Source organism: Polaromonas sp. P3_B1 (genome assembly GCF_056402935.1).
Genome location: NZ_JBFUGK010000002.1, coordinates 1 through 206,794 on the forward strand (window position 1 = coordinate 1; position 206,794 = coordinate 206,794).

Below are 206,794 nucleotides of genomic sequence, written 5' to 3' on the forward strand. Positions count from 1 at the left end.
GCCCAGCTACCAAAGGCGGGCAACCGCAAGCAAGCTCGATCCCTACGCCGAGAAGCTGGCCACCTGGTTGGTCATCGAGGCAACAAAATCGCGGAAACAGCGGCGCACTTTGAGGCAGATCCACACAGACTCAGCCCAAAAAGGAGAAAACCAAGAACTTATCCACATCGTGAGCACCTTCTGCTCACAAAGAGTGTGGGTCAATATTCGATGGAAAACTCGGGTCAGACTTCAGTGGAATTCAACAGCGTCATGTAGTTTCGTCTCGCATATAGCGATTTTTGAAAGATACCTCTCAAATCTTATGCCTAGCATCGCGCTCAACCTACCAAACGGCAAGTACTGGACTATTACTCACTGCGAGTTGGTAATTCCCGTTGGCAGCTCCGAAAGTATGTCTTCCGGCGAATTGGCGGGGTGGATAGCCTTCGGTGAAAGCCTCTCGCAACGCTTCTCCAAATTCCTCCAGGCTACGGATTTTTCCAAAGATTATTTTGCCTCCGTCGAGGAATTCGAGCTATTCGAGCTAACTCCTGGCATGGCGAAAGCCGAGCAATCATCCCGTCGCAAGAAAATTGCAACGCGGGGCTTCGTATATCTCGCGCACGGGGGTGGGCATTACAAAATTGGCCGCTCAAGTAACTTTTCAGTTCGCGAGCATCATTTAACTCTGAAACTTCCTTTTCCCGTCGAAATTATCCATCTCATCAACGCAACAGACGCTAAAGAGGTTGAGCAGTTTTGGCATGCACATTTTTCCCATAAACGTACTCGCGGCGAGTGGTTCTCGCTTACAGACGAGGATGTCCGCGATTTCAAGCAACACCTCGAGATGTAGTGTCGAAGATAAAGTTTGCGGTGGAGAATATGTAGTTCCTGCGCAATTTTTCTCATACAGAAACAATTAAGCGCACCAACGCAGCCTCACACCGTCACATGCCCCACGCCGTCTCCCGCCTGCGCACAGCCCGCCTGGCGCGCGCCTCCAAACCTTTTTTAGCCCGTGGCGGGCCGCGTAACGTCCGTTGTGCCGGTTGCCGGCTGGTGCCCAGCCATTGCATGTGTGCTTTGCGGCCGGTGGCGCCGGCCGTCAATGCCGGTGTGTGCCTGGTGATGGCGGATATCGAGGCGCTCAAGCCCAGCAACACGGGCTGGCTGATTGCCGATGTGGTGCCGGACACGTTTGCCTTTGGCTGGGCGCGCACTGAAGTCGAGCCTGGCTTGCTGGCTTTGCTGGCGGACCCGCAGTGGCAGCCGTATCTGGTCTTCCCCGGTGAGTTTGTGGCGGCGGAGCGGGTGGTGACGGAGTTGCCGGCCGTCGCGCCAGCCGATGGCAACAACAACAGTCACCCAGCCAAACGCCCGCTGTTTGTGCTGCTGGACGCGACCTGGCCCGAGGCGCGCAAGATGTTTCGCAAAAGCCCTTACCTGGACAAGCTGCCGGTGCTGAGTTTGCAGAGCGAGCAGCTGTCCCGCTACAAGCTCAGGCGCTCGCAGCGTGATGAGCATTTCTGCACCTCGGAAGTCGCGGCTTTGTGTTTTGCGCTGGCCGGTGAGATGCAGGTGGCCGAGACGCTGGAGGCTTACCTGGATGTGTTCACCAACCACTATTTAAAGGCCAAGCAGCAGTTGCCGCTTGATCTTGAAGACGCGGCGCACCAGCGGTTGCGCGGGCTGCGTTTGGCTGACTAGCCCTTGAGCTGCCGCATAGTTCACACTGTCAAGAAAACAACCCCACACCTGGCCATGAATCGACCCACCTATTTGCGCAAGCGGCCTGACGCAGCTGAGGAGAGCGAGGGCCTTGGCTGGCGACTGGTGGCCGCGCTGGTAGCCGTGCCGATTTTTGAGGTGTCGCTGTTCCTGGGCATGTACCTGATTTATCCGTCGCGCGGCATGGCCTATTTTTTCCTGTCGATTCCGTTGTGGGTGCACGGGGTTTATCTGGGCGCTGCCTCCCTCGTAGGGCTGCTGTTTGGTTTCAAGGGCATCACCAGCCTGCTTGGCCATCTGTTCTTCACGCACCATGAAAACGAAAGAAACCGGTTGCTGACAGCGCTGCTGTGGGGTGGCCTTCTGGGCTTGACCTTTGTGGCATCGCATTTTGTAGCGTAGCGAGCGTACTGGCATCCGCATGTCCGTGAAACCGCCACCACTGGTGCCGGTGAAAACTTTTTATCTGCCACTGACGGCGATACAGGGCGCGCCTTACTTTCCCGGCACGGACAAGTAAACAAGCGATCGGCCAAGCCGCTTGCCTGGCTTTTTTTGCGCGCGGCCCCATTCATCGCTTGCGCCCGCGCACCACGCCGGGCTTGCCGGCCCCCGCACCCAGAAAGTACATCGCAAAAAGCGGCAGCGCGGCCGTGGCGCAGGGGTCGTGCTTGAGCGCGCGCGGACTTGTTTCTGCGCCTGCAAGGGATGCGGGCTTCGCAACGGGGGAGGAGGCGGCGTCAGGGCGGGCTTGGCGTTTGGTCATCCTGGTGTGTCCGGTTTCAAAAAAGGAAAGGGAAAGGGAAAGCAAAAGCGGTGATGGTGGGCGCTGGCTGTCGCCGGGATGTCGCGATGCGTGCTTGCACACCGCACCCGGCCGCGACATCTCCGCGACAGCGGGGCGGCACAGTGCGTGCAGCCCGGCGGTCAGCCGGCCTTTTTTTAGAAACCGTCCAGGAGGAGTTCCCTATGAAGCGCAAATCTGTTGTTGTTGTTCCCGCCGCTGTGGTGTTGCTGTCGGCATTGACGGGCACTACGGGCGTTTATGCGCAGCCCAGGCCCGAGCCCGGGGCCTCACCCTGGGGCCTGGGTGTGGGCGTGGCGGCCAGGACCGACATTTACGCGGGGGAAAGTGCCAGGCTTCGCGCGGTGCCGCTGATCAGCTACCAGGGCGAGAGGTTCTTCTGGCGCGGGATCAGCGGGGGCTACCACCTGCTCAGCCGCGACGGTTTCACTTTTGACGCCACCCTGGGCGCCAGGCTGGGCGGCATCAAGAAAGAGGATTTTGGTGTGGCCGAGCTTGCGGCCCGGGGCATCAACCGCAACCTGCTGGAAGACCGTGACAACGGCCTGGACCTGGGGATTGCCGGGTCCTTCAAGGGCCCTATGGGCGTGGTGGAGCTGGCGCTGAAAGCCGATGTGTCGGGCGCCAGCAAGGGTTATGAGGCCTCGGCCAAGTACGGCTATCCGCTGCAGTGGGGACCGGCCACGATCACGCCCCACTTCGCGGTGAGCCATTACTCCAGCAAGCTGGCCAACTACTACTACGGCACGCTGGACGCGGAAGTCGCCCGGGGTGTGGTGAACTACAAGCCGGGCAGCGCGGTGATCCCGCGTGTCGGGGTGGACGTGATGCGGCCCTTCGCGGACAAGTGGATTCTGGCGGGCGGCCTGTCTTACAGCGCGCTGCCGGGCAAGATACGCAACAGCCCCTTGGTGGACAGGGACGCCAAGGGCGTAACCTCCTTGTTTGTCGGGGTTTCGAGAAAATTCTGACGCCCGCCGCGCCACCGCGAGGGAACAGCGATGGAGAACCGGGATGGACATGATTGAAGGCCCCTTGAGCATCCTGATCGTCGAGGACAACGCGCCGATGGCGGCGAACATCTACGACTACCTGGAAGCCTGCGGCCACAAGCCCGACGCGGCGCCCGACGGCAGGTCGGGCCTGGGCATGGTGCAGGCGAACCACTATGACGCGATCGTGCTGGACTGGATGATGCCGCGCATGGACGGCCTGGCCATGCTGACGCAACTGCGGGACGAGCTCAAGTCCAGGACGCCGGTGATCATGCTGACGGCCAAAGACCAGCTGGGCAGCAAGCTGCAGGGCTTTGAAGCCGGGGCCGACGACTACCTCGTCAAACCCATCGCCCTGCCGGAGCTGGAGATGCGCTTGCGGGTGCTGGTGACGCGCAGCCATGCGGCGCAGGCCCCGGGGCAGGTGCTGGAAGTGGGCGACCTGCGCTTTCACCTGCAGTCGCTGGTCGTGACGCGGGGAGACCGCGAGCTGTCGCTGTCGCCCATACGCCGGCAAATCCTGGAGGTCTTGATGCGGCGCTCGCCGCATATCGTGAGCCGCGAACACCTGGAGTCGCGGATCTGGGGCGAGCGGACGCTGGACAAAGACATCCTGCGGTCGCACATGCACCTGCTGCGCAAAGAGGTCGACGGCAAAGGCGAGCGGAAGATCCTGCGCACCGTGCTCGGGCAGGGCTACAGCTTGCGGGTGCAGGATGGCGAATAAACGGCGCATGTTTGACCTGCACTGGCGCATCAGCGCGCTGTTTGTCGCGTTCGGGGTGCTGCTGGCGGTGGGCGTCACTGTCTCGGTCGGCTTCGGCCAGGTGATGATCACGCACCCGGTGTGGGAGCAGATACTGCGCTCGACCACCGAGCATTACATTGCCGGCAGCAAGGGCGCGCAGCCCGTGTCCTTGCCGGCACAGGGCGCCTACAGGGGATGGCACCTCAAAAACGGCACGGCCTTGCCCGCCGGCATGCCGCCCTACCTGGCCACGCTGCCCGCCGGGTTCTACAGCGAATCGGACCTGGACCGCTTTGACGAGCACGACTACGCGGCCCTGGTGACGCCGGTCGCGGACGGCCGCGTGGTCACCGTCATCGACATGACCGACATCGAGCAGCTGCAGAACAAGGTGGGCATCGGCGGCTTGATCTTTGTGCTGGTCAACCTGGCGCTGGTGGGCGCCACGCTGCTCTGGCTTCACGGCAGCCTGCGCAAGCCGGCCAGGGCCCTGGCGCAGCGCATGGAAGCGCTGGACCCGGAGCAGCCCTCGCAGCGGCTGTCGGTCGACTACCCGCAGGCGGAGCTGCACGACATCGCGGTGCAGGTGAACCGCCACCTGGAAAGGGTGGCGCGTTTTATCGAGCGGGAACGCAGCCTGCTGGACCAGGCCAGCCATGAGTTCCGAACGCCGGTCGCGGTGATCAGCGGCGCGGTGGATGTATTGGCAAAGCAGGCCCTGCCTGCGCAGGCGAAAGGCCCGCTGGAGCGGATTCGCGGCACGGTCGACAACCTGACCGAAACCATGGCCGCCCTGCTTTACCTGTCGCGCGAGGCGGATGCCAACGCGGGGGTGGAGGCCACCCGGGTCGACCTGGTGTTGCAGGAGCTGATGCAGGACCATGAGCACCTGCTGGCCTTCAAGCCCGCGCGCTTTGTGCTGCTGGAATGCGTGAGCCTGTCCGTCGATGCGCCGGAAGCGATGGTGAGGATCGTCATTGCCAACCTGCTGAGGAACGCGGCCGAGAACACGCAGAAGGGAGACGTCACGGTCAGCCTCACGCCGCAAAGGCTGCGGGTGAGCGACTCAGGGGAGGGCTTCGACGCGGTGGAGGCCGCGCGCAGCTACAGCGCGGCCTTGCAGACGTCGATGAAGCCCGGCGGCGGCCGGGGGCTGGGGCTGTTCTTGACGAAGCGGATCTGCGAGCGCTTCCAATGGTCGCTGGCGATTTCGTCGGCGGTGAGCAAAGGCTCGGTGGTGGATATCCGTTTCCAGCCTCAGGCATTCAATCAGGCATTCACCGACCCCAGAAACGCCGCCGGGTAACGCAAGCCGGCGGCCGCATCGGGCGGGAAGGCTTTGTCCAGCTCGGCCAGTTCCGCAGGGCTCAGCACCACATCCAGCGCGGCGATGTTCTGGTCCAGATAGGTGCGGCGTTTGGTGCCGGGGATGGGGATGATGTCTTCACCCTGCGCCAGCACCCAGGCGAGGGCGACTTGCGAGGCGGTGACGCCCTTGGCGGCGGCGAGTTGCTTCACCGCATCGACCAGCGCGAGATTGAGTTTGAAGTTCTCTTCGGCAAAACGCGGCGAGAACTTGCGGCGGTAGTCGTCGGCGGGCAGGTCTTCGGGTTTGGTGAAAGCGCCTGTGAGGAAGCCGCGGCCCAGCGGCGAGTAAGCGACAAAGGCCACGCCGTTCTCGCGGCAGGCGGCCAGGGTGCCTGTGGCTTCGGGGTCGCGTGTCCACAGCGAGTATTCGCTTTGCAGCGCGGCGATGGGGTGGACCTTGCAGGCGCGGGTGATGGTGGCGGCCGAGGCTTCGGACAAACCCAGGTAGCGCACCTTGCCTGCGCGCACCAGCTCGGCCATGGCGCCTACGGTCTCTTCAATGGGCACGGTTTTGTCGACGCGGTGCTGGTAGTAAAGGTCTATCTGCTCGAGCCCCAAGCGCTTGAGGCTGGCGTCGCAGCTGGCCTTGACGTATTCGGGCCGGCCGTTGAAGCCGCGCACGGCGTCATTGCTGGGGTCGCGCGTGATGCCGAACTTGGTGGCGATAAACACATCCTTGCGCCGGCCGGCGATGGCTTTGCCGATGAGCAACTCGTTGGTGAGCGGGCCGTAGATGTCGGAGGTGTCGAGGAAGTTGAGGCCTCTGTCCAGCGCGTGGTGAATGGTGGCGATGGATTCGGCGTCGTCGCGGTTCGCATAGAACTCGCTCATGCCCATGCAGCCGAGGCCGATGGCGGAAACCTGGGGGCCGTTGCGGCCGAGGGTGCGGGTTTTGATCATGGTGTTGATGTCCTTTTAAAAGTGGATGGTGTTTTGGCGTTAAGGGGTTCTCTTGAATCAAGACGGTGACCTCCACCGTTCGCCCTGAGCTTGTCGAAGGGGGGCTTCGACCCTTCGACAAGCTCAGGACAGGCCAAGCTCAGGCCAGGCCAGGCTCAGCCCGAACGGCAGGGGCTAAACAGGAAGGTCAGGCTGGTGCGGATCAAGCGCGCTTGGGTTGGGCGCGCAGTTCTTCATAGGTGCGGATCTTTTTACGGATGTATTGCAGGGTTTCGCGCTGGGTGCGTATCTCGGCCTCCAGGCGCTCGGCGTGGGCTTCAAGCAGGGCCTGGCGTTCGGCCATGCTGGCGGCGGAAGCGTTGCCTATGCGCAGCAGCTGGGCATAACGCTGCATGTCGCGCATGGACATGCCGGTGGCGCGCAGGCGCACGAGGAAGTCGAGCCAGCGCATGTCGGCATCGTTGTAGCGGCGCGCGCCGCTGCGCCTGTCTATGGGGGCGATCAGGCCTGTCTTTTCGTAGTAGCGCAGGGTGTAGGCGCTCAGGCCCGAGGCCTGGGCGGCCTCGGCGATGGTCAGGGAAACGGTGGGTGGTGCGGCGGTCATGGAGAGACTTTACGGCTTAGAGCGCGCTCTAAGTCAAGCGGGTCCGCCGAAAAAACCCTGCTGGCGTTGTTGTGCCTCCTTGCCGTGCTGGTGCACTGTCTGCGGAGACACGCCTGGCCAGGACCGCTTCCCTGGGTTTTAAGAGCGGCTCTGTAGCGGCCTGACCTCACACCGTAGCTTGTTCAGTGAGTAATCACCACCAGCACACTGCAAGGTGCCTGCGCGATCAGCGACTTGGACACCGAGCCGCGCCACCAGCGTGAGGCCCAGCCGTCGAGGTGCTTGTGGCCGACGACGATGAGGTCGGCTTCTATCTGTTTGGCGTAGTTGGCGATTTCATCGACGGTTTCGCCGTAGAGCACTTCGCCGGTGGCCTCATGGCCGGTTTCGATGAGCCGGCGCAAGCCGTCGTTGAGGATGCCCTGGTACCTGGCCCTGTCTTCTTCGATGACGCTTTGTTCATAGATCACGCCTTCGGCGGCGACGACCTGGCGCTGCAAAGTCATCACGGCGACCAGCGTCAGGGAGGCACCGCTCCACTGCGCGATCTCGCGGCAGTCGAGCAGGGCCTTCTGGCCGGGGATGGAGCCGTCGTATGCCAGCAAAATTCGTTTGTACATGATGTATCTCCCGAATGAGGTGACTGGGGAAGTGCCCGGCGATTCCAGAATAGGCCTGCCGCCGGGGCCGGTCAAATGATCGCCCCTGCGCCAACGTGGTCGCCGCACTGGCGCACGCCCAACACGCAGGCGACAATCAAGGGCTCAATCCAATCCAAAAACAAGCCATGACCCAAGACCCCCAGCGCGAACAGGAACTCAAGAAGATGGAGCTTTGCGATTCCTGCGCGGGCATACAGCGCAACTGGCGCAAGGCGCCCGGCCACCCGGAGCTGGTGCAGGGCGACCCGCGCCATGAAACGCGCCGCCATGGGCTGATCACGATCACGCGCTACAAATGCGACCGCTGCGGCACGGCCTGGGAGTATGAAAACGACAAGACCAACCAGAAGGCCGGCTGGTCTGTGGTGGGGCGCTAAAAGGACGCTGAGGGGCCGCCGCTTTACGCAAGCTTCACGCGATTGGGGCATTGGCTGACGCGGGAAACCATGGTTCGGGTGCACCATCACACTGATGATGAAAGCCCCACACGCTCACCACCTTCAACACCTCATGCAACGGCGCCGGCTGTTGGTCGCCTCCACACGCCTGGCCCTGGGCGGCGCGGCTTACTTTGCACTGTTTGGCGCGCACGCCCAGCCCAGCTACACGGTGACGACGGCGCAGCTGCAGGAGGCGGTTGCCAAACGCTTTCCGCTGCGCAAGCGCGCCAACGGCATCCTGGACATCACGGTGCAGGCGCCGCAGCTGCGCATGATGCCGGAGCTCAACCGGCTGGGCGCGGTGATGGCCGTTGAAGCCGGCGGCCCGGCGCTGCGGCGTGCCTACCCCGGCACGTTTGACCTGGATTTTGCGCTGCGCTATGAGGCCAGCGACATGACGATACGCGCGCACGAGCTGCGCGTGAACACACTGCAGTTTGAAGGCGTGCCGCCGGAGGTTTCCATGCTGCTGGCCAGCTACGGGCCGCAGCTGGCCGAGCAGGCGCTGCAGGGCGCGGTGCTGCACACCTTCAAGCCGCAAGACCTGGCACTGCCCGACAGCATGGGTGTGCAACCGGGCAGCATCACGGTGACGGCCAAGGGGCTGGTGATCGGGTTTGTGAACAAGCAGCCCTGAGTTTCTCCTTCCCCCGCTGGGGGAAGGCRGGGATGGGGGCTAGCGGCGTTTGAAATTTCGCCGCGCAGATTTGAAGGCCGCYGGCCCTCACCCTAACCCTCTCCCAGAGGGAGAGGGAATGGAAAGTGAAGCCCGAATTTTTGGATTTGCTCCCTCTCCCCCTGGGAGAGGGCAGGGGTGAGGGTCGAGGGCGCTTGATGCTTGCGCTGCGGRCTTAAGGCCGCTGGCCCCCACCCCTGCCCTCCCCCAGCGGGGGAGGGAGTTAAAGCGGAGGCTGTATGCAAGGCTTTACTCCTTCCCCCGCTGGGGGAAGGCGGGGATGGGGGCTAGCGGCGYTTGAAATTCGCCGGGGTGTGATTGAGGCCGCCGGCCCCCTCCCTCCCCCAGCGGGGGAGGGAGTTTAGAACTCAAAGCGCGGTGAAGCCCGGCTCAGCAACTGAATCCTGGGCTCCGCGGGCCAGGCGGCCGCCAGTTCCTGCGCGAGCGTACTGACCAAGCGCCCCACATCCTCCACCGCCGAAGCATGCAGGGCTTCGGCCACGATCAACACCTCTCGCGTTTCCGCACTGACAGCGGACAGGCCGCTTTGCCGGTTCGTCCAGCGGCGGGCGTGGGCATTGGACGCCGGCTCGGCAGCGTCGGCGAACACAACTTCGCCGGGCTCCGGATGTTCCACCTCTCCGCCGAAAGTCAGGTAGTTCTCCGCGCCGGTGGCGTAGCGCACTTCGAGTTGCTGCTGCACCTTGGCAGTATCAAACACGGCAATCGGAATCGCAAAGGCGAGCGAGACGGCGTTGCACAAGTCAACCAGCGGATGCAGCGAAGGAAGAGCATTCTCCTTGCGAAAGCGCCGCAGCAGCGACTCGGAGGCGCAGCGGTATTGCGTGGGCTTGAGGCCCATGCTGGAAAACACGCGCCGCCAGGCCCGCACTTCGGGGAACTCGCTTTCCGGGCCCGTAGCCAACCGGGCTTGGGCGATGGCGTTGAAGCGGGCGACCTGCGGGGCGACGTCCACATTGGCATTGATGCCGCCAGCATGCAGCACGCCGGGCACCAGGGCGGGGTGGTCGGCCCAGAGGGACTCTGAATGGCGAAAGAACATCTACGGCGCTCCGGTGAGGGATGAAACAGCGCGCAGTGTGTGGCCTGTGCCTGGCCTGTGTCTTGAACGTTATTGCAGACCCACCGCGCGTGCCGTGGCCCGCTGCCAGGCGCCGGGCGTAAAACCAAACTGGCGCGTGAACAGCCGCGTCATATGGCTCTGGTCGGCAAAGCCGCAAGCGGCGGCCGCCTGGGCCAGGCCGGCACCGCCGCGTATCAGGCCGCGCGCGCGTTCGGCGCGCTGCTGCAGCAGCCAGGCATGGGGCGTGAGGCCAAAGGCTTTTTCAAAATGGCGCAGCAGCTGGAAGCGGCTCAGGCCCGCCATGCGCGCCATCTCGGCCAGGGTGGGCGGCGCGAGCAGCTCGGCGGCGATGCGCTCGCGCACCTGGTGGATGTGGGGGCTGATAGCCGTGGCGGGTTTGGCGGGACCTTGCGCGGCCAGGGTGTGGCGCTGCGTGAGCAGCCCGCAGACGCGCGCCAGCGACTCTTCGCAGGCGAGTGCCGAGTCGCTCGCACTGCCGCCGCTCCATTGCTGCAGGCGTTGCAGCAGCTGCTCCAACGCCAGCCTGAGCCGCGCATCCTGGGCGACGGGCCGGGTCAGCTCCAGCGCGGCCGCATAGTGCACGCCCATCGCGGCGGCCATGGCGACAGGCTCCAGATACAGCATGCGCCAGCGCCGCGAAGGCCCGCCCAGCGGCTGGCCGTCGTGCACCTCGCCGGGGTTGCACATCAGGATGTCACCGGCATAAGCCTGAACCTGGCCGCGGCCGCTGGCCGAGGTTTGTGCGCCCTGCTGCAGCCAGCCCACGCCAAAGACGGCATGCGAATGCCGGCGGTAGCGGCGCGCACTGTCGATATGCGTGCCGTACACGCCGTCCCAAGGCGTGGCCAGGACGCGGCATTGGTGCGGGGGCGGGGCGGGCATGGAGGGATGATGCCACCGGCCGTGGCGATGCGCCATGCCTTGCGCGGCCGCAGCTTCAGCGCCGCTGGAGCTGCTCAAGCGCCCCGTGCCAGTCTTCCACGTGGTAGCTCAGCACGATTTTGTTGTCCTCGACCGTGTGGATGTCGATGGCCATGATCTCGAAGCCGCGGCCCGTGAAGGGCGCCCCCATGAAGGGAGCGACAGGCGTGGCGGTGGCGCGGCCGCGAACCACAAAACGATTGCCGGCCTGCAGGATTTCCTCGACCTTCCAGCTCAGGTTGGGGAGGGCGCCGCCCACCCGCTGCAGTTGCGCGAGGAACTGGTCGCGCGTCTTCACCGGGCTCGCGTAGTCGCCGATGCTTCGCCAGTCGGGCGAGAGCACCTTGGCCATGCGTCCCGGCAGGTCGGGGCTGGTGGTGCCGCTCAGCACTTCGCTGTAGAGCGCCTGGACCACATCCCGGTCGGCGGCCTGTACCGCACCGGCAAGGCCGCTTGCCAGGGCGAGGGCGGTGAGTGTTTTTTTCATGTGTTGACTCCGTGTTGTGTTGGTGAACAAGCCGGTCGGGTGGCAGGCACCTCAGTGCGCTGCCCGCACGATGACCTTGCCGCGGGCGTGGCCGGCTGCCACCTGCTCCAGGGCAAAGCGTGCGTCTTCCAGTGGATAGAGGGTATCCAGCACGATTTGCAGTTGCCCGGCCTTGAAGGCCTGCAGGATTTTGGCCAGGGCCGCGGTGTCGTTCCTGAAAAAGACAAACGAGCCCTGCTGGGCGCCGCGCGGCTTGACGGCGAAGTCGGCGATGCTGACCACAGCGCCTTGGGGCGCGAGCACTTGCCACGAGCGCTCAAGCGTGTCGCCGCCCACGGTGTCGAAGACCAGGTCCACCCCGCGCAGCAGGCCGGCGAAGTCTTCGCGCTGGTAGTCGATCACCTCGTGGGCGCCGAGCTCGTTGGCCAGGCCCAGGTTGCGTGCCGAGGCGGTGGCGATGACATGCGCCCCGGCCTGCCTGGCGAATTGCACGGCGAAGCTGCCGACGCCGCCCGCGCCCGCATGGATGAGCACGCGCTGGCCGGCCTGCAGCTTGCCGGCGCCGAACAAGGCCAGCCAGGCCGTGCCTGCGGCGGTGGGCAATGCGGCGGCCTGCTCAAAGCTCATGTCGGCGGGCATGAGGCTCAAGGCCTCGGCAGGGATGACGGCAGCCTGCGAGAAGGCGCCGCCGGCGCTGGGCTCCAGCCGGCCGACCACGCGGTCGCCGGGCTTGAACTGATGCACATCGGGGCCGACCTGCTGGACCACACCGGCCAGGTCGGTGCCCAGCGCATAGGGCAGGCTGACGGGAAAGACCTGTTGCATATGGCCGGCCAACATCTTGAGGTCCAGCGGGTTGACGCCGGCGGCTTCGATGCGCAGCGAGACCTGGCCTTGGCCCGGTTGCGCCGCCGGGACGTCTTCGAGCAGGGCCTGGCGCGGGTTTCCAAATTGGTGGATGCGAAGTGATTTCATGTGCGTTGTCCTCGGCGGCCTATTGCTTGCCGAGTGCGGGGAAGGCGCCGAGCTGCTGGAACAGGCCGAACCAGTCCTCCATATGCCAGGTGCGCTTGATGCGCTCGCCCTCGAATTCGTGGAACTCGTGGATGCGAAAGCTCACCTTTTTGCCGGTGGCCGCGATGCCAAAGAGCGGCCCGCGGTGGGTGCCTGTGATTTCACCGCGCACGGCGGCGCGGCCCTGGCTCATCAGCACCTCATGGGCGGTGATGCGCACGTCGGGCAACGCCTCGATAAAACCGCGGATGATGGGCTTGAGGCCTTCGGGCCCGGGGCCCTGGCCGGGCGCCAGGGGAATGTCGTCCCAGTCGGCGGTGACGGCGTCATCCAGGAGGTCGGGGTTCTGGTCGCTGAAGGCGCGGTACAGCAGGTCGATGGCGTGGCGCTGGGCCTGCTCAAGCGGGCCGTGGCTGGTATTTGAGTTGCTCATGTTGAAGATCTTTGCGGTGGTGGTGAAGTGATGGCGCAATTCTGGTGAGCGCGCTACCATCTGTCCAACAAATGATCTGTATGAATGAGTATTTGATTTATGGATTTTCATGGCGTTGACCTGAACCTGCTGGCGGCTTTTGACGCGCTGATGGAGGAGCGCAACGTGACGCGCGCCGCGGCGCGTGTGGGCGTGAGCCAGCCGGCGATGAGTGCCGCGCTGTCGCGCCTGCGCACACTGTTTGAAGATCCCTTGTTTTTGCGCAGCGCCGAGGGCCTGCTGCCCACGCCCCGCGCCCGGGACCTTGCGGGGCCGGTGTCGGAGGCATTGCGGCAACTGGAAACGGTGCTGGTGAAAAAGCCGGAGTTCGATCCGGCCAGGGTGGCGATGGATTTCACCCTGGGCCTGTCGGACTACCCGGCCTTTGTGCTGCTGCCCGCGCTGCTCAATGCGCTGCAGAAGAAGGCGCCCGGTGTGTCGCTGCGCGTGCGCAGCTTCACCGGCCGGGACAGCGCTGTCGATTTGCTCGACGCGGGGCTGATCGATGCGGCGGTTGGCGTACCGCCCACCCATGCGGAGGCCAGAATCCTGACCCGCACCATCCTGCGCGATGAGTTCGTGACGATTGTGCACCGCGACCACCCGAGCGCGCGGCGCGGCATGAGCATGAAAACCTTTCTGTCGCTGCCGCACATCCTGGTCTCGCCCGAGGGGGACCGCCATGGCCTGGTGGACGAAGCGCTGGCGCAACTGGGAAAGCGCCGCACGCTGGCGCTGACGCTGCCGCAGATGTTTGCCGTGCCGGCGGTGGTGGCGCAAACGCAGATGACGGCCACGGTGATGAAGCGTGTCGCCCTGCATTCGCCGGCCAGGCGCATGCTGGTGCTGTTTCCGCCGCCTGTCACGCTGGCGGATATTCCCTTTGACCTGATCTGGCACAGGCGCAGCGACACGCACCCGGCGCAGATGTGGCTGAGGGGATTGGTCGAGTCGGTGGCGAAGTCTTTGTAGCCTTGCGCCTTCCCCTGCTGGGAGAGGGAGTAAGAGAAATGCGCTGCGACTGCACGCAAGGTCTCGCTCCTTCCCCCGCTGGGGGAAGGCGGGGATGGGGGCCTGCGGCGCTTGATGTGCGTTGCGCGGATTTGAAGGCCGCCGGCCCTCACCCCTGCCCTCTCCCAGAGGGAGAGGGATTTAAGGAAGGGCGCCACTGCGCAAAGCTATGATCCACCGCAGAGGGGGCGCCGCCACGCCAAGGTGAGCGGCGCACCGGAGGGCGATCAGCAGCACCGGGCCGGCCGGGTTGCCATCACGAGAATGAAAAAAACGACAACACCACGATGAAGAAGAACACCAAACTGGCCCTGGGGGCCGCGGGGGCCTTGCTGCTGCTGGCCGTGGGCACGGCCGTTGTGATCAGTGTGGACAGCCGCATCTGGCGCGGCAAGACACCGCCCACACCACTGGCCGTCGCGCCGGCAGAGCCCATGGACACCAGCAAGCTGCTGGCGGGCATGCAGGATGTGCTGGCCGGCTACCGAAAAATCATCGTGCTGTTTGCCGATGAGAAAGCGCTGGGCGTGAACGAACGCGCGCAGGCCAACCAGGTGGGGCAGGGCCTGTTCCATGAAAACCGCGAGCGCGCGGCCGCGCTGGAGGCGCAGATGGCGGCGCTGGCGGCCTCGGGCAATGCGCAGCGCTTTGATGCGATGGCCGGCCTGCTGGATTACATCGAGAGCGACAAAAGCCTGTTCGACGCGGACCGCCTGGCGTTTCGCGAGCTGCTGCGCAGCCTGCAGGCCGCGGTGGCGGCGGACTCTTCACTGCCGGCCATCAAGCTGCACAAGCGCATCGGCGAGGACCTGGACGCGCTGCTGGAAATAGAGCGCAATTACGAAAAGGAAATTCGCCAGGTCTTCGGCCGCTTTGAGCCGCGCGCGATTGAACTGAAGCGCGAGCGCTGGGAAGACTATGTGGCCAGCCTCAAGAAGCTGTACTCGCGCGCGCAGATCCTGAAAGACTTCGGCGTGGTGATGCCTTACCCGGCGCCCAAGGCACCTACGCGCAAGAGCAAGAACGAGGAAGACGGCGAGGTGTTCGGCTACAGCCTGCCGCCCAAGACGGTGGTGCTGACTTTTGATGACGGCCCGCACGGCGTGTACACGGCGGAGATCGCGGCCATCCTCAAGCAGTACGGCGCGCCTGCGATTTTCTTCCAGGTGGGCAGCAACCTGGGCACGGTGGGCGCGGACGGCAAGGCCAAGCTGGGGCCGCGCGCGGAGGTGAGCCGCAAGCTGCTGGAGGAAGGGCACACGCTGGCCAACCACAGCATGACGCATGCGCAGCTTTCCAGGCTCAAGGGCGATGGGCTCAAGTCTGAAGTGATAGGCACGGACGAGCTGCTCAAGGCGGTGGATGCGCGGCGCTCGCCGCTGTTTCGCTTTCCGTATGGCGCGCGCAATGACGAAGGCCTGGACCTGCTGTCGGGCGCGCATCTGCGCTCGGTGATGTGGAACATCGATTCGCTGGACTGGGCCGACCCGGTGCCGAGTTCCATCGTGGAGCGCGTGCTGCGCACGGTGGAGAAAGAAGGCCGCGGCATCATCCTGTTCCACGACATCCATGAGCGTACGGTGAAGGCCTTGCCGGCCATCATGGACCGCCTGGTGGCCGAGGGCTACCAGTTTGCGGGCTGGGACGGCAGCGGCTTCAGCATCGCCAAGGGTGCGGCCGCCGCGCCCACGCCGGTGGCGGTCAACCCGGGTTACAGCGATTCATGGGCGGTGGTGATCGGCATTGACGACTATGCCAACTGGCCCAAGCTGCAGTACGCGGTGCGCGACGCGCGGGCGATTCGCGAGACGCTGGTGCAGCGCTTCGGCTTTAGCGCGGAGCATGTGCTGTCGCTGGAGAACCGCGAGGCGACACGTGCCGGCATACTCGCGGCCTTTCATGACAAGCTGGCGCGCAGCGGCATGAAGAAGAACGACCGGCTGTTTGTGTTCTTCGCGGGCCACGGCGCAACGCGGCAGCTGAGTTCGGGCCGCGACCTGGGCTACATCATCCCGGCCGATTCGGACCCGAACAAGCTCGCGACCGATGCGGTGCCGATGACGGAGCTGCAGAACATCGCGGAGAACCTGACGGCCAAGCATGTGCTGTTTGTGATGGACGCCTGCTACAGCGGCCTGGGGCTGACGCGCGGCGCGGGCCCGGCCAACTTTTTGCGGGACAACGCCAAGCGCCTGGGCCGGCAGATGCTGACGGCCGGCGGCGCCGACCAGCTGGTGGCCGACGGCGGGCCCAACGGGCATTCGGTGTTCACCTGGACGCTGCTGCAGGCCATGGCCGGCAAGGCCGACCTCAACGGCGACGGCCTGATCACCGCGACCGAGCTGGCCGCCTATGTGGCGCCGGCGGTGTCGGCTGTCTCGCGGCAGACACCGGCCTTTGGCAGCCTGCCGGGCTCGGAGGGCGGCGACTTTGTCTTCGCGCTCCCGGCCGAAGCGGAATTTTTGAGCGCGCAGACCAGCCAGCTTTCGGGCGATGCCATCGCGCTGAACAGCAAGCTCGACGCGACACGGCCGGCGGCACCCGCAGCGGCTGCTGCGCCGGCCGCTGCCGACAGCCCTGCGGTGCTGCCTGTGTCGGCCACGGTGGTGGTGAAGGATTTGCAGGGCGGCGAGCAGAAAATCGTGACGCCGCTGGCCGTGCCGAGCTCGGCGCGCCAGCTGGCCCAGCGCGCCAACGACCGCGGCCTGCAGCTCTACAAGGAAAAGCTGTATGCCGAGGCCGAGGCGCAGTTCACCGAGGCGTTGAAGCTGCGCCCCGATTTCGCGCTGGCTGCCAACAACCTGGGCTTTGTTTACTTCAAGCAGGACAAGTTCAAGGAAGCGGCGCGCTGGTTTGAGAACACGGTGAAGATGGACCCTTCACGCGCGATTGCCTACCTGAACCTGGGCGATGCACACGCCAGGGCCGGCGACAGCGAGAAGGCGAAGAAGGCCTTTCGCGCTTACCTTGAGCTTGCGCCCACGGGGCCGGGTGCGGGCCATGCGAAGCAGGAGCTGGAGAAGGGTTGAGCCGCGATAGGCCGGCCGCAAAAACAAAAAGGGGCAGCTGAAACAGCTGCCCCTTTTTTTGCGCGCTTGCTTACTTGCTTGCGGCGGCTTTCACGTCGGTCTTGGCTTCTGCCTTGACAGCGTTGGTGTCGAGCTTGGCGTTGGCCTTGTCGGCACCGGTGCTCACCTTCAGCGAATCGACCTTGGCGTTGGCGTCGACTTTGGTGGAAGCGGCTTTGGCGTCTGCCTTGATGCTGGTCTTCTCAGCTTTGGCGTTGGCCTTGGCCTTGTCGTCAGCATCAGCCTTGGCTGCTTTGGCTTCGGCCTTGGCTTTCACCTTGGCTGCCTTGGCATCGGCCTTGGCGGTCTTTTCAGCCGCGGCTTTTTCAGCCTTGGCGACCTTGGCGTCGGCCTTGGCATCAACCTTGGCTTCGCTCTTCACGGCGCCGGCGACGGCTTTGTCGGCCTTGGCTTCAGCCTTGACTTCCGCTTTGGTGGCGGCAGGCGTAGCTGGTGCGACCGGTGCGGGAGTTTGTGCGGAAGCAACGCCGACGAACAGGGTGGCGATCAGGGTAGCGAGCAGTTTGTTCATGAGAGAGTCCTTTGGATGGAGTTGAAACGTTGATATCAAGTAGCCCATGTTCAACGGCATGCCTCGCGTGCTGTTGACCCAACGCACACAACGTTGCAATTGGAGGCTTGCGCTTTACCTGTTTTGTCGCTACCCGGCGACAAGTGTGCGAGATGAAGGTATGCCATGTAGGATGAGGCGCATCGAGCACGTAAGGCAAAACCGATTGGCATGAAGCACCCAACACCAACACAAAGAGTCGTCATCGCAGGCGGTGGCGTGATCGGCAGTGCGATCGCATACTTTCTTGCAAGCCACCCGCGCTTTGCCGGTGAGATCACGGTGCTGGAACGCGACCCGACTTACGCACAAGCTTCGTCGGCGCTGTCGGCCAGCTCGATACGCCAGCAGTTCTCGCAGCCGGTGAATATCGCTGTCTCGCAATTCGGCATTGGGTTTCTCCGCGACATTCACCAGCACCTGGCGGTGGATGGCGATGTGCCGGAGATCGGGTTGACGGAGCGCGGCTATCTGTATTTAGCCACCGAGGCCGGCGCGGCCACCTTGCGCGAGAACCATGCGACGCAGCGCGCCATGGGTGTGGAGGTGGCGCTGCTGGAGCCTGCGCAGTTGCGGCAGCGCTTTCCCTGGCTGAATGTGGACGACCTCGCGCTGGGCTCCTTGGGCCTCAAGGGCGAAGGCTGGTTTGACGGCTACGGCCTGCTGATGGCTTTCAAGCAAAAGGCGCGCAGCCTGGGCGTGCAGTATGTGAAGGCCGAAGCCTCGGGCTTTGCGCACAGCGCCGGCCGTGTGACGGCAGTGACGCTGCAGGGCGGCACGCAGCTGCCCTGCGACTGGGCGGTGAACGCGGCGGGCGCGTGGGCGCGGCCGCTGCTGGCACACACCGGGCTGGACTTGCCGGTGTATGGGCGCAGGCGCTGCGTGTATGCCTTTGCCAGCCCCGCGAAGACGCCGGGCTGCCCGCTGGTTATCGACACCAGCGGCCTGTGGTTCCGGCCCGAGGGTGAACTCTGGATTTGCGGATTGCCGCCCGCCGAAGGCAATGACGCCAACGATGCGCCACTGGACGTGGACCACGAACTCTTCGACCAGGCCTGGCTGACGCTGGCTCACCGCGTGCCGGGTTTTGAGGCGCTGCGCCTGCAGCGTGCCTGGGCCGGCTATTACGAATACAACACGCTGGACCACAACGCGCTGCTGGGCCCGCACCCGGCCTTGCCCAACCTGCTGCTGGCCAATGGCTTCAGCGGCCATGGCCTGCAACAGTCGCCGGCCGTGGGGCGCGGTATCGCGGAGTGGATCTGCGACGGGCGCTACACCAGCCTGGACCTGTCGCCGCTGGCGGCGCAGCGGCTGGTGCGGGGTGAGGCCTTGATTGAGAAGAACGTGATCTAGGCCTGGCTTTATTTAAGTGGCGAACAGCTTGCCGCTGAACACCCAGTGCAAGGTGCGCACCGTGAGCACGGACAGGGCCAGGGTCAGCACCACCAGCAGCACGCCGGCCAACCCGTGCAGCACCGCACCACCGCGCGCCTCTGAATAGACGACGGCGGCGCTGGCCAGCGCGGCCATCGGAAAGCTGACGGCCCACCAGCCCGGCGAGAAAGGCACGTCACGGCGGAAGACCTTGGGCGAAACCACCACGAAGACGAACAGCGCGAAGTAAAACAGCGCACCTGCGAAGCGGTCGACCTGGCCGAAGACATTGACCCAGGCCAGGAAGCCGACGGCAAAGGGCGCTGTCAAAATCATCAGCGAAGGCCGCATGCCCAGGGGCAGCGGCTCGCCGTGGGCCAGGCGGTGGATGATGAGCGTCCACAGCACCAGCGCGACCATGGCGCCGACGGCCATGGCCCCCAAATTGATTTCAGCGGCCCAGGCCATGGGCATGTGGCCGCCGGTGACACCGATGTCGAGCACGCCGACGCCGGGGATGATCCACACCGGCAGCATGTGGGCAGCAGCAAGCCTGCCCTGCAGCAGGCGGCTGCCGGTCAGCAGGCCAAGGGCAAAAGTCACCACCACACCGGCCATCCACAGGCCCTGCGCGAAGCCCTGGCCGTAAGGCATGAGCACCGAGGACAGCAGCAGCAGGGAAATGGCGAACTGGCCGAAGAAGTTGCCGGAAACCGGGTCGGTGAATTCCTTGCGCACGGCATCGGGGTGCAGCGCGAGCTTGGCCAGATAGCCTGCCGAGTGCGCGATGAAAACGGCCAGCGCGAAAAAGCCCATGGCTTCGCCGACGGCGGCGGGCGCGCCAAAGGCCGGCACGGCGAGCCGCCAGGCCAGTGCCATGCCGGCCAGGCCCATGACGGCGCCGTAGAGGTTGATGGGGAGCTGGCGTATGGAATAGGCGCCGGTGGCGGGAGCGATGGGAGCGATAGGGGCGGTGGGGGCCGTGATCGTATTCATGGAAAGCCTCTGGCTGAATTTGTCGTTCACGTAATTTTCGGCTAAGCTGCCCTGAATTCAACACCGCGCATGCGGCGAATCCAGCCAAAGAGGCCCCCATGTCCGCCACCCGCCGGGTTTGCATACTTGCCGTGCCGCGTGTCCAGCTGCTGGACGTGATCGGACCGGCCGACGTTTTCGCGGAGGCCGCGCAGCAGCTGAGCAACCCGCGCGCCTACCGGCTGCGGCTGATAGGCACGCAAGCCGGCGAAATCAAGGGCAGCAACGGCATGCGCATGGCGGTGGACAGCACCATCCAGACCTACCGCGGCCGCATAGACACTTTGCTGGTGGCGGGCAGCCCGCTGGCCGAGGAACTGACCGGCAAGCCGGAGATCAGCGCCTGGCTGGTGCGGCAGGCGCGCACGGTGCGGCGGCTGGGTTCGGTCTGCACGGGCGCGTTTTTGCTGGCGGAGGCGGGCCTGCTGGACGGCAAGCGCGTGGCCACGCACTGGAATTCAACGGACCGGCTGGCCGCATGCTTTCCCGCGCTGCGGGTGGAGGCCGACGCGATTTATGTGAGGGACGGCAACACCTACACCTCGGCCGGCGTGACGGCGGGCATGGACCTGGCGCTGCACCTGGTGGAGGAAGACCACGGGCGCGACATTGCCCTGAAGGTGGCGCGCAAGATGGTGATGTTCCTCAAGCGGCCGGGCGGGCAATCGCAGTTCAGCGCCCACCTGGCGGCGCAGACGGCCGACAAGTCGGTGGTGCGCGAGATCCAGGACTATGTGCTGGCGCACCTGGGCGAGGACCTCTCGGTGCCGGCGCTGTGCCGGCGAGCCGCGATGAGCGAGCGTAACTTCGCGCGCGTGTTCCGCGCGGCCACCGGGCTGACGCCGGCCAGCTTTGTGGAGGCGGCGCGCATAGACGAAGCGCGGCGGCAGGTGGAGGCGTCCGAGGTGCCGATCAAGAAGCTGGCCGACTCGCTGGGTTATGCCAATGCCGATGGCTTTCGGCGCGCCTTCACGCGGCGGCTGGGCGTGAGCCCGAATGACTACCGCAAGCGTTTTACGGGGCAGGGGGCGGCTTGAGAGGGGCCAAACAGCTGGTTCGCGGAGGAAAAAGGCCAGGATGAGGCGTATTTTGGCAGATACACCTCATTTTTTGATGCGTATTTGCTAAAATACGGCTCATGTCCTCCCAAACCTCGTTTCCCGAGCCAGTCTATATATGGCAACGCGCGGGCTGGCCGGCGCTGGTGTTTAACGCCAGTGCTCTTGAGCACGACCTGAATCTGGCGCGCCTGGAGCAAGGCCGGCTGCTGGGACAAATGCAAGCCATCGGCTTGGCGGATGCGCAGGCGATCACCAGTGAGTTGTGGGTTCAGGAGGCCATGGCCACAGCGGCCATTGAAGGCGAAAAACTGAACCTGGACGCAGTGCGGTCTTCCGTGTGCCGCCGGCTGGGCCTGGCGGACCTGCCCACGCATGACCGCCATGTGGATGGTTTGATAGAGCTGATGCAGGACGCGACGGACGGCTACCAATCGGTGCTGGATGAAGACCGATTGTGCCGCTGGCAGGCAGCCCTGTTTCCCACAGGTACATCGGGCCTGCGGCGAGTCGCCGTGGGGCGCTACCGCGACCATGCGGACGAGATGCAAATCGTGAGCGGCCCCCTGGGTCGGGAAGTGGTGCACTACATCGCGCCGGCATCCGGCGACGTCGCGGCGCAGATGCAGTTGTTCCTGGCCTGGTTTGAAGAGACGCGTCCTGCGCAGCGCACAGCGGCCCAGCCCGCCGCTCCGTCCATCAACGGCATCGCCCGCGCGGCCATCGCGCATCTGTGGTTCGAGTCGATTCACCCGTTTGAAGACGGCAACGGCCGGGTCGGCCGGGCGATCGTCGACATGGCGATCGCACAGGACATCGGCTCATCCGCGCGCCTGTTCGGGCTCTCGCGGCAGATGTTCGAATCAAGGACAGCGTACTACGACGCGTTGAACCAGGCGCAGCGCGGCGGCCTGGACGCCACGCCCTGGGTCCAATGGTTTGTGCACGCCTTCACGGCCTGCTGCCTCAGGTCGCAGGCCGTGGTGACACAGGCGCTGCAAAAAACGGCATTCCGTCTGCGCGCCTCTGGTTTTTCCCTGAATGAACGGCAAAGCAAGGTGTTGACTCGCCTGCTGGAAGCCGGCGACGGCGGCTTCCTGGGCGGCATGACGACCGACAAATACAGCAAGATCACGGGCATCTCCAAAGCGACGGCAAGCCGCGACCTCACAGAGCTGCTGCAGCACGGCTTGCTCATGGTGACCGGCGTGGGCAAGGCGACGCGCTACGCCGTCAATGTGGAAGGCTGGAATCAGGGAAAAGCGCTTACCTGATCGCTTTATTTCTCGCTGTCCAGGTGCGCCATCTGCTCAGCCCCATACCGCGTGCCGGCCACGGCATCGGCCGGCAGGGCGGCTTCAATGCGCTGGAGGTCTTCGCTGCCCAGCGCGAGCTTGAGCGCACCCAGCGACTCGCCCAGCTGCTTCAAGGTGCGCGAGCCGACCAGCGCCACCATGTCCACGCCCAGGGCCTTGCCGCGCGCGAGCACCCAGGCAATCGCGACCTGCGAAGCCGTGGCGCCCAGGCCGGCGGCGAGTTGCTGCAGCACGTCGACCAGTTGCTGGTTCTTCGCGGCGTTGTCGCCGGTGAAGCGCGGCAGGTGGGTGCGGAAGTCATTGGGGCCCGTCGGCTTGGAGCCCGAGAGCAGGCCGCGTGAAAGCACGCCGTAGGCCGTGACGCCTATGCCCAGCTGCTTCAGAACCGGAAAGATGTCGGCCTCGGGCCCGCGGCTGAGTAGCGAGTATTCGATCTGCAGGTCGGTGATCGGGTGTACGGCATGGGCTTTCTGGATAGTCTCCACACCGACTTCGCTAAGGCCGATGTGGCGCACAAACCCGGCTTTGACCATGTCAGCGATGGCGCCTATGGTGTCTTCAATCGGCACATTCGGGTCCAGCCGCGCGATACGGTAGATGTCGATGTGATCGGTGCCCAGGCGCTGCAGGCTGTAGGCCAGGAAGTTCTTGACGGCGGCGGGCCGGCCGTCCATGCCGATCCAGCCGGCGCTGGGGTCGCGCATCGCGCCGAACTTGACGGAGACCAGTGCTTCGTCGCGCCGGCCTTTGAGCGCTCGGCCCAGCAACATTTCGTTGTGGCCCATGCCGTAGAAGTCGCCGGTGTCTATGAGGTTGATGCCGGCGTCGAGCGCGGCGTGGATGGTCGCGATGCTTTGCGCTTCATCGGCCGCGCCGTACATGGCGGACATGCCCATGGCGCCCAGGCCTATGGCGGAAACGGATTGCGGGCCTTTGGCGCCCAAACGGGTTTGGGCAAGGGTGGTGGTGTTCATGGGGAGCCTTTCGGTGAATTCGGAGTCAGTGAATGGATGTTCGGTAGAAGGACTGTATTGATTTCAATTACCGGAATAAACTGCCATTCATTGAAATAACTATTCTCGAAATCAGGAACAGTTAAGACAATCTGAACCGGGCTTTGCCATTCCGTTCGCCCTGAGCTTGTCGAAGGGTTCGTCGCAAGCGACAAGGCTTCGACAAGCTCACCCCGAACGGCCAGGAAGAGCAAAAAATAAAAGGCCAAAGAATGAGTGTTGACCGCTACAAAGCGATGGAAGTGTTTAACCGCGTGGTCGAGCTGGGCAGCTTTACCGCGGCGGCCACGGCGCTGCACATGCCCAAGGCCCGCGTGACGACGACGGTGCAGGAGCTCGAGGCGCACCTGGGTGTGCGGTTGCTGAACCGCACCACACGCCGGCTGAGCCTGACGGACGACGGCGCGCTGTACCACCAGCGCGCGCTCGCCATGCTGCAGGACATGGGCGAGCTCGAAGGCACGCTGCGCCGCGCGGTGGCCACGCCGGCCGGGCGCCTGCGCGTGGACGTGCCGGCCGCCGTGGGCCGGCATGTGATCTCGCCGGCGTTGCCGGAATTCTTCAAGCGCTACCCGGACATGGTGCTGGAACTGGGCAGCACCGACAGGCCGGTGGACCTGGTGGCCGAGGGCGTGGACTGCGTGATACGCGGCGGCCTGCTGCACGACGAGACCCTGGTGGCGCGGCCGCTGGGCCGGCTCAAGGTGGTGACCTGCGCCGCGCCTTCCTACCTGGCCCAGTACGGCATGCCGAAAACCCTGGAAGACCTGGAGCAGCACCGCTTCGTGAACTTCCATTCACCGAAGACGGGCAGGATTTTTCCGTTTGAATTTTCAAAAGGCGGCGAGACGCGGCAGATCAATCGCCCGCACTGGGTGACCTGCAACGACGCCGACAGCCACATGAGCGCGGTGCTGGCCGGCCTGGGCCTGTCGCAGCCGCCGTTGACGCGGCGCACCTGCGCGCTGCTGGCCAGCGGCGCGCTGGTGCGTGTGCTGCCCGACTGGCAACCCGAAGACCTGCCCATGGTGGTGATGTACCCGCGCAACCGCCACCTGACGGCCAAGGTCAGGGCCTTTGCCGACTGGGTGGCGGAGGTGTTCAAAGCGGAGTTCGCGGCAGGCGCGAAGCTGTACCCGCAGTAGCGGTGCAGCCTCAGGCGGCAGTGCGGCTCAGCTTGACGGGCGCGAAATCGACGGGCACCGCAAACGCCACATTGACGTAGTTGGTGAAGAGGTTGAGCGCCACGTGCGCGAGGATCTCGACCACCTGCTCATCGCTGAAGCCGGCCTTGCGAACAGCCTGCACGTCGGCCTCGGACACATTGCCGCGATCGTTCACGAGCTTGAGCGCAAACGCGAGCGCCGCGGCGGTGGCCGGGTCGGCGGATTCACCGCGCTGCGCGGCGGCCAGGCCTTCGGCGCTGACGCCGGCCTTGCGGCCCAGCGCGGTGTGGGCGGCCAGGCAGTACTCGCAGGCGTTGCGGTCGGCGACCGCGACAGCGATCTGCTCGCCCAGTTTGGCGTCAATCACACCGCCGCCCAGGGCACCGAAGGCGCCCCACATGCTTTGGAGCGCGGCCGGCGAATTGGCAACGGCCTTGAACATATTGGGCGTGGCACCGAAAGCCTGGTGGACCTGGTCGAGCAGGGCTTTGCGCTCGGCGGTGGTGGCGCTGCGGTCTATCAATGGGATGCGTGACATGGCGGAAGTCCTTGGAAAGTTGAAAGGGAAAACTGAACATTTCGTGCGGCCAGGGGCTTGAGGTCCCTCGCTGCACGGAATGCAGTTTCCCGCGACAATCTGGACTGATTGGATCAATTCATCCATCAAATCATCCTTATCGTCCAGACACTCCCCAACACAAACTTCCCCATGAACCAAGGACTGGACCGGCTTTCCGCCCTGATGGACCGCTTTCGCGTGCGGGCCCACATGTTCCACAACGGGCCGCTGTGCGGCGTCACGCATTTCACGCCCGAGGCCGGGCTGGGTTTTTTGCATGTGATGCGGCGCGGGACCATGGTGGTGACGCACCGCGCGGGCACAGGCGCGCCGCAGCGCATGGAGGTGAACGAGCCCAGCCTGGTGTTTTACCCAAGGCCTTTGGCGCACGACTTTCACAACGCGCCGGTGGAAGGCGCGGACTTCACTTGCGCGACGCTGGCCTTTGACGGCGGCGCCGGCCACCCGCTGGCGCGTGCCCTTCCGGCGCTGGTGGTGCTGCCGCTGGAGCGCGTGCAGGGGCTGGAGCACACGCTGGCCCTGCTGTTTGCCGAAACCGAGCAAGTCCGCTGCGGCCAGCGCCTGCTGGCCGACCGGCTGTTCGAGGTGCTGCTGCTGCAGTTGCTGCGCTGGCTGCTGGACCACCCGCCCGAAGGTGGCGCGCCCGAGGGACTGCTGGCCGGCCTGGCCGAACCGCGGCTAGCGCGCGCACTGGTCGCGGTGCATGAAAAGCCCGGTGAGGCCTGGAGCCTGGAGCTGCTGGCGCAAGCCGCCGGCATGTCGCGCAGCGCGTTCGCGCTGCTGTTCAAGCAGAAGGTCGGGCAAACACCGGCGGATTACCTGGCCACCTGGCGGTTGGCGATTGCCCAGGCCGAGCTGCGCGGCGGCCAATCGCTGAAGGCCATTGCCGTGCAGCTGGGGTATGCCAACGCGTCGGCGCTGTCGCGCCTGTTTGTGCAGAAGATGGGGGTCTCGCCGCGCGACTGGGCCAAGGGGGCCAAGGCGATTTCCTAGCGGCCTTGCGGCATCAGGGCCAGCAGCACAAAGCCGCCGGCCAGCGCGAGGTTCTTGAAGAAATGCAGGACCTCGTTGCGCAGCGCTTGCGGCGTGGCCGTCCAGAAATTGTGGGCGATGAAAGCGTCGGCCAGCAAAAAGGTCGCGGCGGCCAACGCGAACCAGCGCACCTGCCAGCCGAAGGCGAGCGCCAGGCCGGCGGCGACTTCAATTGCGCCTATCGCCGCTGCGGTGTAGTTGCGTTGCCGGGCCGATTCAATGAAGTGCGAAGCGCCTGGGCCGATAAAGGCCAGGGCCATGAGGATGCGGACGAGAGTGAAGATGATGATGGGTTGCATGGTGCCTTCTGGGCGTTGGGATATCTGAATCAGGGAGCTGTGGTCTTGCTCCTTCCCCCGCTGGGGGAAGGCAGGGATGGGGACTGTCGGCGCTTGATATTCGCTGCACCTATTCAAAGGCCGGTTGGCCCCTACCCCAGCCCTCCCCCAGCGGGGGAGGGAGCAAGAAGTGAGCGCTCAAGCCGTGCGGTACACCGTCGGCTTGAGCATGTCGGCGATGCCTATGCGCTGGGCGAACGCTTCGCGCACGCGTTCGGCCACCACGGTGACTTCACCCGCGCCGTCGTCGATGAAGTCGGTCACCGAGCGGAAGGGCCGCGTGCCGGCGGGCAGGCCCACGATGCGGGTGATGTCGTCGGCCACGGCCTGCGGGTCGGCGTGCTCGGGGCTGAGGGCCGAGAGGCGTTCGCCGACTTTGTCCATCACGCCGTCATAGCGGGCATAGGCGGCTGTCGTCGCTTCGTCGGCGGGCTTGCCGGCGCTGGGGAAGTGGTCCGTGCCTTTGGTGAAAGCACCCGGCACGACGATGGAGGTCTCGATGCCGAAGCGGGCGAGCTCGTAGGACATCGTGACCGCCATCGAATCCATCGCGGCCTTGGCAGCGGCATAGGGGCCGAGGAAGGGCGGGAAGCCGCCGCGCACCGTGCTGCTGCTGACCCACAGCACCAGGCCGGCTTCCGCCTTGCGCATGACCGGCAACACGGCGCGGTTCACGCGCTGGCTGCCCAGGAAGTTGGTGTCCAGCACCTTGATGATTTCTTCGGGCGTGTAGGCCTCGGCAGGGCCGACGACCAGGTGGCCGGCGTTGTGCACGATGACGTCGAGGCGCCCCTGCTCGGCCACGATGTGCGCCACGGCGGCGTCGGCAGACGGCTGCGAGAGCACGTCGAGTTCAACGGCGCGCAAGTCAAAGCCATTGGCAAAACTCCAGTCGCGCAGCTCACGCACCTTGGGCGCGTTGCGGCCTTCGATGTCGCGCATGCTGGCATACACGGTGTGGCCGGCCTGTGCGAGTGAACGGGCGGTGAGATGGCCGATGCCGGTGCCTGCACCGGTGACGAGGATGACGGATTTCATGATGTGTGTCTTTCTGGAAAGAGTTTGAAAAGGGTTGTTGATGACCTTGGGAAAGCGCGTGAAGATTTCGTAGCGAGCGAGCCGAGCTTGGGTCGAGCACCGGAGCCGTACACCCGTACGGCGAGGAGCGCAGGCCCAAGATCGGTTCGCGCAGTAGAAAGATTCGCGTGCTTTCAGACGACGCCGCCGTTGGCGCGTAGCGTCTGACCGTTCACCCAGCCTGCGTCGTCACTGACGAGAAATGCAACCGCACTCGCGATGTCCTCAGGCGTGCCCAGGCGTTCGAGCGGCGCCATCTTGGACATGCGCTCAATCGTCTCTGGCGTCTTGCCGTTGAGAAACAGCGCGGTGGCCGTGGGGCCGGGAGCGATCGCGTTGATGCGGATGTTTTTGCCGCGCAGCTCTTTGGCCATGATGTTGGTGAAGGTTTCCACCGCGCTCTTGGTGGCGCCATAGACCGCGTAGCCGGGCAGGGCCAGGCCGATCACGCTGGTCGAGAAATTGACGATGCGGCCGCCGGACTGCAGGCGCTTTGCGGCTTCACGCAGGGTGTTGAACGTGCCTTTGACATTGACGGCAAAGAGGCGGTCAAAGGTGTCGTCGTCGGTATCGGCCAGCGCGGGCAGGCTGGGCGGCATGATGCCGGCGTTGTTGACCAGCACGTCGACACGGCCGAAGGCCTTGATGCTCTCGTCAAACAGCTGCTTCACGGCAGCAGCGCTGGCCACGTCGGCCTGCACGGCAATGGCCTTGCCGCCGGTGGCGGTGATGGACTGCACCACGGCCTGGGCTTCTTCGGCCTGGCCGGCGTAGTTGACGACGACGGCGTAGCCCTCTTTGGCCAGGCGCTGGGCAATGGCAGCGCCTATGCCGCGCGAGGCGCCGGTGACGATGGCGGTTTGGGTCACTTGATTTGCGAAAGTGGTCATTTGGAACTCCTGAAATTGCTAAGGGTTGGTTGGCTCTGACCGCCCCGGGCGCCTGGTGTGTTGCGCGCTTTTGGTGAGTCAGTGAAGGTATTGTTCTATTCAATCCCGATGCCATAAATACCGTAAACTTGCCTTAACTATTCAATACTTGCCAACAATCAAAGCCGACGGAATGGACAGATTTCATTCGATGCAGCTCTTCACGCGGATCGTGGAGCTGGGCAGTTTCACCAAGGCCGCCGACGACCTGCTGCTGCCGCGCGCCACCGTCACGCACGCCGTCCAGCAACTGGAGAAGCGCCTGGGCGCGCGGCTCCTGCACCGCACGACGCGGCATGTGAGCCCCACGCAGGACGGCGCGGCCTATTACGAGCGCTGCCTGCGCCTGTTAACGGACCTCGAAGAGGCCGAGTCGGCCTTTGTCAACACGGGCAGCAAGCCGCGCGGCAAGCTGCGGGTGGATTTGCACGGCACGCTGGCCAGGCATTTTTTGCTGCCGGTGATCGGCCAGTTCTTTGAACGCTACCCGGACATCGAACTTGAAATCGGCATGGGCGACCGGTTGGTGGACCTGGTGCGCGAGGGCGTGGACTGCGTGCTGCGTGTGGGCGAGCTGGCCGAATCCAGCATGGTGGGGCGGCGCGTGGCCTTGCTTGAACAGGTCACCTGCGCGAGCCGCGAATACCTGGACAAACACGGCACGCCCGACACGATAGAAGCGCTGCGCGGGCACCGCGCCGTCAACTTCCTCTCAAGCCGCACCGGCAAGGCGCTGCCTTTTGATTTCATCGTGGACGGCGTACCGCGCCAGGTGCAACTCAAGGGCTCGGTGGCGGTGACAGACGCCGACGCCTACAAGGCCTGCTGCGCCGCGCACCTGGGTTTTATCCAGGTGCCGCGCTACCACCTGGCCGGCCAGCTGGAGGCGGGCGCGCTGGTGGAAGTGCTGGCGCAATTCAGGCCGGCGCCCATGCCGGTGTCTGTGCTGTATCCGCACCACCGGCAGCTCTCACCGCGCGTGCGGGTGTTCGTAGATTGGGTGGCCGACGTCATGGCCCACGCGCGCTGAGAACTCAACGCGCCAGTGGCAGCGCATAAGCGCGCACATAGTCGCCCGCGCGCGTGCCCAGCGAGCCGTGGCCGCCGGCCACCACCAGCACAAACTGCCGGCCGTCGGCGACGGCATAGCTCATGGGTGTGGCCTGGCCGCCGGCGGGCAGGCGCGACTTCCAGAGTTCGTCGCCGTTGTTGACGTCGTAAGCGCGCACATAGTCGTCCAGCGTGCCCGAGAGGAAGGCGACGCCGCCGGCCGTGGCGAGCGGGCCGCCCAGGCTGGGCACACCCATGCGCAAGGGCAAAGGCACGGGCGAGAGATCGCGCACGGTGCCGTTCTTGTGCTGCCAGGCGATGGCGCCGGTGATGAGGTCGGCGCCGGCCACATAGCCCCAGGGCGGCGCCTGGCAGGGAATGCCCAGCGGCGACAGAAAAGCGCTGAGCTTGACGGCGAAAGGCGCGCCGAAATTTTCATTGAGCGAAGGCAGGCTGCCCCGGGGCCGCTCGCTGCCCTGAACCATCAGCGTGCTGTCGTCGGTACGCGGCACGAGCTTTGAAACAAAGGCCAGGTAGGTCGGCGTGGTGAAGGCCATCTGCCGCACCGGGTCGACGGCCACGCCGCCCCAGTTGAAGACGCCGAAGTTGCCGGGGTAGACCAGCGTGCCCTGGGTGGACGGCGGCGTGAAGCGGCCCTCATAACGCAGGCGGTGAAAGGCGATGCGGCAATACAGCTGGTCGAACATGGTGGCGCCCCACATGTCGCGGCCGGTCAGCGGCGGCGGGTTGAAGGACAGTGCCGATTTCGGCTGCGTGGGCGCGCTACGGTCGCCCTGCGCGGCGCCCTGCGGCGCGGGGACTTCGGTGACGGGCAGCAGCGGCGTGCCGGTGCGGCGGTCCAACACAAAGATCTCGCCCTGCTTGGTGGGCTGCACGAGGGCGGGCACTTTGTTGCCGCCTATGTTGAGGTCCAGCAGGCTGGGCTGGGCCGGCACGTCGTAGTCCCAGAGGTCGTGGTGCACCGTCTGGAAATTCCAGCGCACCTTGCCGGTGGCCAGGTCCAGCGCGACGACGGAAGACGAATAGGTTTCCACCGCCGGGCTGCGATTGCCGCCCCACTGGTCGGGCGGCTGGTTGCCCAGCGGCACGTAGACCATGCCCAGCGCCTCGTCGACGCTGGAGATAGACCAGCTGTTGGGCGAGTTGGCGGTGTAGGTCTGGCCGGGCGCGAGCGGCGCGCTGCTGTCGGGCCGGCCCGAATCCCAGGCCCACACCAAGGCGCCTGTGTTGATGTCGAAAGCGCGTATGACGCCGGACTGCTCCTTGGTGGAGACGTTGTCGAGCACAGTGCCTCCGACGATGATGAGGCGCGAGGTCACGACCACGGGCGAGGTCGAGTAATAGGCGCCGGGCTTGAGGTTGGGCATGCCGGCCCAGAGGTCTATCTGCCCCTTGCCGCCGCCGAAGGACGTGCAGGGTTTGCCGCTCTCGGGGCTCAGCGCAATCACGCGCCCGTCGGCCGTGGGCATGAAAAGTTTGGCTGTGCATCCGTCGGCGGCAGGGGGCTTGGGCGCGGTGGCCGGCGGCTGGTAGGACAGGCCGCGGCAGGTCAGGTGCTGCAGCGCGAGCTTGTCCTGGATCTCGGGGTTGAAGCGCCAGGCCTCGGCGCCGGTGGTGGCGTCCAGCGCGATCACCGACTGGTGCGGCGTGCAGAAGAAAAGCCGGTTGCCGACTTTCAGCGGCGTCACCTCAAAAGTGGTTTCCTGCGGGTCGCCGGGGCGGCCGCGCATGTCACCGGTGCGGTACTCCCAGGCCAACTCCAGGCTCTTGACGTTGTCGGGCGTGATCTGCGCCAGCGGCGAATAACGCTGGCCCAAGCCGCTGCGGCCGTAGGCATGCCATTCATCGGCCGGCACGGTGTCGGCCGGTTGCGCGGCGGCGCTGGCGCCCATGGGCGGCAGCGGCAGCATGCCCACCAGGCGGTTGTCGTCATGAAACCAGGTCACGACCGAGGCGACCAGGAAGGCGCCCAGCACCGAACCGAGGGCCCAGCGCCCGCCGCGCGCGCCCAGAAAGCCCTCGTGGCCGATGGAGTGGATAGGCCAGGTGCGGGCGACCCCCGGCGTCAGCAGGAAAAGCCCGATGACAAACACCACGCCGCCGCGCGCCGCCAGCGGCCACCAGTCCAGCCCGGCCTCCCACAGCGCCCAGGCCAGTGTGCCGCCCACCACCAGAGCGAAAACCCACAGGCCGGACGGGCTGCGGCGTGCCAGCAGCACGCCCGCCAGCACAAAGCCCAGGCCCGCGAGCAGGTAGTAGGAACTGCCGCCCAGCACGACGAGCCAGCACCCCGCAAGCAGCAGAGGCACACCGAGTACCAGCAGCACCAAACCCGCGGCCCAGGCCGTGCGGCGTTTGAGCGGGTCGACAGGCTTGAGCGCGGGATTGACGGGGGAGGGGTTGTAAGTCGGCATTTTTGTTCTTCGTGTTTTTGTGTTCTGTGGACCGCGCGGTTCAGCCATGGGCCTGGCATGGAGGCGTTGAAAAAAACACAGCGGCTGTGGAGCCAATCTAGTCCGCACGCGCCGCCGCGCGCGTCAGCCTGGGGCTGAGATGTCTGTAGGAAGGCCCTGGCCCCAACCCGGTTCTGTGCGCCAGCGAACAGACCCGCGCGCCGAATGCGCGCCTGCTGAGGGTCACGGCATGCGCCATCGTGGAGTCCTGCGAATTCGCATGGCGGCAACCCAGGGGAACACCAAAAAAATGAAAGCACTTGTTTACGGCGGGCCGGGCCTCAAGGCCCTTGAAGACCGCCCCAAGCCGGAGGTCCAGGCGCCCGGCGACGCGGTCGTGAAGATCACGAAAACCACGATTTGCGGCACCGACCTGCACATCCTCAAGGGCGACGTTTCCACTTGCGCGCCGGGACGCATCCTGGGGCACGAGGGCGTGGGCGTGGTCGATTCGGTGGGCGCGGGCGTGACGGCCTTTCGCCCCGGCGACCGGGTGCTGATTTCCTGCATCTCGTCCTGCGGCAAGTGCGAGTACTGCCGCCTCAGCATGTATTCGCACTGCAGCACGGGCGGCTGGATCCTGGGCAACCAGATCGACGGCACGCAGGCCGAGTACGTGCGCACGCCGCATGCCGATACCAGCCTGTACCCGATTCCGGCCGGCGCGGACGAGGAGGCGCTGGTGATGCTCAGCGACATCCTGCCCACGGGTTTTGAATGCGGCGTGCTCAACGGCAAGGTGGTGCCGGGCTCCGCGATCGCGATTGTGGGCTCGGGGCCCATAGGGCTGGCAGCGCTGCTGACGGCGCAGTTCTACACGCCGGCGCGCATCATCATGGTAGACGTGGACGAGCACCGGCTGGCCGTGGCCAGGCGCTTTGGCGCCAGCGACACGGTGAACAGCCAGAACGGCGATGCGGCCCGGCAGATCATGGTGCTGACGCACGGGCGCGGCGTGGACACGGCGATCGAGGCGGTGGGGATTCCCGCGACTTTTGAACTCTGCGAGGACATCGTGGCCGCGGGCGGCACGATTGCCAACGTGGGCGTGCACGGCAGCAAGGTGGACCTGCACCTGGAAAGGCTGTGGTCGCACAACGTGACCATCACCACGGGGCTGGTCGACACCATGTCCATCCCCATGCTGCTCAAGACCGTGCAGTCCAAGGGCATCGATGCCGGGCTACTGATCACCCACCGCTTCAAGCTCGATGAGATTCTGAAGGCCTACGACACCTTCAGCCAGGCCGCCGACACCAAGGCGCTGAAGGTAATCATCGAGGCGTGACTCGAAGCGCGATGCCCCGTCCGGTGAGTGGATTCCTACACGCGGCGCCGGAAATGCCCGGCGCAGGGCGTGTGCCGAAGGGGTGATGCTGGGACTTCGGCGGCAGCGCGTGCGACGCGCGCGTGTCGCACTTTCAAACCTTTTCAAACCTTCTCAAACCCTGCAAGGAGTCTTCCATGCTGTTCAAAACACAACCCACACTTCGCAGCTGCGGCCTGGCGCTGGCAAGTGCCGCGGCCCTGGCGCTGCTGGCCGCGCCCGCCGTCCAGGCGCAAAGCGGCACACCCGCCCCCGCCACCACCCAGTCCGAGGGCGATTCCAAGATGGACCGCAGCGACCGCAAGATGCTGCAGGACCTGGCGCAAGGCAATATGGCCRAAGTCGATGCCGGCAAGATGGCGCTGGAGAAAGCGCAGAACGCCGAAGTGAAAAAATTTGCGCAGCACATGGTCGACGAACACGGCTCGGCCCTGGCCGATGTGCAGGCCCTGGCCCGGGCCAAGAACGTCACGCTGCCGGACGGCGCGGGCGCCATGGCCAAGACCAAGGCCACCGCGCTCAAAGCCTTGTCGGGCAATCTGTTCGACAAGGAATACGCCAAGCGCGCGGGCGTGGGCGACCATGAAAGCACCCTGAAGCTGCTGCAGAAAATCCAGAAGGACGGCAAGGACAGCGACCTCAAGGCCCTGGCCGGCAAGATGCTGCCGACGGTGGAACACCACCTGGAGATGGCTAAGGAAGTGGTGGCCGCCACCGCCGCCACCAAGTCCTGATGCCAGGTCCTGACACGTGGGCCTCAGGCCTCTGAGGATTTCCTGCCGCGCCGGCCTTTCGCTTTTGCACTGGCCGGAACGAGCTCATGCGGCTCCAGGAAAAACGCGGTGTTGCCCACCAGCCGCTCGACCGCCAGGTCAATAAAGGCGCGCGCCCGCGCCGGCTGCGCGTTGCGGCTGCCGTAATACACATGCAGGCCCAGGTGTTCGGTGACGTGCTGCGTGAGCAGCGGCACCAGCAGGCCGGCGCGCACCAGCGGCGCGGCGGTCGCGCCTATCAGCTGGCCTATGGCCTGGCCGGCGACGACGGCGCGGGCTTCGAGGTCCACGTCGTTGCTAAGGAAGGAGGTCGCGACGCTGCGGGCCACCACTTCTTCACCGACCTTGAACTCCCAGGGCATGGTCTTGCCGGTGCCCGCGTGGTGAAAGCCGGTGCAGCGGTGGTGGGCCAGGTCTTCAATGGTCTGGGGCGCGCCGTTCCGTGCGATGTAGGCCGGTGAGGCGCAGACGACGAGCTGCAGCGGCAGGATGCGCCGCGAGATGATGCCGCCCTCGGGCGGCGAGCCGGCGCGAAAGCCGACGTCGACGCGGTCTTCGACCCAGTTGCCTATGCGGTCGTCCATCTGGATGTCGGGCTCGATCTGCGGATGGCGGCGGCAATATTCCTCGAGCACCGGCCACAGCACCTCCAGCATGATGGAGCGCGGCGCGGCAATGCGCAGCGGCCCGGCGATCTCCTCGCGGCCGCGGCGTGCGCCGTGCAGGGCGCGCTGCAGGGTGGACAACCCGGGCTGCGCGGCCTGCAAGAACTGCTGGCCTTCTTCGGTCAGGCTCAAGCTGCGGGTGGTGCGGTGAAACAGGCGCACGCCCAGGTGGCGCTCCAGCTGCACCAGCGCCTGGCTGGCGGCCTGCGGCGTGATGGCCTGGGCCGCGGCGGCCTGGCGCAGGCTGCCGAGTTCGGCCGCCTTGACGAAGGTGGCGATGGCGCGCAATTCGTTCAGTGCCACGGTGCTTCTCCTGGGGCTGGGGCGTGATTATCACGATTTGCTTGATTATGAACTCATCGAATGACAGCTATTCAACACCTAATGGAAATCCTACATTGCCCTCCTCAACAACTTTTTTTCAAGGGGCAAGACCATGAATGCAAAGACCGATTTCAAACGCGTGTGGATGATCACCGGCGCGGCGCGCGGCATAGGCGCGCGCATCACCGAAGCGGCGCTGGCACGCGGCGAGGCGGTGGTGGCGACGTCGCGCGATGCGGCTTCGCTGCAAAAGCGCTTTCCCGAAAGCGAGGCGCTGCTGGCGCTGCCGCTGGACGTGACCGACGAAGCCCAGGCGGCGGCCGCGGTGCAGGCCGCGCTGGCGCGCTTTGGCCGCATCGACGTGCTGGTCAACAACGCGGGCTACGGCCTGCTGGGCGCGGTGGAAGAAGCCACGGCGGACGAGGTGCGGCGCCTGTATGACACCAATGTGTTCGGCCTGCTGAACGTGACGCGCGCCGTGCTGCCGGCCATGCGCGCGCGCCGCAGCGGCCACGTCATCAACATCTCCTCGCTGGGCGGCTACCAGTCGGGCCCCGGTTTTGGCGTGTACTGCTCGACCAAGTTTGCGGTCGAAGGCCTGAGCGAAGCGCTGCACGGCGAGCTTGCGCCGCTGGGCATCCATGTGACGGTGGTGGAGCCGGGGTATTTCCGCACCGACTTCCTGGACAGCAATTCGCTGGCGGTGTCGCCGCGCATCCTGGACGACTACGCCGCCAGCGCCGGCCAGGTGCGCGCGGCCGCCACGCGCATCAACCACAACCAGCCCGGCGACCCGCTGCGGCTGGCGCAGGCCATGCTGGCGCTGGTGGATGCAAGTGCCCCGCCGCTGCGCCTGCCCCTGGGCACCGACACGCTGCAAACGATTGCGGACAAGCATGCGTTTGTGGACAAGGAGCTGAAGGACTGGCGGGCGCTGGCCGCTTCGACGGATTTCCCCCAGGAAGCGCTGGCGGCCTGAGCTGCGGTGTGCAAATAAAAAGGGCCTCGCGTGAGGCCCTTTTTTTTTGGAGTGCGACGGTGATCAAGCCGGGCAAGGCGCGAGTTTTTTCACGGGCCACATCCGCACTACCAAGGCTGCTACACCGGACACCGCAGCCATCACGCACACGCCCTGCCAGCCGGCCCGCGCCAGCACCACACTGCCCAGCCAGGCGCCGCTGGCCATGCCGCTGAACATGCCGATAAACAGCACGGCATTGAGGCGGCTGCGCGCGGCGGGCTCTATGCTGTAGATGATGGTCTGGTGCGCGATCAGCGTGGCTTGCGCGCCCAGGTCGAACACCACGGCGCCCAATGCGATCAGCCAGAGCTGGTCGGGGCCGGCAGCCATAGCGACAAAGGCCGCGGCCACCAGCGCCGCGCCCAGCCGGGTCACGACTTCGGGGCCTTTGCTGTCGGCAAGGCGGCCGGCCAGCGGCGCGGCCAGTGCACCGGCAGCGCCCGCCAGGCCGAAGGCGCCGGCCGCGCCGCTGCCGAGGTTGAAGGGCGCGGCATGCAGCATGATGGCCAGGGTGGACCAGAAGGCGCTGAAGCCGATGCTGATCAGCCCCTGGGCAAGGGCCGCGCGACGCAGCGCGCCATGGCGCTTCCACAGCGTGGCCAGCGAGCCCAGCAGCGCCAGGTAGGGCAGCTGGGTGGTGGGCTCAAAGCGCGGCAGGCGCCGCCACACGGCCACGCCCAGCAGCGCGATGCTGACGGCCGCGGCCACAAACATGCTGCGCCAGCCGAGCTGCTCGGCCACGACGCCGGCCACCACGCGCGACAGCAGGATGCCCAGCAGCAGGCCGGTCATCACCGTGCCCACGGTTTTGCCACGCTGGGCTTCGGGCGCGAGCGTGGCGGCGGCCGGCACGATGTCCTGCGCCAGCGTGGCCGCCAGGCCGATCGCGAGGCTGGCCAGCGCGAGCACCGTCACCGAAGGCGCGGCGGCGGCCAGCAGCAAGGCCAGCACCAGGGCCACGGACTTGCCCAGAATGATGCGGCGGCGGTCATAACGATCGCCCAACGGCGCAAGCAGGCCAATGCCCAGCGCGTAACCGAGCGTGGTCAAGGTGGGCACCAGGCCGATGGCGGCGGGCGTGGATTTGAATTCGGCAAGCAGCAGGGCCAGCATGGGCTGGCTGTAGTACAGCGAAGCCGCGGCCAGGCCGGCGCCGGTGGCGAGCAGGAGGATCAGCGAAAGCGGCAGTGCCGGCGCGGTGTGGTCATGCGTATAAAGAGTGGAAGTCATGGCAAGAATCCAGGTTTGAGGCAGAGCGCGAGTATGCGGGCCGAGTTTTGCGCTGTGAAGACGGCTATTGGGCACAATGGTCATACGTCAAACGCATGTAAGAACGCAGAACGGATACCCATGAAAACCGCGCCGGACCGGATTGAACTGATGCAGACCTTTGTGCGCATCGTGGAGGCGGGCAGCCTGTCGGCCGCCGCCGCGCAGATGAATGCCACCCAGCCCACGGTGAGCCGGCGCCTGCAGGCGCTGGAGCGATCCCTGGGGCTCAAGCTGCTGCAGCGCTCCACCCATGCGATGAAGCTGACCGAGGACGGCGAGCGCTGCTTCAGCCGCGCCAAGGAATTGCTGGGCAACTGGGACGCCTTTGAGGCCGACCTGCGCGGCACCCAGGAAGTGCCGGAAGGCACGCTGCGCGTGGTCGTGCCGCATGCACTGGGCCAGCAGCAACTGGTGGGGCCGGTGGTCGATTATTTGCGGCGCCACGAACGCGTGACGGTGGAATGGCTGCTGCATGACGGCACGCCGGACTTCATCACCCAGGGCATAGACTGCGCGGTGCATGTGGGCGCGGTGGAAGACCCTTCGCTGGTGGCCGTGAAGATCGCCGAGATCCGTCGCATCGTGGTGGCCGCGCCTTCGCTGCTGCAGGGCAGGCCGCCGCCGCTGCAGCCGGCGGAATTGCAGGCCCTGCCCTGGCTGGCGCTGCAGACCTTTTACCGTAACGAGGTCACGCTGACGCGGCGCCATGCCGGCCGGGACAGCGAGGAGTACCGCTTCGCGATACGGCCGCGCCTGGGCACGGACAGCCTGTTTGCGCTGCGCAACGCCACACTGCTGGGCCTGGGCGCGAGCATTGCCTCAAGCTGGCTGGTGGGCGATGACGTGGCCGAGGGCCGGCTGCTGCACCTGGCGCCGCAGTGGTGCGCCGCGCCGCTGCCGGTCTGGCTGATCTATCCCTATTCGAGTTTTTACCCGGCCAAGCTGCGGCGCTTTGTGGAGTCGCTGCGCGAGGGGCTGCCTACGGGCATGGGCCTGCCTTCACGCCCGGAGCCGGACGGCACCTGAGCAGGCACTTGGCTCAGGCCGCGTCGCTGGCCTGCTCTTGCAGCCACGCGGCGAACGCGTCCACCGCGCGATTGGTGTTGGCGGTGGCCGAGCGCTGGCACAGGTAGTAGCTGCGGCCCGTGGCGACGCGGGTGTCAAAAGGCAGGACCAGTTGGCCGCTGCGCAACTCGCTTTCGATGAGGCAGGGCTGGATGACGATGGCGCCCATGCCGGCGGTAGCCGCGACGATCAGGTTGTTGCCCAGGTCAAAGCCGGGGCCCAGCGCGGGCAGGGGTTTTTTCACGCCCGCGGCTTCCATCCAGACGGCCCAGTTGGCCGGATAATTGATGTGATGGAGCAGGGGGCGTGTGGCGAGGTCCTCGGGGCGCTTGATGTTGCGCGCCAGCGCGGGTGTGCAGGCCGGCGTGATCTCCCTGCCCAGCAGGTAACGCCCCTGGATGCCGCGCGGCCACTTTTTGCCGGGCAGCTTGAGCGCGATCCACAGGTCCACATCGTCACGCGTGAAGTCTTCATCAAAGCGGAACTGGCGCAGTTCCACTTCAATGCCCGGGTTCAGGGACTGAAAGCCGGCCAGCCTGGGAACCAGCCAGCGCGTCCCCAAAGTCGGCAGGACGCTGACCCTGACCTTGCGCTGCGAAGGGGCGCCGCCGAACTGCGTGACCGCCGACTCCAGCCCGGCCACATGCACCTCCACCAGCTTCTGGAATTCGCGCCCGCGGGCCGTGGGCACGACGCCGGTCGCTTGCCGGTCGAACAGGCTGCAGCCCAGCCTTTGCTCCAGCCGCAGGATGGCCTGGCTGACGGCACCCTGGGTCACCGAAAGGACCTCGGCAGCCTGGCGAAAGCTGCCGAGCTGGCAGACCCCGAGAAAGGCGTGCAATTCGGCCAGCGAGGGCGACTTGAATTTCATGGGTGCAATTAGATCATCTAATCACTCTCTTTGAAATTGTCGTTTGCCCCCCGGCGGCCTCGGCGGCACACTGCGGCCCATGAGCAACACCGCACCCGTCCAAGTCTTACGCCCCACCGGCGATCCCATCGCGCTCGTGTGCGATTCCCCGCACAGCGGCACCTACTATCCGCAGGACTTCGACTTCGCGATCGAGCTGCAGCAGCTGCGGCAATGCGAGGACACGCTGATCGAGCAGCTGTGGAGCGATGCGCCGCTGGTGGGCGCGACGCTGGTGCACGCGACCTTTCCGCGCAGCTACATCGACACCAACCGCGCGGAGGACGACATCGACCTGGCGATGCTGGACGGCGAATGGAGCGGGCCGGTTTCACCGTCGGACCGCTGCGTGAGGTTGGGCAATGGCCTGGTGTTCAGCAAGACGCCGGCTCTGGAGGCGATCTACAACCGCAAGCTCCACGCCCACGAAGTTGCGCAGCGCATTGAGAGCTGCTGGCGGCCCTACCGCCGCGCGCTGGCGGACGCGCTGGCCGGCGCCGGCACACGGCAGGGCGGATGGTGGCACCTGAACCTTCATTCCATGCCCAGCAATGCCTATGCACGCCTGGGGCTTCCGGACAAACCCCTGGCCGACGTCGTGCTGGGCAACTTGCATGGCGCGAGCTGCGGCGCGCCTTTCATGGATTTTGTGGGCGAGGCCTTCAGGCGGCACGGCTACACGGTGGCGCTGAACGACCCTTATGCCGGCCAGGACCTGGTGCGCACTTTCGGGCGGCCCGCGCTCGGGCGGCACAGCCTGCAGATCGAGATCAACAGGGGCCTTTACCTCAACGAAAAAACACGCGAGCCCAAGCGGCAGTTTCCTGAACTCAGGAAGCGCATTCACCTGGTGCTGCAGGACATCGCGAACTACATCAGGGAAGAAACCCTTCAGGCCGAACGCAAGGCCAAGCTCAAGGACACAGCATGACATTCATCCGCAACCGCAGGCAGGTTCTCGGCATGGCGGCCGGCGCCGTCGGCACGATAGCCTGCCCGGCATTCAGCCAGGCGCGCGCCTGGCCCAACCGCCCCATCACACTGATCGTGCCTTTCCCGCCCGGCGGCGCGGTGGACATTTCGGCGCGCGCCATCTCCGACAAGCTCGGCAGGCTGCTGGGCCAGCCGGTGGTGATCGACAACAAGGCCGGTGCGGGCGGCGCCATAGGCACAGGCATTGGCGCGAAGGCCGCGCCCGACGGCTACACGCTGGTCGTCACCTCGCAGTCGACCCATGTGGTCAACCCCGCGGTGTCAAGCAGCCTGCCGTATGACGCGGTCAACGATTTCGCTTACATCACGCTGATCGACAGGCTGCCCAATGTGCTGGTCGCCAGCGCCAAGCTGCCCGTCAAGAACTTCGCCGAGTTTGTGCGCTATGCCAAAGCCAATCCGGGCAAGCTGAACTACGCATCGTCGGGCAACGGCTCAGTCGCGCATCTGAGCATGGAGCTTCTCAAGGCCAAGCTGGGCCTGTTCATCACGCACATTCCTTACCGGGGTTCCGGCCCCGCGCTGACGGATCTGCTGTCGGGGCAGGTGCAGCTGACCTGGAACAACCTGTCGTCCAACCTCGGCATGCTGCAGAACGGAAGCCTGCGCGCGCTGGCCGTCGCCGCGCCGCTGCGCGTGCCGCAGCTGCCGGACGTTCCGACTTTTGAGGAGCTCAAGCTGCCCGACCTGAACCTCACCTCATGGACGGGGCTGGCGGCACCGGCCAAGACGCCGGAGCCCATCATCCAGACGCTGTATGACGCGATGCGCAGCATTCTTCGCGACAAGGACACGCAGGAAATCTGGCGCAAGCGCGGCGCCATGCTTCCCGAGAATGTGCGGCCCGCCGAGTACCGGCAGGAAGTCATCCAGCGCATCCAGTTCTTCAAGAACGTGGCGCAGGCCAACAAGATTGTTCTGGACTAGGGCCTGTTAACAAGCCTTGCGCATGAATCTCCACCACCCTGGCGTCACGCCGCAGCCGGACGGCTGAGGCCCGCGCTTTTCCCCCTGAATTTGCAGCCCCGCTGAAGACGAAATCTTCCGCGGCCGGGGCAAACTTTGCCCGCGAAAACCCAAGCGGCGGCGATGAATCTCCGCCATCGATAAAAACTTTTGAGGAGTGAGGGATGAAATTCAAGATGATCTGCCTGGCTGCGGTAGCCGCCGGCGCAATAACACCCGTGGCCGCACTGGCACAAAGCACGGTGACGATTTACGGACGAATGGATACGAGCTTTGAGAACTCCAAGACCGGCTCCGTTTCGCAAACGCTGATCACGGGCAATGCGTCCCGGCTCGGCTTCAAGGGGGTTGAAGACCTGGGCGGCGGGCTCAAAACCCTCTTCGGGCTGGAGATGGGAATTTCTTCCGACACCGGGGCGTCGAGCACGCCGATGTACCGCAACTCTTATGTGGGAATCGGCGGCGACTTCGGCGTCGTCAACATCGGCCGTATCGACTCCGCCGCGCCCAGCCGCACGCCGATCTACGCAATCTTGAGCCGGAACATCGAATACGTCATCCACGATGCGGGCGCCACCGCCATCGGCACCTCCATCTTCAATGCGCGCACACGGGTGTCGAACGCCATWGGCTATGCCAGTCCGGTSATCGGCAATTTTGTGTTCCGCGCCGGCCATTACCTCAACGGTGAAGGCYTGGCGGAAACTCCCGCGGGCCCGATTCGCTTTGAGGGCGAYTACAAGCAGACCGATGTCTCGGTCAGCTACGGCGARGGCGGCGGMCCGCTGGGCCTGGGCTTTGGCTACGGCACCGACAGCAAGCGCGGCGGCGCGCTGCTCAATGACTTCAGGAACAAGTGGATGCTGGTCGGCTCCTATGACTTCGGCGAGGTTCGTGCCTGGGCGGTCTACAACCGCGACAACTTCGCGGGCGGCCCACTGTCACGCAGCAAGGTCGATGCGCAGATGATCGGGGCTTCGTGGGACCTGACGCCCACCAGCAAGGTCATGGCCAACTACATCCGCAAGGACGTGCAGAGCGATCCGGCTGCCAAGCTCAAACGCTTCCAGGCGGGCTACTCCTACAAGATGAGCAACCGCACCTCGCTCTACGCTTTTTATGACCGCCAGGACCCGAACAACCGCGTGGCCAACGACGTGATCCGGGTCTACGGCGTGGGCATCCAGCACAACTTCTGAGTCCGGGCCCCCCGGGAGTCTCACAAGGCCTGCTTCTCGCACAGGCCTTTCTCCACCATATCAATCAGCCGCTGCCCGACCTGTTGCATCTGCGGGCCCAGGATGGGACCCAGCGGGCCGTCGATGACCAGCATGGCCAGGCCGTGCACCGCCGACCAGGCCAGGAACTCGGCGCCGGGGCGGCGTTCGGGTGACATCGCGCCCGCATCCACCAGTTTGTCGATGGCGGAACCCAGCAGCTCGAAAGGGTCCAGGCCGCTTTGGCCCTTGCGTTCGCTGTCGCCCGGCGTGCCCTGGCCTCTTTTCGTGAGGTCGTCGGAAGGGCCGAAGGCCGTGCGGAACAGGCCGCTCTCGGCCTGCGCAAAACGCAGATAGCCGGTGCCGACCGCACGCAGGTTGTCGCGGGCAAATTCAGCCGGCGGCAGATCCGGCGGCACGGCCGCCAGCTCGGCCTCCATGGCGCGGGCCACCGCCGCCAGCGCGACGGAGCGCACCGCGTAAAGCAAAGCCTGGCGATTCTCGAAATGGCGATAGGCCGCGTTGGGCGCAACACCCGCCCGGCGCGTGGCCTCGCGCAACACCACGGCCTCGGGCCCGCCCGTGCGCGCCAGCTCGACACCGGCTTCCAGCAAGGCGCGCCGCAAGTCCCCGTGGCGGTAGGTGCTGCGGGGTGGCGGTATCTGGGGCGCGCTCGACATGGCTTGTTACTTATTTATGTGGACAGCGTTCATTATCTTTGCTATTCTTTTGTGGACGGTGTACACAATACTGCTGATTGGGCCACCGCGCAAGACCCCGAATTTCGAATTTCCCCTTTGAAAACGCCTTACAAGGAACCGGAACATGCAAAAAATCACCCCCTTCCTGTGGTTCAACGACCAGGCCGAGGAGGCCATGAACTTTTATGTCTCCATCTTCAAGAACTCGAAGATCACCATGCTCAGGCGCTACGGCAAGGAAGGCCCCGGGCCCGAAGGTTCGGTCATGACCGGCAGCTTCGAGCTCGAAGGCCAGCAGTTCATGGCGCTCAACGGCGGCCCGCATTTCAGCTTCACACCCGCGATTTCGCTGTTCGTGGACTGCAAGACGCAGGCGGAAGTGGACGAACTCTGGGACAAGCTGTCGGCCGGCGGCGCGCCCAACCAGTGCGGCTGGGTACAAGACAAATTCGGCCTGTCCTGGCAGATCATCCCGACTGTCCTCGGCGACATGCTGGGCGACAAAAACCCGGCCAAGGCCGGCGCCGCCATGGGCGCCATGCTCAAGATGCGCAAGATCAATATCAAGGACCTCAAGGAAGCCTACGACAGGGCCTAAGGAATCCCCACGCCGTTTACCCAACCCGTTATTCATCGAAGGAGAGATCCCCGTGAGCACCAAGATGTTTGTGAACCTGGCCGTGAAAGACCTGGACAGGTCTGTCAAATTTTTCACCGCGCTGGGCTTCAGGTTCAACCCGCAATTCACCGACAAGAACGCCACCTGCATGATCGTGAGCGAGGAAAATTTTGTGATGCTGCTGGTCGAGGACTATTTCAAGACCTTCACACCCAAGCCGGTGGTCGACGCGCGCAAGAGCACCGAGGTGCTGATCTGCCTTTCGGCGGACAGCCGCGAAGAGATCGACGAGATGGTCAGGAAAGCCGTGGCCGGTGGCGCGACCACACCCAGCAAGGCGCAGGACCACGGTTTTATGTACCAGCACGGCTTCGAAGACCTGGACGGCCACATCTGGGAGCTGGTTCACATGAACGTTGAAGCCCACGCCGCGCAAAAGAACGCCTGAAACCCCAAACCCCACCAACCCCTGTCAACCCACCAAGGAGCCCACCATGCTTGTCCAGTCCTACCTGTTTTTCAACGGCCGCTGCGAAGAGGCCATCAACTTTTACCGCAAGGCGCTGGGCGCCGAAGTGAAGATGCTGATGCGCTTCAAGGAAAACCCCGAACCCATGACCGAGGGCTGCGGCCCTGGCGGCGCCGCCATCCCGGGCGACAACGTCATGCACGCCTGCTTCAGGATAGGCGAGAGCGAAGTGATGGCCTCCGACGGCATGGGCACCGGCCAGCCGGAGTTCAAGGGCTTTTCGCTGTCGCTGACCGCGGCCAGCGACGCCGAAGCCAACCGCCTCTTCAATGCGCTGGCCGACGGCGGCAAAGTGGAAATGCCCATCATGAAAACCTTTTACGCCTCGTCCTTCGGCATGGTGGTCGACCGCTTCGGCGTGTCGTGGATGGTGATCAAGCCCCTGCCCATGCCCTGAGGCGGTGGCACATGCAGTTTCTCTTGATCATCTGCCATGACGCGGCCTTCGCGCCCACGCCGGCGCTGGTGGCCGAGATAGGCGCCTGGGTCCATGACATGCAGGGCCGCGGCATCCTCCAGCACGGCAACCCGCTGCGCCCGCCCGGCGACGCGATGACGGTGCGGGTGCGCGGCGGCAAACGCAAGGTGAGCAGCGGCCCCTTCACCGACAGCGCGGAAAAAATGGCGGCCTACGGGCTGATTGAATGCGCCGGCATGCAGGAGGCGATCGACATCGCGGCCGGCCACCCCATGGCCCGCGCCGCAACCATAGAAGTCAGGCCGGTGTGGTCCGACCTGCCGCGCATGGCCGCGTAAAACTCACAGCATGGAAAGAAGCCCATGAAGCTTTATTACTCGGACACGCTGAACCCGCGAAAAGCCTGCGCCGTCGCCAGGCACCTGGAGCTGCCCGTGGAGTTCATCCACGTTACATTGGAAAAAGGCGAACACCGCACGCCGGAATTCCGTGCGATGAACCCCAACGCCAAGGTGCCGGTGCTGGTCGACGGCGAGCTGGTGCTGTGGGAATCGAACGCCATCATGTGCCACCTGGCCGAAAAAGCCGGCTCGGATTTGTGGCCGCGGGACGAACGCCGCATCGAGGTGCTGCGTTGGCTGATGTGGGACGCGACCGAGTTCGCACCGGCCGCGAGCACTTTCTACTTCGAGCACATCATCAAGCCGCGCTTTCTTCGGAGCCAGGCCGACCCGGCCGAGATTGCGAGGGTGACGCCGGACTTCGAGCGCTACGCCGCGGTTCTGGAATCGCACCTGCAAGGGCGCGACTACCTTGTCGGCCATGCCTTGACGGTGGCGGACTTCGCGGTGGCCATCACGCTGCCCTATGCCGGGAAGACGGGCATGCCACTGGACGGCTTCCCGAATATCCGGCGCTGGCATGAGCGGCTGCAGCAACTGCCGGCCTGGCGCGAGCCTTTCCCGCAATCGGCGGCCGCCTGAAGGTTTGTGAGCCGCGTGAAAACAACAGGGCAAGCCACCGGGCAATGCGGCCGCACGGCCCGGTTGCCCTTGCACATCCCGGCTGACACAATGCAGCGATGCCCCATGCCGCGCGCGCACCTCGACCTCAAACAATTCCCCAAGCGGTCTTTGCCGTCCTGTTTGCACTGGCCACCCTCATGGCACTCGGCGGCTGCGGCAGCTTGCCATCAGCGCCTTCTTCCGCATCTACGGCACCGCCACGCCTGTCTGTGGAGGAGGCGAACGACGTCACGCTCTATGCCATCAGCCTGGTGGGCACGCCTTACCGCTATGGCGGCAACACGCCGGAGTCCGGCTTTGACTGCAGCGGTTTGATAGGCCACGTCTACCGTTCGCGCGCCCACATCGCGTCGCCGCGCACCGTGGCCGCGCTGGTGAACTGGGGCCAACCCGTGCCTGCGGACTCGGCGCGTACCGGCGACCTGGTGGTGTTTGTGCAGGCAGGCGTGGCCAGCCACGCCGGCATCTACGTCGGTGAGAACCGCTTTGTGCATGCGCCTTCCACCGGGGGCGTGGTGCGGCTGGATTCGCTGCGCGCTGCATACTGGGCCCGGCAGTCGTTTTCGTTTCGGCGGCCCTGATCCTCGTGCCCTGCAGGACGGGGCCGAGGCGAGCGCTTCGAACCGGCACGGACAAAGACGTCGATCTGAACTTTCGGCAAGCGTCGGTCCAGGGGATTTCAGGAAAGCCCTGGTCCCTGCATTTTTCTCTGCTCTCTATAGAGTCATTTGTGCCTCTTCTGGTGCCACATCTTCTCATCAGGATGCCGCGTGCAAGCCAACTCCATTATTTCCATCCAGCAGCTCAGCAAAACCTACGCCTCGGGTTTTCATGCGGGCAAGACCGGGCTGCCGCTGCAGGCCTTTCCGGAAATCCGGCGCTGGCATGCGCAGCTCAACGAACTGCCGGCCTGGCGCGAGCCTTTTCCCGCATTGCGGGCAACTGCGGCCGCGTGATCCACCGCGGAATCAATAAAGGCCAGCGAACGCTTGCGCATGCGCCGGCCTGTGCAGCCTACGAGCTGTTGGCGACTTAACGGGCCGGTGCGGGAACGATCACGACCGTGTCACCAGTCTGGCCGGTCTGGCCAGTCCTTCCGGTATTGCCGGTGGCACCGGTTGCGCCCGTGGCACCCGTGGCGCCTTCATAGCCGGTGGAGCCGGTTGCACCTGTCGCGCCGGTGGCGCCGGTCGGGCCGGGAATGCCCACGCCCGCGCCCGTGGCGCCTTTGGCGCCATCGGTGCCGGAGGCGCCGGTGGCGCCAGCAGGGCCGGCGGGGCCGGGAACCGTGACAACGGCGGCAGGCGGCGCGACAACCGTGCGTTCACAGGCGCTCAGGGCCAGCGTGCCGGCAAGTGCGGCTAAAAGCAGGGGGTATTTCATAAGAGGTCCTTGGTGAGAAATTCGCACGGATAGCGTGCGCCAACAGTTCGTTCCCAGGGCCTGTCAACAGGACCTGACCGTAAACTGTTTTTTTTACGGACCATGTGCATGAAACCGATATCGGTCATAACGCTTTGCCGGAACACAAACATCCGGAAACCGCGCAGCGGTCGCCGTATGCCTGGCTGCCTTGAAAGAATCATTTCCGATGCAGACAACAGGATGAATGTCCAAGTTACCCATGGACGGCCATGCATGCTGTAGGACGGGCCCACGACAGCCTGTCCCGAATCAGCGGCAGCGCGCCCTCACAAACGGCCGCGCCGCGCTGAAAACCCTTGGCGGGCATTTTTTACCCGCGCTCTATAGAATGATCCGGGTCTCTTCTGGCACCGGTCTTCCGGTGCCACTTTCACCAGGATGCCGCGTGCAAGCCAATCCCATTATTTCCATCCAGCAACTCAGCAAAACCTATGCTTCGGGTTTTCATGCGCTCAAGTCCGTGAACCTGGACATCCGGCGCGGCGAAATTCTCGCGCTGCTGGGCCCCAACGGCGCGGGCAAGACCACCTTGATCAGCATCGTCTGCGGCATCGTCAGGCCCAGTTCGGGCACGGTGACCGCCGACGGGCACGACATCGTGCGCGACTACCGGGCCGCACGCGCCAAGATAGGCCTGGTGCCGCAGGAGCTTTCGACCGACGCGTTTGAAACCGTGTGGTCCACCGTGAGCTTCAGCCGGGGCCTCTACGGCAAGCCGCCGAACCCGGCGTATATCGAGAAGGTGCTGCGCGACCTTTCCCTGTGGGACAAGAAGGACAGCAAGATCATGTCGCTGTCGGGCGGCATGAAGCGCCGCGTGCTGATCGCCAAGGCGCTGTCGCACGAGCCCACCATCCTGTTCCTCGATGAACCCAGCGCCGGCGTGGACGTGGAGCTGCGCAAGGGCATGTGGCAAATGGTGCGCGAGCTGCAGAGCAGCGGCGTGACCATCATCCTGACCACGCACTACATCGAGGAGGCCGAAGAGATGGCCGACCGCATCGGCGTGATCAACAAGGGCGAGCTGATTCTGGTCGAAGACAAAACGGTGCTGATGCGCAAGCTCGGCAAGAAGCAGTTGAGCCTGCAGCTGCAAACGCCGCTGCAAAGCATTCCGGCCGCGCTGGCGGGGCTGCCGCTGGAGCTGTCCGGCGAGGGCCACACCCTGGTCTACACCTTCGACTCGCAAACCGAGGAAACCGGCATCGCGGCGTTGCTCAAACGGCTGGCCGAGCTCGGCATCGACTTCAAGGACCTGCATTCGAGCGAGAGTTCGCTCGAGGACATCTTCGTGAGCCTGGTGCATGCAGACAAACCCGCCGCACACAAGGAGGCCGCATGAACTGGCACGCCATCCGCGCGATCTACCGCTTTGAAATGGCGCGCACCTTCCGCACGCTGATGCAGTCCATCGCCTCGCCGGTGATCTCCACCTCGCTCTACTTCGTGGTGTTCGGGGCGGCCATCGGCTCGCGCATGGGCGACATCGAGGGCATACGCTACGGCGCCTTCATCATCCCCGGCCTGGTCATGCTGTCGCTGCTCAACGAGAGCATCTCCAATGCGGCCTTCGGCATCTACATGCCGAAATGGTCGGGCACGATTTACGAGCTGCTGTCGGCGCCGGTGTCGTCCATGGAGGTGGTGATGGGTTATGTGGGCGCGGCGGCGAGCAAGTCCGTCATGCTGGGCCTGCTGATCCTGGCCACGGCGCGCCTCTTCGTGCCGTATGAAATTGCCCACCCCTTCTGGATGCTGTGCTTCCTGCTGCTGACCGCGCTGACCTTCAGCCTGTTCGGTTTCATCATCGGGCTGTGGGCCGACAATTTCCAGAAGCTGCAGGTGGTGCCGATGATGGTGGTGACGCCGCTGACCTTTTTAGGCGGCGCGTTTTATGCCATCAACATGCTGCCGCCGCTGTGGCAAAAGATCGCCCTCTTCAATCCGGTGGTCTACCTGATCAGCGGCTTTCGCTGGAGCTTTTACGGCGTGGCCGATGTCAATGTGGGTGTCAGCGTGGCGGCTATCCTGGGCTTTCTGGCACTGTGCCTGAGCCTGGTGTGGTGGATCTTCCGCACCGGCTGGAAACTCAAAGCCTGAGAAGCCTGGGAGGGCGGGCCGGTGCCGGCGCTTGAAGGGCAGGCGGCCGGCCTCATATGCATTCTTTGAACGTCCCACGCCAGAAAGGCCTTGTCATGCCTGCCGACATCACCGCCACTTCCGCAGCAAATTCCGCCCATCCCGTCCTTGCGGTCCAGCCGCTCGGCTTCCCGTGGGCGACGCTCGATCCTTTCCTCTTTTGCGTCTACCACGACGACGCCTACCCCAAGGCCAACGGGCAGATGGGCCCGGACGCCTCGCTCGCAGGACGCAACATCGGCCAGGACTTCGCACGCAAGGACGGCTGGAACATGTACCACGGCAGCACGGTGCCGGGCTTTCCGGCGCACCCGCACCGCGGCTTTGAAACGGTGACCATTGTGCGCAAGGGCCTGGTCGACCACTCCGATTCGCTGGGCGCAACCGCGCGCTTCGGCCGCGGCGACGTGCAGTGGCTCACCGCAGGCCAGGGCGTGGTGCATTCCGAAATGTTCCCCCTGCTGGACGCGGCCAACCCCAATCCGCTGGAGCTGTTCCAGATCTGGCTCAACCTGCCGGCGGCCGGCAAGATGGCGGCGCCGCACTTCACCATGTTCTGGTCAAAAGACATCCCTCGCAAGGCGGTGGCCGACGCAGAAGGCCGCATCACCGAAGTCGCCATCGTTGCGGGACGCATGGGCGGCACCGAAACCGCCCCGCTCGCACCGCCGCCCGACTCCTGGGCCGCGCAAGCCGATGCCGACGTGGCCATCTGGACGATCCGCATGGCGCCCGGTGCGCGCTGGACCTTGCCCGCTGCCGCGGGCCAGGGCACGCAGCGCCAGCTCTATTTCTTCAAGGGCGCTTCGGTCACGGTGGCGGGGCAGGCCGTCGGCAGCCATGCGGCGATCACGTTGCGAGCGGGCGAGGCCGTGGCGCTGGCCAACAGCGGCAGCGACGAAGCCGAGTTCCTGATGCTGCAGGGCAAACCGATTGGCGAGCCGGTGGTGCAGTACGGCCCCTTCGTGATGAACACCCAGGCCGAGATCGCGCAAACCCTGGCCGACTACCAGCGCACGCAATTCGGCGGCTGGTCTTTCACGGACGATGCGCCGGTGCACGGCCGTGAGCCGGCGCGCTTTGCGCGCTACCCGGGCGGGCGCGAAGAGCGGCCGTCCGAAGCAGCAAGCGCGGGCACGCGCGCCCCTGCACAGGAGCCATGACGATGAGCACAGAGACATCCACCGAGGCCGTGAAACAGGCGTTGGACGGGCTGGCCGCGGCATTTTTTGAAGCCGTGTCTTTTGAACCCGGCGGCAGGCCGCCTTACGCCCGGATCCACGGGCTGTTCATCGCCGACGGGTTGCTGATCAAGAACACGGCGTCCACACCCGAGATATCCAGCGTCGCGGAATTCATCGCACCGCGCCAGGCGCTGGTGGACAGCGGTGCGCTCACGCGCTTCAGGGAATGGGAACTGTCGGAAACCACGCAAGTGTTCGGCAATATCGCGCACCGCTACAGCGCCTACGGCAAAGCCGGGACGCAGAACGGCCAGCCCTTCGAAGCCCGCGGCGTGATCTCCACGCAGTTCATCAAGACGCCTGAAGGCTGGAAGATGAGCGCCATGGCCTGGGACGATGAGCGGCCCGGTCTGGCCTTGCCGGCCGAACTGCTGGGACGCTAGGCCGCGCACCTGGCAGCCCCAGGCGGGCGCCGGGTGGGGGTCGCTTCAAGCCGCAAGGATTCGGGCGGACTCGTACGGCCCCGCCTTCGGGCCCGCCTCAAGCGCCGGCCCCAGCAACCAGTAGGTGGCCATGCGGCCCCTGCCCTTGATCTCTATGGGCTCACGCGCGGCAAAATCAAAATGCTGCCGCGTCTGCAGGTACACCGCCTCGCTGACGTGGACGGCGCCCGGCTCGCCGCTGGCCTCCATGCGGCTGGCCACGTTGACGGTGTCGCCCCAGACGTCGTAGAGAAAGCGCTTGACGCCAATCACCCCGGCCACCGTGGGCCCCGCGTGCATGCCCATGCGCATGGCCAGCTCCGTGCCGTTGGCGGCGTTGTAGCGCCGCAGGGCCTCGCCCATCTCCAGCGCCAACCGGCCCAGGCTGTCGAGCCGGTGGTGCGCCACCACCATGTAGGCATCGCCTATGGTCTTGATTTTTTCGAGCGCGTACTTTTCCACCAGACCGTCAAAGGCCGAGAAGATCTGGTTGAGCACCAGAACCAGCGCGTCCGGCGGCAAGGCGCGTGAGAACGTGGTGAAGCCGGCGATGTCGGCGAACAGCACGCCCATGTTGTCGAATTTCACGGCGTTGACCTTGTCGTCGCGCTTGAGCTCATCGGCGATGGAGGCCGGCAGCACGTTGTACAGCACCTTGTCGGCGCGCGCGCATTCGCTCTCGGCGCGCTGCGTTTCGGCATACAGCTCGGTGTTGCGCGCCAGCATGAGCTTGTCGAGCGCCATGCACAGCACCAGGACGCAAAACGGATTGACCGATGCGGCGAGAAGCTCCAGGCCCGTGAGCCCGCGCAAGGCGGCGGCCAGGCCCAGCACGCCAAAGCTCAGCAGGTACATGGGCTTGCGCACCGGGCTGGGCGTGCACATGACGGCCGCGACAAAGGTCGCGCCTGCGGCATAGATGGACAGGTCGCCCCACAGTGCGCCGTGGACCGCGCCTACCCAGGTGGCCAGCACCATGGCCCCGGCGCAGGCGGCGTTAAGCGCCGCTTCGCTGCTGCCGAGCCGCGGAAAGAACCGGTTGGCCAGGACCACGGCGATGAAAAACAGCTCGGCCGTGATCTGCCAGGCCAGCAGGCCCACGAAGCCAGGCGGCCAGTGCTGCCGCGCGATGTTGAAGTAAGGCGCATCGGCGGCGAGCGCCGCCGGCGGCAAAAGCCAGGCCACCGCCTTGCTGTAATACACGCCCTGTGCCCAGCTTTTCTGGACGAGCCACTCCCGCAACGGCTGCTGCGCCATGATCAATCCTCCCTTGCGCCGCGCGGCATGGGCGCGGCATGCGGGGGACCATACGGGCTGACCAGCCGTGGCTCAATGGACATTGACCGCTTGCGGTCTTTTGATGTGCGAAGCCGAAAAAAAAGCGCCCGAAGGCGCTTTTTTGGGCGGAGGCGGCCGCGAATTATTTCGAAACCACGCGCACCATTTCCAGGCACTTGTTGGAGTAGCCCCATTCGTTGTCGTACCAGGCCACGACCTTGACGAAGGTACCGTCCAGCGCGATGCTGGCGTCGGCGTCAAACACGCTGGTGCAGGTCTCGCCGCGGAAGTCGGTGGCGACCACCTTGTCTTCGGTGTAACCCAGGATGCCTTTGAGCGCGCCTTCGCTCTGCGCTTTCATCTCGGCGCAGATTTCCTTCAGCGTGGCTTCCTTGTTAAGTTCGCAGGTCAGGTCGACCACCGACACATCAGAGGTCGGCACGCGGAAGGACATGCCGGTCAGCTTCTTGTTGAGCTCGGGAATCACCACGCCCACGGCCTTGGCCGCGCCGGTGGAGGAGGGGATGATGTTTTCCAGGATGCCGCGGCCGCCGCGCCAGTCCTTGTTGCTGGGGCCGTCCACGGTTTTCTGCGTGGCGGTGGCCGCGTGCACCGTGGTCATCAGGCCGCGCTTGATGCCCCACTTGTCGTTGAGCACCTTGGCGACGGGTGCCAGGCAGTTGGTGGTGCAGCTGGCGTTGGAGATGATGGCCTCGCCCTTGTAGGTCTTGTCGTTGACGCCGAAAACGAACATCGGGGTGTCGTCTTTCGACGGCGCCGAGAAGATGACCTTCTTCGCGCCGGCGGCCAGGTGCTTCTCGCCGGAGGCTTTGTCCAGGAAGAGGCCGGTGGATTCGAGCACCACGGTGGCGCCGATGTCGCCCCACTTGAGGTTGGCGGGGTCGCGTTCCTGCGTCAGGCGGATCTTCTTGCCGTTGACGATGAGGGTGTTGCCGTCGACGGACACGTCGCCTTCAAAGCGGCCGTGCACCGAGTCGTACTTCAGCATGTAGGCCAGGTAGTCGGGCTCGAGCAGGTCGTTGATGCCGACGATTTCGATGTCGCCAAAGCTCTTGATCGCCGAGCGGAACACGTTGCGGCCGATCCGGCCAAAACCATTGATACCAAGTTTGATCGTCATTCTCTGTTGCTCCTGGAAGTTGAAATTCAAATACCGGTGTTCCGCCTGTCCGTTCGCCCTGAGCTTGTCGAAGGGTCTCTGCCAAGCAACGAGGCTTCGACAGGCTCAGCCCGAACGGATGTGGAGGCTGGATTACTTCTTCAGCACCGTGCGCACGGTATCGGCGACGTTCTCGGCCGTGAAGCCGAAGTGTTTGAACAGAACCGGCGCCGGTGCGGATTCGCCGTAGCTGTCGATGCCGACCACGGCGGCGCAGCCGTATTTCCACCAGCCGTCGGTCACGCCCATTTCCACCGCGATGCGGGGGATGCCTTCGGGCAGCACTTCGCTCTTGTAGGCGGTTTTCTGTTTGTCGAAGGTGGTGGTGCTGGGCATGGAGACCACGCGCACGGCGATCTTGTGGGCGGCCAGCAGTTCCTGCGCCTTGAGCGCCAGCTGCACTTCCGAGCCGGTGGCGATGATCACGGCTTGGGCCTTCTTGTTCAGGCCCACTTCTTCAGGCTCGGCCAGCACGTATGCGCCGCGGCTGATGTTGCCGAGGTCGTGCTTGGGCGCGTAGGGCAGGTTCTGGCGGCTCAGCAGCAGGGCCGTCGGCTTGTTCTTGTTCTCGAGTGCGACGGCCCAGGCCACGGCCGTTTCGGCCGTGTCGCCCGGACGCCAGACGTCCAGGTTGGGGATCAGGCGCAGGCTGGCGGCGTGCTCGATGGACTGGTGCGTCGGGCCGTCTTCACCGAGGCCGATGGAGTCGTGGGTGAACACATGCACCACGCGCAGCTTCATCAGCGCGGCCATGCGGATGGCGTTGCGGCTGTAGTCGCTGAAAGTCAGGAAGGTGCCGCCGTAAGGGATGTAGCCGCCGTGCAGCGCGATGCCGTTCATGATGGCGGCCATGCCGAATTCGCGCACGCCGTAGTTGATGTGGCGGCCGATGGCGCTCACACCGTCGGCATTGGCCGTCAGCACGACCTCGCCGTTCATGTCGAAACGCAGGCTGGGCGTGGACTTGGTGTTGGTCAGGTTGGAGCCGGTCAAATCGGCCGAGCCGCCCAGCATTTCGGGCAGGCCGGCGGTGAAGGCTTCGAGCGCGAGCTGCGAGGCTTTGCGCGAAGCCACGGTTTCGGCCTTGGTGTGCGCGCCGATGACGGTGTCGACCGCGAGCTGCGCGAAGGACTTGGGCAGATCGCCCTTCATGCGGCGGGCCAGTTCGGCGGCGAGTTCGGGGTGGGCGGCCTTGTAGGCGGCGAATTTGGCGTCCCAGGCAGCCTCGGCGGCCAGGCCCTTGGCCTTGGCGTCCCAGGCGTCGTAGGTTTCCTTGGGCACTTCAAACGGCGCGTAAGGCCAGTTCAGGGCTTCGCGCGTGAGCTTGATTTCCTCGGCGCCCAGCGGTTCGCCGTGGGCCTTGGCGGTGTTGGCGCGGTTGGGTGAGCCCTTGCCGATGTGCGTCTTGCAGATGATCAGCGTGGGCTTGTCGTTCGATTTTTTCGCGCCTTCGATGGCCTGCGAGACCAGTTCAGCGTCGTGGCCGTCTATGGGGCCCAGCACGTTCCAGCCGTAGGCGGCAAAGCGCACGGCGGTGTTGTCGATGAACCAGGGCGCGACCTGGCCGTCGATCGAGATGCCGTTGTCGTCATACAGCGCGATCAGCTTGTTGAGCTTCCAGGCGCCGGCAAGCGCCGCGGCTTCGTGGCTGATGCCTTCCATCAGGCAGCCGTCGCCCATGAACACATAGGTGTTGTGGTCGACGACGGTATGGCCTTCGCGGTTGAACTCCTTGGCGAGCAGCTTTTCAGCCAGCGCCATGCCGACGGCGTTGGTCAGGCCCTGGCCCAGCGGGCCGGTGGTGGTTTCCACGCCGGGGGTGTAGCCGTATTCGGGGTGGCCGGGGGTTTTGCTGTGCAGCTGGCGGAAGTTCTTGAGTTCGCCAATCGGCAGCTTGTAACCGGTCAGGTGCAACACGGCGTAAATCAGCATGGAGCCGTGGCCGTTGGAGAGCACAAAACGGTCGCGGTCGAACCAGTTGGGGTTGTGCGGGCTGTGCTTGAGGTGGCTGCCCCAGAGGGCGACGGCCATGTCGGCCATGCCCATGGGGGCGCCGGGATGTCCGGAATTGGCTTGTTGTACGGCGTCCATTGCGAGTGCGCGTATCGCATTCGCCATCATTTGCGTGTTTGCCATGTAGGCTGCTCCGGAGGGGGAAAGATCAGGGGTAACCCGGTATTTTACCGTTAGGCCCCAGCCGGGTGATTTGGCGGGATATGGAACCAAGTTACGGCCCGAACGGGGCCGCGCATCGTCTAAAGTCGGGGCATGCAAGGCTTACACCTGACCGCCGACCTTTACAAATGCCGCTGCGATCCCGCCTGGCTCACCGACGCCGCCCGCCTGGGCGACTGGTGCGTGCAGGCCGTGCAGGCCACCGGCTTGCAGGCCGTCAACCAGCTGTTTCACACCTTCCCGGACACTGAGCACGGCCCGGGCGGCATCACGGCCACGGTGCTGCTGGCCGAATCGCATGTCTGCGTGCACACCTGGCCCGAACAAAAAGCCGTGACGCTGGACGTTTATGTCTGCAACTTCGGCGGCGACCACTCGGCCCGGGCGCGCAGCCTGATGGATGCGCTGGTACGGCGTTTCAACCCTGAATGGACCGAGCAGCGCTCGCTGGAGCGGGGCGAGACGCAATAAGCCGGTTTACCAGCTTTCGCGCACGGTCGCCAGAAACAGCGCATTGAGCGAGGGCAGCACGGGCCGCAGGTCGTCAGGCGCGGGAATCGCCGCGTCCAGCCTGGCGAGTTCGGCTTCAATAAAGGCATTGACCCGCGGATACGGCGCCGACAGGCCCAGTTCGGGCGCGCCGCGTTTTTTCTCCAGCATGTCGGCGATGTCGGCGAGCAGCTCCGTCTCGCCGTCAACCAGGTGCAGCAGGCTGGCGAACTCAATGGGCGCGGCCGTACCGTAGCGCTCCAGCCAGCGCACCGCGAGCAGGGGCCGCAGCACATAAAAATACTTCTTGAGCCGCACTGCCTCGCCTTGCAGGTGTTCGCGGTAGTTGCCCTTGGCCGAACTGCGGTAATGGTGAATGCCCCGCTCACAAGAGTAAACCTGCGGCAGCAGCAGCCGCGCCGCTTCAGCAAACGCACCGTTTTCGATGTATTTGATCGGCGACTGGATCCACTCGACAAAACCCGGGTTGGACTTCCAGAACAAACGTAGCGCCTTGCGCAGGTCCCAGCCGTTAAGGTCTATGTCGTCGACGATGGGGTACTCGATGACGTCACGCCGGTCCTCCAGGTCCAGCGAGAGGTAGTCGTCGGCCGGCCGTGCATAGATGAAACGCACGTCGAAATCGCTGTTCGGCGAGGCAAAACCCCAGGCGCGGCTGCCGGACTCTATCGCCATCAGGATGCGCACACCGTGCTCGCGTTCGGCCGCCGCGAGGCGGCTCATGATCTCAGCGTGGATCTCGGGAGGAATCATCGTCAGGCTTTCGGGTTGCGGTGGCCATGCATTCTGCATGAGCGGCTCCCGTTAAACTGCCGCCATGCCCTCTGCACCCATCAAAGCCATGATCATGGCCGCCGGCCGCGGCGAGCGCATGCGTCCGCTGACCGACAGCACGCCCAAGCCCTTGCTCAAGGTGCGCGGCAAGCCGCTGATTGGCTGGCATGCCGAAGCATTGGCGCGCGGCGGCTTCACCGACCTGGTGATCAACACCGCCTGGCTCGGCGAGCAGGTTGAAAGCCACTTCAGCCAGCAAAGCCGCGGGCCCTCGTTGTCCATTGCCTATTCACACGAAGGCATCGACTTCGGCGGCGCGCTGGAAACCGCCGGCGGCATCGCGCGTGCGTTGCCCTTGCTCGGCGACATGTTCTGGCTGCTGGCGGGCGACGTGTTTGTGCCGGGCTTTGAATTCACGCAGGCCGCGGTGGACCGCTTCAGCGCCGGCGGCAAGCTGGCGCACCTCTGGCTGGTGCCCAACCCGCCCCACAACCCTAAAGGCGACTTCGGCCTGGGCGCTGACGGCCTGGCGCTGAATCTGCCCAAAGACAGCGCTGAGCCCAGGTTCACCTACAGCACCATCGGTCTTTATCGCCGGGAATTCTTCAACGCGATGCCTTTGGGCAACCCGCAGGGCCTGAAAGCCCCACTGGCGCCGCTGCTGCGCGCGGCGATGGACAATGGCCAGGTCAGCGCCCAGCTGTACACCGGGCCCTGGACCGATGTGGGCACGCCGGCCCGGCTGGAAGAGCTGAACCAGACCACCACCCTCAACTAAAAAAGCGCAGCGCACATGAGCACCACCACGATTTACCAAAAACGCCGTGCCGCCGTGGCCCGCGCGCTCAAGGCGGCCGGCGGCGGAGTCGCCTTGCTGCCGACCGCGCGTGAATATCCACGCAACCGCGACACAGACTTTCCGTACCGGCACGACAGCTATTTCTACTACCTGACCGGCTTTGACGAGCCCGATGCCTGGCTGGCGATTGACGCCAGCGGCAAGACCACACTGTTTTGCCGCCCCAAGGACCTGGAGCGCGAGATCTGGGATGGCATACGCCTGGGCCCCAAGGCGGCGCCGGCCCGGCTGGGCGTGGATGCGGCCTTCAGCACGGAGGCATTGGACGCGCAGATGCCGGCCCTGCTGACCAACAAAAAGTCGGTGTGGTTTCCGTTTGCCACGCACGAAGGCCTGGGCACGCGGGTGGACGGCTGGCTGGACAAAGTGCGCGCCCGAACGCGCCTGGGTGACGAAGCTCCGCCAACCCAGCACGACCTGTGCGGTGTGCTCGACGAGATGCGTCTCTTCAAGGACAGCCACGAGATCGCCATCCTGCGCCGCGCCGGAAAAATTTCGGCCGGCGCGCATGTGCGCGCCATGCAGACCTCGGCGGCCATGCTGCGCAATCCCGTCAAGGGCGGCCTGCGCGAATATCACCTGGAAGCCGAGTTGCTGCACGAGTTTCGCCGCCACGGCTCGCAGTTCCCGGCCTACACCAGCATCGTGGCGGCAGGCGCCAATGCCTGCGTGCTGCACTACCGCGCCGGCGACGCCGAACTCAAGGCCGGCGAGCTGTGCCTGATAGACGCCGGCTGCGAACTCGACGGCTATGCCAGCGACATCACGCGCACCTTTCCGGCGGACGGCAAATTCACCCCCGCCCAGCGCAGGCTGTACGACATCGTGGTGGAGTCCCAGTACGCCGCCGTCAAAGCCACCAAACCCGGCAAGCGCTTTAATGACCCGCACGACGCGGCGCTTCGCGTGCTCGCGCAAGGCATGCTGGACACCGGCCTGCTGCCCAGGGCCAAACACGGCAAGGTCGACGACGTGCTCGAGTCCGGCGCCTATCGCCAGTTCTACATGCACCGCACCAGCCACTGGATGGGCATGGACGTGCACGACTGCGGCGACTACACCGAACCCGGCAGCAAGCCGCGCCCCGACAAGGATGCCATGGGCCAGCCCATCATGCGCAAGCCTTCGCGCATCCTGCGGCCGGGCATGGTGATGACGATTGAACCCGGTCTCTATGTGCGGCCCGGGAAGAATGTTCCCAAGGAGTTCTGGAACATTGGTATCCGGATCGAGGATGATGCTTTGGTCACTTCCACAGGATGTGAGCTGATGACGCGCGGCGTGCCCGTTGATGGGGACGAGATTGAAGCCTTGATGCGCGGCTGAAGCCCAGAAATATGCCCGGATGACCCGCGCGGCGCTGGCGTCGGCGGTGGTCCCGGAATTCTTTAGTCAACCGGAAAATTCGCCATGGCCTCTGGTCCTCGTCCCTTGCCTTTCGTGCTGGCCTCGTCCAATCACGGGACCATGATCGTCAACCGCAACGACCACCACATGGCCGATGAAACGCGCGGCTACGGTGTCGGTTATCAGATTCTCCAGAACTCGGAATTCGACCCCGAGGAAGTCGACATGGTCTTGCAACTGCTCACCTTGCGCCGAGAGGTTTTCGGCGGCGGTGTGGTCGCGCTCGACATCGGCGCGAACATCGGCGTTCACACCATTGAATGGGCCAGGCACATGCACGGCTGGGGCGAGGTCATCGCCGTCGAAGCCCAGGAGCGGATTTACTACGCGCTGGCCGGCAACATCGCCATCAACAACTGCTTTAACGCAAGAGCGCACCACGCCGCGCTGGGGGCCGAGGAGGGCGAGCTGAAGATTCCCAGGCCCAACTACCTGATACCGGGAAGCTTCGGCTCACTTGAATTGCGCCAAAGCGACAAAAACGAGTTCATCGGGCAACCCATCGACTATTCAGCCCAAAACAGCCAGACGGTCAGGATGATCACGGTGGATGGCCTCAAACTGCCCCGCCTGGATCTCATCAAGATGGACATCGAGGGAATGGAGCTGGAAGGCCTGGCGGGCGCACTTAAAAGCATCGACGCGTACAAACCCCATCTGTTGATTGAGTGGGTCAAGACCGACCAGGAAGCGCTGCGAGGCCTGCTTGATGCGCACGGCTACAAGTACTTCCAGATGGGTATCAATGTTCTCGCGGTGCACGGGAACGACCCCACACTCGCCAGCCTGAAGATCGTTCCGGATTGACTTTCAAAAGGTCCCCGGGCATGCCCGCCCAGGTATCCGCGCGCATCGAATCCGCCGCCGCGGAAGTGGCCGGCGAGGCGCCGCCGATGGCACGGCCGCAGCCTACGCCAGCGAAGTTGCCCTGCGATGGCCCTGCGTGAATGCCTCTTCAAACACCGAGTATCCCGACAAGTCGCTGTGCGCGAAATGCAAGCGCTGCCAAGGCGCCGGCAAAGCCCCCTGCAGCGCCCGCAGCGCAGCGCTGCTACGCACGCCGGGTACCGGCGTACTCATCGCATGCCCATACCGCATCACGTCCATGCGCGTGACCTTGCCGAGCAGGTCAGGGTGCGGCACCGACAGTTCGGCCAGCACACTGTCGCGCCAATGCGTCCAGGGTTTGTCATACAAGGTTTTGCGGCCGGCCGCGCCGATGCCGAAGGCGCGGTAGTAGGTCAGCACCGTGGCACCGGGCACGGCCTGAAGGCTCTGGTGCGTGGCGTCGACATAACCCAGGCCGGGCTTGTCGCCGTAGATCACGTTGTCCCAGCTGGGCGCGGCGCCGGGCCTGTCGTGCAGGGCTGAGTCAATGTGCAGGTTGGCGACCAGCCAGGGCGCGTAGCGCAACTGGCCGGCGGCTTCGCGCAAGGCGGGTGGCGGGTTCTCGACGACGCGGGCGGCGATGAACAAGGGCAGGGCCAGAATGCAATGCTCGGCCTGCCAGCGCTCCACCGATTGCGTGGCCGTGTTGAAGGCATCGACTTCCACGCCGTGCCGGCCCGCGGCGACGCGGATCACAACACGACCGGCATGCAGGCGCTCGCCCAGCGGCGCCGCCAGCCGGCGGGTCAGCCAGCCGTTGCCTTCGGGCCAGGTCAGCACGCCGGCATCGCGCTCGGCCGACGGCGGCTCGCCCGGCGCCTGGAAGCCGTGGCGGCTCGCGAAGTAATGGATGCCGGCCCAGGCCGAGACGCTGTCCAGGCCCGCGCCGTAGTCGTCGCGGCAGCAGTAGTCCAGGTACCAGCGCAGCGGCGCGCGCGTGAGCTGCTGCTGGTCCAGCCAGGCTTCAAAGGTCAGGGCGTCGAGCGCGAGATGTGCCGATGCCGGTGCGCTTGCCGAAAGTGGAATCGAAAAAGGCGCGGCGGCCGAGGCCTGCTGCACCAGCTTCGCAAAGCGCTGGTAGTCGGCCAGCAGGGCGATATCCATGTCCGGCTGGGGCAGCAGGCCTTCCTGCCATTGGCCCTGGATAAACAGGCGCTCCTGCGGGCTGTGGCACAGATGGCGCTCGTCATACTCCCAGCGGCCGGCCACGCGCCTGCGCAGCGATAACTCTTCAAGCAAGTCCTGCACGTCGCGCGCGCCGTCGCCGGGCACCGGCAGGTAATGCGCGCCCAGCGGGCAGGGCAGGCCGCCGACCATGCCGCCGCGGCTGTTTCCGCCGGCGATGTCCTCAAGCTCCAGCATCGCGAAATCATCCATGCCGCGCAGGCGCAGCGCGCGCGCCGCCGCGAGGCCGGCGACGCCGCCGCCGGCAATTAGCACACGGGTGCGCCGGGTGACGGAGGGGGCAGGCCAGGCGCGGTCTTTGCCGGGCTCGCCGGGCCGCAGCAGGTGGCCGCGCTCATGGTTGACGCCCAGGAAGCCGCCTTCGACGTGCCTGGCCTCCTTGCAGCCCGCAAGCGCCAACGGCAAAGCAGAGGCCGCCAAAAAATCGCGCCGCTTCATGGTCTTGCTCCTTCCCCCGCTGGGGGAAGGCTGGGATGGGGGCTGGCGGCGATGGTGATGCCCGCCCTGTCTCGCAGGCCGTCAGCCCTCACCCCCGCCCTCTCCCAGGGGGAGAGGGAGATGAAGTCAGGACGCCGCTTCAACGCAGCACCTTGCCCCATTCCTGCTCGTAGCTGTGCACCAGCTCCTGGTTGGAGAGACGGTTGACGGGCGCGGGCACGCGCGCCATATCGACCGGAAAATCAAACAGCAGCGGCAGGGTTTGCGGGTCCAGAAAGCGCAGGCCGGCCGGCAAGGCGCCGACCTGGGTCGCGGGGCTGAAGGGCCGGCGGCTGGCGACCACAAAACCCCATTCGCCGAAACTGGGCACGTTGGCGTGGTAGGGCGCGGTCTTCAGGCCTACCGACTCCAGCGTGGCCGCCACCGTCCAGAAGCTGCGGCGCGCCACCAACGGCGAGGTGGTCTGGATCACGGCATAGCCGCTGGCCGAGAGATGGCGGTCCAGCAGCGCGTAAAACGAGTTGGTGTAGAGCTTGCCGATGGAGAAATTGGTCGGGTCGGGAAAATCGACCACGATGATGTCGAACATGTCCGCGCTTTTGTCCAGCCACTGGAAAGCGTCGGCGTTCACCACCTTCACCTTGGGCGACAGCAGCGCCTCGCCATTCAGGCGCTTCAAGGCCGGCTGCTGGCTGAACAGGTCTGTCATGGCCGGGTCCAGTTCGACCAGCGTGACGCTCTCCACGCTGGGGTATTTGAGAATCTCGCGCACCGCCATGCCGTCGCCGCCGCCCAGCACGGCGATTTTTTTGGGCGCACCGTGCGCGCTCATCACCGGGTGCACCAGCGCCTCGTGATAACGGTATTCATCGCGCTCGGCGAACTGCAGGTTGCCGTTGAGGAACAGCCGGTATCCCCCGCGGCCGTTGGTGACCACGATGCGCTGGTAGGGTGTGGTGGCGGTGAAGACCACGCGGTCCTGGTAGAAATGGTCCTCGGCCAGCGTGGTGATCTGGTTGGCGCCCACAAAGCCGGCCGCCAATGCGCATAGGACGGCGAAGCAGGCAACGGCATGCGACCTGAGGTGCCGCAGTTCACCGCGAAACAGCCACAACGCCCACAATGCGACGGCGGCGTTCATGAGACCGAATAACAGGCCGGTGCGTATCAACCCCAGCTGCGGCACCAGCACCAGCGGAAAGGCCAGCGACACGGCCAGCGCGCCCAGGTAGTCGAAAGTCAGCACCTGCGAGACCAGCTCCTTGAGCGCGACGTTGCGCCGCAGTATGCGCATGACCAGCGGAATCTCCAGCCCCACCAGCGTGCCCACCAGCAACACCAGGGCATACAGCAGAAAGCGGAATGCGCCGGGCACATAAGCGTTCGCCAGAAACAGCACGGCCGGCAAGGCGCCGCCCACCAGCGCCACCATCAACTCAATGCGCAAAAAATGCGCCGGCAGCTGCCTCTCGAAAAACCGAGACAACCAGGAGCCTATGCCCATGGCGAACAGGTAGCTGCCGATGATGGTGGAAAACTGCAGCACCGAGTCGCCTAGCAGGTAAGAAGCCAAGGCCCCCGCCGCCAGCTCATACACCAGCCCGCATGCCGCCACGACAAAAACGCTGGCCAGCAGCGCGACCTCGAGAGGGCGCGGGGTGGGGGTGGGGGAGGTTTCAGTGTTCAAAACAGACGGAGGTGATAGCAGGAAGCAGGTGAGGCGATGCGAAGCGAGCCGGTATCACGACGGCGTCAAGGGCGTAGCGAGCGAGCTGCGGGCAAGGCGGACGGCGCACAGGAACCGGAATGTACCTATGGGTACATGAGGATTCCGAGCACCGGCCAACGCCGCCCCCAGTTCGCGCAGTAGCCGGGAATCAACCGTGGATTGCGGCGGCTACTATTACGCAGATGCCTAACGCCATGGCCGCAACAACCAGCGCCAGCGCCACATTCTGCTTCTCGACAATCTCCAGCCACAGGTCATAGGGTGTCATCTTGTCGATGATGACAAAACTGAGCCAGAAGATGATCACGCCTATCAGCGCGAACAGGATAGAGCCTAAGAAAGCAGCGGGTTTAAGCCATTCAAGTCCCATGATGGTCTCCAGAAAAGGTCTGCCAGCTTGCGCAGAAGAACAAAACGAAAAAGCACAAAGAGGCAGCCACTACTTGTGGCCGCCCCCGCCGGAAAAACCGCCGAACGAGCCGCCCGAACTGCGCGAGCTGCTGGACGAGGAACAATTTTCATACCTCGGGTCGCAGCTTGAGCAGCGGCCTATGACAAACAACAGCAGCAGTATCAGCAGCACCACGATGATGATGGTGCCGCAGCCCATGCCGGCCGAACTGCTCAGCGGCTTGGCATCCGAACGTTTGAACAGGTCTTTCTTGCCTTCGAGCTTGAAGGCCTTGGCGACCAGTTCACCGTCCACCTTGTTGCCGCTGGACCAGGTGATCTCATTGGGCGCCTCTTCCTGCGACAGCAGGGCGCTGCCGCTGGTGAAATCGCGGTTAAACGTTTTTTGCCCGCGCTGAACCTGCCAGTAAAACTCGCCGGCGACATAAGTCGTCTCGGCGCTGTAGCTGCTTTGCAGCGGGTAGTTTGTCTTGAGGTAAACGGCGCTGTTCTGGCCTGGCTTGAAGACAGGCGCGCCCGTGATCGGCTTGACCAGGCTCCAGCCGTCCACGGAATCCACCAGAAAGGTGAAGCCGCGCTTCTGGTTGTAAAGCAGGTATTCATCCCAGCCGAACTGCTCGTCCGGTTCGTCGGCCTCGTAGCCCATACGGTGCTGGAAGCCCACGACCTGCCACTGCACGCCCTGCAGCTGGCCGGTGGTGCCCAGCGCGATCAGCGGGCTGACGGGCTCGTCCTGGATGGCATGCCGGAGCGCGGCGCCCGTTCCCTGCGTGAGGTCGATGATGCTGTTGCAGGAACGGCAGGTGATGCTTTTGCTGCCGGCGAGCGTAACCTCGAAAGGCGCACCGCAATTGGGGCAGCTGAACTGCTTGCCGTTTTCGTTCTTAGTGGATTCGTCCTTCAGGCCGGTGAGCTTCAGGTCATCCAGCAGCACGGAGCGGCCCAGCGACAGCGCGGGCGTGCCGCCGCCGGTCACTGCACCATAGTCGACGCTGAGCACGTCGCCGTCGGCGCTGCGCAGCTCCACCATCGCAAAGGGCGTGCCCAGCGCCGGCAGGCGCGGCAACTCGCCCTGGGCCGAGAGCAGCGAAACCTGCTCATTGGACGCCACGCTGAAAGGCTTGGCATTGATGGCCGTGTTGGCGCCCACGCGGAAATTTTCGGCCGGCGGCACAGCGCGCTGCAGGCTGGTGGGCAGGCTGAAAACGTAAGCGCCGTTGTCTTCGCTCAGGAAAGCCGCTTTGCCGTCGTCCAGCACGGCATACCACTCGGTCCAGGTGCCTTGCACGTATTTGTATTGCAGCCGGCCGACCAGCGTGAAATTGCGGCCCTGCCAGACGCCGGAGGCCTGCAGCTGCAGAGGGCTAAAATCATTGAACAGCTCGGCCATCTTGCCGATGCGCGACAGCGTGTCGCCGTCGCGCACGACGGTGCTCTGGCAATATCCGCACACCGCGTGCGTGGACTGCGCGCTGCGGAACTCAACGGGCGCGCCGCAGCCGGGACACGGCGCGCGGTAGGCGCGTTGCGAAGTGACGTCAGTCACAGCAGATGAAGGTCAACGCCAGACAGAGGACTCGCGCAGCGAAGGGCCGCCCCGAGCAAGCGACGGCCCCCTCGGGGGGCAGCGTAGTACACGAAGTGACAAGCGTGGGGGCCACATTCTCAGACCAGCTTCTTGAGCAGCTCGGCCTTCTTGGCGTCGAACTCTTCCTGCGTGAGTATGCCCTTGGCCTTGAGCTCGCCTAGCTTCTCGAGCGTGGCCATCACGTCGTCGGGCTTCACGGCTGCCGCCGCGGCGGCCGTGGCGGCTTGGGCCGCGTTGCCGCCGCCCTGCAGGCCCTGTTGCAGGTTTTGCGCCAGCACCTGGCCCAGCGCGACGCCGGCGCCCAGGCCCATGGCGTCGCCGGCAATGCCGCCGCCCGAACCCGCGCCTTCGGCGAATTTGGGAATCGCCTGCGCCGTCTGGTACTGCATGAACTTGCCCATGTCGTTGCCGACCATGCCCATGCCGATTTTCTGGTCGAGGATTTTCTGCAGCTCTTCGGGCAGCGAGAGGTTCTGCACCGTCATGCCTTCGAGCTTCAAGCCTATTTTTGCAAACTCGGGCACGAGTTGCGCCGCCAGCGCCTGCGCAAACACGAGCTGGTTCGCGGCCAGGTCCAGGAAAGCGATGTTGCTGGAGGCGATGGCGGCGGAAATATTCTGCAGCACCAGGCCGCGCAGCTGGCCGTCAAGCTCGTCGGTGGTGTAGCGATCACGCGTGCCGGAGATCTCCGTATGGAAGAGCTTGGGGTCGGCGATTCGGAAGTTGTAGTTGCCGAAGGCGCGCAGGCGAACCGCGCCGAAGTCCTTGTCGCGAATCGTGATGGGCTGGGGTGTGCCCCACTTCTGGTCGATCTGCTGGCGGGTGCTGAAGAAGTAGACATCGCTCTTGAAGGGCGACTCGAAGAGCTTGTCCCAGTTCTTGAGGTAGGTCAGCACCGGGATGGTCTGCGTCGTCAGCTTGTACATGCCGGGACCGAACACGTCGGCGACCTTGCCTTCGTTGACGAACACCGCCATCTGCGACTCACGCACGGTGAGCGAGGCGCCGTACTGGATCTCCATGTCGGCCATCGGGAAACGCCAGGCCAGTGTGCCGTCGCCGTCCTCCGTCCACTGGATGATGTCGATGAACTGTTTCTTGATGAAGTCCATTAAGGCCATGGCGCGCTCCCTTTGAAGTGAGTTATCGGCCACATGATAACCGCCGGAAATGGCGCCCGGCTAGTCTGTCCTGTCCGCAAAAACAGACAACAAACAGAGGCCGGGCACCCTTATTGCCCCTGTCCCGCCTGCGCCACGTCGGCCAGGCAAGCCACGCGGTTGGCTGCGGCCTCGCAATCGGGCTGGGCCGGTGCGCCGGCGTCGCGCGTGTCGGGAAAGCCCGCCAGGCGGAAAGCCGGCGTTTGCGCTGCCTCGGCCAGTTCTGTGGCGGGCCGTATGCCGGCCGCGCGGCGGAAGGCCTGCTCGCGCCTGTCGTCAGCCTCCAGCACCGGCAGCGCCGTGCCGTTGGCAATGCGCGCGTCGCCGGTGCGTTCGGCCATATTGGCCGGCGCCGGCGTAATGCTGGCCGTCGTCGCCGCCGTGGGGTTGACCAGCACATAGTTGCCTGCGTCCGCGCCCGACAAGGTAATGCCGGTGATGCTGACGGGCTTGCCGCTACCGACGGCGGGGGTGTCGAAGTTGCCGGTGGCAGCGCCCACCGTGAGCACATCCGCGCCAATGCGGCCGGTAAATGCGGCGGCTCCGGTCGCCAGCGTGGCGGCCGTGGTGCCGTCCTGCACCTTGTCTGCGGCGGTGATGCCGCTGACGTTGGCGATGGAAGCCGGCGTGATGTTCGCCGTGGTGGCGGTCGTTGTGTTGACGCTGTAGTTGCCGGCGTCCGCGCCCGAGATGGCGATACCGCCGACGTTCACGGTCTTGCCTGTGCCCGCATTCTTGTCGGCGAAGTTGGCGGCCGTGTTGCTGCTTGCCAGCACGTCCCCGGCAACCCGGTTGTCGGAGAGCGTGACCGTGGCAGCGGTGCCGCCGTCATAGACCTTGTTTTGCGCCGTGGCGCTGACCGTGAGGGCGCGCTGGGTGATGTCGGCCGTGGTGGCGGCCGTGGTGTTGACGCTGTAGTTGCCGGCGTCGGCGCCGCTGATGCTGATACCGCCCACGCTGACGGCCTTGCCGGTGCCCACGTTCTTGTCGGCAAAATTCGCAGCAGTGTTGCTGGCGGTAAGCACATCACCGGCAACGCGGTTGTCGCCCAACGTAACCGTAGCGGTGGCGTTGCCGTCGTAGACCTTGTTGTTTCCCGTGGCACTGACCGTGAGGGCACGCTGCGTGATGTCGGCGGTGGTCGCGGCCGTGGTGTTGACGCTGTAGTTGCCGGCGTCGGTCCCGGTGATGCCGATGCCGCTCACGCTGACGGCTTTGCCGGTACCCACGTTCTTGTCGACGAAGTTCGCGGCCGTGTTGCTGGCGGTAAGCACATCGCCGGCGACACGGTTGTCGGCCAGCGTCACGCCGGCGGTGGTGCCGCCGTCGTAAACCTTGTTGCTTCCCGTGGCGCTGACCGTGAGGGCACGTTGCGTGATGTTCGCCGTGGTGGCGGCCGTGGTGTTGACGCTGTAGTTGCCGGCGTCGGTGCCGGTGATGGCGATGCCGCCCACATTGACGGTCTTGCCCGTTCCCACGTTCTTGTCGGTAAAGGCGGCCGAGGTGTTGCTGGCAGTGAGCACGTCACCCGCGACACGGTTGTCGGACAGGGTCACGCCGGCAGTGGCGTTGCCGTCGTAGACCTTGTTGCTTCCCGTGGCGCTGACCGTGAGGGCACGCTGCGTGATGTCGGCGGTGGTAGCCGCTGTGGTGTTGACGCTGTAGTTGCCGGCGTCGGTGCCGGTAATGCCGATGCCGCTCACGCTGACGGCTTTGCCGATACCCACATTTTTGTCGGTGAAGCTGGCAGCGGTATTGCTGGCGGTGAGCACATCACCGGCAACGCGGTTGTCCGTCAGGGTCACCCCGGCAGTGACATTGCCGTCGTAGACCTTGTTGATTCCCGTAGCACCCACCGTAAGGGCGCGCTGGGTGATGTTCGCCGTGGTCACGGTTGTGGTGTTGGCGCTGTAGTTCCCGGCGTCAGCGCCAGTGATGGCGATGCCGCCAACGTTCACCGTTTTGCCTGTGCCGACGTTCTTGTCGACGAAGCTGGCGGTGGTGTTGCTGGCGGTGAGCACATCGCCAGCCAGCCGGTTGTCAGCCAGCGTCACGGTGGCGGTCGTGCCGCCGTCATAGACCCGGTTCTGGCCGGTGGCTGTCACGGCCAGGGCCCGCTGGGTGATGGTCAAGGCGCCATTGGTCTGGGCCAGGGTGTAGTTTTCGTTGTTGGTCACGCTGGTGGTGATCGCCACCGGGCCGGCCGCGACGGCTGTCCTGTCCACCGCCGTGGTGGCGTAGCTCACGCCCACCCCGGCCGCGGTGTCGCCGTCGATCAGGCCGCTGACCACACCGGTCAGCAGCGGGTTGGTGTCGCCGTAGACCTTGGTCTTGTTGTCGGCCGTGACGGTCAGGGTCGGCGCGATGCGGTAAAGGAAGGTGTTGGCGCCGCCGGCCGGTACATAGCTCGCATCGCTGTTGTAACGCTTGCTGTAGCCCGCGACGCCTTCGAGCGTGGCGCCCGGGTCGCCGCTGTAGGCCAGGTAACGGCCGGAAGCGGCCACGATGCCGCCCGCGCCCACATTGTTGATGAGCTGGCCGCCGGTGCTGACGCCGGCCGCATTGGAGCTGCCGGCCTTGAGCACCACCGCGTCGCCCGTCGCCGAAGAACTCACGGCGTTGTTCAGCGTGAGGTTGGAGGCCGCGCCCGTGGTTTCAATTTTGACCGTGCCGCTGGCCGTCACGCCGGCGGTAGCGCCGACGGTTCCCACGATCAGCGCGCTCGCCTGTTTGTAGTCCACGCTGGCAGCATTGGCTGCCAATGTGGTGACGGCATTGCCCGCGTTTGCGAGGGTGTAGGCACCGGCCGCGCCCGTCAGCGCAAGGCCTGACGCCGCGATGGCGCCTGACTGGCTGACGGCGCCGCCCGAGGACAAGCTGGCATTGGCTGTCGTGGCGATGCCCGCCACGTTGTATCCGCCGGCGGTGCTGTATTGGATGGCGCCGGCCGCGTTGGCGGTGTCCGCGGCATTGCGTGCCTGCAGGTTAACCGTGGTGTTCGTATTACCGGCGTTGTTCAGCGTGATGGCTGCGCCCGCATTGACCAGTGTTTTGACATTCAGGGTGCCGGCTGTGATGTTGCCGGTGCCCGCCGTCTGGGTGACCGCGCCCGCCGCCACCAGGTCCAGCGTGCCGCTGCCCACATTGGAGGCCGTGGCGCCCACGCCCAGGTTGACGGCGCCGGTGCTGCGCACAAAGGCGTTGGCATTGCCGGCGGTGTTGACGCTGAGGTTGGTTGCCGAGATGTCGATGCCGTTGCTCGCGTCGGTGCCGATCTGGCCGTTGGCGTTGAGCGAAACATTCTGCGCGGTGATGGTTTGCACACCTGCATCGGTGATGGAGCCGGCATTGAGCGTCAGGGTCTTGCCGGCCAGGGCGACCGGCCCGCCGATTGTCATCACACCCGTGCTGGCCGTATCGCCAATGACGATAGGGCCAGTGGCGCCAGTGGCAAAGGCGGTGATTTCCGCAGCCGTGAGGTCAAAGCCGGCAGCACCCGCCAGCGACATGGCACGGCTCGCAGTCTTGGCCTTGAGCGTGAGCACGCCGCTGGTGGTGAGCGCGTTGTTGCCGGTGTTGGCGGCGATGGCGACCGTATCGGCCGTGATGGTGATGGGCCCGCTGCCGGCAGCCACGTCGATGTTGGCGTTCTGCGTGTACGTGCCTGTGCCGGTGTCAATGGCCACGGCGTTGTTGGTGGCGGTGATGTTGCCCGCCACCGTTGTGCTGTTGTTGCCGTTATTCAGCGCGAAGCCGCCCGCCGCCGTGATGGCGTTGAGGGTGGTGATGTTGTTGGCCTGGGTGCCGAGGTTCAACGAGCCCGCGCCGGTGCCGGCCACTGCCAGTGAGGCGGCCGTGACGGCGCCCGACTGGGTGATGTTGCCGTTGGATTGCAGCGCCAAGGTGCTGGTGGTGTTGACAGCGGCCACGTCGAAGCCGGTGGCGTCGCGGTAGGTGATGGCGCCGGCTGCATTGGCCGTGTCCGCGGCATTGCGCGCCTGCAGGTTAACGGTGGCGGCCTCGTTGCCAGCGTTGGTCAGCGTGATGGCGGCACCGGCATTGACCAGCGTCTTGGCCGACAGCGTGGGTGCGGTGATGGCGCCCGTCTGGGTGATGGCACCGCCGGCGGCCACCGTGAGGCTGGTGGCGGCCGTGGACGTACCCAGCACGATGCCATTGCTGTCGCGCAGCGAAACGTTGTTGCCGCTGGTGACGGCCACGCTGGAGAAGTTGTTGCCGGCGTTGGCCAGCGTGATGTCGTTGACCGCACCGGCCGCCAGCGTGGTGGCGCCGGTCACGGCAAGCGCGCCGGTTTGCGTGATGGCGCCGCTGGTGTTCACGGCCAGCGTGCCCGAGATGGTGGACGCGCCCAGCGCCAGCGCGTTGGCGTCCGCGAGGCTGACGTTGAGCCCCGACACCACTGTCACGGCGCCGGTGAAATCATTGCCCGCATTGTTCAGCGTGATGTTGTTGCCGGCGCCCGCCGTCAGGGTCGCGGTGGTGGCCTTGATGGCGCCGGTCTGCGTGAGGGCGCTTCCCGCCGCCAGAGTCAGCGCATTGACGTTGAGTGCGCCGTTGAGGCTGATGTCGCCGGTGTCGGCGCCGGCGGTGGTGGCCGTCAGTGAGGTGGCACCGGTGACGCCTGCCGAGGCGCCGCCTATGGCGCCCACGGCGATGTCGTTGGCGGTCACGGTCAGTGCCGACAGGGCCAGGCTCGCGCCGGTGGTGCCGTTGATCGCCACGTCACCGTTGCCTGCCTGCAGCACCAGCGCACGGCCTGAAACCAGGCTGTTGACCGCGCCGTCCAACTGGATGTTGGCGCCTACGCCCGCGCCGGCATTGCCGCCGCGCGAGTCCAGCGTGATGCTGGCCGCGTTGAGCAGGGCATCGTCCTTGATGCGAATAGTGCCGCCAGCGCCCGAGACCGCGCCGCCGACCTGGTTGCCGCCCAGCGCCGTGAGGCCGCCGGCCAGCGTGACGGTGGGCGTAGCGCCCGCCGCATCGAGCGTGATGCTGCCCGCGTTGCCGCCTGCTGCCACGCCCGTGCCGCCATTGCCGCCTGAGGTGACGATGGCGGCGACCGACACATTGCCGCCGGTGGACGCCAGCGACACCGCCGCGCCCTGCCCGCCGGCCTGGTTGGCACCCACGCCGTTGCCGCCGATCGCGCTGAGCGTGCCGGTGCTGCTGATGGCCGCCGTGGAGTTCACGGTGATCGCACCGCCGTTGCCGCCCGCACCCGTGGTGCTGCCGTTGCTGCCGTTGGCGGTGATCGCGGCCGTGGTAACGCCCGCGCCGCTGACGCTTACCGTGCCGGCATTGCGGCCGTTGGCTGTGCCGGTGGTTGCGCCGCCGCTGGTGGTGATGGTGCCGACCGTCGCGATGCCGCCTGCGGCGGAGGCACTGACATTGCCGCCGTGGCCCGAGGTGCCGCCCGTGGTGGTAAGCGTGCCGGTTGTGAGGTTGCCCGCGGCATTGCTCACGCTGATGCTGCCCGCCGTGCCGCCCGCCCCGGTGCCCGCCGCATTGCCGCTTTGCGCGGCCAGCGCGCCTGTCGTGACATTGCCGGCCACCGTGTTGGCCAGGCTGATGCTGCCGGCATTGCCGCCGTCGCCGTTGGTTGTGCCGCCCGCGCCGCCGTTGGCGGTGATAGCCGCCGTGGTGACCGTTGCGGTTGTTGTGATGTTGACGGCCGCGCCGCTGCCGCCTTTTTCACTGGCGCCGGCCGCTGCCGCGCCGCCGGAAGCGGTGATGGTGCCTGTGCCCATGTTGAGGCCGGCGCCGCTGATGGTGACGCTGCCCGCATCGCGGCCGGCCAGGCCGCTGACCGTGGTGCCGCCGCTGGTGTTGATGTTGTTGTTAAGCACGGACACCTGGCCCAGCGCCGACAGGCTGAGGTTGCCGCCATTGCCCTTGGTGCCGCCGCTCGTGGTAATGGCCGCGGCAGAGAGAGTTCCCGCCGCCGCGGTGTTGGCCACCGAGATGCTGCCTGCCGTACCACCCGCACCCGTGCCCAGCGCATTGCCGGTTTGCGCCGTCAGCGTGCCTGTACTGATGTTGCCGCTGCCGCTGTTGTTGACGGTGATGCTGCCGGCGTTGCCGCCGGCCGCGTTGGTGCCGGCCGCCGCACCGCCGTTGGCCGCCAGATTGGTGACTGTGACGCCGCTGTTGCCGGTGAGGGAAATCACCGCGCCGTTGCCGCCGGCCTGATCGCCGGCCAAGGTGCCATTGGTGCCGCTGGCGGTCACCGTGGTGCCGGTCAGCAGTCCACCTGTGGCCTGCAGCGTGACGGCGCCTGCATTGCGCCCGGCCGTGCCCGCATTGGCTGTGCCACCGCTGGCGGTGACGGCGCCCGTCGTCAGCACGCCGGCTGTTGAGGTAGCGCTGATATTGCCGCCGTTGCCATTGGCGCCGCCCGTGGTGGTCAGCGCGCCCGCCGTGACCGCCGTGCCCGTCAGCGTGATGCTGCCGGCTGTGCCGCCCGCGCCTGTGCCGGTTGCGCCGCCGGTCGAGGCCGTAATGCCCGCGGCGACACCCAGGGTACCGCTGCCGGTGATGCTCACCACGCCGGCGTTGCCGCCGGCCTGGTTGGCGCCCAGGCCCACGCTGCCGCTGGCGGTGATGGCGCCCGTAACCGAGCGGTTGACGCCTGTGATGTTGATGTTGCCGGCGCTGCGGCCGGCGCCGGTGCCACCGGCCAATACCGTGCCGCTGGTGTTCAGTGTTCCGGTGACCGTGACGCCGGCCTGCGAAGCCAGCGTGACGGCACCGCCGTTGCCACCCGCCGCGCCGCTGCTGTCAATGGCGCCCGTGCTGAGGTTGGCGCCCGCGGCGTTGTTGGTGACGCTGATGCTGCCGGCCGCGCCGCCGGCGCCCGTGCCCACGGCTGCACCGGTGCGCGCCGTGAGCGCGCCCAGCGTGATCGCGCCGGTCGTGGCGGAATTGTTCTGCACGCTGATGCTGCCGGCGTCGCCGCCGTCACCGTTGGTTGTGCCGCCAGCGCCGCCGCTCGCCGTGATGCCAGCGGTGGTTACGGCGTCAGTGCTCGTGATGCTGATGGCCGCACCGCCACCGCCTTTTTGGCTGGACGTGGCCGCTGCCGCGCCGCCGCTGGCCGTGATGGTGCCTGTGCCCATATTGAGGCCGCCACCGCTGATGGTGACCGTGCCGGCATTGCGGCCGGCCAGGCCGTTGGTGGTGGCGCCGCCGCTGGTGGTGATGCTGTTGTTGGCGGTGGCAATCTGGCCCAGTGCCGACAGGCTGACATTGCCGCCGTTGCCTTTGGTGCCGCCTGTGGTGGTGATGGCCGCGGTGGACAGGGTACCGCCGGCGGCCGTGTTGGCTACGCTGACGCTGCCGGCCGTGCCGCCCGCGCCCGTGCCCAGCGCGTTGCCGGTTTGCACGGTCAAAGTGCCGGTGCTGACGTTGCCGCTGCCGCTGTTGTTGACCGTGATGCTGCCGGCGTTGCCGCCCGCCGCATTGGTGCCGGCCGCTGCGCCGCCGCTGGCCGCGAGGTTGGTGACCGTGATGCCGGTGTTGCCGGTGATGCTGATGGCCGCGCCATTGCCGCCGGCCTGGTCGCCCGCCAGCGTGCCATTGCTGCCGCTTGCGGTGACAGTGGTTGCTGTGAGCAAACCGCCTGCGGCCTGCAGCGTCACACTGCCTGCATTGCGTCCCGAGGTGCCCGCATTGGCCGTGCCGCCGCTGGTGATGACGGCGCCTGTCGTCAGCACGCCGGCTGTTGACGTGGCGCTGATATTGCCGCCGTCCCCGTTGGCGCCACCCGTGGTGGTCAGCGCGCCGACGTTGAGCGCTGTGCCGCCCAGCGTGATGCTGCCGGCTGTGCCGCCCGTGCCTGTGCCGGTGGCCGCGCCCGTGGAGGCGTTGATGGTGTTGGTGCCCAGCGTGCCGCTGCCTGCGATGCTGACCACACCGGCATTGCCACCGGCCTGGTTGGTGCCCAGGCCAGCGCTGCCGCTGGCCGTGATGGCTCCCGTGACGGAGCGGTTGGCGCCGGTCACCGTGATGTTGCCGGCGCTGCGGCCCGCACCGGTGCCGCCGGCCAATACCGTGCCGCTGGTGTTCAGTGTTCCGGTGACCGTGGCGCCTGCCTGCGAGGCCAGCGTGACCGCACCACCATTGCCGCCGGCACCACCACTGCTGTCTATGGCACCGGTGCTGAGGTTAGCGCCGGCCGCGCTATTGCTGACGCTGGTGCTACCGGCCGCGCCGCCCGCGCCTGTACCCGCCGCTGCACCTGTGCGCGCCGTGAGCGCGCCCAGTGCAATGGCGCCCGTCGTGGCCGAATTGTTCTGTACCGTAATGCTGCCGGCATCGCCGCCGTCGCCATTGGTCGTGCCGCCCGCGCCGCCGCTGGCGGTAATGGTGCTGATGGTCACGGCATCGGTGCTCGTGATGCTGACGGCTGCACCGCTGCCGCCCTTCTGGTTGGACGTGGCCGCTGCCGCGCCGCCGCTGGCCGTGATGGTGCCCGTGCCCATGTTGAGGCCGGCGCCACTGAGGGTGACCGCGCCGGCATTGCGGCCGGCCAGGCCGCTGACCGTGACGCCGCCGCTGGTGTTGATGTTGTTGTTGAGCACGGACACCTGGCCCAGGGCCGAGAGGCTGACGTTACCGCCGTTGCCCTTGAGCCCGCCGGTGGTGGTGATGGCCGCGGTGGAGAGTGTTCCTGCGGCGGCGGTGTTAGTGACGCTGACGCTGCCGGCCGTGCCGCCCGCGCCTGTACCCAGCGCATTGCCGGTCTGCGCGATCAGGGTACCGGTGGCGATGTTGCCGCTGCCGCTGTTGTTGAGGGTGATGCTGCCGGCATTGCCGCCGGCCGCGTTGGTACCGACCGCCGAGCCGCCGCTGGCCACCAGGCTGGTGACCGTGATGCCGCTGTTGCCGGTGATGGAAATCGCCGCGCCGTTGCCGCCGGCCTGGTCACCCGTGAGGGTGCCGTTGGTGCCGCTGGCGGTGATGGTGGTGCCGGTGAGCAGGCCGCCCGTGGCCTGCAGTGTCACACTGCCTGCATTGCGTCCCGAGGTGCCCGCATTGGCCGTGCCGCCGCTGGTGATGATGGCGCCCGTCGTCAGCACGCCGGCCGTCGAGGTGGCGCTGATATTGCCGCCGTCGCCATTGGCGCCGCCCGTGGTAGTCAGCGCGCCGGCCACGACCGTTGTGCCGCTCAGTGTGATGCTGCCGGCCGTACCGCCGGTGCCTGTGCCGGTGGCGCCGCCGGTCGAGGCCGCGATGGCCACGGTGCCCAGTGTGCCGCTGCCGGTGATGCTGACCACACCGGCATTGCCGCCGGCCTGATTGGTGCCGTTGGCCGCGCTGCCGCTGGCCGTAATGGCGCCGGTGACGGAACGGTTGACACCCGTGATGGTGACGTTGCCGGCGTTGCTGCCGGCGCGCGTGCCGGCAGCCAACACGGTGCCGCTGGTGCCCAGGGTACCGGTCACGGTGACGCCGGCCTGCGAGGCCAATGTGACCGCGCCGCCATTGCCGCCCGCGCCGCCCGCGGTGTTGATGGCGCCGGTGTTGAGGTTGCCGCCGGCCGCGTTGTTGGTGACGGCCAGGCTGCCGGCTGTGCCCGCAACGCCGGTGCCGGTGGCCGCGCCGGTTTGAGCCGTCAGGGCACCGGTGACCAGGTTGCCGCTTCCGCTGTTGGTCACGGCGATGGCGGCGGCATTGCCGCCTGATGCATTGGCACCCGCACCGGCCCCGCCGCTGGCGCTGATGGCCGCACCGGCGATGCCGCCTGTCGCGGTGATGGAAACCGCGGCCGCATTGCCGCCGTTGCCGGCCGTGTTGGCGCCGGTGCCGCTGGCCGCAACAGCGCCCAGCGCGGTGATGGCGCCGGCTGCCGTGATATTGATCGCGCCGGCATTGCGGCCCGAGGTATTGGCCAGCGTCCCGCCGCCGCTGCTGGTGACAGTGCCCGCGCTCAGTGCACCGGCGGAGTTGAGCGCGACCGAACCACCGTCGCCGTTGGCGCCGCCGGTCGTGGTGATGTTGCCGGTGCCCAGGCTGGCGCCGGCGGCGCTGTTGGTGACCGAGATACTGCCGGCCGTGCCGCCCGCGCCTGTGGTCACAGCATTGCCGGTGCTCGCGGTGAGCGCGCCGATGGCGATATTGCCGGCGCCGCTGTTGGCCACGCTGATGCTGCCCGCGTTGCCGCCCACCGAAGGGCCGGCGCCGCCACTGGCGCCGCTGGCCGTGAGGGTGCCGGTAGCGCTGATGCCATTGGTGGAGGTAATGCCGATGTTGCCGCCGGCGCCGCCGGTTTGCCCCGCGCCCGATCCGGCGGAGCCGTTGGCCGTGATGGCGGCAACCGTGACGCCCGCACCTGTGATGCTGACGACACCGCCGCTGCGGCCGGGGTTGCCGGCGCCGGCCGCACCACCGGTGGCGGTGATGGCGCCGGCCAGGTTGATGGTGCCGGTGGCGTTGAGGGTGACGTTGCCGGCATTGGTGTTGGCCGCCCCGGTCGTGGTGATGGTGCCGGCCGCGGTGCTGGTGATGCTGGCGGCGGAGAGGTTCACGCCGCCGGAGGCCGTCAGCGCGGCATTCAGGGCAATCGTGTTGCCGGCTTCAAAACGGACCTTGTTGCCCGCCGTCATGGCCAGTGCATTGGCCAGCGTGATGTTGTTCGTGGCTTGCAGGTAGAGCTCGCTGTAGCCGGTGACGTCGGCGACCTGGATGGTGTAGGTGCTCGCGGCCGGTGGGTCGGCGAAAGCCACGTCGGGCGTGCCGTCGGCATTGTTGGGCGGCGAGGGCTGGACCGAGGCGTTGAGCAGGATGTCCTGCGGGTCCAGCAGCACCCGCCCTCCGGTGCCGGCCGGCGCGGCCACGTCAACGCTGCCGTGCAGGTCCAGCTGCTGTTTGCCCGAGACCTCGACAAAACCGCCGTCACCGCCGTTCACACCACCGCGTGCGCTGATGGCGCCGCTGTGGCGCGTATCACCGTCGGCCCAAACCACCACCTTGCCGCCGTTGCCGCTGTCGGTCGCGTCGGCGCGCACCGTGGCGCCCGCCGCGACGTAGGTGCGCGAGGCGTTCTGCACGGCCGCATTGCCGCCCTGGTAATCGCCGCCCACCAGCGCGGTGCCGCCGCCCGCGGCGCCGGACACATTGATGGAAGCGCCGCTGTCGAGCGCCACCTTGTCGCCCAGAACCTGCACCGTGCCGCCGCTCTGGCCTGCCGCCGCGCCGCTGGCGTCCAGCGTGCCCGAAACATGGACCACGCCGGTGCCGCCGCCGCTCAGCACAATCGTGCCGTTGCGCTCCACCGCCGAGTTGGCGCGTATCACGCCGGACTGGTTGATGACCGTCGCCATCGCATCGCCCATGGCGCTGGCCAGCACGGCCACCTGGCCGCCCGCGGCGGTGATGCTGCCGCTGTTGTTGATCGCTGCCTGCGCGGCCGCGGCGTCCACCGAGAAGCGCACCAGCCCCGCGCCTGAAGCGTCAACCGACACACGCGAGCCTGCCAGCAGGCCAACGGAGCCGGCCTCGGCGCTGATGGCTCCGGCGTTGGTGACCTGCGGCGCGGCCAGCAGCACATAGCCGCCGCGCGCGGCATTGATGCTGCCGTAGTTGCTGACGGCGCCCGTGCCCGTGCCGCTGAAGCTGTAGCGCCCGGCCATGAAGTCGCCGTTGCCGATGTCCAGGCTGGAGGCGACCAGGCCGCCCACATTGACCTGCGCGCCGGGCGCGAACATCACGCCCGACGGGTTGACCAGAAAGACCTGGCCGTTGGCACTGAGCGAGCCGAAGATGGAAGAGGCGCCGTTGCCGATGACGCGGTTCAGCGCGACGGACGATGCGCCGGGCTGCACGAACTGCATGGACTGGCCGGCGCCGATGTTGAAGCTTTGCCAGTTGAGCACGGCCTTGTCGCTGGCCTGGTTGACCACCATGGCATTGGCCGAGGGCGTGCTGACGCTGGCCTGGCCGGCCACGACTTGCGCGCCTTCGGGCAGCGCGGTAGCCCAGGGCGAGACGGCGGCCAGCAGCGTTGCAAGCAGCTGCGACAGGCGGCGGCCGCTGCGGATGCGGTAGGTGGCGCGCAGCTTGCGCGAGATCCTGACCACCACGGTGCGCACAGCCCAGGGGCGGTAGGTGGCGTGGGTGCTGGATGCAGTGGCGGTCATGATGGGCATTCGGAATGAAGGGGGTGTACTAGAACCAGGTCTGGGCCGACAGCCAGGCGCGCGGTGCGCGGTCCGGGTCGCCGGTGGAGGGTTGCGCGGGCGTGGTGCGCCAGGCCAGGTAGCTTTTGATGAGGAACTTGCCGGGCCGGCCCAGCGTGGCGCCCACGCCGAAGGAGCCCAGGCTCAAGGTGTTGGTGTTGCCGGGCACGGTGGCGCCGTTGCGGTTGAAGTGCACGCGCCCGAAGTCGTAAAAGGCGAGCAAGGTCAGCGGCTCGCCCCACGGCGCTTGCGGGAACTGGTAGCGCGACTCCAGGTTGAGCAGGAAACCCGTGTCGCCCACGCCTTCGCCCACCGGGTAGCCGCGCACGCCGTTGGGCCCGCCCAGCACCATTTTTTCGGCCGAGCTGAGGTTCTTCGAGGCGAGCTGGGCCTGGGCCGCGAAGTGAACGCTGTAGGGCGCATCGAAAAACTGCGAGCGCTGGAATTCCAGGTTCAGCTTGCTGAAGCCGCCCGCCGTGCGCAGGCCGCCCAGGCCGTCGTCCAGGGCCTGGTCGGCCGCATTGAGCGTGAGGCGGCCAAAAGTGAGGTTGAGGGCATAGTTGTTCAGGCCGCTGCCGCCCATCGCTTCGTCGACGAAATTGCCCGCCAGGCCCAGCCTGAGCGCGGTGATGTCGCGTTGGCTTTTCAACGCGGGCGTGCGGGTTTCATCGACCAGCTTTTTTTGTTCCGCGCTGACGAAGCCGTATACATTTGTGCCGCGCCCGCGCACCAGGGGCTGCGACAGGCTGATGCCCGCGATGTCGGCGCTGCCGCTGGCGCCCAACGCCTCGAACTGTTTGCCCAGCGCGTAATCGAGCCGCGCCAGGCTCAGGCCCAGCCGCGTGCCGGAGTTGCCCACCGGCACGGTGTAGCCGAGGCGATACAGGGCGGAGCCGGCTTGGTCGCTGTGCTGGGCGCTCAATGCCACCACGTCGCCGCGACCCAGCAGGTTGTTGATATTGGCGTTGAGCACGGCGCGCACGGCGCCGGCGGTGCGTGCGCCGTGGTTGTCGATGCTGACGGAGCCGTCCATGCGCGGGCCCTTGGCCTGGACGGTGACCAGCACATCGGCCTGGCCCAGGCGCTCGCCGGGCTGGACGGTCGCGGCGGCCTCAAAGCCGGCCAGGTCGCGCAGCAGCAGCACGGGTTTGTCGAGCGCGTATTCGGTGACGGCGTCGCCGGTCTTCAACTGGCCGGCCACCAGGCTTTCGGCGAAGGCCTGCGAAATGCCGGAGCCTTCCACGCGCACCGTGACGCGGCCCACGTGCGCTTCAAGAACGGCGATGGTGACGCTGCCGCCCTGGGCGGCGAAGGCCTGCTCAGGCAAATAGGCCTGCGTGAGCAGGTAACCCTTTTGCCGGTAATAGGCGCTGACGCTGTTGGCCGCTTCGCTCAAGCCGGCCATGTCGGTGGGCTGGTTCAGGCGGGACGCGAGCAGGGCAGCGAGCAGCTCGCTGGAGAACACCGTGTTGCCGGTGAAGTTGAAGGCCGCCGGTGTGATGCGCGCGGCACCGGGGGCGGGTGGCGTGGCCTGGGGTGGCCGCAGCTCCAGCGGCGGCTCGCTGCGTTGCGGGAGCATGGGCAGCGACCCCGGCGACTCGAGCAGGATGCCGGCGTCCGGCCGGACTTGCGCCAGCGCAGGCGCAGCCCCGGCGGCGCAAGCAGCCAATACAAACCAGACCGAAGCCCGGAACATCAAAACAGCAGGACGGGACAAGAGCAAACCCTTAAGCCAGAGTGCAACAAAATGTTGTAGACCGGTTGTAGTCTTTTGGGTTCATTCTGTCCAACAGTTTCCCTGTTCAGAACATATGTTTAGCGCGTATCTGTTTGTTTTTTCACACTTTTTTGATGAGAACCGATGTTGAGCCCCGGCACCCGCCCGGGCATCCGAGAGTTGTAACAAATGTCTTTATCGACCTTCGCGGCCGCCCGGCCTAGGCATCGCCTAGGGCAGATCAATTGGCGAGCGGCTTAGTTATTCTCTATCGTTCAATGAAAGTCAATCTATTGAAGCTATTTTCAAGCCATCCCAAGGAGAAGCCGATGACTGAGCTTGTATGCGCCAATTTGCCAACGCTGAAGAAAACCGCCAGCTATTACGTGGTGCACGTGACGGTGGCGGCGCTGGGGCGGCCGGCGTGCGGCCGGCGCCCGAGGGGTTGAGCGCGGCCGCGGGATACAGCTCAAGCCGTGCCCCAGACCTCTTGTGCCGTTTCGACCACCAGCCGCAGCTTGTTGCGCTGCGCCTCGACGGCGATGTTGTTGCCGTGCACCGTGCTGCTGAAGCCGCACTGCGGTGACAGCGCGAGCTGCTCCAGCGGCGCGTATTTCGCGGCGTCCTCGATGCGGCGCTTGAGGTCGTCCTTGCTTTCCATTTCGCCGAACTTGGTGGTGACCAGGCCCAGCACCACGGTCTTGCCCTTGGGCAGGTAGCGCAGCGGCCGGAAGTCGCCGCTGCGGCTGTCGTCGTACTCGAGGAAGTAGGCGTCCAGGTCCATCTCCTTGAGCAGCGCCTCGGCCACCGGCTCGTAGTTGCCGGCCGCGGCGTGGGTGCTTTTGAAGTTGCCGCGGCACAGGTGCATGGCCAGGGTCATGCCGGCGGGTTTTTGCGCGACCACCTTGTTGATGAACTTGGCGTAGCGGTGCGGCAGTTCGTTGGGGTCATCGCCGCGCTGGCGCGCCGCTTCGCGCATCTTCTCGTCGCACAGGTAGGCCAGGTTGGTGTCGTCCATCTGCACATAGGTGCAGCCGGCGGCGGCGAGGCTGCGCAACTCGTCGCCATAGGCCTTGGCCACGTCGTCGTAGAAAGACGGCTCGAGTTCGGGATAGGCCTCCTTGCTGATGCCGGCACGGCCGCCGCGAAAGTGCAGCATGGTGGGCGAGGGAATCGTGACCTTGGGCGTGTTGCCGGCGCTGACCTGGCTTTTGAGGTACTGGAAGTCGGCAAGCTGGATGTCCTTGACGTGGCGCACCTTGTCGATCACGCGCATCACGGGCGGCGCCAGTTCCATGCTGCCGTCGGGCCGCTGTATGGTGACCGGGATGTCGGTCTTCACGCCGCCGATCTGCTCGAGGAAGTCGATGTGGAAGTAGGTGCGGCGGAATTCGCCGTCGGTGATGCTTTTAAGGCCCACGTCTTCCTGGAACTTCACGATCTCGGTGATGGCTTGGTCTTCAACCTTGCGCAGCTGTTCGGGCGTGATCTGGCCCTTGGCTTTTTGCTCGCGGGCTTCCAGCAGGTATTGCGGGCGCAGGAAGCTGCCGACGTGGTCGTAGCGGGCGGGTAGTTTGGCGGTCATGGGATGTCTCCAGGGTTGGCGAATTGGCAAATACAGGCACCATGGTATTCCAGCTGGAAACTACCTCATTGAATACAATGACTCAGGATTTACCCTGAATTTTGGCCTTTTACTTGGCTTTTTGGCTCTTTATGTATACATTGAGTATCCATGGATGCCAAAAAACCCACTTTTCCGCTCAACGCCTGGTATGCCGCCGCCTATGACGTCGAGGTCGGCCGCAAGCTGCTGGCGCGCACGATTTGCAAGCAAAAGCTTGTGATGTTCCGCCGCACCGACGGCCAGGTGGCCGCGCTGGAAGACGCCTGCTGGCACCGGCTGCTGCCGTTGTCCATGGGCAGGCTGGACGGCGATGAGGTGACCTGCGGCTACCACGGCCTGGTCTACAACGCCCAGGGCCGCTGCACCCATATGCCCAGCCAGGAAACCCTGAATCCCTCGGCCTGCGTGCGCGCCTTTCCGGTCGTCGAAAAGCACCGCTTCGTCTGGATCTGGCCCGGCGACCCGGCCAAGGCGGACCCCGCGCTGGTGCCCGACATGCACTGGAACGACGACCCGGACTGGGCCGGCGACGGCAAGCTCATCACCGTCAAATGCGATTACCGCCTGGTGGTGGACAACCTGATGGACCTGACGCACGAGACCTTTGTGCACGGCTCCAGCATCGGCCAGCGCGCCGTGGCCGAAGCGCCCTTTGTGGCCACGCACGGCGACCGCAGCGCCACCGTGACGCGCTGGATGGAAAACATAGACGCACCGCCTTTCTGGGCCGGGCAGATCGAGCATGCGCGCGGCTACAAGGGCAAGGTGGACCGCTGGCAGATCATCCGCTTCGAAGCGCCCTGCACCGTGAACATCGACGTCGGCGTGGCCGAGGCCGGCTCGGGCGCGCCGCCCAAAGACGGACAGCCCGGCGACCGCAGCAAGGGCGTCAACGGCTTTGTGCTGAACACGGTGACACCCGAGACCGACGGCAGCTGCCACTACTTCTGGGCCTTCGCGCGCAACTATTGCCTGGGCGAGCAGCGCCTGACGCACCAGCTGCGCGAGGGCGTGGCCGGCATCTTCCGCGAGGACGAGCATGTGCTGGAGGCCCAGCAGGTCGCGATCGAGGAACACCCGGACCACCAGTTCTACAACCTCAACATCGACGCCGGCTCCATGTGGGCCAGGCGCCTGATAGACCGCATGATCGCGCAGGAAGCACCGCCCGCGCCTGTGATCCCGATACGCCTCGCGGCCTGAACTCCATGGTTAAAGCAGTCCCCACGGCCAATGCCGGCAATGCACCCGCCCCCAACAGCCTGGAAAGCGCGCAGGTGAGGGCGCAGCTGCAGCTGCGCGAGATGATCCTGGCGGGCGAGCTGCCCGGCGGCGCGCGCATCGCCGAGCTGTCCATCGTCGAAAAGCTGGGCGTTTCGCGCACACCCATACGCGCCGCGCTGATGCGGCTGGAGCAGGAAGGCCTGCTGGAGTCACTGCCCAACGGCGGCTTCGCGGTGCGCACGTTTTCCGAACGCGACGTGTCCGAAGCGATCGAGCTGCGCGGCACGATTGAAGGCCTGTCGGCACGGCTGGCCGCCGAGCGCGGCGCGCCCACGGTGGTGCTGGGCGAAGCCCGCGAATGCCTGAACCGCATCGACGCAGTGCTGAGCCAGCCGGCGCTGAACGACGAGGCGTTTTCGGACTACGTGGCGCTCAACGAGCGCTTTCACGCGCTGCTCAGCGAGATGGCGGGCAGCGAGGTGATCGCGAAAGAACTGGACCGTGTGTCCAGCCTGCCGTTTGCCTCGGCCTCGGGCTTTGTGGTGGTGCAGGCCAACTCGCCGCGCGCGCGGGACATGCTCATCGTGGCACAGGACCAGCACCGCCAGGTGCTGGATGCCATCGAGCAGCGCGAAGGCTCGCGCGCCGAAGCCATCATGCGCGAGCACTCGCGCCTGGCCCAACGCAACCTGCGCGCCGCCGTGGCCAGCCACAACCTGGACCAGATGCCCGGTGTGCGCCTGATCAGAAAGAAGTGAATGAAAGCAAACTCCAGCTGGACCGACGCGGTCATTGATTCTTTTGAAGACCTCACGCCGACCGTGCGCGAGTTCCGCATACGCCCCGCGGACGGGCAGGGCGTGCCGCGCCACGACCCCGGCAGCCACCTGCAGGTGCAGCTGCTGGTAGGCGGCAGGCCGCAGCAGCGCTCCTATTCCCTGGTCGGCGAGCCCGATGGGCAAACGTGGCGCATCGCGGTCAAGCGGCTGGACGACGGCCGCGGCGGCTCGCGCGCAATGTGGCAACTGGCCGCCGGCGACCGGCTGCAGCTGAGCGGGCCGCACAACCATTTCCCGCTGGACCTCAACGCGCCGGCCTACCTGCTGGTGGCCGGCGGCATAGGCATCACGCCGCTGCTGGGCATGGCCCAAACGCTGGCGGGCCGGTGCGCCCAATCGGGTCGGCCGCTGCGCATGCTGTACGGCGTGCGCAGCGAAGCCGAGCTGGCTTACGGCCAGGCGTTGCAGGCCTGCCTGGGCCCGCGGCTGCAGGCGGCCGTCGACGCGCGCATCGATTTCGCCGCCGAGATCGCGGCCTTGCCGCCGGGCGCGCAAATGTATGTCTGCGGCCCTGTGCCCATGCTGGACGCGGCGCGCCATGCCTGGGAGGCCTCGGGCCGGCCGGCGACCGACCTGCGGTATGAGACCTTCGGCAACAGCGGGCGTTTCGCACCGCAGGCCTTCCGGGTGCGGATTCCGCGCCATGCGCTGGACATCACCGTGCCGGCCGACTGCAGCCTGCTGGACGCGCTGGAGCTGGCCGGCGTGGAGGCGGTGTCCGACTGCAAGCGCGGCGAATGCGGCCTGTGCACGCTGGACGTGCTGGCGCTGGACGGCGAGATCGACCACCGCGACGTTTTTCTGAGCGAACATGAGAAACAGGGGAACACGCGGCTGTGCGCCTGTGTCTCACGGGTGGTCGGCTCGGTGACGCTGGATTCTTCCTACCGGCCTGATCTTTGACAAGGCAACTTGTGTGCGATCACCGGGCCATGCGCGCGATGATCGCGCAACGTCGGTGAACAGGCATCAAACCACGGGATGACCCGCGACAGAATAAAACCCAATGGTGTTCGCATAAAGAACATTTGTGCAGATACCGCACTCAGACTAGACTCGCAGCGTTTTGCAGCCGCATGCCGGGACGCAGCGGCAAGCATTGAAAAATCACCAGGAGACAAACATGAAAAAACGTAGCTTTCTTACCGCTGCCGCGCTGGCGGCCGCCACACTTGCCGCCGGCCCCGCGCTGGCCCAGGACAACACCTTCAAGATAGGCCTGATCCTGCCGATGACGGGCCAGCAGGCCACCACCGGCCGGCAGATCGAGGCGGCCGCACGGCTTTACATGGCGCAGAACGGCGACACCGTGGCGGGCAAGAAGATACAGCTGATCGTGAAGGACGACACCTCGCTGCCGGACACCACGCGCCGCCTGGCGCAGGAGCTGGTGGTCAACGACAAGGTCAACGTGCTGGCCGGTTTCGGCATCACGCCCTCGGCCCTGGCCACCGCGCCCATCGCGACGCAATCGAAGACGCCTATGGTGGTGATGGCGGCGGCGACCTCCAGCATCACGCAGGCCTCGCCCTACATCGTGCGCAGCAGCTTCACGCTGCCGCAGGTCTCGGTCGCGCTGGCCGACTGGGCACCCAAGAACGGCATCAAGAAGGTGGTCACGCTGGTGTCCGACTACGGCCCCGGCATAGACGCCGAAAAATTCTTCAAGGACCGCCTGACCTTCAACGGCGGCGAAGTGACCGACGCACTGCGCGTGCCGCTGCGCAACCCCGACTTCGCGCCCTTCCTGCAAAAGGTGCGGGACAACAAACCCGACGCGCTGTTTGTCTTTGTGCCCTCGGGCGCGGGTGCGGCGGTGATGAAGCAGTTCCTCGAGCGAGGCCTGGACAAGGCCGGCATTCGCCTGATCGCCACCGGCGATGTGACGGACGACGACCAGCTCAACGACATGGGCGACGGCGCGCTGGGCGTGGTGACATCGCACCACTACTCGGCGGCGCACCCTTCGGCCGCGAACAAGAAGTTTGTGGAGGCTTTTTCCAAGGCCAACAAGGGCTTGCGGCCCAACTTCATGGCGGTCGGCGGCTATGACGGCATGCGCGTGATTTATGAGGCGCTCAAGACCAGCAAGGGCCAAGGCGGCGGCGACGCGCTGCTCGCGGCCATGAAGGGCCAGCTGTTTGAAAGCCCGCGCGGCAAGATTTTCATCGACGCGCAGACGCGTGACATCGTGCAGGACGTCTACCTGCGCAAGGTCGAGAAGAAGGACGGCCAGCTTTACAACGTGGAATTTGACGTGATCAAGGACGTCAAGGATCCAGGCAAGAGTAAGTAACCCCCGAAGCGCCGCTTCGCGGCGCCTCCCCCCTGCTGGGGGCAACCTCTGCGGCCCGGCAAAGCCGGTTCCGCGCCGTTCCTGGCATGGACCTCTTTCAAGCAAACACTGATCCTGCGGCCAAAGCATGCTGACCCTTCTTTTTGACGGTATCGCCTACGGCATGCTGCTGTTTATCCTGGCGGTGGGCCTGGCGGTGACCATGGGCTTGATGAATTTCATCAACCTTGCGCACGGCGCCTTCGCCATGGCCGGCGGCTACATCACCGTGCTGCTGATGCAGCATTTCGGCGTGCCCTTTTTGGTGTGCCTGCCGCTGGCCTTTATCGGCTCGGCGCTACTGGGCGGCGTGCTGGAGCGCACGCTGTACCGGCCGCTGTACAACAAGCCGCACCTGGACCAGGTGCTGTTTTCCATCGGCCTGGTGTTCATGGCGGTGGCCAGCGTGGATTACTTCGTGGGCTCGACCCAGCAGATCGTGCAGCTGCCGCAATGGCTCAAGGGCCGCACCGAGATCGGCAGCGGCGCCTGGATGCTGGGCATGGGCCACTACCGGCTGTTCATCATCGCGGTCTGCGCGGCGCTGACGGTGGGCCTGCAATACCTGCTGGCGCGCACACGCTTCGGCAGCCGGCTGCGCGCTTCGGTGGACGACCAGCGCGTGGCGGCCGGCCTGGGCATCAACGTCAACATCGTGTTCCTCTCGACCTTCGCCGTGGGCTCGGGTCTGGCCGGCCTGGGCGGCGCGCTGGGCGCCGAGGTACTGGGCCTGGACCCGGGCTTTCCGCTGAAGTTCATGATTTATTTCCTGATCGTGGTGGCCGTGGGCGGCACCTCCTCCATCACCGGGCCCTTGCTGGCCGCGCTGCTGCTGGGCATCGCCGACGTGGCGGGCAAGTACTACATCCCCAAGCTGGGCGCCTTCATCGTCTACAGCCTGATGATCGTGATCCTGATCTGGCGGCCGCAGGGCCTCTTTGTGCGCAAGGGAGGCAAATAGCATGAGCAACACCCAGACATCGCTGCTCAAGAGCAGCCGCTGGAAACCCTGGGAGCCGGTGCTCTGGCTCATCGCCTTCGCCGCGCCGGTGCTGATGCCCAGTCACGCCTCCCTCATCAACGAGATCGCCATCGTCGCGCTGTTCGCGGTGTCGCTGGACCTGGTGCTGGGTTACACGGGCATCGTCTCGCTGGGCCATGCGGCTTTCTTCGGCATAGGCGGTTATGCGGCGGCGCTGTTTGCCAAGCTGGTCATGCCCGACCCGCTGCTGGGCCTGGCCGTGGGCATCACCACGGCCACGCTGCTGGGCGCCCTGTGTTCGCTCACCATCCTGCGCGGCAGCGATCTGACCCGGCTCATGGTGACGCTGGGCGTGGCGCTGATCCTGCTGGAGCTGGCGAACAAGCTCGACTGGTTGACCGGCGGCGCCGACGGCTTGCAGGGCGTGGTCATGGGCCCGCTGCTGGGCCGCTTCGAGTTCGACCTCTCGGGCCGTACGGCTGCCTATTACTCGCTGGCGGTCTTGCTGATTCTGTTCATGTTGATGCGCCGCCTGGTGCATTCACCGCTGGGCGCGACGCTCAAGGCCATACGCGACAACCGGCTGCGCGCCATGGCCATCGGCATTCCGGTCGCGTCCCGGCTGGCGGTGGTCTACACGGTGGCAGCGGGTGTGGCGGGGGCGGCCGGCGCGCTGCTGACCCAGACCACCGGCTTCGCTTCGCTGGATTTGTTTGAGTTCCACCGCTCGGCCGACGTGCTGCTGATACTGGTGGTGGGCGGCGTGGGCTGGCTGTACGGCGGCGTGGCCGGGGCGATTGTGTTCAAGCTGATGCAGGACGCGCTCTCGTCGATCACGCCGCAGTACTGGACCTTCTGGATAGGCCTGTTCCTGGTGGTGCTGGTGCTGGTGGGCCGCGAGCGCCTGGTCCGGCCCTGGACCTGGCTGCCGCAGCGCGGAGGCCGGCCATGAGCGGCCCGACACAGGACGCAGTGCTGTCCGCGCAAGGCCTGGTGATGCGCTTCGGCGGCATCACGGCAACCAACAATGTGAGCCTGAACCTGCGGCGCGGCGCGCGCCATGCGCTGATAGGGCCCAACGGCGCGGGCAAGACCACGCTGGTCAACCTGCTGACGGGCGTGCTGCAGCCCACCGAGGGCCGTATCCTGCTCGAGGGCGAAGACATCACGCGGCTGGCGCCGCACCAGCGCGTCAAGCGCGGCATGGTGCGCACCTTCCAGATCAACCAGCTTTTCGATTCGCTCACGCCGCTGCAGACGCTGGCCCTCACCGTGTCGCAGCAAACCGGGCTGGGCACAAAATGGTGGCAGGCGCTGGGGCGCAACCGCGCCGTGGCCGAGCGCTGCGAACAGTTGCTGGAACAGTTCCACCTGACGGAGGTCATGGACCAGCCGACGCGCGTGCTGGCCTACGGAAAGCGCCGCCTGCTGGAAATCGCCGTGGCGCTGGCCTGCGAGCCGCGCGTGCTGCTGCTCGACGAACCCGTGGCGGGCGTTCCGGCCGGCGAGCGCGAGGAGCTGCTGCAAACCGTGGCCGCGCTGCCCGCCGATGTGTCGGTACTTTTGATCGAGCACGACATGGACCTGGTGTTCAGCTTCGCCACCACCATGACGGTGCTGGTCAACGGCACGCTGCTGACCGAAGGCACGCCCGAGCAGATCGCGGCCGACCCGCAGGTCAAGGCGGTCTACCTGGGCCATGGCGAGGAGGCAGTCCATGGCTGAGCTGCTCAAGGTCGACAAGCTGCGCGCCGGCTATGGCGAGGCGGTGGTGTTGCACGAGGTCTCGTTCACGCTGGGTGAGGGCCAGACGCTCGCGCTGCTGGGCCGCAACGGCACGGGCAAGACCACGCTGATCAACACTCTGGCGGGCGCGACGCGCCAGCACGGCGGCGCCATCTCTTTCGGCGCGGGCGCGTCCATGGTGGCCCTGCACCGATTGCCCTCGCACGAACGCGCGGCAGCCGGCATAGGCTGGGTGCCGCAGGAGCGCAACATCTTCAAGTCGCTGACGGTGCACGAAAACCTGACGGCGGTGGCGAGGCCCGGCAAGTGGAACCCGGATGGCGTGTACACCATGTTCCCGCGCCTGGCCGAGCGCAAGACCAACCTGGGCACGCAGCTGTCGGGCGGCGAGCAGCAGATGCTGGCCGTGGGCCGGGCGCTGGTGCTCAACCCCAAGCTGCTGCTGCTCGACGAACCGCTGGAAGGCCTGGCGCCCATCATCGTGGAAGAGTTGCTGCGCGCCATACGCCGCATCACGCGCGAGGAGGGCCTGAGCGCCATCATCGTGGAGCAGCACCCGCAGGCCATCCTGGCGATTTCCGACAGCGCCGTGGTGCTGGACCGCGGCATGGTGGTGCACACGGGCACAGCCCAGGCGCTGCGCGAGCAGCCTGAGCGCCTGAACCACTTGCTGGGTGTGGCGCGTTGAACGGACGGGCCGCGCACCCGGCCGCTCCGTTCAGTATTTCGCGCTTAAAGCGCCCAAAAAACATCTACGCGCTGTTATCGTGAACCAGCTTCGCGGCAACGCGGCTTTCCATGCTGAAAAGTCAAAAGCGATCCACCTTTTTGCGTAGATTCACTTACTAGGGTTTTCCCGTCCAACGGCCTACAATCCAGACCCTTACAAGAAATTGACGGTCGCCCGACCGTTTCCGCTGGAGACCCTGCTGATGCCGACACCCACCGCCGCGACGCCCGCCGACCGTGAAGAAAAACGCGCTGAACTGCGCCGCGCCGCCCTTGAATACCACGAGTTTCCGACCCCCGGCAAGGTGGCCATCGCAGCGACCAAGCAGCTGACCAACCAGCGCGACCTGGCCCTGGCTTATTCCCCCGGCGTCGCCGCGCCCTGCGAAGAGATCGTCAAGGACCCGAACAACGCCTTCAAGTACACCAGCCGCGGCAATCTCGTGGCCGTGGTGACCAACGGCACCGCCGTGCTGGGCCTGGGCGACATCGGCCCGCTGGCCTCCAAGCCGGTCATGGAAGGCAAGGGCGTGCTGTTCAAGAAGTTCGCCGGTGTCGACGTGTTCGACATCGAGATCGACGAAAAAGACCCGGCCAAGCTGGTCGACATCATCGCCTCGCTGGAGCCGACCTTCGGCGCCATCAATCTCGAAGACATCAAGGCGCCGGATTGCTTCTATGTGGAGCGCGAGCTGCGCAAGCGCATGAAGATCCCGGTGTTCCACGACGACCAGCACGGCACGGCCATTACCGTGGGCGCGGCGGTGCTGAATGCGCTCAAGGTGGTCGGCAAGGGCCCCGGCCAGGTCAAGCTGGTGACCTCGGGCGCGGGCGCGGCGGCGCTGGCCTGCCTGAACCTGCTGCTCAAGCTGGGCATTCAGCGTGAAAACGTGTTCGTGACCGACCTGGCCGGCGTGGTCTATGAAGGCCGCACCGAACTGATGGACGAGGACAAGATCCAGTTCGCGCAGAAGACCGACGCGCGCACCCTCAGCGACGTGATCGCGGGCGCGGACATCTTCCTGGGACTGTCGGCCGGTGGTGTGCTCAAGAAAGACATGGTCGCCAAGATGGCGGCCAAGCCCATCATCCTGGCGCTGGCCAATCCCAACCCCGAGATCACGCCCGAAGACGTCAAGTCCGTGCGCGACGACGCCATCATGGCCACCGGCCGCACCGACTACCCCAACCAGGTCAACAACGTCCTGTGCTTTCCGTACATCTTCCGCGGCGCGCTGGATGCCGGCGCCTCGACCATCACCGTCGAGATGGAAATCGCGGCCGTGCATGCGATTGCCGAACTCGCGCAGGCCGAGCAGAGTGAAGTTGTGGCAGCCGCCTATGTGGGTGAGAAGCTCGCCTTCGGCCCCGAATACCTGATTCCGAAGCCTTTCGACCCGCGCCTGATGATGAAGATCGCGCCCGCGGTGGCACAGGCGGCGGCCGACAGCGGCGTGGCCCTGCGGCCCATCCAGGACATGAACGCCTACCGCGACAAGCTGCAGAGCTTTGTCTATGCCTCGGGTACGGTCATGAAGCCGATCTTCGCGGCCGCCAAAGCCGCCAGCCGCAAGCGCGTGGCCTATGCCGAAGGCGAAGAAGAACGCGTGCTGCGCGCCTGCCAGATCGTGGTGGACGAGGGCCTGGCACGGCCCACGCTGATAGGCCGCCCCGCCATCATTGCCCAGCGCATCGAAAAATTCGGCCTGCGCCTGAAGGAAGAGCTCGACTACGACGTGGTCAACGTCGAGCAGGACCACCGCTACCGCGATTTCTGGCAGACCTACCACCGCATGATGGAGCGCCGCGGCGTCACCGTGCAGATCGCCAAGATCGAGATGCGCCGCCGCCTCACGCTGATCGCCGGCATGCTGCTGCACAAGGGCGACGTGGACGGCCTGATCTGCGGCACCTGGGGCACGACGGCCCACCACCTGGACTACCTGGACCAGGTCATCGGCAAGCGCGAAGGCGTCAACACCTATGCCTGCATGAACGGCCTGCTGTTGCCGAACCGCCAGGTCTTCCTGCTCGACACCCACGTCAACTGCGACCCGACGGCCGAGCAGCTCGCCGAGATCACCACCATGGCCGCCGAGGAAATGATGCGCTTCGGCATCAAGCCCAAGGCGGCCCTGCTGTCGCACTCGAACTTCGGCTCCTCCAACCTGCCCAGCGCCCTGAAAATGCGCCGCACGCTGGAACTGCTGCGCGAGAAAGCCCCCTGGCTGGAAGTCGACGGCGAAATGCACGGCGACATGGCGCTGGACGAAGACGCACGCGGCCTGATCATGCCCAACAGCACGCTGGCCGGCGAAGCCAACCTGCTGGTGCTGCCCAATATTGATGCAGCCAATATTTCGTACAACCTGCTCAAAACGGCGGCCGGCGGCAACATCGCCATCGGCCCCGTGCTGCTGGGCGCGAACAAACCCATGCACATCCTGACCGCCACGGCCACGGTACGCCGCATCGTGAACATGACGGCACTGACAGTGGCGGATGCAAACGCGGCCCGATAAGCCCATTTTAGATAGCCAGTACTAACTTATTTAGGCAGTAACCCCGGTCTTTACTGCCTAAATTTTCAGCAGCCACTTGCGTTTTCCAGCCACTTGCGGCAAACTAGCTCTCTTGAAATTTAAGGGTTAACCCGAAATCGGCGGGCGGGCCCTGGGTTCAGGAAAGGCTTCTTTTTCATGTTGCGCAATGGGTGGGGACGTCGGCAGGCAGCCAGAATGGCCGGCCTGCTGGTCTTGGCAACCAGCCTGAGCGGGCTGATCCCCAGCGTGGTGCAGGCCAAGGGCGCGGATTCACCGGCGCCGGTCGGCACGATTGCAGCGGCCCAATTGCCCCCTCAAGGGCGCGACATGATGACGCTGATTTACCAGGGTGGGCCGTTCAGGCATGACAAGGACGGCGTGGTGTTTGGCAACCGGGAGCGACTTCTTCCGGCCAACCGTCGCGGTTACTACCGCGAATACACCGTCCGAACGCCCAATGAACGCAGCCGGGGAGCCCGGCGCATTGTTTGTGGCGGCTTGAAACCCACCGCCCCGGATGCCTGTTATTACACCGACGACCACTATGCGAGTTTTCGCAGAATCGTTCAGTAAATGAGCTGTGGTTGTTATTACGAGTTTTTGACTTCAGAGAAAGAGTAGCGGAGATGGATACACCACTTCGTCGGGACAACGAAACGCCGGTGCGCAAGGACGGTGAAACGCCTTTGCGCGGCGTGCGGCCCAATATCGTTCAATCCATACGCGCCTTCCGGGTGCAGGACCTGCAGGATGCCGCGACGCATCTGAACCAGCATTTCCTGTATGCCAACCTGGGCAATGCCCAGAGCAAGCAGGACGTGCTGGACATGATTGCGGCGCAATACACCTTCCCGGCCCACTTCGGCAAGAATTTCGACGCGCTGTACGACTGCATGACGGACCTGGTCCACAAGTCGGGCCCGCAGCCCGGCTTCATCGTCGTGCTCGAGCAGATTCCGGCCAACGCCAAATTTGACAAGGAAGCGCGCGAGCAGCTGCTCGACATCTTCCGGGATGCCTCGGACTACTGGGCGGATCGCAAGATACCGTTCAGATGCTTCTATTCTTTTCTGTAGCCCGCTCCCCAGACATCGGCCAAGGGGATCGGGCGAATGAGGCCCAGCAAGCAGTTGCAGAAGGTGAAGAAGTCATGCCTACCGACAAACTGGTGGACGTGTCGCCTCTGGCATTGCGTATGAGCAGCCCGTTTAACGCGGGTTACTGGCTCGCCGCTGCTTGAAGTAAACCAAATGGAAATAGGCGCCGCAGGCGCCCGCAAAAAAGCCCGTCTTTGACGGGCTTTTTTTATGCCGCTAGCCGGCGCTCAGGCTTGCAGCGCCTGCGCCAGCGCGACGTACTCGGCCGCCGGCACCTCCTCGGCCCGGCGCTGCACGTCAAAGACACCCGTAAAGCCGCGCGCGGCCAGCCATTGGCCCAGCGTGTGGCGCAGCAGCTTGCGGCGCTGACTGAAAGCCACCTGCACCAGCTCACTCAGCAGCTTGACCTCAAGCACCGCCGGCGCGGCGTGCGGCACCATGCGCACCACAGCACTGTCCACGCGCGGCGGCGGGTCAAAGCTCTGCGGCGGCACGAACAACACGTTTTCCATGGCGTAGCGCCATTGCAGCATCACACTGAGCCGGCCGTAGTCGCTGGTCGCCGGCGAGGCCACCATGCGGTCTATGACCTCTTTTTGCAACATGAAGTGCTGGTCTTCAATGACGTCGACCGCATCCAGCAGATGGAACAGAATGGGCGTGGAGATGTTGTACGGCAGGTTGCCGACGACGCGGAGCTTTTGCCCCGGCGCGCAGGTGTCGCGCGCCAGCGCGTGGATGTCGACCTTGAGGATGTCGGACTCAACAACGCTGAGTTGCGGATGCTCGCGCAGTTGCCGAGCCAGGTCCCGGTCCAACTCGATCACCGTCAGATTGCCCAAGCGCTCAACCAGGGGCTGCGTCAAAGCCGCAAGCCCGGGACCGATTTCCACCACGGCCTGGCCCGGCCGCGGCGCGATCGCCTGGACAATGCCTTCGATGATGCCTTGGTCAGTCAGGAAGTGCTGGCCAAAGCGCTTGCGCGGGATGTGTTTCACGAGCTCGCCGCCTTACTCACACCTTAAACCAGCAGGGGCCGCGGAACCGGCTTTGCCGGGCCGCAGGCGCAGCGGCCCCTCTCGTAATGAAAGGGGCAGGGAGAAGCCGCAGGCTACACGCAGTGAGCAACCGTGGGGGCCACACTCACTGCGGCGGTTCACGATACTCCACGTACGCACGCCCGCGGACTTCCTGGGCCCAGAGTGCATAAGCTTCGCTCTGTTTTTTCTCGCGCAGCACATTGCGTGCGATTTCGCGCTGGTCGCGCTGCGAGAGCTGGGTGTCGCGGCGCTCGAGCACCTGGATGATGTGCACGCCGTAGCGCGACACCAGCGGATCGGATACCTGGTTGGGCGCCAGGCTGTTCATGACTTTCTCAAACTCGGGCACAAACATGCCGGGGCTGGCCCAGCCCAGGTCGCCGCCTTCCTTGGCCGAGCCGTCATCGCTGTTTTCGCGGGCAAGGGTGGCAAAGTCGGCCTGCCCTGCCTGGACGCGCTTCTTGAGTTCTGCGAGCTTTTCGGTCGCGGCCGCTTCCGTCATTTTGGGGTTCAGCCGAAGCAGGATGTGGCGGGCGTGGGTCTGTGTCACGGTCGCGCCGGGCATGCCGCCCTGGCGCTTTTCAATCACCTTGAGGACGTGGAAACCAGCGCCGCTTCGCACCGGACCGGCCAGCGCGCCGGTCTGCAGATTTTTAGTGGCCTCTACAAAAAGAGGTGGATAACGGTCAGCGGTGCGCAGCCCCATCTGGCCGCCGGTCGTGCGCGTGGGCGAAGAAGAGAACTCGGCAGCCAGCGCGGCGAAGTCGCCGCCCGCCCTGGCCCGGTCAACCACCTGCTGGGCTTTGGCTTGCAGCGCCGCGACCTGGTCGGCCGTGGCATTTTCGGGCACGGCGACCAAAATCTCGCCCAGGTTAAGCGCCAGTGCGGAAGCTTCGGCGCTACCGCCTTCCTGGTCGCGCAGGAACTGGTCAACCTCCTGCTCGGTAATGGTGACGCGCGCCTCCAGTTCACGCTGGCGCAGGCGGCCCACCAGGAGTTCGTCACGCACTTCCGAACGGAACTGCGTGTAATCAATGCCGTCCGCCTTCAGGCGGCTGCGCAGTTCGTCCACGCTGATCTGGTTCTGGCTGGCGACGGTCTGGACCGCCGCCTGGATCGCGTTCTCATCGATGCGAATACCGGAAGCGCGCGCCAGTTGCAACTGGGCCTTGTCACTGATCATGCGCTCGAGCACCTGCACCACCAGCTCGCTGCGGGGCGGCAGCGCCGTGCCCTGCTGCAGGATTTGCTGCTCGGTACGGACCAGCTTGAGGCGGACCTCGCTGTTGGTGATCGGCTCGGAATTGACCACCGCGACGATGAAATCGGCCTGGCGTTGCCCACCTTGGACAGGGCGCACGGCCGGATCGGACGACAGTCGCAGGGGCGTGGACGGCCTCAGCCCCTGTGCCTGCGCCTGCGCGGCCATCAGCATCGAGAGCGCGAGCGCCACACCGGCCAGGCGCGGCAAGCCCGAGAAAAGTTCTGGAACGAAGCGGTGATTAGTCATAAGTGGTAAAGCGGCTTGGAGCCTCGATTTTCTCACGCAGGTACTGGTAGCGCGGGACATTTGACTTGAGGGTTTCCAGGGGGTTGGCGCCTATGCGGGAGAAGCCCACCAGCTCCAGCTGGAACATGATGCGGGTGTCCGAAGTGCCGGTGCCGGTTTGCGAGCGCTGCAGCACGACGCGGCCTATCCAGCAGCAACCGTCGTACTCGACGCCGATGATGGAGTCGACCAGACGCTTGTCGAGCACGCTGTAATTGAGCCGGCCGACCGCATAGTAGCGCCCGGGGCCCTGGCCCTGGCCGGCGCCCAGGTCTTTCCCCTTGTCGCCCCACAGGTCATTGATGGGCCATTGCCAGCCGATGTCGATCTGCTCACTGACATTGCGCTGGCGCCGGAACGCAGCGCTGATGACGCGGTAGTTGCCCGGGTTGTAGCGCACACCGAACGAGGCGCGCTCGGACTGCCGGGTCTTGGGGTTGTACTGCACCGTGCTGTCGAAGGACCATTGCGGCACCCAGTTGACGGATGCGCCGACCAGAATGTCGCTGATGCGGTCGGTGACCGGCAGAGCGCCTGGCAAGGTCACGCGCTGGTCTTCAAAACGCAGGCGCTGCGCGATGCCCACGCGCAGGGCTTCCGCACCCGTTGCCGGATCCAGCAGGCGCGAGGTCACGCCCAAGGTCAGCAGGTTCGCATCCGAAATGCGGTCATTGCCGACAAAGGCGTTTTCGGTGAACACCGTCGCAAAGTTGAAGTCGTTCAGGCCGGAGTCGTAGTTGGGCAAACGGCTCTGGTCACGGAAGGGCGTGCGCACATAAAAGGCGCGCGGCTCCAGCGTCTGGGTAAAGTCGCGGCCCAGGAAGCCGGCCTGGCGTTCAAACTGCAAGCCGCTGTCCAGGCTGAAGGTCGGGACCACGCGCGAGGCTGAGCGAGAGCCGTCGATCAGCGGCGCGTCGAACTGGTAGCTCGTGGCGTGCAGCTGCACCTTGGGGGTGATGAATCCGGCCGACGACAGCCAGGGACGGCTGACCTGCAGCCTGGTGTAGGCCCGGTTGCTGTTGGGCTGGTTCGTCAGGGCCCGGTCGGCGGAAAACCGGGTGTAGTCGCCTTCGATGGACCAGTCAAAGCCGTTGCCCAGGCCGCCCAGGGGAGCATCTACCCGGGTATAGCTGGCTGTCAGCTGCGGCAGGCGGTCATAGGGAGGGACGATGGGCGAGGTCACGTCCTGCAGCGTCTGCCATTTCAGGGTGCGCAGGGTGGAGGAAAAGAAGCCGCGGCTCCAGGACAGGCTGGCGTCCTGGGAGAGCAGCCGCTGGGTGGTGGATCCAAGCCCTGCAGGGAAATCGCGCCAGTAGTCGTTGTCACTGACGCGGTTCAGGTTGAGGTTGAGGCCCAGGTTGCCCACGGAAGGCAAGCCGGTACTGATGGTGCCGGTGTGCTGGTAACCATAAGACCAGCGGTCCCGGTCGCGCAATCTGTCGTTCGGCAGGTAGTTGGCACGGAGCTGGCCCTGGTAGGTAGGCTCCAGGTAGCGGAACTCGCCGGCGAGGTCTACGCCGCGCTTGGTCATGATCGCCGGCGAAAAGGTCGCGTCCCGGTTCGGCGCGATGTCGAAGTAATAGGGCTGGCGAAGCTCGAATCCATCCGTCGAGCCAATGCTGATGCTGGGCGGCAGCAGGCCCGACTTGCGCTTGTCGCTTAACGGGAAGCTGAACTTGGGAAAGGCCAGAATGGGCACATCCTTGAACCGCACCACCGCTCCCCGGGCCACACCGACCTCGCTCTCCAGGTCGAACTCAAAGCTGGTGGCACGCAGCACCCAGGCCGGCTCCCAGCTCGCCTCGTCGTCGCGCTCGCAGGTGGTGTAACTGGCGCGCTGTGCCGTCAGGTGGTTTTCGTCGAGGAAGTCGACCCGCTCGGCCCGGCCGTTGCCGCCGTTGCTCAGGAAGCGGTAGTCCGGCGTGGTGAAAAAGCCCTCGAAGCGGTCCAGCTTCAGTTCCAGCTCCGGGCCGTCAAACCGATTGCCGGCCCGGTTGATGCGGACATTGCCGCGGCTTTTGAGCTGGTCGTCGGGCTGGTAGTACTCGATGCGGTCGGCGCGGATGGAAGTGGGTCCGCGGCGCAGTTCGGCGTTGCCGTCGATCACCGTTTCCAGGTCCGGGCGGCCCGACACGCGGTCGCCGAAGATAAAGGTCGCCCCCCGGTTCGCCGGGTCGTTGGAGACTTCTTCGGCCAGCTTGGAGGTGGGCTTGAGCTTTAACCCGCTCCCGGACTCCGCCGCCGCCGGCGCCGCAGGCACGGCCTGGGCATGCGCCGCGCCGGCCACAGTCATCCCCAGCGTGGCGCAAAACACGGCCAGCCTGGAGACAGCAAGAGCTACCGGGGAGAGAATAAAAGGCGAGGGGGATGCGCGGCGCATCGTTTATGTGAGATAAACCCGTTTGTAAAATCAGGCCTGATTATCCATGACCCTCCACCCCCATCCCACAATGCCGAACCCGAGCCCGGCCGCGCGCCTTGCGAAGGCTTGGCAAGCATGACCGCAACGTCCGTCGCCTGGGCCGATCCTGCACGCGCCACCGCCTTCGAGCACTGGCTGGCCGCCGCGGCCCGTCAACACAAGCTGCAAGCCGGTTCACTGAGGCCGGCTTCGGCCGATGCGAGTTTTCGCCGCTACTTCAGGGTGGACAGCGCATCAGGCGAAGGCAGCTGCATCATCATGGATGCGCCGCCCGCGCAGGAGGACTGCAAGCCCTTTGTGAAAATTGCCGGCCTGATGGCGGACGCCGGCCTGAACGCTCCGCGCGTGCTCGCATGGGACGAGCCCCTGGGCTTCATGCTGCTGAGCGACCTGGGCGCGCAGACCATGATGGAAGTGATCGCCCCGCCTGCGGCGGTCGACGCGATTGCCAGCCCGACACCCGCGCACTACGACTTGTATGTGGATGCGGTGGAGGCCCTGATCCGCTGGCAACTCGCCTCAAAACCCGATGTGCTGCCGCCTTATGACGATGCGTTGCTCTCGCGCGAGCTTGCCCTCTTTCCCGACTGGTACGTCGCCAAACACCGCGGCCTCGCACTGGATACCGGCCTGCAGGACAAGCTCGACGCCCTGTTCACGCAGATCAAAGCCAGCAACCTGAATTCGCTTGAGGGTGCTCGGGTGTTTGTGCACCGTGACTTCATGCCGCGGAATCTGATGATTCCAAATGGACCATCAATGGCCGCCGCGGATGCGCCGCCACTGGGGGTACTTGATTTCCAGGATGCGGTTTACGGCCCCATCACCTACGACATCGCCAGCCTGATGCGCGACGCCTTCCTGAGCTGGGAAGAGGACTTCGTGCTCGACATCACGGTGCGTTACTGGCAGAAGGCCCGCAAGGCGGGCCTGCCTGTCGGCGACGACTTCGGCGAGTTTTACCGGGCTGTCGAATGGATGGGCCTGCAGCGCCACCTCAAGATTCTGGGCATCTTCGCGCGCCTCACGCTGCGCGACGGCAAGCCCAAATACCTGGCCGACACCCCGCGCTTCATCAAATACGCGCGCAATACCGCCGCGCGCTACCGGCAGCTCGGCCCGCTGATGGTGCTGCTCGACGAGATCGAAGGCAATGAAACCCGTGTGGGCTACACGTTTTAAGGCCACGGTGTGAGCGCCCGTTTCTATGCTGACATCGCGCTGGTACCGGGCACAACAGTAGCGCTGCCGCCGGCGGCGGCCCGTCACGTTCAGGTCCTGCGGCTGCAGCCCGGGGATGCCCTCTCGCTGTTCAACGGCCGGGGCGACGGCTCTCCCGGTAGCGAGGGCGAGTTTGGTGCCATGGTCACGCGCATGGGCCGCAGCGAAGTCGAAGTCACCGTCGGCGCTTACAACCCGACCTCACGCGAGGCGGCCCGAGCCATCCACCTGGCGGTCGCCATGCCCGCCAACGAACGCATGGACTGGCTGGTGGAAAAAGCGGCCGAGCTGGGTGCGGCCAGCATCCAGCCCCTGATGAGCGAGCGCAGCGTGCTGCGCCTCAAAGGCGAACGCGCCGACAAAAAAATCTCGCACTGGCAAGGCGTAGCCGTCGCCGCCTGCGAGCAATGCGGCCGAAGCCGCGTGCCGCTGGTCCACGAGGTCGCGACCCTGGCCGACTGGCTCAAGAACCTCGGGGAGGCGGCAGCGGACGGGAGCCGGCTGTTGTTGTCGCTGCGCGAAGGCAGCCGTCCGCTGGCGCAGGCAGTGCCGGGCAGCGGCACGCTGACGTTTCTGAGCGGGCCCGAGGGCGGCTTCAGCTCCGCCGAAGAAACCGCGGCCATGGCCGGCGGCTTCAGCCCCGTCACGCTGGGCCCGCGCGTGCTGCGGGCCGAAACCGCGCCGCTGGCCTGCCTGTCCCTGCTGACGCTGGGGGCGGCGGCATGAACCGCAACCTCTGGCTGCTGGCCGTCTGCCAGGGCCTGTTCCTGACCAACAACGTCACCTTCATTGCCATCAATGGCCTGGTCGGCCTGAACCTCGCCCCGCTGGGCTGGATGGCCACCCTGCCCGTCATGGGCTATGTGGTGGGCGGCGCGCTGTCGACCCCGGTGGTGGCGCGTACGCAATCACGCTACGGGCGCAAGATGTCTTTTCAACTTGGGTTGCTGGTGGCCGTGGCCTCGGCCTTGCTGTGCTGCTATGCGGCCTACAGCCGCAACTTCTGGCTGCTGGTGACGGCCACGGTGGTGGCCGGCTACTACAGCGCCAACGCGCAGCTCTACCGCTTTGCCGCGGCCGAGTTGGCCTTGCCGGCCTTTCGCGAAAAAGCCATTTCGCTGGTCATGGCCGGTGGCCTGCTGGGCGCCGTCGCCGGGCCCAACCTTGCGGCGCGCACGCGGGAGCTGACCGCTGTGCCTTTTGCCGGCGCCTACCTGGCGCTGGCTGGCGTGGCGCTGTTGTCCATGGCGCTGCTGGCGTTCATTCAATTTCCTCCGCCGCCCGAGGCGCATGCAGCGCGGGGAGGACGGCCGCTCGCTGAAATCATGCGGCAGCCGGTGTTCATCGTGGCCGCCGCCGCCGGTGCGCTGGGCTTCGGCGTGATGAACCTCCTGATGGCCGCCACGCCGATCGCCATGCAGGTCTGCGGCCTGCCGTTTTCCAGCGTCGCGCTGGTGCTGGAGTGGCATGTGATCGGCATGTTCGCGCCGGGCTTTTTCACCGGCCACCTGATACGCCGCTTCGGCACCTTGCCCATCATGGCGGCGGGGCTGGCCTTGAACGTGCTCTGTGTGCTGATCGCGCTATCGGGTGTGGACCTCACGCAATTTTTGGCGGCGCTCTTTTTGCTGGGGCTGGGCTGGAATTTCCTGTTCACCGGCGCCACCACGCTGGCGCTCACGGCCTATCGTCCTGAAGAAAAGGACAAGGCGCAGGGCGCGCTCAACTTCTGCATTTTTGCCGTGCTCGCGGTGTCTTCGCTGGCCTCCGGCGTGCTCGTCACTACGCAGGGCTGGAGCCTGTTGAACCTCGGTTCGCTGCTGCCGCTGGGGCTGACCGGCGCGGCGCTGGTCTGGCTTGCACTGGGCCGGCGCAGGGAACAGAATGCCTGAGGCCTTCCGCGTTTTTTCTCCCGCTTTCTCTCGTGTCCTCCCGTTTTCACTTCACCCCCACTTGAGGAGTTCGTCATGGGTTTACTCGATTCCGTCCTGGGCAGCGTCCTCAATAACAACGGCCAGCAAGGCCAGGCCGGCGCGGGCCTGGGCGGCCTCATCGGCATGCTGGCCAGCAATCCGCAGCTGATCCAGATTGCCACGGACATGCTGGCCAACAACGGCGGCCAAGGCGGCCTGGGTGGGCTGGTCAGCAAGTTTGAACAGGCCGGCCTGGGCGACGCCATCCAGTCATGGATAGGCAGTGGCCCTAACCAGCCCGTTTCCGGCGACCAGGTCACCAGCGCGCTGGGTGCCGGCACCGTGTCCGACATCGCCGCGAAGCTGGGGCTGGACCCGGGCGACGCCGCCAGCCAGCTTTCCCACATACTGCCGGGCCTCATCAACCACCTGACGCCCGAAGGCCAGGCGCCCGAGCAGGGCCTGGGCAACGGCGATGACCTGATGGGCATGCTGGGCGGCCTGCTGCGGCAGACGCGCTGATTTTTTGGCTTGCCCGCGGCCTCGACCCCAGGCGCAAGCCTGGAATCTCAGAACCGCGCGTCCAGCCAGGCTTTGAGCGTGTCAAAGACCGGCGCCGAATCGGTTTCGTTGAAGATCTCGTGATAGAGATTGTCAAAGCAGCGCGTGGTCACCGTGCCGGGCATCACTGCGCGTGAGTTCGCGGCGCTCTCGGCAAAAGCGCGGCTACCCGCCGGGTCGACGAGGCGGTCGGCCCCCGCATACATCAACAGCGTGGGGGTTCGCCATTGGGCGGCGGCCGCTATCGTGGCGGGGCCGGCCGTCGCAATGAATTTTCCCAATCGAGGCGAAATCCTGTTGTGCACCTGCCGGTCGGCGACGTATTTCCTGACCACCTCCGGGTCGTGCGAAAGGTAGCGCGAATCCAGGCCGTTGCCCACGCACAGATCGGGAGCCACTTTCGGCATGAAGGCCAGCAAGAGTTTTTGCAGCGGGTTCAGTCCCGCGTCCAGCGCCGGTGAGGACATCACCAAGCCTTCCACGGGGCGTATGCCCAGCGAGACAAAACGGCCGGTCACGAGGCCGCCCAGGCTGTGGCCCAGCAGGACCAGGGGGATCTGCTCGGATTCGAGCGCCGCATGGTGGGAAGGCGATTCGCGCAGAAGGCGCATGCAGCGCAGACGCGTGTCGTCCACCACTTCGGCCAGGTCGTCCAGCAAGGTGGTGTCGCTGGGCAGCACGCCACGCGCACCGCCGGACTCGCCGTGGCCGCGCTGGTCGTAGGCGCGCACCGCAAAACCCCACTCCATCAGCTGGGCCGCTACGTGCTCATAGCGCATGGCGTGCTCGCCCAGGCCATGCACCAGCAGCACGACCGCGCGCGGCGGCGGCGCATACTGCCCCATTTCTTCGGCCCAGGCATCGAGCGGCCATTCGTACAGGGCCAGGTTCTCGCCGTCGCGGGCGGTGAAGGGTGCCAGGACCGTTGATTGCATGCGGCGGCTAAAGCCTGGCCTGGGGCAAGCGCGCCCGGCCGTCGCGATGCGAAAGGGAAGGGCGGCCCACCCGAGTCAACCGGGAACCCGCGCCATCACGTGCGCGACCGCGGCGGTCAGCTTCTTCGCATAGGGCACGTTCAGGAATTCGTTGGGGCCGTGGGCATTGCTCTTGGGGCCCAGCACGCCGCAGACCATCATCTGCGCCTTGGGAAAACCCTTGCTCAGCATGTTCATCAGCGGAATGGTGCCGCCCTGGCCTATGGTGCCGCAGGGCGCGCCGAAAAAGCTTTGGGACGCATCGTTGAGCGCGTTCTCAAACCAGGGCACGGTGCCGGGTGCGTTCCAGCCGGTGGCGCCGCCGTTGCTCTCGAAGGTGACCTTGGCCTGGTAGGGCGCGTTGTCTTCCAACAGAGTTTTGAGCTCCTGCACCGCCGCACCGGCATCGATCAGCGGCGGGAAACGCAGCGACAGCTTGAAGGCGGTGTAAGGGCGCAGCACATTGCCCGCGTCCTTGAGCGCCGGGAAGCCCTCGGCGCCCGTCACGCTCAGCGTGGGACGCCAGGTGCGGTTGAGCAGCGCTTCGACCGGATCGGTGGTGGTCGGTAATGCGAAGCTGCTGGAGCCTTCGCAGTCATAGTGCGCCCACGGGAAGCGCTTGTAGATTTCATCGCCGAGGATTTTGGCGGTGGCCTGCGCCTGGGCCAGGCGGTCGGCCGGGATTTCGCAGTGAAAGCTCTGCGGCAGCAGGCGCCCGGTCTTGCTGTCTTCAAGGCGGTCCAGCACCTGGCGCATGATGCGAAAGCTCGAGGGCACCAGGCCGCTGGCGTCGCCGGAGTGCACGCCTTCGGTGAGGACTTCCACCTTGAGCACGCCCGCCGCGTTGCCGCGCAGGCTGGTGGTCAGCCACAGCTGGTCGTAGTTGCCGGCGCCGGAATCCAGGCACACCACCAGCGCGACTTCGCCCAGGCGCTCGCGCAGCGCATCGACATAAGGCAGCAAATCATAGGAGCCGCTTTCCTCGCAGGTTTCGACCAGGCCGACGATGCGCGGGTGCGGCACGTTCTGGCTTTTCAGCGCCTGCACCGCGGCGATGCTCGCGTAGACGGCGTAGCCGTCATCGGCGGCGCCGCGGCCGTAGAGCTTGCCGTCTTCGTACTTGGCCGTCCAGGGGCTCAGGTCGTTGCGCCAGCCGGTGAACTCGGGCTGTTTATCGAGGTGGCCGTACATCAGGACGGTTTGCGTTGAATCAGGGCGCGTGGCGGGGATTTCAAAAAACAGCACCGGGGTGCGGCCTTCAAGGCGCACGATCTCCAGCTTGAGGCCTTCCACCTTCTGCGCTTCGACCCAGGCCGCCGCATTGCGCATGACGGTGTCGATGTAGCCGTGCTGCGCCCAGTCGCTGTCGAAAGTGGGGGACTTGGCGGGGATGGAGATGTAGTCGGTGATCTGTTTGACGATGTCGCCGTCCCACTGGGCCGTGACCTGGGACAGGGCCTGGGCGGCATTGAGGATGCTGGCGGGGATTTCGCGGTGCAGTGGGGCGTTCATGGGAAAGGCTCCGGGAGAAAAATATCGGCTTTTTAGGGCAGCGTTTTGCTGCAGCACCTGCTACTGTACGCTTCCGGCGCAGACCGCGCCACCGGCTGCGGGAAGACCCGGGATTGGAGAATTCAGCCTACAGCGGCCGCGGCCGGTGAGGGCAAAGATATCTCCTCTATTTCTTTCTCCCGCTTATTTGTCCCCTATTCGGACGAGAAAACAGGCCAGCACGCCACGGAGCCGCCATGACACAAGCAAGCCGCGCACAAGCGCCACTCTCCGCCGCCACGCCTTCCGCGGCGACCGATTCCCGCATACGCGCGGGCGTGGGCGGCTGGACCTTTGAGCCCTGGCGCGGCAATTTTTTCCCGCCCGGCCTGCCGCACAGCCGGGAACTCGAATACGCAAGCCGCCAGCTGAGCGCCATCGAGGTCAACGGCACCTACTACGGCACGCTCAAGCCGGCCAGCTTCAGGAAGTGGCACGACGAGACGCCGGACAACTTCGTGTTTTCCCTCAAGGCCTCCCGTTACGCGACCAACCGCCGCGTGCTGGCCGAGGCGGGCGAATCCATCCAGCGCTTCACGGAAAGCGGCATCAGCGAACTGGGCCACAAGCTGGGCCCCATCGTCTGGCAGTTCATGCCCGGCAAGGTGTTCGAGCCGCAGGATTTCGAGGCTTTTCTCGCGCTGCTGCCGAAACAGGTGGACGGCCGTGCGCTGCGCCATGTGGTCGACGTTCGCCATGAAAGCTTTATGTCGCCCGATTACCTGGCGCTGGCGCGCCGTTACAGGGTCGCCACGGTATTTACCGACGCTGACAAATTCCCGTCTTTCGCCGACCTCACGGGAGATTTTGCCTATGCCCGCCTCATGATGAGCGAGGCGGACCTGGAAACCGGCTACGAGGACGGCGCACTCGACGCCTGGGCCGAGCGTGCGCGCCAATGGGCGACGGGCGGGGCGCCCGCCGACTTGCCGACGCTGGAAGACGCGCCGCCGCAGGGCAAGCCGCGCGACGTGTTTGTGTATTTCATCAACGGCGCCAAGGAAAGGGCGCCCGCCGCGGCCATGGCGTTTTTAGGCCGCCTGGGCTTTACGCCCCCGGATCAGCCGTAGGAAGCCATGGCTTCGCCCAGCCGTATCTCGCGGCCGGGCGCCCACTCGGGGTTGAAGCGCATCGGCCCTTTGGGAAACAGCATGACGACGGTCGAGCCGAGCAGGAATCGCCCCATTTCCTCGCCTTGCTTGAGGCGTATCGCGGAGGTCGGCTCATCGGGGTAGTCCCATTGCCGCACGACCTTGCCGCGCGGCGGGTTGACCACACCGTGCCACACCGTGGCCATGCTGCCGACGATGGTCGCGCCGACCAGCACCAGCACAAAAGGCCCGCGCGCCGACTCAAAGACGCAGACCACACGCTCGTTGCGCGCGAACAGCCCGGGCACACCGCGCGCAGTGACAGGGTTGACCGAAAACAGCTCGCCGGGCACATAGATCATGCGCGTTAGCCGGCCGTCACAGGGCATGTGGATGCGGTGGTAGTCCCGGGGGCTCAGGTAGAGCGTGGCAAAGTGGCCGTCCTGGTAGTGGGCGGCCAGCGCCGCATCGCCCCCCACCAGCGCGGTGGTGGAATAGCTGTGGCCCTTGGCCTGAAAGATCTGGTCTTTTTCGATGCCGCCGAACTGGCTGATGGCGCCGTCCACGGGCGACACCAGGTCGCTGGCAGCGAGCGGCCGCGCATCGGGGCGGAGCGCGCGCGTAAAGAAGTCGTTAAAAGTGAGGTAGCTGGCGATGTCCGGATTCAGCGCCTCGCCCATGTTGACCTGGTACTTCGCGACAAAGCGGCGAATAATTTCCGTGGTGACCCAGCCGCGCTCGCGCGAAGCGACAAAACCGGCAAAGGAAGTCAGCGCCTGTTTGGGAAACAGGTATTGCGGGAGGACGGCGAATCGGTCGGACACTAGGCGGCTTGAAGGGTGGAGAAAGGGCCATTCTATCGACGCCCAAACACCTTGCCGCCGCGCGGCGCTGCCCTACTGTGCGGGATAACCCGCCTGCGTGAGCGCCGCGGCCACGGCCTGCCGGTCCCGGGGGGTCTGGACCACCACTTTTTTGGATGCCAGGTCCACATTGACCTGCGCGGCCGGGTCCAGTGCCTTGACAGCCTTGGTGATGGCATTGGCGCAGTGGCCGCAGCTCATGGCGGGGATCGTGAATTCCATAGAACCTCTTGGGCGTTATTAAAAGGGTTGGGAGAAGTCTSAACCTTCCCATGGGGGCAAAGTCCAGCCAGGCCGGCCAAACCCTCCCCGCGGCTGTGGCTATTGTCCCCGGGGCTTGACCCTCCCATGATGGTAAGGTTCAGACTGCCTCCCATGAACACCACTTCCTCCCTGAAAATCCCGCCCGCCGCGGCAGCGCTGGCCGAATGGCAGTTTCCCGTCCAGGGCATGAGTTGCGCGTCCTGCGTGGCGCGCGTGGAGCGCTCGCTGGCGAGCGTGCCCGGCGTGCGGGACGTCAGCGTCAACTTCGCGACCGAGCAGGCCAGCGTCAAGGCGCGCGGCGACGTCGGCATGGACACCTTGAAGGCCGCCGTCGCGAAAGCCGGCTACAGCGTGGCCGAACAAACCTTGAGGTTCAGGATAGAGGGCATGACTTGCGCCTCCTGCGTCTCACGCGTGGAAAAAGCGCTCCAGCAGGTGCCGGGCGTGCTCTCGGCCAGCGTCAACCTCGCGACCGAAACCGCAGAAGTCAGCGTGGCCGGCAGCGCTGCCATGCTGCCCGCGCTGATCGAGGCGGTGGCCAAGGCCGGCTATCAGGCGCGCGACATCCCGGCGGCCGGCGAAAGCCCCGCCAACAAACCCACCGCCGCCTGGTGGCCTGTCGCGCTGGCCGGAATTCTGTCGGCGCCGCTGGCCCTGCCCATGGTGGGTGCGCTGTTCGGCCRGGAGTGGATGCTCGACGGCTGGCTGCAGTGGCTGCTCGCCACGCCGGTGCAGTTCTGGCTGGGCGCGCGTTTTTACCGCGCGGGCTGGAAGGCCTTGCGTGCCGGCACCGGCAATATGGACCTGCTGGTGGCCCTGGGCACCTCGGCGGCTTACGGCCTCAGCGTTTACCAGCTGTGGCGGCATGGCGGCCACGGCATGGCCCATCTGTATTTCGAGGCCTCGGCCATCGTCATCACACTGGTGCTTTTGGGCAAATGGATGGAGGCGCGCGCCAAGTACCAGACGACGGCCGCCATTCGCGCGCTGCAGGCGCTGCGGCCCGATACCGCGCGCCGCCGCCAGGGCGGCAAAGACGAGGACGTGGCCCTGCAAGACATCCAGCTCGGCGACCTGGTGGTGGTGCGGCCCGGCGAACGCATCGCGGTGGACGGCGAAATCGTCGAAGGCGCGACCCAGATCGACGAATCCCTGATCACCGGCGAAAGCCTGCCCGTGGCCAAACACGCGGGCGAGCGCGTGACCGGCGGCGCGGTCAATGGCGAAGGCCTGATCGTGGTGCGCACCACGGCCATAGGCGCGGAGTCCACGCTGGCGCGCATTGTGCGCATGGTGGAGTCGGCCCAGGCCCAAAAAGCGCCTATCCAGCGGCTGGTCGACCAGGTCAGCGCCGTCTTCGTGCCGGTGGTCATAGGCATTGCCGTACTGACGCTGCTGGGCTGGGGCTTGGCAACACAGAATTGGGAAGCCGCCATCCTGAACGCCGTCGCCGTGCTGGTGATTGCCTGCCCCTGCGCGCTGGGCCTGGCCACGCCCACCGCCATCATGGTGGGCACGGGGGCCGCGGCCCGGGCGGGCATCCTGATCAAGGACGCCGAGGCGCTGGAGGTGGCGCACAGCCTCAAGGTCGTGGTTTTTGACAAAACCGGCACCCTGACCGAAGGCAAACCCGAACTCGTGGCGCAGCAGTCGCAGGGCATTGCAGAGGATGAACTGCTGGCCTGGGCCGCCGCCATCCAGTCGGGCAGCGAACACCCGCTGGCCCGCGCGGTGATGCGGCGCGCGACAGAGCAGCAGCTCGGAATTCCCGCGGCCGCACAGCTGCGCGCCGTCGCCGGGCGAGGTATGGCCGCCGTGGTGGCGGGCCGCGAGCTGCGACTCGGCAGCCCGCGCTTTATGCAGGAGCTGGGTCTGGACCTGGATTCCTTTGCCGCGCTGAAGGCCCGCGCGACGGAGCTCGAAGCCCAGGGCCGCACCGTGTCCTGGCTGGCCGATGTCTCCGCCACCCCTCAACTGCTAGGGTTGCTGGCCTTCGGCGACATGCTCAAAACCAGCGCGGCGCCGGCCATGGCCCGCCTGCATGCGCTGGGCATACAGACCGCCCTGGTGACAGGCGACAACCGCGGCAGCGCCGACGCCGTGGCGCGGCAGCTGGGCATAGACCTTGTGCACAGCCAGGTGCTGCCGGAAGACAAGGCGGCCATCATCGGGCAGCTCAAGGCCGGCGCGCAGGCACAGAAGGGTCGCGTGGCCATGGTGGGTGATGGCATCAACGATGCGCCGGCGCTGGCCGCGGCCGATGTGGGGATCGCGATGTCGACGGGCACCGATGTGGCCATGCACGCGGCCGGCATCACGCTGATGCGCGGCGACCCGTCCCTGGTGGCCGGCGCTGTCGACATTTCGCGCCGCACCTACGCCAAGATTCGCCAGAACCTGTTCTGGGCCTTTGTCTACAACGTGGTCGGCATCCCGCTGGCCGCGCTGGGCCTGCTGAGCCCGGTGATCGCCGGCGCCGCGATGGCGCTGAGCAGCGCCAGCGTGGTGATGAATGCCTTGCTGCTGCGCCGCTGGAAAGGAAGCACCCATGACTGAGACCATGAATACCATCGGCCCGCTCAACATCGGGCAGGCCGCCGCGCAATCCGGCGTGTCGGCCAAGATGGTTCGCCACTACGAGTCGTTGGGCCTGCTGCCCACGGTGCACCGCACGGATGCGGGCTACCGCCAGTACGGCGAAAAAGAAGTGCACACCCTGCGCTTCATACGGCGTGCCCGCGCGCTGGGCTTCAGCATGGCCGAAATCACCGAGCTGCTCAAGCTGTGGCAGAACAAGCGCCGCGCCAGCGCGGACGTCAAACGCATCGCACTGGCCCATGTGGCCGACCTTGAACGCCGCATCGCCGAGATGGAGGCCATGAAGCAGACCCTGGGCCATCTGGCGCATTGCTGCCAGGGCAACAGCCGGCCTGACTGCCCTATCTTGACCGAGCTGGCGGCCTGACAGAGGCTGAATGGAATGTCCGAATCCGGCGAGCGCTAGCGAGCCGGCGGATTTATCCTGGGGGTATTGATGGCTCTTCCATCGCCTCACGATCCGCCATATGCCTCTTGTCACCGAAGCACCGACCCTGTTGCCCGACGCCACAAGCGCAGATGATTGGAGCGACACCACGGCCACCCTGAACCGCCATGGCAGCGCCGTGCTGCCGCAATTGCTGAGCGCGCACGAATGCGAAGCCGTGGCCGGCCTGTATGCCGACACGCGCCATTTCCGCAGCCGCGTGCTGATGCAGCGCCACGGCTTCGGCCAAGGCGAATACCAGTACTTCAGCTACCCGCTGCCGGACATCGTCGCGCGGCTGCGCGCCACGCTGTATCCGCGCCTGGTCGGCGTGGCCAACGCCTGGAACGAAGCCATGGGCATAGATGTGCGCTATCCACCCGACCATGTCGATTTCCTCACGCGCTGCCACCAGGCCGGCCAGCAGCGGCCCACGCCGCTGCTCTTGCAATACGGACCCGGTGATTACAACTGCCTGCATCAGGACCTGTATGGCGAACATGTGTTCCCTGTCCAGGTCGCGGTGCTGCTGTCGCGTCCGGGCGCAGACTTCAGCGGCGGCGAGTTTGTGCTGACCGAACAGCGCCCACGCATGCAGTCGCGGCCGGAGGTGGTGCCCTTGAGGCAGGGCGATGCCGTGGTGTTTGCCGTGCACCACCGGCCGGTGCAAGGCAGTCGTGGTTTTTACCGCGTCAACATGCGGCACGGCGTGAGCACGGTGCGCAGCGGGTGCCGGCATACGCTGGGGATTATTTTTCATGACGCCGAGTGATTACCGCTCTCGCCGCAAAACGATCAAGGAGATGGTGTGACCCTGGGGCTTTTTGACGATGCACCCGCGCCCTATGCCGCGCCCGAGGCCATCGCACCGGGCGCGGCGCTGCTGCGCGGCTTTGCTCTGGAGGTCGATGAAGCCTTGCTGCAGGCCGTGCAAGAAGTCACCGCGGCAGCGCCGCTGCGCCACCTGGTTACGCCGGGCGGCTACACCATGTCGGTCGCGATGAGCAACTGCGGGGAGCTGGGCTGGGTGTCGGACCGCAGCGGCTACCGCTATGACGCCAAGGACCCGCTCTCGGGCAAGCCCTGGCCGCCGATGCCGGATTGTTTTTCCGAGCTCGCTTTAAGGGCCGCCGCGGAAGTGGGCTTTAGCAACTTCCGGCCGGACGCCTGCCTGATCAACCGCTATGAACCCGGCGCACGGCTGTCGCTGCACCAGGACAAGGACGAAGGCCACCTGGATGCGCCGATTGTGTCGGTGTCGCTGGGCCTGCCGGCCGTGTTTTTGTTCGGCGGCTTGAAACGCAGCGACAAGCCCATGCGCTACCGGCTGCTTCATGGCGACGTGGCGGTGTGGGGCGGCCCATCGCGGCTGGCCTATCACGGTGTGGCGCCTCTCCCTGAGGGTGAGCACCCTCGCCTGGGCAGGCAGCGCATCAATTTGACGTTTCGCTGCGCGCGCTAAGCTGGTGCTGAATGGGCTTCGAACCCGCTCAGGCGCGTTCGCGAAATTTTTTCAGCCAGCCCAGCCCGTCGCTTGTGGCGTTGGGCTGAGCGCCGCGCAGCGGTTTGTATTCGCAGCCCACCCAGCCGTCATAGCCGAGCTCATCGAGCAGCGCCAGCAGGTAGGGATAATTGATTTCGCCGACATCGGGCTCGTTGCGGCCCGGCGCACCGGCGATCTGCAGGTGGCCGACATGGCCGGTGGGCAGGTATTTGCGCAGCTTCATGGCCAGGTCGCCTTCGACGATCTGGCAGTGGTAGAGGTCCATCTGCACCTTGACGTTGGCCGCGCCCACTTCACGGATGATTTCGTGCGCATGGTCCTGCCGGTTCAAAAAGAAGCGCGGGATGTCGCGGGTGTTGATGGGCTCTATCAGCAGGTCCACGCCCACCCTGGCGGCCAGCGCGGCCGCCTCGCGCAGGTTGTTCACATAGGTGGGCTGCACCGCCTCACGCTCCATGCCGGTGGGCAGCACACCGGCCATCACATGGATGCGCGGGCAGGCCAGGGCCTGCGCGTAATCCAGCGCGATTGCGATGCCGGCGCGGAACTCGGCCTCACGGCCGGGCAGGCAGGCCGTGCCTTTTTGCGAGGAGGCCCAGGCTTTTTCGATACCGGCCGGGTTCGTGCCGCCCGGTGGCGCGTTGAACAGCACCAGCTGCTGGCCATGCTGCTGCAGGATGGCTTTGAGCTCCTGTGGCGCCCAGACGTAGGGCGAGAGGATCTCCACGGCCGTGAAGCCGTCGCGCGCGGCCGCGGCAAAGCGTTCAGCCATGGGGAGCTCGGTGTACATCCAGCTGAGGTTGGCGGCGAATTGGGGCATGGTCTCAGGCGGCGGGAGTGTCGGCGGTGTCGGGTCCGGGCGCGGTTTTGCATTCCCAGAATATGCGCGCCGTGCAGCGTCGGCAAATGTCCGGGTCCAGCTTGTTGAAGATGGTGGCGATCGCGGTGAACTTGTCGGGGAACTGGTGTTCGGTCCCGAGGACACTTGTGAACCCGGTTTTGCGCCACATGCGTATGACCTCAGGCCGCGGCCTGTGGAAGTACAGGTCGCCGCCCATGGCACGGCGCGCGGCGAGTTCGGCCTCCCAGAGCTCGGCACCGGCCAGGTCGATGAAGTTCATGCTCTTGCCCATGACCAGCAGGTGTTTTTGCGGCTGCGGCTGGGTGCGCAGCGCGTGCAGGATGTCGGCCACATGCTGGGTCGCGCCGAAGTAGACCTCGCCCTCCATGCGCAGCAGCTTGAGCTGCGGGCACTCCGGCAGCGCCTGGCGCGGCCCCTCGTCGGGCCCGTCAGGGCCCGACGATTTTTTGGTTTCCAGCCCCGCATCGGGCGAGTTGTCTATCACCACGAACTGGCGGTCCAGGCCGCGGCTGTCAAAGCCCATGGTGCGCATCGCGGGCTTTGAGGTGCGGTAGAGAAAGGACATCAGCGACAAAATCATGCCCAGCAGGATGGCGATTTCCAGCCGTATGGTGACGGTGGCCGCCATGGTGGCCAGGGCCACGCTGAAATCGCTGCGGCTCAGGGTGAACAGCTGGCGCCAGCGCGCGGCGTCGAGCAGCGTGAAGGCCACCAGCACCAGCAACGCCGCCAACGCGGCCATGGGAATCTGCGCCAGCAGCGGCGCGCTGAGAGCCACCAGCGCCACCAGCAGCACGGCGGAGAACACCGATGCCAGCGGCGTGCGCGCGCCGGCCTCCAGGTTGGGCATGGAGCGGTTCATGGAACCGCAGGAGACATAGCTCGAGAAAAAACCGCCGACGATGTTGGACAGGCCCTGGCCGCGGAACTCGCGGTTCGCGTCTATGCGCTGGCCCGAGCGCAGCGCCACCGTCTTGGCAATCGAAATCGCCTGGCCCAGCGCGACGATGGTCAGCGCGAAGGCCAGGCCGACCAGGTCTGCCGCCTGCGCCCAGCTGATGCGGGGCACTTCAAAACGCGGCCAGGGCACGGGGATCTGGCCCACTGTGCGCAGCGAGGCCGAGGGTGTGGCATCGGGATGTAGCCAGCGGCCCCATGCCCAGGCCAGGACAGTTGCGACTACCAGTCCGATCAGCATGTAGGGCCAGTTGCGGCGCCAGCGGCGCAACAGCAACGCCACGGCCAGCGTGATGGCCGCGACACCCAGTGCCTGCGGCTGGGCCGCGCCAAGTTGTGTGAGCACATACGCGAGCACAGATGCCGCACTGTGCTCGGGGGCGGCTGCCAAGCCCAGCAAGTCGGGCAGCGCATGCACGGCGATCAGCAGCGCGGCACCCGAAGTAAAACCGAAGAGCACCGCCGGCGAGATGAAATTGGCCAGCACGCCCAGGCGCAACGCGCCAATCAGCCACTGCATGACACCCACCATCACGGTGATGGCCAGCGCGAGCTGGATGTACAGCGGGCTGAAAGCCACGGCCAGCGGCGAGAGCATGGCGAACAGGGCCAGCGAGTTGGCGTTGGTCGGGCCCGACATGACATGCCGGCTGGAGCCGAACAGCGCGGCGATGATGCAGGGAATGACGGCGGTGTACAGGCCATAGGCCGGCGGCAGACCGGCCAGCGTCGCGAAGGCAATGCCTTGCGGCAGCACGAGCACCGCGCCCAACAAGCCCGCCATGGCGTCGGCCCGCACGGTGGCGGGCGACACTTCGCGCACCCAGTCGCCGAACAGGCGTTCCAGGAACGGAATTGATGACCGGGGTGCGTGGGCGGCTGAAGGTTCCATCACGAAGGCTTGAGCATACCGCGCCCGGCGCGCGGCGTACCCGCGGCCAGCATGGCGTTCAAGCCAGGCAGACAGGCCGCCGACATGCGATCAAATCTGCTCTAAACGACTTTGCACGGCCAAAACCAGTGGCTGGATTGCGGAGTCCGGGAACGGCGCTACGCTGCTGACGTTAATCTCGCAAAGCACATAGTGCTCAGAGGCGTCGACCAGAGGCTCACCGAACATAAAGTCGCAGTCCCAGAGGAAAGGAAGTTGCTCGCGCGAAAGGCCGACGCGTGCACGCAGCAATTCGACCCATTCAGCCTCAAGACGTTCCTTCAAGAACTGGAATTGCGGTGCGTCCGCAGCGTGGTACAGCCTGGGGCCGGGTGCAGGGGCCGGCGCTTCAGCTGTTGCGGGATAGAGCGCGTTCACCGACTGGTGCCCGAACCCCTCGACTCGGTCCTCCACCAGATAGGCCCGAACCATGCCTTCCACCAAACGCGGTTGCCATGCCTGGTCGATCATGTGTCCACCATTCGCGGGCTCGAAGTACGGAGCCATTCTGGCCAAAAGCGCCGGAAGTTCCATCAACTCCTCGTCGCTGCCACGCTGGGCGTGGCGCACGCGCAGGCACGCGGGTGCGGCAATGGGGCCAACCAGTTCCACGCGCCAAACACCGATGCCGCTATGCCCCCGGTACTGCTTGAGCACCCGAGGGCCCTGGTGCAATCGTTCCGGCAATTCCTCCTCGAGTTGCTTAAGGCTTTCCATTCGGTAAATGTCACTGCCGAACGGAAGATCGCGCGTATGGAACAAGACGTCCTTGGTTCCCAGCTTCAGGATGGTCTCCGGGTGTGCGCTGACCACCACCCCCGAATCGGCAACCCGTCGCAGCATCGCATCCAGGACATCCCGCCTTCGTCCTCCTTCGATAGGGTTGCACCAAGTCAGCACAAGGCGACAGTCGCGCAACTGCGCCTCCACTTCCCCGGCGAAGGCGTCGTTGTACACAGCCGGGACGGCGGTCACTCCAGCGCTTGCAAACGCCTCGAACAAAGCGGCAAAGCGGCTTTCAGCTGGATCCGCACGGTCCCGCATGGCGCGATCGCCGGGATATAGCAATGCGACGGAAGGCCTGGGCATGATCAGCTCCTTGAACGCTCACGCGTGCAACCGGCAACGCGCATTTCCGCTGGCAATCACTCCTCAGGTTTGCTTTGCCGCGAGCGGCCGGCCTGCCGCTTTCCAGCCGTCAATACCGCCACTCAGGAACCTGGCATCGACTCCTGCCGCGCGCAGTCGCATGGCTGTGGAGCGCCCGACTTCGTGTCCGTATACGCAGTAGACCATCACCGGCTTGTCCTTGGGCAACTGTGCTGACCAAGCGCTCACTTGGGCCGGGTCTCGCCACTGCGCACCGGGGATGAGGGCGTCTGCCTGATCGAAGACCCCTGCGCGGCGGACGTCCAGAACGTGAGCGCCGGCGAGATCGTCCGCGGTGGCTGCGAACGGTTCGCTTGAAGCCTCCACTGCGGCCTGGTAGCGCTCGTACACGCGCGTCCAGTTGATGTTCTCCATAAAGGCGTCCACATACTGCCCGGCGGCCGCGCCGAAATCCAGGTGGTAGGCGTGCTCGTACATGTCGAGTGCCAGGATGGGGATACCACCCGCCACCGCGTGCGTGTGGTCTGCGGCCCACTGGTTCACAAGGGTTCCTTCGCGCGGCTGGAATACCAGCAGCACCCAGCCGGAGCCACCGGCCAGGGCTTTGCCCATCGCGACGAACTCCTCGCGCCATCGTTCAACGCTGCCGAAATTCGATTGCAGCGCGAGCACCGCCGCGGGTGTCATCGGTTCGCCGGTGGCGCCGAGGCAGTCGAAGTACAGTTCGTGAAGCAGCATGGAGTTTGTGGCGATGAGTTCCTCGCGCTTGAGCCCGTTCAGGTCGAAGCCGGCCGCAGTCGCAAAAGGCATCTCCCGGAGCCGGCCACGGATGGCATTCAGTCGCTTGACGGCACCGGTGTAGTTGTTCTGGTGGTGGCTGCGCAGCAGCCTTTCCGAAAGACCTTTCACGCCGGCAGGGTCGAAGGGGAGGTCGTGGATCAGAGCGTCCATAGGGGTCCTTAAATAATGTTGCCGAGTCGCAGCGCCAATCCGATGATGCCGGAGGTCAGCACGACGGGAATGACGCCAACTTTGAAGCGGAACAGCGCCACGGCGGCCGCTACCCCGATGACGGCTGAAGCCCACTCGAGACGGCCGGAGAGACCTTGGGGCCAGAGCACGTGGTAGGCAAAGAACACCGCGAGATTCAAGATCACCCCCACTACGGCGGCTGTGATGCCAGTCAGCGGGGCCGTGAATTTCAGGTTGCCGTGCGTGGACTCGATGAAAGGCCCGCCGAGCAGGATGAAGAAGAAGGACGGCAGGAAAGTGAAGAACGTGACCACCGTCGCCGCGACGGCCCCGGCCAGAAACAGCGATTCCGGACCGAAAATAGCCTTTGTCCAGCCACCAACGAAGCCGACGAACGCAACGACCATGATGAGGGGACCCGGTGTGGTCTCGCCTAGCGCCAGACCGTCAATCATCTGGGGGGCGGTGAGCCACTGATAGTGGTCCACCGCGCCCTGATAGACGTACGGCAATACCGCGTAAGCGCCGCCAAAGGTCAGCAGCGCGGCCTTGGTGAAGAACCACGCCATTTGCGTGAGTACCGCGTCCCACCCATATGCAGCCGTAAGTGCCGCAATGACGGCTGCCCACAGGCCCAGGCAGACGACCAGCACTTGCCTGACGCGCTTCCAGGTGAAGAGCGCATGGGCGGGTGTGGGCGTGTGGTCATCAATGAGGGCCGGGCCGAACTGCTTGGTGGAAGCGCCGTGGCCGCCGGTCTTGAACTTGTCGGGTGCGTACTTCCCGCCGAAGTAGCCGATGGTGCCCGCCGCGAGCACGATCAACGGGAAGGGTATGTTGAATGCAAAGATGGAGACAAACGCCGCGGCTGCGATGCCCCATAACCAGCCGTTTTTGAGGGCGCGGGAGCCAACCCGGTACGCGGCATGTACCACCAGTGCGGTGACCGCAGGCTTGATGCCGTAGAACAGGCCCGCGATGGCCGGGACGTGACCGAAAGCCATGTAGACCCAGGACAGCGCAACCAGGATGAACAGCGACGGCAGGACGAACAGCCCGCCGGCGACAATGCCGCCCCACGTCCGGTGCATCAACCACCCGATGTAGGTCGCAAGCTGCTGCGCCTCCGGGCCGGGCAGCAGCATGCAGTAATTGAGCGCGTGCAGAAACCGGTTCTCGGAGATCCAGCGCCGGCGCTCCACAAGCTCCTCATGCATGATGGCGATCTGCCCGGCAGGCCCGCCGAAGCTGATAAAACCCAGCTTCAGCCAGAAGGAGAACGCCTGTCCCCGGGTGATCGGTTCGGGGGCGGTCTGGTCGAGGGTATGCGTTGTCATTTGGCAGCCTTCAAAGCGGCGTGCAGGGTGTCAAAAAAGGCGAACGCGGCTTCTAGCAGCTGGTCGTCGTCTGCGTATTGCGCTTGCAAGCCACGAACGATCATTTCGATGCCTGGCGCTTCGTCGAGCGGCACGCCCCCGACGTCGATGTAATGCACGAGCTGCCCGAGCCGCGCCAGGGCAGGCTTCTCGTCAAGGCCGAAACTCCTGGCGACGACCTCGAAAGTCACCAGCTCCCCCACGTGCGTGAAAGCCGCTCCGTCGAAGTCGTAGCCGAGCGCCTGTTTAGGGCACTTCTTCGGATCCGCCAGCCAGATGAAGTTCGGCGACTTGTCGATGAAGCGGCTGACCAGCCAGGCGGTGGCGAGGCGGTCCACCCACGGGCGCTTGCGGGTGGCCCAGGTGCGGCCTTGGTAGTCTTTGATGGAAAGCGAGGGGACAACAGCCTTTGTCGGCGAGGGCTCGTCCGGTGAGAGGTGAAGTTCAATCTCGCGTCGCAGAGCCAAAACCGCATCGACACATAGGGCGCCTTCCTTGGCGGGGAAGAAATCGCTTGCCTGGATCTGCTGCAACTGCTGCTCAAGGCTGCGCAGTGTCTTGTGGAGCTCCGTTTCGCTGGCCGCCACTATGCCCTTGCGGGCATCCTTCACGGCCTGCAACAGTTCCGCATAGTGCTCGGAGCGGTCGAACAAAGCCCGGAACGCCTGCTCCTGAGCGTCATCGCGCGCGCGCAATTCGAGCAGGTGGGCATCGGCGCCAGCGTCGGCAATCGTCTTGGCGAGCTCCCGCAGAGCAAGGGCAGAAGGCGCGGTGGCCGGAAGGACATAGACCCCCTCTCGAAGCGTTCCCGCACCGGTCGTCTTGAGCGCACGCCATACCCGAACCCGCAGACCGCTAGGCGTGGTCGGCAGCGTCGCAGTAAGGATCAGCCAATCGCTCATGAAGCAAATATCTCATAAAGTGATGAACGTTACAAGACAATTCGCCGAATTGTGCTGAAAGTGTGCTTTTGGCAGCTTTTGAACACGTCGCAACGGCAACGCCAGCGCTACTCTCGCTGGAACTTGAACACCGCCCGGCTGGCCCGGGCATTCGGCCAGAAGCGGACTTCACGGCCGTCCTGCAAGCCGAAGGCGTCGAGAATTTTCAGCTGGTTCTGCAGCGCCAGTGCTTCAAAATCCTGCAGCGTTCCTACGCGGATATTGGGCGTGTCGTACCACTGGTAGGGCAGCACCTTGGTCACCGGCATGCGGCCGCGGGCGACGGCCAGGCGATTGGGCCAGTGGCCGAAGTTGGGAAACACGACGATGCCGGCGCGGCCCACGCGCGCGGTTTCACGCAGCATGGTTTCAGCGTTGTGCAGGTGCTGCAGGGTGTCTATCTGCAGCACCACGTCGAACGAGCTGTCGCCGAACAGCGCCAAGCCTTCTTCAAGGTTGAGCTGTATCACGTTGACGCCGCGCGCCACACAGGCCTGCACATTGGCGTCGTTGATTTCGACGCCGTAGCCCGAACAGCCGCGCTCGCGGATCAGGTAGTCCAGCAACTCGCCGGTACCACAGCCCAGGTCGAGCACGCGGGAGCCGTGCGGCACCAGGCGGGCGATGGACAGCAGGTCGGCCGAAGGCGGCACATCGAGGTCGACAACGGGGTTCATGCGGCCACCTTGCTCTGGAAATAGGAACGCACGACACCGAGGTAGCGCTCATCCTCCAGCAGGAAGGCATCGTGGCCGTGCGGCGCGTCGATTTCGGCGTAGCTCACGTCGCGCTGGTTGTCGAGCAGGGCCTTGACGATTTCACGGCTGCGCGCTGGGGAAAAGCGCCAGTCGGTGGTGAAGCTCACCAAAAGGAATTTGGCAGTTGCGACTTTGAGTGCTTCGCTGAGATCACCCCCGAAGGCCTTGGCCGGATCAAAGTAATCGAGCGCGCGCGTGATCAACAAATAGGTGTTGGCATCGAAATACTCGGCGAATTTGTCGCCCTGGTAGCGCAGGTAGCTTTCGATCTCGAACTCCACTTCCTGGGTGGTGAACTTGTAGCCTGTCTCATGAATGGCTGTGAGCTCACGCAACTGGCGCCCGAACTTCTCATTCATCACGTCGTCGCTCAAGTAAGTGATGTGGCCGATCATGCGGGCGATGCGCAGGCCGCGCTTGGGCAGCACGCCGTGCCTGTAGAAGTGGCCGCCATGAAAGTCCGGATCGGTCACGATGGCGCGCCGGGCCACTTCGTTGAAGGCGATGTTCTCGGCCGTGAGGTTGGGCGCGCTGGCCACGACCACGGCGTGGCGCACGCGGTCCGGATATTGCAGCGTCCAGGCCAGGGCCTGCATGCCGCCCAGGCTGCCGCCCATCACGGCGGCCAGGGTCCGTATGCCCAGGCGGTCCAGCAGGCGGGCTTGTGCGCTGACCCAGTCCTGCACCGTGACGACGGGGAAATCGGCGCCGTAGAGCTCTTGCGTATCGGGGTTGGGTTGCATGGGGCCGGTGGAGCCGAAGCAGGAGCCCAGGTTGTTGACGCCGATCACGAAAAAGCGGTTGGTGTCCACCGGCTTGCCGGGGCCGATCATGGTGTCCCACCAGCCTTCGGACTTCTCTATGGGCTGGCCCTGCGCATCGAGGTAGACGCCCGCCACATGGTGGGAGGCATTGAGCGCGTGGCAGATCAGCACGGCATTGGACTTGTCGGCGTTGAGTTCGCCGTAGGTTTCATAGCTCAGGTCGTAGGCGCGTATCGACGCGCCGCTCTGCAGAGGCAGCGCCTCTGCAAAATGCATGCTGAGCGGGGTGGCAATCAGTGTCAAAAAATCACCTGCAGAAAACAAAAAACCCGGCGTCGCTAAAGCGAGTCCGGGTTTGCTGGAGGTCGTCTTTAGCTGTACTTTTTAAGCGCCCGCAAGCTGAGCAAATCGGCGCTGAGGGGAAGTATACCCCGATGGATGTGGCCCCCACGGTCGTTCGCTTCGCGTAACTCCCTGCGCCCCGTGGGGGCCGCCCGCCTGCGGCCCGGCAAAGCCGGTTCCGCGGCCCATGCTGGCTTGAAGAGCCTCCTCAACGATTGCGCCAGTTCTACGCCAGTAGCAGCGCAGCCAGCCCCAGCCCTGCAAAGATCAGCGCTGACACGATATGCACAGCCCGCAGCGGCACAAGACGCGTCACGCGCTCGCCCAGCCAGACCACCGGTGCGTTGGCCAGCATCATGCCCAGCGTGGTGCCCGCGACCACGCTGACGATGGCGTCATAGCGTGCGGCCAGCATGACAGTGGCGATCTGCGTCTTGTCGCCCATTTCAGCGAGGAAGAAGACCAGCACGGTGGTGAAGAACACGCCGAAGCGCGGCGGTTTCCCGTCCTCGTCTGCCTCGATCTTGTCGGGCACCAGCATCCAGGCCGCCATGGCGAGGAAGGACACGCCCAGGATCCAGCGCAGCATTTGCGGCCCGATCAGCGTGGTGATCCAGGCACCGGCCGCGCCGGCCAGCGCGTGGTTGACCAAGGTCGCGACCAGGATGCCGGCGACGATGGGCCAGGGCTTCTTGAAGCGGGCAGCGAGGATGAGGGCGAGGAGTTGCGTCTTGTCGCCCATTTCGGCGAGGGCGACGATACCCGTGGAGACGAGGAAAGCTTCCATTCAAAAAGACTCCGGCCGGATGAAACCCATGACTGCACGGCATCCCCGGCCTGAAGCGGAGGCTGTGCAGTCAAAGGTCTCGCGTGATCCGAAGACCGCTTGCGCCATGTCCAAGAACAGGTTCTATAGGACAAGTCTGTTGACGCAAGCCCCTTTCAGGATTGAAAGGCTGGCTACTCCCCAATGACAGTCTGCATTGTAGCCGCCGCTCCCCCACCCTTTCTGAAAGCAGAAATTGGTGCACGTCAGCGCCGACCGCACGTTTGCGGCGCATTTCTTGCTTGTATTTGGTGCGAATCCGGAATTTCGCGGGATTACGCACCAACAAATCGCATTTAGACCAAATTTCATCTGAAGAGGGACTTATGGAAGCACTAAAACAGGGCTCGGACGCCTTGTTCATTCTGCTGGGCGGCATCATGGTGCTGGCCATGCATGCCGGTTTTGCCTTTCTGGAACTGGGCACGGTTCGCAAAAAGAACCAGGTCAATGCGCTGGTCAAGATCCTGGTGGACTTCTCGGTGTCCACGGTTGTCTATTTCATGGTGGGCTACGGCGTGGCCTACGGTACGCATTTTTTCGTAGGCGCGGAGCAGCTGGCCGCCAAAAACGGCTACGAACTGGTGAAGTTCTTTTTCCTGCTGACCTTTGCCGCCGCGATCCCGGCGATTATTTCGGGCGGCATCGCCGAGCGTGCGCGTTTTTACCCGCAGCTGATCGCCACGGCCGTCATCGTGGGCCTGGTCTACCCCTTCTTCGAGGGCATTGTCTGGAACCAGCACTTCGGCGTGCAGGCCTGGATCAAATCCCTGACGGGCGCGGAATTCCATGACTTCGCAGGCTCCATCGTGGTCCACGCGGTGGGCGGCTGGCTGGCATTGCCCGCGGTGATTTTGCTGGGTGCGCGCAGCAACCGGTATCGCAAGGACGGCGCGGTGTCGGCCCATCCGCCGTCCAACATCCCTTTCCTGGCGCTGGGCGCCTGGATTCTGACGGTGGGCTGGTTCGGCTTCAACGTCATGAGCGCGCAGACCATAGCCAAGATTTCCGGCCTGGTCGCCGTCAATTCGCTGATGGCCATGGTGGGCGGCACGCTGGCGGCGCTGGCCTTCGGCAAGAACGACCCGGGGTTTGTGCACAACGGCCCGCTGGCCGGGCTGGTGGCGGTGTGCGCGGGCTCCGACCTGATGCATCCGCTGGGCGCACTGGTGACGGGCGGCGTGGCCGGCGGCGTCTTCGTCGTGATGTTCACGCTGACGCAAAACAAATGGAAGATTGACGACGTTCTCGGTGTCTGGCCGCTGCACGGCCTGTGCGGCTTGTGGGGCGGCATCGCGGCCGGCATTTTCGGCAGCCAGGCACTGGGTGGGCTGGGCGGTGTGAGCTTTGGCGCGCAGCTCATAGGCAGCGCCATGGGTGTGGCCTGGGCGCTGCTGGCGGGCTTTGCGGTTTACGGCACCCTCAAGGCCGCCATGGGCCTGCGACTGAGCCAGGAAGAAGAGTTCGAAGGCGCCGACCTTTCCGTGCACCGCATCGGCGCGACGCCCGACCGCGAGGTCAACTGGTAGCAATGGGTAGCGGCTGCGGCCGCCTGCCGCTAGACTTCCGGCCATGCCTACTTTTGAAGAGCAGCTGGTGGAGCACCGGCTCTACCTCCTTCGCTTTGCACGCTTGCAGCTGCGCAATGATGAATGGGCGGAAGACGCGGTGTCGGAAACCCTGCTCGCGGCCCTGTCCAAGCCCCAGTCCTTTGGCAACCGCTCGCAGCTCAAGACCTGGCTGGTCGGCATCCTCAAGCACAAGGTCATCGATTTGATCCGCAGCAACGCCCGGCTGGTGGCCGTGCCCGATGCGCAGGCCGACGAGGAGGGGGACGAGTTGGACCGCTTGTCCTTCAAGGCTGACGGCCACTTCACGGAGACGCCCAATGACTGGGGCAACCCCGACCAGACCTTGCAGCAAACACAGTTCTTCCAGGTGCTGGACGCCTGCATGGAGCGCCTGCCGCCGGCGCTGGGCCGGCTGTTCCTGATGCGCGAGTGGCTGGAGCTTTCTTCGCAGGAAGTCTGTAAGGAACTCTCGCTGACGCCGACCAACCTGTATGTCCAGTTGCACCGGGCCCGCCTGCGCCTGCAGGAGTGCCTCAATATCCACTGGTTCGGCAAACCCAGCACCTGATCGCCCGGCGCCCCCTGACATGAAACCCAAAGTCGCCCTGTTACGACGCACCTGCCGGGAGGCCGCGGCGCTGTTGATCGCGCGCGAGGACCGTGCGCTGAGCCTGCCGGACCACGTCGCGCTCAAGCTGCACTTGATGGCCTGCGAAGCCTGCCCCAAGTTTGAAAACCAGGTCCTGACCATGCGCGCGGCGATGAAACGCTGGCGCCATTACGCCGGCGGCGCGGAGCAGGGCGCGCCGGGGCAAGCTGAAGACGTCCGTTGAGATAGCTTGGGGGCCAGCTTCAGCGCTCCGCCTTGGTCCTTGTGGCCCATAAATCGCCGGAAAAGCGCGTTTCATGGATGCAATTTTGTGTAACTATTTCCACAGGGTTGGTACAAAGTCCGGCAACGCTGCGCTTGCCTTCCGCATTTACGCAAGCGACAAGTACCTCGCGTTGGCGCTGCCAACCATACCGAGTTCAGAAACCCGGAAATCCGGACTGCTATGGGTTTTTATTACATCGATTTTTTCAATGTATGCACTAACTTAGCTGGAAAATCAGCTGGGGCGTATTTTTTTAAACGCCAGCGCGCCGATCATTTTTCCGCGAGGCGGGCTTGGCGGAGCAGTCTTTATGCTTCATTTTTTCCGCGGCGAATTTGCTGTGGCCTTGCCGCATTGCACCGCCGCCCGCGGCCTTTGCCGCAAAAATCCGGCTTTGGCGCCCCCCCCATATGGCCGGAAAACCCCTGTTCATGCGGCTTGGCGGGGCCTAGGTACTAACGCTAGTGGATTGTGTTTTGATCCAGTGAAGCATAATATGCCGGTGCGAGTGCCAGCACTCGCACAAGTTAGGTGATCGGTCAGTTTCGCGCGCTACAGCGGTATGTTTCAAGATTTGTTGTGCTTTCGGGACCCCATCGCTTTTGTTTTTGTGTATTTAGAGGAGTCCCTTCATGGGCAACAAACTATACGTCGGCAACCTGCCTTACTCGGTGCGTGACGAAGACCTGCAACAATCTTTTGGCCAATTCGGCGCTGTCACCAGCGCGAAAGTCATGATGGAACGCGACACCGGTCGCTCCAAAGGCTTTGGCTTTGTCGAAATGGGCAGCGATGCAGAAGCCCAGGCAGCTATCAACGGCATGAACGGTCAGCCTCTGGGCGGCCGCAGCGTCGTCGTGAACGAAGCACGTCCCATGGAAGCACGTCCTCCCCGTAGCGGCGGCTTCGGCGGCGGCGGTGGTGGCGGCTACGGTGGTGGTGGCGGCGGCGGCGGTTACGGCGGCGGTGGCCGCTCCGGCGGCGGCAGCGACGGCGGTTTCCGCAGCCCTTACGGCGGTGGCGGTAGCGGCGGTGGCCGTTCCGGCGGCGGCGGTGGTGGTGGTGGACGCGGCGGCTACTAAGCCCTGCTAAACCTCTCTTCAGCCCCGGCTGAAGAGCGCTGAAAAGGCTTCAAGACTTCGGTTTTGAAGCCTTTTTGCTTTCCGGGCCTCTGTGAACGCGTTCCCGGCCCGCTCAGGGCCCGAAAGAACGCCCCTCAGTGCTCACCCTGGCGATGCTTGCGCGCCCGTCCGGACACGATCTTGTCAAACAGCCCATTGGGCAGCAGACGCAGCAGCTTTGCCACCATGCCCATCTGCCAGGGAATCACGCGGTAGCTATGCCCGGCGTGAATGGTCGCGAACGCCTTGTCGGCGAAGGTTTCGACCTTCATCAGAAAAGGCATGGAATAGCGGTTTTCGCGGGTCAGCGGCGTGTCGATATAGCCCGGGCAGATCGTCACCACCTTCACGCCGCTGGGGCGCAATTCGCCGCGCAGGCTTTCGCAATAGGCGATGACCGCCGCCTTGCTGGCGCAATACGCGCCATGGCCTGGCAGGCCGCGTATGCCCGCCACACTGCCAATGCCCACCAGCGTGCCGGTGCCGCGCGCGACCATGCCGGCCATGAAGGGATGAAAGGTGGCCGCCACACCGACGTTGTTGGTCGCGAAGGTTTGGGCCATCACGTCCACGTCTGATCGCACGGCGGTGTCCATGCCGATGCTGATGCCGGCGTTGGCGATCACGACGTCAGGCACACCTTGCGCCGCGATGCAGGCCAGGCCGGCCGCAACAATGCTGTCGGTGTCGGCCACGTCTGCACCGTAAATCTGATAACGACCCGCGCTGAGCTTGCTGGCCTCGGCCCAGGCCTGCACCTCGGCTGTTCGCCGCGCGGCCAGCGCCAGCCGGTAGCCCGCCGAATAAAAGCGCATGGCCAGCGCCTGGCCTATTCCGCTGGAGGCGCCGGTGATGAATACGAGTCTGGACATGGATGGCCGTTGATGAAAGCCGCGCTAGGGCGTGGCCGGTTTGGCGGGGCTTGCCGGCGCGGGTGCCGCCGGCAAAGTCAATGTCGGAAGGCTCGCCGCACTTGCCGCGGAGCGGGGCACCAGGATGCCATGGACCCGGCCCTTGAGGTCCGCGACCTGGTCCAGGTTGTCATAGGCGAAGGTGTCGCCGACGAACTGGTCGGTCCCGCGGATCAACAACACGGGCTTGTGGGATTTCACGCGCTCGTCGTTCAGGAAAGCATGGAGGAACTCGCCGCGGAATTCCATGCGCGGCGTTTCCTTGCCGCTCGCGTCCGTGCTGGCGTCCCGAATCACCCGCGCATTGCCTGTCAGCTGCACTTCCGAACCGTCGCCGTTGGAATAGGCGCGGTTGGCCGTGGCGGTGGTAATACGGCCGTCGGGGCGGATGCTGCGGATCTTTGCCTGGTCGATCTCAAGGATGTCGGTGTCGGGGAAATGCCGCGCCTCGATGCCGTAGATTTCGCTCTTGAGTTGCCCGTTCTCGTCAAAGGTCTTGACGGTGAACTTGCGCATGAAATAGTCGATGTCATGGCTTGCTTCCCGCGCCACTTCCGGCGCGCTGAAGATGGGCGTGTTGCGCACCAGCCAGTAGGTGCCCAGCGCCAGCGCACCCATCATCAGCAGCGGCATGTAGATGGCCATGCTGTCCCACACGCGCAGAAGGCCGCGCCACGCCCTCTTGACCGGAGGGAGCGCGGCGGCGCGGCTGGCGCCCTGGGCCGGCGTTGCGGTTGTCATTGGCGGTATTCCTCGAGGAGTTCCGCGTAGCGCCCGCTTGCGATCAGCAGCAGGTCGCAAAACTCGCGCGCCGCGCCGTGGCCGCCAAGCACCTGCGTGACATGGTGCGCCTGCGCCCGGACTTCCACGTGCGCGTTGGAAGGTGCGCAGCTGATCGCCACGCGGGACATCACCGGCAGGTCCGGCCAGTCATCGCCCATGGCGGCGGCGGCGGACCAATCCAGGCCCAGGGCCTGCAGGGTGTCCTCGGCGGCGGGCCGTTTGTCTTCCGTGCCGAAATACGCACGCGTGACGCCCAGGGCCTGCAGGCGCGCGCGCAGTACATCGCTGTCCCGCCCGGTGATCACCACCGGGGTGATGCCGGCGCGCTGCAGCAACTTCAGGCCGTGGCCGTCCAGGGTGTTGAAGCGCTTGATGATCTCGCCGGAGGCGCGGTAGCCGCCAGCGGCCTGGGCCCGGGCATGGCCCTCCGGGTATTCGGAGAAATACAGGCCGCCATCGGTGAGCACACCGTCCACGTCGAAAAACACCACCTTGACGCCCTGGGCACGCAGCAGCAGCTCGGGAGCAAAATTCAGGGCGGGCGTCACAACCATCATGCGCAACCGATCAAAAACCATATCAAAGCGCCAGGTGCAAGCACCAGTCCCTTCAAGCCAGGGCCGCGCAACTGGCTTTGCCAGGCCGCAGGCGCAGCGGCCCCCTCGGGGGGCAGCGAAGTACACGCAGTGACGAGCGTGGGGGCCATATCCATCAGATAACTTTCGCGCGCATGAGGTCGTTGGAGTTGAGCGCGCCGCACAGCACGCCGGCCTCGTCGACCACCAGCACGCTGGTGATGCGGTATTGCTCCATCAGGGCGGCGGCTTCCACGGCCAGCGAATCCGCCCGCACGGTGCGCGGGCCGGGATGCATCACATCGCCGGCCTTGCTGCTGCGCAGGTCCACGCCTTTTTCGACCAGGCGGCGCAGGTCGCCGTCGGTAAAAATCCCGAGCACGCGCCGCTCGCCGTCGACCACGGCGGAAGCGCCCAGGCCCTTGGCGCTCATCTCGCGCATGAGGTCGCTAAAGCTGGTGTCGGGCCGCACCTGCGGCACGGCGTCGCCGCTGCGCATCACGTCGCTCACATGCGTGAGCAGTTTGCGGCCCAGCGCGCCGCCGGGGTGCGAGCGGGCAAAGTCTTCTTCGCGGAAACCGCGCACGTCGAGCAGTGCGACGGCCAGTGCATCCCCCATGGCGAGCTGCGCCGTGGTGCTGGCCGTGGGCGCCAGGTTGAGGGGGCAGGCTTCCAGCGCGACGCTGCTGTCGAGCGTGACGCGCGCATGGCGCGCGAGCGCGGACTGGGCGCCGCCGGTGATGGCGATCATGGGCACGCCCTGGCGGCTCAGCACCGGCAGGATCACCGTGAGCTCCTCGCTCTCGCCGCTGTTGGAAATCGCCAGCACCACGTCCTGGCCGGTGATCATGCCCAGGTCACCATGGCTGGCTTCCGCCGGATGCACAAACATGGCGGGAGTGCCGGTGGACGCCAGCGTGGCGGCGATCTTGCGGCCTATGTGGCCGCTTTTGCCCATGCCCATGACCACCACGCGGCCCCGGCAGGCGAGTATGAGTTCCACAGCCTCGGCGAACTCGGCGCCCAGGCGCTGCGCGAGACCCAGGACAGCGGCGGCTTCTATCTCAAAAGTCTTGCGGGCCAGGTTCAGCACCTGCCCGGCATCCAGTTTCACGGGGTCTGCGTTCATGGCTGCATTCTATCGAGGCGCACAAAGCCCCGTGCCGCCCCAATTTCCTCGGCTACCATCAACGCATGAGCGCGCTTGAACTGACCCTGCTGTACCTGCTGGCCGCGGTGCTGGGGGTGGTCGCATGCCGTTCGCTCAAGCTGCCGCCCATGCTGGGCTACCTTGCGGTGGGCGTGATCATCGGCCCCAACGCGCTGGCGCTGGCGCAAAACTCCGACGGCGTCCGCCACCTGGGCGAGTTCGGCGTGGTGTTCCTGATGTTCGTGATCGGCCTGGAGTTCAACCTGCCCAAGTTGCGCTCCATGCGGCGCCATGTGTTCGGACTGGGGCTGCTGCAGGTGGCCCTGACCATCGTGCTGGCCACGGTCGGTTCGCTCTTCCTCGCCAGCATGGCGCCCAGCCTCTGGACCATGGGCTGGCAGACCGCGCTGGCGCTGTCCGGCGCCATCGCCATGAGCAGCACCGCCATCGTCGTGAAGCTGCTGTCCGAGCGGCTCGAGCTGGAGTCCGAGCACGGCAAGCGCATCATGGGCGTGCTGCTGTTCCAGGATCTGGCCGTGGTGCCGCTGCTGGTGCTGATCCCGGCCCTGGGGGCCCCTGCCGACGCGCTCCTGACGGCGCTGGCCATCGCCGGGCTGAAGGCCGCCGTTCTGGTGGGGCTGCTGCTGACGGGCGGGCAGCGCATCATGCGCTGGTGGCTCACCATCGTGGCGCGGCGCAAAAGCGAAGAGCTGTTCGTTCTCAATCTTCTGCTGGTCACGCTGGCGCTGGCCTGGCTGACCGAGCGCGCCGGCCTCAGCCTGGCGCTGGGCGCCTTCATCGCCGGCATGCTCATCTCGGAAACCGAATACAAGCACCAGGTGGAGACCGACATCCGGCCTTTCCACGATGTGCTGCTGGGCCTCTTCTTCATCAGCATCGGCATGCTGCTCGACTGGCGCCTGGTGCTGGAGCGCTGGCCGCTGGTGTTGCTGCTGATGACGCTGCCTGTCGTGTTCAAGCTGGTGCTCGTCACCGCGCTGGCCCGCTCGCTGGGCGCGACCGCCGGTGTTTCGCTGCGCACCGGGCTCTACCTGGCGCAAGCCGGTGAGTTCGGTTTTGTGCTGCTCACGCTGGCCCAGCAGAACAGCCTGGTGCCGCCGGCCTTGCTGAACCCCATTTTGGCGAGCATGGTGCTGTCGATGCTGGCCACGCCCTTCATCATCATGTACAGCAACCGCATCGTGATGAAGCTGGTTTCCAGCGAATGGTTGCAGCAATCGCTGCAGATGACCACCATCGCGCGCAAGTCCATCAACGCCAACAAGCATGTGATCATCTGCGGTTACGGCCGCTGCGGCCAGAACCTGGGCCACATGCTGGAGCGCGAAGGCATCCAGTACMTGGCGCTGGACCTGGACCCGGATCGCGTGCGGCAGGCCGCCGCCGCGGGCGACTCGGTCGTGTTCGGCGACGCCGTGCGCCTGCAGGCCCTGATGGCCGCCGGCCTGGCGCGCGCCAGCGCGGTGGTCATCACCTACCTGGACACCGCCAGCGCCCTCAAGGTGCTGGCCAACACGCGCGCCCATGCACCCACGGTGCCGGTCATCGTGCGCACCGTGGACGACCATGACCTGGAAAAGCTGCAGGCGGCCGGCGCCACCGAGGTCGTGCCCGAAGCCATCGAGGGCAGCCTGATGCTCGCCAGCCATGCGCTCGCGCTGGTGGGCGTGCCCATGCGCCGCGTGATCCGCGTCGTGCAGGACCAGCGCGACGCGCGCTACAACCTGCTGCGCGGCTATTTCCGCGGCGCCGACGACGACACCGTCAACGAGCTTGAGCAGGAGCGCCTTGCCACCGTGACCTTGCCCCTCGGGAGCCGGTCCACCGGCAAAACCCTGACGTCATTGGCACTGCAGATGCTTGAGGTGCGCGTCGTGAGCCTGCGGCGAAGCAACGGCAAGACGCAGCAGGCCGATGACGAAACACGGCTGGAGGGTGGCGACACGCTGGTGCTGTCGGGGCGGTCCGCCGCGCTGGCGATGGCTGAAGACAAGCTGCTCAAAGGCTAGGCAGGCTGTCATGGCGGGCATCGATTGGTATCGCGCATGGCAGGCGGCATCCCGCTGGCTCAAACAGGGCACGGGGCTGCTGTTCGCACGGCCCGCGTTGTGGCTCGGCCTGGCATCGCTGGAAAGCCTGGCCACCGCCTGGCTGGGTTCCCGTGATGTCGTGGGCATGTTTTTATCCCTGTTCGTTTTTGCCTTCTTCCTGTGTTCCGTCTACCTGTTGGCCTGGCGCGTGGCGCTGCGGCCCGGCGTGCCGCTTTCAGAACTGGCATCGGGTTGGGCCAGCGCGGTGGGCAGGATTTTTATGGTCTCGGTTCCCTTGGCGGCCGTGATCCTGGCCTTGGCCGCTGCCGCTTACCTCGTGGGTCCCTTTGCGCTTTTTTTATGGTTCGCCATCTGGGCTCCCTGCCTCTGGGTGTTCCTGCCGGCGCTGCTGGTTGACGGGCTTTCCGTGAGAAGCAGCTTGCAGCAGGTCCTGCAAACGCCGGCGCAGCGCTGGGCGGCCACCGGCCTGGCGGTGCTGGGTTTGCTGGCCCTCGCCGCGCTGGTACTCGTCGCGGCCTTTGTGTCGTTGTCCCTGTTGAAGCTGCTGGGCGGCGTCGCCGCCGCCGCCGGCCTTGTGCTGCTGGTGCTGCCCGCCGCCTTGTTGCTGGGGATTTTGCCGGTGCTGTGCGCATTCGCGGCAAGCCGGGACCCTGACCTTTCCTGAAAGTGTGTGCCATGCCAAACCAGCCCGTCAGCCAATTCCTTCGCAGCCACATCCGCACCGTGCCGGACTGGCCCGCGCCGGGCGTGCAGTTTCGCGACATCACACCGCTGCTGCAAAACCCCAAGGTCTTTCGCGTCCTCATTGACGCCTTTGTGCACCGCTATATGGACCCGGCCTTGCGCCCCGACGTGGTGGCCGGCCTGGATGCGCGCGGCTTCATCCTGGGCGCGGTAGTGGCTTATGAGCTCAATGTCGGCTTTGTGCCGATACGCAAGAAGGGCAAGCTGCCCTTCACCACGGTGCAGGAAACCTATGAGCTGGAATACGGCAGCGCCACGGTGGAATTGCATACCGACGCCGTGAAGCAGGGCGACAGGGTCTTGCTGATCGACGACCTGATCGCCACCGGCGGCACCATGATGGCCGGCAAGAAGCTGCTCGAGAAGCTGGGTGCCACGGTGACCGAGGGCGCGGCGATTGTGGACTTGCCCGAACTGGGCGGGTCGGTGAAGCTGCGGGCCGCAGGCCTGCCCTTGTTCACGCTGGTGGATTTCGCCGGGCACTGAGCCGTGCCGGCGTTTGTGCGGGGCGCCTAGATCAGGTCGCCGTACTGCGTGCTGCTGAGCGCCGGGGACGAGGGCGAATCCGGCGGCATCTCGGTGTCTTCGAAACCGGTCAGCAGGGCGTAGGAACGCGGGCCGCTCTTGATGCTTTTGCCCTGCGCGCTGTCCTTGCCCTTCTCCTTCTCCAGGTCCTTGTTTTTGCTCTTGTCTTTTTCTTTGACGCTGACGTTATCTTTGTCTTTGTCTTTGGCGTTGTTCTCAGCTCCGGCGGCTGGGCCTTGTGCGGACGCAGCCATCAAGGCCTGCTTGAACGCGGCCACTTCGTCGGCCTGGATGGGTTCGTAACGCGACGTGGGCGGCTTGACGGGCTTGGCCGCCACATCGGCGAGAGGGGCTGGACCGCTTGGGACGGCTTCCGCAGCCGGCCGGGGCTTGACCACAACCGCTGTTTCATCGATACGCCAGTACACCGCCGGCACCGTGATTTCGAAACGCGCTTTGGCGTTCTGGATGATCAGTGTCTCGATCTCACTGAGCTGCTCAGCGGACCGGCCGAAGGCCTTGGCGAGGTCCATCATCACGAGAAACTCATTGCCGCGCTGGTCCAGCGACAGCACTTTGAATTTATAGCTGGCGGACAGCACGCCCGAGCGTGTCATGGATTCACGGATCGCGACATACAGCTGCTCGCGGCGGGCGTGGCGCTTGAGCTTGGCGCCGTCGCCGGGTATTGCGGCTTCAACCGGCAAGCGTCCCGGAATGGAGAGGGGTGATTTGTCACGTCCGGCAGCGGCGCGTTTCTGCTCCTCCGCTGGAGAAGGTTTGAGCGGGCTTGGTGCGCTGGAAAACCAGTTTAGAAAAGACATGATCGGCGTTCTTGTAATGGATAGGGCAATTTTCCGTCAACGCAGTGTGTTACGTCTGTAAGCAATGCCCACAAACCACTGATCACTGTTGTTTCGCGGTTGATTTAGCGATGACTTTATCGAATCGCCACCACCACTGCACGGTAAAAAATCACGCTCATTCCGCGTTTGCCGGCTGTCATGCAAACATTCGATCAACAGCAGACGTTGTCCGATGACTGCTATGGACGCCAGGGTGGCGCCGACGTATAGCCTCAGGTCACCGCGACGCGCTTGGGCCGGTTGTACAGGCGCTTGGCCATCACCGAACCCATGGCCATGGTCAGCTCCAGTGCGATGGGGCTGTGGCGATTGGCCAGTTCAAGAAAGCGCATGGGCGTGAGGCACCAGAGCTTGCAAGGCGTGGATGCATGTACCGTGGCGCTGCGCGGCATGTGCGAGAAAAACGCGCCTTCGCCGAGCACCGAGCCGGCGCCTACCAGCGCCATGCGCACGCGTGCTTTTTCGTCTTCGTAGTGAACGCTCAAGGTGCCGCTTTCAACGAAATACAGCGTGCGGTCGAGCGCGCCTTGTTCCATCAACACCTGGCCGCTGTTCAAGGCAAACGGCTGCAGGTAGCTGGCCAGAATGTCCCAATGCGGCTGGTTGAATTGGCAACGCAAGGCATCGCTGGCGTGGCAATGCAGGATGGCCTGGGCCAGGCCCTGGATGTCAAAACGGATGGCGGCGGGGAGTGGAGCATTCATAGTGCAACGGAAGATACCTTCGCACTACATCAGCAGCAAGGGCTCTTAACGCCCACTTACACCTGATACAGGGGCGGTCCGATTTGTAATTTCCCCTCGACAGCAGGCCATTTTTAACCCTTTCAGGGGGTTTGCTACCGCTGGTCCGCGCGCGGGGCCCGCCTATCGTCCACCGGCGGCCCGTTTACTACTTTCCAATACAGAATCGCGAAAAAATCTCGCCCAGCAGGTCGTCGGGCGTGAAAGCGCCGGTGATTTCACTGAGGTGTAACTGGGCCTGCCGCAGGTCCTCGGCAAGCAGGTCCAGCGCCGGCTGCGCCGCGTGAAGCTGTTCGCCGGCTTTTGCCAGTTGCTCCTGCACCTGGTTCAGGGCATGCACATGACGCTCGCGGGCCATGAACACCCCTTCCGGAACGGCCTGCCAGCCGGCGACCTCCAGCAAGCGGCCGCGCAGCGCCTGCAAGCCGGCGCCGGTCTTGGCGGAGATCTGCACGCCGCCGGTGATTGTGCTCAGCACCTGCGAAGCGGCCGCATCGGACTTGTTCCAGACATCGATCACAGGTGTGTTGCGGGGCAGTTCACGGCCCAGCACCTGCGCGATGTGCGCATCGGCGGCGAGATAGTCGTCGTTATGGCGGGTCAGGTCATGCAGAAACAGCACGGCGTCGGCGCTGGCGATTTCGGCCCAGGCGCGTTCCACACCAATTTTTTCCACCTCGTCGAGTGCATCGCGAAGGCCTGCGGTGTCCACCACGTGCAGCGGCACACCTTCGATTTGGATCAGCTGCGAGACCTTGTCGCGCGTGGTGCCCGCGATCGGCGTGACGATGGCAAGCTCAGCGCCGGCCAGCGCGTTGAGCAACGAGCTCTTGCCCGCGTTGGGCTGGCCCGCGATCACGACCTTGATGCCCTCGCGCAGCAACGCTCCCTGCACGGCGCGCCGCATCACGTCGGCCAGCGTGGCTTGCAGCCGCTTGAGTTGGCCCTGTGCATCGGCCTTTTGCAGGAAGTCGATGTCCTCTTCGGGGAAGTCCAATGTGGCCTCGACCAGCATGCGCAAGTGGATCAGCTGCTCGAGGAGCGTATTCACGGCCAGCGAGAACTCGCCCGACATCGACCGCGCGGCCGAGCGGGCCGCGGTTTCGGTGCTTGCGTCGATCAGGTCGGCGATAGCCTCGGCCTGGGCCAGATCGATCTTGTCGTTGAGGAAGGCGCGCTCGGTGAATTCCCCGGGCTGCGCCACGCGCAGCCCTGGCAAGGCCGCCTGGCCGGTGACGGGATCGAGCGCGGCGCCGGCCTCAAGGCAGCGCGCCAGCAGCAATTGCAGCACCACAGGCCCGCCATGGGCCTGCAGTTCCAGCACGTCTTCGCCGGTGTACGAGTGAGGCGCGGGGAAGTGCAGGGCCAGGCCCTGGTCTATCGCTGCGCCCTGCGCGTCGCGAAAAGGCAGGTAGGTCGCCTGGCGCGRCTGCAGCGTGCGGCCGCACACGGCTTCTATGACGGGCGCGATGCGCTTTCCCGACACACGCACAATGCCCACCGCTCCGCGCCCAGGGGCGGTGGCGATGGCGACAATAGGATCGTGGTGTCGGGCCAGCATGGTGCTAGATGTTAAAGGGCAAAGCGGCCGGCGGGGCAGGCCAGGGACTGCGGCAAGGCCCCGGCAAGCTTCCAAAGAAAAGGGCCGCGAAGCGGCCCGATTTTTTTGTTTTTCGTCTGCCTTATTTGAATTTCGGCAAATTGAACTGTGGCGGCACGCCCATGCGGGTGTTGATGATCCACTGCTGGGCGATAGACAGGATGTTGTTGGTGATCCAGTACAGCACCAGGCCGGCCGGGAAGAAGAAGAACATCACGCTGAAGATCAGCGGCATGAACCACATCAGCTTGGCCTGCATCGGGTCCGGCGGCGCGGGGTTGAGGGCCGTCTGCAGCATGGTCGTCAGCGTCATCAGGACGGGCAGGATAAAGAACGGGTCCGGCGCCGAGAGGTCATGGATCCAGCCGATCCAGGGCGCGTTGCGCATCTCGACGCTGGACAGCAGCACCCAGTACAGCGCGATGAACACCGGGATCTGGATCATGATGGGGAAGCAGCCGCCCATGGGGTTGACCTTTTCCTCGCGGTAGATCTTCATCATGGCCTGCTGCATTTCCTGAGGCTTGTCCTTCAGGCGCTCGCGCATTTCCATGATCTTGGGGTTGATGGCCTTCATCTTGGCCATGCTGGCATAAGCCTTGGCATTGAGCCAGTAGAACGCGATCTTCAGCAGCAGCACCAGCGCCACGATGGACCAGCCCCAGTTGTGGATGAAGCCGTGCAGCTTGTCGAGGAGCCAGTACAGCGGCTTGGCCAGGATGGTGAGCCAGCCGTAGTCCTTGACCAGCTCCAGGCCGGGGGAAATCGCTTCCAGGGTTTTTTCTTCCTGCGGGCCGACGAAGAACTTCGAGTCAATCGTCTTGGTCGCGCCGGGTGCGACCATGTCCAGCGGCGTGATCATGCCGACGGCGTAGAGGTTGGTGTCGACCTTGCGGAAGAACAGGTCGCGCTTGATGCCGTCGCCCAGAATCCAGGCCGAGGCGAAATAGTGCTGCACCATGGCGGCATAGCCGTTGCTCGCCTGTTTCTCGACGTCGACCTTGTTGTTTTCAATGTCCTTGAACTCGACCTTCTGGTATTTCTTGGCGTCGGTGTAAATCGCCGGGCCGGTGAAGGTGGAATAGAAGGAGGACTCTCCGGGCGGCTTGTTGCCGTCGCGCACCAGCTGCAGGTACAGCTGCGGCGACACGGCGGCCGTGCCGGTGTTGACGATGTCATGGCGCACCGCGATGTCATAGGCGCCGCGCTTGAGGGTGTAGGTCTTGACCAGCTTGACGCCGCCGACGTCAGGCGATTCGAATTTGACTTCGAGCTCGTTGAGGCCTTCCTTGAGCGAACGTTCACCCGGGACGAGCTTCATCACGGTCTTGTGCGTGGGAAGGCTGCCGCTGCCGATCAGGCCGGTCTGCGCCACGTAGACGCGGTTGGCGCTTTCATCCAGCAGCACAAAGCCCTGGTCCTTGTGCGTCTGGTCCATGTATTTGGCAAAGGCCGAGTGCACCAGCGTGCCGCCTTCGCTGTCGAAGGTCAGCGTCAGCACGTCAGTGCTCACCACCACGCGCTCTTTGGTGGCTGCCGGCGTCACCGACGGCGCACCTGCGGGTACGGCACCAGGCGCAGCGGGCACGGCACTGGCGCTGGGGGCCGTCGGCACCGAAGAAGCCGCGGCGCCGGTAACCGGCGCGGAGGCAGCTGCAGCGGGTGCTTTGGCCGACTGCGTGGCCGACGGGAAGAAGGTCGCCTTGTGGCCGTTAAAAACCTGCCACTGGTCCCACAGAAGGACCATGGAGAAACCAAATATCACCCACAAGATGGTGCGGCGGATGTCGTTCATGACGGCGTCTTTTTAGAAGGGGTAGGGGCCACGGGGGTGACCAGGCGGGAAAAAAGAGAGAAAGGGCGCAGCGCGGAAGCGGCCGGCACCGGATCGTGCCCGCCCTCACACCAGGGGTGGCAGCGCACCAGGCGGTGCAGCGTGAGGTAGCTGCCGACGGCAGCGCCGTGCTGTTGCAAGGCCTCAAGTGAATAAGCGGAGCAGGTGGGCTCAAAACGGCAGGCCGAGCCCAGCCAGGGGCTGAGCAGCAGGCGATAGCCTTTGACCAGGCCGATCAACAGCGTTTGCGGCAGGCGGCCGATGGCGGCCAAGGCTGCGCGGCTCATGATGCGCTGGCTCCGGCCTGCATCAGGGCCTGGACTTCTGCGCGCACAGCCTGCTTGAGCGGCTCGGAGCTGGCGCTGATGAATTCCTTGCGCGAAAAATCACGCCGCAAGCGGACCACATAAGCGGCCTGGGGGTACTGATGCGAAAAATCAGCGCTCACGGTGTAGATCTGGCGTTTGATGGCGTTGCGCGTGACAGCCCGTTTGGCCCAGCGTTTGGGAACCATGGCCCCGAGCCAGGTGTCCTGGACGGGGAACAGCGGCTTCGCCGAAACGGCCGTATCGACAGGGCCGCCCGATTCCGCTTGCACCGGCCGGGCGTCCAATGCATTGCGGTGCAATGCGAAGTGCGTTGTCTTTGCAACAATGGCGCCGGCAAGAACTGCCTGGAACTGGGTACGGGTTTGAAGCCGCTGCACGAGCGCCAGGCCTCAGTTCAGAAAACTGCGGATGGCCAGCAAAAACGACAGACTCAGACAGCCAGGCGTTTGCGGCCCTTGGCGCGGCGTGCGGCGATCACTGCGCGGCCGCCCCGGGTTTTCATGCGGGTCAGGAAGCCGTGCGTACGGGCGCGTTTGACTTTGGAAGGTTGGTAAGTGCGTTTCATGATGAGTCCTTAATCTTGTGAGCCGCCCGGCTATTCGCCGGTCAGCACAAGCTTCCTTGTTTGATTCGAATGATCTTGGTGGCCGTACAACACAACCAACTCTGCAAGTCTGCAAACAGGCATCAAGCCCGCTGCGAATCAGGGAAACCCATGATTATCGCAGATTTCCCAACGCTGGCAACAAGTTAGCCCCGTCATTGGGGGTAAAGACTGAACAGCGCCCGCAAGCGGGTGCCCGGCCACGGGAACGCCGCCTGAACCCATTGCAGACCCCGCCTGCAGGGGCCGGAAATAGGTTGAAACCCGCAGCAATTATTTTGTGGATAACTCCCCGTCCAGACTACAATTGCCGGTGCTCAAAATTAACAATATCCACAAGCAGCGACCCGCCGTCCGGCCCCTTCCGCCGGCCCGGCAACCCGGCAAAAAAACCCCATGAGTGAGGCATCCGTCCAAAACCTGAGCCAGGGCTTGTGGCAAAGCTGCGTCGACCACCTGGCGCAGGAATTACCCGAGCAGCAGTTCAACACCTGGATCCGTCCCCTGGTGGTTGACGTCGCGGCCGACCTCTCCAAAGTCACCGTTCTGGTGGGCAACCGCTTCAAACTCGACTGGGTGCGCGCCCAGTACGCCGGCCGTATTTCCGCCCTGCTCGAGAAGATTTCCGGCCAGGCCATAGCACTTGAGTTAGCGCTTGCTCCTCGTGAAGCCCCCGCCAAGCCGAACCATTTGGTCCGCAGCTTCGAGGGCTCCAATATCCCCGAGCCCGCCGGCCTGGGCGTTCCCGAAGAAGCCGCCGGCGCGCCGTTCAAAAACCGGCTCAACAGCGCGCTGACCTTCGACACCCTGATTGAAGGTACGGCCAACCGCATGGGCCGGGCCGCCGCGCTGCATGTTTCCAGCAGCCTGGGCCAGCTTTACAACCCGCTTTTTATCTACGGCGGCGTCGGCCTGGGCAAAACCCATTTGATGCACGCCATCGGCAACAAGCTGCTGGTGGACAACCCCGCCGCCAAAGTTCTCTACATCCACGCTGAACAGTTTGTTTCAGATGTGGTTAAAGCTTACCAACGCAAGACTTTTGATGAATTCAAGGAGCGTTACCACTCCCTGGATTTGCTGCTGATTGATGACGTCCAATTCTTCGCCAACAAAGATCGCACCCAGGAAGAGTTTTTTAACGCTTTCGAGGCCTTGCTGACCAAGAAGTCGCACATCGTGATGACCAGCGACACCTATCCCAAGGGCCTGACGGACATCCACGAGCGCCTGGTTTCCCGCTTCGATTCCGGCCTCACCGTCGCCATCGAGCCGCCCGAGCTTGAAATGCGCGTGGCCATCCTGATCCGCAAAGCCGAGGCCGAAGGCGCCTCCATGCCTGAAGAAGTCGCCTTCTTCGTCGCCAAGAACGTGCGCTCCAATGTGCGCGAGCTCGAAGGCGCGCTGCGCAAGATCCTGGCCTATTCGCGCTTCAACCTCAAGGAAATCTCCATCCAGCTGGCCCGGGAGGCCTTGCGCGACCTGCTGTCCATCCAGAACCGGCAGATCAGCGTCGAGAACATCCAGAAGACCGTCGCCGACTATTACAAGATCAAGGTCGCTGACATGTATTCCAAGAAGCGGCCCGCCAGCATCGCCCGGCCGCGGCAGATCGCCATGTACCTGGCCAAGGAACTGACCCAGAAGAGCCTGCCCGAGATCGGCGAGCTGTTTGGGGGCCGCGACCACACCACGGTGCTGCATGCGGTGCGCAAGATGTCCGCGGAGCGCCAGCAGATGACAGAGCTCAACCAGCAGCTGCACGTGCTGGAACAGACCCTCAAAGGGTAAAAGGCTGAATGCACCTCTATATATATGGGAAATGAATCCTTTAGCGTTCACTTTTTCGGGGCTTTCGGACCCAATCCCGGGCCCAAAAGCCTTCGCAACAACTTTGGGGACAACTTTTGAACAACCAGCGGTTTATCCACAGAAGCAGATGACAATCGAAAGTTGTTCATATCCGGCAGCAGGCTTCCAAGGCATCTGGGCACATGGTTAAACAAACGCCAAGTGGTTGATCAAAAAGGGGAAAATGGCGCTATCCACAGAAAGGCGCCACCCTTATCTACTACTACTAATTTGAATTAAAGAATTAAAGATAAATACAGAGGAACTCATGATCGTTCTGAAAGCAACCCAGGATAAAGTTTTGTCGGTACTGCAGTCGGTGGCCGGCATCGTGGAGCGCAGGCACACCTTGCCGATTCTGGCCAACGTGCTGATCCGCAAAACCGGCGCACAGGTGCAGCTGACCACCAGCGATCTTGAAATCCAGATCCGCACCACGGCCGAGCTCGACGGCGACACCGGCAACTTCACCACCACCGTGGGCGCCCGCAAGCTCATCGACATCCTGCGTTCCATGCCCAGCGACCAGACCGTCTCGCTCGAGTCCTCGCAGAACAAGCTGATCCTCAAGGGCGGCAAGAGCCGCTTCACGCTGCAAACCCTGCCCGCCGAAGACTTCCCCCTGGTCCAGGAAGCCGCCAACTTCGGCCCCGGCTTCTCGGTGCCGCAAAAGGTCCTCAAGGAGCTGCTCAACCAGGTCTCCTTCGCCATGGCCGTGCACGACATCCGCTACTACCTCAACGGCATCCTCTTCGTCGCCGAAGGCAAGCAGCTGAGCCTGGTCGCCACCGACGGCCACCGCCTGGCCTTCTCCTCCGCCATGCTCGATGTTGAAGTGCCCAAGCAGGAAGTCATCCTGCCACGCAAGACCGTGCTTGAAATGCAGCGCCTGCTCAGCGACAAGGAAGGTGCCATCGAGATGCAGTTCGCCGGCAACCAGGCCAAGTTCAGCTTTGAAGGCATGGAGTTCGTCACCAAGCTGGTCGAAGGCAAGTTTCCCGACTACAACCGCGTGATCCCCAAGAACCACAAAAACATCATCACCCTGGGCCGCGTGCCCCTGCTGGCCAGCCTGCAGCGCACCGCCATCCTGACCAGCGAGAAGTTCAAGGGCGTGCGCCTGAACATCGAGCCCGGCACCCTGCGCGTGGCCTCCAACAATGCCGAGCAGGAAGAAGCCGTCGACGAGCTCGACATCGACTACGGCGGCGACGCCATCGAAATCGGCTTCAACGTCACCTACCTGATCGACGCGCTGGCCAATATGGACCAGGACATGGTCAAGATCGAACTGGCCGACTCCAACAGCTCCGCGCTGCTGACCATCCCCGACGATTCGGCCTTTAAATACGTGGTGATGCCCATGCGCATCTAGCGCGCCGGACTTACGCCAACACCCATCAGACCCGCGACCCTACGCGGGTTTGGTCATTCAAGAGATTGAAGAATTCGAAGCAATTCGAAAAGACATCGCGAAACAGCTCACGAAATAGCTCGTGAAAAGATCGGAAAAGAAGCCGGATATGACTGAAGAAAACAAAGTGAACGAAGCCGAACAGGTGCATGTGTCCGAAGGCGCGGCCACCGAGGAAAGCTCCAATTTCCAGCCCAAGATCGATACCAACCAGGCCGGCGCGTCCGAAGCCTATGGTGAAGGCTCCATCCAGATCCTGGAAGGCCTGGAAGCCGTGCGCAAGCGCCCCGGCATGTACATCGGCGACACCTCCGACGGCACCGGCCTGCACCACCTGGTCTTCGAGGTGGTCGACAACTCCATCGACGAAGCCCTGGCCGGCCATTGCGACGACATTGTCGTCACCATCCACACCGACAACTCCGTCAGCGTCACCGACAACGGCCGCGGCATCCCCACCGGCATCAAAATGGACGACAAGCACGAGCCCAAACGCTCGGCCGCCGAAATCGCCCTGACCGAGCTGCATGCCGGCGGCAAGTTCAACCAGAACAGCTACAAGGTCTCCGGCGGCCTGCACGGCGTGGGCGTGAGCTGCGTCAACGCACTCAGCAAAATGCTGCGCCTGACCATTCGCCGCGACGGCAAGGTCCATGTCATGGAGTTCTCGCGCGGCTTTGTGCAGAACCGCATCGTCGAGACCGTCGACGGCGTTGAAGTGTCACCCATGAAGGTCATGGACGACACCGACAAGCGCGGCACCGAAGTCCACTTCCTGCCCGACACCGAGATCTTCAAAGAGAACAACGACTTCCACTATGAGATTTTGAGCAAGCGCCTGCGCGAGCTCAGCTTCCTCAACAACGGCGTGCGCATTCGCCTGAAAGACGAGCGCACCGGCAAGGAAGACGACTTCGCCGGCGCCGGCGGCGTCAAGGGTTTTGTCGAGTTCATCAACAAGGGCAAGACCGTCCTGCACCCCAATGTGTTTGCCGCCATGGGCGACCGCCAGAGCGACCAGGGCACCAACATCGGCGTTGAAGTCGCCATGCAGTGGAACAGCGGCTACAGCGAACAGGTGCTGTGTTTCACCAACAACATTCCCCAGCGCGACGGCGGCACCCACCTGACCGGCCTGCGCGCCGCCATGACCCGCGTCATCAACAAATACATCGACGACAGCGAGCTGGCCAAAAAAGCCAAGGTGGAAGTCACCGGTGACGACATGCGCGAAGGCCTGTGCTGCGTGCTTAGCGTCAAGGTGCCCGAGCCCAAGTTCAGCAGCCAGACCAAGGACAAACTCGTTTCCAGTGAAGTGCGCGGCCCGGTCGAAGACATCGTGAGCCGTTTGCTGCACGACTACCTGCAGGAACGCCCCAACGACGCGAAGATCATTGTCGGCAAGATCATCGAAGCCGCCCGCGCCCGTGAAGCCGCGCGCAAGGCCCGCGACATGACGCGCCGCAAAGGCGTGCTTGACGGCATGGGCCTGCCCGGCAAGCTCGCCGACTGCCAGGAAAAAGACCCCGCAGGCTGCGAAATCTACCTGGTCGAGGGTGACTCCGCCGGCGGCTCCGCCAAGCAGGGCCGCGACCGTAAATTCCAGGCCATCCTGCCCCTGCGCGGCAAGATCCTTAACGTCGAAAAAGCCCGCTATGAAAAGCTGCTGACCAGCAATGAAATTCTCACGCTGATCACCGCCCTGGGCACCGGCATCGGCAAGGCCGGCGGCGTCGGCGGCACGGCCGGCACCGACGACTTCAACGTCGCCAAGCTGCGCTACCACCGCATCATCATCATGACCGACGCCGACGTTGACGGCGCCCACATCCGCACGCTGCTGCTCACCTTCTTCTACCGCCAGATGCCTGAGCTCGTCGAGCGCGGCCACATCTACATCGCCCAGCCGCCGCTCTACAAAGTCAAGGCCGGCAAGGAAGAGCAGTACCTCAAGGACACCGCGGCCCTGGACGGCTTTTTGCTGCGCATCGCGCTCAAGGATGCCAGCGTGCAGACCGGCCCCGATGAAAAATCCATCCTCACAGGCGACACGCTGGCCGAGCTGGCGCGCAAACACCAGCTGGCCCAATCCGTCATTGCCCGCCTGAGCGGCTTTATGGATGCCGAAGCGCTGCGCGCCATTGCCGACGGCGTGCACCTGAACCTGGACACCGTGGCCGACGCTGAAGCGTCCGCCATCGCCCTGCAGGCCAAGCTGCGCGAACTCAACACCACCGGCACCCCCGCCGAAGTGGCCGGCGAATTCGACACCCGCAACGACAAGCCGATTTTGCGCATCAGCCGCCGCCACCATGGCAACGTCAAGAGCAGTGTGCTCACGCAAGACTTTGTGCACGGCGCCGACTACGCCACCCTGGCCGAAGCGGCCGCCACCTTCAAGGGCCTGATCAGCAGCGAAGGCGCCAAAGTCATGCGCGGCGAAGGCGAACGGCAGAAAGAAGAAAAAATCAGCGACTTCCGCCAGGCCATGGCATGGCTCATCGGCCAGGCTGAAAACGCCACCTCTCGCCAGCGCTACAAAGGCCTGGGCGAGATGAACCCCGCCCAGCTGTGGGAAACCACCATGGACCCCACTGTGCGCCGCCTGCTGCGCGTACAGATCGACGACGCCATCGAAGCCGACCGCGTCTTCACCATGCTGATGGGCGACGAGGTTGAGCCGCGCCGCGAGTTCATCGAGCAGAATGCCTTGCGCGCCGCGAACATCGACGTCTGATACACGACCAACCCCCTTTCCTGATTCCATGACCGAAGAAACCACGACCACCACGGCAGCAGCAGTAGCGACAACAGAACGCCCGGCGCTGCCCGACCACCTCTCCACCGACGAGCGCAGCCCGCATTTCATCAGGGCCATCTTTGAGCACGACGTCGGCATACGCTTTAACGACAAAGAGCGTTTTGACGTTGCCGAGTACTGCATCAGCGAAGGCTGGATCAAGGTCCCCGTCGGCAACAAGGTCGACCGCAAGGGCAACCCGCTGATGATCAAGCTCAAGGGCAAGGTTGAGTCGTTTTACAAATAAGCCTCTGCTTGGCCCGGGCCGGTGCAAGCATGACGAACCTGGCCACGATCAACACCATGAAGTTGAACCTCCCGCAGGTGATCTTCATGGTGTTTTTCTTTGCGTGAACAACAACAACATCAGCAAACCATGAGCTGCATCGCCGTCATCGACTTCGAAACCACAGGCCTGTCACCGGCCATGGGCGACCGCGCCACCGAAATCGCCATCGTGCTGGTTGAAGAAGCCAGCGGCAAAGTCGTGGACCGCTTCCAGAGCCTCATGAACGCGGGCCGCTACATCCCGTCCTTTATCGAAAGCCTGACAGGCATCAGCAACGCCATGGTCGCCGCCGCACCCGCGGCCGATACCGTGATGAGGGAAGCCAGCCGCTTTGTCGGCAGCGCCCCCATGGTGGCCCACAACGCGTCCTTTGACCGCCGCTTCTGGGAAGCCGAACTCAGTCTGGCCGGCGAACAAGCAGCAAGCCAGCCCTTTGCCTGCACCATGCTGGTCGCTCGAAGGCTGTACCCCCAAGCCCCCAGCCACAAGTTAGGCGTGCTGATCGACTATCACCGCTTGCCCAAAGCCGGCCGCGCCCACAGGGCCATGGCGGATGCCGAGATGGCGGCCTCCTTGTTGGGCCAGATCCAGGAGGATTTGCGTAGCCGGCATCGGGTGGCCAGGCCGGATCATGGTTTGTTGCTGGCCTTGCAGCGGTGTGCCAAGCCGGGGGTGGGGGCGTTGATGTCTAAATATGCTGAGAGGCAAAAAGAAGTGGCTTGTGGCGCTTTATAGATAGTTGGAGTCATCGAGGCTCCCTTTTTTTAAGTCAGCTATCCACGCATAAAGTTCACTCACTGAGTAAAACACCGGCTTATTCAACACTTAAACCCAATGTGGATCAGCAGCAAGCAATTTCCTGTCTACATAGCGCACCTTACACGCGTCAAACGCTTCGACAGTAGTGCTCATGACGGCCGCCTCACGCGCCAGCACTTTGCGATAAGTTTCAAGTATGAGTTTGTATTCAGGGGATTCCTGGTCATTCAATACGTCTAAAACGTGGTCAACTTTTCCACCCGCCAGTTCGGCATCAAAAAAGTGGCCTTCAAAATGCGGAAACTGAGTAAATACCTGGCCAAACCCCCCGCTTAAAGCGGCCTCACGAATAGTCGTGTTCAATGTCCATGTTCCGCTATTAACCATCGTCCCCTTCCTCAAGTATTTGGGCGTATCTGAATCATGGACAACAACGTAGGGGTGTTGAATTCCGTCGAAATCTGATCCACTTAACGCAGTAATTTCCATCCAAAACTGACCCACGTAGGCACTACCCTGCTTGTTTTAAAAGCAGGGGAAATTAGGAGTGATAGACGTGGCGACATTGAATGTCATCAGACGTTGGGCATTGAGGGATCAGATGTCCATCCGCGAGATCTCAAGGCGTACAGGCCTGGCTCGCAACACAATAAAGAAGCACCTGCGGTCGGAAGAGAGCGAGCCCAAGTACCCAAGGCGGGCCAGCTCAAGCAAGCTCGATCCCTACGCCGAGAAGCTGGCCACCTGGCTGGATATCGAGGCAACAAAATCGCGGAAACAGCGGCGCACTTTGAGGCAGATCCACACACTCAGCCAAAAAAGGAGAAAACCAAGAACTTATCCACATCGTGAGCACCTTCTGCTCACAAAGAGTGTGGGTCAATATTCGATGGAAAACTCGGGTCAGACTTCAGTGCAATTCAACATCGGTTCTTTAATGATGACCGAACGCCCTGGTGTTTGCCAGGCTGCGGGTTTTCGCGCTATGCGGCCGCTCTGAACATCTCGAAGCGATGCGCCAGACGATCGCGATCTGGGGCATCTTCCACTCGAATGGGTTGCTTAATGAGTTGTCCGTGAAGTCGTTGCATGACCTCCAACATAGGCCCATCTTTTTGGATGAGCAATCGAGCGGAGACGTGGATGCGGAAGTCTGGGTCAATGCCAATGAGATGAGCATCGAAGGCTGCGTGATGAATCTTTGTCAAAGGAATTCCATTTGGAACAATCGCATGACCGAGCTCCTCGTTGCCATCTGAAATGATGTGAGCTGCGTCCAGAAGCATTGGCTCAGGCATTCCTGACAACGCGCAGCGGTTGCCATATGCACTAATAACTGCATCTCGGAACGAGGCTTGATGCAGCCGCTGTTTAACCTGACGAAGTGCATATCGACGTGCCAAGCTGTTTTCAGATACCTTGGGAATACCGCCCAGATCTAGATCGCTGAATGACACTTTCACTTTGGCCTCGTTTGGGTGCCAGCTTTCAATGAACGCGGAAACGAAAGCTTGATAGCGTCCAGGTGATACGCCCAAAAAATACAGGATGGGGACGCGGCGATCCATTGCCTCCTTGAGCCATCTGTTGTCGGCTACGTTCGGGTCGGTCCCCATGAACGAGTAGTCGACGGTCTCTTCACCGTCGTAAATTTGCTTGTGAACGCTGCGTTGGTCGTCGTACCAGATCTTTGCGCCGGGTTTCGGAAAGACGGTCTTGATGGATAGCAGAGTTTCCATTTGACGCGGCTTGAAGATTCCGCGTTGCGGGTTCACAAGGGGGATGCGTTGTCCCTCGAACTGGAAGCCTTTTGCGAGATCCGCACCGGTGAGCTGGTCTCTGGTTTTTTGTAATTGGCGGACTTGTTCAAAGGCGGCCATCCTCATTGCCCAATCCGCACTGCTAATTCTCATTGGTGGAGCTTAGCAAGCTATTCATTGATTGACCAGACTGTCTTAGCTGTCTTGACCGGTTGAGGTGTGCGTGTAGCCATCCAAGACGTAGGGCATTTGTTGTCTGGTCGCGCGAGCCTAAGTAAGCTCAATTTTCCAATTACTTTAGGACAAAGCCCATGCCCAACACCCCCTCCCTCCCATCCAGCATCATCTCCCACGTCTCCCTAGGCACCAACGACTTCCCACGCGCCAAGGCCTTCTACACCGCCGTGCTGGGCGCGCTGGAGATCAAGGTGATCATGGAGCACCCCGGGGCCATTGCATTTGGGCGGGCGTTTCCGGAGTTCTGGGTTGGGGTGCCGCATGACGGGGGCAGGGCGCAGGTGGGCAATGGCTCGCATTTTGGCTTTCTGGCCGTTTCCAAAGCACAGGTGGATGCCTTTTATGCCAAGGCGCTGGAGCTGGGCGGCATCGGTGATGGTGCGCCGGGGCCGCGGCCTTTGTATGGGCCGCAGTATTACGGGTGTTTTGTGCGTGACCTGGATGGGCACAAGATTGAGGCGCAGTTCTCGGATATGTCGGCGGGCTGAGCGCCTTTGGCGCCGGCCGGGGTTTGTCTTAAGCCTCGCCTTGTCGCGCCTGGGTACGGGGTGCTGTCTGACATGGGCAGGATCGTGTGGTTTCCAGAATGGGTTGACAGGCACCGCCTTCGCCTTCCTTTGGGCGTGGGCGTGAATTCAACACCCTTCACAAGGAGACCACACCATGGCCAACAAACCCGGCAAACCGAATGTTCAGCGCAGCGTGGGCATTACCGGCACCGCTGCCGACCCGACCATCGAGCAGGACACCACCAACACCGGCACTAACACCAGCCCCAAGGCCTCCGCATCAGGCCACGGCGGCAAGGTAGAGAACGACTTCAACCAGGTGGGCGAACAGAAACCCACGCAGAAGAACGAAGGCCAGCGCACGGCCAACAGCCGCCATGACCGCGAGTCGCATGTGGGCGGCAGCAACCAGCTGCAGGCGCGGCGGGGTACGACGGGGCGCTGATGATGGTGCGTGCGGGGCCCTCGGGCGCCGCTGTCCTCAAAAGGAGTGACTGTGGAAAACTTCAATCATCGAAGCGGCGAGCACCTGATGCTGGACAGCGCGAAGATTTACTTCGAAGTCCACGGCGACGACGCCGGCTCGGCGCTGCTGTTTCTGCACGGCGGGCTGGGCACCATGGGGGACTTCAACGGCGTGCTGCCGCTGCTGAAACAGCGCTTCAGGCTGATTGCCATCGACAGCCGCGGCCACGGCAAGTCCACGCTGGGCACGGCCGCCCTGAGCTACGAGCGTCTTGCCCTTGATGCCGCTGCCGTGCTGAAGCACCTGGGCGTTGAACGCTGCAGCGTGGTGGGCTTCAGCGACGGCGGCATCACGGCGCTGCGCATGGCTGCGAAGGCAGACTCATGCGTAGACAAGCTGGTGGTGATTGGCACAGACAAGATGCTCAAGCCCGACGACCCGGTGCGCAAGCTGCTGGGCAGCGTGACGGCGGAGAGCTGGACAAAGAAGTTTCCTGAGACGGTGGCGCTTTACCGGGACCTTAATCCCCAGCCTGATTTTGCGGGCCTCATTGAGGCCATCGTGCCCATGTGGCTGGATGACAGCGGCAGCGGCTACCCGGGCGAGAGCGTCAAACGCATCCGCTGCCCTTTGCTGGCGGTGCGCGGCGATGAAGACCACCTGGTGTCGCGCGCGAGTGTGGTCGAGCTGGTGGAGCAGGTGCAGGGGGCGAAGCTGCTGAACATCCCCTTCGCGGGCCACGAGGCGCACAAGGACCAGGCCGAAGTGGTGATGGCGAGTGTGAACCGGTTTCTGCGGGAATGAGGCGGGTTTCCTGGTGGGCCGGGGTCTTGAAGGGCATACAACGCCCGTTCGCCCTGAGGTAGCCAAGGGTTTGGTGCCTCATGCGTGGGGGGCTTCGATACCTCAGCCCGAACGGAGGGGGGTATGGCTTCGACAGGCTCAGCCCGAACGGACATTTGGTTTTGAGTGCGGCGTCTTTACCTGCCGCTGAGGCATTTCCTTACAAACCGCAACATGGCAGACGCACAGGCCTAAGCCTGGCGGCGCAGCATCGAATCCTCGTTGATTTTTTGTTGCCGGGGTTCAATGCCATGAAGAAGCTTGCCGACTTTTTATTCCGCCCTCGCTATCTGCGCGCCATCCCTTCGCTGGTGGTGCTGACCACCGCCATGGCCTGGGGTGTGGCGCCGGACCCGGATGTGATGGACACCATGCAGAAGGCGGAGAAGCGCGCGGGTGTGAGCCTGGCGCTCAATCATGCGGCTGTGGGCAGCCGCCCCAGTGACCTGCCGCAGGACAAGCCTGAGCAGGCTTGAGCGGCCCGTCTTCTTCTTTCTCTCAAGGCTTGGCCGCAATCACCCAGCGGCTGATCCTGCCGACCACGTCGGCCTCCAGTCCGTTAAAGCCGTGGTAGGCCATGGCCTCGCAGGGGTCGCCGCGGCTTTGGCCGCCGCTGACGCTGATGAGCTCGGCTTTGGGTGTTTTGCCCAGTTTTTCCATCATGGCCGGGATCTCGCTGTAGGGGCAGACCTTGCAGCCGTCGTTTTCATGGTGGACCACCAATACAGGGATGGCGAGTTTTTCCAGCGGCATTTTGGGCACGGCGCGGCCGTTGGGGTCCAGCAGGATGCTGGATGTCAGCACCAGGCCGTCGGGGCCGCCCTGGGCGGGCGAGGCCTCGGTGGCGATGTAGGCGGCCGACTGGGTGCCGCGGCTGGTGCCGACCAGCCACACAGGCGCGAGTGATTGCTGCTTGAGCCAGGCAATGGCGGCCAGCACATCGGCGCGGTGCTCGGGCCGCTGCCGGTTGCCCGAGAGGTAGGGCGGCGACTGTTTGTCGGAAGGCGCGTCGATGACGGCGACGGCCAGGCCGGCGTCGGCAAACAGCTGGCGCGTACGCACGAGGAAGTTGCCATCGCCCCAGCCAAAACTGCCCCCGTCCTTGATCTGCAGGCCGCCATGGCCGCCCGCGAAGAGGATGACGGAGGCTTTGGGCGCACCTGCTGGCGCGATGTAGACAAAGCGTTGGGTAACGCCGGGGCGCGTGGGGATGTCGACGACGCGGGGTGCGGCGCTTTGCGCGATGGCGGCAGGGCCGGCCAGCAGGGCGCACAGGCCCGGCAGCAGCCAGAGCCATTGCCGCAGGCGGTGAAGGCAGGGATGGGTGTTCATGGTGTCGGCCTCTTTCTTCTCTTGGCTGCTGCTCAATTCGCTACGGCGGCCTTGATCCACTGCACGACGGCCTCGCTGGCGACGACGGGTGTGCTCAGGTGGTTGGCCTTGATTTCAAGGTACTGGCTTTTGGGGTTGGCGGGCAGCTTGTCGGCGAAGTAGGGCCTGGCGTATTTGCTGATGCCGTCCTCCTCGCCCACGACGGTGAGCACGGGCGTGCCGGCGGGAATGCGCGGCGCGGTCACGCCCATGTCGGCGTCGGACGCGGGGTCGAAGTAGCTCAGGTAGTCTTTTGCGGTGGCGGTCACGGGCTGCTGCTTGCCCTGGTTGATGTCGTAAAAGCGTTCACGCGAATCGCCCTTGCCTTCGGCGACCAGCTTGCGGGCCTGGTCGACGCTTTCGCGCACCGAGGTGTTTTGCTGGAAGGCGTAGTAGCGCGCGGGCACATGGCCGGGCGCCAGCAGCACCAGGGCCTGCACGTCGCCGCCGCGCGCGGCAAAACCCATGGCGGCCGGCGCGCCCATGCTGTGGCCGGCGATGATGATGGCGGTGGCGCCCTGGCTGCGCAGGGTTTTGACGTGGGCGGCCATCTCGGCCATGGCCAGGTCGAAGTTGCCGTCGAGGTAGCGGTTGCGCGACCAGGGCATGTCGGGGTAGAGCACCAGCATGCCCGCGCCTTCGAGCACGGGCTTGAGCCGGCTCATGTTGGGATCGTTGTTGCTGCCGGGGCTTTTGCCGTGCAGCATGAGCACGCCGATTTTGGGCTGGGCCTGGGCCATGACACCCGTGAGGCATGCCGAGGCCGGCAGCAGGCCGGCGGCCAGGGTGCGAAGGAGGTGTCTGCGTAGCATGGGTGTGCCCCGAGGCGATGGTGACGCCAATATAGCCGCTGCGGCCCGGCGCGCCAGCGGGTTTGCACGCAGTGGCGGTGCTTTCTACAATCGTGTGATGAACGCCATCACGCCGCAACACCAGACCGCCCTGCTTGCCAGCGAACCCGATCGCGCCGCCTACCGCGACTACGACCAGCCCGGCATAGAGAGGGTGCGCAACTTTTACCGCAACAACCACCAGCACCAGACGCTGGACTTTGTGCTGAAGAAGAAAGCGCAGTGGCTGGGCTTTACACAGCGCGAGATGACACCCTGGGCGGCGCTGGAATTCCTCAATACCCTGGTCGACGAGTCCGACCCGGACATCGAGCTGCCGCAGATCAGCCACCTGCTGCAGACCGCCGAAGCCATACGCGCCGACGGCCACCCCGACTGGTTTGTGCTGACGGGTTTTATCCACGACCTGGGCAAGGTGCTGTGCCTGTTTGGCGAGCCGCAATGGGCGGTGGTGGGCGACACCTTTCCGGTGGGCTGCCGTTTCTCAGAGCGCGTGGTGTACCCGGAGTACTTCGCGCTCAACCCCGACAGCGCCGATGCGCGCTACAACACGGAGAACGGCATCTACACCCCCGGCTGCGGGCTGGACGCGGTGCACATGTCATGGGGGCATGACGAGTACCTGTACCAGTTGATGAAGCCGTATTTGCCGTTGCCGGCGCTGTACATGATCCGCTACCACTCGTTTTACGCCTGGCATCGCGAGGGGGCGTATGGGCACCTGACGGACGCGCAGGATGCCGCGCACCTGGCGTGGGTGCAGCGGTTCAACCCTTACGACCTTTATTCCAAGAACGACAAGCCGCCGGTGCTGGCCGAACTCAAGCCGTATTACGACGACTTGATGGCGAAGTATTTGCCAGCGCAGCTCAAGCTGTAGCGCCTCTGTAGCGCTGCCTCACGCTTTACCGCGTGCTGTCGCGCGGGTCGGGCGCCGCGGGCACGGAGGGGTCCTCTGCCGGCCGGGTGCTGGAGTCACGCGGATCGCTGGGCACAGGCTGTGCCGGCGCACTGAATGCTGCGCGGCTGGCCGGGTTGCGGTTCAGCGGATGGGCCACAGGCCTGGGCGCGCCGGTTCCATCGGTTCCCAGAGTCCCGCCGGTCGCGGTGCCGGTATTGGTGTTGGTCACACCGGTGCCGGTGTTGTTGCCATTGATGTTGGTGCCACCCGTGCCGGTGCCTGTGTTCGTGTTGGTGCCTGTCGTTCCCGTGCCGTTGGCGTTGCCGGTCGTGGTGCCTATGGTGCCGGTCCCCTGGTTGGTGTTGGTCACGCCGGTGCCGGTGTTGTTGCCGTTGATGGTGGTGCCGCCCGTGCCCGTATTGGCGGACGTGCCGGTGGCGCCAGCAGTGCCGGTGCTGCCGCTCGTAAGACCGCGAGCCGCCGGGCGGCCGCCGCCGGCCGACCCGATGCTCATTTGCGCGAATGCCGGCGGCACAATCAGCGCGGCCGCAAGCAGCGCCTGCAACATGCGCGAATAGCGAAAAGAAGGATGGGGTGCTTTCATGAGGGTCTCCTGCGCACAACAAACAAACGGTGTGCAAACGGTGTGCAAACGATGTGTGATGAGTCCACTTTAGGCCCCCGCAGGGCCGCGCGTCACTGCAGCAGGGCCCGAGCGCGTGTGCGAACAGGCCTACAAACCCAGGGGGGGAGCACGGACTGGAAAAAACTACCCCGCCACCAACCTCAAAAAAGTGATCTCGGAAGGCGCCCCAAACCGCTTGGGCGGCCCCCAATACCCGGTCCCGCGGCTGGTGTAGACCCACAGGTTCTGCAGCTTGTGCAAGCCGGCGGTAAACGGCTGCTGAAACCGCACAAACAGGTTCCAGGGATAAAACTGCCCGCCATGCGTATGGCCTGAGAGCTGCAGATCAAAGCCGGCCCTGGCCGCCGCAGGGGCGCTGCGCGGCTGGTGGGCCAGCAGCACGCGCACGGCGTCCAGCGGCGCGCCGCGCAGTGCGGCCTCGGGGTCGCTGCGGTGGGCCGGGTCGAAGTGGCCTGCGCTGTAGTCGGTCACGCCGGCGAGCACCAGGGGCTTGTCGCCCTGGCCGGGCGGCTGGATGACCACGTGCTGGTTCATCAGCACGGTCAGGCCCAGGCGGCGCAGTTCATCGACCCAGGCGTGGGCGCCGGAGTAGTACTCGTGGTTGCCGGTCACCACGTAAGTGCCGTGGCGTGATTTCAGATCGGCCAGCGGCGCGGTGTGGGCCGCGAGTTCGCTGACCTTGCCGTCGACCAGGTCGCCGGTGATGGCGACCACGTCGGCATCCAGCGCATTGACCTTGTCGACGATGCGGCGCAGGTACCGCTGCTTGATGGTCGGGCCGACGTGGATGTCGCTCAGCTGCGCCAGGGTAAAGCCCTGCAGCGCGGGCGGCAGGCCTTTGATGGGCACATCCACCTTGACGACAGCCGCGGTGCGCCGCGCGTTCACGAATCCCAGCAAGGTGACCAGCACGCCCAGCACAGGCACGGCTTCTGCCGAGGCGATGCGCAGCCAGGCCAGCGGCAGGCGGCCGGGCGCTGCCATGTCGGCCAGCCACAGCAGCAGCAGGCCGGCGTCGCGGGCCAGCGTGAGCACGAACAGGGAAGAGAACAAGCCCATGAACAGCAGGCCCACCCAGGTCAGCACGTCGGCCAGGGGCTGCCGAGCCACGCGCCCCGCCATCAGGCCCAAAGGTATCAGCAAGGCGGACAGGGCCAGGCCGATGATGAGCAGCCACTGGACAAGGGGAAGGGCCTCAAGCCCGGGGACAAGGCGTGCGCCAATGTAAACATGGAGCAAGGCGGTAACAAGCGCCAGCGGCAGGAAGTTCATGAACGGGGTCCGGTGATGAACCCCGCATATGGGTGCAAGCCGCATGCATTCAATGCTGGCGCGTGTTCGGGCGACGGGCGGCGGTGCGCACCAGGGGCGTGCACGCGCGGCCCGGGAGTTTCACCCGCTCACAAGTGCGACAAAGCGTGCGCCGGGATATGCCGCTTCAGGGGCTACCCTCGGCCATCTTTTTTTCTTTCGCGCTTTGCTTTTCCTTTGCTTTTCCCCAGCGCCGATGAGCCGCCTATGACCAGCCTATGACTGTCGCCCTCCAGGCCACCACTCCCGCCACCTTTGAAATCAAAAGCGCCAACCTGCCCTTGGTGGCCTTGCTGCTCAAGTCCACCGACCTCGTCGCCCTGGCGCGTGAACTTGAAGCCCGCTTTGGCGATATCCCCGACTTCTTCGACCAGGACGCGCTGATGATCGACCTCTCGCCCCTGCCGCAGGCGTCGGGCGAAATTGACTTTCCCGCCCTCATCAGCCTGCTGGGCAGCTACCAGCTCGTGCCCATCGCCGTCAAAGGCGGCAGCCCCGCGCAGACGGCGGCCGCGTTGCAGGCCGGCCTGTTGCCCGTGCCGGATGCGCACCTGGTGGCGCCACGGCCCACGGCGGCCGCGCCCGCGCCATCCGCTCCGGCGCCGGTTGCCGCCCCGCCTGTTGYCGCTCCCCTGGGCGCCTTGGTGGTCGACAAGCCGCTGCGCTCCGGCCAGCAGGTGTATGCGCGCGGCCGCGACCTGGTGGTGCTGGCCATGGTCAAYGCCGGCGCCGAAGTGATTGCCGACGGCCACATCCATGTTTATGCACCGCTGCGCGGAAAAGCCATGGCCGGCGCGCGCGGCAACACCGAAGCGCGCATCTTCTCGCTGGCGCTGGAGGCCGAGCTGCTGTCGATCGCCGGTGTCTACCGCACCAGCGAACACCCGCTGCCGCCCGGCATGGCCGGCAAGCCCACGCAGGTGCGGCTGGTGCCCGGTGACGAGGGCGACAAGCTGGTGATGAATGTCATGGCGGCTTGAAGCATGTGCGCTTTTCCGCTTCACCCGTCCACCCGGTATCCCGTTCGTCCTGAGCCTGTCGAAGGATCCAAGCCCTTCGACAGGCTCAGGGCGAACGGGGTGCTGCGCAGGCATTGACATACACACCCTCACTCTCTCTTTCTCTCCCGTTTCCAAGGAAATTCAAGCATGGCAAAAATCATTGTGGTCACCTCCGGCAAGGGCGGTGTGGGCAAAACCACCACCAGCGCCAGTTTTGCCACCGGCCTGGCGCTGCGCGGCCATAAAACCGCGGTCATCGACTTTGACGTGGGCCTGCGCAACCTGGACCTGATCATGGGTTGCGAACGCCGGGTGGTGTACGACCTGATCAACGTCATCCAGGGCGAGGCCACGCTGAACCAGGCCCTGATCAAGGACAAGCAGTGCCACAACCTGTTTGTGCTGGCCGCCTCGCAGACGCGCGACAAGGACGCGCTGACCAAAAGCGGCGTCGAGAAAGTGCTCAAGGACCTGGGCGAAATGGACTTTGAATACATTGTTTGCGACTCGCCCGCCGGCATAGAAACCGGCGCCCTGATGGCCATGCACTTCGCCGACGAGGCCCTGGTGGTGACGAATCCCGAGGTCTCATCGGTGCGCGACTCCGACCGCATCCTGGGCATGCTCTCGAGCAAGACCCAGCGCGCGATTGCCGGCGGCGACCCGATCAAGGAACACCTGTTGATCACCCGCTATAACCCCGGCCGCGTCGACCAGGGCCAGATGCTGTCACTGGAAGACATCCAGGATATTTTGCGCATCAAGCTGATTGGCGTGATCCCCGAATCCGAGTCGGTGCTGCAGGCCTCCAACCAGGGCGTGCCGGCGGTGCACATGAACGGCAGCGATGTGTCTGAAGCCTACAAGGATGTGGTGGACCGCTTCCTGGGCGACAAGGACAAGCCCATGCGCTTTATCGATGCGCAAAAGCCGGGGCTGTTCAAGCGCTGGTTCGGGGGGAAGTGATACATGGCGTCTTTCCTGTCATTCCTGCTCGGCGAGAAAAAGAAAACCGCGAGCGTCGCCAAGGAGCGCTTGCAGATCATCCTGGCGCATGAGCGCACCGGCCGCAGCCCCAAGCCCGACTACCTGCCTGCGCTACAGCGCGACCTGATCGCGGTGATCGCCAAATACATTCCCATCAACCCGGACCACATCAAGCTGCACCTGGAGCGGCAGGACAACCTGGATGTGCTGGAAGTGAAGATCGAGCTGCCGGACAAGAAGTGAGGTTGCCCTTGCCCCGGGAAATATTCATCCGGGCTGAGGTATTGAAGCCCCCTCATCCGCCTGTTTGACAAATGCCAAGTCCGGCCGGAAAAGCCGGGGCTATCATCCGCGGATGTTCATCGAAACCCTGGGTGCCGCGCGCGACATGGCGCGCCTGGCGGAAATCACCGGTGTGCTGATCCGTCACGGCTTTGGCGACAGCGTGCGGCGGCTCGGCCTAGCCGACAAGCTGGAGCGCGCGGGCCATGCGCTGCACTGGAACAACGCGGCCGACCTCGCCCGCATTGGCCCCGCCGAACAGGTGCGCCTGGCCATGGAAGAGCTGGGCCCCACCTTCGTCAAGCTGGGGCAGGTGCTGGCCGGCCGCGCCGACCTCTTCGGCCCCGAATGGATCACCGAATTCGAAAAGCTGCACAGCCAGGTGCCGCCCGTGCCCCTGGCGCTGCTGCTGCCCCAGCTGCGCGAAGACCTGGGCGGCGATCCCGAAACCGTCTTTGCCCGCTTCGACACCACGCCGCTGGCCGCCGCCTCCATTGCCCAGGTGCACGGCGCGCAGCTCCATGACGGCACGCAGGTCGTCGTCAAGATCCGCCGCCCGGGCATCACCGAGGTCATAGAAGCGGACCTGCGCCTGATGGAGCGGCTGGCCGCGCTGGCCGAGGCCGAACTGCCCGCCCTCAAGCCCTACCGCCTCAAGCAACTGGTGCGCGAACTCGCCAAGTCCCTGCGCCGCGAACTCGACCTGGCCGCCGAATGCCGGCATGCCGAGCGCATCGCCGCCAACATGGCGCCCCTGCCTTACATCGTGATTCCGCGCGTGCACTGGGCCCACACCGGCGCGCGCGTCAACGTGCAGGACCTGGTCGATGGCGTGCCCGGCGGCGCGCTGGACCGCCTCACACCCGAGGCCGGTTACGACCGCGGCGAGCTGGCCCGCCGCGGCGCCCGCGCCGTGCTGAAAATGATCGTGGAAGACGGCCTCTTCCATGCCGACCCGCACCCCGGCAACGTGTTTTACCTGCCCGGCAACCGCATCGCTTTCATCGACTTCGGCATGGTCGGCCGGCTCACCGAGCGGCGCCGCGAAGAGCTGCTACAGCTGTTGCTGGGCCTGGTTGAGCGCCAGCCGCAGGCCGTGGCTGACGTGCTGCTCGACTGGACCGGCGACGAGCACGGCGTCAACCTGTCCCAGCTCGAGGCCGAAATCGAGTCCTTTGTCGACCAGTACCACGGCACGCCGTTGGCCCAGCTCAGCCTTGGGCAAATGCTCTCCGACGTCACCGCCATCCTGCGTGAGCACCACCTGGGCCTGCCCTCGGACCTGGCGCTGCTGATCAAGGCCTTCATCTCGCTTGAAGGCATGGGCCGTGGGCTGGACCCCAGCTTTCACATGGCCACCGAGGCCACGCCGCTGCTGCGGCAGGTGGTGCGCGCGCGCTACCGGCCCAAGGCCCTGGCCACCCGCGGCTGGCACACCTTCAGCCGCGCCCTGGCGCTGGCCGGCCAGCTGCCGCACGACCTGTCGCGCCTGCTGCGCAACGCGCGCCGCGGCCGCGTGCAGGTGGCGATAGAGCTGGCCCACCTCAAACGTGTGGGCGACCAGCTGGACCGCGCCGCCAACCGCCTGGCGATGGCCCTGGTGATTGCCGCGCTCATTATCGGCTCGTCCATCGTCATGACCGTCAAAGGCGGCCCCACGCTGTTTGGCCTGCCCGCCTTCGGTTTCCTGGGGTTCATGGGCGCCATGGCCGGCGGGGTGTGGTTGGTGCGGGCCATCTGGCGCAGTAGCCGGGCCAGTAATGGGGAGGGGCAGGATTGAGGGCGGGCGCCCTCTCTCCTCTTATCCTCTTTCCTCTTAAACGACTTCAGCCTCACCACGACCCTGACGACATGCCCCAAACCCACGTCCTGCGGCTGCAACCTGGTGAGGACCTCCGCGCCGCCCTGACCAAAGCCTTCACTCAGCTGCAAGCCGGGCAAAACACAACAGCGGCTTGCATCATCTCGGCTGTGGGCAGCCTGTCCCAAGCCGTCTTGCGCTACGCCGACCAGCCCGAGGGCACGCTGCTGGCCGAGCCGCTGGAATTGGTCACGCTGTCGGGCACGCTAAGCGCCGACGGCGTCCACCTGCATGCCAGCGTGGCAACGGCGCGTGGCGAGATGCGCGGCGGCCATGTGATGCCGGGCTGCATCATCCGGACCACGGCGGAGATTGTGCTGGCGCCCTTGCCGGGCTGGGTGTTCACGCGTGAGCAGGATGCGCAGACGGGCTTCAAGGAGCTGGTGGCAAAACCTGTAGCCCGGGCCTGACAGCGCAGCCGGTATCCCGGCCACGGCCCTGGCTTTGGATCGGCGTAAAGTGAAATCGCAATATGTCCGCGCAATCGCAAAAACCCTCCACCTGTTTGTTCAAATGCGCGGCTTCAAGGAGTGAATGACCATGCGACAACTTCGCTACATCCCCCTGGTGCTTGGCACTGTGTTGGCCTTTCTGGCCGGGCCCTGGGCGCTGGCGCAAACAACAACAGCACCTACCCCTGCGCCGGCGACGGACCCAAGCACCGCACAGAAACCTGCCGCGCCTTTGAAGAACCCGCTGAACCGCAACCCGGCGCGCCGCGCGCAACTGCCGCCGGACAATGCGCCGCTACCGCCACCGGACCCGCGCGACTCGACGTCCCGGCCCACCTTGCCGCCCACCGCCACCGCCACCGATGGCCGCGACGCCGTGCCGCCGCCTGAAGCGCCGGCATCGGATGCCCGCAGGCCTTGAATGAGGGTTGCTGGCTGGGCGGCTACAGCGAGAGCGACTGCCCACCGGCGCGGCTGGAGCCCGGCGCCCGGGCCGCGTGGAGTGTGCGGCTTGCCGGCCCGCGTCCTTTGCGGGACCGCGGCGCTGCCTGCTTTTGCAGCATGCGCCGCCTCGCCAGGCGCGCCGGATGGAAGACCTGCTCGTAAAACGCCAGCCAGTGGTGCGGACCGGCGTCCATGGCCGGCGCATCTTGCGGTTCGGCGTTGGGGCCAAAACGCAGCGCGGCCAGGCCCTCGCCGGGCGGCCTGGCATCTGCCGCAAAGTCCTGCGGGCCGAGGTAGTCGGATTCAACGCTGCCCTCGGGCGTGAGGATGGCCCAGCGCATCAGGGAAAAGCGTTTGGCGAAGGTGGGCGCCACGGCTTCGACGATATGGTGTTCAGGCGCATACCAGGCAACGTGCAGCGGCCCGGCCAGGGGGCGGGCCCTGAAGGTGTCGTCCTGCACCGAACGAAAGCGCACCTGGGCTTTCATCTTGCGGATGTCCTCGCGCACCTCTTCGGCCATGAGCCGGGCTTGCGCCATGTCGGCATCCTGCGGCGTGTGGCGCAGTTCGGGCTCATGCACCAGGCGCCACAACAGGCGGTAGAGCAGCTGGAAGCGCTGCGGGTTGCGATGCATGACGCCGGCCTGGCAAAGCGCAAGGAACTCGGGCGGCACGCTGACGGCGGGTGCGTCGCTGAAAGCAGGGCTGTGCGCGGTACCGGCGGCTTGCGGGGCTTGAGTCGCCTGGGGAGCTTGCAGGGGCGCATCGCCGCACTGCCAGCTGACCTGCCCGGGCAGGATGTTCTGCGCCAGCAGGCCGCGCGCGGCACGGCGAAAGCCCTCGAAGTCGGTCTGGCCGCGCAGCGCAACAGACAGCGCGGCCTGGGGAAAGAGGTCGGTCGTCAGCAGGTCATTCATCACGCCCATGCAAAAATCCTTTCCGCTTTACGCTCAGACTTCATGGTGCGGCGGCGGGTTCAAGCGCCGCTGTAGGCAAAGAAGCCGAATTCCTGGGTGCGGGCGGCGCATCGCCAGGAAAGACAAAACCAGAACACTGTATGAATATACAGGGTTTTGTGATTATGGACACAGTGGAGGCCCAAAACCCCTATGGCGTGTGGCTTTCCCGCCTAAAAGCCTCTTTTCTCCTTCCCCCACTGGGGGAAGGTGGGGATGGGGGCCCGCGGCGCTTGATGGCATGGCCGCGTTGAATTTGCACGCCGGTAGCCCCCATCCCAGCCTTCCTCCAGCGGGGGAAGGAGCGGGGGCGGCAGAAGTCGGGGACTAGCGCCTTTGTCGTCGCAGTTGTTTGGCTCTGGCTTCCATCGCCAGGTAAGCGGCCGTGGCCACGCCCAGCGGCACCAGGTAATAGATGACGCGGTAGGCCACCAGGGCCGCCAGCAGCTCGGCCTGCGGCATGAGGTGCGAGAGCAGGGCGACAAACACCGCCTCCAGCACGCCCAGGCCGGCGGGGATGTGGGTGATGACGCCGGCCACGGCGGCCAGCAGCAGCACGCTGACGACGGCGGAGAACTCGATGCGGTGCTGCAGCAGGATGTACAGGATGCCCGACATGGTGAGCCAGTTGCCCGCGCCCATGAGCAGTTGCAGCATCGCCAGCCGGGGCGAAGGCAGCTCTATGGTGTGGCCGCGCAGCACGTAGTGGCGCCGGCGCGTGAAGGTGCAGATGCCCAGGTAGGCGGCGGCGGCCGCGAGCAGCGCCAGGCCCGCCAGGCGCAGGTGGCCGGCGGTGACGGGCCAGTCCGCCGGCAGCGTGGGCGGGTGCAGGCTGAACACCAGGCCGGCCAGCAGCACATAGCCCATCCAGTTGGCCAGCATGCTGATGGACATGATGCGCGTGATGGCGCCGGGCTTGAGGCCCAGGCGCGAGTACAGCCGAAAGCGGAACGCGACGCCGCCCACCATCGAGCCGAGGTTGAGGTTGAAGGCGTAGCTGGTGAAGGTGACCAGCATCACGGTGGGTGTGCCAAGCCCATGGCGGGTGTAGTGCCTGCCCAGCAGGTCAAAGCAGCTGTAGAGCGTGAAGCTGGCCGCGGCCAGGGCCACGGCGCCCCAGGCGGCGGTGAGGGGGTAGTCTTCGAGCGAGGTGAGCACTTCGGCCCATTCGATGTTGCGCGCCTGCGAGACCAGCAGCCAGGCCACCAGTGCAAAGAACACGGTGGTGGCGCCGCGCCTGAGCCAGGGCCACCAGGCACGGCTGCGCAGCGGGACGCGCGCAAGGGTCTGGCTGCTGCTTGAAGCCATCAGGCCCTCACGCTTTGGCCTGGCTCACCGGCTCGGGATCGCGGCCGGTGGGGCCGGCGGGGGTGGGAAGGCGGGCGGGCGTGATGCGCGGCGTGTGCGCCGGCAACCAGCCGGCCCAGGCCGGGTAGCGGCGCAGCAGGTGGAACACGAAATAGCTGCGCACGGTGCGCCACCAGGTGGGTTCCACGAGGGCTTCATGGGTGACCTGTTTGCAGCTGTTCTGGATCAGGGTGTCGAGCCGTGCGCCCAGCTCCTGGTTGAAGCCGCGGTCGCGGATGACGACGTTGGCCTCCAGGTTCAGCGAGAGGCTGAGCGGGTCGAGATTGCTGGAGCCCACGGTGGCCCATTCGTCGTCGATGACGGCCACCTTGCCGTGCAGCGGCCGCTCGCAGTATTCGTAAATGCGCACGCCGGCGTCCAGCAGGTGGTGGTAGAGCATGCTGGCGGCGGTCTTGACGATGGCCATGTCGGGCTCGCCCTGCAGGATGAGGCGCACGTCCACGCCGCGCCGCGCGGCGTGGCGCATCTCCCTGAGCAGCCGGTAGCCGGGGAAGAAGTAGGCGTTGGCGATGACGACGCGCTTGCGCGCGGTGCGGATGGCGGCGCGGTAGTGCCGCTCGATGTCGTTGGTGTGCTTGCGGTTGTCGCGCGTGACGAAGAGCGCGGAGGCCTCGCCCGCCGGCGCGGGAATGCTGTCGCCGCGCCAGGCGCCGGCCAGTGAACGCGCGCGGTCGGAAAAGCGCTCGCGCAGGCCGGGCTGCGGCTCGGCGCCGGCATTGCGCTGGCCGGCGGCCAGGGCGCGAAGCACAAAGCTGTGGATGTCGGCTACCAGCGGGCCTTCGATTTCAACGGCGTAGTCCTGCTTGGCCTGGGGCCCGAAGTCGGCCAGGTGGTCGGCCGAGTAGTTGATGCCGCCGACAAAGGCGCGCTCGCCGTCGACCACCACGATCTTGCGGTGCATGCGGCGAAACAGGTTGGTACGCCAGCCCCAGAGCCTGGGGCCCGGGTCGAACACGTGCACGCGCACGCCGGCGCGGGTGAGGGTGGAGATGAATTCGGGCGACAGGTCGGGCGAGCCGTAGCCGTCAATGGTCACATCGACCTGCACGCCGCGCCGCGCCGCCTGGTGCAGGGCGGCGTGCAGCTCTTCACCGACCTTGTCCTCAAACAGGATGAAGGTCTCCAGCACGACTTCATGCCTGGCGGCGGCGATGCATTCGAATACGCGCGGGAAAAACTCCTCGCCGTTCTCGAGCAGGTGGAACTGGTTGCCGCTGACCCACCTGCTCATGTTCAGAGCTCTATTTCTGCCGCCAAGGGCGCGTGGTCGGACAGATGCGACCAGGGCCGCAACGGCAGCACCACGGGCGCATGGCCTATGGCGTTGCGCACATAGATGCGGTCCAGGCGCAGCAGGGGCAGGCGGGCGGGAAAGGTGCGGGCCGCCTTGCCGTTGGCCTGCACAAAGACTTCATGCAGCTCGGCGCCTTGTTCCAGCCGTGCGTGGGCGCGGTGCCGCCAGTCGTTGAAGTCGCCGGCGACGACCACGGGGGCGTGCGGCGGGATGTCATTGCGCACCAGCTCGCAGAGCATGTCCATCTGCTGCTCGCGGTGGGTTTCCATGAGGCCCAGGTGCACACAGACGGCGTGCACGTTGACGCTGCGGCCGGGGATCTGCAGCTCGCAGTGCAGCAGGCCGCGGCGCTCGGGGCCGCTGATGGAGACGTCGCGGTTCTCGAAACGCACGATGGGAAATTTCGACAGCACCGCGTTGCCGTGGTGGCCGTTGGTGTAGACGGCGTTGCGGCCGTAGGCGAACTGCGGCCAGATGGTGTCGGCCAGGAATTCGTAGTGCGGCGTCTCGGGGTAGTTGTCGAACCTGTCGGGGTGCTTGACGTGATTGCCCGTCACTTCCTGCAGGAACACCACGTCGGCGCCCACGCTGCGCACGGCTTCACGCAGCTCGGGCAGGATGAACTTGCGGTTGAAGAAGGTGAAGCCCTTGTGGATGTTGACCGTGAGCACCTTGAAGGAAAACGAGGACTCGGGGCTTACGGCGGCCAGCGCAGTCTGGGTGTCGGCTTCCACGGCGGCCATGTCCACCCGCGTGCCCGCTTTGGGCGGCGCGACGGGTACGGCCACGGACAGCGCGTCAGGCGCGCCGCGGCGGGCGCCGGAGGAAGCAGAAACGGCAGGATCGGGAACAGAGGGCTGCATAGGAAGAGGTGCAAAAAAGAGAGCGTTGGTGATGGGAGCCAAAGATGGAGCCCAAACGTGGGGGGCACGCATGAACAGCATACGCGCCTGCCAATCACCTTGGCGCGACCTTTAGTGGATTGTGGCCCGGCGCCTTTTCGGGGGGCTGTAGGACAGAAACTTATTTGCGCGCCCGGCCAGTGCGTTGCCTTGGCGCGCGCCGCGAGAAGGTGCTGCGCAACCACAGGCCGCCGGTGCTGTGTCCTACATGGCGCGGCGGGGCTCTCCGGCACGCCCGCCACGGCCCGGCCCCTAAATTGAAATCAGCCCCGTAATCACATCAGGGCATGTTTATTCACACGCCATTAATCAATGGGCCAACCGAAGAGGAACTGACCATGACGAAGTTTTCGATGAAATCCATTCCCGCAGCGGCTGCGATTGTTTCCGCCCTGCTGTTGGGCGCGCAGGTTCATGCGCAGACCGACACCACGACGCCGCCCGGAAGCGCCAAGGCGCAGGACCAGAACTCGGCGGCCCCTATGGGCGGTGCGGCCAAGACGCCTGAGGCACGCACGGCCGCCAAGGCCGACCGTGCGGCAGCCAAGGCCGCCAAGCGCGAGAAACGCGCGGCCAAACGCGCCCAGAACTCCGCCGCGCGTGACGCGGCCGCCACCTCCACCGGCGGCGCGCAAGGCCCAGTTGTGGGTGGCACCAAGTAAGTAACAGAACCTGCTTTGGGAGCGTGGCGGTTCGTCAAGGACGGCCATGCTCACGAAGCGGAGCAGGTGGGCCACAGCGGATGTCGTTGGGGCCCTGCCGGGTGGGTTGCCTTTGGCGGGCCCATCGCTTTTAAGAAGGAGACTGAAATGTCCAGATTCATGATTCGTTCGATTCCGGGCGCCGTGGCGCTGACCCTTGCATTGGCTGTCCCTGGCGCGTTTGCGCAGGGCCTTGGTGTGGGCGTGGGCGTGGGCGTAGGCGCGGGGGTGAGCGGTAGCGGCGGCACCGCCGGTGGCAACGCCGGCCTGGGCGTGAACCTCGGCGTCAATGCCGGGCAGAACACCCGCATCGATGCCGCCACGCGTGCCAATGCGATGGGCGGCGGTGACAGCGGTTCCGGCACTGCCGGTGGCCGTGTGGGTGCCGACGTAGGCGCGGGCGCCAATGTGTCGGGCCAAAGCGCCGGCTCGCTGGGCAGCCAGGCCGCCGGTGCGGTGGACAGCGGCGCACGCGCTACAGGCCGTGCCGCTGCGCGCACGGGCCATGCTGTACGAAGCGGCGCCACGCGCACCTATAACGGTGTGAGCAACGGCGTCGGCAATGCCACCGGCAGCGTCCAGGGTGGTGTGCAGGGCAGCGTCCAGGGCGGCGCGGCCGCGGGCGGCAGCGCTCACTAAACGGACCACCCACTGATCCGTCCAAAGCCGGGCGCGGGCATGTTCCGCCGCCCGGCTTTTTGCTGTCCTTCTTTTCTTATTTGGGCCGGGGTTGCCGCAGGCCCTTGCCGGGTTGGGGCAGTGTTCCGCCGCGCAGCGCCTTGACGGCGCCGGCCACCGCGCTGGCCACGTTGCGCACCTCAGCCTGCACGGCCTGATCGGCATCCAGCGTCTCGTGGCTGGTCGCATAGGGTTCGTAGTAGCCGATGTAGCGGTCCAGGCGGGCGATGCTGCCGGCGTCTATCAAACCCATCCAGTCCAGCCAGTCGCTGAGGCTGCGGCGCGCGCCTTCAATGCCCGCGACATCGCCGTGCACCACCAGGCCGTAGGTGCGGCCGGCCAGGTGTTTGGGATAGTCCCAGCCTTTCATCTCCAGTGCCTTGGCTTCCTCGGGTTTTTTGCCGTGGGTGCTGGTGGGGTCGGGGTTGCCGCCGTCGGCGCAGACCAGGCGGTCGATCATGAGCTTGAGCGGGCTGGGCGACTGGTACCAGTACACCGGCGTGAGGATGAGGATGCCGTGCGCGGCCGTCCAGCGTTCGTAGATCTCGGCCATCCAGTCGCTGGTCTGCCCCAGCGAATGGTTGGGGTAACAGCTACAGGGCCAGTGGCACAGCGGCATGGCGGTGGAGACACAGCCCTTGCATGGGTGGATGTTCAGGTGGTAGCTGGAGGTCAGCAGGCTCAGGTCCAGCACGTCGGTTTCCATGCCTGCGCCTTCGAGCGTGGTTTTGGCGGTGTTGAGCAGCCGCCAGGTCTTGGAGATTTCGCCGGGGCAGGTGCCGTCGTTGCGCGAGGAACCGCAGACCAGCAGCACGCGGGATGGCGAGGCGGGGTCTTTCCAGCGGGCCTGCGCCTGCTGCAGGCGCTCGCGCGTTGCCAGCCATTCAGTCGACAGCTCGTAATGGGGGTCGGCAAAGCCTTTGCCGGCCTTGCGTGTGTGGGGCGCCTTGCGGCCCTCCTGGTAGGCATCCCAGGCCAGTGCTTCGATGCGTGCGAGGGCGGGGTCTTCCGTGCGAAAGGCCGGGTCCACAAAGGACTGCATGAAGCGTTCGTGGAAAGCTTCGCGCGACAGAACGGCCGGCGCCTGGCCTTTGCGGACTGTGGTCATCCTGCCAGTTTAGGAAAGCTGCGGGCCCCGAAAGCCTGCATTCGATGCCGTCCTACGCGGGCTGGGGGCGGCGTCCGTCGGTTTTCAGGCGTGCGCAAAAAAGCCCGCACCGGCTTGGCGACGGTGCGGGCTTGCGGATGGCTTCAGGGACTGGCTCAGCCCTTTTGCGGGCCGGGGCCGCCGTGCTCACGGTGGCCGCCGCGCGGGCCGTGCTTTTTGTGCTCGGCATCAAAGGTCTTTTGCTGCTCGGGGCTCAGCACGGCGTAGAAGGTTTTGGTGGCTTCACCGCGCTTGTCCATCGCCGCGTTCATTTCGGCCATGCGCTGGGTGCGCATTTCCTTCATCTTGTCGATGCGCTGGGGCGTGGTCAGCTTGTCGAACTCGGCGCGCTGCTCCGCCGTGGGGCGGGGGCCGTGGGCGGGCGGCTGCATGGCGGCGGTGTAGGCCGTCCATGCGCCTTCCTGGGCGGGGGTGATCTTGAGCTTGGCCTTGAGTTCGGCCTGGTGCTTGGCGATCATGGCCTGCATCTTGGCGGGATCGTGGCGGCCCATGCGGTCGCCGTGGGGGCCGGCAGGTTTGCCGGCTGCGGGCGGCGAACCGGCGGGTGCTGCGGGGGGCGTTTGCGCCATGGCGCCGGCGCCGACGGTTGCCAGCAGGCCGGCGAGGACGAGGCTGTTGAGGGAAGCGGAGGGCTTGAATGCGAATTTCATGGGAACTTCCTTTCAGGGGAGAAGATGCCTGAAAAATCCGCTGCCGTGACATACGGCTTTTGGCTTCAGGTTGAGAGCAAGTGTGGTGGGCGTGTGTATCCACGCCGTTGCCCGAGCGATGAGATTTTGTAAAGTTGATTTAACACTCACCCCTGTTGGGACTCACTGCGTGTAGTCCCCTCTCCCCTTGCAGGGGACGGCGCCTGCGGCCTGGCAAAGCCAGTTCCGCGGCCCCCGCTGGCTTTGTCGGTGTGTAACTTGGTTATTTGCCATGGGTTGCTGCCCTGCATACAATGGCCACAGCTTGTCGGGGTGCCAAGGATGTTCCACCAGGAATGCCGAGGCTGAGATCGCAGTCTGCGAGACCCGCTGAACCTGATCGGGGTCATCCCCGCGTAGGGAACAACGCAATTGGCTCCGGCACTCCGTAGCGGCACCCCTAAAAGGCCGCCCAAGGACCCTCCGGCTCCCCAGCAGGCACCCCACCTCCTGGAGAACCACATGGCCAAAACCCGACTCACCGTTGACACCCAAGACCTCACGGGCCGCATCACGCGCACGCCCTTTCCCGGCTCGGCGAAGATTTACCTTGAGGGCTCGCGCCCCGACATCCGCGTGCCGTTTCGCGAGGTCACGCTGACCGACACCCTGGTGCATGAAGGCGCCGGTGAGCCGCGCCGTGAAGCCAACCCGCCCCTGCGCCTGTACGACGCCTCGGGCATTTACACCGACCCGGCTGCGTCCATCGACATCACGCGCGGCCTGCCGCCGCTGCGAGGCGCCTGGATCAACGAGCGCCAGGACACCGAGGCCCTGGCCGGCATCAGCAGCGCCTACGGCCGCCAGCGCCTGAACGACCCGGCCCTGGCCGCGTTGCGCATGGCGCATGCGCCCGTGCCGCGCCGCGCCAAGGCGGGCGCCAATGTGTCGCAAATGCATTACGCACGCAAAGGCATCATCACGCCGGAGATGGAATACATCGCGGTGCGCGAAAACCTGGTGCGGGCGCAGCTGGCCGAACGCCTGGCCACCGAACGCATGCCGAAAAAAGGGCACTCCTTTAACGCGGCCATTCCAGAACAGATCACCGCTGAATTTGTGCGCGACGAAGTGGCGCGCGGCCGCGCCGTCATTCCGAACAACATCAACCACCCCGAGAGCGAGCCGATGATCATCGGCCGCAACTTCCTGATCAAGGTCAATGCCAACATCGGCAACTCGGCCGTCACCTCGAGCATCGAGGAAGAAGTCGACAAGCTGGTCTGGTCGATTCGCTGGGGCGCAGACACGGTGATGGACCTCTCGACCGGCGAGAACATCCATGAAACGCGCGAATGGATTTTGCGCAACTCGCCGGTGCCGATTGGCACGGTGCCGATTTACCAGGCGCTCGAGAAAGTCAACGGCAAGGCCGAAGACCTGACCTGGGAAATCTTCCGCGACACGCTGATCGAGCAGGCCGAGCAGGGCGTGGACTACTTCACCATCCACGCCGGCGTGCGCCTGGCCTATGTGCCGCTCACGGCGAACCGCCTGACCGGCATTGTCTCGCGCGGCGGCTCCATCATGGCCAAGTGGTGCCTCTCGCACCACAAGGAAAGCTTTCTGTACGAGCGCTTCGACGAGATCTGCGAGATCATGAAAGCGTATGACGTGTGCTTCTCGCTGGGTGACGGCCTGCGGCCCGGCTCGATTGCCGACGCCAATGACGAGGCGCAGTTCGCCGAGCTGCACACCCTGGGCGAGCTCACGCAGATCGCCTGGAAGCACGACGTGCAGGTGATGATCGAGGGCCCCGGCCATGTGCCGCTGCAGCTGGTGAAGGAAAACGTCGACAAGCAGCTCGAGGCCTGCTTCGAGGCGCCTTTCTACACGCTGGGCCCGCTGATCACCGACATCTCGCCCGGCTACGACCACATCTCTTCGGCCATGGGCGCTGCCAACATCGGCTGGTACGGCACGGCCATGCTGTGCTACGTGACGCCCAAGGAACACCTGGGCCTGCCCAACCGCGACGACGTGAAGCAGGGCCTGATCGCCTACAAGATCGCCGCCCACGCGGGCGACCTGGCCAAGGGCTACCCGGGCGCGCAGATGTGGGACAACGCGGTGTCCAAGGCACGCTTCGAGTTCCGCTGGGAAGACCAGTTCCGCCTGGCCATCGACCCCGACACGGCCATGGCCTACCATGACGAAACGCTGCCCAAAGAGAACGCCAAGGTCGCGCATTTCTGTTCCATGTGCGGGCCGAAGTTCTGCTCGATGAAAATCTCGCAGGAGGTGCGCGAGTTCGCGCGGCTGAATCCGGCCACGACGACGCTGGCGCCGGCTGCCGGTACGATTCCGATCAAGCAGATCGCGACGGGCTTTGAGGAAAAGGCCAAGGAGTTCCGCGAAGGCGGCAGCGAGATTTATTCTTGAGGTTATGCCCCTCTTATCCCCTGTCCCTTCCCCATTCCCTCTCTCTCTGGGAGAGGGCTAAGGTGAGGGCTCCCCGGATTCAATGAACACCATCTTTTCATACGCCGCTGGCCCTCACCCCCACCCTCTCCCAGAGGGAGAGGGAGTAAGGCGGGGAGTGGGGCCATGAGCGCTCTCCACATCGGCATCGCAGGCGCGGGCCTGGCCGGCCGCACGCTGGCCTGGCGGCTGCTGCGCGCCGGCTGCCGCGTGAGCCTGTTTGATGCGCGGGTGCGCGGCGACCTGGCCACGGCGTCCATGACGGCGGCGGCCATGCTGTCGCCGCTGGCCGAGCTTGCGGTGTCCGATGAAGTTGTGTTCGCGTTGGGCCAGCGCTCCATGCAGCTGTGGCCGCAATGGATTGACGAGCTGGCCGCCGACGGCTTGCCGGTGTATTTCCGGCGTGAGGGCACGCTGGTCGTCGCGCATGCGCCCGACCAGAGTTCGCTGGCGCATTTCACCGGCCTGCTGCAGCACAAGCTGCCCGAGGCCGCGCGCGCGCAGGTGCACACGCTGGACGCGGCTGCACTGGCCCGTGCCGAGCCTGCACTGGCCGGCCGCTTTGGCAATGGGCTGATGCTGGACGGCGAGGGCCAGCTGGCCAACGACCAGTGGATGTCCGCGCTGGCGACCGAGATAGACCGGCTGGGCGGCAGCTGGCTTGAAGGCCGGGCGGTCGACGCGGTGGAAGATGGCCGTATTGAATGCGGCGGGCAAAGCTATGGCGTGGATGTGGCCGTGGATGCGCGCGGCGTGGGCGCGAAAGACAGCTGGCCGCAGCTGCGCGGCGTGCGCGGCGAGGTGCTGACGGTCGAATGCGATGGCGTGACTTTGCAGCGGCCGGTGCGCCTGATGCACCCGCGCTACCAGCTCTATGTGGCGCCGCGACCGAATCACCAGTTTGTGGTCGGCGCGACCGAACTGGAGTCGGAAGACACCGGGCCGGTGACCTTGCGCTCCACACTGGAGCTGGGCAGCGCACTGCACAGCCTGCACCCGGCTTTTGGCGAGGCGCGGGTGTTGCGGCTGGCGGCAGCGTTACGCCCGGCGCTGGATGACCATCGTCCAACGATTGCGCAGCGGCATGGTGTGTGGCATATCAACGGCCTTTACCGCCACGGCTACCTGTGTGCGCCGGCGCTGGTGGAGGACCTGGTTCATCAACTGTTGGGGCGGTGAAAATGGGTGACATGACAAGACTCAAAATCTCGCTGAATGGCGAAGCCATTGAAACCGACGCGCCGACTTTGCAAGCTTTGTTGCTGGCACGCGGCTACCCGCTGCAAGGCGCGTTTGCCTGCGCGATCAACAACAGCTTTGTGCCGCGCCCCCAGTGGGCGGAGCGAGCATTGCAAAGCGGCGACCGCATTGACATCGTCACCCCCATAACCGGAGGCTAGACATATGGAACACCCCCATCGTCGGTTCACTTCGTGTAACCTCCTTTCCCCCTTGCAGGGGGCGACGCTTGCGGCCTGGCAAAGCCAGTTCCGCGGCGTCTGCTGGTATGTACCGGAACCCAGTTGCCGGAGCAATTGAATGACTACATCCGCTGTCCCTTCTATCGCCCACGGCAGTCCCTGGACGGTCGCCGGTATCACGCTGTCCAGCCGCTTTTTCCTGGGCACCTCGCATTACCCATCGCCGCAAGTACTGGCCGACGCGGTGCATGCCAGCGGCACCGAGGTGCTGACGGTGGGCCTGCGCCGCTTGCAGCCCGAGAGCGGCGGCGGCAACAGCTTCTGGCAGCGTGTGCAGGCGATGAACTGCCGCATCCTGCCCAACACGGCGGGTTGCCACAGCGCCCAGGAAGCCATCACGCTGGCGCAGATGGCGCGCGAGATTTTCGGCACGCCCTGGATCAAGCTCGAAGTCATAGGCGACGACTACACGCTGCAGCCCGACACGGTGGCTACGCTGGAAGCCGCGACCACGCTGGCCAAAGAGGGCTTTGCCGTGTTTGCCTACACCACCGATGACCTGGTGATGGCGCAGCGCCTGCATGCGGCCGGCTGCGCGGCCGTGATGCCCTGGGCCGCACCCATAGGCACGGGCCGCGGGCCGCTCAACCCCTATGCGCTGGAGACCATGCGCCGGCGTTTGCCCGACGCGGTGCTGGTGGTCGACGCCGGCTTGGGCCGGCCCTCGCATGCCGCGCAGGTGATGGAGCTGGGCTTTGACGCCGTGCTGCTGAACACCGCGGTGGCCCAGGCGGGCGACCCGGTGCGCATGGCACGCGCCTTTGCCGACGGCGTGGCGGCCGGGCGCGCGGCGTATGAATCCACGCCCATGCCCGAGCGCGCGGCGGCACAGGCTTCGACACCGACAGTCGGTGTGCCGTTCTGGCACGCAAACTGATGCCCGGCGACTCCCGCTTTCTTACTCCCTCCCCCGCTGGGGGAGGGCAGGGGTGGGGGCCCGCGGCGGTGGAGTATGCGCTTATGCCGAGGCCGCAGGCCCCCATCCCCACCTTCCCCCAGAGGGGGAAGGAGAAATAACCGGAATGAAATCATGACGACAGACGCATTCGCACCTTTGACCGGCTCCATCGGCTTTTATCCTGTCGTTCCCGACGCTGCCTGGGTGCGGCGCCTGCTGGGCTGGGGTGTGCGCACCATCCAGCTGCGCATCAAGGCGGCGGACCACGACGCGGACGAGATCGCATGGGAGGTGCGCACCGCGGTGGCGGCCGGGCGCGAGGTGCCGGGCGCGCAGGTCTTCATCAACGACCACTGGCAACTTGCGCTTGAGGCCGGTGCCTACGGCGTGCACCTGGGCCAGGAAGACCTGGACACGGCCGACATCAAGGCCCTGCGCGAGGCGGGCCTGCGCCTGGGCCTGAGCACGCACACGCCGGCTGAACTGGCGCGGGCGAAGGCGGTGCAACCTTCCTACCTCGCGATAGGCCCTATCTACCCGACCACGCTCAAGGTCATGCCTTATGAGCCAGTCGGGCTGGAGCGGCTGAAGGCCTGGGCCAAGGACGCCGCACCCTATCCGGTGGTGGCAATAGGCGGCATTTCGCTGGCCTTGATGCCGGGCGTTCGGGCCTGCGGTGTGGATGGTGTGGCGGTGGTCAGCGCGGTGACGCTGGCGGCCGACCCGCAGGAGGCCGCGCGCGAGGGCATGGCACTGGCCGCAGCATAAAAAAGGCCGCCGGGTTTTATCCGGCGGCCTTTTGGCATGGCCTGTGGGTGATCAAGCCGACAGCACCGGGTAGTCGGTATAACCCTTTTCGCCGCCGCCGTAGAAGGTGTTCTTGTCGGGCGTGTTGAGCGGCGCCCGGGCGCGCAGGCGCTCCACCAGGTCGGGGTTGGCGATGTAGGGCTTGCCGAAGGCGACCAGGTCGGCGCCGTCGGCCACGGCTTTTTCGGCCAGCTCCTGGTCGTAGCCGTTGTTCACCATCCACGCACCCTTGCCGCCGGCCTTGCGGTAGACGGCTTTCAGCGCCGGGTAGTCGAAGGGCCGGTCGTCAATTTCACGCGGCCCGCCGGTCGCGCCCTCAATGATGTGGACATACGCTAGGTTCAGGCTGGCGAGCTGCTTGACCACGTATTCAAACAAGGCCTGGGGCTTGCTGTCGTGCACGTCGTTGGCGGGGGTGACGGGCGACAGGCGTATGCCGGTGCGGCCGCCGCCGACGGCGTCGGTCACGGCACGCGTCACTTCCAGCAGCAGGCGGGCGCGGTTTTCAATGCTGCCGCCGTAGTCGTCGCGGCGCTGGTTGCTGCCGTCCTTGAGGAACTGGTCCAGCAGGTAACCGTTGGCGCCGTGGATTTCCACACCGTCAAAGCCGGCCGTCTCAACCGCATTGCGCGCCGCCGCCGCGAAGGTGTGCACGATGCCGGGGATTTCGCCGAGGTCGAGCGCGCGCGGCTCCGAGGTTTCGACAAAAGTCGGCACGCCGTTTTCAATCAGCACTGTCTTGGTCTTGGCCGTGATGGCAGAAGGCGCGACCGGCTTGCCGCCATTGGGCTGCAGCTTGTTGTGCGAGACACGGCCCACATGCCACAGCTGCACAACGATCTTGCCGCCTTTTTCATGCACCGCATGGGTGACTTTTTTCCAGCCATCCAGCTGCTCGCTGCCATAAAGCCCCGGTACATCGGCATAACCCTGCCCCTGGTGGCTGATGGCCGTAGCCTCGGTAATCAGCAGGCCGGCACTGGCACGCTGGGCATAGTAGGTGCGTGCAATGGCCTGCGGCACGGCATTCGGCGAACGGTTGCGCGTGAGCGGCGCCATGACGATGCGGTTGGCAAGTTCAAGGTCACCGGCTTTGTTGGTATCGAATAAGGTGGGCATGAAAAGTCCTGAAGAAATACTGAGGGAGTGCTGAAATGAAAACAGGGCCAGTTTGGCCCTGTTTCGATTCGCTTGCCTCAAGCGGGGTTGCTCAAATCATGCTATTGGCCGGTTGGCTGTTCGGTATTCCTGCCCCACCCCTTGTGTATGCGCCGAGGAGCGCAGGTCCAGACGGATAAGGGCAAAAACGTGTCTGAGCGAAGCGAGTTGTTTTTGACCCCGTCTGGACCGAGCACCACAGGCTGCCCGAAGCGAAGCGGAGGGACGCAGACACCAGGGTCGCCTTTTGGTATTCGCGTAACTTCGCTTTGCGAAGTGAGCGAATCCCCACTGCGTGACCTTTTACTTTTGGTGTTTGCGTAACTTCGCTGCGCGAAGTGAGCAAACCCCGCGCGCGTAGCGCGCCTTTTGGCGAACAAAAGAAAACCCGCTTTGCGGGTTTCGATAAAAGTGAGTTGCCGCCGGGCAACCCCCGGCCCCGGAACTCAACCCAACATCAAAACTATTTAAGAAGCCCCTCATGCTTCATCGCCGCCTGCACAGACGGCCGGGCCGCCATGCGCTCACGGAAGGCCGCCAGGTTGGCGAAACCCGAGATGTCCACACCCACGCGCGGCGCCCAGTTGGTGACGGTGAAGAGGTAGGGGTCGGCCACGCTGAAGGCGTCGCCCATGAGGTACTGCTTGCCGGCGAGCTGGCCGTCGACCCACTTCAGGCGTGACAGCAGCTTGTCAATGACGATGGTTTTGTACTCGGCCGGCGTGGCGGCGTTGAACAGCGGGCTGAAGCCCTTGTGCAGTTCGGTGCCGATGAAGGTCAGCCAGGACTGCATCTTGTAGCGATCCAGCGTGCCGTTGGCGGGCGCGAGTTTTTTCTCGGGCACCTGGTCGGCGATGTACTGCACGATGGCCGGGCCTTCGGCGATGCGGGTGCCGTCGTCGAGCTCGAGCAGGGGCACATAGCCCAGCGGGTTGATGGTGTAGTAGTCGGTGCCGTCATCCAGCTGGTGGGTCTTGGTGGGCGCTGCCACGTGCTCGAACTTCAGGCCGGACTCGTGCAGCGTGATGTGCGGGGAGAGGGAACAGGCGCCGGGGGAGTAATAAAGCTTCATGGTGTCTCGTCCTTTGGTGTGGCGGGAATGTTGCAGAGCCCTTGATGCTAGCCGCATCGGCGGTTTTTTGCTGGGGGCGCGCATCAGGAGCGCGCCACAATAGCCGCATGGCAAAAGTTTTTAAATGGCTGGTGTTCCTGGCCCTGGGTTTGATGGTGTTGCTGGCGGTGGTGGCCTTTACGTTGCACCGCTGGGTCAGCACGGACGATTTCCGTCAGCGCCTGGAGCGCGAGGCCACTGCCGCGCTGGGTGTGCCTGTGGCGCTGGACAGGGTGGCGGTGGATGTGTGGCCGCTGCCGGCGGTGGCGCTGAGCGGCATCTCGGTGCAGAGCAAGCCGCCCCTGACCCTGGAACGTGTGGAGGTGCGGCCGCGCTGGCAACCGTTGCTCACGGGGCGGCTCGAGGTGGCGACGCTGCTGGTGCGCAAGGCGGTGCTGCCGCAGCAAGGCATTGATGCCGTGCTGCTGTTGCTGCAAAAGAAGAAAACCCCGGCGCAGGCGGCTGCAGCCGCCGCATCTTCAGCGCAGGCCGGGAAGCCGGGGCAGTCCTCCATGGAGTGGCTGCCGCGCCGCACGGTGCTGGACCAAGTGACCTGGATCAGCGCCGCGGGCGCACGCACCACCGTGAACGCCGAAGCCGAGCTGGGTGACGACGGCCTGCCGGACAGCGTGTCGCTCAAGCTGGTCCAGGGCAACCTGCAGGGACTGGAGGCCACGCTGAAACGCGACGAACCGAAAGCCGCCGCCGGGGGCGACGAGTGGGCCTTGCGCGTGGACGTAGGCGGCGGCAAGGTCGAAGGCAAGCTGGGCCTGAAAAAGGTGCCCGTGACCGCCGCGCGGGAAGAACTGGAACTGCAGGGCAAGCTGCAGACCAAGGACGTTGAGGTGTCGGCGCTGACGGCGCCCAGCAAGTCGCTGACGGGCCGGCTCGAGGCCTCCACCACCTTGCATGCGCGGGCCGCGACCACGGGTGCGCTGGTGGAGGCCTTGCAGAGCCAGACGACTTTCACCGTGCGTGACGCGGTGATCCACGGCCTGGACCTGGCCAAGGCGGTCAAGACCATTGGTTTGAGCCGTGGCGGCCAGACGGCCCTGGACACCCTGGCCGGGCAGGTCAACACCCAGGGCAAGTCGGCGCAGCTGACCAACCTGGTGGCGAGCTCGGGCGCGCTCAGCGCGACGGGCAATGTCGCCATCTCGCCGGCCAAGGTGCTGAGCGGCCGGGTGAGCGTGAACGTGGCAGGCGACAGCAAGCTGGGCAGCGCCATCGGCGGCGCGGTAGGCGTGCCGCTGACGGTGGGCGGCACGCTGGACAACCCCGAAGTCACGTTGTCGCGCTCGGCCCTGCTGGGCGCGGCCATCGGCACGGCCCTCCTGCCCGGCGTGGGCACCGGCGCCGGGGCCAACCTGGGCGACCGCGTGGGTGAGGGTTTTCGCAGCCTCTTCGGCAAGTAGGCTTTGCAGGCATGGCACCACGGTGCTGCCGTGCTAGTAAAAGCATAGCGGATAGAGGCCGCCGCGTCCTTGTCCTACAGTGGCTAGCGGGCGCTGCTGATGGGTGCAAAGCCCGCGTACTTTTAGCATGAAGGCTCGCTGCGGTGCTTCACCGCGGCGCATCGACCCCCGGTCACGGCAGCCATGGCGCATTGCGCATGGCCCGGGCCGCTCACCTTCCACAGGAGGCCAAGATGCTCAAGTACGCAATTATTTTCGCCATCATTTCATTGATTGCCGGCGCCCTCGGCTTCGGCGGTGTCGCGGCGGGCGCCGCCGGCATCGCCAAGATCCTGTTCGGCCTGTTCCTGATCCTGGCGGTCGTGTTTGTGGTGCTGGCCGCGCTGGGTGTGGGCGCGGCGAAAAAGATCATGAAGTAATGGCGATGCAGGAAGCGAACCGCATCCCCGCGCCGCCGGCCTCGATGGCGTCGCGCTTTCGGCAACGGCTGTTTCATCCGTGGTCGGGGCCGCGCGCGCCTGCACCGTCTTCGTCGCCTTCGCAATTGCCCGCACCCGTGGCGAAGCGCAAGATCACCTTCCAGGCCAGCATTGCCGAGTTTCTGCTGGTGAACCGGCTGCGCGCGCGCCGGCGCGCCCAGCCCTCGGCGGACGTGATGGAGCGCGCGGCGCGCATTGTGTTTGTGACCTGCCAGAACTGGTTTGCCAAACCGGGCCGCGGGGGCCCTGACCATCGTTCCCGCCTCTAACGGTCTTTCACGGCCAGTCCACCCATGCACACCGCCCTGATTGAATCGCTGCTTGAGTATGAAGTCAGCAGCCCGGCCCATTTTTTGTTCAACATCGAGACGGCCTTCCACGAGGGCCATCATGTGGTGGAGGAGCGCCTGACCATCACGCCCAGCATGAAGGTTCGCAACTTCTGCGATGAGCGCAGCGGCAACCGCTTCATCCGCCTGGATGCGCCCAAGGGGCTGCTGTCGGTCAACTACCGCACGCGCGTGGAACTGCATCCCGCGCCCGTGCCGCTGCACCTGGAGGAAACGCCGGTGACCGGCGTACCCGACGATGTGCTGCGCTATCTGATGCCCAGCCGCTATTGCGAGTCCGACGTGATGAGCCGCGCGGCGCAGCAGCTCTTCGGCCAGCTGCCGCCCGGCATAGGCCGCGTGCGCGCGATCGAAAGCTGGATTTACGAGTCGATCAACTACCTGCCAGGCTTCAGCGACTCCACGACCTCGGCACAGGAGGTGTTTGTGCAGCGCGCGGGCGTGTGCCGCGATTTCGCCCACCTGGGCATCACCATGTGCCGCGCCCTCAACATCCCGGCGCGGCTGGTCGTGGGCTATGTGCACTTCGAAGAGCCGCCGGAGGATTTCCACGCGGTGTTCGAAGCCTGGCTGGAAGGCCGCTGGGTGATCTTCGACCCGACGCGCATGGCGCCCATAGACCGGCTGGTGCGCGTGGGCACGGGGCGCGACGCCAAGGACGTGGCCTTCGCCACCATCTTCGGCGACGTGCGCATGACCCGCAAGGAGCTGACGGTGGACGAAGGCGACATGCCCCCGCGCCCGCCCGGCGCCGTGCAGGCGCCACCCTTGCTGACGGTGGTCAGCGTCTAGCGGCCTGGCGCCACCGTGTTCACTGGGGCTGGACGGCCGCCACCGGTGCGCTCTGCCGCCTCAACACCAGCAAGCCGAACAGCGTGGCCGTGAGGTACATGCTGAAGGAGTAAATCGCTGCGGGCAGGGCCAGCTGGAAGTTGTTCAGCACGGCCAGCGCGATGAAGATGGCGAGTGTCGCGTTGTGGATGCCGATTTCGTAGCTGATGGCGGTGGAGATGGGCTTGTCCAGGCCCGTCGCGCGCGCCACGTAATAGCCCGCCAGCAGGCTCACCAGGTTGAAGGCCAGCACGGCCGGGCCTATGGCCGCGAAGCCGCCGCTGAGCGCCTGCCATTCCTTGACGACGGCGCCCACCGCCACCACGACCAGCACGGTGATGCTGAAGACCTTGGTCGGGTTTTCGCTGCGCGCGGCCCAGCCGGGCTTCACGGTGCGCAGCCACATGCCGATGGCCACGGGCACCAGCACGATGACGATGACCTCCACCACCTTGCCGAACTGCAGCGGCACGACCTGGCCGGTTTTGGCAAAAGTGTTGATGGCCCAGTTGGCGATCAGCGGCATGGTGACGATGGACAGCAGGGTGTTGATGGCGGTCAGCGAGATGTTCATCGCGACGTTGCCGCCGAACAGGTGGCTGAACAGGTTGGCCGAGATGCCGCCCGGCGAGGCCGCCAGCAGCATCAGGCCCACGGCGAACAGCGGCGGCACATTGAGCAGCACGATGATGGCGTAGCAGGCCGCCGGCAGCACGATGACCTGCAGCACCAGCGCCACGATCACGGCCTTGGGGTATTTGAGCAGGCGGGTGAAGTCATCGACCTTGAGCGTCAGGCCCAGGCCCAGCATGACCAGCGCGAGCGCGGCGATCAGCAGTTGGGCCACGATGGGTGAGCCGCCGCTCATGACTTGTAGCTTTCATCGAGCTTGTCGAGCTTGCGGATCAGCGAGGGCCAGACAAACGCTCCGCCCATGCCGCCGGTCTGCACGCGCATGGCTTCGGCCACGCCCTTGACGATCAGGGGGTTGACCTCGGTCAGCGGGCCGCCGGCCTGCGCGTCGAGCTGGATGCGGCAGGTGTTCTCAAAGGTATACATGCTGAGGAAGGCGTCGGCAATCGTCTTGCCCACGACCAGCAGGCCGTGGTTGCGCAGCATCAGGAAATTGGCCTTGCCGAGGTCGGCCTGCAGGCGCGGCTTCTCTTCATCGCGAAAGGCCACGCCTTCGTACTCGTGATAGGCCAGCGACGCCAGCACAAAGGTCGATTGCTGGCTGATGGGCAGCACGCCGCACTGCTGCGCGCTCACGGCCACGCCGGCGCGCGTGTGGGTGTGCAGCACGCAGCCGGCATCGGCGCGCGCCTCATGCACCGCGCTGTGGATCACAAAGCCGGCGGGGTTGACGGGGAAGGGCGAGTCAATCACCTTGTTGCACTGGCCGTCGACCTTGACCAGGCTGGAGGCGGTGATCTCGTCGAACATCAGGCCGTAGGGGTTGATCAGGAAGTGATGGTTGCCGGCGCCGGAGACCGACTCGGGCAGCTTGGCGCTGATGTGGGTGAAGACCAGGTCGCTCCAGCCGTAGAGCGCGACCAGGCGGTAGCAGGCGGCGAGGTCGCAGCGCAATTGCCATTCTTCGGCGCTGACGACTTCTTTGAGGGAGGGGATGTGCATGGGGCTTGTCTCCGGGGTGCAGGTTTTAGGGTTTTAGGGGTTCAGCTGCACGATACGTCCGTGCTTGACGCGGAACTGTCAAAAATTTGACAATTGCGGGCATGCCCTTGCCCGATCTGTCCCCTTTGCGCCATATGGACCGCATGTCGGCCAACCCCTGGTTTGGCGCGCTGCCGCTGGCGGACAGGCAGGCGCTGCTGGCCTCGGCCGAAGTGCTGCGCCTTCGCCCCGGCGAGATGCTGTTCCGCCAGGGCGATGCGCCGGGCGGTTTTTACGGCCTGCTGGGCGGGCTGCTCAAGATCTCTTCGCTGCGTGAGGATGGGCGGGAGGCCATCCTGGTGGTGCTGGAGGCGGGCAACTGGATGGGCGAGATCTCGCTGATGGACGGCGAGCCGCGCACCCACGATGCCACGGCGCTGTCGGCGGCCGAAGTGCTGGTGGTGCCGCAGGCGGCCTTTGCTTCGCTGATGGAAGGCGCGCCCTTTGCACGGGCTGTGGCGAGGCTGCTCGCGGCGCGGGTGCGCTCGCTTTACGGCATGGTGGAAGACGCGGCGCTGCGCTCGACCCGCGCGCGCGTGGCGCGGCGCCTGCTGCTGCTGGCGCGCGGCGACGCCACCATGGCGCTGAAGGCGCGGCCGGTGGTGCCGGTGTCGCAGGAGGCGCTGGCCATGATGCTGGGCATCAGCCGCCAGACGCTCTCGGTGGAGCTCAAGGCCATGGTGGAGCAGGGCGCGATCGCGCTGCGCTACCGGTGCATAGAGATCGTCTCCGCGCAGGGGCTTGAAGCGCTGGGCAACGTATCGCGATAGCGCTAACGATAACGACAGCTTCAGTGCAGGCCGGGCTGCGTATCGCTTTCAAGCCGGCTCAGCCAGCGCATCGCGCTGCCCGCATCCGCGCCGCACATTTCGGCTGAGGGCAGACATGTTTGGGCGCCAAGCGGGCGGGCCCAAGGAGCTGGGTGGCCAAGGTCACCCGGGGGCCGAGGTGATCAACGCGAGTTCTGTTGCGCGCCTCACCGCCTCGGCGCGCGTGCGGCACTTCAAGGCCAGCAGTGCGTTCGCGACATGCATTTCAACGGTGCGCGGACTTAAGGCGAGCTTGCGCGCAATCTGCTTGTCGGTCTGGCCCTGCCCAACCTCGCGCAGTATCTCGATTTGCCGCGGTGTCAGCAGCGGCTTGCTGGTTGTTGGCGCGTTCGTTTCACGAGGTGCGGATTCGGCGCCGGTCCCGGGCAGGAAGGCCCGAAATTCGGACAAGAACACGGGCCAGGCGGCCTCGGTCTCGAACGGCAGGTGGTTTTTGCTCTCTAGCGGTATGAAGCGCGCGTTCGGGATCAGCGATGCGAGCAGACGGCCCTCCTCGAAGGGAAAACAGGGGTCGTCTTTGGCGTGGAACACCAGCGTTGGGCAGCGCACCTTGGGCGCCGATTCGAGCAAGTCGATCTCGAAGACCTCCTTGAGGAAACGCACGGCGTTCGCGCCGGAGATCGTCAGCCGCTGCGCTTCGTCGACCGCGCGTTGCTGTTCCGCCGTTGCATCATGCAGCAACTGGGAAATGAACACTTGCCTGAACGACGAACTGTCGGAACCCCAGCCCAGTTCTGCCGCCTTGARCATGGCCAGCGCCGCGTCGATGACCTTGGCCGGCGGATCGCGTTTCAACAGGCCGCGAGCGCAAGCGCCATAGAGCACCAGGTGGCTGACCCTGTCCGGGTGGCGCGCCGCGTAGTTGACGGCGATGGCTGCGCCCTGGGACATGCCAAACAGGGGAAAGCGGTCTATGGCCAGGGTGGCGACCACGGCCTCCAGATCCTCGATCCAGGCTTCCATGGAAATGCGTTCGACCTGCCGTTCCGACAAGCCGCAGCCGCGGGAGTCGTAGCGGATGAGGGTATTGCCGCGGCTTAACTCGGACACCCAGTGCCGGGTGAACAGGTTGCTCGGGTCCTTCTCGACATGGGTCAGCCAGGTGGCCGCCTTGATCAAGGGCGCGCCTTCCCCGAGTGTCGCAACGGCCAGTCGCGTGCCGTCCGCGCTGGTGCAAAAACGAATCTGCTGTTGTCGTTCCCGGTGCATCGCGCCGATTGTAAGAGGCGACCAGGGCGCAGTCCAACGACATCTGGCCCAGAGGCCGCCTCGCTTCAATGGGGCGGATATCCTGTGCTTAAAAGCATGTCCAAGGCATGTTCACCAGTTCACGAGCGGCCATGTTGACGCCTTGGCCTTAGCGAAGCGTCTTTCCGGGAAATGGAATGATCATTGCCACGCGCTTGCGATACTGCCGGTAGGTGTCGCCGAAATAGTCGATCAGGTCGCGTTCTTCGAACCGGATCGCGACCAGGATATACAGCGTGGTGGCAACAGCAAACACCAGATGCGCGATCGTCATGGTGGGCGTCACCCAGAAAGTCAGCAGCCAACCCAGGTAGATGGGGTGGCGTACGTACCGGTAAGGGCCTGGCGAGGCAAACGAGATGGTTTGGTAGGACTCGCCGCGCAAGTAGCAGTAAACCTGCCGCAGGCCAAACAAGTCCCAATGGTTGATGGCATAGGTGCTGCCAAACACGGTCAGCCATCCCAGCGCATACAGGATGTAGAGCAGTGCTCTGCCGTTGGTGTCTTGCACGTTCCAGACAACGCCGCCCATGGGTTGCCACAGCCAGAACAGCAGAATCAGGGCCAGGCTTGAGGCCAGGACATAGGTGCTGCGCTCCACGGGTTCAGGAACAATCCGCGTCCAGGCCTTTTTGAATGCGGGCCTGGCCATGACGCTGTGCTGCAGCGCAAATACGCCGATCAACAAGACGTTGGCCAACAGTGCCTGCGTCCAGTGTGTATGCGGTGCGGAATCTATGGTCTTGGGGACCAGAATGTTGCCAAGGAAACCGACGGCGTATAAGGTTGTGCCGAAGGAAACGGCATAGGCCGTCAAGCCGTATACAAATGCAAGTAACCTCTTCATGACGAGTGTCCTTTGTGAATGGATGGAAATGCAAGCCAGCTTGGATGGCGATATTGGATACGCGGAATCCGTCCACACACAAGAAGCTGTGACATCAGTGTGCGATGGAACCAGGCTGCAGCCCAGTCGGAAAATTACGGCTGGTGCAGGTGGCGATTACGGTAGCGGCCTACCGTAGGTGCTATCGAAACGGGTAGAACGCGATGTCTGCCGGGTCGACCCAAGGAACTCCTGCGGCGCCTCGGGGGGTTGCAGAGCGATGGCCTCAGCCCATCAGTCTGTGAGGGACGTAGCCGGCGTTGTAGACGTGGAACGCTCAAGGTCATCCAGCCATTGGATGGCCAGTTCGCGTGATGTCCCGCACATTTCCACGGAAGGCTGTAGTCCGGAACAACATGCTGGCCGCTCGGGCCGGCCGAAGATCAGGCATTGGTTGGCATCCCCCAGCTGCACGCAGCGCACGCCGGCTGGCTTGCCTTGCGGCATGCCGGGAATGGCGGAGCTGATGGAGGGGGCAATGCAGCAGGCGCCGCAGCCGGGGCGGCAGTTCATGGGGATCGCTCGTGGTTGAAGTTGGAGGCGCGTCAGTCGGGCTTGATTTTCGCGCGTTCGGCGACCAGCTTCCAGCGCGCCTGCTCGGTCTTGATGAAGGCGCCGTATTGTGCCGGCGTGTCGCCCACGGGCTGGGCCGTGTCGCCGCGCAGGCGCTCGGTGGCCTGCGGGTTGCGCATGGCCTTGCCGCAGGCCTCGGCGATGCGGTCTATGTGGGCCTGCGGCATGTTGGCGGGTGCATTGAGGCCGTACCACTGCGTCATCTCAAAACCCGGGTAGCCGCTTTCGGCCACCGTGGGCACGTCGGGCAGCTGGGGCAGGCGCTCCTTGGTGCCGGTGGCGATGCAGCGCAGCTTGCCGGACTTGATGTGGGCCAGGATGGCGGGCGCGCCCACGCTGGCGGCTTCGAGCCGGCCGGCCAGCAGATCGGTGAGCTGCGGGCCGGTGCCGCGGTAGGGCACGTGCAGCACAAAGATGTTGGTGGCCATCTTCAGGTATTCAAAGGCCAGGTGGCCGGCGCTGCCGTTGCCGGCCGAGCCGTAGTTGAGCTGGCCGGGCTTGGACTTGGCCAGCGCGACGAACTCTTTCAGGTTGTTGGCGGGCACGCTGGAGTTGATCACATACAGGCTGGGCACCTTGGCCAGCAGCGAGATGGGCTTGAAGTCCTTGTTGGTGTCGAAGGGCAGCTTGTCGAAGATGAAGGGGTTGACCGCCATGGTGCCGATATGGCCCAGGATGATGGTGTGGCCGTCGGTGGAGGCCGCGCAGTCCTGCATCGCGATGTTGCCGCTGGCGCCGGGCTTGTTCTCGACGAAGACGTTCTGGCCCAGGCTTTTGCCGAGCTCATTGGCGGCCGAGCGCGCGACGATTTCAGAACTGCCGCCGGGTGCGAAGGGCACGAGCAGGCGAATCGGTTTGTTGGGCCAGTTGCTTTGCGCGTGGGCGCTGCCGAGCAAAAGACCGGGAAAGGCGGATATGGCGGCGGCTGCGCCGCCGGCCTTGAGGCCCAGCTGCAATGCGCCGCGGCGCGTGTTCGTGGCTTGTTTCATGGATGTCTCCGTATCGTTGTTGTGGACTCAATATAGGACCGTACGAGCGGGCGGCCGCTACGTGATTCCGCTAATGAGGCTAACCCTGTCTGGTCAAGCGCTTAGTTGAAAGATGCGTCAAAACGTTCGCGTGCGGCCTTGAGGTTCTGGTGGTTGCGCTCGGCCCAGTTGTCCAGCGGGATCAGGGTTTCGCTGAGGGACTGGCCCAGGGTGCTGAGCTGGTATTCCACATGCGGCGGCACGGTCTGCCGGTCAAAGCGCAGCACCAGGCCATTGCGCACCAGCTCCTTGAGTGTTTGCGTCAGCATTTTTTGCGAGATGCCTTCGATCTTGCGCATCAGTTCGTTGTTGCGCACCGGGCCTTCGGCCAGCGCCGGAATCACCAGCAACGCCCATTTGCTGGCGACCAGTTCCAGTGCCTGGCGCGAGGGGCAGGCCTGGCTAAACACAGTTGAGCCGTCAGCGGAGGCGTCGTCGGGAATTGTCATGGTTACCAGAAGGTGCGTACTTGTCTGCGGGTGATCGTAAACCTAAGCTGGCGGCTCTTCCATCTTTAACCCTCAATCCCCTTACCCGAGAAAGACTCTCCATGGCCTGGTTGTACCTGCTCGCCGCAAGCATCGTCGAAATCGCGATGGCCTTGCTCCTCAAATCTTCGCAGGGCTGGACGCGGCTTTTACCCAGCGTGCTGGGCGTGGCCGCGGCCGGCGCGAGCATTTTCTTTTTGACGCATGCCGTCAGGACTTTGCCGGTGGGCACGGCCTACGCGATCTGGACCGGCATAGGCTCGGTCGGCGTCACCGTGATCGGCATTCTCTGGATGGGCGAAAGCGCCTCCGCCTTGCGCCTGCTGTGCGTGGCGTTTGTCGTGGCCGGCATGGTGGGCCTGCGCCTGCTGGACGGCACAGCGTGATGAGCCCCCAGCACGGAGAAACCCCATGACCCATCTGCTCCATATCGAAGCCTCGCCCATGCAGTCCGCGTCAACGTCGAGCACGGTTGCCGCCGCCTGGCTGGATGCCTGGCGCGAAGCGCATCCCGAAGACACGGTGGACATCCTCCATGTCTGGGATATCGACTTGCCGCCCTTTGACGCCGACATGATTGCCGCGAAGTTTGCCGTGCTGCGCGCGCAGAACGCGACGGCGCCGCAGCAGGCGCTGTGGGCGCGCGCGGTGGCCGTGTCGCAGCGCTTTAACGCAGCCGACCGTTACCTCTTCAGCCTGCCGATGTGGAATTTCGGCATCCCTTACCGGCTCAAGCATTTCATTGACGTGGTGACCTTGCCGGGGCAGAACTGGTCTTGGTCGCGGCAGGCCGGTTACCAGGCCCTGCTGCCCGGCAAAAGTGCGACGCTGGTGTATTCAAGCGCCGGCGCTTATCCGCTGCAGCCTGACGAGGACGATTCAGATTTCCAGAAGCCCTATATGCGGCGCTGGCTGCGCTTTCTGGATATCGCGGTCGAGGCGGAAATCAGCGCCGCGCCGACATTGGTGGCGCCTGAGGAACTGGCAGTGACCAGGGCCAGGGCGATGGAGCGGGCACGTATGCTCGCCACGAATTAATGCGACGGTCACCGGGGTATCTTCGCGATCTCCAGCGTTGTCACGATCCCGTTGGCCAGCGCGTTACCCTGCTCAGGTTTTGCGCACTGCTCCTTGCGCAGCTTCGGGTCTTCGCTTCCCTGGCACAGCATCACGCCCTCGGGGCCGATGCCGGGCACTTGGGGGTGATAGAAATACGCGAAGCCGTTCCGGTTGGACAGGTTGACCCATTGCTCTACCAACTCGGGATTGGCTTTGCCGTCGCTGTATTTGATGATCCAGGCTTTCAACGCCGGCATGCGTGCCTGCTGCAGGCTGCCGTCCTGCGCGTAGTTGCCGTGGAAGGCCACCGCTGTTTTGTCGAGAGGCTGGTCGTCGGAGTAGGCGCGTGTTTTGCCGCCAAGAAACATGCGCGAGCAGGAAGAGCGGCAATAGCCCGATAGCAAGGTTGCCAGGCCTTTTTCGCGGATGTATTCCCCGGTGGCATACCCGGACCGGGCGTCCCCGCCGGAGGAGTTTTTGAGCACCACTGTCGTGATGCCGGGGTGTTCCTCTATCGCGGTCTGCAAGATCCGTTGCTCATTGCCGGTCACCTTGCCCGACAGAAAGATATAGGGCTCCCTGATCTCCACGTCCATGGCATAAGCGCATGAGGCGAGGCAACAGGCCACCAGACTGCACAACCAGCGGCCCGGGCGCGCGCTCATGCTGCCAGGCGTTGCGAGGCGAACAGCACCTGGTCGATCACCGCCTGCACATTCTTGATGCTGGCTTCGTTGAGCAGTTGGCCCTCGGCATCAAAGGCATCGCCGGCGCGGCCCAGGGCAAAAGCCTTGGGCGCGACCCAGCATTGCGCATTGAGCAGCAACGGCACCAGGTGGCTTTGCGAACGCAGGCCGCCCAGCGCGCCGGGCGAGGCGCTGAGCACGCCCACCACCTTGCCGCTGAAAGACTTGAAGCCATCGTGCCAGGCCGGGTCGCTCTTGACAGGGCTGGACACCCAGTCGACGGTGTTCTTGAGCAGCGCGGTGTAGCTGCCGTTGTATTCGGGCGAGCAGATGATCCAGGCCGGGTGCTCGTACATGATCTGCTTGAGCTTCATGACGTCGGGCGGCGTGCCTTTGGCCTCGAGGTCGGCGTTGTACATGGGGATGTCGAAGTCGGCCAATTCAATATGGGTGACTTCGGTGCCGGCTGCGCGCGCCAGGGCGGCCGCGACATGGGCCAGCTTGCGGTTGTAGGAGTTCTGGCGGGTGCTGCCGGCGAAGATCAGGAGTTTTTGGGGGGCGTTCATGCGTCCGATTTCACCACAGGCTGTAAGGTGAAAAACTGCGTGCGGAGCGGCTTGCAAGCACAAACCCGCTAAAATGTACAAAACATTGGAATTTGTACAAAATGCACACCATCGCACTCAGCGAGTTTCGCGCCAATGCCTCCGCCATGATCGACCTGGTGGAGCAGGGCGAAACCGTCCGCATACTCCGGCACGGCAAGCCGGTGGCCGAACTCGTGCCCCTGAAGGCGGAAGAAGACGCCGCCAAAGTCCCGAGCTGGAAAAAGCCGTTTGAACCCGTGGTCCTGCCGCCCGGCGTGTCGCTGTCGCAGGCGGTGCTGGACGAACGGAATGAATCGCCATGGTGAAGAGGGCACAAGCCGCTTATGCACCGCAGGCCGCCACCGCCACCCGCCTGGTGGCGCGCGACGGCGAGGCGCGGTTGATGTTCGACGCCTCGGCGCTGACCAAACGCTACGCCAGCGAGGCCGGGCGCGACCGGGTGCTGATGTTGTTCGAGGCGGCCAGCGAGCTGCTGGTGGCGGCGCACTGCAAGACCGAGGTGGCCTCGGCGCTGCTGCGGCGCCGGCGTGACGGCAGCCTGCCGGCGCCGGAATTTGACCGGGCCTGGGCTGCGGCGCAGCGCGACGTGGCCGACATGACCCTGGTGCCGCTGGACGCGCATGTCGAGCGCTTTGCCTTTGCCGCGATGGAGCAGGGCCCTTTGCGCGGCATGGACGCGCTGCATGTGGGCAGCGCGCTGGCCAGCCGGGTGGACCTGTTTGTCACGGCGGACAGGCGCCAGGCGCAGGTGGCACGCGGCATGGGCCTGGCCACTGAATTGATAGAAAGCTGAAGGTTGGATATGTTTTACCCCCAAGAATTTGACGTGATCGTGGTCGGCGGCGGCCATGCCGGCACCGAGGCCGCCCTGGCTTCGGCCCGCATGGGCTGCAAGACTTTGCTGCTGTCGCACAACATCGAGACGCTGGGCCAGATGAGCTGCAACCCTTCGATAGGCGGCATCGGCAAGGGCCACCTGGTCAAGGAAGTGGACGCCCTGGGCGGCGCGATGGCGCTGGCCACCGACGAAGGCGGCATCCAGTTCCGCATCCTGAACAGCTCCAAGGGCCCGGCCGTGCGCGCGACCCGGGCGCAGGCGGACCGCATTCTGTACAAGGCGGCGATTCGCCGCAGGCTGGAAAACCAGCCCAATCTCTGGCTGTTCCAGCAGGCCGTCGACGACCTGATGGTGGAGGGCGACCGCGTGGTCGGCGCCGTCACTCAGGTCGGCATCAAGTTCCGCTCGCGCACCGTGGTGCTGACGGCCGGGACTTTCCTGGACGGCAAGATCCACGTCGGCCTCAACAACTACTCGGCCGGCAGGGCGGGCGACCCGCCGGCGGTGTCGCTCTCGGCCCGGCTCAAGGAGCTCAAGCTGCCGCAGGGCCGGCTCAAGACCGGCACGCCGCCGCGCATCGATGGCCGCACGATTGACTTCAGCAAATGCATAGAGCAGCCCGGGGACGGTATGCCCGGCGGCATCGAGGGGCCGGTGCCGGTGTTCAGTTTTATGGGCGGCGGCATTGCCCACCCGCGGCAGGTGCCGTGCTGGATCACCCATACCAACGAGCGCACCCACGAGATCATCCGCTCCGGTTTTGACCGCAGCCCCATGTTCACCGGCAAGATTGACGGCGTCGGCCCGCGCTACTGCCCCAGCGTGGAAGACAAGATCAACCGCTTCGCCGACAAGGACAGCCACCAGATTTTCCTGGAACCCGAAGGCCTGACGACCCACGAGATCTACCCCAACGGCATCTCGACCAGCCTGCCTTTTGACATCCAGTACGACCTGGTGCGGTCCATGGCCGGCATGGAAAACGCCCACATCCTGCGGCCCGGCTATGCCATCGAGTACGACTATTTCGACCCGCGGGCGCTGAAATCCAGCTTTGAAACCCGGGCGATCGGCGGCCTGTTCTTTGCCGGCCAGATCAACGGCACGACCGGTTATGAAGAGGCGGCAGCCCAGGGTCTGTTCGCCGGCATCAACGCCGCGCTGCAATGCCAGGGCAAGGATGCCTGGCTGCCCAAGCGCGACGAGGCCTACCTGGGCGTGCTGGTCGACGACCTGATCACCAAGGGCGTGACCGAGCCTTACCGCATGTTCACCAGCCGGGCGGAGTTTCGCCTGATGCTGCGTGAGGACAACGCCGACATGCGCCTCACCGAAAAAGGCCGCGAACTGGGCCTGGTCGACGACGCCCGCTGGGACGCCTTCAACCGCAAACGCGATACGGTTTCACGTGAAACAGCCCGGCTCAGGGCGATCTGGGTCAACCCCAACAACCTGCCGGCGGCCGAAGCCGAGCGCGTGCTGGGCAAGTCGATTGAGCGCGAGTACAACCTGCTGGACCTGCTGCGCCGCCCCGATGTGAACTATGCCGGGTTGATGTCACTGGAGGAGGGCAAGTACGCCAACCCCGAACTGGCGGCCGAAGCCGCGGCCAGCGACGACCTGGCCAAAAGCGTGATCGAGCAGATTGAAATCACCGCCAAGTACGCCGGCTATATCGACCTGCAAAAGACCGAGGTAGAGCGTGCCGCCCATTATGAAAACCTCAAATTGCCGGCCGACCTGGACTACCTGCAGGTTTCGGCCCTGAGTTTTGAAGCGCGCCAGACCCTGGCCAAGCACAGGCCCGAAACCCTGGGAATGGCCTCGCGCATCTCGGGCATCACGCCGGCCACCGTCTCCCTGCTGCTGGTGCACCTGAAAAAGAACCTGTGGAAAAACACGGTTCCGCTCCAGGCAGCTGAGGCCGCCAACGAAAAAGCCAAAGCCTGATGCGGGCCGGTGAACAGGATTTGCGCGCCGGCCTGAAGGCGCTGCAACTGGAGCTGGGCGACGCCCAGGTCGGCCAGCTGCTGGATTACCAGGATTTGATCGGCAAGTGGACCAAGGTCTACAACCTGACGGCGGTGCGCGACCCGGCCGAAATGCTGACCCACCACCTGCTGGACAGCCTGGCCGCGGTGCTGCCGTTGCGGCGCCACCTGCAAAAAGCCGGGCTGGGGCAGGGCGCCAGATTGCTGGACGTGGGATCCGGCGCCGGCCTGCCTGGGGTGGTCATCGCGATCTGCTGCCCGGAAGTGACCGTCACCTGTGTGGACACGGTCGCCAAAAAAGCCGCCTTTATCAAACAGGCGGCCCTGGCGCTCAAGCTGCCCAATCTCTCGGGATTGCACGCCCGGGTCGAAACCATTGCCACGCCGTTTGAGGTGATCTGCTCCCGGGCCTTCGCTTCGCTCCCCGATTTCACCAATTGGTCGGTCGGCGCCCTGGCGCCGCAAGGCGCCTGGATGGCCATGAAGGGCAAACACCCGGCCGAGGAAATCGCCGCCTTGCCGGCTGGGACCGAGGTGTTTCACGTGGAACAGCTGCAGGTTCCGGGGTTGGATGCCGAGCGCTGCATGGTCTGGATGCGGAAAAAGACCGCTCCCTGATCCCGGCTGGGCGACCGTTGGAAGAGGGCGATGCCGCCCGGTCCGTTGTTCGGGCACAAAAAGAAACCGTCTCGAACACCGAATCCGCCCTGATCGGCTGATTTGGCATTGGGGCGGCACACCCCTGTCGTAAACTCACCCTCTCACTTTTCTCTACTTTCTGGAGAACCTCCATGTTGGGCTCATTCGTCGGCATCGCCGACTACGGCGCTTTTGTCGTCGCCATCATTGTGTTTTTGTTGATTCCCGGCCCGGGCAACCTCGCGCTGATCACTTCGACCAGCAAGGGCGGTATTGCCGGCGGCCTGGGCGCGACCTTTGGCGTCATCGCTGGCGACCAGGTTTTGCTCTGGGCGGCGGTGGCCGGCGTGTCGGCCATCATGGCGGCTTACCCGACGGCGTTCCACATCGTCCAGTGGGCCGGGGCGATTTACCTGGCCTGGCTGGGCATCAAGATGCTGGTGGCCAAGCCCGGCGACGCGCCCCTGCTGAACATCAAGCCCCGCCACTACTTCAAGCAGGCACTGCTGATCACCTTGCTGAACCCCAAGGCCATCGTGTTCTACATGGCTTTCTTTCCGCTGTTTGTCGACCCGGCCCAGCACCAGGGCCTGAAAACATTTGCCGTGATGGCGTCCACGATTGCCGGGCTGACTTTTCTGTATGGCCTGTGCTCAGTGATGATCACCTACCACCTGGCCGAGCGCATTCGCGCCAACCCCAAAATCACGACCATCCTGAACAAGCTGGCCGGTGTCTTCCTGATCGGCTTCGGCCTCAAGCTCGCGGTTTCCAAATAAGCGGCTCTTGGCCGCCAGCCGTTATCGCATTTCGCGTCCTCTTTCGAACAAAAACTAAAAGCACACATGGCCAAAATATTCTGCGTTGCCAACCAAAAGGGCGGGGTGGGCAAGACCACCACCACGGTCAATCTGGCGGCGGGGCTGGCCAAAGTCGGCCAGCGGGTGTTGATGATCGACCTGGACCCGCAGGGCAATGCCACCATGGGTTCGGGCGTGGACAAGCGCCAGCTCGAGATGACGGTGTACGACGTGCTGCTCGAATCCGCCTCTGTGGCCGAAGCCCGGGTGCACAGCGAAAAATGCGGCTATGACGTGCTGGGCGCAAACCGCGAACTGGCCGGCGCCGAGGTTGAACTGGTCGACGTCGAGCGTCGCGAAAAGCGCCTCAAGCTCGCGCTGGCCGAAGTCGACAGCCAGTACGACTTCGTGCTCATCGACTGCCCGCCGTCCCTGAGCATGCTGACGCTCAACGGCCTGTGCTGCGCGCACGGCGTGATCGTGCCCATGCAGTGCGAGTACTTTGCGCTCGAAGGCTTGACCGACCTGGTCAACACCATCAAGCAGGTGCACGCCAACCTCAACAAGGATTTGCAGATCATCGGCCTGCTGCGGGTGATGTTCGACCCGCGCATCACCCTGCAGCAGCAGGTCAGTGACCAGCTCAAGGAACACTTCGCCGACAAGGTCTTCAACACCGTGATCCCGCGCAACGTGCGCTTGGCCGAAGCGCCCAGCTACGGCCTGCCCGGCGTGGTGTTTGACCCGGCCTCCCGCGGCGCGCAAGCTTTCGTCACTTTCGCCGAAGAGATGGTCGATCGCATCAAGGCGATGTGATTCAAACCGGTCAAGGCCCCATACACAGGCGCCTTTGCGCTATCAATATAGTAGCGATCAAGCCCCGCGCAGCATGAACCCCCGCAATGTCCTGATACTCCCCGGCTGGCAAAACAGCGGCCCCGGCCACTGGCAAAGCCGCTGGGAAAGCGCGCACGGCTACACCCGCGTCGAGCAGCACGACTGGATGCGGCCGTTGCGCGGCGACTGGAGCGCGCGGCTTGAAGAGGTGCTGCTCGCTTGCGACGAGCCGGCCGTGCTGGTCGCGCACAGCCTGGGCTGCATGCTGACCGCCGCCTGGGCTTCGCACTCGCGCAACACCCACCGCGTCAAGGCCGCGCTGCTGGTGGCGCCGCCCGACGTGGAACGCGAGGACGTGCGCCAGATGCTGCCGGGCTGGGCGCCCGTGTCCCTGGGCAAGCTGCCTTTTCCCACCGTGGTGTTTTGCAGCAGCGACGACCCGTTCTGCGCGCCTGCGCGTGCACGCCAGTTCGCGGCGGCCTGGGGCGCCGAGCTTGTCGACGCCGGGCCGCGCGGCCACCTCAATGCCGACAGCGGCCTGGGCGACTGGCCCGAGGCGTTTGAAAAATTGCAGCGCCTTCAAGCACTGCCCGCTTCTCTCGAACACCAACATTCATAACAAGAGAACCCATGCCCTTGCCTCGCTCTTTCGCCCGCTCCCGCTCGCGTTCCTGCTTTGCATCCACCGCGCTGGCGGTTGCCGCCCTGGCCGCCTCGCTCGCCTGTACCGCGCTGCATGCCGAGCCCGATGAAGAGCTGCTTGGCAAATCGCAGGGCTACCCGCTGGGCAACGCCAGCACCTGGTACAGCAATCCTTACCGTGTCGGCTCCTGGTCGACCATGGACAAGGTGCATGGTGTGCAGACCCGCGTGGTCGCACGCCCGGCCGAGGCCAGTCCGCTGCCACGCGCGGCCGGCCCCGCGTCCATCAGCTACCGCTACAAGAACACCCACTACACCCTGGCCGACTACCTGGAGCGCCAGCGTGCCACCGGTTTGCTGATCTTGAAAAACGGCGAAATCGTCGCCGAACACTACCGCTACGGCCGCAAGGACGACGCGCGCTTTCTGTCCTTCTCCATGGCCAAGAGCGTGACCTCGCTGCTGGTCGGCAAGGCGCTCTCGCTGGGCTTGATCGCCTCGCTCGACGACCCGGCTGAAAAATACGTCAAGGAACTCGCCGGCAGCCCCTACGGCGCGACCACCCTGCGCCAGCTGCTGCGCATGAGCTCGGGCCTCACTTTTACCGAGCGCTATGACGGCAAGGACGACATCGCCCGCCTGTCGCGTGCCGGCGCCGGTGCGCCCGGCGCGGGCAAACCGGTGGACGTGCTGAAGTCCATCACCGACCGCCACTCGCCGCCCGGCGAAAAATTTGTCTACGCCGGCTCCGAGACCGATGTGCTGGGCCGCGTGGTGGTGGCCGCCGCCGGCAAGAACATGTCCGAGCTCACCGCCGAGTGGATCTGGAAACCCATGGGCGCCGAGCACGACGCCTTCTGGCGCATCTCCGTCGACGGGCAGGAACAATCCTATGGCGCTTTCAACGCCAGCCTGCGCGACTGGGCGCGCCTGGGCCAGCTGCTGGCCAATGACGGCCGCGCCATCGACAAAGCCACCGGCAAGCCCGGCGCGCTGCAGGTCCTGCCGCTGGAGTATTTGCTGGACGCCACCGACGCGACGCGCCAGCCGCAGGCTTTCAAGCCGCGCACGGCCACGCCTTACTTCGGCTACGGCTACCAGTTCTGGCTCATGCCCATGCGGGCGCGCACCTTCGCCATGCAGGGCATCCACGGCCAGACGGTCTATGTGCAGCCCTCCACCGGCATTGTGCTGGTGCTGACATCGGCCTGGGAACAGGCCAGCGGCAAGCAGGACGCACAACCTTACGAAGAGCGCGACGCCCTGTGGCGCGGCGTGCTGCAGTCCCTGGGCGGCAGCCTCACGCCCCAATAACACTGCGCGATACATCACAACATTGACGGATTGAAGGAATAGAAACCATGGTCACCAAAAAACCCAAAGGCCTGGGCCGCGGGCTCGAAGCATTGCTCGGCCCCAAGGTCAGCGAGACCGCCACCGACGCCGAGAACGCCAGCACCAGCGCCAACAGCCCGGGCCTGCCGGCCTCGCTGCGGCTGGAAGACATGGTCGCCGGCCAGTACCAGCCGCGCACCCGCATGGACGAGGGCGCGCTCTACGAGCTGGCCGAATCCATCAAGGTGCAGGGCATCATGCAGCCCATCCTGGTGCGGCGACTGACGTCGGGCGCCAACGACGGCAAGTACGAAATCATCGCCGGCGAACGGCGCTTCCGCGCGGCCAAGCTGGCCGGCCTGGACAGCGTGCCGGTGCTGGTGCGCGACGTGCCCGACGAGTCGGCCGCCGCCATGTCGCTGATTGAAAACATCCAGCGCGAAGACCTCAACCCGCTTGAAGAAGCGCACGGCCTGCAGCGCCTGGTCAAGGAGTTCGGCCTCACGCACGAGCTCGCCGCGCAGGCCGTGGGCCGCTCGCGCAGCGCGGCCTCCAACCTGCTGCGTTTGCTGAATCTGGCCGACCCGGTGCAAACCATGCTGATGGCGGGCGACCTCGACATGGGCCACGCGCGCGCGCTGCTGGCTCTGGACCGCGCCGCGCAAATCACCGCGGCCAATCAGATCTCCGCCAAAAAAATGTCGGTGCGCGAAGCCGAAAGCCTGGTCAAGAAACTGAGCGCCGAGTTCTCGCTCAAGCCGCAAAAAGCCGCGAAAGAAAAATCACGCGACACGCGCCGCGTCGAGGAAGAATTGGCAGACCTGCTGATGGCCGACGTGGAGGTGCGCGTCAAGAAACAGGTCAAGCGCAACGGCAGACGCGAAGACATGGGCGAAGTGGCCATACAGTTCGCCTCCATGGACGAACTCAACGGGCTGATCGAGCGCCTGCGCGGCAACAAGTAGCCCGTCTGGCCATCCCGGACAAGGCCCTTTCGCGTTGTGCCGTAGCCCCCTCCTCCAGGGGGCTTTTTCTTTTCCGCTCCAGCGCGGTGAGTCATACCCCGATAGTGTTAATTATTCAACCTAATTGAGTAATTAAGTGCTAATCTTTGTGTTCAAGGGCGCGGCCAGGTTTTCGGACGTCCCTCCGGAGTTGGCCGCGCCGGCGAAGAAGCAATGGGGTCCGCCGTGCGCACCTTTAATCTGAGCCACATCAGGAGGCATACCGTTCTGGTTGCCGCGGGCCTTGCCATGGCCATGGGTGCCGTGGGGCTGCTGGGCTGGGTGCTGCAGCTGGACATCCTGAAAAGCCTGATACCGGGCGCCGTCCAGATGAAACCCAACACGGCCATCGGCCTGTGCCTGTGCGCCGCGGCCCTGCTCGTGGGTTTGCGCCGCCATGAAAAAAGAATGCGTTATTGGGGTTACGCCCTGGCCGCCGCCGTCAGCGCCATCGGCGCGGCCACGCTGTTTGAATACCTCTTCGCGGTCGACCTGCGCATCGATGAACTGCTGTTTCGCGACGGGGCCAATGCCTACAACCTGGCCCCCGGCCGCATGTCGCCCTTTAGCGCCTGGACATTTTTCATGCTGGGTATCGGGCTGGGCTTTGTGCGCTGCCGCTACGCGGGCTGGCTGGCCTATGTGTGCGGCGGCCAGGTTGCCAGCATAGGCGTGGTCAGCCTGCTGGGCTACCTCTGGCATGCCAGCGAGTTGGTTACCGACGTCTGGCTGCCGCCCGTCGCTGTCAACACCGCGCTGGCCTTCACCGCCTTGGGCCTTGCCGTGGTCGCTGCGCACGCCCGTGACACCTCGCTCAGCAGCATGGAAACCGAACTCTCCCCGCTGGAGGTCAAGGTGGTGCTCGCCATGGCCGGCACACTGGTGGTCCTGGTGGCATCGGCCAGCTACACCTACCGCTCGGTGGTGGACTTCACCGGGCATGCGGACCACATGGCGGCCGGCCAGCAGCAGCGTGTCGCGGTGCTCCAGGCCTCGCTGGCGCGCGCGCAGCGCGTGACGGCCGATGCGCTGTCCGCATCACCGGGCGCGCCGCTGCCGGCCGGCTACGGCGATGCGGGCGACTCCTTCGCCAGCGTGGTGCTGTTCGCGGAGTTTTCCCGGCTGCAGCGGGAGCTTGAAACCGCGCAGCAGTCGCTGCGGCGCGAGCAGGCCGGCGCCCTGGAAAAGGGCCGTACCACCATGCTGGTGTCGCTTCTCGTGACCATAGGCCTGGCGGTGGCGGTGTTTGTCGTGCTGATGGCGTCGGTCAGGCGGGAGATGAGTCGCAACATCCTGGCGCGCGCGGAGATCTTCGCGCTCAACAAGCACCTGGAGCAGCGTGTGCACGAGCGCGCCGCCGAACTCAACGCGGCCAACGAGCGCATGAACACCTTCATGAGCCTGCTGGCCCACGACCTCCGGCAGCCCCTGATCTCCCTGGGCAGCTTCGGCGAACTCCTGGATCGCCGGCTGCTTGAAACGAACGACGCGCAAGGCCGCAAGCTCATGCAACGCATCCTGCGCGCCACCCGTCAGGTGGACGCCTGCGCCGACGCCTTGCTGGAACTGGAACGCGTCTCCAGCAGAAGCCTGTGGATACAGACGGTGGATGTCAGTGGGCTGGTGAAGGCCATGGTCGCCCAGCTGCGCGAGCAGGAGCCGGGCCGGCGGGTGAGGCTGTTTGCCGGGCCCACGCGGCCCGCGCACGCCGACCGCAGCCTGCTGGCGGCGGTGGTGTGGCATGTGGTCGGCAATGCCTGGAAGTTCAGCGCCACCCGCGACGTTTCGGAAATAGAGGTCGGCTGCGGCCAGGATGAATCCGGCGCGCCGATGTGGTGGATCCGGGACAACGGCGTGGGCTTTGACATGGCTTGTGCCGACAAGCTCTTCACGCCCTTCCAGCGGCTGCACGCGGCGGACGAATTCCCCGGCCTGGGCACCGGCCTGGCGATTGTCCACGCCGTCGTGGCGCGGCACAGAGGGAGGGTGTGGGCGCGCTCGGAGCCCGGCCGGGGCGCCACGTTCTTTTTCACGCTCGGCGATCACGGCCTTCAGGTTCAGGCCGGGGGCTGAGGCGATGCGGCTTCAGGACAGCGAAAAAATCTTGCCTGGGTTCATGATGTTCTTCGGGTCCAGCGCGCGTTTGATGGTGCGCATCATGTCGACCGCGCCGTCGCCGGTCTCCGTTACCAGGAAGTCCATCTTGTGCAGGCCTACGCCGTGCTCGCCGGTGCAAGTGCCTTCGAGCGCCAGCGCGCGGCTCACGAGTTTGTGGTTCAGCGCCTCGGCGACTTCGCGCTCCTTGGGGATGGTCGGGTCTATCAGGTAGCCGAAGTGGAAGTTGCCGTCGCCGACGTGGCCGACCAGGAAGTAGGGGATGCCGCTGGCGTCGACCTCCGCCACCGACTCCAGCAGGCAATCTGCCAGGCGAGAGATCGGCACGCAGGTGTCGGTGGAGATCGCGCGGCAGCCGGGCCGCGACTGGATGGCCGCGAAGTAGGCGTTGTGCCGCGCCGTCCAGAGGCGCGTGCGTTCTTCCGGTGTGCTGGCCCATTCAAAGGCATTGCCGCCATGGCCGCTGGCAAGCTCCTGCACCAGCTCGGCCTGTTCCTTCACGCTGCTGGGCGTGCCGTGGAACTCCATCAGCAGCATGGGCTCTTCGCGCAGCGTGAGCTTGGAGTGCGTGTTCACCATGCGCACGGTGTTGTGGTCTATCAGCTCCACACGCGCGATCGGCACGCCCAGCTGTATCACTTCAATCGTGGTGCGCACCGCGGCCTCTATGCTCGGGAAAGAGCACACCGCGGCCGAGATGGCCTCGGGCAGCGGGTAAAGCCTCACGGTGACTTCGGTGATCACGCCCAGCGTGCCTTCGCTGCCCACCATGAGGCGGGTCAGGTCGTAGCCGGCCGATGATTTTTTGGCGCGTGTGCCGGTGCGTATCACGCTGCCGTCGGCGGTGACGACTTCCAGCGCCAGCACGTTCTCGCGCATGGTGCCGTAGCGCACGGCGTTCGTGCCGCTGGCGCGCGTGGCGCTCATGCCGCCCAGGGTCGCGTCGGCGCCCGGGTCTATCGGGAAGAACAGGCCGGTGCTTTTGACTTCTTCATTGAGCTGCTTGCGCGTCACGCCGGGCTGCACAGTGACGGTCAGGTCTTCGGCGTTGATGGACAGCACCTTGTTCATGCGGCTCACGTCGATGCTGATGCCGCCCTGCACGGCCAGCAAGTGGCCTTCGAGCGAAGTGCCCACGCCGAAGGGGATGACAGGTACGTTGTGCTCGCTGGCCAGCTTCACCGCATCGGCCACGTCCTGCGTGCTTTCGGCGAACACCACGGCCGAAGGCGGCGGCGCGGCGAAGGAGGACTCGTCGCGGCCGTGCTGCTCGCGCACCACCAGGGCGGTTGAGCAGCGCTCGGCAAAGCGCGCCTTGAGCGCGGCAATGAGCGCGGCAGGCGTTTCGCGCTGGTGGATCTCGGGAAGCAGGTGCTGGGGAAGGGGGGCGTTCATTGTTGTCTCCGGTCGGTGGCACAGTTTACGACGTGTACGCCGTTGTACCAATAAGGTCCGGAGCTTGCGGCTATTTGCGGCCGCGGGTTGGAGATAAGGATCTATTCCCCCTTTTTACTCCCCTCCCCCACTGGGGGAGGGCAGGGGTGGGGGCCAGCGGCGCTTGAGCAAACACTTCTTCTACGGCCGCTAGCCCCCATCCCAACCTTCCCCCAGCGGGGGAAGGAGCAAGACCTGAGCAGCCTCGCGCACGCGGCAGGCTGTGGCATGGGCCATCAGGAGCCCATGGCCGCCTTGGTGAGTTCGGGCAGCGAGATGAAGGAGTCGTGGTTGGTGTCGATCTGCTCGAAGCGTTGCGCCACGGCCGGCAGGTGTTCGGCCTCCTGGCGGTCCAGCTTGCCGTCCTTGTTGGCATCGGCGCGGCCGAAAGCTGCTTCGACGTCCTTGGTGGTGGTGCGGTTTTGCGGCACGGCGCCCGGGGTTGCGGAGGGCGCCATCTGCGAAGGAGGGCTGCTGGGGCTGGCGGGGGACGGCGGTGCGCTCTGCGCGCGCGCCGCACCGGCGGCGCCCGCAACCAGTGCGGCCACCAGCAACACGCTGCGCAACTCAAAGCCAGGCATACCGGGAATAGAATGATTCGATTGTTTCGCAGGGGATGTTGCTGTCGTGTGCATGGTCATGCGAGAAGTCTTTCAAAGAGTGAACAAGCCGCCATTGCAACCCAGCCCGCGCCTCGCGGCCAGCAGTTTTTCAGGGTGTTGCCTCACTCACATGATGGCTCAGGTCGACACATTTTCTTGCCGGGCGTAACGCTCCAGCTTTGCGTTTTAGTCCTTTTGCTTCATTGACTTTCACATCGCGCCTCATCGCGCTTCGCACCATGGCCAACAGACTTTCACAGATCGCAACCCGCACCGGCGACAACGGCACCACCGGCCTGGGCGACAACACGCGCGTGTCCAAGGACAGTCTGCGCGTTCACGCCATGGGCGACGTCGATGAATTGAATTCGCACATCGGCGTGCTGCTGTGTGAGGAGCTGCCGCCCGGCGTGCGCGAGCTGCTGGTGGAGGTGCAGCACCAGCTTTTCAACCTCGGCGGCGAGCTGTCCATCCCGGGCTTTGAATTGCTCAAGCCCGAGGCCGTGGCCTTGCTGGACGAAGCGCTGGCCCAACACAATGCGGCGCTGCCGCGCCTGGCCGAATTCATCCTGCCGGCGGGCTCGCGCGCGGCTTCGCTGGCGCATGTGTGCCGCACCGTCGCGCGCCGCGCCGAACGCGCCGTGGTGGCGCTGGGCGCGACCGAGCCCTTGAAGGAAGCGCCGCGCCAGTACCTCAACCGCCTGAGCGACCTGCTGTTTGTGCTGTCGCGCGTGCTCAACCGCATGAATGGCGGCGACGACGTGTACTGGAAGAGCGAACGCATGGCGCGCGCCGCCACTGAATAAGACAGGGGCAGCCGCCTAGACCCGCGTCAGCATGCGCCGCGGCAAGCGGCCCGTGAAGGCGGGCAGCAGCGCATTGATGCGCCGCGCCGCTTCCTCCTGGCAGAACTGGCGCGACACCAACTGGAATATTTCCCCGCGCAACAGCCAGAGGTGCTGCGCCGTGCACGCCGCATCGATGCGCCAGCGCATGCGTTCGCACATCGGTCCTTCGCATTGCTCAAGCGCCTCCTGAAGCTGGAACCGCAGCTCCTCCAGTTGCGCCTTCGGTATCTGTGTGGAGCTTTCGTACAGCCAGCTGTGCAGCGACCTTTTCCATTCCATCATGGCTTTCCCCTGTGGATGTCGCTGATGAGTGCGAGGGTTGCAGGGCCGCGCCTCAGCGCACGAAGCGGCCTTCAAGGTCCACGATGGAAAGGTCCGCGAACTCCAGGCCCGTGTGGTCGTCGGGGCTGAAGCTCACCTCCAGACCGCCCAGGTCGTAGCGCTTCATGTTTTCCAGGGCTGTCAGCAGCGTCTCCCGCGTCGGGTTCTTGCCCGCGCGCCGCAGGCCTTCCACCAGCACCTTGGCGGCGGCATAGCCTTCCAGCACGGCGGGCGACAGCGCCAGGTTTTTGGCCTTGGCCAGGTCCATGGCTTCCTGCACCATGGTGTAGGCATAGGAGCGCTCGGACGGGTAGACCTGCGTGACGATGACGCCGCGCGAATGCTCGCCCAGCGCCTTGACGAAGCCCGCCGAGGCGTTATTGGACAAGGTCACCACACGGATGGACGACTTGGTGGCGCGGATGGCCTTTACCCCTTCGGCCACCGCGTTGGCCGAGCCTATCCACAGCACGGCCTGCGCGTCGCTTGCCACGATGGGCGGCACGAGTACGCTGTAGTCGGGCTTGCTGCGGTCGGCTTTCAGCACATGTGTGGGGGTGAGCTTGGCCTGGGCAAAGCCCCTGTTGGCCCCCTCCAGGCCGTCGCGGCCGAAGGAGTCGTCCGCATGCACAAGGGCGATGCGCGTGATTCCCAGCGTATTCAGGTGTTCAATGGCTTTCTGGGCCTCGCGCTGGTAGGTCGCGCGTACATTGAACACATAGCGGTTCACCGGCTGGTGCAGGATCATCGCGCCCGTCGAGGGGCCTACCAGCGGCATGTGGTTGGCTTGCAGCACGGGCAGCACCGCCTCGGTCGGGGGCGTGCCGCGCGTCAGGAAGAGGGCAATGGCGCCGCGATCGGCCAGTTTCTGCGCGTTTTCGCTGGCGAGCTTGGGATCGAACTTGTCGTCCAGCGACACCAGCTCCAGCGGCCGGCCCGCGATACCGCCCCGCGCGTTCACCGCGTCGAACCACAGGCGCGCGCCGTCCGTGTTCTCCTTGACGCCGGCCGCCACGGGGCCGGTGAACCCGGCGGTCTGGCCGATCACGATCTGGGCTTGTCCCGCGCCGCACAAGGCGGCAGCCAATATCGCCGTGGCCAGCAGTCTTACGTTCTTCGTGTCCATTTGTTACCTCTGCGCTTCTTTGGGCGAACATTACGGACGACTTCCCATAAGATCAAATACGATCCCGGCCACCTCTCCAGATAAAAAAAGTATGAAGCCTGAGAGAAACCAGGCGCCACCCCATCCAGCCCTGGGCGGCCGCGTGTTGCGCTTTTACGAGGGAAAATTGCCTGGCAAAGCCCGGCAAAACCCGCCACGGGCGCGCTGGTCAAGCGCTGGCAGTCGCAAGCCTCGATGCTGGCACTGGTGGGAGGCGAATTTGTTTCAATTGGTAACTTAAGCGAATTGCCATGCGCCGCAAACCCAGGCGCTTCCTACCGCGCTTACATCTGTAAGGCCCGAATCGCGTCACGCTGCATCACGCCCGCGTCACCCCGGCCGCAGCATCGCCATGGTGATGCGCGACACACAGGTCAGCTCGCCCGCGTCGTTGTGCAGGTCTATCTGCCAGACCTGGGTGCTGCGGCCTATGTGCACCGGGCGCGTGATGCCTGTGACCCAACCGTTGGTCGTGCCCTTGAGGTGGTTGGCGTTGATGTCCAGCCCCACGGCCCGATGGCCCGCGGGCGCCGCAAAAGCCGCGCCGCAGGAGCCCAGGGTTTCGGCCAGCACCACCGACACACCGCCGTGCAGCAGGCCATACGGCTGCACCGTGCGTCGGTCCACCGGCACCCGTGCGCGTATGAAGTCGTCGCCGACTTCCAGGAACTCGATGCCCAGGTGTGTCACCGCACTGTCGGCGTTGGCGGCGGTGAGCAGCGCGACGGAAATGGGTTGTTGCCAGATGCGCATGTGATGGGCTCCACGGAATGTCGGTCTCCCACTATACGGTTGCGGCCTACAGAAGATGGGCGGCTTGTCGCCCAGGCAACAGCCGGGCCGCACCCTAAGCTTGGTGGGCATGAGAAAGAGGCTTCATCAATGACACGCAAAAGCAGATGGCTGCTGGCCCTGGGCATCATCGCGATCCTGGCGGCCGCCGCCTGGCTCGCAGTGCTGCGCCTGGTGCCGTCCGACGAGGAACTGGCCCGCCGCGCTTCGGTGGAACTCGAAAGGCAGCTCGGCGTCAAGGTTCGCGTGGGCGCGGTGCACTGGCGGCTGCTGCCTTCGCCGGCCGTGGTGATGGAGGACGCCGCCACCGAGCAGCCGCAGCCCATCGTGATCAAAAAAATGACCGCCTATCCCGACGTGTTCGCGCTGGCGCAGCGCCGCATCAAGATAGACCGGGCCGACCTGGAAGGCGCCGTGGTGCCCCAGCTCTCGCTGCACGGCCTGGGCAGCGGGCGCGAGAAGGACGAGATGGCGAGCGAAGAACTGCCGCTTGCGCGCTTTGTGTTTCGCGACGTGACCTGGATCTCGCGGCGCGGCATCGCGGTGGTGTATGAGGGCGAAGTCGATTTCGACCCCGGCTGGCGCCCGCGCAAGGCCGAGTTGCGCCGGCCCGGCTTTAAGCCCGCGACCGACCTGCTGCTGACGCGCCACGGCCAGGAAGACCGCTGGGCCGCGCGCATCCATGTCGGCGGGGGCACGGCCGACGGCGAACTCAGGCTGGACTTCCGCGCCAACGGCCGCATGCACCTGGAGGGCACGCTGCAGCCGCGGGGCGTGGAGGTCGAAAGCATGATGGCGGCGTTCAACCGCCGGTCCGTCGTCGCCGGCAATGCATCGGGCGAGACCACGCTTTCCGCCAACGGCGACACCATGGGTGAGCTCGCGCGCTCCTTGCATACGCGGACGCCCTTCACCATCGGCAAGTCCACCCTGCTGCGCTTTGACCTGGACAAAGCCGTACGCACCGCCGGCAAGGAGCACGCCGGCCAGACTCCGCTCGATTCGATCACGGGCCAGCTCGATACGCAGAACACGCCGCAGGGCATGGTCATCACGTACACCAATCTCAAGGCAAGGTCAGGCTCGCTGAGCGCATCGGGCCAGGCCAAAATCGCCAACCGCCAGATCGAAGCCGAGTTCGCGGTCGACCTGGTGGACGGCATTGTGGGCGTCCCGCTCAGCGTCAGCGGGCCGCTCGAGGATGTCAAATTCTCCGTGCCCAAGAGTGCCATCGCCGGCGCCGTGGTCGGCACCGCCGTGCTGCCGGGTGTAGGCACGGCCATCGGCGCCCGCATAGGGGCCACACTGGGAAAGATCTTCAGCCCAGGGCCCGCATCGCCGGCGTCCGCGCCGGCGCGTGCCGTCAGTCCCGCCCGGAACCGGTAAGGTACCCCGGCCTGCCGCAGGTCTTTGAAGGAACGCCGCGGGTGCATGCGCGTAAAATCGTCCGCGAATCCCGCGCGCCGTTTGTAAGCCCCCCGCTTTGGCGCAGGCTTATCGCCGGCAACGGTCCTGCCTCCTCCATCAAGGACCCCGACATGCCTCAGTCCCTATCTTCCGTACCCACGCCGCTGAAACGGGCGCTCGAGCAGAACGAGGCCGTAAAAGACAGCGCGGAGCAGTCGGCCGCCGAACTGACGGTGATCAACACGGTGCTCAAACAGGAAATTCCGCCCGAGGTGCAAACCGGCGACGTGGCCCAGGCGCTGGAAAAAACCGATGCGCTGGAAACCCGGATTCAGGAATCCGCGGAAGACCTGGCCCAGGTCAACGAGGTGCTGGAGCAGCAGATTGATGAGCGCGCCGACCTGGAGCGCGAACTCAGGGCCACCAAGGCCGCCCTGGCCAAGGCGACAGGGCGAGCTCAAACCAAATAAGGCAGCGGCCCATGCGGCCTGTCCCTGATTTTGCTGTTGTTGAACGGTTTATCAGGGTTTTTACCTAGAATCCATTACACTCCGGTGCTTCCGCCGCCGGTCCGCGCTTTTACGCCGGTCCGCAGCTTGTTGTTCACCGCCAAGGCTGCACGGCCTTGTTCTTCCGGCTTCACGGCCGCCCCCTTTTTTGGAGATTCGCGATGTTTCGCCGCCGCTTCCTTTCGCTTGCCCCTCAATTGGCTGCCCTTGCCGCCGCCCCCGCTTTTATCCGCAATGCCTATGCCCAGGACGGGCTGACGGCCAAGGCCATCACCATCGGCTGCACAGGTGCGACCACCGGCCCGCTGGCCGGCGTGGGCGCCGAGCTGAAGCAGGGCGTGGACGCGGCCATGGGCCAGATCAACGCCAAGGGCGGCGTGAACGGCCGGGTGCTGCAGTTCCAGATGATGGACGATGGGTATGTGCCGCAGCGCAGCGCCGACAACGTCAAGAAGATGATCGGCGACGGCAGCATTTTCGCGCTGATGTCCTGCGTGGGCACGCCCAACAACACCGCCATCGTGCCGCTGATTGAAGAGTCCAACCTGCCTTACGTCGGCCCACGCTCGGGCGCTTCATCGCTGCGCAAGCCCGGCATGCGCAACGTCTTCCACGTGCGCGCCAGCTACACCGACGAAACCCAGCGCCTGGTGCAGAGAATTGTGAGCATGGGCATCAAGGACCTGGCCGTCGTCTATCTGGACAACGACTACGGCAAGGAAGTGCTGCTCGACGTCAGCCGCGCGCTGCAGGCGCAGGGCGGGAAGGCCGCAGTCCAGGCGGCGCTGGCCGTCGACGGCAAGAACCTCAATGAGGTCGTGAACCAGGTCGTCGCGGCCAAGCCCGGCGCCGTGCTGCTGGGCACCGCAGGGTCGGTTTCCGTCGGCCTGATTACCGCGCTGAAGAAGGCTTCGCCCGCGCTGCCGATTGCGGGGCTGAGCGTCACGCTGGCCGGCGACGGCATCAAGGCCTTGGGCGCGGCCGGCGCCGGCCTGGCGCTGACCATGGTGTTCCCCGACCCGTACCGCGCCAAGCTGCAGGTGGTGCGCGACTACCAGGCCGCCATGCGCAGCATCGGCCAGCAGGAGTTCTCGCCGGTCAGCTTTGAGAGCTACATCAACACCTTGGTCATGGCGGAAGGCCTTGAGCGCGCCGGCCGCGAGGTAACGCGCGCCAAGCTGCGCAACGCGCTGGCCGGCCTGCAGAAGTTCGACCTCGGCGGTTTCAGCATCGACTACGCCGCACCGCCGTTCGCGGGTTCGAAGTTCGTGGAACTGGGCGTGCTGGGAGCCGGCGGCCGCTTCGTCGGCTAAAAACGACCAGGCCTGAAGTCAGAAAGCCCCGGCTGGTGCATCACCAGCCGGGGCTTTTTTGTTGAGGGCCGACTCAGCGTTTGCGATTGAGCAGTGCGTAGAGCAGGATGGCGCCAAAAGTGGCCGTGCCTATGCCGCCCAGCGCGAACTGGCCGAAGCGCAGCGTGAAGTCGCCAGTGCCCAGTACCAGCGTGATGGCCGCGACGATGAGATTTTTGTTGTCCGAGAAGTCGACCTTGTTGTCCACCCAGATCTTGGCGCCGGCCACGGCGATCAGGCCGAACACCACGATGCTCACGCCGCCCATCACCGGCAGCGGGATGGCCTGGATCAGCGCGCCGAATTTGGGGCTGAAGCCCAGCAGCACCGCGATCAACGCGGCCACCACAAAGACGGCCGTCGAGTAAATCTTGGTCGCGGCCATCACGCCGATGTTCTCGGCGTAGGTCGTCACGCCCGTGCCGCCCGCGCCGCCCGACACCATGGTGGCCACGCCGTCGCCGATAAAGGCGCGGCCCATGTACACGTCGAGGTTCTTGCCGGTCATGGCCGTCACCGCCTTGATGTGGCCCAGGTTCTCCGCCACCAGGATGATGGCCACGGGTGCGATCAGCAGCATGGCGCTGGCGTCGAACACCGGCGCCGTAAAGCCCGGCAGGCCGATCCAGGCCGCGTTGGCGATGCCCGAGAGGTCAATCGGTTTCCCCAGGCCCAGGCCGTTGGTGAGCACCGCGTAAATCACGCTGGCAAGGATCAGGCCCACCAGGATCAGGAGGCGCTGCACCATGCCCCGCGCCATCACCGCCACCAGCGCCACGCTGACGAAAGTCACCAGCTGCATCCACGCGTCGAAATTGCCGGCAGCCATGTTCTTGACGGGAATGCCGGCCAGGTTCAGGCCTATCACCGCCACCACCGCGCCCGTGACCACCGGCGGCATGAAGCGCTCTATCCATCCCGTGCCGACGGCCTGCACCACCACGCCGATCAGCGTGTACAGCGCGCCGCAGGCGATGATGCCGCCCAGCGCCACGCCGAGGTTGGTGTTGGACCCCTTGCCGGCATACGCCGTGGCGGCGATGACCACGCCGATGAAGGCAAAGCTCGAGCCCAGGTAGCTGGGCACCTTGCCGCCGGTAATCAGGAAGAAGATCAGCGTGCCTATGCCGCTCATCAGAATGGCGATGTTGGGGTCAAAGCCCATCAGGATGGGCGCCAGCACCGTGGCGCCGAACATCGCGATCACGTGCTGCACGCCCATGACGGCGGTCTGCGGCCAGGGCAGGCGTTCATCGGGGCTTATGACCCCGCCTTGCTGCAGTACCGCGCTGCTTTTTTCCGTCCAGTCCAGCATGCCCATCATGTCTCCTCGTTGTAAAAGTGAGGCAATGCTAGGGGGAATGGCGCCTGTGCACAAGGCTAACCCTCTTATTCCCTCTCCCCCTGGGAGAGGGTTAGGGTGAGGGCCGGCGGCCCGCAACCAAGCAAGGCGAAACACCAACGCCGCTGGCCCTCATCCCGGCCTTCTCCCAGAGGGAGAAGGAGCAACCCCGGTCAGGCCAGAAAGGCCGCCACCTCACGC

199 protein-coding genes, 1 other RNA gene, 1 pseudogene and 2 riboswitches are annotated in these 206,794 nt (G+C 65.1%); of the genes and pseudogenes, 110 read left to right on the top strand and 91 right to left on the bottom strand.

The window, feature by feature from the left end; translation table 11 throughout:
* The first annotated feature begins 538 nt into the window (after positions 1-538).
* The 3 genes from AC1DXS_RS01430 to AC1DXS_RS01440 all read left to right on the top strand — a co-directional run bounded on the left by AC1DXS_RS01430 (position 539) and on the right by AC1DXS_RS01440 (position 2,115).
* Positions 539-838, top strand: coding sequence for a GIY-YIG nuclease family protein (locus AC1DXS_RS01430; RefSeq protein WP_477735988.1), 300 nt, complete (start codon positions 539-541; stop codon positions 836-838).
* Between the two features lie 98 nt (positions 839-936).
* A complete protein-coding gene (locus AC1DXS_RS01435) occupies positions 937-1,692 on the top strand; it encodes a tRNA-uridine aminocarboxypropyltransferase (RefSeq protein ID WP_477735806.1) in 756 nt (251 codons plus the stop codon).
* Between the two features lie 54 nt (positions 1,693-1,746).
* Positions 1,747-2,115, top strand: a complete 369-nt coding sequence (locus AC1DXS_RS01440; RefSeq protein ID WP_477735807.1) for a hypothetical protein — start codon at positions 1,747-1,749, stop codon at positions 2,113-2,115.
* Between the two features lie 169 nt (positions 2,116-2,284).
* Here AC1DXS_RS01440 and AC1DXS_RS01445 read toward each other — a convergent pair whose 3' ends face one another.
* A complete protein-coding gene (locus AC1DXS_RS01445) occupies positions 2,285-2,479 on the bottom strand; it encodes a hypothetical protein (protein WP_477735808.1) in 195 nt (64 codons plus the stop codon).
* A 203-nt stretch (positions 2,480-2,682) separates the two neighbouring features.
* Here AC1DXS_RS01445 and AC1DXS_RS01450 point away from each other — a divergent pair, with 203 nt between their 5' ends.
* The 3 genes from AC1DXS_RS01450 to AC1DXS_RS01460 are packed head-to-tail and all read left to right on the top strand — an operon-like array spanning position 2,683 to position 5,567.
* Positions 2,683-3,489, top strand: a complete 807-nt coding sequence (locus AC1DXS_RS01450; RefSeq protein ID WP_477735809.1) for a MipA/OmpV family protein — start codon at positions 2,683-2,685, stop codon at positions 3,487-3,489.
* A gap of 43 nt (positions 3,490-3,532) precedes the next feature.
* Complete coding sequence (locus tag AC1DXS_RS01455; protein WP_477735810.1) at positions 3,533-4,240, top strand: response regulator transcription factor; 708 nt, start codon at positions 3,533-3,535, stop codon at positions 4,238-4,240.
* A gap of 7 nt (positions 4,241-4,247) precedes the next feature.
* A complete protein-coding gene (locus AC1DXS_RS01460) occupies positions 4,248-5,567 on the top strand; it encodes a sensor histidine kinase (protein WP_477735811.1) in 1,320 nt (439 codons plus the stop codon).
* Here the strand turns inward: AC1DXS_RS01460 and AC1DXS_RS01465 are convergent.
* The 3 genes from AC1DXS_RS01465 to AC1DXS_RS01475 all read right to left on the bottom strand — a co-directional run bounded on the left by AC1DXS_RS01465 (position 5,531) and on the right by AC1DXS_RS01475 (position 7,753).
* Positions 5,531-6,529 carry an aldo/keto reductase gene (locus tag AC1DXS_RS01465; RefSeq protein ID WP_477735812.1) on the bottom strand — a complete coding sequence of 333 codons (999 nt, stop codon included), beginning with the start codon at positions 6,527-6,529 and terminating at the stop codon, positions 5,531-5,533. The genes AC1DXS_RS01460 and AC1DXS_RS01465 overlap by 37 nt on opposite strands.
* A gap of 202 nt (positions 6,530-6,731) precedes the next feature.
* A complete protein-coding gene (locus AC1DXS_RS01470) occupies positions 6,732-7,133 on the bottom strand; it encodes a MerR family transcriptional regulator (RefSeq protein ID WP_477735813.1) in 402 nt (133 codons plus the stop codon).
* Positions 7,134-7,315: 182 nt separating this feature from the next.
* Entirely contained in the window at positions 7,316-7,753 is a 438-nt protein-coding gene (locus AC1DXS_RS01475; protein ID WP_477735814.1) for a universal stress protein, read from the bottom strand.
* A gap of 167 nt (positions 7,754-7,920) precedes the next feature.
* Between AC1DXS_RS01475 and AC1DXS_RS01480 the strand changes: the two genes are divergently transcribed.
* Together AC1DXS_RS01480 and AC1DXS_RS01485 are read left to right on the top strand one after the other, a co-directional pair.
* Positions 7,921-8,172: a hypothetical protein gene (locus AC1DXS_RS01480; protein WP_413331053.1), complete on the top strand. Its 252-nt coding sequence runs from the start codon at positions 7,921-7,923 to the stop codon at positions 8,170-8,172.
* A 133-nt stretch (positions 8,173-8,305) separates the two neighbouring features.
* On the top strand, positions 8,306-8,872 hold the full coding sequence (locus tag AC1DXS_RS01485; RefSeq protein WP_477735815.1) for a DUF1439 domain-containing protein: 567 nt from the start codon (positions 8,306-8,308) through the stop codon (positions 8,870-8,872).
* 400 nt (positions 8,873-9,272) lie between these two features.
* On the opposite strand, the gene AC1DXS_RS01490 is transcribed toward AC1DXS_RS01485, so the two are convergent.
* The 5 genes from AC1DXS_RS01490 to AC1DXS_RS01510 form a co-directional block, all read right to left on the bottom strand.
* Positions 9,273-9,974 carry a B3/B4 domain-containing protein gene (locus tag AC1DXS_RS01490; RefSeq protein WP_477735816.1) on the bottom strand — a complete coding sequence of 234 codons (702 nt, stop codon included), beginning with the start codon at positions 9,972-9,974 and terminating at the stop codon, positions 9,273-9,275.
* 69 nt (positions 9,975-10,043) lie between these two features.
* Positions 10,044-10,898, bottom strand: coding sequence for a helix-turn-helix domain-containing protein (locus tag AC1DXS_RS01495; RefSeq protein ID WP_477735817.1), 855 nt, complete (start codon positions 10,896-10,898; stop codon positions 10,044-10,046).
* A gap of 55 nt (positions 10,899-10,953) precedes the next feature.
* The gene (locus AC1DXS_RS01500) at positions 10,954-11,424 is read right to left on the bottom strand and encodes an ester cyclase (protein WP_477735818.1); all 471 of its coding nucleotides are present in this window, start codon (positions 11,422-11,424) and stop codon (positions 10,954-10,956) included.
* A 51-nt stretch (positions 11,425-11,475) separates the two neighbouring features.
* Complete coding sequence (locus tag AC1DXS_RS01505; protein WP_477735819.1) at positions 11,476-12,399, bottom strand: NADP-dependent oxidoreductase; 924 nt, start codon at positions 12,397-12,399, stop codon at positions 11,476-11,478.
* A gap of 19 nt (positions 12,400-12,418) precedes the next feature.
* On the bottom strand, positions 12,419-12,871 hold the full coding sequence (locus AC1DXS_RS01510; RefSeq protein WP_477735820.1) for an ester cyclase: 453 nt from the start codon (positions 12,869-12,871) through the stop codon (positions 12,419-12,421).
* Positions 12,872-12,970: 99 nt separating this feature from the next.
* On the opposite strand from AC1DXS_RS01510, the gene AC1DXS_RS01515 reads away from it, so the two are divergent.
* The gene (locus tag AC1DXS_RS01515; RefSeq protein ID WP_477735821.1) at positions 12,971-13,882 is read left to right on the top strand and encodes a LysR family transcriptional regulator; all 912 of its coding nucleotides are present in this window, start codon (positions 12,971-12,973) and stop codon (positions 13,880-13,882) included.
* A 326-nt stretch (positions 13,883-14,208) separates the two neighbouring features.
* Positions 14,209-16,950, top strand: coding sequence for a polysaccharide deacetylase family protein (locus tag AC1DXS_RS01520; protein WP_477735822.1), 2,742 nt, complete (start codon positions 14,209-14,211; stop codon positions 16,948-16,950).
* 70 nt (positions 16,951-17,020) lie between these two features.
* Here AC1DXS_RS01520 and AC1DXS_RS01525 read toward each other — a convergent pair whose 3' ends face one another.
* The gene (locus AC1DXS_RS01525; RefSeq protein WP_477735823.1) at positions 17,021-17,521 is read right to left on the bottom strand and encodes a hypothetical protein; all 501 of its coding nucleotides are present in this window, start codon (positions 17,519-17,521) and stop codon (positions 17,021-17,023) included.
* Positions 17,522-17,731: 210 nt separating this feature from the next.
* Between AC1DXS_RS01525 and AC1DXS_RS01530 the strand changes: the two genes are divergently transcribed.
* Positions 17,732-18,916, top strand: coding sequence for an NAD(P)/FAD-dependent oxidoreductase (locus tag AC1DXS_RS01530; RefSeq protein WP_477735824.1), 1,185 nt, complete (start codon positions 17,732-17,734; stop codon positions 18,914-18,916).
* A gap of 12 nt (positions 18,917-18,928) precedes the next feature.
* Here AC1DXS_RS01530 and AC1DXS_RS01535 read toward each other — a convergent pair whose 3' ends face one another.
* Positions 18,929-19,933 (bottom strand): SLAC1 anion channel family protein, encoded by a 1,005-nt coding sequence (locus AC1DXS_RS01535; RefSeq protein WP_477735825.1) that lies wholly within the window; start codon positions 19,931-19,933, stop codon positions 18,929-18,931.
* 98 nt (positions 19,934-20,031) lie between these two features.
* Between AC1DXS_RS01535 and AC1DXS_RS01540 the strand changes: the two genes are divergently transcribed.
* The gene (locus AC1DXS_RS01540) at positions 20,032-21,009 is read left to right on the top strand and encodes a GlxA family transcriptional regulator (protein WP_477735826.1); all 978 of its coding nucleotides are present in this window, start codon (positions 20,032-20,034) and stop codon (positions 21,007-21,009) included.
* Between the two features lie 101 nt (positions 21,010-21,110).
* Positions 21,111-22,304, top strand: a complete 1,194-nt coding sequence (locus AC1DXS_RS01545; RefSeq protein ID WP_477735827.1) for a Fic family protein — start codon at positions 21,111-21,113, stop codon at positions 22,302-22,304.
* A gap of 5 nt (positions 22,305-22,309) precedes the next feature.
* Here the strand turns inward: AC1DXS_RS01545 and AC1DXS_RS01550 are convergent, their stop codons facing one another.
* The gene (locus tag AC1DXS_RS01550; protein WP_477735828.1) at positions 22,310-23,320 is read right to left on the bottom strand and encodes an aldo/keto reductase; all 1,011 of its coding nucleotides are present in this window, start codon (positions 23,318-23,320) and stop codon (positions 22,310-22,312) included.
* A gap of 251 nt (positions 23,321-23,571) precedes the next feature.
* Here AC1DXS_RS01550 and AC1DXS_RS01555 point away from each other — a divergent pair, with 251 nt between their 5' ends.
* The gene (locus tag AC1DXS_RS01555) at positions 23,572-24,504 is read left to right on the top strand and encodes a LysR family transcriptional regulator (protein ID WP_477735829.1); all 933 of its coding nucleotides are present in this window, start codon (positions 23,572-23,574) and stop codon (positions 24,502-24,504) included.
* A 10-nt stretch (positions 24,505-24,514) separates the two neighbouring features.
* Here the strand turns inward: AC1DXS_RS01555 and AC1DXS_RS01560 are convergent, their stop codons facing one another.
* Positions 24,515-25,063 (bottom strand): carboxymuconolactone decarboxylase family protein, encoded by a 549-nt coding sequence (locus AC1DXS_RS01560; RefSeq protein ID WP_477735830.1) that lies wholly within the window; start codon positions 25,061-25,063, stop codon positions 24,515-24,517.
* Positions 25,064-25,234: 171 nt separating this feature from the next.
* Here AC1DXS_RS01560 and AC1DXS_RS01565 point away from each other — a divergent pair, with 171 nt between their 5' ends.
* The gene (locus AC1DXS_RS01565; protein WP_477735831.1) at positions 25,235-26,098 is read left to right on the top strand and encodes an AraC family transcriptional regulator; all 864 of its coding nucleotides are present in this window, start codon (positions 25,235-25,237) and stop codon (positions 26,096-26,098) included.
* On the opposite strand, the gene AC1DXS_RS01570 is transcribed toward AC1DXS_RS01565, so the two are convergent.
* The 3 genes from AC1DXS_RS01570 to AC1DXS_RS01580 form a co-directional block, all read right to left on the bottom strand.
* A complete protein-coding gene (locus AC1DXS_RS01570; protein WP_477735832.1) occupies positions 26,095-26,436 on the bottom strand; it encodes a hypothetical protein in 342 nt (113 codons plus the stop codon). The genes AC1DXS_RS01565 and AC1DXS_RS01570 overlap by 4 nt on opposite strands.
* A gap of 177 nt (positions 26,437-26,613) precedes the next feature.
* Complete coding sequence (locus AC1DXS_RS01575) at positions 26,614-27,513, bottom strand: SDR family oxidoreductase (RefSeq protein ID WP_477735833.1); 900 nt, start codon at positions 27,511-27,513, stop codon at positions 26,614-26,616.
* A gap of 173 nt (positions 27,514-27,686) precedes the next feature.
* Positions 27,687-28,442, bottom strand: coding sequence for a glucose 1-dehydrogenase (locus tag AC1DXS_RS01580; protein ID WP_477735834.1), 756 nt, complete (start codon positions 28,440-28,442; stop codon positions 27,687-27,689).
* Positions 28,443-28,614: 172 nt separating this feature from the next.
* Between AC1DXS_RS01580 and AC1DXS_RS01585 the strand changes: the two genes are divergently transcribed.
* Positions 28,615-29,511, top strand: coding sequence for a LysR family transcriptional regulator (locus AC1DXS_RS01585; protein WP_477735835.1), 897 nt, complete (start codon positions 28,615-28,617; stop codon positions 29,509-29,511).
* Positions 29,512-29,515: 4 nt separating this feature from the next.
* Here AC1DXS_RS01585 and AC1DXS_RS01590 read toward each other — a convergent pair whose 3' ends face one another.
* A complete protein-coding gene (locus tag AC1DXS_RS01590; protein ID WP_477735836.1) occupies positions 29,516-31,966 on the bottom strand; it encodes a glucose/quinate/shikimate family membrane-bound PQQ-dependent dehydrogenase in 2,451 nt (816 codons plus the stop codon).
* A gap of 289 nt (positions 31,967-32,255) precedes the next feature.
* Here AC1DXS_RS01590 and AC1DXS_RS01595 point away from each other — a divergent pair, with 289 nt between their 5' ends.
* Complete coding sequence (locus AC1DXS_RS01595) at positions 32,256-33,293, top strand: zinc-dependent alcohol dehydrogenase family protein (RefSeq protein ID WP_477735837.1); 1,038 nt, start codon at positions 32,256-32,258, stop codon at positions 33,291-33,293.
* A gap of 176 nt (positions 33,294-33,469) precedes the next feature.
* Positions 33,470-34,066: a DUF4142 domain-containing protein gene (locus tag AC1DXS_RS01600; protein WP_477735838.1), complete on the top strand. Its 597-nt coding sequence runs from the start codon at positions 33,470-33,472 to the stop codon at positions 34,064-34,066.
* Between the two features lie 23 nt (positions 34,067-34,089).
* On the opposite strand, the gene AC1DXS_RS01605 is transcribed toward AC1DXS_RS01600, so the two are convergent.
* On the bottom strand, positions 34,090-35,073 hold the full coding sequence (locus AC1DXS_RS01605) for a LysR family transcriptional regulator (RefSeq protein ID WP_477735839.1): 984 nt from the start codon (positions 35,071-35,073) through the stop codon (positions 34,090-34,092).
* Positions 35,074-35,206: 133 nt separating this feature from the next.
* On the opposite strand from AC1DXS_RS01605, the gene AC1DXS_RS01610 reads away from it, so the two are divergent.
* Positions 35,207-36,073: an oxidoreductase gene (locus tag AC1DXS_RS01610; protein ID WP_477735840.1), complete on the top strand. Its 867-nt coding sequence runs from the start codon at positions 35,207-35,209 to the stop codon at positions 36,071-36,073.
* A 63-nt stretch (positions 36,074-36,136) separates the two neighbouring features.
* On the opposite strand, the gene AC1DXS_RS01615 is transcribed toward AC1DXS_RS01610, so the two are convergent.
* Positions 36,137-37,345 (bottom strand): MFS transporter, encoded by a 1,209-nt coding sequence (locus AC1DXS_RS01615; RefSeq protein ID WP_477735841.1) that lies wholly within the window; start codon positions 37,343-37,345, stop codon positions 36,137-36,139.
* A gap of 120 nt (positions 37,346-37,465) precedes the next feature.
* Here AC1DXS_RS01615 and AC1DXS_RS01620 point away from each other — a divergent pair, with 120 nt between their 5' ends.
* Positions 37,466-38,413, top strand: coding sequence for a LysR family transcriptional regulator (locus tag AC1DXS_RS01620; RefSeq protein ID WP_477735842.1), 948 nt, complete (start codon positions 37,466-37,468; stop codon positions 38,411-38,413).
* A 13-nt stretch (positions 38,414-38,426) separates the two neighbouring features.
* On the opposite strand, the gene AC1DXS_RS01625 is transcribed toward AC1DXS_RS01620, so the two are convergent.
* Complete coding sequence (locus tag AC1DXS_RS01625; protein ID WP_477735843.1) at positions 38,427-39,323, bottom strand: LysR substrate-binding domain-containing protein; 897 nt, start codon at positions 39,321-39,323, stop codon at positions 38,427-38,429.
* 79 nt (positions 39,324-39,402) lie between these two features.
* On the opposite strand from AC1DXS_RS01625, the gene AC1DXS_RS01630 reads away from it, so the two are divergent.
* The 3 genes from AC1DXS_RS01630 to AC1DXS_RS01640 all read left to right on the top strand — a co-directional run bounded on the left by AC1DXS_RS01630 (position 39,403) and on the right by AC1DXS_RS01640 (position 42,520).
* Positions 39,403-40,293 carry an N-formylglutamate amidohydrolase gene (locus AC1DXS_RS01630; protein ID WP_477735844.1) on the top strand — a complete coding sequence of 297 codons (891 nt, stop codon included), beginning with the start codon at positions 39,403-39,405 and terminating at the stop codon, positions 40,291-40,293.
* Positions 40,290-41,282, top strand: coding sequence for a Bug family tripartite tricarboxylate transporter substrate binding protein (locus AC1DXS_RS01635; protein ID WP_477735845.1), 993 nt, complete (start codon positions 40,290-40,292; stop codon positions 41,280-41,282). Before AC1DXS_RS01630 ends, AC1DXS_RS01635 begins: the two co-directional genes overlap by 4 nt.
* 203 nt (positions 41,283-41,485) lie before the next feature.
* Positions 41,486-42,520 (top strand): porin, encoded by a 1,035-nt coding sequence (locus tag AC1DXS_RS01640; protein ID WP_477735846.1) that lies wholly within the window; start codon positions 41,486-41,488, stop codon positions 42,518-42,520.
* A 20-nt stretch (positions 42,521-42,540) separates the two neighbouring features.
* On the opposite strand, the gene AC1DXS_RS01645 is transcribed toward AC1DXS_RS01640, so the two are convergent.
* A complete protein-coding gene (locus AC1DXS_RS01645; protein ID WP_477735847.1) occupies positions 42,541-43,218 on the bottom strand; it encodes a TetR/AcrR family transcriptional regulator in 678 nt (225 codons plus the stop codon).
* 145 nt (positions 43,219-43,363) lie between these two features.
* On the opposite strand from AC1DXS_RS01645, the gene AC1DXS_RS01650 reads away from it, so the two are divergent.
* The 7 genes from AC1DXS_RS01650 (at position 43,364) to AC1DXS_RS01680 (ending at position 46,786) form a co-directional block, all read left to right on the top strand.
* Positions 43,364-43,837 carry a VOC family protein gene (locus AC1DXS_RS01650; RefSeq protein ID WP_477735848.1) on the top strand — a complete coding sequence of 158 codons (474 nt, stop codon included), beginning with the start codon at positions 43,364-43,366 and terminating at the stop codon, positions 43,835-43,837.
* A gap of 64 nt (positions 43,838-43,901) precedes the next feature.
* Positions 43,902-44,306 (top strand): VOC family protein, encoded by a 405-nt coding sequence (locus AC1DXS_RS01655; protein WP_477735989.1) that lies wholly within the window; start codon positions 43,902-43,904, stop codon positions 44,304-44,306.
* Positions 44,307-44,352: 46 nt separating this feature from the next.
* Positions 44,353-44,784, top strand: a complete 432-nt coding sequence (locus AC1DXS_RS01660; RefSeq protein ID WP_477735849.1) for a VOC family protein — start codon at positions 44,353-44,355, stop codon at positions 44,782-44,784.
* Between the two features lie 11 nt (positions 44,785-44,795).
* Positions 44,796-45,143: a YciI family protein gene (locus AC1DXS_RS01665; protein WP_477735850.1), complete on the top strand. Its 348-nt coding sequence runs from the start codon at positions 44,796-44,798 to the stop codon at positions 45,141-45,143.
* A 24-nt stretch (positions 45,144-45,167) separates the two neighbouring features.
* Positions 45,168-45,788, top strand: coding sequence for a glutathione S-transferase family protein (locus AC1DXS_RS01670; RefSeq protein ID WP_477735851.1), 621 nt, complete (start codon positions 45,168-45,170; stop codon positions 45,786-45,788).
* A 179-nt stretch (positions 45,789-45,967) separates the two neighbouring features.
* A complete protein-coding gene (locus tag AC1DXS_RS01675) occupies positions 45,968-46,411 on the top strand; it encodes a C40 family peptidase (RefSeq protein WP_477735852.1) in 444 nt (147 codons plus the stop codon).
* A gap of 189 nt (positions 46,412-46,600) precedes the next feature.
* Entirely contained in the window at positions 46,601-46,786 is a 186-nt protein-coding gene (locus tag AC1DXS_RS01680; protein ID WP_477735853.1) for a hypothetical protein, read from the top strand.
* A gap of 76 nt (positions 46,787-46,862) precedes the next feature.
* Here the strand turns inward: AC1DXS_RS01680 and AC1DXS_RS01685 are convergent, their stop codons facing one another.
* Positions 46,863-47,213: a collagen-like protein gene (locus tag AC1DXS_RS01685; protein WP_477715875.1), complete on the bottom strand. Its 351-nt coding sequence runs from the start codon at positions 47,211-47,213 to the stop codon at positions 46,863-46,865.
* A 427-nt stretch (positions 47,214-47,640) separates the two neighbouring features.
* On the opposite strand from AC1DXS_RS01685, the gene AC1DXS_RS01690 reads away from it, so the two are divergent.
* From AC1DXS_RS01690 to AC1DXS_RS01705, 4 genes are all read left to right on the top strand, one after another.
* On the top strand, positions 47,641-48,597 hold the full coding sequence (locus AC1DXS_RS01690; RefSeq protein WP_477735854.1) for an ABC transporter ATP-binding protein: 957 nt from the start codon (positions 47,641-47,643) through the stop codon (positions 48,595-48,597).
* A complete protein-coding gene (locus tag AC1DXS_RS01695) occupies positions 48,594-49,355 on the top strand; it encodes an ABC transporter permease (RefSeq protein WP_477735855.1) in 762 nt (253 codons plus the stop codon). Before AC1DXS_RS01690 ends, AC1DXS_RS01695 begins: the two co-directional genes overlap by 4 nt.
* 95 nt (positions 49,356-49,450) lie before the next feature.
* Entirely contained in the window at positions 49,451-50,557 is a 1,107-nt protein-coding gene (locus AC1DXS_RS01700; RefSeq protein WP_477735856.1) for a pirin family protein, read from the top strand.
* A 2-nt stretch (positions 50,558-50,559) separates the two neighbouring features.
* Positions 50,560-51,021: a hypothetical protein gene (locus tag AC1DXS_RS01705; RefSeq protein WP_477735857.1), complete on the top strand. Its 462-nt coding sequence runs from the start codon at positions 50,560-50,562 to the stop codon at positions 51,019-51,021.
* A 45-nt stretch (positions 51,022-51,066) separates the two neighbouring features.
* On the opposite strand, the gene AC1DXS_RS01710 is transcribed toward AC1DXS_RS01705, so the two are convergent.
* From AC1DXS_RS01710 to tkt, 3 genes are all read right to left on the bottom strand, one after another.
* Positions 51,067-52,317 carry an adenylate/guanylate cyclase domain-containing protein gene (locus AC1DXS_RS01710; protein ID WP_477735858.1) on the bottom strand — a complete coding sequence of 417 codons (1,251 nt, stop codon included), beginning with the start codon at positions 52,315-52,317 and terminating at the stop codon, positions 51,067-51,069.
* Positions 52,318-52,480: 163 nt separating this feature from the next.
* Entirely contained in the window at positions 52,481-53,479 is a 999-nt protein-coding gene (gene gap / locus AC1DXS_RS01715; RefSeq protein ID WP_477735859.1) for a type I glyceraldehyde-3-phosphate dehydrogenase, read from the bottom strand.
* Positions 53,480-53,611: 132 nt separating this feature from the next.
* Positions 53,612-55,654: a transketolase gene (gene tkt, locus AC1DXS_RS01720; protein ID WP_477735860.1), complete on the bottom strand. Its 2,043-nt coding sequence runs from the start codon at positions 55,652-55,654 to the stop codon at positions 53,612-53,614.
* A gap of 132 nt (positions 55,655-55,786) precedes the next feature.
* Between tkt and speD the strand changes: the two genes are divergently transcribed.
* Complete coding sequence (speD, locus tag AC1DXS_RS01725; protein ID WP_477735861.1) at positions 55,787-56,164, top strand: adenosylmethionine decarboxylase; 378 nt, start codon at positions 55,787-55,789, stop codon at positions 56,162-56,164.
* Positions 56,165-56,170: 6 nt separating this feature from the next.
* Here speD and AC1DXS_RS01730 read toward each other — a convergent pair whose 3' ends face one another.
* Complete coding sequence (locus AC1DXS_RS01730) at positions 56,171-56,995, bottom strand: nucleotidyltransferase domain-containing protein (protein ID WP_477735862.1); 825 nt, start codon at positions 56,993-56,995, stop codon at positions 56,171-56,173.
* A 25-nt stretch (positions 56,996-57,020) separates the two neighbouring features.
* On the opposite strand from AC1DXS_RS01730, the gene murU reads away from it, so the two are divergent.
* The 3 genes from murU to AC1DXS_RS01745 all read left to right on the top strand — a co-directional run bounded on the left by murU (position 57,021) and on the right by AC1DXS_RS01745 (position 60,050).
* Complete coding sequence (murU, locus tag AC1DXS_RS01735) at positions 57,021-57,755, top strand: N-acetylmuramate alpha-1-phosphate uridylyltransferase MurU (RefSeq protein WP_477735863.1); 735 nt, start codon at positions 57,021-57,023, stop codon at positions 57,753-57,755.
* Between the two features lie 15 nt (positions 57,756-57,770).
* A complete protein-coding gene (locus tag AC1DXS_RS01740) occupies positions 57,771-59,162 on the top strand; it encodes an aminopeptidase P N-terminal domain-containing protein (RefSeq protein WP_477735864.1) in 1,392 nt (463 codons plus the stop codon).
* Positions 59,163-59,246: 84 nt separating this feature from the next.
* Complete coding sequence (locus AC1DXS_RS01745) at positions 59,247-60,050, top strand: FkbM family methyltransferase (RefSeq protein WP_477735865.1); 804 nt, start codon at positions 59,247-59,249, stop codon at positions 60,048-60,050.
* A 102-nt stretch (positions 60,051-60,152) separates the two neighbouring features.
* Here AC1DXS_RS01745 and AC1DXS_RS01750 read toward each other — a convergent pair whose 3' ends face one another.
* The 9 genes from AC1DXS_RS01750 to AC1DXS_RS01790 form a co-directional block, all read right to left on the bottom strand.
* Positions 60,153-61,754 (bottom strand): FAD-dependent oxidoreductase, encoded by a 1,602-nt coding sequence (locus AC1DXS_RS01750; RefSeq protein WP_477735866.1) that lies wholly within the window; start codon positions 61,752-61,754, stop codon positions 60,153-60,155.
* A gap of 139 nt (positions 61,755-61,893) precedes the next feature.
* Positions 61,894-63,441: a polyamine aminopropyltransferase gene (locus AC1DXS_RS01755; protein ID WP_477735867.1), complete on the bottom strand. Its 1,548-nt coding sequence runs from the start codon at positions 63,439-63,441 to the stop codon at positions 61,894-61,896.
* A gap of 61 nt (positions 63,442-63,502) precedes the next feature.
* Positions 63,503-63,578: non-coding RNA, sX9 sRNA (locus AC1DXS_RS01760), on the bottom strand.
* Positions 63,579-63,631: 53 nt separating this feature from the next.
* A complete protein-coding gene (locus AC1DXS_RS01765) occupies positions 63,632-63,853 on the bottom strand; it encodes a DUF350 domain-containing protein (RefSeq protein ID WP_007871890.1) in 222 nt (73 codons plus the stop codon).
* A gap of 69 nt (positions 63,854-63,922) precedes the next feature.
* Positions 63,923-65,440: a DUF4178 domain-containing protein gene (locus AC1DXS_RS01770; RefSeq protein ID WP_477735868.1), complete on the bottom strand. Its 1,518-nt coding sequence runs from the start codon at positions 65,438-65,440 to the stop codon at positions 63,923-63,925.
* A 119-nt stretch (positions 65,441-65,559) separates the two neighbouring features.
* Positions 65,560-66,603, bottom strand: coding sequence for an SPFH domain-containing protein (locus tag AC1DXS_RS01775; RefSeq protein WP_477735869.1), 1,044 nt, complete (start codon positions 66,601-66,603; stop codon positions 65,560-65,562).
* 110 nt (positions 66,604-66,713) lie between these two features.
* Entirely contained in the window at positions 66,714-78,800 is a 12,087-nt protein-coding gene (locus AC1DXS_RS01780; RefSeq protein WP_477735870.1) for a YDG domain-containing protein, read from the bottom strand.
* 28 nt (positions 78,801-78,828) lie between these two features.
* Positions 78,829-80,556: a ShlB/FhaC/HecB family hemolysin secretion/activation protein gene (locus AC1DXS_RS01785; protein WP_477735871.1), complete on the bottom strand. Its 1,728-nt coding sequence runs from the start codon at positions 80,554-80,556 to the stop codon at positions 78,829-78,831.
* Positions 80,557-81,025: 469 nt separating this feature from the next.
* A complete protein-coding gene (locus tag AC1DXS_RS01790) occupies positions 81,026-82,141 on the bottom strand; it encodes a 5-methyltetrahydropteroyltriglutamate--homocysteine S-methyltransferase (protein WP_477735872.1) in 1,116 nt (371 codons plus the stop codon).
* A gap of 150 nt (positions 82,142-82,291) precedes the next feature.
* On the opposite strand from AC1DXS_RS01790, the gene AC1DXS_RS01795 reads away from it, so the two are divergent.
* From AC1DXS_RS01795 to AC1DXS_RS01845, 11 genes are all read left to right on the top strand, one after another.
* The gene (locus AC1DXS_RS01795; RefSeq protein ID WP_477735873.1) at positions 82,292-83,386 is read left to right on the top strand and encodes an aromatic ring-hydroxylating dioxygenase subunit alpha; all 1,095 of its coding nucleotides are present in this window, start codon (positions 82,292-82,294) and stop codon (positions 83,384-83,386) included.
* Between the two features lie 5 nt (positions 83,387-83,391).
* Positions 83,392-84,165, top strand: a complete 774-nt coding sequence (locus AC1DXS_RS01800; protein ID WP_477735874.1) for a GntR family transcriptional regulator — start codon at positions 83,392-83,394, stop codon at positions 84,163-84,165.
* Positions 84,166-85,149 carry a PDR/VanB family oxidoreductase gene (locus tag AC1DXS_RS01805; protein ID WP_477735875.1) on the top strand — a complete coding sequence of 328 codons (984 nt, stop codon included), beginning with the start codon at positions 84,166-84,168 and terminating at the stop codon, positions 85,147-85,149.
* Between the two features lie 220 nt (positions 85,150-85,369).
* A complete protein-coding gene (locus AC1DXS_RS01810) occupies positions 85,370-86,542 on the top strand; it encodes an ABC transporter substrate-binding protein (RefSeq protein WP_477735876.1) in 1,173 nt (390 codons plus the stop codon).
* 127 nt (positions 86,543-86,669) lie between these two features.
* Positions 86,670-87,542 carry a branched-chain amino acid ABC transporter permease gene (locus AC1DXS_RS01815; protein ID WP_477735877.1) on the top strand — a complete coding sequence of 291 codons (873 nt, stop codon included), beginning with the start codon at positions 86,670-86,672 and terminating at the stop codon, positions 87,540-87,542.
* 1 nt (position 87,543) lies between these two features.
* The gene (locus AC1DXS_RS01820) at positions 87,544-88,515 is read left to right on the top strand and encodes a branched-chain amino acid ABC transporter permease (protein WP_477735878.1); all 972 of its coding nucleotides are present in this window, start codon (positions 87,544-87,546) and stop codon (positions 88,513-88,515) included.
* Positions 88,512-89,288, top strand: coding sequence for an ABC transporter ATP-binding protein (locus AC1DXS_RS01825; RefSeq protein WP_477735879.1), 777 nt, complete (start codon positions 88,512-88,514; stop codon positions 89,286-89,288). Before AC1DXS_RS01820 ends, AC1DXS_RS01825 begins: the two co-directional genes overlap by 4 nt.
* Positions 89,281-89,997 (top strand): ABC transporter ATP-binding protein, encoded by a 717-nt coding sequence (locus AC1DXS_RS01830; protein ID WP_477735880.1) that lies wholly within the window; start codon positions 89,281-89,283, stop codon positions 89,995-89,997. The genes AC1DXS_RS01825 and AC1DXS_RS01830 overlap by 8 nt, the downstream gene beginning before the upstream one ends.
* A 244-nt stretch (positions 89,998-90,241) precedes the next feature.
* Positions 90,242-92,560: an NADP-dependent malic enzyme gene (locus AC1DXS_RS01835; protein WP_477735881.1), complete on the top strand. Its 2,319-nt coding sequence runs from the start codon at positions 90,242-90,244 to the stop codon at positions 92,558-92,560.
* A gap of 216 nt (positions 92,561-92,776) precedes the next feature.
* Positions 92,777-93,154 carry a guanyl-specific ribonuclease gene (locus AC1DXS_RS01840; protein WP_139201092.1) on the top strand — a complete coding sequence of 126 codons (378 nt, stop codon included), beginning with the start codon at positions 92,777-92,779 and terminating at the stop codon, positions 93,152-93,154.
* Between the two features lie 53 nt (positions 93,155-93,207).
* Positions 93,208-93,657 (top strand): barstar family protein, encoded by a 450-nt coding sequence (locus AC1DXS_RS01845; RefSeq protein ID WP_413328781.1) that lies wholly within the window; start codon positions 93,208-93,210, stop codon positions 93,655-93,657.
* A gap of 248 nt (positions 93,658-93,905) precedes the next feature.
* Here the strand turns inward: AC1DXS_RS01845 and rsmA are convergent, their stop codons facing one another.
* The 3 genes from rsmA to AC1DXS_RS01860 all read right to left on the bottom strand — a co-directional run bounded on the left by rsmA (position 93,906) and on the right by AC1DXS_RS01860 (position 98,647).
* Positions 93,906-94,676 carry a 16S rRNA (adenine(1518)-N(6)/adenine(1519)-N(6))-dimethyltransferase RsmA gene (rsmA, locus tag AC1DXS_RS01850; RefSeq protein ID WP_477735882.1) on the bottom strand — a complete coding sequence of 257 codons (771 nt, stop codon included), beginning with the start codon at positions 94,674-94,676 and terminating at the stop codon, positions 93,906-93,908.
* Between the two features lie 145 nt (positions 94,677-94,821).
* Entirely contained in the window at positions 94,822-96,228 is a 1,407-nt protein-coding gene (locus tag AC1DXS_RS01855) for a peptidylprolyl isomerase (protein ID WP_477735883.1), read from the bottom strand.
* Positions 96,221-98,647, bottom strand: a complete 2,427-nt coding sequence (locus AC1DXS_RS01860) for an LPS-assembly protein LptD (RefSeq protein WP_477735884.1) — start codon at positions 98,645-98,647, stop codon at positions 96,221-96,223. The genes AC1DXS_RS01855 and AC1DXS_RS01860 overlap by 8 nt, the downstream gene beginning before the upstream one ends.
* 117 nt (positions 98,648-98,764) lie before the next feature.
* Between AC1DXS_RS01860 and AC1DXS_RS01865 the strand changes: the two genes are divergently transcribed.
* The 4 genes from AC1DXS_RS01865 to AC1DXS_RS01880 all read left to right on the top strand — a co-directional run bounded on the left by AC1DXS_RS01865 (position 98,765) and on the right by AC1DXS_RS01880 (position 102,345).
* On the top strand, positions 98,765-99,871 hold the full coding sequence (locus tag AC1DXS_RS01865; RefSeq protein WP_477735885.1) for an aminoglycoside phosphotransferase family protein: 1,107 nt from the start codon (positions 98,765-98,767) through the stop codon (positions 99,869-99,871).
* 9 nt (positions 99,872-99,880) lie between these two features.
* On the top strand, positions 99,881-100,636 hold the full coding sequence (locus AC1DXS_RS01870) for a 16S rRNA (uracil(1498)-N(3))-methyltransferase (protein ID WP_477735886.1): 756 nt from the start codon (positions 99,881-99,883) through the stop codon (positions 100,634-100,636).
* On the top strand, positions 100,633-101,802 hold the full coding sequence (locus AC1DXS_RS01875; protein ID WP_477735887.1) for an MFS transporter: 1,170 nt from the start codon (positions 100,633-100,635) through the stop codon (positions 101,800-101,802). The genes AC1DXS_RS01870 and AC1DXS_RS01875 overlap by 4 nt, the downstream gene beginning before the upstream one ends.
* A gap of 75 nt (positions 101,803-101,877) precedes the next feature.
* The gene (locus tag AC1DXS_RS01880) at positions 101,878-102,345 is read left to right on the top strand and encodes a YidB family protein (protein WP_477735888.1); all 468 of its coding nucleotides are present in this window, start codon (positions 101,878-101,880) and stop codon (positions 102,343-102,345) included.
* A gap of 47 nt (positions 102,346-102,392) precedes the next feature.
* Here AC1DXS_RS01880 and AC1DXS_RS01885 read toward each other — a convergent pair whose 3' ends face one another.
* Positions 102,393-103,319 carry a lysophospholipase gene (locus tag AC1DXS_RS01885; RefSeq protein WP_477735889.1) on the bottom strand — a complete coding sequence of 309 codons (927 nt, stop codon included), beginning with the start codon at positions 103,317-103,319 and terminating at the stop codon, positions 102,393-102,395.
* 75 nt (positions 103,320-103,394) lie between these two features.
* Positions 103,395-104,870, bottom strand: coding sequence for a M20 family metallopeptidase (locus AC1DXS_RS01890; protein WP_477735890.1), 1,476 nt, complete (start codon positions 104,868-104,870; stop codon positions 103,395-103,397).
* A 236-nt stretch (positions 104,871-105,106) separates the two neighbouring features.
* Here AC1DXS_RS01890 and AC1DXS_RS01895 point away from each other — a divergent pair, with 236 nt between their 5' ends.
* Positions 105,107-105,979, top strand: coding sequence for a DUF72 domain-containing protein (locus tag AC1DXS_RS01895; protein ID WP_477735891.1), 873 nt, complete (start codon positions 105,107-105,109; stop codon positions 105,977-105,979).
* Here AC1DXS_RS01895 and asd read toward each other — a convergent pair.
* Together asd and AC1DXS_RS01905 are read right to left on the bottom strand one after the other, a co-directional pair.
* Positions 105,970-106,824 (bottom strand): archaetidylserine decarboxylase, encoded by an 855-nt coding sequence (gene asd / locus AC1DXS_RS01900; RefSeq protein ID WP_477735892.1) that lies wholly within the window; start codon positions 106,822-106,824, stop codon positions 105,970-105,972. The genes AC1DXS_RS01895 and asd overlap by 10 nt on opposite strands.
* Positions 106,825-106,896: 72 nt before the next feature.
* On the bottom strand, positions 106,897-107,085 hold the full coding sequence (locus tag AC1DXS_RS01905) for a heavy-metal-associated domain-containing protein (RefSeq protein ID WP_477735893.1): 189 nt from the start codon (positions 107,083-107,085) through the stop codon (positions 106,897-106,899).
* A 153-nt stretch (positions 107,086-107,238) separates the two neighbouring features.
* Between AC1DXS_RS01905 and AC1DXS_RS01910 the strand changes: the two genes are divergently transcribed.
* From AC1DXS_RS01910 to alkB, 4 genes are all read left to right on the top strand, one after another.
* Entirely contained in the window at positions 107,239-109,683 is a 2,445-nt protein-coding gene (locus AC1DXS_RS01910; RefSeq protein ID WP_477735894.1) for a heavy metal translocating P-type ATPase, read from the top strand.
* A complete protein-coding gene (gene cueR / locus AC1DXS_RS01915; protein WP_477735895.1) occupies positions 109,676-110,092 on the top strand; it encodes a Cu(I)-responsive transcriptional regulator in 417 nt (138 codons plus the stop codon). The genes AC1DXS_RS01910 and cueR overlap by 8 nt, the downstream gene beginning before the upstream one ends.
* A gap of 100 nt (positions 110,093-110,192) precedes the next feature.
* Positions 110,193-110,924 carry a 2OG-Fe(II) oxygenase gene (locus AC1DXS_RS01920; RefSeq protein WP_477735896.1) on the top strand — a complete coding sequence of 244 codons (732 nt, stop codon included), beginning with the start codon at positions 110,193-110,195 and terminating at the stop codon, positions 110,922-110,924.
* Positions 110,925-110,960: 36 nt separating this feature from the next.
* A complete protein-coding gene (alkB, locus tag AC1DXS_RS01925) occupies positions 110,961-111,614 on the top strand; it encodes a DNA oxidative demethylase AlkB (RefSeq protein ID WP_477735897.1) in 654 nt (217 codons plus the stop codon).
* Between the two features lie 28 nt (positions 111,615-111,642).
* Here alkB and otnI read toward each other — a convergent pair whose 3' ends face one another.
* From otnI to AC1DXS_RS01970, 9 genes are all read right to left on the bottom strand, one after another.
* On the bottom strand, positions 111,643-112,476 hold the full coding sequence (gene otnI / locus AC1DXS_RS01930) for a 2-oxo-tetronate isomerase (protein ID WP_477735898.1): 834 nt from the start codon (positions 112,474-112,476) through the stop codon (positions 111,643-111,645).
* A gap of 4 nt (positions 112,477-112,480) precedes the next feature.
* Positions 112,481-114,367, bottom strand: a complete 1,887-nt coding sequence (locus AC1DXS_RS01935) for a SulP family inorganic anion transporter (protein ID WP_477735899.1) — start codon at positions 114,365-114,367, stop codon at positions 112,481-112,483.
* 90 nt (positions 114,368-114,457) lie between these two features.
* Complete coding sequence (locus AC1DXS_RS01940) at positions 114,458-115,495, bottom strand: Cj0069 family protein (RefSeq protein ID WP_477735900.1); 1,038 nt, start codon at positions 115,493-115,495, stop codon at positions 114,458-114,460.
* 63 nt (positions 115,496-115,558) lie between these two features.
* The gene (locus tag AC1DXS_RS01945) at positions 115,559-116,467 is read right to left on the bottom strand and encodes a Fe-Mn family superoxide dismutase (protein WP_477735901.1); all 909 of its coding nucleotides are present in this window, start codon (positions 116,465-116,467) and stop codon (positions 115,559-115,561) included.
* Positions 116,468-116,475: 8 nt separating this feature from the next.
* On the bottom strand, positions 116,476-117,825 hold the full coding sequence (gene chrA / locus AC1DXS_RS01950) for a chromate efflux transporter (protein ID WP_477735902.1): 1,350 nt from the start codon (positions 117,823-117,825) through the stop codon (positions 116,476-116,478).
* The gene (locus AC1DXS_RS01955) at positions 117,822-118,766 is read right to left on the bottom strand and encodes a chromate resistance protein ChrB domain-containing protein (RefSeq protein ID WP_477735903.1); all 945 of its coding nucleotides are present in this window, start codon (positions 118,764-118,766) and stop codon (positions 117,822-117,824) included. Before AC1DXS_RS01955 ends, chrA begins: the two co-directional genes overlap by 4 nt.
* Before the next feature lie 107 nt (positions 118,767-118,873).
* Positions 118,874-119,482, bottom strand: a complete 609-nt coding sequence (gene metW / locus AC1DXS_RS01960) for a methionine biosynthesis protein MetW (RefSeq protein WP_477735904.1) — start codon at positions 119,480-119,482, stop codon at positions 118,874-118,876.
* On the bottom strand, positions 119,479-120,630 hold the full coding sequence (gene metX / locus AC1DXS_RS01965; RefSeq protein ID WP_477735905.1) for a homoserine O-succinyltransferase MetX: 1,152 nt from the start codon (positions 120,628-120,630) through the stop codon (positions 119,479-119,481). The genes metW and metX overlap by 4 nt, the downstream gene beginning before the upstream one ends.
* A 265-nt stretch (positions 120,631-120,895) precedes the next feature.
* Positions 120,896-121,456: a TMEM165/GDT1 family protein gene (locus tag AC1DXS_RS01970; RefSeq protein WP_477735906.1), complete on the bottom strand. Its 561-nt coding sequence runs from the start codon at positions 121,454-121,456 to the stop codon at positions 120,896-120,898.
* A 5-nt stretch (positions 121,457-121,461) separates the two neighbouring features.
* Positions 121,462-121,650, bottom strand: a riboswitch (yybP-ykoY riboswitch).
* 171 nt (positions 121,651-121,821) lie between these two features.
* On the opposite strand from AC1DXS_RS01970, the gene AC1DXS_RS01975 reads away from it, so the two are divergent.
* From AC1DXS_RS01975 to AC1DXS_RS01990, 4 genes are all read left to right on the top strand, one after another.
* On the top strand, positions 121,822-123,024 hold the full coding sequence (locus AC1DXS_RS01975) for an ammonium transporter (protein ID WP_477735907.1): 1,203 nt from the start codon (positions 121,822-121,824) through the stop codon (positions 123,022-123,024).
* A 43-nt stretch (positions 123,025-123,067) separates the two neighbouring features.
* Entirely contained in the window at positions 123,068-123,634 is a 567-nt protein-coding gene (locus AC1DXS_RS01980) for a sigma-70 family RNA polymerase sigma factor (RefSeq protein WP_074580190.1), read from the top strand.
* A 19-nt stretch (positions 123,635-123,653) separates the two neighbouring features.
* Complete coding sequence (locus tag AC1DXS_RS01985; RefSeq protein WP_477735908.1) at positions 123,654-123,899, top strand: zf-HC2 domain-containing protein; 246 nt, start codon at positions 123,654-123,656, stop codon at positions 123,897-123,899.
* Between the two features lie 674 nt (positions 123,900-124,573).
* Entirely contained in the window at positions 124,574-125,023 is a 450-nt protein-coding gene (locus AC1DXS_RS01990; protein ID WP_477735909.1) for an RNA recognition motif domain-containing protein, read from the top strand.
* A 134-nt stretch (positions 125,024-125,157) separates the two neighbouring features.
* Here the strand turns inward: AC1DXS_RS01990 and AC1DXS_RS01995 are convergent, their stop codons facing one another.
* From AC1DXS_RS01995 to AC1DXS_RS02010, 4 genes are all read right to left on the bottom strand, one after another.
* Positions 125,158-125,934: an SDR family oxidoreductase gene (locus AC1DXS_RS01995; RefSeq protein WP_477735910.1), complete on the bottom strand. Its 777-nt coding sequence runs from the start codon at positions 125,932-125,934 to the stop codon at positions 125,158-125,160.
* A 24-nt stretch (positions 125,935-125,958) separates the two neighbouring features.
* Positions 125,959-126,714 carry an LPS export ABC transporter periplasmic protein LptC gene (gene lptC / locus AC1DXS_RS02000; protein ID WP_477735911.1) on the bottom strand — a complete coding sequence of 252 codons (756 nt, stop codon included), beginning with the start codon at positions 126,712-126,714 and terminating at the stop codon, positions 125,959-125,961.
* Positions 126,711-127,313: a KdsC family phosphatase gene (locus AC1DXS_RS02005; protein ID WP_477735912.1), complete on the bottom strand. Its 603-nt coding sequence runs from the start codon at positions 127,311-127,313 to the stop codon at positions 126,711-126,713. Before AC1DXS_RS02005 ends, lptC begins: the two co-directional genes overlap by 4 nt.
* 154 nt (positions 127,314-127,467) lie before the next feature.
* Positions 127,468-128,460, bottom strand: a complete 993-nt coding sequence (locus tag AC1DXS_RS02010) for a KpsF/GutQ family sugar-phosphate isomerase (RefSeq protein ID WP_477735913.1) — start codon at positions 128,458-128,460, stop codon at positions 127,468-127,470.
* Positions 128,461-128,525: 65 nt separating this feature from the next.
* Between AC1DXS_RS02010 and AC1DXS_RS02015 the strand changes: the two genes are divergently transcribed.
* Genes AC1DXS_RS02015 through AC1DXS_RS02025 form a run of 3 tightly spaced genes read left to right on the top strand, consistent with a single transcriptional unit; the run spans position 128,526 to position 131,783 of the window.
* Positions 128,526-130,511, top strand: coding sequence for a monovalent cation:proton antiporter family protein (locus AC1DXS_RS02015; RefSeq protein ID WP_477735914.1), 1,986 nt, complete (start codon positions 128,526-128,528; stop codon positions 130,509-130,511).
* A gap of 10 nt (positions 130,512-130,521) precedes the next feature.
* A complete protein-coding gene (locus AC1DXS_RS02020) occupies positions 130,522-131,217 on the top strand; it encodes a hypothetical protein (protein ID WP_477735915.1) in 696 nt (231 codons plus the stop codon).
* Between the two features lie 11 nt (positions 131,218-131,228).
* Positions 131,229-131,783, top strand: a complete 555-nt coding sequence (locus AC1DXS_RS02025) for an adenine phosphoribosyltransferase (RefSeq protein ID WP_477735916.1) — start codon at positions 131,229-131,231, stop codon at positions 131,781-131,783.
* Between the two features lie 26 nt (positions 131,784-131,809).
* On the opposite strand, the gene AC1DXS_RS02030 is transcribed toward AC1DXS_RS02025, so the two are convergent.
* The 7 genes from AC1DXS_RS02030 to rpmH form a co-directional block, all read right to left on the bottom strand.
* The gene (locus AC1DXS_RS02030; protein WP_477735917.1) at positions 131,810-132,646 is read right to left on the bottom strand and encodes a hypothetical protein; all 837 of its coding nucleotides are present in this window, start codon (positions 132,644-132,646) and stop codon (positions 131,810-131,812) included.
* 254 nt (positions 132,647-132,900) lie between these two features.
* Positions 132,901-133,392 (bottom strand): Crp/Fnr family transcriptional regulator, encoded by a 492-nt coding sequence (locus AC1DXS_RS02035; RefSeq protein ID WP_477735918.1) that lies wholly within the window; start codon positions 133,390-133,392, stop codon positions 132,901-132,903.
* Positions 133,393-133,579: 187 nt separating this feature from the next.
* Positions 133,580-134,992, bottom strand: coding sequence for a tRNA uridine-5-carboxymethylaminomethyl(34) synthesis GTPase MnmE (gene mnmE / locus AC1DXS_RS02040; protein ID WP_477735919.1), 1,413 nt, complete (start codon positions 134,990-134,992; stop codon positions 133,580-133,582).
* A gap of 121 nt (positions 134,993-135,113) precedes the next feature.
* The gene (gene yidC / locus AC1DXS_RS02045) at positions 135,114-136,826 is read right to left on the bottom strand and encodes a membrane protein insertase YidC (protein ID WP_477735920.1); all 1,713 of its coding nucleotides are present in this window, start codon (positions 136,824-136,826) and stop codon (positions 135,114-135,116) included.
* On the bottom strand, positions 136,823-137,152 hold the full coding sequence (gene yidD / locus AC1DXS_RS02050) for a membrane protein insertion efficiency factor YidD (protein WP_477735921.1): 330 nt from the start codon (positions 137,150-137,152) through the stop codon (positions 136,823-136,825). The genes yidC and yidD overlap by 4 nt, the downstream gene beginning before the upstream one ends.
* Positions 137,149-137,571, bottom strand: coding sequence for a ribonuclease P protein component (locus AC1DXS_RS02055; protein WP_477735922.1), 423 nt, complete (start codon positions 137,569-137,571; stop codon positions 137,149-137,151). The genes yidD and AC1DXS_RS02055 overlap by 4 nt, the downstream gene beginning before the upstream one ends.
* Before the next feature lie 53 nt (positions 137,572-137,624).
* A complete protein-coding gene (gene rpmH / locus AC1DXS_RS02060) occupies positions 137,625-137,759 on the bottom strand; it encodes a 50S ribosomal protein L34 (protein WP_007862708.1) in 135 nt (44 codons plus the stop codon).
* 435 nt (positions 137,760-138,194) lie between these two features.
* Between rpmH and dnaA the strand changes: the two genes are divergently transcribed.
* The 5 genes from dnaA to AC1DXS_RS02085 all read left to right on the top strand — a co-directional run bounded on the left by dnaA (position 138,195) and on the right by AC1DXS_RS02085 (position 144,887).
* A complete protein-coding gene (dnaA, locus tag AC1DXS_RS02065; RefSeq protein ID WP_477735923.1) occupies positions 138,195-139,589 on the top strand; it encodes a chromosomal replication initiator protein DnaA in 1,395 nt (464 codons plus the stop codon).
* A gap of 328 nt (positions 139,590-139,917) precedes the next feature.
* Positions 139,918-141,024, top strand: coding sequence for a DNA polymerase III subunit beta (gene dnaN, locus AC1DXS_RS02070; protein WP_413328735.1), 1,107 nt, complete (start codon positions 139,918-139,920; stop codon positions 141,022-141,024).
* Positions 141,025-141,172: 148 nt separating this feature from the next.
* Positions 141,173-143,800 carry a DNA topoisomerase (ATP-hydrolyzing) subunit B gene (gene gyrB, locus AC1DXS_RS02075; RefSeq protein WP_477735924.1) on the top strand — a complete coding sequence of 876 codons (2,628 nt, stop codon included), beginning with the start codon at positions 141,173-141,175 and terminating at the stop codon, positions 143,798-143,800.
* Positions 143,801-143,828: 28 nt separating this feature from the next.
* Positions 143,829-144,110, top strand: a complete 282-nt coding sequence (locus AC1DXS_RS02080; protein WP_477735925.1) for a DUF3297 family protein — start codon at positions 143,829-143,831, stop codon at positions 144,108-144,110.
* A gap of 129 nt (positions 144,111-144,239) precedes the next feature.
* Positions 144,240-144,887 (top strand): 3'-5' exonuclease, encoded by a 648-nt coding sequence (locus AC1DXS_RS02085; protein WP_477735926.1) that lies wholly within the window; start codon positions 144,240-144,242, stop codon positions 144,885-144,887.
* A 90-nt stretch (positions 144,888-144,977) separates the two neighbouring features.
* Here the strand turns inward: AC1DXS_RS02085 and AC1DXS_RS02090 are convergent, their stop codons facing one another.
* Entirely contained in the window at positions 144,978-145,400 is a 423-nt protein-coding gene (locus AC1DXS_RS02090; protein WP_477735927.1) for a hypothetical protein, read from the bottom strand.
* Between the two features lie 58 nt (positions 145,401-145,458).
* Here AC1DXS_RS02090 and AC1DXS_RS02095 point away from each other — a divergent pair.
* Positions 145,459-145,716, top strand: a pseudogene (locus AC1DXS_RS02095) (IS21 family transposase); the annotation flags it as partial.
* A gap of 178 nt (positions 145,717-145,894) precedes the next feature.
* On the opposite strand, the gene AC1DXS_RS02100 reads toward AC1DXS_RS02095, so the two are convergent.
* Positions 145,895-146,797, bottom strand: a complete 903-nt coding sequence (locus AC1DXS_RS02100) for an HNH endonuclease (RefSeq protein WP_477735928.1) — start codon at positions 146,795-146,797, stop codon at positions 145,895-145,897.
* Positions 146,798-146,982: 185 nt separating this feature from the next.
* Here AC1DXS_RS02100 and AC1DXS_RS02105 point away from each other — a divergent pair, with 185 nt between their 5' ends.
* The 4 genes from AC1DXS_RS02105 to AC1DXS_RS02120 all read left to right on the top strand — a co-directional run bounded on the left by AC1DXS_RS02105 (position 146,983) and on the right by AC1DXS_RS02120 (position 149,202).
* Positions 146,983-147,396 (top strand): VOC family protein, encoded by a 414-nt coding sequence (locus AC1DXS_RS02105; protein WP_477735929.1) that lies wholly within the window; start codon positions 146,983-146,985, stop codon positions 147,394-147,396.
* 175 nt (positions 147,397-147,571) lie between these two features.
* Entirely contained in the window at positions 147,572-147,862 is a 291-nt protein-coding gene (locus tag AC1DXS_RS02110) for a hypothetical protein (protein WP_477735930.1), read from the top strand.
* Between the two features lie 51 nt (positions 147,863-147,913).
* Positions 147,914-148,687 (top strand): alpha/beta fold hydrolase, encoded by a 774-nt coding sequence (locus AC1DXS_RS02115; protein ID WP_477735931.1) that lies wholly within the window; start codon positions 147,914-147,916, stop codon positions 148,685-148,687.
* Positions 148,688-148,977: 290 nt separating this feature from the next.
* Complete coding sequence (locus AC1DXS_RS02120) at positions 148,978-149,202, top strand: hypothetical protein (RefSeq protein WP_477735932.1); 225 nt, start codon at positions 148,978-148,980, stop codon at positions 149,200-149,202.
* 22 nt (positions 149,203-149,224) lie between these two features.
* Here the strand turns inward: AC1DXS_RS02120 and AC1DXS_RS02125 are convergent, their stop codons facing one another.
* Positions 149,225-150,058 (bottom strand): alpha/beta hydrolase family protein, encoded by an 834-nt coding sequence (locus tag AC1DXS_RS02125; RefSeq protein WP_477735933.1) that lies wholly within the window; start codon positions 150,056-150,058, stop codon positions 149,225-149,227.
* Positions 150,059-150,090: 32 nt separating this feature from the next.
* Positions 150,091-150,909 (bottom strand): alpha/beta fold hydrolase, encoded by an 819-nt coding sequence (locus AC1DXS_RS02130; RefSeq protein ID WP_477735934.1) that lies wholly within the window; start codon positions 150,907-150,909, stop codon positions 150,091-150,093.
* A gap of 97 nt (positions 150,910-151,006) precedes the next feature.
* Between AC1DXS_RS02130 and AC1DXS_RS02135 the strand changes: the two genes are divergently transcribed.
* Positions 151,007-151,828 (top strand): inositol oxygenase family protein, encoded by an 822-nt coding sequence (locus AC1DXS_RS02135; RefSeq protein WP_477735935.1) that lies wholly within the window; start codon positions 151,007-151,009, stop codon positions 151,826-151,828.
* Positions 151,829-151,853: 25 nt separating this feature from the next.
* On the opposite strand, the gene AC1DXS_RS02140 is transcribed toward AC1DXS_RS02135, so the two are convergent.
* Entirely contained in the window at positions 151,854-152,453 is a 600-nt protein-coding gene (locus AC1DXS_RS02140) for a hypothetical protein (RefSeq protein WP_477735936.1), read from the bottom strand.
* A gap of 165 nt (positions 152,454-152,618) precedes the next feature.
* The gene (locus tag AC1DXS_RS02145) at positions 152,619-153,767 is read right to left on the bottom strand and encodes a metallophosphoesterase (RefSeq protein WP_477735937.1); all 1,149 of its coding nucleotides are present in this window, start codon (positions 153,765-153,767) and stop codon (positions 152,619-152,621) included.
* A 257-nt stretch (positions 153,768-154,024) separates the two neighbouring features.
* Between AC1DXS_RS02145 and minC the strand changes: the two genes are divergently transcribed.
* The 6 genes from minC to AC1DXS_RS02175 all read left to right on the top strand — a co-directional run bounded on the left by minC (position 154,025) and on the right by AC1DXS_RS02175 (position 158,810).
* On the top strand, positions 154,025-154,786 hold the full coding sequence (gene minC, locus AC1DXS_RS02150) for a septum site-determining protein MinC (RefSeq protein WP_477735938.1): 762 nt from the start codon (positions 154,025-154,027) through the stop codon (positions 154,784-154,786).
* 168 nt (positions 154,787-154,954) lie between these two features.
* Complete coding sequence (gene minD / locus AC1DXS_RS02155; protein ID WP_007862728.1) at positions 154,955-155,773, top strand: septum site-determining protein MinD; 819 nt, start codon at positions 154,955-154,957, stop codon at positions 155,771-155,773.
* 3 nt (positions 155,774-155,776) lie between these two features.
* On the top strand, positions 155,777-156,037 hold the full coding sequence (gene minE, locus AC1DXS_RS02160; RefSeq protein ID WP_007862727.1) for a cell division topological specificity factor MinE: 261 nt from the start codon (positions 155,777-155,779) through the stop codon (positions 156,035-156,037).
* Positions 156,038-156,149: 112 nt separating this feature from the next.
* The gene (locus AC1DXS_RS02165) at positions 156,150-157,856 is read left to right on the top strand and encodes an ABC1 kinase family protein (protein ID WP_477735939.1); all 1,707 of its coding nucleotides are present in this window, start codon (positions 156,150-156,152) and stop codon (positions 157,854-157,856) included.
* Between the two features lie 71 nt (positions 157,857-157,927).
* On the top strand, positions 157,928-158,347 hold the full coding sequence (locus AC1DXS_RS02170; protein WP_477735940.1) for a PPC domain-containing DNA-binding protein: 420 nt from the start codon (positions 157,928-157,930) through the stop codon (positions 158,345-158,347).
* A 130-nt stretch (positions 158,348-158,477) separates the two neighbouring features.
* On the top strand, positions 158,478-158,810 hold the full coding sequence (locus AC1DXS_RS02175) for a hypothetical protein (RefSeq protein ID WP_477735941.1): 333 nt from the start codon (positions 158,478-158,480) through the stop codon (positions 158,808-158,810).
* A 22-nt stretch (positions 158,811-158,832) separates the two neighbouring features.
* On the opposite strand, the gene AC1DXS_RS02180 is transcribed toward AC1DXS_RS02175, so the two are convergent.
* From AC1DXS_RS02180 to AC1DXS_RS02195, 4 genes are all read right to left on the bottom strand, one after another.
* Positions 158,833-159,759: a TIGR03915 family putative DNA repair protein gene (locus AC1DXS_RS02180; protein WP_477735942.1), complete on the bottom strand. Its 927-nt coding sequence runs from the start codon at positions 159,757-159,759 to the stop codon at positions 158,833-158,835.
* A gap of 357 nt (positions 159,760-160,116) precedes the next feature.
* Entirely contained in the window at positions 160,117-161,097 is a 981-nt protein-coding gene (locus AC1DXS_RS02185) for a lysylphosphatidylglycerol synthase domain-containing protein (protein ID WP_477735943.1), read from the bottom strand.
* A 7-nt stretch (positions 161,098-161,104) separates the two neighbouring features.
* Positions 161,105-162,388 (bottom strand): cardiolipin synthase ClsB, encoded by a 1,284-nt coding sequence (clsB, locus tag AC1DXS_RS02190; protein ID WP_477735944.1) that lies wholly within the window; start codon positions 162,386-162,388, stop codon positions 161,105-161,107.
* A gap of 2 nt (positions 162,389-162,390) precedes the next feature.
* A complete protein-coding gene (locus tag AC1DXS_RS02195) occupies positions 162,391-163,194 on the bottom strand; it encodes an endonuclease/exonuclease/phosphatase family protein (RefSeq protein ID WP_477735990.1) in 804 nt (267 codons plus the stop codon).
* A 497-nt stretch (positions 163,195-163,691) separates the two neighbouring features.
* Between AC1DXS_RS02195 and AC1DXS_RS02200 the strand changes: the two genes are divergently transcribed.
* Together AC1DXS_RS02200 and AC1DXS_RS02205 are read left to right on the top strand one after the other, a co-directional pair.
* Entirely contained in the window at positions 163,692-164,015 is a 324-nt protein-coding gene (locus AC1DXS_RS02200) for a hypothetical protein (protein ID WP_477735945.1), read from the top strand.
* 147 nt (positions 164,016-164,162) lie between these two features.
* On the top strand, positions 164,163-164,693 hold the full coding sequence (locus AC1DXS_RS02205; protein WP_477735946.1) for a hypothetical protein: 531 nt from the start codon (positions 164,163-164,165) through the stop codon (positions 164,691-164,693).
* Between the two features lie 76 nt (positions 164,694-164,769).
* Here the strand turns inward: AC1DXS_RS02205 and AC1DXS_RS02210 are convergent, their stop codons facing one another.
* Positions 164,770-165,840 (bottom strand): flavodoxin family protein, encoded by a 1,071-nt coding sequence (locus AC1DXS_RS02210; protein ID WP_477735947.1) that lies wholly within the window; start codon positions 165,838-165,840, stop codon positions 164,770-164,772.
* Positions 165,841-165,995: 155 nt separating this feature from the next.
* Entirely contained in the window at positions 165,996-166,550 is a 555-nt protein-coding gene (locus tag AC1DXS_RS02215; RefSeq protein WP_477735948.1) for a Spy/CpxP family protein refolding chaperone, read from the bottom strand.
* Between the two features lie 298 nt (positions 166,551-166,848).
* Positions 166,849-166,969: riboswitch (TPP riboswitch) on the top strand.
* An 82-nt stretch (positions 166,970-167,051) separates the two neighbouring features.
* On the opposite strand from AC1DXS_RS02215, the gene thiC reads away from it, so the two are divergent.
* From thiC to thiE, 5 genes are all read left to right on the top strand, one after another.
* The gene (gene thiC, locus AC1DXS_RS02220; RefSeq protein WP_477735949.1) at positions 167,052-168,971 is read left to right on the top strand and encodes a phosphomethylpyrimidine synthase ThiC; all 1,920 of its coding nucleotides are present in this window, start codon (positions 167,052-167,054) and stop codon (positions 168,969-168,971) included.
* 165 nt (positions 168,972-169,136) lie between these two features.
* Positions 169,137-170,189 (top strand): glycine oxidase ThiO, encoded by a 1,053-nt coding sequence (thiO, locus tag AC1DXS_RS02225; RefSeq protein ID WP_477735950.1) that lies wholly within the window; start codon positions 169,137-169,139, stop codon positions 170,187-170,189.
* A gap of 11 nt (positions 170,190-170,200) precedes the next feature.
* Positions 170,201-170,410, top strand: coding sequence for a sulfur carrier protein ThiS (gene thiS / locus AC1DXS_RS02230; RefSeq protein ID WP_477735951.1), 210 nt, complete (start codon positions 170,201-170,203; stop codon positions 170,408-170,410).
* Between the two features lie 139 nt (positions 170,411-170,549).
* Complete coding sequence (locus AC1DXS_RS02235) at positions 170,550-171,368, top strand: thiazole synthase (protein ID WP_477735952.1); 819 nt, start codon at positions 170,550-170,552, stop codon at positions 171,366-171,368.
* Between the two features lie 153 nt (positions 171,369-171,521).
* Entirely contained in the window at positions 171,522-172,157 is a 636-nt protein-coding gene (thiE, locus tag AC1DXS_RS02240) for a thiamine phosphate synthase (protein WP_477735953.1), read from the top strand.
* Positions 172,158-172,208: 51 nt separating this feature from the next.
* Here thiE and AC1DXS_RS02245 read toward each other — a convergent pair whose 3' ends face one another.
* Together AC1DXS_RS02245 and gstA are read right to left on the bottom strand one after the other, a co-directional pair.
* Positions 172,209-173,315, bottom strand: coding sequence for an alkene reductase (locus AC1DXS_RS02245; RefSeq protein ID WP_477735954.1), 1,107 nt, complete (start codon positions 173,313-173,315; stop codon positions 172,209-172,211).
* Between the two features lie 502 nt (positions 173,316-173,817).
* Positions 173,818-174,426: a glutathione transferase GstA gene (gstA, locus tag AC1DXS_RS02250; RefSeq protein ID WP_477735955.1), complete on the bottom strand. Its 609-nt coding sequence runs from the start codon at positions 174,424-174,426 to the stop codon at positions 173,818-173,820.
* A 107-nt stretch (positions 174,427-174,533) separates the two neighbouring features.
* On the opposite strand from gstA, the gene AC1DXS_RS02255 reads away from it, so the two are divergent.
* The 4 genes from AC1DXS_RS02255 (at position 174,534) to AC1DXS_RS02270 (ending at position 177,501) form a co-directional block, all read left to right on the top strand.
* Positions 174,534-175,880 (top strand): AsmA family protein, encoded by a 1,347-nt coding sequence (locus AC1DXS_RS02255; protein WP_477735956.1) that lies wholly within the window; start codon positions 174,534-174,536, stop codon positions 175,878-175,880.
* A 233-nt stretch (positions 175,881-176,113) separates the two neighbouring features.
* Complete coding sequence (locus tag AC1DXS_RS02260; RefSeq protein WP_477735957.1) at positions 176,114-176,299, top strand: DUF1328 family protein; 186 nt, start codon at positions 176,114-176,116, stop codon at positions 176,297-176,299.
* Positions 176,299-176,628: a hypothetical protein gene (locus AC1DXS_RS02265; RefSeq protein WP_477735958.1), complete on the top strand. Its 330-nt coding sequence runs from the start codon at positions 176,299-176,301 to the stop codon at positions 176,626-176,628. Before AC1DXS_RS02260 ends, AC1DXS_RS02265 begins: the two co-directional genes overlap by 1 nt.
* Positions 176,629-176,652: 24 nt before the next feature.
* The gene (locus AC1DXS_RS02270; RefSeq protein WP_477735959.1) at positions 176,653-177,501 is read left to right on the top strand and encodes a transglutaminase-like domain-containing protein; all 849 of its coding nucleotides are present in this window, start codon (positions 176,653-176,655) and stop codon (positions 177,499-177,501) included.
* Positions 177,502-177,520: 19 nt separating this feature from the next.
* On the opposite strand, the gene AC1DXS_RS02275 is transcribed toward AC1DXS_RS02270, so the two are convergent.
* Complete coding sequence (locus tag AC1DXS_RS02275; RefSeq protein WP_477735960.1) at positions 177,521-178,408, bottom strand: bile acid:sodium symporter family protein; 888 nt, start codon at positions 178,406-178,408, stop codon at positions 177,521-177,523.
* Positions 178,405-179,175 carry a class II aldolase/adducin family protein gene (locus AC1DXS_RS02280; RefSeq protein WP_477662655.1) on the bottom strand — a complete coding sequence of 257 codons (771 nt, stop codon included), beginning with the start codon at positions 179,173-179,175 and terminating at the stop codon, positions 178,405-178,407. The genes AC1DXS_RS02275 and AC1DXS_RS02280 overlap by 4 nt, the downstream gene beginning before the upstream one ends.
* 101 nt (positions 179,176-179,276) lie before the next feature.
* Here AC1DXS_RS02280 and AC1DXS_RS02285 point away from each other — a divergent pair, with 101 nt between their 5' ends.
* On the top strand, positions 179,277-179,984 hold the full coding sequence (locus AC1DXS_RS02285; protein ID WP_477735961.1) for a Crp/Fnr family transcriptional regulator: 708 nt from the start codon (positions 179,277-179,279) through the stop codon (positions 179,982-179,984).
* Between the two features lie 162 nt (positions 179,985-180,146).
* On the opposite strand, the gene AC1DXS_RS02290 is transcribed toward AC1DXS_RS02285, so the two are convergent.
* The 5 genes from AC1DXS_RS02290 to AC1DXS_RS02310 all read right to left on the bottom strand — a co-directional run bounded on the left by AC1DXS_RS02290 (position 180,147) and on the right by AC1DXS_RS02310 (position 184,228).
* Complete coding sequence (locus AC1DXS_RS02290; RefSeq protein ID WP_477735962.1) at positions 180,147-181,253, bottom strand: alpha/beta fold hydrolase; 1,107 nt, start codon at positions 181,251-181,253, stop codon at positions 180,147-180,149.
* A 148-nt stretch (positions 181,254-181,401) separates the two neighbouring features.
* Positions 181,402-182,139 carry a methanethiol S-methyltransferase gene (mddA, locus tag AC1DXS_RS02295; RefSeq protein ID WP_477735963.1) on the bottom strand — a complete coding sequence of 246 codons (738 nt, stop codon included), beginning with the start codon at positions 182,137-182,139 and terminating at the stop codon, positions 181,402-181,404.
* Positions 182,140-182,412: 273 nt separating this feature from the next.
* Positions 182,413-182,691 (bottom strand): YkgJ family cysteine cluster protein, encoded by a 279-nt coding sequence (locus AC1DXS_RS02300; protein ID WP_477713989.1) that lies wholly within the window; start codon positions 182,689-182,691, stop codon positions 182,413-182,415.
* 32 nt (positions 182,692-182,723) lie between these two features.
* Positions 182,724-183,740: a Bug family tripartite tricarboxylate transporter substrate binding protein gene (locus AC1DXS_RS02305; protein WP_477735964.1), complete on the bottom strand. Its 1,017-nt coding sequence runs from the start codon at positions 183,738-183,740 to the stop codon at positions 182,724-182,726.
* Positions 183,741-183,841: 101 nt separating this feature from the next.
* Complete coding sequence (locus tag AC1DXS_RS02310; protein ID WP_477735965.1) at positions 183,842-184,228, bottom strand: winged helix-turn-helix transcriptional regulator; 387 nt, start codon at positions 184,226-184,228, stop codon at positions 183,842-183,844.
* Between the two features lie 101 nt (positions 184,229-184,329).
* On the opposite strand from AC1DXS_RS02310, the gene AC1DXS_RS02315 reads away from it, so the two are divergent.
* Both AC1DXS_RS02315 and AC1DXS_RS02320 read left to right on the top strand, forming a co-directional pair.
* Positions 184,330-184,653 carry a DMT family transporter gene (locus tag AC1DXS_RS02315; RefSeq protein ID WP_477735966.1) on the top strand — a complete coding sequence of 108 codons (324 nt, stop codon included), beginning with the start codon at positions 184,330-184,332 and terminating at the stop codon, positions 184,651-184,653.
* Between the two features lie 25 nt (positions 184,654-184,678).
* Entirely contained in the window at positions 184,679-185,305 is a 627-nt protein-coding gene (locus tag AC1DXS_RS02320; protein WP_477735967.1) for an FMN-dependent NADH-azoreductase, read from the top strand.
* Positions 185,306-185,313: 8 nt separating this feature from the next.
* On the opposite strand, the gene AC1DXS_RS02325 is transcribed toward AC1DXS_RS02320, so the two are convergent.
* Positions 185,314-185,991: a hypothetical protein gene (locus AC1DXS_RS02325; RefSeq protein ID WP_477735968.1), complete on the bottom strand. Its 678-nt coding sequence runs from the start codon at positions 185,989-185,991 to the stop codon at positions 185,314-185,316.
* Positions 185,988-186,578: an NADPH-dependent FMN reductase gene (locus AC1DXS_RS02330; protein WP_477735969.1), complete on the bottom strand. Its 591-nt coding sequence runs from the start codon at positions 186,576-186,578 to the stop codon at positions 185,988-185,990. The genes AC1DXS_RS02325 and AC1DXS_RS02330 overlap by 4 nt, the downstream gene beginning before the upstream one ends.
* Positions 186,579-186,679: 101 nt before the next feature.
* On the opposite strand from AC1DXS_RS02330, the gene AC1DXS_RS02335 reads away from it, so the two are divergent.
* From AC1DXS_RS02335 to AC1DXS_RS02380, 10 genes are all read left to right on the top strand, one after another.
* A complete protein-coding gene (locus tag AC1DXS_RS02335) occupies positions 186,680-186,925 on the top strand; it encodes a type II toxin-antitoxin system Phd/YefM family antitoxin (RefSeq protein ID WP_413330049.1) in 246 nt (81 codons plus the stop codon).
* Entirely contained in the window at positions 186,919-187,413 is a 495-nt protein-coding gene (locus AC1DXS_RS02340; protein ID WP_477735970.1) for a type II toxin-antitoxin system VapC family toxin, read from the top strand. The genes AC1DXS_RS02335 and AC1DXS_RS02340 overlap by 7 nt, the downstream gene beginning before the upstream one ends.
* A 9-nt stretch (positions 187,414-187,422) precedes the next feature.
* The gene (gene mnmG / locus AC1DXS_RS02345; RefSeq protein WP_477735971.1) at positions 187,423-189,408 is read left to right on the top strand and encodes a tRNA uridine-5-carboxymethylaminomethyl(34) synthesis enzyme MnmG; all 1,986 of its coding nucleotides are present in this window, start codon (positions 187,423-187,425) and stop codon (positions 189,406-189,408) included.
* A complete protein-coding gene (gene rsmG, locus AC1DXS_RS02350) occupies positions 189,408-190,067 on the top strand; it encodes a 16S rRNA (guanine(527)-N(7))-methyltransferase RsmG (protein ID WP_477735972.1) in 660 nt (219 codons plus the stop codon). The genes mnmG and rsmG overlap by 1 nt, the downstream gene beginning before the upstream one ends.
* A gap of 173 nt (positions 190,068-190,240) precedes the next feature.
* The gene (locus AC1DXS_RS02355; RefSeq protein WP_477735973.1) at positions 190,241-190,867 is read left to right on the top strand and encodes a LysE family transporter; all 627 of its coding nucleotides are present in this window, start codon (positions 190,241-190,243) and stop codon (positions 190,865-190,867) included.
* A gap of 66 nt (positions 190,868-190,933) precedes the next feature.
* Entirely contained in the window at positions 190,934-191,704 is a 771-nt protein-coding gene (locus AC1DXS_RS02360) for a ParA family protein (protein WP_477735974.1), read from the top strand.
* Between the two features lie 73 nt (positions 191,705-191,777).
* Positions 191,778-192,344 (top strand): RBBP9/YdeN family alpha/beta hydrolase, encoded by a 567-nt coding sequence (locus AC1DXS_RS02365; RefSeq protein ID WP_477735975.1) that lies wholly within the window; start codon positions 191,778-191,780, stop codon positions 192,342-192,344.
* A gap of 11 nt (positions 192,345-192,355) precedes the next feature.
* Positions 192,356-193,681 (top strand): serine hydrolase domain-containing protein, encoded by a 1,326-nt coding sequence (locus AC1DXS_RS02370; RefSeq protein WP_477735976.1) that lies wholly within the window; start codon positions 192,356-192,358, stop codon positions 193,679-193,681.
* A 47-nt stretch (positions 193,682-193,728) separates the two neighbouring features.
* Positions 193,729-194,667: a ParB/RepB/Spo0J family partition protein gene (locus AC1DXS_RS02375; RefSeq protein WP_477735977.1), complete on the top strand. Its 939-nt coding sequence runs from the start codon at positions 193,729-193,731 to the stop codon at positions 194,665-194,667.
* 288 nt (positions 194,668-194,955) lie between these two features.
* Complete coding sequence (locus tag AC1DXS_RS02380; protein WP_477735978.1) at positions 194,956-196,779, top strand: sensor histidine kinase; 1,824 nt, start codon at positions 194,956-194,958, stop codon at positions 196,777-196,779.
* A gap of 12 nt (positions 196,780-196,791) precedes the next feature.
* On the opposite strand, the gene AC1DXS_RS02385 is transcribed toward AC1DXS_RS02380, so the two are convergent.
* Positions 196,792-198,216: an FAD-binding oxidoreductase gene (locus AC1DXS_RS02385; protein WP_477735979.1), complete on the bottom strand. Its 1,425-nt coding sequence runs from the start codon at positions 198,214-198,216 to the stop codon at positions 196,792-196,794.
* 275 nt (positions 198,217-198,491) lie between these two features.
* Entirely contained in the window at positions 198,492-198,836 is a 345-nt protein-coding gene (locus tag AC1DXS_RS02390; RefSeq protein WP_477735980.1) for an EF-hand domain-containing protein, read from the bottom strand.
* A 260-nt stretch (positions 198,837-199,096) separates the two neighbouring features.
* On the opposite strand from AC1DXS_RS02390, the gene AC1DXS_RS02395 reads away from it, so the two are divergent.
* Positions 199,097-199,663 carry a cob(I)yrinic acid a,c-diamide adenosyltransferase gene (locus AC1DXS_RS02395; protein ID WP_477735981.1) on the top strand — a complete coding sequence of 189 codons (567 nt, stop codon included), beginning with the start codon at positions 199,097-199,099 and terminating at the stop codon, positions 199,661-199,663.
* Positions 199,664-199,678: 15 nt separating this feature from the next.
* Here the strand turns inward: AC1DXS_RS02395 and AC1DXS_RS02400 are convergent, their stop codons facing one another.
* The 3 genes from AC1DXS_RS02400 to AC1DXS_RS02410 form a co-directional block, all read right to left on the bottom strand.
* Positions 199,679-199,987, bottom strand: a complete 309-nt coding sequence (locus tag AC1DXS_RS02400; RefSeq protein WP_477735982.1) for a hypothetical protein — start codon at positions 199,985-199,987, stop codon at positions 199,679-199,681.
* Between the two features lie 52 nt (positions 199,988-200,039).
* Positions 200,040-201,152 (bottom strand): ABC transporter substrate-binding protein, encoded by a 1,113-nt coding sequence (locus tag AC1DXS_RS02405; RefSeq protein ID WP_477735983.1) that lies wholly within the window; start codon positions 201,150-201,152, stop codon positions 200,040-200,042.
* Between the two features lie 369 nt (positions 201,153-201,521).
* Positions 201,522-201,944, bottom strand: a complete 423-nt coding sequence (locus AC1DXS_RS02410) for a hotdog fold thioesterase (protein WP_477735984.1) — start codon at positions 201,942-201,944, stop codon at positions 201,522-201,524.
* Positions 201,945-202,073: 129 nt separating this feature from the next.
* Between AC1DXS_RS02410 and AC1DXS_RS02415 the strand changes: the two genes are divergently transcribed.
* From AC1DXS_RS02415 to AC1DXS_RS02425, 3 genes are all read left to right on the top strand, one after another.
* Entirely contained in the window at positions 202,074-203,369 is a 1,296-nt protein-coding gene (locus tag AC1DXS_RS02415) for a hypothetical protein (protein WP_477735985.1), read from the top strand.
* Positions 203,370-203,521: 152 nt separating this feature from the next.
* A complete protein-coding gene (locus AC1DXS_RS02420; protein ID WP_477735986.1) occupies positions 203,522-203,860 on the top strand; it encodes a hypothetical protein in 339 nt (112 codons plus the stop codon).
* 200 nt (positions 203,861-204,060) lie between these two features.
* Positions 204,061-205,212 (top strand): ABC transporter substrate-binding protein, encoded by a 1,152-nt coding sequence (locus AC1DXS_RS02425; RefSeq protein ID WP_477735987.1) that lies wholly within the window; start codon positions 204,061-204,063, stop codon positions 205,210-205,212.
* A gap of 73 nt (positions 205,213-205,285) precedes the next feature.
* On the opposite strand, the gene AC1DXS_RS02430 is transcribed toward AC1DXS_RS02425, so the two are convergent.
* A complete protein-coding gene (locus AC1DXS_RS02430) occupies positions 205,286-206,572 on the bottom strand; it encodes a solute carrier family 23 protein (RefSeq protein WP_477735991.1) in 1,287 nt (428 codons plus the stop codon).
* Positions 206,573-206,794 lie beyond the last annotated feature (222 nt).

Bases quoted from the DNA above. Each gene is read 5' to 3' on its own strand.
- AC1DXS_RS01545 (WP_477735827.1), top strand. From the start codon at position 21,111: ATGTCCTCCCAAACCTCGTTTCCCGAGCCAGTCTATATATGGCAACGC.
- AC1DXS_RS01805 (WP_477735875.1), top strand. From the start codon at position 84,166: ATGAAAGCAAACTCCAGCTGGACCGACGCGGTCATTGATTCTTTTGAA.
- AC1DXS_RS02420 (WP_477735986.1), top strand. From the start codon at position 203,522: ATGCCTCAGTCCCTATCTTCCGTACCCACGCCGCTGAAACGGGCGCTC.
- mnmG (WP_477735971.1), top strand. From the start codon at position 187,423: ATGTTTTACCCCCAAGAATTTGACGTGATCGTGGTCGGCGGCGGCCAT.
- AC1DXS_RS02280 (WP_477662655.1), bottom strand. From the start codon at position 179,175: ATGCACATCCCCTCCCTCAAAGAAGTCGTCAGCGCCGAAGAATGGCAA.
- AC1DXS_RS01935 (WP_477735899.1), bottom strand. From the start codon at position 114,367: ATGGAACCTTCAGCCGCCCACGCACCCCGGTCATCAATTCCGTTCCTG.
- AC1DXS_RS02110 (WP_477735930.1), top strand. From the start codon at position 147,572: ATGGCCAACAAACCCGGCAAACCGAATGTTCAGCGCAGCGTGGGCATT.
- AC1DXS_RS02245 (WP_477735954.1), bottom strand. From the start codon at position 173,315: ATGCCCACCTTATTCGATACCAACAAAGCCGGTGACCTTGAACTTGCC.
- dnaN (WP_413328735.1), top strand. From the start codon at position 139,918: ATGATCGTTCTGAAAGCAACCCAGGATAAAGTTTTGTCGGTACTGCAG.
- AC1DXS_RS02120 (WP_477735932.1), top strand. From the start codon at position 148,978: ATGAAGAAGCTTGCCGACTTTTTATTCCGCCCTCGCTATCTGCGCGCC.
- AC1DXS_RS01570 (WP_477735832.1), bottom strand. From the start codon at position 26,436: ATGCAACCCATCATCATCTTCACTCTCGTCCGCATCCTCATGGCCCTG.
- AC1DXS_RS01830 (WP_477735880.1), top strand. From the start codon at position 89,281: ATGGCTGAGCTGCTCAAGGTCGACAAGCTGCGCGCCGGCTATGGCGAG.
- AC1DXS_RS01745 (WP_477735865.1), top strand. From the start codon at position 59,247: ATGGCCTCTGGTCCTCGTCCCTTGCCTTTCGTGCTGGCCTCGTCCAAT.
- AC1DXS_RS02020 (WP_477735915.1), top strand. From the start codon at position 130,522: ATGGCGGGCATCGATTGGTATCGCGCATGGCAGGCGGCATCCCGCTGG.
- AC1DXS_RS01550 (WP_477735828.1), bottom strand. From the start codon at position 23,320: ATGAACACCACCACCCTTGCCCAAACCCGTTTGGGCGCCAAAGGCCCG.
- AC1DXS_RS01465 (WP_477735812.1), bottom strand. From the start codon at position 6,529: ATGATCAAAACCCGCACCCTCGGCCGCAACGGCCCCCAGGTTTCCGCC.
- thiO (WP_477735950.1), top strand. From the start codon at position 169,137: ATGAGCGCTCTCCACATCGGCATCGCAGGCGCGGGCCTGGCCGGCCGC.
- rpmH (WP_007862708.1), bottom strand. From the start codon at position 137,759: ATGAAACGCACTTACCAACCTTCCAAAGTCAAACGCGCCCGTACGCAC.
- AC1DXS_RS01855 (WP_477735883.1), bottom strand. From the start codon at position 96,228: ATGACTAATCACCGCTTCGTTCCAGAACTTTTCTCGGGCTTGCCGCGC.
- AC1DXS_RS01890 (WP_477735890.1), bottom strand. From the start codon at position 104,870: ATGAACGCCCCACTGCACCGCGAAATCCCCGCCAGCATCCTCAATGCC.
- AC1DXS_RS02210 (WP_477735947.1), bottom strand. From the start codon at position 165,840: ATGACCACAGTCCGCAAAGGCCAGGCGCCGGCCGTTCTGTCGCGCGAA.
- AC1DXS_RS02430 (WP_477735991.1), bottom strand. From the start codon at position 206,572: ATGGGCATGCTGGACTGGACGGAAAAAAGCAGCGCGGTACTGCAGCAA.
- AC1DXS_RS02215 (WP_477735948.1), bottom strand. From the start codon at position 166,550: ATGAAATTCGCATTCAAGCCCTCCGCTTCCCTCAACAGCCTCGTCCTC.
- AC1DXS_RS01490 (WP_477735816.1), bottom strand. From the start codon at position 9,974: ATGTTCTTTCGCCATTCAGAGTCCCTCTGGGCCGACCACCCCGCCCTG.
- AC1DXS_RS02305 (WP_477735964.1), bottom strand. From the start codon at position 183,740: ATGAAACAAGCCACGAACACGCGCCGCGGCGCATTGCAGCTGGGCCTC.
- AC1DXS_RS02130 (WP_477735934.1), bottom strand. From the start codon at position 150,909: ATGCTACGCAGACACCTCCTTCGCACCCTGGCCGCCGGCCTGCTGCCG.
- AC1DXS_RS02145 (WP_477735937.1), bottom strand. From the start codon at position 153,767: ATGAACTTCCTGCCGCTGGCGCTTGTTACCGCCTTGCTCCATGTTTAC.
- AC1DXS_RS01655 (WP_477735989.1), top strand. From the start codon at position 43,902: ATGTTTGTGAACCTGGCCGTGAAAGACCTGGACAGGTCTGTCAAATTT.
- AC1DXS_RS01730 (WP_477735862.1), bottom strand. From the start codon at position 56,995: ATGCAGAATGCATGGCCACCGCAACCCGAAAGCCTGACGATGATTCCT.
- AC1DXS_RS02205 (WP_477735946.1), top strand. From the start codon at position 164,163: ATGTCCAGATTCATGATTCGTTCGATTCCGGGCGCCGTGGCGCTGACC.
- AC1DXS_RS02125 (WP_477735933.1), bottom strand. From the start codon at position 150,058: ATGAACACCCATCCCTGCCTTCACCGCCTGCGGCAATGGCTCTGGCTG.
- AC1DXS_RS02030 (WP_477735917.1), bottom strand. From the start codon at position 132,646: ATGTCTTTTCTAAACTGGTTTTCCAGCGCACCAAGCCCGCTCAAACCT.
- lptC (WP_477735911.1), bottom strand. From the start codon at position 126,714: ATGACAACCGCAACGCCGGCCCAGGGCGCCAGCCGCGCCGCCGCGCTC.
- AC1DXS_RS01615 (WP_477735841.1), bottom strand. From the start codon at position 37,345: ATGACTTCCACTCTTTATACGCATGACCACACCGCGCCGGCACTGCCG.
- AC1DXS_RS01445 (WP_477735808.1), bottom strand. From the start codon at position 2,479: ATGACCAAACGCCAAGCCCGCCCTGACGCCGCCTCCTCCCCCGTTGCG.
- AC1DXS_RS01885 (WP_477735889.1), bottom strand. From the start codon at position 103,319: ATGCAATCAACGGTCCTGGCACCCTTCACCGCCCGCGACGGCGAGAAC.
- AC1DXS_RS02255 (WP_477735956.1), top strand. From the start codon at position 174,534: ATGGCAAAAGTTTTTAAATGGCTGGTGTTCCTGGCCCTGGGTTTGATG.
- AC1DXS_RS01575 (WP_477735833.1), bottom strand. From the start codon at position 27,513: ATGAAATCCGTCATCCTCGTCACCGGTGCAGGCACCGGCATCGGCCAT.
- AC1DXS_RS01455 (WP_477735810.1), top strand. From the start codon at position 3,533: ATGGACATGATTGAAGGCCCCTTGAGCATCCTGATCGTCGAGGACAAC.
- AC1DXS_RS01475 (WP_477735814.1), bottom strand. From the start codon at position 7,753: ATGTACAAACGAATTTTGCTGGCATACGACGGCTCCATCCCCGGCCAG.
- AC1DXS_RS01695 (WP_477735855.1), top strand. From the start codon at position 48,594: ATGAACTGGCACGCCATCCGCGCGATCTACCGCTTTGAAATGGCGCGC.
- AC1DXS_RS02185 (WP_477735943.1), bottom strand. From the start codon at position 161,097: ATGGCTTCAAGCAGCAGCCAGACCCTTGCGCGCGTCCCGCTGCGCAGC.
- AC1DXS_RS02090 (WP_477735927.1), bottom strand. From the start codon at position 145,400: ATGGAAATTACTGCGTTAAGTGGATCAGATTTCGACGGAATTCAACAC.
- AC1DXS_RS01500 (WP_477735818.1), bottom strand. From the start codon at position 11,424: ATGAAAAAAACACTCACCGCCCTCGCCCTGGCAAGCGGCCTTGCCGGT.
- mddA (WP_477735963.1), bottom strand. From the start codon at position 182,139: ATGAAGAGGTTACTTGCATTTGTATACGGCTTGACGGCCTATGCCGTT.
- AC1DXS_RS01775 (WP_477735869.1), bottom strand. From the start codon at position 66,603: ATGGCCTTAATGGACTTCATCAAGAAACAGTTCATCGACATCATCCAG.
- AC1DXS_RS02285 (WP_477735961.1), top strand. From the start codon at position 179,277: ATGCCCTTGCCCGATCTGTCCCCTTTGCGCCATATGGACCGCATGTCG.
- AC1DXS_RS01705 (WP_477735857.1), top strand. From the start codon at position 50,560: ATGAGCACAGAGACATCCACCGAGGCCGTGAAACAGGCGTTGGACGGG.
- murU (WP_477735863.1), top strand. From the start codon at position 57,021: ATGCCCTCTGCACCCATCAAAGCCATGATCATGGCCGCCGGCCGCGGC.
- AC1DXS_RS01945 (WP_477735901.1), bottom strand. From the start codon at position 116,467: ATGGACGCTCTGATCCACGACCTCCCCTTCGACCCTGCCGGCGTGAAA.
- AC1DXS_RS01650 (WP_477735848.1), top strand. From the start codon at position 43,364: ATGCAAAAAATCACCCCCTTCCTGTGGTTCAACGACCAGGCCGAGGAG.
- AC1DXS_RS02270 (WP_477735959.1), top strand. From the start codon at position 176,653: ATGCACACCGCCCTGATTGAATCGCTGCTTGAGTATGAAGTCAGCAGC.
- AC1DXS_RS01525 (WP_477735823.1), bottom strand. From the start codon at position 17,521: ATGAACAAACTGCTCGCTACCCTGATCGCCACCCTGTTCGTCGGCGTT.
- AC1DXS_RS01510 (WP_477735820.1), bottom strand. From the start codon at position 12,871: ATGAGCAACTCAAATACCAGCCACGGCCCGCTTGAGCAGGCCCAGCGC.
- AC1DXS_RS01790 (WP_477735872.1), bottom strand. From the start codon at position 82,141: ATGACCGCCAAACTACCCGCCCGCTACGACCACGTCGGCAGCTTCCTG.
- AC1DXS_RS01995 (WP_477735910.1), bottom strand. From the start codon at position 125,934: ATGTCCAGACTCGTATTCATCACCGGCGCCTCCAGCGGAATAGGCCAG.
- AC1DXS_RS01560 (WP_477735830.1), bottom strand. From the start codon at position 25,063: ATGTCACGCATCCCATTGATAGACCGCAGCGCCACCACCGCCGAGCGC.
- thiS (WP_477735951.1), top strand. From the start codon at position 170,201: ATGACAAGACTCAAAATCTCGCTGAATGGCGAAGCCATTGAAACCGAC.
- AC1DXS_RS02320 (WP_477735967.1), top strand. From the start codon at position 184,679: ATGACCCATCTGCTCCATATCGAAGCCTCGCCCATGCAGTCCGCGTCA.
- AC1DXS_RS01625 (WP_477735843.1), bottom strand. From the start codon at position 39,323: ATGAAATTCAAGTCGCCCTCGCTGGCCGAATTGCACGCCTTTCTCGGG.
- gstA (WP_477735955.1), bottom strand. From the start codon at position 174,426: ATGAAGCTTTATTACTCCCCCGGCGCCTGTTCCCTCTCCCCGCACATC.
- AC1DXS_RS01825 (WP_477735879.1), top strand. From the start codon at position 88,512: ATGAGCGGCCCGACACAGGACGCAGTGCTGTCCGCGCAAGGCCTGGTG.
- AC1DXS_RS01810 (WP_477735876.1), top strand. From the start codon at position 85,370: ATGAAAAAACGTAGCTTTCTTACCGCTGCCGCGCTGGCGGCCGCCACA.
- AC1DXS_RS01675 (WP_477735852.1), top strand. From the start codon at position 45,968: ATGGCACTCGGCGGCTGCGGCAGCTTGCCATCAGCGCCTTCTTCCGCA.
- AC1DXS_RS02395 (WP_477735981.1), top strand. From the start codon at position 199,097: ATGGCCAACAGACTTTCACAGATCGCAACCCGCACCGGCGACAACGGC.
- AC1DXS_RS02165 (WP_477735939.1), top strand. From the start codon at position 156,150: ATGTTCATCGAAACCCTGGGTGCCGCGCGCGACATGGCGCGCCTGGCG.
- cueR (WP_477735895.1), top strand. From the start codon at position 109,676: ATGACTGAGACCATGAATACCATCGGCCCGCTCAACATCGGGCAGGCC.
- AC1DXS_RS01660 (WP_477735849.1), top strand. From the start codon at position 44,353: ATGCTTGTCCAGTCCTACCTGTTTTTCAACGGCCGCTGCGAAGAGGCC.
- AC1DXS_RS01515 (WP_477735821.1), top strand. From the start codon at position 12,971: ATGGATTTTCATGGCGTTGACCTGAACCTGCTGGCGGCTTTTGACGCG.
- AC1DXS_RS01495 (WP_477735817.1), bottom strand. From the start codon at position 10,898: ATGCCCGCCCCGCCCCCGCACCAATGCCGCGTCCTGGCCACGCCTTGG.
- AC1DXS_RS01610 (WP_477735840.1), top strand. From the start codon at position 35,207: ATGAATGCAAAGACCGATTTCAAACGCGTGTGGATGATCACCGGCGCG.
- AC1DXS_RS02275 (WP_477735960.1), bottom strand. From the start codon at position 178,408: ATGAGCGGCGGCTCACCCATCGTGGCCCAACTGCTGATCGCCGCGCTC.
- AC1DXS_RS02365 (WP_477735975.1), top strand. From the start codon at position 191,778: ATGAACCCCCGCAATGTCCTGATACTCCCCGGCTGGCAAAACAGCGGC.
- AC1DXS_RS01535 (WP_477735825.1), bottom strand. From the start codon at position 19,933: ATGAATACGATCACGGCCCCCACCGCCCCTATCGCTCCCATCGCTCCC.
- AC1DXS_RS02105 (WP_477735929.1), top strand. From the start codon at position 146,983: ATGCCCAACACCCCCTCCCTCCCATCCAGCATCATCTCCCACGTCTCC.
- AC1DXS_RS01685 (WP_477715875.1), bottom strand. From the start codon at position 47,213: ATGAAATACCCCCTGCTTTTAGCCGCACTTGCCGGCACGCTGGCCCTG.
- AC1DXS_RS02380 (WP_477735978.1), top strand. From the start codon at position 194,956: ATGGCCATGGGTGCCGTGGGGCTGCTGGGCTGGGTGCTGCAGCTGGAC.
- AC1DXS_RS01700 (WP_477735856.1), top strand. From the start codon at position 49,451: ATGCCTGCCGACATCACCGCCACTTCCGCAGCAAATTCCGCCCATCCC.
- AC1DXS_RS01665 (WP_477735850.1), top strand. From the start codon at position 44,796: ATGCAGTTTCTCTTGATCATCTGCCATGACGCGGCCTTCGCGCCCACG.
- AC1DXS_RS01765 (WP_007871890.1), bottom strand. From the start codon at position 63,853: ATGGGACTTGAATGGCTTAAACCCGCTGCTTTCTTAGGCTCTATCCTG.
- AC1DXS_RS01990 (WP_477735909.1), top strand. From the start codon at position 124,574: ATGGGCAACAAACTATACGTCGGCAACCTGCCTTACTCGGTGCGTGAC.
- AC1DXS_RS01740 (WP_477735864.1), top strand. From the start codon at position 57,771: ATGAGCACCACCACGATTTACCAAAAACGCCGTGCCGCCGTGGCCCGC.
- AC1DXS_RS01565 (WP_477735831.1), top strand. From the start codon at position 25,235: ATGAACCAAGGACTGGACCGGCTTTCCGCCCTGATGGACCGCTTTCGC.
- AC1DXS_RS02415 (WP_477735985.1), top strand. From the start codon at position 202,074: ATGACACGCAAAAGCAGATGGCTGCTGGCCCTGGGCATCATCGCGATC.
- AC1DXS_RS01635 (WP_477735845.1), top strand. From the start codon at position 40,290: ATGACATTCATCCGCAACCGCAGGCAGGTTCTCGGCATGGCGGCCGGC.
- AC1DXS_RS01905 (WP_477735893.1), bottom strand. From the start codon at position 107,085: ATGGAATTCACGATCCCCGCCATGAGCTGCGGCCACTGCGCCAATGCC.
- dnaA (WP_477735923.1), top strand. From the start codon at position 138,195: ATGAGTGAGGCATCCGTCCAAAACCTGAGCCAGGGCTTGTGGCAAAGC.
- AC1DXS_RS02140 (WP_477735936.1), bottom strand. From the start codon at position 152,453: ATGAAAGCACCCCATCCTTCTTTTCGCTATTCGCGCATGTTGCAGGCG.
- AC1DXS_RS02405 (WP_477735983.1), bottom strand. From the start codon at position 201,152: ATGGACACGAAGAACGTAAGACTGCTGGCCACGGCGATATTGGCTGCC.
- AC1DXS_RS02025 (WP_477735916.1), top strand. From the start codon at position 131,229: ATGCCAAACCAGCCCGTCAGCCAATTCCTTCGCAGCCACATCCGCACC.
- AC1DXS_RS02260 (WP_477735957.1), top strand. From the start codon at position 176,114: ATGCTCAAGTACGCAATTATTTTCGCCATCATTTCATTGATTGCCGGC.
- gap (WP_477735859.1), bottom strand. From the start codon at position 53,479: ATGACGATCAAACTTGGTATCAATGGTTTTGGCCGGATCGGCCGCAAC.
- AC1DXS_RS01980 (WP_074580190.1), top strand. From the start codon at position 123,068: ATGCCTACTTTTGAAGAGCAGCTGGTGGAGCACCGGCTCTACCTCCTT.
- AC1DXS_RS01800 (WP_477735874.1), top strand. From the start codon at position 83,392: ATGGTTAAAGCAGTCCCCACGGCCAATGCCGGCAATGCACCCGCCCCC.
- AC1DXS_RS01875 (WP_477735887.1), top strand. From the start codon at position 100,633: ATGAACCGCAACCTCTGGCTGCTGGCCGTCTGCCAGGGCCTGTTCCTG.
- AC1DXS_RS02195 (WP_477735990.1), bottom strand. From the start codon at position 163,194: ATGGCCGCCGTGGAAGCCGACACCCAGACTGCGCTGGCCGCCGTAAGC.
- AC1DXS_RS02085 (WP_477735926.1), top strand. From the start codon at position 144,240: ATGAGCTGCATCGCCGTCATCGACTTCGAAACCACAGGCCTGTCACCG.
- AC1DXS_RS01620 (WP_477735842.1), top strand. From the start codon at position 37,466: ATGAAAACCGCGCCGGACCGGATTGAACTGATGCAGACCTTTGTGCGC.
- AC1DXS_RS01580 (WP_477735834.1), bottom strand. From the start codon at position 28,442: ATGACCACTTTCGCAAATCAAGTGACCCAAACCGCCATCGTCACCGGC.
- gyrB (WP_477735924.1), top strand. From the start codon at position 141,173: ATGACTGAAGAAAACAAAGTGAACGAAGCCGAACAGGTGCATGTGTCC.
- thiC (WP_477735949.1), top strand. From the start codon at position 167,052: ATGGCCAAAACCCGACTCACCGTTGACACCCAAGACCTCACGGGCCGC.
- minD (WP_007862728.1), top strand. From the start codon at position 154,955: ATGGCAAAAATCATTGTGGTCACCTCCGGCAAGGGCGGTGTGGGCAAA.
- yidC (WP_477735920.1), bottom strand. From the start codon at position 136,826: ATGAACGACATCCGCCGCACCATCTTGTGGGTGATATTTGGTTTCTCC.
- AC1DXS_RS01670 (WP_477735851.1), top strand. From the start codon at position 45,168: ATGAAGCTTTATTACTCGGACACGCTGAACCCGCGAAAAGCCTGCGCC.
- AC1DXS_RS02370 (WP_477735976.1), top strand. From the start codon at position 192,356: ATGCCCTTGCCTCGCTCTTTCGCCCGCTCCCGCTCGCGTTCCTGCTTT.
- AC1DXS_RS02340 (WP_477735970.1), top strand. From the start codon at position 186,919: ATGGTGAAGAGGGCACAAGCCGCTTATGCACCGCAGGCCGCCACCGCC.
- AC1DXS_RS01955 (WP_477735903.1), bottom strand. From the start codon at position 118,766: ATGAGCGATTGGCTGATCCTTACTGCGACGCTGCCGACCACGCCTAGC.
- AC1DXS_RS02265 (WP_477735958.1), top strand. From the start codon at position 176,299: ATGGCGATGCAGGAAGCGAACCGCATCCCCGCGCCGCCGGCCTCGATG.
- AC1DXS_RS01895 (WP_477735891.1), top strand. From the start codon at position 105,107: ATGACACAAGCAAGCCGCGCACAAGCGCCACTCTCCGCCGCCACGCCT.
- AC1DXS_RS02300 (WP_477713989.1), bottom strand. From the start codon at position 182,691: ATGAACTGCCGCCCCGGCTGCGGCGCCTGCTGCATTGCCCCCTCCATC.
- AC1DXS_RS01505 (WP_477735819.1), bottom strand. From the start codon at position 12,399: ATGAAATCACTTCGCATCCACCAATTTGGAAACCCGCGCCAGGCCCTG.
- AC1DXS_RS01590 (WP_477735836.1), bottom strand. From the start codon at position 31,966: ATGCCGACTTACAACCCCTCCCCCGTCAATCCCGCGCTCAAGCCTGTC.
- AC1DXS_RS01820 (WP_477735878.1), top strand. From the start codon at position 87,544: ATGAGCAACACCCAGACATCGCTGCTCAAGAGCAGCCGCTGGAAACCC.
- AC1DXS_RS01880 (WP_477735888.1), top strand. From the start codon at position 101,878: ATGGGTTTACTCGATTCCGTCCTGGGCAGCGTCCTCAATAACAACGGC.
- AC1DXS_RS02010 (WP_477735913.1), bottom strand. From the start codon at position 128,460: ATGAACGCAGACCCCGTGAAACTGGATGCCGGGCAGGTGCTGAACCTG.
- chrA (WP_477735902.1), bottom strand. From the start codon at position 117,825: ATGACAACGCATACCCTCGACCAGACCGCCCCCGAACCGATCACCCGG.
- AC1DXS_RS02200 (WP_477735945.1), top strand. From the start codon at position 163,692: ATGACGAAGTTTTCGATGAAATCCATTCCCGCAGCGGCTGCGATTGTT.
- AC1DXS_RS01940 (WP_477735900.1), bottom strand. From the start codon at position 115,495: ATGCCCAGGCCTTCCGTCGCATTGCTATATCCCGGCGATCGCGCCATG.
- AC1DXS_RS02100 (WP_477735928.1), bottom strand. From the start codon at position 146,797: ATGAGGATGGCCGCCTTTGAACAAGTCCGCCAATTACAAAAAACCAGA.
- AC1DXS_RS02330 (WP_477735969.1), bottom strand. From the start codon at position 186,578: ATGAACGCCCCCCAAAAACTCCTGATCTTCGCCGGCAGCACCCGCCAG.
- AC1DXS_RS01840 (WP_139201092.1), top strand. From the start codon at position 92,777: ATGGCCGGCCTGCTGGTCTTGGCAACCAGCCTGAGCGGGCTGATCCCC.
- AC1DXS_RS01795 (WP_477735873.1), top strand. From the start codon at position 82,292: ATGGATGCCAAAAAACCCACTTTTCCGCTCAACGCCTGGTATGCCGCC.
- AC1DXS_RS01430 (WP_477735988.1), top strand. From the start codon at position 539: ATGGCGAAAGCCGAGCAATCATCCCGTCGCAAGAAAATTGCAACGCGG.
- AC1DXS_RS01815 (WP_477735877.1), top strand. From the start codon at position 86,670: ATGCTGACCCTTCTTTTTGACGGTATCGCCTACGGCATGCTGCTGTTT.
- speD (WP_477735861.1), top strand. From the start codon at position 55,787: ATGCAAGGCTTACACCTGACCGCCGACCTTTACAAATGCCGCTGCGAT.
- AC1DXS_RS01435 (WP_477735806.1), top strand. From the start codon at position 937: ATGCCCCACGCCGTCTCCCGCCTGCGCACAGCCCGCCTGGCGCGCGCC.
- AC1DXS_RS02410 (WP_477735984.1), bottom strand. From the start codon at position 201,944: ATGCGCATCTGGCAACAACCCATTTCCGTCGCGCTGCTCACCGCCGCC.
- AC1DXS_RS01920 (WP_477735896.1), top strand. From the start codon at position 110,193: ATGCCTCTTGTCACCGAAGCACCGACCCTGTTGCCCGACGCCACAAGC.
- rsmG (WP_477735972.1), top strand. From the start codon at position 189,408: ATGCGGGCCGGTGAACAGGATTTGCGCGCCGGCCTGAAGGCGCTGCAA.
- AC1DXS_RS01750 (WP_477735866.1), bottom strand. From the start codon at position 61,754: ATGAAGCGGCGCGATTTTTTGGCGGCCTCTGCTTTGCCGTTGGCGCTT.
- AC1DXS_RS01645 (WP_477735847.1), bottom strand. From the start codon at position 43,218: ATGTCGAGCGCGCCCCAGATACCGCCACCCCGCAGCACCTACCGCCAC.
- otnI (WP_477735898.1), bottom strand. From the start codon at position 112,476: ATGCCCCAATTCGCCGCCAACCTCAGCTGGATGTACACCGAGCTCCCC.
- AC1DXS_RS02425 (WP_477735987.1), top strand. From the start codon at position 204,061: ATGTTTCGCCGCCGCTTCCTTTCGCTTGCCCCTCAATTGGCTGCCCTT.
- AC1DXS_RS02325 (WP_477735968.1), bottom strand. From the start codon at position 185,991: ATGAGCGCGCGCCCGGGCCGCTGGTTGTGCAGTCTGGTGGCCTGTTGC.
- AC1DXS_RS01595 (WP_477735837.1), top strand. From the start codon at position 32,256: ATGAAAGCACTTGTTTACGGCGGGCCGGGCCTCAAGGCCCTTGAAGAC.
- AC1DXS_RS02390 (WP_477735980.1), bottom strand. From the start codon at position 198,836: ATGCCTGGCTTTGAGTTGCGCAGCGTGTTGCTGGTGGCCGCACTGGTT.
- AC1DXS_RS01520 (WP_477735822.1), top strand. From the start codon at position 14,209: ATGAAGAAGAACACCAAACTGGCCCTGGGGGCCGCGGGGGCCTTGCTG.
- AC1DXS_RS01480 (WP_413331053.1), top strand. From the start codon at position 7,921: ATGACCCAAGACCCCCAGCGCGAACAGGAACTCAAGAAGATGGAGCTT.
- AC1DXS_RS01860 (WP_477735884.1), bottom strand. From the start codon at position 98,647: ATGCGCCGCGCATCCCCCTCGCCTTTTATTCTCTCCCCGGTAGCTCTT.
- AC1DXS_RS01985 (WP_477735908.1), top strand. From the start codon at position 123,654: ATGAAACCCAAAGTCGCCCTGTTACGACGCACCTGCCGGGAGGCCGCG.
- AC1DXS_RS01530 (WP_477735824.1), top strand. From the start codon at position 17,732: ATGAAGCACCCAACACCAACACAAAGAGTCGTCATCGCAGGCGGTGGC.
- AC1DXS_RS02355 (WP_477735973.1), top strand. From the start codon at position 190,241: ATGTTGGGCTCATTCGTCGGCATCGCCGACTACGGCGCTTTTGTCGTC.
- metW (WP_477735904.1), bottom strand. From the start codon at position 119,482: ATGAACCCCGTTGTCGACCTCGATGTGCCGCCTTCGGCCGACCTGCTG.
- AC1DXS_RS01970 (WP_477735906.1), bottom strand. From the start codon at position 121,456: ATGGAAGCTTTCCTCGTCTCCACGGGTATCGTCGCCCTCGCCGAAATG.
- AC1DXS_RS01540 (WP_477735826.1), top strand. From the start codon at position 20,032: ATGTCCGCCACCCGCCGGGTTTGCATACTTGCCGTGCCGCGTGTCCAG.
- thiE (WP_477735953.1), top strand. From the start codon at position 171,522: ATGACGACAGACGCATTCGCACCTTTGACCGGCTCCATCGGCTTTTAT.
- AC1DXS_RS02135 (WP_477735935.1), top strand. From the start codon at position 151,007: ATGAACGCCATCACGCCGCAACACCAGACCGCCCTGCTTGCCAGCGAA.
- AC1DXS_RS01835 (WP_477735881.1), top strand. From the start codon at position 90,242: ATGCCGACACCCACCGCCGCGACGCCCGCCGACCGTGAAGAAAAACGC.
- AC1DXS_RS02175 (WP_477735941.1), top strand. From the start codon at position 158,478: ATGCGACAACTTCGCTACATCCCCCTGGTGCTTGGCACTGTGTTGGCC.
- AC1DXS_RS02035 (WP_477735918.1), bottom strand. From the start codon at position 133,392: ATGAATGCTCCACTCCCCGCCGCCATCCGTTTTGACATCCAGGGCCTG.
- AC1DXS_RS02005 (WP_477735912.1), bottom strand. From the start codon at position 127,313: ATGATGGTTGTGACGCCCGCCCTGAATTTTGCTCCCGAGCTGCTGCTG.
- AC1DXS_RS01485 (WP_477735815.1), top strand. From the start codon at position 8,306: ATGCAACGGCGCCGGCTGTTGGTCGCCTCCACACGCCTGGCCCTGGGC.
- AC1DXS_RS01845 (WP_413328781.1), top strand. From the start codon at position 93,208: ATGGATACACCACTTCGTCGGGACAACGAAACGCCGGTGCGCAAGGAC.
- AC1DXS_RS01470 (WP_477735813.1), bottom strand. From the start codon at position 7,133: ATGACCGCCGCACCACCCACCGTTTCCCTGACCATCGCCGAGGCCGCC.
- AC1DXS_RS01440 (WP_477735807.1), top strand. From the start codon at position 1,747: ATGAATCGACCCACCTATTTGCGCAAGCGGCCTGACGCAGCTGAGGAG.
- clsB (WP_477735944.1), bottom strand. From the start codon at position 162,388: ATGAGCAGGTGGGTCAGCGGCAACCAGTTCCACCTGCTCGAGAACGGC.
- AC1DXS_RS01630 (WP_477735844.1), top strand. From the start codon at position 39,403: ATGAGCAACACCGCACCCGTCCAAGTCTTACGCCCCACCGGCGATCCC.
- AC1DXS_RS01460 (WP_477735811.1), top strand. From the start codon at position 4,248: ATGTTTGACCTGCACTGGCGCATCAGCGCGCTGTTTGTCGCGTTCGGG.
- AC1DXS_RS02080 (WP_477735925.1), top strand. From the start codon at position 143,829: ATGACCGAAGAAACCACGACCACCACGGCAGCAGCAGTAGCGACAACA.
- AC1DXS_RS02400 (WP_477735982.1), bottom strand. From the start codon at position 199,987: ATGATGGAATGGAAAAGGTCGCTGCACAGCTGGCTGTACGAAAGCTCC.
- AC1DXS_RS02375 (WP_477735977.1), top strand. From the start codon at position 193,729: ATGGTCACCAAAAAACCCAAAGGCCTGGGCCGCGGGCTCGAAGCATTG.
- tkt (WP_477735860.1), bottom strand. From the start codon at position 55,654: ATGGCAAACACGCAAATGATGGCGAATGCGATACGCGCACTCGCAATG.
- AC1DXS_RS01710 (WP_477735858.1), bottom strand. From the start codon at position 52,317: ATGGCGCAGCAGCCGTTGCGGGAGTGGCTCGTCCAGAAAAGCTGGGCA.
- AC1DXS_RS01555 (WP_477735829.1), top strand. From the start codon at position 23,572: ATGAGTGTTGACCGCTACAAAGCGATGGAAGTGTTTAACCGCGTGGTC.
- AC1DXS_RS02180 (WP_477735942.1), bottom strand. From the start codon at position 159,759: ATGGGCGTGATGAATGACCTGCTGACGACCGACCTCTTTCCCCAGGCC.
- AC1DXS_RS01780 (WP_477735870.1), bottom strand. From the start codon at position 78,800: ATGACCGCCACTGCATCCAGCACCCACGCCACCTACCGCCCCTGGGCT.
- AC1DXS_RS02385 (WP_477735979.1), bottom strand. From the start codon at position 198,216: ATGAACGCCCCCCTTCCCCAGCACCTGCTTCCCGAGATCCACCAGCGC.
- AC1DXS_RS02360 (WP_477735974.1), top strand. From the start codon at position 190,934: ATGGCCAAAATATTCTGCGTTGCCAACCAAAAGGGCGGGGTGGGCAAG.
- AC1DXS_RS01450 (WP_477735809.1), top strand. From the start codon at position 2,683: ATGAAGCGCAAATCTGTTGTTGTTGTTCCCGCCGCTGTGGTGTTGCTG.
- minE (WP_007862727.1), top strand. From the start codon at position 155,777: ATGGCGTCTTTCCTGTCATTCCTGCTCGGCGAGAAAAAGAAAACCGCG.
- AC1DXS_RS02310 (WP_477735965.1), bottom strand. From the start codon at position 184,228: ATGACAATTCCCGACGACGCCTCCGCTGACGGCTCAACTGTGTTTAGC.
- AC1DXS_RS02315 (WP_477735966.1), top strand. From the start codon at position 184,330: ATGGCCTGGTTGTACCTGCTCGCCGCAAGCATCGTCGAAATCGCGATG.
- AC1DXS_RS01585 (WP_477735835.1), top strand. From the start codon at position 28,615: ATGGACAGATTTCATTCGATGCAGCTCTTCACGCGGATCGTGGAGCTG.
- AC1DXS_RS02335 (WP_413330049.1), top strand. From the start codon at position 186,680: ATGCACACCATCGCACTCAGCGAGTTTCGCGCCAATGCCTCCGCCATG.
- AC1DXS_RS01865 (WP_477735885.1), top strand. From the start codon at position 98,765: ATGACCGCAACGTCCGTCGCCTGGGCCGATCCTGCACGCGCCACCGCC.
- AC1DXS_RS01975 (WP_477735907.1), top strand. From the start codon at position 121,822: ATGGAAGCACTAAAACAGGGCTCGGACGCCTTGTTCATTCTGCTGGGC.
- yidD (WP_477735921.1), bottom strand. From the start codon at position 137,152: ATGAGCCGCGCAGCCTTGGCCGCCATCGGCCGCCTGCCGCAAACGCTG.
- AC1DXS_RS02170 (WP_477735940.1), top strand. From the start codon at position 157,928: ATGCCCCAAACCCACGTCCTGCGGCTGCAACCTGGTGAGGACCTCCGC.
- AC1DXS_RS02235 (WP_477735952.1), top strand. From the start codon at position 170,550: ATGACTACATCCGCTGTCCCTTCTATCGCCCACGGCAGTCCCTGGACG.